This window comes from Massilia sp. BHUDP2, from assembly GCF_046236355.1.
Taxonomy (GTDB): domain Bacteria; phylum Pseudomonadota; class Gammaproteobacteria; order Burkholderiales; family Burkholderiaceae_D; genus Telluria; species Telluria varians.
The window spans coordinates 2,090,128-2,320,813 of the sequence record NZ_JBJUVW010000001.1 but is presented as its reverse complement, the minus strand read 5'-3'; the positions used below and the strand labels follow the sequence as shown (position 1 = coordinate 2,320,813).

Below are 230,686 nucleotides of genomic sequence, written 5' to 3'. Positions count from 1 at the left end.
CGCCTGGTCGCGCTCCTTCTGGGTGCGGTACAGCAAGTAGTTCAGCCGGATCTCGAATTCGTCGGGGTTCTCCGTGGCGCGCACGACCAGGTTCGTCACCAGGTGCCGGGTCCGCGACGGCGGCTCCTCGGCCCAGGCCATGCCGGTCTCGAGGCGCGCGATGCGCCGTTCGAGCTGGGCATGGGTGTCGTTGAAGATCCAGGTCGTGGGCGGCTGCACGCCGCGCCGGCGGTCGCGCGTCTGGGCATTGGACGTGGTCCGCATCGTGTATGCGATGTCCTGCGCCAGCAGGTCCAGCCAGTCGCGGAAGCGCCAGTCGTCCAGCAGTTCGGCTTCGTGGTACAGGAACTGCGCGATCTCGTGGTGCAGCGCGAGCGGCACGCGCGGCAGCAGCTCGGGGGTGGTGTCAGCCATGCTTGAGCACCTCCGCGTCATAGGCGCGGGTGCGCTCGTGCACCTGCTCCCAGCTGTCGCAGGCCAGCAGGTCGGCCCAGCGGCGGTACATCGCGCGCGCCGCCGTTTCCGAGAAGATGTAATTGGTCACGCCGGGGATGCCATCCTCGCGCTTCTTCTCGTTGCCGATACCCATCTCGACCACCAGCTTGGTGGCGCGTGCGCGTTTGCCGCGCAATACTTTCTGGATCTCGACCCAGTTCTCGGAATCGTCCTGCTCGAGGAAGCCGGCCGGGCCGAAGGCGCGCGTGGCGCTGCGTTCGAAGGCCTGCTTCACCTCTTCCGGGGCGTCCTTGTCGGCGATGCAGAATGCCCAGACTTCCACCTGGTTCGGGCCGCGCGGGTGCCAGACCCGCAGCGTGGCGGTGCCGTTCAGCCACGACATGGTGGGGAACATGTTGTTGTGGCCGGCCAGGCGCAGGGCCCGCACCTTGCCCAGGCGCTGTTCGGCCTCGGCATAGGTGTCGCGGTAGTACTGCGACACCATGCCGTCCACCCAGACGTTGGCGTCGGGTTTCTCGGTGAAGAAGAAGCCGCTGCCGTGGCCGGCCTGGCCGTACTGCAGCGCGTCCTTGGCGGTCTCCCACACCGGGCGGGCGGTCTGGCCGGCGCCGAGCGCCTTCTCGGCGGCATCCGGCTTGGCGCCCAGCACCTGCACCGCCGAGGCGTGCGAGAACAGTGCGTGGTACTGGTCGCTGGCGAACTGCTCCGCCGGCAGCTTCCAGTTGCAGTCGATGACCCATTTCTGCACGCCGCCGACGATCTCGGTACCGCCCGAGCGTCGGTCCAGCACGCCGTCGAGATACCAGGCGATGTCGCCCATGTATTCCTCGAGGGAGGGCGCCTCCGGATCCCAGTTGCCGAAGATCAGGCCCTTGTACTCGGCCACCCGCGTCACTTCCTGCAGGCCGAGCTTTTCCTTGCACAGGCCGTGCGGGTAGGCGCGCTGTTCCAGCGGCACGTCGACCAGGCTGCCATCCGTTCCATACGACCAGCCGTGGTAGGGACAGGTAAACGCGCGGGTGTTGCCGCAATCGGCGTGGCTGACCCGCATCGAGCGGTGGCGGCACTGGTTCAGCAAGGCCTTGACCGAGCCGTCCTTCTGGCGTACCACGATGATCGGGTCTTCCCCCATATAGGTATTGAAGAAGTCGCCAGCCTTGGGGATTTGGCTGACGTGGGCCAGGAACAGCCAGCAGCGGCCGAAGATGCGCTCCAGTTCCAGTTCATACAGCGCGGGGTCGGTATAGATTGACGATGCAACCCGGCCGCTACGGGCGTCGACCAGCGCATCGAAGTCGATGGCTTTTTCAGACATTTTGCGTCTCCTCTACGAGGCTTCATGGTTGAAGAACTTCGGCATATCATCGTAGGAAGACTCCCATCTGTATAATATTTTGTTTGTCGCTTTTAAGACGTTTTAGCGATAACACAGCAATCGAACCGGAGGAACCCATGGAGCTGCGCCACCTGCGCTATTTCGTCGCCGTCGCCGAAGAACTCAGCTTTACGCGCGCGGCCGAGCGCCTGTGCACGGCCCAGCCTTCGCTGAGCCAGCAGATCCGCGATCTGGAAGAACAGGTGGGAACGCTGCTGTTGTCGCGCACCCGGCGCAAGGTGGAACTGACCGCGGCGGGCCAGGTGTTCCTGACCGAAGCGCGCCTGACGCTGGAGCAGGCCGAGCGGGCCGTGATGCGGGCGCGCCACGTCGGACGCAAGGCCAACTCGACGATCACGATCGGCTTCGTGCCGGCCGCCGAGGTCCGGATCTTTCCGGCGATCCTGCCGCGCCTGCGCATGCGCCTCCCCGACCTGAGCGTGGAGCTGCGCAGCAATCCCACCATCGAACAGGAGAAGATGCTGCTCGATCACGAGGTCGACATCGCTTTCCTGCGCAAACCGGTCCTGTCGGCCGGCATCGCCAGCGAAGTGGTCCTGCGCGAAGCGCTGGTGGTGGTCCTGCCGGCCGCGCACCCGCTCGCACAGTTCCAGGAAATCGCCCCCGAACAACTCGACGGCGAAGCCTTCGTCCATACCGATCCGCTGTATTCCGGCGAGCTCTACCCGATCGTCGAGGCCTATTTCGCCGAGCATGGGGTGCGCCCGAAGGTGGCCCAGGTCGCCACCAATGCCCTGCTCAACCTGAACCTGATCGGCATGGGCCTGGGCATCGGCCTGCTGCCGGACTACGTCACGGCGCTGACCAATCCCTCGATCTGCATCCGGCCGCTGGCGGGAACGGCGCCGGAGATCGATCTCCTGATGGCATGGCGCGCCGGCGACGACTCGCCGGCGCTCGCGGTGCTGCGCGAACTGGTGGCGCGCCACGCCGACGTGCGCGGCGGGGTGTCGACCTAGCCGGCCGCACGCGCGGCCAGTTTCTCCGCCTCTTCCATCCGGCGCAGGACCTCGGCGAAGGACATCGGCTGTCCGAACAGCCAGCCCTGCGCGTACTGCACCCCGTGCCGGAGCAGGAACTCCGCCTGGGCCTGGCTTTCGACCCCTTCGGCGATCATGCGCAGCCCCAGGTCGCGTGCGATGGCGATGATGTGTCCGACCACCTGGCTGGTCGGCGCCTCGGTGCCGATCGCCTCGATGAAGCTGCGGTCGATCTTCAGGAAATCGAGTTCCAGCGTCTCCAGGTAGGAGAGGCTCGAATAGCCGGTGCCGAAATCGTCGATCGCGATCGCGAAGCCTTGCCGGCGCAAGGCGCCCGTGGTCTCGCGCGCGACCACCGGGTCGAGCAGGCCGCGCTCGGTCACCTCGAGGATGATGCTGGACGGATGCGCGCCGGTCTGTTCGAGCATCGCCTGCAGCTTGTCGAGGAAGTCGGGCGAATGGAAGTCGGCCGGCGCCACGTTGATACCGATATGAAAGTCGGGATGGCTTTCCAGATAGAAGCCGGTGTCGCGGCGGACCAGTTCCAGTACCTGGTCGGTCAGCTTGACGATGGTCTCGTCCTGCTCCGCGATGGGGATGAACAGTTCGGGCATCACGATCTCGCCGGTGGGCCGGCGCCAGCGCACCAGGGCTTCCACGCCGGTGATGCGGCCGCTGCGCAGTTCTACCACCGGCTGGTAATCCAGGAAGAATTCGTGTCGCCGCAGCGCGGCCCGGACCGCCGCCGGCAGCGCCAGCTGCTGGCGCGCGAGGTAGAGGATGGCGACACCGAGCGCGAGGCCGGCCAGCAAGCCGGCCGGCACCAGGCGCAGGGCCATGTCCTGCGAGCGGATCCGCAGGTAGGTGAGCGGCACCGCGGCAATGCCGGCGGCCTGGAAGACGCTCGAACGCACCACGGCGACGATGTGGCCGTCGTCCACGAACACTACTTCGCGCTCCTTGCCGAGCCGCCGGGTCCAGGCCGGGTCGATGTGGCCGCGGGCGCTGAGCGGAACTGCAACGTCCAGCGGGAGCGTGGCCAGCGCCACGTCCGGTTCGCTCTTGGCGGTGTCGATCGGCCGCTGGGCGTGCACGATGGCGGCGACGTGGCCGACCTGCACCACCAGGAAAGTCTGCTGCGCTGCGAAAGGAAGGACTACCTCGGTGCGCACCAGCACGCCCGTCGGGCTGCGATACGTGGGCGGCCCCAGGTCCAGCACCTGCGTCCGGCCCACGATCGAGGAACACAGCATCCGGTTGCCTTCGACATGGCCGACCGCCTGGAGGTAGCTCGACCCGAGGTCGATTGCACGCATAAGCGCGATCGCCGCCGGCGCGCAGGGCGCCGCCGCATGCGGGGCCAGGCGTGCCACGGCCGCCTGCACCTGGCGCCCGGTCTCGTCGCCGCGCAGTACCACGTCGCGCGCGTAGCCGAGCGCGTGGTCGCTTTCCACCTTGAAAGCCTGCCGCTGGGCCTCTTCGATCGCCAGCCAGATCGGCAGGCCGATCCCGGCGATCGCCACCAAGAGTGTCAGGAGTACGACGGCAGTTTTTTTCATGATTCCCTGCGGACGGGCATGAACGGGGTGCTGCGCCAGTCCATACTACAGTCGCCGCACGCGGCCCGCAATCCACAGGACTTGCCCGAACCGTCCTTGTACCGTCCCGGTGACAGCGGCGGGCATCGGCCGGCCACAGTATGCTGCATAGCAATATGAAAAGGACTTCGTGTGCGCGGCCGTTCGCCTTATCATGCTTGCCGCAAGTCACCTTACAAAGGGGAAGCGTTTATGAGTCAGAGTAAGTCTCTGTCGCTGCATGTACCGGAGCCTACCGGCCGCCCGGGCTGCAAGACCGATTTTTCGTACCTGCAATTGAGTCCCGCCGGCGCCGTCCGGCGTCCGCCCGTCGACGTGGCGCCGCTCGATACGAGCGACATCGCCACCGGCCTGATCCGCGTCCTGGACGAGAACGGCGACGCCGTCGGTCCCTGGGCGCCCGAGGTCGATCCCGAACTGCTGCGTTTCGGGCTGCGCACCATGATGAAAACCCGCATCTTCGACGCCCGCATGGTCATCGCCCAGCGCCAGAAGAAGATGTCCTTCTATATGCTCTCGCTCGGCGAGGAAGCCCTCGGCACGGCCCAGGCGCTGGCCCTCGAAGACGGCGACATGCATTTCCCGACCTACCGCCAGCAAAGCCTGCTGATCGCCAAGCAGGTGCCGCTGGTGGAAATGATCTGCCAGCTGCTGTCCAACGAGCGCGACCCGCTCAAGGGCCGCCAGCTGCCGGTGATGTACTCGGTGCGCCGCGCCGGTTTCTTCACCATTTCCGGCAACCTGGCCACCCAGTACCCGCAAGCGGTGGGCTGGGCGATGGCCTCGGCCATCAAAGGCGACACCAAGATCGCATCGGCCTGGATCGGCGACGGCGCCACCGCCGAATCCGATTTTTCCACGGCCCTGACCTTTGCCCACGTGTACCGCGCGCCGGTCATCCTCAACGTGGTCAACAACCAGTGGGCGATCTCGACCTTCCAGGCGATTGCCGGCGGCGAGAGCGTCACCTTCGCCACCCGCGGCATCGGCAGCGGCATCGCCTCGCTGCGCGTGGACGGCAACGATTTCCTGGCCGTGCTCTCGGCCTCGCGCTGGGCGGCCGAACGCGCCCGTTCGAACCTGGGCCCGACCCTGATCGAATGGGTCACCTACCGCGCCGGCCCGCACTCGACCTCGGACGACCCCTCGCGCTACCGCCCGGCCGACGACTTCCAGCACTTCCCGCTGGGCGACCCGGTCGCCCGCCTGCGCCAGTACCTGACCAAGCAGGGCTGGTGGTCGGACGAGGAGCACGAGCGCGTGCAGTCCGAACTCGAGGCAGAAGTCCTCGCGGCCCAGAAAGAGGCCGAGTCCTACGGCATCCTGGGCGACGAGCGCGCCCCGAGCGCCGCCACGATGTTCGAGGACGTGTACAAGGACATGCCGGAGCACCTGCGCCGGCAACGCCAGGAACTGGGAGTGTGAGCATGGCGCGAGACGACATACCAAAAGAAACGGCAACCATGCCGATGACCATGATCCAGGCGCTGCGCTCGGCCATGGACGTGATGATGGAACGCGACGACAACGTCGTGGTGTACGGCCAGGACGTCGGCTATTTCGGCGGCGTGTTCCGCGTCACCGACGGCCTGCAGGCCAAGTACGGCAAGTCGCGCGTGTTCGATGCGCCGATCTCCGAAGGCGGCATCGTCGGCACCGCGGTGGGCATGGCGGCGTACGGTCTGCGCCCGGTGGTCGAGATCCAGTTCGCCGACTACTTTTATCCGGCCACCGACCAGATCGTGTCGGAAGCGGCGCGCCTGCGCTACCGCTCGGCGGGCGAGTTCACCTCGTCGATGGTGATCCGCATGCCCTGCGGCGGCGGCATCTACGGCGGCCAGACCCACAGCCAGAGTCCGGAAGCCTTCTTCACCCACGTGTGCGGCCTGCGCACCGTGATGCCGTCCAACCCCTACGATGCGAAGGGCTTGCTGATCGCCTCGATCGAGAACGACGACCCGGTGATCTTCCTGGAACCCAAGCGCCTGTACAACGGCCCCTTCGACGGCCACCACGACCGTCCGGTGGTGCCATGGTCCGGCCACGCGCTGGGCAACGTCCCAACAGGGCACTATACGGTGGACCTGGACAAGGCCAACATCGTCCGCCCGGGCAATGACGTGACCGTGCTGGCCTACGGCACCATGGTCTGGGTATCGGAAGCGGCGGCGCGCGAATCCGGCGTCGACGCCGAGGTGATCGACCTGCGCAGCATCTGGCCGCTGGACCTGGAGACCATCGTCAATTCGGTCAAGAAGACCGGGCGCTGCGTCATCGTGCACGAGGCGACCCGCACCAGCGGCTTCGGCGCCGAGCTGGCGGCCCTGGTGCAGGAACACTGCTTCTACCAGCTGGGGGCGCCGATCGAGCGCGTCACCGGCTGGGACACCCCGTATCCGCATGCGCAGGAATGGGCTTATTTCCCGGGGCCCGACCGTGTCGGCGCGGCCCTGAAACGTGCGCTGGAGGGAAAATAATATGGGCATTCATGTCATCAAGATGCCGGACCTGGGCGAAGGCATCGCCGAGGTCGAAGTCGTCGCCTGGCACGTGCAGCCGGGCGACACGGTCAAGGAAGACCAGGTGCTGGCCGACGTCATGACCGACAAGGCCACCGTCGAGATTCCCTCGCCGGTCGCCGGGACCATCACCAGCCTGGGCGGCGCGGTCGGCCAGTCGCTGGCGGTGGGCGCGGAGCTGATCCGCCTGGAGGTCGAAGGCGCCGGCAACTTCTCCGGCGAGAAGGCGAAACAGGAACCGGTCAAGTCCGCCGCCGCAACGGCACCAAGCGAAGAAGTCGCGGAACCGCAGCTGGAAGCGGTGGCGCAGGCTGAGGCCTCGCACGCTACGAGCGCCAGGGCGGCCGCGCCGGCGGCGCCACCGCCATCGAAACCGCAGGCGCCACAGCAGCGTTCGTACCAGAACGGCCCGGCGCCGATGCGCGCCGAGGGCGAAAAGCCGCTGGCCGCGCCGGCCGTGCGCCAGCGCGCCTGGGACCTCGGGATCGAACTGCAGTTCGTGCACGGCAGCGGCCCGGCGGGCCGCATCACGCACGCCGACCTCGACGCCCACGTGGCGGGCCGCCGCGGCGGCGCGCAAACCGCGGGCCGCGACGAGCGCTACGCCAAGCGCGAGGGCGAACAATCGGCGCCGGTCATCGGCCTGCGCCGCAAGATCGCCGAGAAGATGCAGGAAGCCAAGCGCAACATCCCGCACTTCACCTATGTGGAAGAAGTCGACGTCACAGAACTGGAAGCCCTGCGCACCCAGCTCAACGCCAGGTATGGCGCCGAGCGCGGCAAGCTGACCTTCCTGCCGCTCCTGATGCGTGCGGTGGTGCTGGCGCTGCGCCAGTACCCGATGATGAACGCGCGCTACGACGACGCCAACAACCTCCTCACCCAGTTCGAGGGAGTGCACCTGGGCATCGCCGCCCAGACCGAGGCCGGCCTGATGGTGCCGGTGGTGCGCCACGCCGAGACGCTCGACCCCTGGGCCGCGGCTGCCGAGGTGGCGCGCCTGGCCGATGCCGCGCGCGCCGGCCGCGCCACCCGCGACGAGCTGACCGGCTCGACCATCACCATCACCAGCCTGGGCCCGTTGGGTGGGATCGTGACCACCCCGGTGCTGAACCGTCCGGAAGTGGCGATCATCGGCCCCAACCGCATCGTCGACCGCCCGGTGATCAAGGATGGCGCCATGGTGGCGCGCAAGATGATGAACCTGTCGTCTTCGTTCGACCACCGCGTCATCGATGGCCAGGTGGCGGCCAAGTTCGTGCAGGCCATCCGCGGCTACCTCGAAACCCCGGCCACCATCTTCGTGGAGTGAGCATATGGAGACACTGACTACCACACTCCTGATCATCGGCGGCGGACCGGGCGGCTACGTGGCCGGCATCCGCGCCGGCCAGCTCGGCGTGCCGACCGTGCTGGTCGAAGGCGCCGCGCCCGGCGGCACCTGCCTGAACATCGGCTGCATCCCGTCCAAGGCGATGATCCACGCAGCCGAAGAGTTCTGCAAGGCGCGCAGCTATGCGGCCGAGACTTCGCCGCTCGGGATCTGCGCCGCCGCCCCGCGCATCGACCTCGAACGCACGGTGGCCTGGAAGGACGGCATCGTCAAGAAGCTGACCGGCGGGGTCGGCGCCCTCCTCAAGAAGAACGGCGTCAAGCTGGTGAACGGCTGGGCCACGATCCTGGACGGCAAGACCGTCGAGGTGCGCGCCGACGGCGAGAGCGAAGCCTCGGTACGCATCCGCTGCGAGCACATGCTGCTGGCCAGCGGCTCCGAGGCGGTGGAGCTGCCCTTCATGCCCTTCGGCGGTCCGGTCATCTCCTCCACCGAAGCGCTCTCGCCCGGTGAGATTCCGCAGCGCCTGGTGGTGGTGGGCGCCGGCTACATCGGCCTGGAACTGGGCACCGCCTACCGCAAGCTGGGCAGCCAGGTGACGGTGGTCGAAGCGGCGGACCGCATCCTGCCCGCCTATGACGCCGACCTGGTCAAGCCGGTTGCTGCGGCTTTGGGACGCCTGGGCGTCGAGCTGCGCCTGGCGACCTCGGTGCTCGGCATGGACGGCGAGGACGGGCAGCAGCGCGTCCGGGTGCGCGACGCTTCCGGCGTGGAAGCCCTGCTGGAAGCGGACCGGGTGCTGGTGGCGGTGGGCCGCAAGCCGCGCACCACGGGCTGGGGCCTGGAAAACCTGATGCTCGACATGAACGGGCGCGCGGTCAAGGTGGACGACCAGTGCCGCAGCTCGATGCGCAATGTCTGGGCCATCGGCGACCTGACCGGCGAGCCGATGCTGGCGCACCGCGCCATGGCCCAGGGCGAGATGGTGGCCGAGATCGTGTCCGGCAAGCGCCGCCACTTCGCGCCGAGTGCGATTCCCGCGGTGTGCTTCACCGATCCGGAAATCGTCGTGGTCGGGATGTCGCCGCTGGACGCCGACAAGGCGGGCATCGAGATCGTCACCGCCAACTTCCCGTTCAGCGCCAACGGACGCGCGATGACCATCGACAGCACCGACGGTTTCGTGCGCGTGGTGGCGCGCAAGAGCGACCACCGCATCATCGGCTGGCAGGCCGTGGGCGGCGCGGTATCCGAACTGGCGGCCGGCTTCACGCAGTCGATCGAACTGGGCGCGCAGCTCGAGGACATCGCTGGCACCATCCACGCCCACCCGACCCTGGGCGAGGCGGTGCAGGAAGCGGCGCTGCGCGCCTTGGGGCACGCACTGCACATCTGAGCGCTGCTCGCGCCACCGGAAGCCGCCTGACCAGGCGGCTTTTTTATTGCCCAGTCTTCAGCGGGATTTGCTCAAATTGAGCACAAGGCAAACAAAATATGCATACATGGTTACATTTGCAAACAATATTTGCAAAATTGTGCATAGTGAAAAATTGCAGTTAACGTATCCCAGCTGCAATAATTGCGCCGTGCTCGGGAATCGCCCCAGCGCATCAACGAAAGAAAGAGGCATCAATATGTTCAAGAAAATCGCAGCTGCCAGCGCCCTGCTCATCGCTTCCTCGGCCGCTTTTGCCGCCCAACCGAATACCTTCTACGCCGGCGGCGATGTCGGCAAGACCAAGGTCGACGACGTTTCCAAGCGCGACACCAGCGTCGGCGGTTTCGTCGGCTACAACTTCCACCAGAACTTCGCCGTGGAAGCCGGCTACCGCCGCCTGGCGGACTACGACATCTATGTCGGCAGCCCGAGCACCGCATTCATGGAAGGCAGCGCGAAGCTCGACCAGGCCCACCTGTCGCTGGTCGGCAGCCTGCCGGTGGCCCAGAACCTCAGCCTGTACGGCCGCCTGGGCGTGAACCGCCTGGAAGCCAAGGTCAGTTCGGCCGGTTTCAGCGCCAAGGACTCCACCACCAAGGCCCTGTACGGCGTCGGCCTGAGCTACGCCTTCACCCCGGCCGTCTCGGCGCGCCTCGAAGTGCAGAAGCCTGCCAGCGACGCGACCAACCTGAGCGCCGGCGTCGCCTTCCAGTTCTGAAGAAAGGGCGCGCCATGTTCAAGAAAATCGCAGTCGCAGCCGCCCTGATCGCCGCGTCCTCGGCCAGCTTCGCCGCGCAGCCCGGCAGCTTCTATGCGGGCGCCGACATCGGCCGCACCAAGATCACCGATGTCGACGGTCGCGACACCAGCTTCGGCGGCTTCGTGGGCTACAACTTCCATCCGAACTTCGCCGTCGAACTGGGCCAGCGCCGCCTGTTCGAGCGCGACTATCGCTGGGGCAGCGACGGTGCGAACCTGCGCGCCGACCAGACCTCGCTGTCGCTGGTGGGCGGCATGCCGATCGGGGAAAGTTTCAGCATCTATGGCCGTCTTGGCGCGGCCCGCATCCAGGAGCGTTTCAGCACCGGGGGCTTCACCAACAAGGATTCGACCACCAAGGCGCTGTACGGCATCGGCCTGAGCTATGCGATCAGCCCGGCGATCGCGGCGCGCGTCGAGGTGCAGAAGATCTCCCAGCAGGCGACCAACCTGAGCACCGGTTTGTCCTTCCAGTTCTGAGCGGCTTCGCCCTCTTCCAGGCCCGGCGCTGCCGGGCTTTTTTGCGTCCCGGAAGAACTAGGCGGCGCTGCGGCGCGGGGCCGACAGCACGGTGCCCAGCCGCAGCGCCGTATCGACCACGCTCTCGATCGCCGGCGCATAGCCGTTGTCGATCCAGCGCAGCGCGATGTGGATCACGCCGCCGACCACCCCGGCCTGGAGCAGCTCGTCGTCCGGCACGCCGGGTGCGGCCACGATGCGGGCCACCTCGCGCCCGATCGCGCGCAGCGCCGCATCGAAGGCCAGGTCCACCGCGCGGCTGACGCCGCGGATCTCCACCAGGAACACCCGCGCCGACTGCGGCTCGCGCTGCAGCGCGGCGAAATAGGCATGCAGCATGGCGCGCGAGCGCGCGATGCGCCCGCGTCCCGCTTCCCTGGCGGCGCGCGTGATTTCTCCCAGCACCGAATAGGTCACGGCATTGAAGGAGTCGATCAGCAGCGCTTCGCTGTTGGGGAAGGATTCGTAGAAGTAGCGCTCGGTCAGGCCGGCCGCCTCGCAGACCGCCTTGACGGTGGCCTGGTGGTAGCCGCGCTCGCCATAGACGGCGATGGCCGCGGCGATGAGGCGCGCGCGGCGGTCGGCACGCCGCTCTTCCTGGGACAGCCCGCGGTAGGAACGGGTGGTGGTGAGCTCTGCTTTCATGGCTACATTCTACACAGAAACTTGTTTCCAAACTTGTCACCGTGATTCTGACAATGTACAGTGTCAATATAAAAAAGAGATCGAGACACCATGCATCCACCCGCTTCAATCCCTCCTGTGGACGGCGCTGCGCAGGAAGTCCCGCTGGACGTGCTCATCGTCGGCGCCGGACTGTCCGGCATCGGCGCCGCAAGCGCCCTGCAGCAGGTCTGCCCCGGCAAGCGCTACGCCATCCTCGAGGCGCGCGAGGCCATCGGCGGCACCTGGGACCTGTTCCGCTATCCCGGCATCCGCTCCGATTCCGACATGTACACGCTCGGCTACGCCTTCCGCCCCTGGCTGGATGCCAAGGCGATCGCCGACGGCCCCGCCATCCTCGACTACGTGCGCAGTACCGCGCGCGAGCACGGCATCGAGCCGCACATCCGCTACGGCCACAAGGTGGTTGGCGCAAGCTGGTGCTCGAAAGACGCGCTGTGGACCGTGCAGGCGCGTTTGCACGACGGCACGACGCGCACGCTGCAGGCCTGTTTTCTTTACCTGTGCAGCGGCTACTACAGCTATGACGAGGCCTACCGCCCGCGCTTCGAGGGCGAGCAGGATTTCGCCGGGCGCATCGTGCAGCCGCAGTTCTGGCCCCAGGACCTCGACTACAGCGGCAAGCGGGTGGTGGTGGTCGGCAGCGGCGCCACTGCCGTCACAGTGGTGCCGGCGATGACCGACCGCGCCTGTCATGTGACCATGCTGCAGCGTACCCCGACCTACGTCGTCGCCCGGCCCTCGCGCTACCGCTTCGCCCAGCGCATGCAGGCTTTGCTCCCGCAGGGGCTGGTCTATGCGCTGACGCGCTGGCGCGTGCTCGGCGAGAGCATGTTCCTGTACTGGCTCGCGCGCAGCAAGCCGGAACTGGTCAAACGCAAGATCGTCGAGATGGCCGGCCAGCAGCTCGGTTCGCCGGAGGCGGCGGCAGAGCACTTCACCCCGAGCTACAAGCCCTGGGACCAGCGCGTCTGCGTGGTGCCGGACGGCGACCTGTTCAAGGCGATTCGCCTCGGGCGCGCCTCGGTGGTCACCGACCGCATCGCGCGCTTCACCAGGGACGGCATCCTGCTGCAATCCGGACGCGAGCTGGCGGCCGACCTGGTGGTGATGGCCACCGGCCTCACCCTGAAGCTGTTCGGCGGCGCTACCCTGGTAGTGGACGGGCGCGTGCTCGACCCCAGCCGCGCCATGTCCTACAAGGGCATGATGCTGAGCGGCGTCCCGAACTGCGCGCTGGCCTTCGGCTACACCAATGCGTCCTGGACCCTGAAGGCCGACCTGACCGCCGCCTGGGTGTGCCGCCTGCTGCGCCACATGGACGCCCGCGGCCAGGCCATCGCGGTGGCGCAGCGCGACCCGGAGGTGCCGGAAGTCCCCTTCCTCGACTTCAACTCGGGCTACGTCGAGCGGGCCCGCCACCTGCTGCCCAAACAGGGCGCGCGCAAGCCCTGGCAGGTCTACCAGAACTACCTGCGCGACCTCCTGACCATCCGCTTCGGGCGCATCGACGACGGCGTGCTGCGCTTCGGTCAGCCGGGAGCCATGCCATGAAGCTCGCCAATCGGGTCGCCGTCGTCACCGGCGCCGGCGGCGGCATCGGGCGCGCCACCGCTTTTGCCCTGGCCCGGCGCGGCTGCCACCTGGCCCTGGCCGACATCGACGGCGCGGCGGCCAGCGAGGCAGCCAGGCAAGCCCGGGCGCTCGGGGTGCGCGCCTCCAGCCACCGCCTGGATGTGGCCGACCGCGCTGCCGTGCGCCTGCTGCCGGCCGAGGTGCTCGACCTGCACGGCCGGGTCGACCTGCTGGTCAACAATGCCGGTGTCGCGCTCGGCGGCCGTTTCGAGCAGGTAGCCGAAGAAGATTTCGACTGGCTCATGGAGATCAACTTCCATGGCGTGGTCCGGATGACGCGCGCCTTCCTGCCCCACCTCCACCAGAGCGACGACGCCCGCATCGTCAACCTCTCCAGCATCTACGGCATCGTTGCGCCGCCGGGCCAGAGCGCCTATGCGGCCAGCAAGTTCGCCGTGCGCGGTTTCAGCAATGCGCTGCGCCACGAGCTCGAGGGCAGTACGGTGGCGGTCAGCGTGGTGCATCCGGGCGGGGTGGCGACCGCGATCGCGCACAACGCGCGCGTGCCGAAAGACGCGCCGGAGCAGGACATCGCGCACGGCCGCGCGAGCGCGCAGCGCCTGCTGCGCATGCCGCCCGAGCAGGCCGGCGAGATCATCGTGCGCGGCATCGAGCGGCGCCGGGCCCGCATCCTGGTCGGCGGCGACGCCAGGTTCGTCGCCCTGCTCGAACGCCTGAGCCCCGTCCATTACTGGCAACTCCTGAAGAAAGCGAGCGCACGATGAAGCTGCACCTCCTGTTGGCCGTCCTTGGCGGCTTCGCGCTGCTGCTCCTCCTGCTGGCCGCGTTCAGCCGACGCACCGCGCGCCGCATCGAGGCCTTCCTGCCGCCCGCCGGCGGCTTCGTCGAGGTGGAAGGCGTGCGCCTGCACGTGCGCGACGAGGGGCGTGGCCCGGCCATCCTGCTGATCCACGGGCTGGGCGGCCAGATGGCGCATTTCAACTACGGCGCCTTGCGCACGCTGTCGAGCCGCTACCGCGTAGTGGCGGTGGACCGGCCGGGTTCCGGCTATTCGACGCGTCCTGGCGGGATGGCGGCGGACCTGTCGACCCAGGCACGCGCCATCGCCGCGCTGATCGACAAGCTGGGACTGGAGCGGCCGACCGTGGTCGGGCATTCGTTGGGCGGCGCGACCGCGCTCACCCTGGCGCTCGAGCACCCGCGGCAGGTCGGCGCCCTGGCCCTGCTGGCGCCGCTCAGCCACGCGCCGCGGGCCGTGCCGGCCGTGTTCCGCTCGATGACCATCGAAACCGCCTGGCTGCGCCGCCTGTTCGCGGCGACGCTGGCGGTCCCGCTCGGCATCGTCACGAGCAAGGGGATCCTGCGCGAGGTATTCGGCCCGGAAAGCGCACCGCCCGACTTCGCGACCCGCGGCGGCGGCCTGCTCGGCCTGCGCCCGGGAGCATTCCTGGCCGGCTCGGCCGACGTGCAGGCCCTGGCCGGCCACATGCCGCGCATCGAAGGCCGCTACGGCGAGCTGCGCATGCCTGTGCACGTACTGTTCGGCCGCGGCGACCGCCTGCTCGACTGGCGCGCCAACGGCCAGGCGCTGGTGGACAAACTGCCGGATGGCCGGCTGCAACTGGTCGAGGGCGGACACATGCTGCCAGTGACCCAGCCGGAGCTCACCGCAAGCTTCATCGAAGGCGTGGTCGCGGCGCGCCCGGCGCTCGCGCGTTAATATGCCGCCCATGAACATCATCCAGACCCCACGCCTGCTGCTGCGCACCTGGGAAGCGAGCGATGCCCAGGCCTTCTGGGAACTGAACCAGGACCCGCGCGTCACCGAATTCCTGCCCGGCCCGCTCACGATGGCGCAAGTGGAGGCCTTCATCGCCTCCCAGCAGGATCTGTACGCGCGCAGCGGCGCCTGCTATTTCGCCGTCACGCTGGCGGCAAGCGGCGAACTGGCCGGTTTCGTCGGCCTGAAGCGTCATGAAGCCGGGCTGCCTTTCGCCCCCTGCACCGACATCGGCTGGCGCCTCGCGGCCCGCTACTGGGGCCAGGGTGTAGCCGGCGAGGCGGCGCGCGCCTGCCTGCGCTTCGGCTTCACGGAGCTCGGACTAAGCGAGATCGTCTCCTTCACGGTCCCGGCCAACCTGCGCTCGCGCGCGCTGATGGAAAAGCTGGGCATGCGCGAAGACAGCGGGGGCGCGTTCGCGCACCCCGCCCTGGCGGCAGAGCACCCGCTGTCGCGGCACCTGCTGTACCGCCTGCGCAGCACGGAGGCGCCGGCCGGCGCCGCAAGAACTGCCTAGCGCTCTCGTGGCGCGGTGCCCTGGTCGTACTGGTCGGAATCGGTCTGGCCGCTGGGCATGTTTCCCTGTTGGCCCGCCTGCTGGCCCGACTGCTGGCTGGATTGCTGAGCCGACTGGCGGCTGGCGCCGCTGCCCTTGCCGATCCCTTCCATCCCGGTCTGGATCTGGCCGCCCTGGCTGCCGCCGCTGAAGGCCTGGTCGGCCTCCTGGTGGGTGGTGTCGCCGGCGAGCAAGTCGTCGGAGCGGCTGGCCGACTGCTGGCTGCCCTGCCCCTGACTGCCCATCTGCCCGATATCTCCGGTGCCGCCGGTGCCCATACTGCCGGCGCTGCTGGTGCCGTCGCGGGTTACCTGGTCGTAGTTGCGTCCTTTGGCGTCCTTGCCTTCGCTCTGCATCGACATGCTGGCCTCCTTGTCATGGAATAGGCCTTCCATGATAGTCCGGCCGGCGCCGCGCACGAATAGTCCGCGACCGGAGGCGGGTGTAGGACCAGGCCGGCTGCTCAGGCGGTGACGCCCTGCTGACCCAGGACTTGCACCAGACTCTGCAGATCGTAAGGTTTGCGCAGCACCACCGCATCCGGCCAGTTCGCCACCTCCCCGTGCCCGGTGGCGAACACGATGCGCACGCCCGGCGCGTTGCAGCGCGCCTGCGCCGCGAGTGCATCGCCCCACATGCCGGGCAGCTGCACGTCGGTGATCAGGACGTCGGTGCCGGCCGTGATCAAGGGCAGCGCCGCCTCGGCGTCGGGCGCCGACTGCACCCGGTGACCCAGGTGTTCGAGCAGCGTCGCGGTGTTGGCGCGGATGCTCTCCTCGTCCTCGACCAGCACGATCGACAGGCTGCTGCTCCTGGCCTGCTCGACCGGTGGCGGCGGCGCCTCGGGCCGGCGCTTCTGCCCGGCCAGCACCTGGCGGATGCGCCGCGCCAGGCGTTCGCGGGTGTAGGGCTTGCCCAGCAGCTCGACGCCCGGATCCAGGCGCCCACCATGCACGATGGAATTCTCGGTATAGCCCGAGGTGAACAGGACCGCCAGGTTCGGCAGGCGTTCGCGCGCCATGCGCGCCAGCTCGGGGCTGCGCAGGCGCCCCGGCATGACCACGTCGGTAAACAGCAGGTCGATCGGCACCCCGCTCTCGATCACCGCCAGCGCACTGGCGGCGTCGGGCGCCTTGAGCACGCGGTAGCCCAGGCCGGACAGCATTTCGACCACGGTGGCGCGCACCGCCTCGTCGTCCTCGGCCACCAGGATGGTCTCGCTGCCGCCCACGGCCTGCTGCGACTCGACCGGACCGAGCGGCTCCTCGGCGGCCGTCGAGCGCGGCAGGTAGAGCTTGACGGTGGTGCCCTGCCCCACCTCGCTGTAGATCTTCACGTGGCCGCCGGACTGCTTCACGAAGCCGTACACCATCGACAGGCCCAGGCCGGTGCCCTTGCCTTCTTCCTTGGTCGAATAGAAGGGCTCGAAGGCGCGGCTGGCGACTTCCGGCGGCATGCCGCAGCCGGTGTCGGTCACCGCCAGCATCACGTACTGGCCGGGAATCACGTCGCCGTGGGCGCGGCAGTACAGGTCGTCGAGCACCGCATTGGTGGCTTCGATCGTCATGCGGCCGCTGCCGTCCATCGCGTCGCGCGCGTTGATGGCCAGGTTCAGCAGCGCGTTCTCGACCTGGGCCACGTCGACCGCCGTGTTCCACAGGCCGCCGGAGATCACCATCTCGATCTCGATCTCTTCGCCCAGCGAGCGGCGCAGCAGGTCTTCCATGTTCGCCACCAGGCGGCTGATCCTGATGACCTTGGGCTCGAGCGGCTGGCGGCGCCCGAAAGCCAGCAGGTAGCTGGCCAGCTTGGCGCCCTTGTCCACCGCGGAACGTGCGCTCTCGATCCAGCGCGCGCAGTCGGTCGATCCGGCGCTGCGCGCCGCCTCGGCCATCTGCAGCAGCTGCAGGTTGCCGGAGATGATCTGCAGCAGGTTGTTGAAGTCGTGCGCCACGCCGCCGGTCAGCTTGCCGATGGTTTCCATCTTCTGCGACTGCTGCAGCGCCAGTTCGGTGCGGCGGATGGTCTCGAGCTGCTCGCGGTCGGCCGTAATGTCGCGTCCGATCGCATGCACGTAGCGCTCGTCCGGGGCCGCGGTCCAGGACAGCAGGCACCAGTTGCCGTCCTTGCGCCGGTAGCGGTTCTCGAACTTGTTCACGTAGTTGCCCCGTCCAAGCGCCGCCATCTGGGCAATGGTGGAGGAGCGGTCCTCGGGATGCACCAGGTCGAGGAAGTTCTTGCCGAGGATGTCGGTCTCCTGCCAGCCCAGCAGCGCGCCGAAGGCCGGACTGACGGCTTCGACCCGGCCGTCGAAGGCGCACACCAGCAGGATGTCCTTGGACAGCCGCCACATGCGGTCGCGCTCGGCCGTGCGCAGGGCCACCTGGCCCTGCAGGTCGTCGTTCAGGGCGGCGTAGCGCTGCGCGGTGTTCTTCTGTTCCTCGATGTCGGTATTGGTGCCGACCCATCCCGTCACTTGCCCATCGTCGCCGCGCAGCGGCAATGCGCGGTTCAGGTGCCAGCGATAGCTGCCGTCGGCACGGCGCAGCCGCGCCTCCGCCTCGAACAGCACGCCTGTGGCCACCGATTCGGTCCAGCGGGTGCGCAGCGCGTGCAGGTCGCCCGGGTGGATCATGCGTCCCCAACCATCGGCCCGCAGCTCCTCGTACCGATAGCCGCTGTAGTCGAAGATTTTCTCGTTGAACCAGTTCAGCTTGCCGCCGGCGTCGGCGGCCCAGACCTGGGCCGGCATGGCTTGCGCGAAGGTGCGGAAACGCGCCTCGCTTTCGCGTACCGCCCGTTCGGCAAGCACGCGCTCGGTGACGTCGTTGCCTTGTACGAAGATCCCGATGACGGCGCCCGCGTCGTCGCGCACCGGCTGGAACACGAAGTCCAGGTAGTGCCGGCGGCTGCCGCCGTCGGCGCCGGTGAGCCAGATCCCGGTCTCGACCCCGGTATGGGGCAGCCCCGTGGCGTAGACCTGGTCGAGCAAGGCCAGGAAGCCCTGGGAGGCGATTTCGGGCAAGACCTCGCGCACGCTGCACCCGATGATGTCGGCGCGCTGCACCAGCCCGAGGTAGGCTTCGTTGACCAGTTCATAACGGTGATCGGGGCCGGTGAGCATGGCCATGAAGCCGGGCGCCTGGGCGAACATGGCGCGCAGGCGCTCCTGCACCCCGGCCTGCTGGCGCTGCGCGCGCACCTTGTCGGTGGTCTCGACCACCAGGGCCAGCACCCCGGCGACGCTGCCGTCATCGGCGACGATCGGCGAATAGTCGAGGCTGAGCCAGACCAGTTCGGGCACGCCATGACGGCGCAAGTCGAGCTCGGCGTCCTGGTAAGACAGTGTGCCGCCGGCCATGCAGACCCGCATCACGTTGTCGTTGAAGGCCGCCTCGTCGGGCCAGCTTTCGCGCACGGGCACGCCCAGCTGCTGCGGATGGCGCTCGGCGGCAATGCGGGCATAGCCGTCGTTGTAGATCATGGTGCCGTCCTGGCCCCACATGGTCACCATCGGTACCGGCGAACGCAGGATCAGGTCGACCGTGTTGCGCAGCAGCGGCGGCCAGCCGGCGATGGGTCCGAGACTGGTGGCGCTCCAGTCGAATGCGTCGATGAGTTTGCCAAGTTCGCCTCCGCCCTGGGCGAAGGGTCTGGGTATTGCGACTTCCGGGTGCGCCATGCTGGTTCGATTCCGTTTGTAGAACGGCAATTGTAATATCCCAGTGCATACAATGAAACACGAATGTGTCGTGTCATTACGCGTGCAAGACACAACCGATCCGCTGGCGGTATGTACAATCCTGCCATCGCCCCACCCGGCACCCGCAGAAAGCATGCATGACACCCGATCTTCGCGCCCTGGTCGTCTTCGCCGATTCGTCGCTGCACCGCTCGCGCATCAGCCGCCGGATCGCCGATGCCCTCGCCGGCCTGCCCGGGGTCCAGGTGCAGGACCTGTACCAGCTGTATCCGGATTTCTACATCGACGTGCGCCGCGAGCGCGAGCTGCTCAAGGCCGCACCGCTGGTCGTGTTCGTGTTCCACCTCGGCTGGTATGCGATGCCGGCCCTGCTCAAGGAGTGGTTCGACAGCGTGTTCAAGCCCGCCTGGGCGGCCGCCAAACCGGGCCGCCTGGCGGACAAGCGCGCCTTCGCGGCCGTGGCCTGCGCCGGCAGCGCCCCCGATTACCGGCCCGGCGGCCTGCACGGGCGGCCGTTGGCGGACTACCTGGCGCCGCTCGCGCAGAGCGCCAGCGCCTGCGGCATGGACTGGCTGGCGCCGCACGTGTTCTACGAGGCCGATGCGCCCGACAGCGGCGCCGCCGGCAGGCACGCTGACGCGCTGCGCGCGCTGCTGGTGCGCCTTGCGGGCGGCGCGGACGACGCCAAGGGAGGCGCCGATGGAGCATGACATGCTGCTCAACGCGCTGGTCTACCTGGCCGCGGCGGTGGTCGCGGTGCCCATCGCCAGGCGCCTCGGCCTGGGCGCGGTGCTTGGCTACCTGCTGGCCGGGATCGCCATCGGTCCCTGGGGCCTGGGCCTGATCCGCGAAGTCGAGGACATCCTGCATTTCGCCGAATTCGGTGTGGTGCTGCTGCTGTTCGTGATCGGCCTCGAGCTCGAGCCGCGCCGCCTGTGGGCGCTGCGCCGCTCGATCTTCGGCTGGGGCACGCTCCAGGTGCTGGGGGTGACCGCGGCGCTGCTGCCGGCGGCGCTCGCAGCCGGCTTCGGCTGGAAGGCCGCCCTCATTGCCGCCCTCGGCCTGTCGCTGTCCTCGACCGCGATCGCACTCACCACCATGCAGGAACGGAACCTGATTCCGACCCCGGCCGGCCAGGCCGGATTCTCGATCCTGCTGTTCCAGGACATTGCCGCGATCCCGATGATCGCCCTGCTGCCGCTGCTGGGCGTGCCCGATTCCCACCCCGACAGCGGCTGGAGCGGCCTGTTGCTGCCCGCAGCCGTGATCGGCGGCCTGGTGCTGGCCGGCCGCTTCCTGGTCCGGCCGCTGCTGCGCTTCATCGCGCGCACCGGCCTGCGCGAGATCTTCACCGCGTTTGCCCTGCTGCTGGTCATCGCGATATCGCTCCTGATGGCCTGGAGCGGCATGTCGATGGCCCTGGGTGCCTTCATGGCCGGCGTGCTGCTGGCCGACTCCGAATACCGCCACGCGCTCGAGGCCGACCTGGAGCCCTTCAAGGGCCTGCTGCTCGGGCTGTTCTTCATCGCGGTCGGCATGTCGGTCGACTTCGGCGTGCTGCTGGCCCAGCCCGGGCGCATCGTCCTGATGGCGGCGGCTTTCCTCTCGATCAAGCTGGCGCTCCTGTGGCTGCTGGCGCGCTTCTTCGGCATGGCGGGGCGCCAGCGCGTGCTGTTCGCCTTCCTGCTGTCGCAGGGAGGCGAGTTCGCCTTCGTGGTGTTCGGCGCAGCGGTGACAAGCCGGGTATTCGCGCCGGAAACCGCGTCCACGCTGGTGCTGGTGGTGGCGCTGTCGATGCTGGCCACGCCGCTGCTCCTGATCCTGTACGACCGCGTGCTGGAGCCGCGCTGGCAGCGCTTGCGCCGGCGCGAGCCAGACGCCATCGACGCCAACCAGGGCCACGTGATCATCGCCGGCTTCGGGCGCTTCGGCCAGATCGTCGGCCGCCTGCTGCACGCCAACCAGGTGCCGCTGACCATGCTCGACCACGACCCCGACCAGATCGACACGCTGCGCCAGTTCGGCTTCAAGGTCTTCTACGGCGACGCCACACGCATCGACCTGCTGCACGCAGCCGGCGCCGACCACGCGCGCGCCCTGGTCCTGTCGGTCGACGGCGTCGAGGACAGCCTGAAGCTGGCCGCCGCCGTGCGGGCCGAGTTTCCCGAGCTGCCGATCCTGGCGCGCGCCCGCAACGTCACCCATTACTACGAGCTGATGGACCTGGGCGTGACCGTGATCGAACGCGAGACCTTCGAGTCCGCGCTCATGCTGGGCCGGCGCGTGATGGAGGAACTCGGCTTCGGCGCCTATTTCGCGCGCCAGGCCGCCATGCGCTTTCGCGAGCACAACCTCAAGAGCGTGCTCGAGGTCTACCCCTATTACAAGGACCGCGAACAGTACGCCTCGATGGCGCGCCGCGCGCGCGAGGAGCTGCATGCGATGTTCGAGCGCGACTTCGTGGCCATTCGCGCCGAACGCGAAGGGCAAGGCGACGAGGACCGCGACGAGGAAGATGAACGCGGCCGCCGCCGCGGTATCGATTGAACAAGGCCCCGGCGCCGCACGCGGAAAGTTGTATAGACGAGTGTCGTAATTTCGCTCGGTCGAAGCGGTTTCCGCACGGAAATGGTTATACTCCGCCCGTGGCCAGCAGGCCGCATCCCACCAGCAGCGGCTGCGCCGCGACATTCTTGACTACCTTGGATAATTCCACCTCCTCGCCGGACGGGCTGGCCGCGCTCGCCGAAGAGAATTCGGCCCTGATCGATAACGCGCTCGACCTGATGGTCGTGTTCGACCCGGGCGGGCGCGTGCTACGCGTGAACGCCGCGGCGCGCGCCCTGCTCGGCTACGAGCCGTGCGAGCTCGTCGGCCTGCATTTCAATGACCTGATCCATCCGGAGCAGCACGCCCAGGCGCTCCATATCGAGGATGGCCTGCGGACCAGGGATCCGGCGCGCCCCGACATCGTGGTGCGCCTGCGACGCAGGGACGGCCGCGAGATCCAGCTGTCGGTCGCGGCTCGCTGGTCGGAAGCGCACCAGCGCACCTTCGTCATCGCGCGCGACGTCACCGGCCAGCAGGAGGCGCGAGCCGCGCTGGAGCGTTCCGAAGCAGCGCTCAACAGCATGCTGGAGAGCATCGGCGATGCCTTTTTCGCCATCGACGGCGGCTGGCGCCTCACCTATGCCAACCAGAAGGCGGGCGACTTCGTCGGCGTCGACGCGGCCGGCGCCATCGGCCATCCCCTGCTGGAGATCGCCCCGGACCTGCGGCTTTCCACTTCCCTGCCACGCTACCAGCGCGCCATGGAGACCCGCCAGCCCGATACCTTTGAAACCTTCTGGGAACCGCGCCAGGTCTGGATCGAAGTGCGCGTGTATCCGCACGCGGACGGCATCTCGGTCTACTTCCACGAGATCACCGCCAGGCGCGAGGCCGAACACCGGCTGCGCAAGAGCGAACAGCGCTTCCGCAAGCTGTTCAACCAGGCCGGCGACAGCATCATGATCGTCGACGGCGCGCTGCGCATCGTCGCGGTCAACGACCAGGCCTGCGCCCGCTTCGGTTACCGCCGCGAGGAGTTCCAGAGCATGCTCGCCACCGACATCAACTTCGGCTTCGCCGAGGGGCGCGCGCTGCTCGAAGGCCTGCGCGCCGGCCAGGCCCAGTTGCTGCGCACCGACAAGCGCTGCAAGGATGGCAGCGTGTTCCCGGCGGAAGTGCAGATCTCGCGTTTCGACGATGAAGGCGAGGAATTCTTCCTGGCCGTGATCCGCGACCTCAGCGACCGCGCCGAGGCCGAGCGCCAGCTGCGCGAGAGCGAGCAGCGCTTCCGCGAAGTGATCGAGATGACGCCAGCGGGCTACCTGCTGGCCGGCCGCGACGGCCTGCTCCTGGACGTCAACCCGGCCCTGTGCGCGCTGTCGGGCTACCCGCGCGAGATGCTGCTCGGCTTGCGCCTGGCCGAGCTGTTCGTGTCCTTCCCGCTGGCCTCCCTGGAAACCGGGGACGAGCGCCCCGCCGCGGTGCAGGGCGTAGAGGCCGTGCTGCAGCACCGCCACGGCGCCGACATCCACGTGCTGTTCAACGGCAGCATCAAGCGCGACCCCGACGGGCGCGCGCTGTCGCTCACCGGCTTGATGACCGACATCACCGGACGAAAGGCGGCCGAGAGCCGCCTGCAGGAACTGGCCACCCACGACACCCTGACCGGCCTGCCCAACCGCGCCCTGCTCGGCGAGCGCGTCCAGCAGATGCTCGATGCCTGCCCCTACGGGTCGCAGGTCGCGGTGATGTTCCTCGACCTCGACCGTTTCAAGGAAGTCAACGACTCCTTTGGCCACGAGATGGGCGACGTGCTGCTGTGCGAAGTCGCCGCCCGCCTGCGCCGGGTGATCCGTCCGACCGACATCATCGCCCGCCTCGGCGGCGACGAGTTCGTGGTGGCCGCGCATTGCGCCAGCGGCCAGAGGGCCGCGGCCAGTATCGCCGACAAACTGCTCGACCTGCTTACCGCGCCGGTCAAGATCGGCGGCATCGACGTGATCGTCGGCGCCTCGATCGGCATCAGCATGTACCCGCAGGACGCCCAGACCCGCGAAATCCTGTTCCAGACTGCCGATACCGCGATGTACCGCGCCAAGAACGCCGGACGCAACCGCTACCGCTTCTTCGAGCCGGAAATGACGGTGGCCACCCAGGCGCGCATGGCGCTCGAGGTCTCGCTGCGCCCGGCGCTGGCGCGCGGCGAGTTCGAACTGCATTACCAGCCGCGCTACGCGCTGTGCGCGGCCAGCCCCGGCGGGATCGCCCTGTACGGCATGGAGGCGCTGGTGCGCTGGAACCACCCCGAGCGCGGCCAGGTCCCGCCGCAGCAGTTCATCGGGATCGCCGAGGAGACCGGGCTCATCGTGGGCATCGGACGCTGGGTGCTGGAAGAAGCCTGTCTGCGCACGCGTGAGCTTATGAAGGAAAGCGGGCGCAAGGTGGTGGTGTCGGTCAACGTGTCGGCGCGCCAGCTGGCCCAGGCGACGTTTGCCGCCGAGGTGCGCGAGATCCTGGCGAGAACCGGCTTGAAGCCCGACTGCCTCGAGCTCGAGCTGACCGAAAGCGCCCTGATCGAGGACATCGAGCACACCGCCGCGGTGCTGCGCGAACTCAAGCGCCTGGGCGTCAAGCTCGCGGTCGACGATTTCGGTACCGGCTATTCGAGCCTGGCCTACCTGCGCCGTTTCCCGATCGACGTGCTCAAGCTCGACCGCTCCTTCCTGATGCAGCAGGACGAGAACGTGGCCACGGTCGACTTCGTGAAGGCTTTCGTCGACATGGCGCACGCGCTCGGCATGGCCGTGGTGGCCGAAGGCGTCGAGACCGCCGAGGTGCTGGCCTTCCTGCGCGCGGCGCATTGCGACCAGGCCCAGGGCTACTACCTGGCGCGTCCGATGCCGCTGGCGCGGCTGCGCGAGCTGGTCTGCGGATTGGCGGCGGCCGCCTGAGCGCCAGACTGCGCCGGCATCCTCGACCGTGTAGGATATCGCTTCGATTGGCAAGCAAGGGAACAGGAATGAAACCAGTGGTCGCGGTAGTGGGAAATGTCTGGCCGGAGACGGCCCTGGCCGTCCTGGAAGGCGAGTTCGCCTGCCATGTGCTGGGGCGCATGACGCCTGCCGAGACCGCCGCGTTCTTCGAGGGCGCGGCGCGCCAGGTGCGCGGCGTGCTCACCACCGGCACCGTCGGCATCGATGCCGCCACCGCGGCGCGCTTCCCGCGGCTCGAGATCGTGGCCGTGCACGGGGTCGGCCTGGATGCCGTCGACCTGCCGGCGATGGCCGCGCGCGGCATCGTCGTCACCAATACGCCGGACGTGCTGACCGAGGACGTGGCCGACCTCGCAGTGAGCCTGCTGCTCACGGCGTCGCGGCGCCTGCCCCAGCTCGACCGCTACGTGCGCGCCGGCCACTGGCTGGAGAAACGCCCCTTGCTGCCCTCGCGCAGCCTGCGCGGCAAGGTGGCCGGCATCTACGGCTACGGCCGTATCGGCCAGGCCGTCACCAGCCGCCTGCGCGGCTTCGGCATCGAGATCCGCTACTTCCAGCGTAGCGAAGGGCCGGAGCCGCGGTTGCGCAGCGCTTCGCTGCGGGAACTGGCCGCCGCCAGCGACTACCTGGTGGTGTGCACGCCGGGCGGGCCCGACACCCGGCATGCCGTCGACGCGGCGGTGCTCGATGCGCTCGGACCCGACGGCATCCTGGTCAATATCGCACGCGGCAGTGTGGTCGACGAAGCGGCGCTGGTCGAGGCGCTGTCCTCCGGGCGCCTGGGCGCGGCCGCGCTCGACGTCTTCGAGGACGAGCCGCAGGTGCCGGCGGCCCTGTGCGCCCTCGACAACACGGTGCTGAGCCCGCACGTCGGCAGCCTCACTGTCGAGGCGCGCCTGGCGATGCGCACGCTGTGCTTCGACAACCTGCGCGCGCACTTCGCCGGCAGGCCAGTCTTGAGCCCGGTCCTGCCCTGATCTTAGGTAGGGTGGGCGGGTCTCCCGCCCACGCGGTCAAATCACGGCAATGCTACCCGTGCAGCTCTTCAAGTCCCAACTATCACCGCGTGGGGTAATCCGGTCCAGTGGACCGGATTACGAGCCGCCCACCCTACGTGCGCCGCAAACTGACGAGACTAGATTACTAGCCCCGCCGGCGCCGGCTGGCGTGTAAAGCTCGGGCCCGCCGTGGTCGGGCGGCCGCCATCCCACACCAGGCGGTCGATGCACATTCGCCGCCCCGTCATGGCGGTGTCCCAGGCGTGGTACACGATCCAGTCCTGGCTGCCGTCCGGCGAGGTAGTGAAGGAATTGTGGCCCGGGCCGATCACCTTCCCGGGGCGCGAACGCATCAGGAGGGCCTCGTCGCTGCCCTCGGGCCGGGTGAACGGCCCGAGCGGATGGTCCGCCACCACGTAGCTGAGCCCATAGTTTTCCTTTTCCCAGGCGCCGCCGCTGTAGAAGCAGTAGTACTTGCCGCCGTGGATCAGCACCGAGGCGCCCTCCACCGTGTGCCAGTCGTAGACGGCGTCGTACATCGCCCGCTGCTTCTTGAACAGGTGCCAGTCGGCGTGCGGGCGGGCCACCGTGCGCGGCTCGCCCGCCAGGCGATCCATCCTTACCAGGCGGTCGACCACGATGCCGGTGCCGATGCGGTGGTCGTCCTCCAGGTCGAGGAAGTCGACGCAGTAGTACAGGTACCACTGGCCGTCCTGGTCACGGAACGGATGGGCGTCGATCGAGAACTGCAGGTTTGGCACCAGCAGTACCCCCTGGTCGACGAAAGGGCCGACCGGATTGTCGGCCACCGCCACCCGCAGTTTCTGGTGCTTGCCCTCGACGTCGCCGCGCGAGTAATACATCCAGAACTTGCCCTCGCTAAAAGCCACTTCCGGCGCCCAGAAGTGGTCGTTGCCCGGATCGGCGGGCGCAAGAATTGCATAAGCCGCGCGGTGCCAGTCGACCAGGTCGTTCGACACCAGCACCGGGAAGCGCCCGCCGCCGGGGCCGTCGGGGGCGGTGCCGTAGGCGTAGTAGCGGCCTTCGTGCTTGAGCACGAAGGGGTCCGCCATGATCTCCGGATAGACCGGGTTGCAGTAAGTCTTCAGCATCGGGCCCCCTTACATTTGATAGCGCAGGCTCAGGCCATAGGTGGTCGGGTTGTAGCGGATGTCGCGCGGGCGGATCGGGTCGCCCAGGTAGCTCTCATAACGCTCTTTAGTCAGGTTGATCGCGTCGAAGTTCAGCGTCAGGTTCGGCGTGATGGCGTAGCCGACGCTCAGGTCGACGTAGGTCGAGGCCTTGACGATGCGGTCCTGGCCGAAGCGCGGCTCGGCGATCTGCTCGACGTACTTGCCGCGCCGGGTCGCCGCCAGGCGGCCGGTCCAGCCGCCGTATTCGTAGAGCAGCGCGAAGTTGTAGCTGCTCTTCGCCACGTCGATCAGCGGCGTGGTCCGGTACTCCCCGGCCGCGTTGCGGGTCTGGTTTTCGCCGTCGGTCCAGGTGTAGTTGAACTGCGCGCCCAGGCCGCTCCAGGCGCCCGGCAGGAAGTCGAAGAACTTCTGGATGCCGAATTCGGCGCCCTTGAGCTTGCCCTTGCCCGAATTCTGCGGACGCGTCACCCGGTAGTTGACGCCGTTGATGGTTTCGTTCCCCTCGATGCGCTGCAGGTAGCCGTCGATATCGCGGTGGAACAGGGCGATCTGGGCGAAGCCGTTGTCCTTGAAGTAGTACTCGAGCGTGGCGTCGCTGTTGATCGATTCGGTCGGCGAGAGCTGCGGATTGCCCGCCGAGCCCGTGCCCGGCGCATTCACGGTCGGCGGAATCAGCGACAGCGCAGGGTTCAGGTCGGTGAATGCCGGCCGGGTGATGGTCTTGCCGATGCTGAGGTGCGACTGCAGGCGATCGGTCCAGTTCAGCACGGCCGACACGTTCGGCAGGAAGTTGGTTTCGTCGCTGTCCTCGTTGATCGGGGTGATGGTGTCGCCGACGCGCAAGTTGCCTTCCAGCTTGCGGTCGACCTTGACCAGGCGCCCGCCGACGTTGCCGGTCACGCCGACCGTGCCCATCTGCGCCTTCCAGCGCGCGCCCAGGTGCAAGGTGGCGGTACGCTCGCGCTGCTCGAACAGGCGCATCGGGTCGTCCGCCACGCGGCCGGCCGGCTGGCCATAGAAGGCGCGCACCTGGTCGGCCTGGTCGATCAGGAAGTCGCGCGATGGGGTGTACCACGGGCCGCCCAGGCGGTCCAGGCCCGGCACCAGGCTCTGGAAGGACGGGCCGAGGGCCGCCACCGGCGACGGGCGTACGCCGCCCGGCAGGTCGTTGGCGCGTTCGCCGCCGTGGAAACTCACGTCGCGGTTGGACAAGCGGATGCCGCCGGTCAGCGCGGTGAGAAAGCCGTCGCCCAGGCGGTACACGGCGTCGGTCCGGAACTGGGTCTGCTTGCCGCGCGACTCGCCCCAGTTCTGCACCATGCCGCGCAGGACGAACTGGTTGGGGTCGCGCAGCGCATTGCTGCTGGCAGGGGTGGTGATCGCGTTGTAGCCGCCGTGGCCGTCGCGCCCGTAGGTGTAGACCGAGGAGCTGGCGCCCGGGATCTGCTGGTCGACGATCACGGTGTCGTTGACGTAATCCGAACGGCTGAAGGCCAGGTTGCTGTCCACCGACAGCGGGCCCTCCCGGTACTTGGCGGCGAAATTCAGGTAGTGGGTGGCAGTGTGCTCCTTCACGCCCCAGGTGCTGGTGGCGGTGTACGGGTCCCAATCGTAGGGGCCGCCGAAGCGGGCGGCGGGCGCGCTGGCGGCCTGGATCGGGCAGATCACGCCGGCGGGCGTGTTGCAGTAGTCGCCCTGCGGCGCCAGCACCACGTTGGTCAGGCGCGGCGTCCAGGTGGCGATATTGAGGATGTAGTCGACTTCGTTCCTGGTGCCGTAGCCGGTGCCCAGGTACTGGGCGGACGCTTCAAGCTGGGGACTGACTTTCCACTGGAGCGCCGCATGGACGCTGCCGCGCTCGCGGTCGCCCGCGTTGTAGATGCCGCCAATGTTGGGCAGCTCGCCCAGCCGGTCGCCCGGGCGCAGCGGCGCGATCGGCTGGTCGTCGTTCAGGCGGGTGGCGGTGCCGTCCTGGCTGACGGAGAAGATGCGGTCGGGCCGGTCGACCCACTGCACCGGCATGGCCCAGTTTTCCTTGTTGTAGGCGACGTCGACCAGCACGCCGATCTCGCCGACCCCGGTCTGCCAGCGCTTGCTCATCAGGATGCCGCCGCCGGGATTGGTCTTTTCCTTGCGTGCTTCGCTGCCCTCGACATACTGGCGCCGCCCCTCGAGGAAGCCGCTGACGGTATAGCCCTTGAAGTCGAAAGGCGCGCGCAGGCGGACGTTGACGGCGCCGGCGATGCCGCCCTCGAACTGGTTGGCGGTGGCCGACTTGTACACGTCCAGCCCGGCGATCGACTGCACCGGCAGGTCCTGGTAGGACAGGCGCCGCCCGGTGCCGGTGAAGATCTCGTTGCCCTCGAAGGTGGTGGCCACGTCCGGCAGGCCGCGGATGATCACGCTGCTGGTCTCGCCGCGGTCGCGACCCACCTGCACGCCTGCGATGCGCTGCAGGGCGTCGCCGGCGGCGCGGTCGGGGAACTTGCCGATGTCGTCGGCGTTGATCGAGTCCACCACCTGCTCGCTGTCGCGCTTGATCTGCTCGGCGGAGCGGATGCTGCTGCGGATGCCCGCCACCGTCACCGTGGCGATGCCGCCGCCTGCCGGGACGGGCGCCGCCGCGGCGCTGTCGGCGGTCGGCTGGCTGGCCTGGTCCGACTGGGACTGGACAGTGTTCTGGGTCGTTTCCTGGGCGGCGGCGAAGCCGATGTGGGCGCACAACAGCATGACGGCCGCGCAGACTGGCCGGACTTTCAAGGTGCTCATCGAGGTCTCCTGGGTCGATGGCCGTGCCTGCGTCCTGGGGCGGACGGGCCGGCCGATATTCGCGTCGTTATTAGTCATAATTTATGACCAATATGACAAAAGCTATCCGAATTCGCACCGCGATGGCGCACTCGAGACCGCTTCAGAACAGGCCGCGCGAGGCCACCGAATCGCGCGCCACCAGAGGGCAATCCATCTTCATGGCGGTGCGCCGGGAGATGCCGCCGTGCACTTGCGCAATCAAATTTTCTGCTGCCCAGCGCCCCATTTCGTAGTTTGGTAACAACACTGTGGTGAGTGGCGGCTGGGTATAGCGGGCAATATCCTGGTCGTCGTAGCCGACCACCGACACCTGAGCTGGCACGTCCATGCCCAGTTCGCGCACCGCCTCGATGGCGCCGACGGCCATCGGGTCGTTGGCGCAGAACAGCGCGCTCGGCGGATCGGGCAAGGCCAGCAGCGCCTGGGCGTGGGCGTGGCCGCTGCTCACCTGCCAGTCCCCTTCCCGTACCAGTTGCGCGTCGAACGGGATGTCGCGGCTCGACAGGGCCTGGCGGTAGCCTTTCAGGCGCTCGCAAGCGGCCTCGATCCAGCCTTCGCCGTTGATGAAGCCGATGCGCCGGTGGCCGGCCTCGATCAGGTGCATGGTGGCGGCATAACCGCCCAATACCTCGCTCGGCACCACCGAGGAGAACTGGCGCTCGCGCCTTTCCTTCTGGTGGCAATTCAGGAGCACGGTCGGCACCTGCGCCAGCAGCGCCGGCACCGTCACCGCGCGCGTGAAGATGGTGGCGTAGACCACGCCCAGCAGCGCGGGGTCAAGCAGCACGCGGGCCAGTATCGCCCCTTCGTACTCCGGATCGTTGCGGGTGGCGTACACCGAGAGCAGGCAGTCGTGCTCCCAGGCGCCGTCGCGGGCGCCGTCGATGGTGGTCATCGCATGCGGGCTGGTGGACAGTTCGTCGGTGAGGTAGACCACCAGGTTGCGGGCCTGGGCCGGCGCAGGATGGCCCAGGCGCTCCACCGGATAGCCGATTTCGCGCGCGATGCGCAGCACCTTGTTGCGCGTCGCGCTCGATACCTTGGCGCCGCTCATGTGGTTGATCACCAGCGACACGGTGGACTGCGACACCCCGGCCAGCTTGGCGATGTCGGTCATGGTGGGCCGCCGCGTGCGGCCCGGATCGCTCATGCCGGCAGGGGCGCGCGCGGCAGCGCGGCGCCGTCGGCATCGAACAGGTGGCCGTGGCCCGGCTCGAAGGCGAGCGTGACGCGCTCGCCGCGCTCGGGGCACGCGCTGTCGGGGCGGCACTTGAGCGCGACCATCTCCGCCAGGCCCTCGACCTGGGCGTAGACGATGGTGGAATCGCCCAGGTATTCGACCAGGGCCACCGTGGCGGGAATGCCGCCCGCATCGATTCCATCCACGCGCAGGTGTTCGGGTCGCACCCCCAGCGTCACGGCGGCGCCCGGCGCGGCGCGTGCAGCATCCGCGGCCACATCGACGAGCGTGCCGCCGGCCAGGCGCACGTGCACCGCCGGCCCCTCCTCGCCCGCCAGCATCCCGGGCAGGAAGTTCATGCGCGGCGAGCCGAGAAAGCCCGCCACGAAACGGTTGGCCGGACGCTCGTACAGCTCCAGGGGCGTGCCGGCCTGCTCGATGCGGCCGCCGTTGAACACCACGATCTTCTGGCCCAGGGTCATGGCCTCGACCTGGTCGTGGGTCACGTAGATCATGGTGGCACCCAGTTCCCTGTGCAGGCGCGCCAGCTCGACCCGGGTCTGGCCGCGCAGCGCCGCATCCAGGTTGGACAGCGGCTCGTCGAACAGGAAGACCTCGGGTTTGCGCACGATGGCGCGCCCGATCGCGACGCGCTGGCGCTGGCCGCCCGACAGCGCCTTGGGCCGGCGCTCGAGCAGGTGGCCGATCTGCAGGATCTCGGCGGCGCGCCCGACCCGCTCGGCGATCTCCGCACGCGGCACGCCGGCCAGCTTCAGGGCGAAGCCCATGTTCTCGGCCACCGTCATGTGCGGGTACAGCGCATAGCTCTGGAACACCATGGCGATGCCGCGCCTGGACGGCTCGACGTCGTTGCAGACCCGCCCGCCGATTTCCACCGTGCCGGAACTGACGTCTTCCAGGCCGGCGACGATGCGCAGCAGGGTCGACTTGCCGCAGCCCGAGGGACCGACCAGTACCACGAACTCGCCGTCGCCGATGTCCAGGTCGATGCCCTTGATGACCAGATTATCCTCATACTGTTTCGTGATGCCCTGCAGGCGCACTGATGACATTGGCTCTCCCTTGTTATCCTTTTAATCCCGTGGCCGCCAGGAAGCCGTGGGTGACGCGGCGCTGGAACAGCACATAAGCCAGCGCCACCGGCAGCGCGCCGATCAGCGCCGCCGCCATCAGCTGGGCGTAGCGCACCCCGAAGGCGTCGTAGGTCTGGGTCAGGCCCAGCGGGATCGTCATCATGTCGTTCGAGGTGACGATGATGAAGGGCCACAGGAAGTTGTTCCAGGCGCCGATGAAGGTGACGATCGCCATCGCCCACACGATGTTGCCGGATACCGGCAGATAGACGCTCCACAGGATGCGCAGCGGCCCGGCGCCGTCCATCACGGCCGCTTCGCGAAAGTCGCTTGGCACGGCGTCGAAGAACTGCTTGAACACGTAGATCACCACCGGCGCCACCACCTGGGGCAGCACGATGCCGGCGTAGCTGTTGATCAGGCCGAGCTGGTTCATCATCCGGAACAGCGGCACCAGGAGCGCCTCGAAAGGCACCAGGAAGGCCAGCATGGCGATGGCGAACACCAGGCCGCGGCCCTTGAAGCGCAGCTGGGAAAAGGCATAGGCCGCCATCAGGGACAGCGCCATGGTCACGATCGTCACCAGGAGCGCCACCAGGGCACTGTTGAACAGCCAGCGCCCGACGTTGCCGGCGGCAAGCACCTTGGCGAAGGCTTCCAGGGTCCAGTCCTGCGGCAGCCAGTGGAATACGGCGGACACCGTCTCGTGCTCGGGCCGCAACGCGGTGCTCATGGCCCACAATAGCGGCGCCACCCACATCGCCGCCAGCAGCAGCGCCGCAAGCGCGCCGATGACGGTCCAGCCCACGTTTCCGGGCGCTTTTGCGTGCATCCTCATGCATCCCTCCGCGCCAGCCAGCGCACCAAGGCCGCCTGGGCCAGCGACAGCGCGATCACGATCGCGACGAAAGCCACCGCGATCGCGGCCGCGTACCCCGCATCGCTCTGGGTGAAGGCGGTCTCGTACATGTAGTGCAGCGTGACCCGGGTGGTGTTGAACGGCCCGCCCGTGGTCATGATGTAGGTCTGGCCGAAGATCTTCATCGAGGCGATCAGCTGCAGCACCAGCGCCATCCCTACCACCGGCCGCAGCGCCGGCCAGGTAATGGTGCGAAACAGGGTGAAGCCGCGCGCGCCGTCCAGGCTGGCCGCCTCGTACAGTTCGGCCGGGATGTTGCGCAGGCCGGCCAGGAACATCAGCATGTTGAAGCCCACGGTCCACCAGATGGTGCCGATGGCGACCATCGGCATGGCCCAGGTCAGGTCGGCGAACCAGGCGCGCTGCATGCCGAGCACGTAATTCACTACCCCCGACGACGGCTGCAGCATCCAGTCGGCGATCAGGGTCATGACCGAGATCGGCAGCACATACGGCAGGAAGAAGGCGCCCTGCAGCCAGCCGCTCGCCCGGGTGAAGCGGTTCACCAGCAGCGCCATCAGCAGGCCGAGGGCGGTCAGCGGAATCACCGTCAGCAGCGCGAAGTAGAAGGTGTTGCCGACTGCGGCCCAGAACGAGGGGTCCTGCACCAGCGTGACGTAGTTGTCGATACCGATGAAGGCATTGGTGCGCGTCAGGCTGCTCTCCGTCAGGCTCATGTAGAAGGTATCGAGCGCCGGCAGGAAGAAGAACAGCAGGAAAGCGAGCGCGAAGGGCGCCAGCAGCATCGCCGCCGGCAATCCATCGCCGCGCCTGGCCTGGGTCGAACGGGCAGATGCCATGCTGGCTCCTAGTAGCGCGGCGGGCGCTTCTTGATCATGCGCGCTGCCTCGGTTTCGAACATGCGCAGGGCCTGCGCAGGCGTGAGCTGCGACGACAGCGCCGCCGGCAGGTATTTCGAGGCCATCGCCTCGAGCGGCCCGGCCGCCCCCATGTACCAGGCGTCCGGGTCGTAGATCACGTGGCGCGGCACGTCTGCGTACAGCCGGTTCGGCATCAGGGCCCGGGCAGCCGGCGACTCCGCCACCGGCCGGTAGGCCAGCACGTGCCCGCCCTCGGCCCAGCCGAAGGAGTTCTTGCTCACGAACGCAATGAAGCGCATCACGGCGCGCGCTTTTTCGGGCGACATGGGCCGCCCCTCATTGGCGGGAATGGCGAAGGCGTGCGAATCGGCCCAGACGCTGTCGTTGCCGTACATACGCGGCAGCGGGACGATGCCGTATTCGAAGCCGAGGGTGCCGCTTCTCGTTGCGCGCACCATCTCCGGCACCTCCCACACGCCGTTGATCATGAAGCCGGCGTTGCCACCCATGAACTGGCTGGTGGAGGCCGCGTAGTCCAGGCCCGGCTGGGCGTATCCCTGCTGGAACCAGCGCGCCACGCGCGCCAGCGAATCGACGCCCACCGGGCCGTAGGCGAAGCGCCCGTTCTGGATCAGAGGCGCGTTGCGCTGCGCCAGCATCGAGATCCACAGGCGCCAGATCGCATAGGAACTCTGGCTGCTTTCCATCGTCATGCCGGGCCGCCCGGTGGCTTGGCGCACCGCGCGGAAGGCGTCGTCCAGGGCGTCGATGCCCTGGATCGGCTTGAGCGCGCCGGACGCGTCGAGCAGGCCGGCCTGTCCGACCAGCGTCTTGTTGTAGTAAAGGACCAGCGGATGCAGGTCGAGCGGGATCGCATAGGTGCGACCCAGGTGCTGGGATTTCTGCCACTGGCGCGGATAGAAGTCGCCCGGGCGCAAGCCGCTTGCCGCCAGCTCCGGCGGCGCGATCGCGCGCAGCACGCCGCCGCCGGCCAGGTTGGTCATGCGCGACAGGTGCACGGTGGCGATGTCCGGCCCGGCCCCGACCACCGACGAGGTGATCAGCTTGGTGTAGAAGGGTTCGCCCCACTTGAGCGTGGTGCTGGTGACGCGCACCTCGCGCTGGCTGGCATTGAAACGCTCGACCAGCGCCGACATGCGCGCGCCGTCGCCGCCGCTCAGCAGCGTCCACATGCGCACCTCGATCTGCGCTTTGGCGGACGTGGGCGCGCACAGGGCGCATGCGATCGCCGCGCCGGCGAGGCGCACCGTGAATGGGGTCAAGCCTGTCTCCTGGGTCGTTCTCGTTGGGGTGCCACTGTTTTATCATTAATACTAGCAAATAATTATTAACAAGGGCTGTCCTGTAGGCATCACACCCGAGGGTGTAGAATCCTTCCTTTGCTTGTGGGTCGGGTATGTGGATCGGAGTGTTGTGCGGCCTGCTGGCCGGGGCGATGTGGGGCCTGGTGTTCATCGTGCCGGAGATGCTGGGCGCCTTTTCTCCGCTGGAGCTGGCGGTCGGCCGCTACCTCGCCTATGGCGCGATGGCCTTCGCCCTGCTGCTGCCGCGCCTGAAGTCCCTGTTCGCCACCCTCGTCCCCGCTGACTATGCGGCGCTGGTACGGCATGCGCTGGCCGGGAACATCGTGTACTACATGCTGCTCGCGGCAGGCGTGAAGTACGCCGGCCTTGCTCCGACCTCGCTCATCATCGGCATGGTGCCGGTGGTGGTGACGCTGCTGGGCCGCAAGGACCACGGCGCCCTGCCGCTTCGGCGCCTCGCGCTGCCGCTGCTGCTGGTGGCCGCGGGCATCGCCTGCATCAATGTCGACAGCTTCCTGCATGCCGGCCCGGCGGCGTCCGCGGGCGAGATCGCGCTGGGCGTGGCCTGCGCCGCCGGCGCCCTCCTGTGCTGGAGCTGGTACGCCCTCGACAATGCGCGCTACCTGAAGCGCAATCCGCAATTCTCCAGCGCCCAGTGGTCGGCGCTGTACGGGCTGTCCACCGGCGTGCTCGCCCTCCTCATCGGCGCCGCCAGCTGGCTGTTTTCCGAGCCGGTCCCGGCCACGCCCGCGCGCGACTGGCACCTGTTCTGGACCTGCAATGCCCTGCTGGCGCTGGGTGCCTCGGTGATCGGCAACCAGCTGTGGAACGTGGCGAGCCGCCGCGTGCCGGTCACCCTGTCCGGCCAGTTGATCCTGTTCGAGACCCTGTTCGCCCTGCTCTACGGCTTCCTGTACCGCGCCCAGGGCCCGCGGCCCCTGGAGCTGGCGGCGATCGTGCTGCTCGTCGCGGGCGTGACCTGGTCGGTGCACGCCCATGCCGGCAAGCGGGACGCGTCAGGGCGGGAGGCGCTCGACCCGGACTTCGCCGAAGGTGACGGCATGGCCGGCGCCGCCCATCGCCACCAGACCTAGCCGGAGCTTGCTGCCCAGGCGGTGGGTCCAGGTGCTGCCGCCCACCCAGTTCCCGCCTTGCGCCATCGACCAGGCGGTATAGCGTTCTTCCTTCCCCTCGCGCCGGATGTCGATGCGCAGCCAGGTCCATTCGCCCGGCGTCCCCGCCACCGTGTTGCCGTAGCGTGGATTGCCGCGCTCCACCGGCGCCAGTTCCTTGCCGAATTCCACCTGGCGCAGCCCGTCGTGGGCCAGCTCCACCAGCTTGACGTAGTTGTCGTCGTCGCGCATCACGACCAGGCCGCCCTGTACCGGCTTGGCGCAGCAGTCGAGCGGCGCATCGAGCCGGATGCGCGCCACGATGCGCAGGTCGCCCTCGGGCAGCGTTGTGGCCAGTACCGCGGCGGTGTTGGTGTCCACGTGCAGGTCGGTCTGTTGGGTGGCCATGCGCAGGCCCGGCTGGCCGGTGGACCAGCTGCCGGCGGCCTGCGGACGGATCCAGCTCCAGCGCGGGGCAAGCCGCGCCCCGTCGAAGCGCTCCGTCCAGAGCGGCGTCGCCGCCGGCGTGGGCGATACGGCCGGCACGGGCAGCGCTGCCGCGGCCTGTCCGGCCACGATGCTTGGCGCGCGCTGCGGCGTGTCCGACGGGCCCGCGCCGCGGTTGATCAGGGGCCAGCCGTCGACCCAGTCGATCCGGTCGAGCAGCAGCGGACGGCGGGTCAGCTTGTCCTCGACGCTGAAATAGCCCTGGTTGCGGTCGACCGCATGGTAGAAGGTCCACCACTGGCCGGCCGCGTCCTCGAACACGGTATTGTGGCCGGCGCCCACCCAGCGGTTGCCGTTCTGGGCCAGCACCGGCGTGCCGCCCACGCGCGCGGCTGCCATGTCGTTTCCTTCGCGGTCGAGGAAAGGCCCCTCGGGACTGGTGGCGCGGCCGACAAAGAGGGCATAGCCGGTCAAGGGTCCACGGCAGCAGTCGGTGCTCGAGGCGAACAGGTACCAGTACTTGCCGGCCTTGACCACCTCAGCGCCCTCGTAGCGGTTGGCGGCGCCGATCCGCACCGGGTCGCCCTCGACCCGCAGGCCGTCCTTCGAGAGGCGCTGCACGAACAGCCCGCCGCCATAGCTGCCGTAGTACAGGAAGCGGTCGCCCTGGTCGTCCTCGACCACGTCGGGGTCGAAGGTCCAGTGGAAGTTGCAGCCGGCGCCGGCGCGGCGCGGCGCCACCACCAGGCGCTCGGCGGGACGCCAGGGTCCGGCCGGCGAAGCGCTGGTGGCGACCGCGATCCCGCTATCCGACTCGCAGCCCTTTTCCGGACTGTGGCGGTCGGCCACGTCGGTGACGGTGAAGTACAGGTAATAGCTGCCGTTCTGGTAGACCGGCTCCGGCGCCCACAGGCCGGACTTCGGCCCGGCCAGGCCGAGCGGGCGCTGGTCGAAGGAATCGCGCACGAAATACCAGTTGACCAGGTCCACCGAGCGGTAGACCGGCATCATCCGGAATTTCCAACCGTTGCCCTCGCGCTCCTTGCGGCTGACCGGGTCCATGGTGCAGTACATGTACCACACCGTCGGGGAGGAGGTGCGGTCGCGCAGCAGGGACGGGTCGGCGCAGCTTTCGGCCAGGCTGCCGTCGGCCAGACGCAGCGGCAAGGGGTTGGTGTAGGTCGCCGAATGCGTGGCCGGCTGGGCGCCTGCGCCGGCAGCGGCCAGTAGCAGTGCCCCTGCCCATCCTGGAAGGAAGCGTGTCATGCAGTCTCCTCGTCATACGCCGTGCGGACGGCGCCTATGTTGTTGACCGAAAATTAAGTCAAAACAAGCGTCCTGTGGCGCACGCGTGACGCCGGGGCTGGGGCCGAGATTGTCAAATTTACCATGCCAGATCCCCGAACGTTGTAGCACCCTGCTATTTTCGTTCAATTACGTTTTGTAGGACTATTGCCCGTGGTCACTACCTGCTAGACTTCCGAAGCTGCATCCCTCAATGCAACTAGATTGCCATAAAAGAACAATAGGGATGCAAGGCGGCATGATCCGCCAACAAGAAAAACCTAGGGGAAGTCCTTCATGACAGTAAAGCAGGTCCGTCCGGCACAGAAGCTGCTGGCCGTCGCAGTATCGGGTATTGCCTGGGGCCTGGGCTGTGCCCCCGCCGTCCAGGCGCAGGAAACGCCAGCCATCCAGGAACAGAACAACGCCGTCCCGGAAGTCGTGGTCACGGCGCAGCGCACCGTCTCCACCGCCTCGCGCACCCCGGTCGCCATGAGCGTGCTCCAGGGTGAGCAGCTGCGCGAACTCGGCGCCGACAATCCGGCATCGCTGGGCGCGCGCCTGCCCAACGTGCACGTCGACCAGGCCTTCTCGGGCCTGCGCGTGACCATCCGCGGCATCAGCAACAACGACACCACCGACAAGGGCGACCCGTCGGCCGCCTTCATGCAGGACGGCGTGTACATCGCGCGCCCCGCCGGCCAGACCGCCAATTTCCTCGACGTCGACCGCATCGAAGTGCTGCGCGGACCGCAGGGCACCCTGTATGGCCGCAACACCACGGCCGGCCTGGTGAACGTGATCTCGAACGCACCGACCGCCCAGCTGGAAGGCCGCGTCGCTCTCGAGGCGGGCAGCTACGGCAACCGCAAGCTCGAAGGCGTGGTCAACGTTCCGGTGAACGATGCCCTGGCCCTGCGCGCCGCCGTTAGCACCCGCAAGCAGGATCCCTTCCTGCGCAACGGCCAGGGCACGCGCTTCAAGCCCGGCATGGACCGCGACGACCGCGATGCGCGCCTGAGCGCCAGGCTGGCGCTCGGCCGCGATGCCGCGCTGCTGCTGCGTTACGACCATAGCGAAGCCACCAACAACAACGACCGCTTCGTCCCGGACACCAATTTCTACACCGGCGTCGCCGCCGGCGCCCCAAGCTGGCGCGACACTTCTACCGACGAACGCCTGAGCATGGGCTTTCGCCCGGCGAACATCGCACCGGTGCAAGGCATGCAGGACCGCCGCGCGCGCGGCCTGCTGGCCGACCTGAGCTGGAACCTGGGCCCGGCCACCCTCTACTACCTCGGTTCGCGCCGCGAACTCGACCAGCAGATGGTGAACAACTATTATTACCGGATCTCCCCGGCCATCGCGCTCGGCGTGATCAACAGCTACGATGGGGCCAACACCCAGGATTCGCACGAGCTGCGCCTGGCCACCCACGGCAGCGGTCCGCTCAGCGCCCAGGGCGGCCTGTATTACTTCAGCGAAGAATCCGACACCCGCTACGCCTTCCAGGGCCTGCGCCCGGTCGGCCTGCCGCCGTATTACGCCTTCCCGCTGGTGACCGAGGCCGCCAGCCGCGCTGTGTTCGGGCAAGTCACCTGGCGCGCCGGCGAGAGCCTGCGCCTGAGCGCCGGCGCGCGCCGCACCCTCGACCACAAGTGGCGTGTCGGTTCGACCGACTTCCAGCAGGGCCCAAGCTTCAATCCGGCCACCGACCGCCGCCTGCTGAACGCCGCCGACCTGTCGACTGCGCGCACCACCTGGCGCCTGGGCGCGGAATTCGACCTCGCCCCATCCACCCTGGCCTACCTGAGCCTGGCGACCGGCTACAAGGCCGGGGCCTTCAACGACGGTTGCGTGGCCGGCACCTCCGCCCTCGGCATCCCCTGCCCGGCAGCCGCCGCGGTCACGCCCGAGTTCCTGTATTACCAGCCGGAAGAACTGCGTGCCTGGGAAGCCGGGCTGAAGTCGCGCCTGCTCGGCGGCCGCCTGACGGTCAATGCCAGCGCCTTCCACTACAACTACACCAACCTGCAGCTCACCGGCAATGCGATCGTCGCCGGCGCCCCGCGTCTGCTGACCCGCAACGCCGGCGCCGCGCGCAGCCGCGGCATCGAGCTCGATGGCGAGCTGCGCGTCGGCAGCGGCGGCCGCCTCCAGTACGGCCTGACCCTGCTCGACGCCCGTTACGTCAGCTACATGGCGACGCCGACCGTGTCCTGGGCCGGGCGCAAGCTGGACCGGGCGCCGAGCCATGTGTTCACGCTCGGCTACCAGCAGCGCTTCCCCCTGGCCGGCGGCCAGCTCACCGGCGGTCTGTTCGCACGCGCCAGCGGCGAGTACGTGCTGGCGGTCCCGAGCCAGCTCCTGACCTACCGCGTGCCGTCGCATACCAGCACCGACGCCACGCTGGCGTGGGGGCCGGCGGGCAGCAGCTGGAGCATTCTGGCGCGCGTGCGCAATATCGAGAACAAGGTGCGGCCGTCGATCATCGACAGCTTCGGCATGACCACGCCGACCGCGCCGCGCACCGCCGACCTGCGTCTCGACCTGCGTTTCTGAGGAAAGGCCGGACACCCGTCCGGCTTTTTTTTTTCGTGAACCACTCGCTGGAGCCTGAATGAAGCGCAACGCTGTGCACCCGATGTCCTCCCCGCTGCGCGCCGGCATGGCCGGTGCGACCGTCCTGCTCCGCGCCGCCTGCGTGGCCTGGCGCAGCCTCATGCTGCTCGCCATCGCGGCGCTGCCGGCCCTGGTGCTGGTGCTGTTTTCCCAGGGTGTCCACGCAGCGGGGAGCGAAGCGCTGGTGCTCGGGCCGCACACGCGCAGCATCGATACCTGGTCCGCCACCACGGTGCTGGTCGACGAGGGCGGCAAGCTCGACGCCGCCGCGGCGCTCGCCGTTACCGGCCGTTACGCCCGGCCGGACACCGCGCGCGGCGTCCTCGCGCTGATCCAGGATCCGCACTGGGTGCGCATCCCCTTGCGGGTAGAAGCTGGCGCGCCGCACGACTGGGTGGTGCAGATCGACTTCGGCATCCTCGACCAGGTCGAGTTCTACCTGGAAGACGGCGGCCGCCTGCGCAAGCTCGCCAGCAGCGGACGCCGCCTGGCCGAGGATGGCGCACTCAAGGGCCGGGTCCCTGCCGTCGCCCTCAGGCTCGAGCCGGGCGCCGACTACACGCTGCTGGTGCGGGTGTTCGCCAGAGGGCCGCGCGTGGCCCCGATCAGCATCATGCAGCCGGACGCCTACCAGCGCGCCGCGCTCGGCGAGCAGATGCTGCAGGGCCTGCTGCTCGGCATCGCCCTCTGCCTGATCGCCTACAGCCTCGGTCAATGGTTCGCCCTGCGCGAGCCGCTGTATGGCAAATACGCGATGTACGTGGGCGGCCTGACCCTGTATGGCCTGGTCTGGTTCGGCCTGGGCGAGCAATTCCTGTGGCGCGGCCATGAGTGGTTCAGCAAGCACGTGATGGGGCTGTCGTCGCAGATCGCCTCGGCCGGCGCCTACCTGTTCGTCGAACAGATCCTGGCGCGCCCGGGCATGGACCGGCGCTTCAGCCGCATCATGAAGGGCGGCGCCGCATTGTGCATCCTGGCCGGCGTGCTGTGGTGCCTGGGCCTGCTCGACCACCGGATCCTGATCGTGTTCACCATGACGGTCGGCGCCGCGCCGATGTTCATCGGCCTGCCCGGCGCCTGGCGCCGCATGCGCGCCGGCGACGAGATCGGATTCTACTTCCTGTTCAGCTGGCTCTTCAGCGCCGGCGGCGCCGTGGTGCAGGCCCAGCTGGCGGCGGGCGTCCTGCCGGCCAACTTCTGGACCCTGCACTCGCTGCAACTGGGCGTCACCATCGACATGCTGATGTTCATGCGCATGATCAGCCTGCGCAGCAAGGCGACCCAGCAGGCCATGCTGCGCGCCGAAGCGGAAGCGCGCATGAAATCGGAGTTCCTGGCCAACATGAGCCATGAGATCCGCACCCCGATGAACGCCATCATCGGCATGAGCCGCCTGGCCCTGATGGGCGAGGCGCCGCCCAGGCTGCGCAACTACCTGTCCAGGATCCTGGGCGCCGGCGAACACCTGCTGGGTTTGATCAACGACATCCTCGACCACGCCAGGATGGAAGCCGGCAAGCTGGCGATCGAGAAGCTGCCCTTCGACCTGAACGAGATGCTCGAGCACCTGGCGAGCGTCATCAGCATCAAGAGCGACGCCAAGGGCGTGGAACTGGTCTATCGGGTCGGCGCCGGGGTGCCGCAGCAGCTGGTGGGCGACCCGCTGCGCCTGGGACAGGTGCTGGTCAACCTTGCCGGCAACGCCGTCAAGTTCACCGAGCGCGGCGAAATCGTCGTGGCGGTCGAACTGCTGGAGCGCCACGACGGCAGCGTGACGCTCGAATTCTCGGTGACCGACACCGGCATCGGCATGAGCCCGGAGCAGATCGGGCGCCTGTTCCAGTCCTTCACCCAGGCCGACAGTTCGACCACCCGCAAGTACGGCGGCAGCGGCCTGGGCCTGTCGATTTCGCGCCAGCTGGTCGAGCTGATGGGCGGCCGCATCGCCGCCGCCAGCACGCCGGGCGCCGGCAGCCGCTTCGCCTTCACGGCGCCGCTCGGCCTCGCCGAAGGCCAGGGTGCCGTGGCCGCGCGCCCTGCCTCACTGTCGAGCGTGCGTGCGCTGGTGGTGGACGACAGCGCCACCGCGCGCGCCGCGCTGGCCGAAATGCTGGGCAGCCTGGGCGTGCGCGCCGACACCGTGGCCTCGGGCGACGCATGCCTGGCCGCGCTGGCGCAGGCCGAGGATGCCGGCCTGCCGTACGGCGTGGTCCTGATGGACTACCTGATGCCGGGCCTGAACGGCGTCGAGACGATCCGCCGCATCCACCAGGGCGGTCGCGGCGCCGGCGCCACCCCGCCCCCGGCCATCCTGATGGTCTCGGTGTGCACCCGCGACACCGTGCTGGAACAGGAAGGCGAGCTGGCGGTCGACGCCTTCCTGCACAAGCCGGTCGGCCCGGCGCTGCTGTACCACAGCCTGCTGCAGGCGCTGCACCCGCAGCTCGGCCTGCCGGATACGGGCGCCGTCGCCGCACCAGGCATCCCTTCGCTGGCCGAGCTCCCGCGCCTGGACGGCGCCCGCATCCTGCTGGCCGAGGACAATGCCAACAACCGCGAGGTGGCCCTGGACTTCATGGCCGCGGCGCGCATGCAGGTGGACGTCGCCTTCAATGGCGTGGACGCGGTACGCATGGCCTTGGAGGGCGACTACGACCTGGTGCTGATGGACATCCAGATGCCGGGACTCGACGGCCTGGACGCGACCCGCGCCATCCGCCAGTCCCCGCGCATGCGTGACCTGCCGATCGTGGCGATGACTGCACACGCCCTCCCCGGCGACCGCGTGAAGAGCCTGGAAGCCGGCATGAACGACCACGTCACCAAGCCGATCGATCCCGACCTGCTGTTCTGCACCCTGCTCAAATGGATCGATCCGGCGCGCCTGGCCGGCCGCCCGCTGCCGCTCCAGGCTGCCGCACAGGCCGGGCTGGAAGCGGCCGAGGACGCGGCGGCGCTGGCGGCCCTGCCCGCCGTGCCGGGACTGGACTGGCGCCAGGCGCTCGACAAGGTCGATGGCCAGCGCGGCCGCCTGGAAAAGCGCGCCAGCAGCTTCGTGCGCGAGTACGCCGACGCCCCGCGCATGCTGCGCGAAGCGCTCGGCGCCAGCGACCACCAGGGCCTGCAGTCGCTCGCCCACAACCTGAAGTCGAGCGCCGCCTATGTCGGCGCCTTCGAGCTGGCAGCGGCCGCGCATCGCCTCGAGCAGGACCTGCGCAGCGGCCAGGCCGGGCGCCTCGCGGTCCAGGTCCCGGGCCTGGTGAACGCGGCGGAAACCGTGCTGGCGGCCCTGGCCCGGCTGGCCGAGGCGGCGCAGCCGAGGGCAGCCGATCCGGCCAGGCCGCCGGCGCGGCCGGCGCTAACCGCGCTGGTGCTGCGCCTGCGGCTGCTGCTGGAGGCCGACGATGCCCGCGCCGAGGACGCGCTGGGCGAACTCGAGCTCCTCCTCGCTGGCGGCGCCCACGGCGACATCCTGGCCAGGCTGCGGCGCGCGGTGCAGGACCTGGAATACGAGGCCGCCCTGGCGCCCCTGGCACAACTGCTTGCCGGCCTTGAACTGAACATGGAGGACGCGGCATGAACGGCGTGGAGATGCAGAAGGTGCTGGTCGCCGACGACGACGCGGTCAACCGCGACGTGCTGGGCGAGCTCCTCAAGCCCGAGTACACCGTGCTGCTCGCGAAGAACGGCGCGCAGACCCTGGAGCGCGCGATGCGCCACCTGCCCGATTTGATCCTGCTCGACGTCCTGATGCCGGACATGGACGGCTACGAGGTGCTGCGCCGGCTGCGCGCCGACCCGCTGACCGAACACATCGCCGTGATCTTCATCTCCGGCCTGGACCGGCCGGAAGACGAAGCCAACGGCCTCAAGATGGGCGCCGCGGACTACATCACCAAGCCCTTCAACCAGACCGTGGTGATGGCGCGCGTGGCCCTGCACCTGCAGGTGGTGCGCCAGCGCCGGATGCTGGAGCGGCTCGCGAACATCGACGGCCTGACCGAGCTGGCCAACCGGCGCCGCTTTGACGAGGTCTTCGCGCTCGAATGGCAGCGTGCGCGCAGGTCCGGCCGGCCGCTGTCCCTGGCCCTGCTGGACGTCGACGCCTTCAAGCAGTACAACGACCGCTACGGCCACCCGGCCGGCGACCGTGCGCTGCGCGCCGTGGCGCGGCTGGCTGCCGCTGCGACGCGCCGGCCGGCCGACCTGGCGGCGCGTTACGGCGGCGAGGAGCTGGTCCTGCTGCTGCCCGAAACCGGCGCGGCCGAGGCATGCCAGCTGGTGTCGCAGATGCTGCTTGCCGTGGCCGCCCTGTCGATCGCACACGAAACATCCGGCGTGGCGCCGGTGCTGACCGCCAGCGCCGGCGGCGCCACCCTCGAGCCCAGTGGCACCGAGACCGCATCAGGTCTGTTCGACGCCGCCGACGCCGAGCTGTACCGCGCCAAGCAGGCCGGCCGCAACCGCGTCATCTGGCGCGAGGCCGCACCCGGCGGCGTGCCCTACCCGCTCCATCGCCACCCGCTGTAAGGCCACTTGCCAACAATCTCCGCTCGACCCTTCGCACGTTCATCTTCATGCAAGCTGCATACCGCACACTCATCTTCCTGCTGGCGCTGTTGTTCTCCGCGCTGGCGGCGCTCCCCGCGAACGCGGCCACGGTGCTGCTCACGCGCGACCTCGCGCGCGCCGAGGCCTGGCCGGCGCTCACCATCCTGCGCGATCCCGGCGGCAAACTGAGCGCTGCGGACGCGCTGGCGCGCGGCAAGGAATTCGAAGCGCCGCGCACCGCCTACGGCACCCTCGGGATGCAGCCCGGCGCGACCTGGGTGCGCATCCCGCTAAGGGTCGCGCCGGACGCTGGCGATGGCTGGGTCATGCAGGTCGACTTCGCCCTGCTGGACGAGGTCGACGTCCACCTGGCGGGGCCGCAGGGATTGCGCCACGTGGCCAGCATGGGCCGGATGCAGCAAGCCGCCGGCGACAGCCTGAAGGGCCGGGTCCCGAGCGCGGTGCTGCGCCTGGCTCCCGGAAACGAATACACCGTACTGCTGCGGGTCGCCTCGCAAGGCCCGAAGATCCTGCCGATCAGCTTCATGCAGCCGCATGCCATGCTGTCCGACGCGCTCGGCGAGCAGATCCTGCAGGGCTTGCTGCACGGGCTGCGCATCACCCTGTTCGTGTATGCCATCGCCCAGTGGCTGTCGCTGCGCGAGCCCCTGTTCGGCAAGTACGCCCTGCAGGCGGGCGGCGTGACCGTCTATTCGGCGTGCTGGTTCGGCACCGCCGGCCAGTACCTCTGGCCCGGGAACGCCTGGATGCTGGAGCACGGCGCCGGCATCGCGTCCATCCTCGCATCCTGCGGCGCCTACCTGTTCGTCGAGCAGTCGCTGGCCCGCCCCGGACAGGACCGCATCTTCAGCCGGCTGATGAAAACGCTCGCCGGCCTGTGCCTGGTCACGGCCGCCGGCTTCGCACTGGGCCTGATCGACCATGAACGCCTGGTCCTGATCGTCGGCACCCTCGGCATCCTGCCGATGCTGTGCGGCCTGCCCGGCGCCCTGCGCCGGGCCCGCGCCGGGGACCCGGTCGGCGGCTACTTCCTGGTCGGCTGGGGCGTCGCCTTCGTGGCCGCCTTCGTCACCGCGCAGCTCATCAACGGCAAGCTGCCGGCCAACTTCTGGACCATGCACGCCCTGGTGTTCGGCAGCACCTTCGACATGCTGGTGTTCATGCGCATCCTCGGCCTGCGCACCAAGGCCATGCAGACCGCGATGCTGCGCGCCGAGGAAAGCACCCGCATGAAGTCGGAGTTCCTAGCCAACATGAGCCACGAGATCCGCACCCCCATGAACGCCATCATCGGCATGAGCCGCCTGGCCCTGATGCGCGATCCTTCCCCGGCCCTGCGCAACTACCTGGACAAGATCCTGGGCGCGAGCGAGCACCTGATGGGCATCATCAACGACATCCTCGACTTCTCGCGCATCGAGGCCGGCAAGCTGGCGATCGAAAAGGTGCCTTTCGCGCTCGACGACATGCTCGACCAGCTGGCCAGCCTGACCGACGTGAAACTGGAGTCCAAGGGCATCGAGCTGGTGTTCCGGGTCGGCCCCGGGGTGCCGCAGCAGCTGGTGGGCGACCCGCTGCGCCTGGGCCAGGTCCTGATCAACCTGGCCGGCAACGCGGTGAAATTCACCGAACGGGGCGAGATCGTGGTGGGGGTCGAGGTCTTGAAAAGCGACGCGCAGGGCGTGACCCTGGCATTTTCCGTCACCGATACCGGCATCGGCATGACGCCGGAACAAACCATGCGCCTGTTCCAGTCCTTCAGCCAGGCCGACAGCTCGACCACCCGCAAGTACGGCGGCACCGGCCTGGGCCTGTCGATCTCGCGCCGGCTGGTCGAGCTGATGGGCGGCGAGATCACGGTCAGCAGCACGCCGCAGGTCGGCAGCTGCTTCCGCTTCACGCTGCCCCTGGACCTGCCCGCGGACCCGGCAGGAACGAACGCGCCGCGCCCGGTCCTGCTGGCGGACATGCGCGCCCTGGTGGTGGACGACAGCGCCAGCGCACGCTCCGCCCTGGCCGAGATGCTCGGCGCCCTCGGCGTGCGCGCCGACACCGCGGCGTCGGGCGAGGAAGCACTGGCCCTGCTGGCGCGCGCCGCGCAGGACGACCGGGCCTACCGTGTCGTGCTGATGGACTACCGGATGCCGGGCCTGGACGGAGTCGAGACCATCCGCCGCATGCGCACGGATGCGCCGTCCGCGCAACTGCCGGCGATCCTGATGATCTCGGCCACTACCCGCGAAGCGGTCATGGAGGAACAGGGCGCCCTGCCGGTCGACGCCTTCCTCCACAAGCCGGTCGGGCCGGCGCTGCTGTACCACAGCCTGCTGCAGGTGCTGGATCCGCAGCCTGGAGCCGGCCCGGTCCAGGGCCGGACGCAGGTCATGGCCGAGCTGCCGCGCCTGGACGGCGCACGCATCCTGCTGGCCGAGGACAATGCCAACAACCGCGAGGTCGCGCTCGACTTCATGGCCGCCGCGCGCATGCAGGTGGATGTCGCCTTCAACGGCGTCGACGCCGTGCGCATGGCGCTGGCGGGCGACTATGACCTGGTGCTGATGGACATCCAGATGCCCGAGATGGACGGCCTGGGAGCCGCGCGCGAGATCCGCAGCCATGCGCGCCTGCGCGAGCTGCCGATCGTGGCCATGACCGCGCATGCGCTGCCTAGCGACCGCGCGCTGAGCCGCTCGGCCGGCATGAACGACCACGTCACCAAGCCGATCGATCCGGACCTGCTGTTCTGCACCCTGCTGAAGTGGATCGATCCGAGTCGGCTGCAGGGCCGGCCGCTGTCCCTTCCGGCAGCCCTTGCACCCTTGCCGCCCCACATGCCGCTGACGGAACCGGCCTTGCCGGCCCTTCCCGGCATCGACTGGCGCCTGGCGCTGGAAAGCGTCGGGGGCAGCCGCAGCCGCCTGCAGAAACGGGCCGGCAGCTTCGTGCGCGAATACGGCACGGCGCCCGCCATCCTGCGCGAGTCGCTGGAGCTGGGCGACTACCCGCGCCTGCAGTCGCTGGCGCACAACCTCAAGTCGGGCGCGGCCTATGTGGGCGCGCTCGACCTGGCCGGTAGCGCCAGCCGCCTGGAACAGGACCTGCGCAGCGGCCAGCTCGAGCGCATCGGGGTGCAGGTGCCGGCACTGGTGGCCGCGACCGAAGCGGTGCTGGCCGGCCTGGCCCCGGTGGCGTCGGCCGCCCTGCCCGGGCCCGCCGGTCCGGCCGCCCTTGCCGCCGTACTCGGCCGCCTGGAAGCCTACCTGCGCAGCGACGATGCCCGCGCCGAGGATGCGCTGGGCGAGCTCGAATCCTTGCTGGCCGCGAACGGCCGCGCGGCGCCGCTTGCCGAGGCGCTGGCCGCGCTGCGGCGTGCGGTGGCGGAGCTCGAGTATGCGGCCGCGCTGGCGCCGCTCGATGTGCTGGCGGCGCAACTGGCGCCGGACGCGGCCTGATGGCGAGGGTGGCTCAGCCGCGGCAGACCAGGCCGAAGCGGGTCGCCTCGCAGCCGCGCTTGAGGCAGGCGGTGGCGTGATAACCAGCCGCGCGGCATAAACGCAGGGTTTCGGCCAGCGGGCTTTCCGGATCGGGCTGTTCGGCAGACACGGTGCGCGTGGGCGGGGCCGGCGCCGGGGCCGCTACCCGTTCGCGCGCCGGCTTGGGCGGCTGCTTTTTCGGTTCCGGACGTGTCGGTTTTGCGGAAGCCGCGGCCGCAACGCGGCGTTCCTGTACGCGCTTGGCCGCCGGCTTTGGCGCAGGCGGCTTGGCGACGGCTTTCGGGGGCGCGGCGGGCGGCGCGACCGCTGCCGGCGCTGAGCTTTCAATCTCTGCGCTGCCCGACGCCGCGGCCACCGGCACATTGTCGACCAGGTCGGCAGGTGGCGGCGCCGCTTCGACCGGCGCCGTGGCCACCGGCGCCGGCGTCAACAATCTCAGCGGCGGACGGGCGTCGGCTTCCGGTTCGGAGGCGGGAGCCGCAGCCGGCACCGCCGGCGGCGCCGGATTCTCCTGGGCCGGCGTGTGGTCGGCCACGACCGCCAGCGTCGATTCCACGCGGGTTTCCTGCACCATCCACGCCGCCGTACCGGCCACCGCCACGACCGCGGCCAGGCCGACGGTCCAGCCCAGGGCCTTGCGGCCCCAGCGCTCGGTCCAGGGCGGCGGTTCCGGCTGCAGCGGTATCGACCAGTCCGGCTCGCGGCTGGAGAAAGAGGCGAACTCGGGCGAAACGCGCGGGGCGGCCCGCGGTGGCTCCGGTGCACCCGACGGCGCCATGCTGGGTTCGACACGGGGCGGCACGAAGGTCGGCGCCGGCGCCGCTTGGGGCGGCGGCGGCGCAGGTGCTTCGACTGGCGCACGGCTGCGCCAGACGCCGCCGCGCTGGCGAACGGGGGTCTCCGGCGCGCCGGCCGGCGCTGGGGCATGGGGTGGCGCGACCTCGGCCTGTGGCTGCGGCGCCGGCGGCGGCGCAGCCTGGACGCGGCGCACTGGGCGTACCGGCACAGCGGACTGGCTGTCGCCGAAGTCTTCCAACAATCGGTTCTTCATGGGCGGGACCTGCTTGCGAACAGGTCGAGTGTAGCCGAATCACCGGAATCCTGCGTGCTGCGGTGCGGCATGCGCACCACAACCGGCCTGCATGCCGCTCAGGCCTTGGCCGGCCGGTGCGTGACGACGCGGTAGATGTACCAGGCCAGCAGGATGCCGAAAATACCCTTCGACACCGGATCGACGTACTTGCCCACCTGTTCGTAATTGCTTTCAAGCAGGAAGCCGGCCCCGGTCAGGATCCCCGTCCAGGCCAGCGAACCAATCGTCGAATACAGCAGAAACTGGGCCCAGGACATGCACGCCAGCCCGGCCGGCACCGAGATCAGGGTGCGGATCGCCGGGATCAGGCGCCCGAACAGCACCACCGAGCGGCCGTGGCGATCAAACGCGGCGATCGCCTTGTCGATGTCTTCGCTGCCGACCGTCATCCAGCGCGCGTGCCGGTCGGCGAAGGCCTTCAGGCGTTCCTTGCCGTACTTGCGTGCGCCCCAGTACCAGGGCAAGGCCCCGGCGATCGAGCCCGCCGTGCCCGCGACCAGTACGCCGACCAAGTTGAGGTCGCCACGTGCGACGACGAAGCCGGCAAAGGGCATGATCAGCTCGGACGGAATCGGTGGAAAGATGTTTTCGAGGGCCATCAGCAGGAAAACGCCGATGTAGCCGCTCTTCTCCAGGAAGCTGGTGATGAATTCGAACATGGTGGATCGCTGGTTGAAAGGACGGATTCCACACTAGCATGTTGTCAAGAACACTAGCGCTCGCCTGTGGCCGGACGGCGTATGTGGCGCCTGGCACGCCACTCCGTTACCATGCAAAGATTCCCTCTTGGAATTCCGACAACAGGACAAAGGACCGCAATTGCTGAAGCTCAGCCTGGACGCACTCGAAATCGTCGAAACCATTGCCCGCAAGGGCTCGTTCGCTGGCGCCGCGAAAGAACTGTTCCGCGTCCCCTCCACCATCTCCTACACGGTCGCGAAACTCGAAGAAGACCTGGGCGTGCGCCTGTTCGACCGCTTCGGCCCGAAAGTGGCCCTGACGGCGGCCGGCAAGGAGTTGCTCAAGGAAGGCCGCTACCTGCTGCGCGCGGCGGGCGACCTGGAGTCGCGCGTGCGCCGGGTTGCCTCCGGCTGGGAGACCGAGCTGACGATCGGCATGGATTCGATGCTCGCGCCAAGCGGCCTGCAGCCCGACATCGAAGCCTTCTACGAAGTGGCCGACCAGACCCGGCTGCGCCTGGTGAGCGAGGTACTGTCCGGCACCTGGGACGCCCTGCTCGACCGCCGGGTCGACCTGCTGGTCGGCGCGGCCGGCGAAGGCCCCTCGGGTGGCGGCTACACCGCCGAGCCCCTGGGCGCCAGCCGCTTCGTGTTCGCGGTGGCGCCCGGCCACCCGCTGGCCGCCATCGATCGCCCGCTGGAAAAGGCCGACCTGCTGGACTACCGCGCGGTCGCGGTCTCGGATTCGGCGCGCCAGCTCGGTCCGCGCACGGTGGGTCTGCTGTTCGGCCAGGACATGCTGGCGGTGCCGGACATGGAGACCAAGTTCGCCTTCCAGCTGCGCGGCATCGGCTTCGGCTTCCTGCCCGAGTCCTGGGCCCGGCCCGCGATCGAGGCCGGCCTGCTGGTGGAAAAGGAGGTGGTCGAGCCCAAGCCGGACGAGACCTTCTACCTGGCCTGGCGCAGCGGCGAGGAAGGCGCGGCGCTGGCCTGGTGGCTCAAGCGCATGCGCGAGCAGTCACCCTTCGCGCGCCTGATCGCGCGCCACTGCCACGAGGCGCACCTGAAGGTTCAGCTCGAGGATCAGGCCGGCCGAACGAAATAGACGAAGGTGCTCTTCGGGTACAGGTGGCGGTAGACCGGGCGCGCCAGCGTCTTGAGCGCCGACTTCGGTTCCACCCAGCCGCTGCTGGCGTTGTACAGCTTGCGCAGCGATGGACGCAGCGGCACCAGGCCGGCTTCGCGGCCCAGCGCGATCAAGGAATCGTAGGTGAAGGCATTGATGTGCTCGAAGGGGGCGATGGCCATGATGTCGTCCGGACTCAAGGCCCCGAAGTCCCTGGCGCCAAGCAGCTTGCGGATTGACTTCGCGGAGTTCGGTACGCTCAGCTTCACCAGGCCGCCCGGCCGCAGTGCGCCGGCAAGCGTTTTCAGCGTGTCGCCGGGCTCGAGCAGGTGCTCGAAGACCTGTTCCGTATTAATGAAATGAAATTCGTCGCGCGGCAGCGCGCCGGCATCGACCACCGGGATGCCGACCGACTTCGCATAATCGATCCGCACCTGCGACAGCTCGGCGCCGCACACGTCGACCCCGTAGGCGCCGGCCATCTTCGCCCACTCGGCCCAGCCGAAGCCGAAATCGAGGGCCTTGATGCTGCCCGGACGCACGCGGAAATGGTCGAGCATGAACTGCACCTGCTCGGCCAGGTAGCGGTAGTCGTCCAGGCCCCAGCGCGCCGCCACCGCTTCGCGTTCGGTGGCCGGCAACCAGCGGTCGTAGATTTCCTCGAGCAGTTCGGGCGCCGGCACCTGGGCCTGGAAAGCCAGGCCGCAGTGTTCGCACTGGGCCAGCTCGTAGTCGTAGCCGGTGAACTCGCGCTCGACCCGGCGCCCGTAGTGGTCCCGCATGTAGCGGCTGATGCCGGGGCTGTCCAGGGGTTCGCGGTACAGCGTGCGGGTGGACGTATGCCGGCAACCGGGACATTGCCCGCGCTTGAACAGCAGGGGATGGGATGAATCAGGCATGGCGGCCTCCGCAGTCGATACAGGGTTACTGCTGACAAGCGGATGGTATGCCAATGGCCCGCGCCCTGCCATGGCGCGTCAATCGTGCGCGGGTAATTCAGGCCGCCTGGGTCTCGATGCGGATGGCGCCCGACAGGGTCTTGTGCACGGGGCACTTGTTGGCGATGTCGGTCAGGCGCTGGCGCTCCTCGGGCCCGAGCGCGCCCACGTACTCGATGTGGCGCTGGAAGGCGTAGCCGCCGTCCAGCGGACCGTGGGTGATGCGCACCCGCACGTCCTCCAGCGCCAGCCCCTTGCGGCGGGCATACATCGTCACCGTCAGCGTGGTGCAGGCCGCCAGCGCCGCGGCCAGCAGGTCGTGCGGCTCGGCGCCGCTGTCTTCGCCGCCGAAGGCTTCCGGCGCGTCGCTCAGCAGCTGGTGCCTGCCGATCGTGATCACCTGCTGCAGCTTGCCCTCGCCTTTTTGTGCAGTCACTTCCATCGCATTCCCCCGTCTCGTGAATGGCGCGGGCGGTCCCGCGCCTTGTTGCTCAGTTGGGCAGATCGAACACCAGGATCTCGGCCGCCTCGGCCTGCTCGAGCCGCACGGCATCCTCGTCGGTAATCTTGAGCGCGTCGCCGCCCTGCAGTTGCACGCCGTTGACCGTGGCGCGGCCGCGGATCACGTGGACGTAGGCCTGGCGTCCGGCAGCCAGCGCGTGGCTCAGCGCATCGCCGCCGTTCATGATCGTGGCGTAGATCGAGGCATCCTGGCGCATCGACACCGAACCTTCACGGCCGTCGTTCGAGGCGATCAGGCGCAGGCGGCCCTGCTTCGAGGCGGCGTCGAAATGCTTCTCCTCGTAGCCCGGCGGCTCGTCGGTGGTGTTCGGCTCGATCCAGATCTGCAGGAAATGCACGCCCTCATCCTTCGAGTGGTTGTACTCGCTGTGGACCACGCCGCTGCCTGCGCTCATGCGCTGCACGTCGCCGTAGCGCAGCACCGAACCGTTGCCCATGCTGTCCTTGTGCTCCAGCGCGCCTTCCAGCACATAGGAGATGATTTCCATGTTGCGGTGGCCGTGCGAGTCGAAACCGCGGCCCGGGGAGACGTGGTCCTCGTTGATGACGCGCAGCGGACCGAAACCCATGTGTTTCAGGTCGTAGTAGTGGCCAAACGAGAAGCTGTGCTGGGATTTGAGCCAGCCGAAGCTGGCGGCGCCGCGTTCATTGCTTTTACGTACGTTCAACATGGTGTTCTCCTTGTGTATTGGGTGAGCATCGAAGGCCTTGATCATCGGCGTTGTGCTTCCTGTAAGCCGTTGCGCCGCTGCCGTTCGATGCGATGGAGCCATTATGCGCGCCCGGATCGGGATTGAAAAACGAGTAATTTACCGCCGAATCATCGAAATTTTCGAACCTCTCTGGCGGGCGTGCTCCCCGTGTTCTCCCCATATGGTCTAATCGCAGGAGAACAAGCCCTGGAGCCGACGATGCAGACTGCCCGCCCCGACCCGAACACGCTGGACGAAGCCACGCTCGCCTTCGTGCGGTCCGTTTTCCAGCACGCGCGCGCCGGCGAAACCGAGGCGCTGGCCACGCTGCTGGCGCAGGGCCTGCCGCCAAACCTGCGCAACGAACGCGGCGACAGCCTCTTGATGCTGGCCTGCTACCATGGCCACGTCGACACGGCGCTTGTCCTGCTCGAGCACGGCGCCGACCCGGAACTGATGAACGACGCCGGCCAGACACCGCTCGCCGGCGCCGCCTTCAAGGGCGACCTGGCGGTGGCTACCCTGCTGCTGGACCATGGCGCGAGTGTTGCCAGCGCCGGCCCGAACGGCAAGAACGCCCTGATGTTCGCCGCCATGTTCAACCGCACCGAGATCGCCCGCCTGCTGCTGGCGCGCGGCGCCGATCCGCATGCGCTGGACGCCGACGGCCTCAGCGCGCTGGCGGCGGCGCAGCGCATGGGCGCGCAGGATACGGCAGCCCTGCTGGCCGGCCTCGGCTGAGCATCCATCGCGCGTTCATTTGCCTGCGGCAAGATTGCAAACTGGCTTTGGTTCTGGCGTAATACATTCAAGGAGCCCATCGGTTCAGCAAAGCAGAGACAAATGGAACGACCCCGTATTCCGCTGGATGAAGCCCAACGCCTGGCCGCCCTCCACGCCACCAGGCTGCTCGGCAGCGCGCCCGAAGAGACCTTCGACCGCATCACCCGCACCGCCGCGCGCCTGCTGGGCGTGCCGATCGCCCTGGTGTCCCTGATCGACAAGGACCGCCAGTGGTTCAAGTCACGCACCGGCCTGGATGCCTGCGAAACCCCGCGCGACATCTCCTTCTGCGGCCACGCCATCCTCAGCGACGAACCGCTGGTGGTGCCGGACGCGGCCCAGGACGCGCGCTTCGTCGACAATCCGCTGGTTACCGGCGACATGCACCTGCGCTTCTACGCCGGCGTGCAGCTATATTCGGTGGACCGCAAGAAGATCGGCACCCTGTGCGTGATCGACAGCAGGCCGCGCCAGCTCGGTCCCGGCGAGCTCGACGCCCTGCGCGACCTGGCCCGCATGGTCGAGCAGCTGGTCTACCACCGCCAGCTGGCGATGGCGGCGCAATCCCTGAGCGAGCGCCTGCAGGACTGCGCGCCGGCCCCGGGAGGCTCCCCGGCCTCGGGCGAACTGGCCTGGCTGGTCGCGCACGACCTGCTCACCGGGCTGCCGAACCGCCAGGCGATGCTGCGCGCCATCCAGGGCAGCATCGCCGGCTGGCGCGCCGACGGCACGCCGGCCCTGGTCGCCTGCATCAACGTCGATCGCTTCAAGCGCTTCAACGAGACCCTCGGCCACCGCGCCGGCGACGAAATCCTGGTGGGCCTCGCCACCAGCCTGCAGGCCCTGCTGCGCGAAGGCGACATGCTGGCGCGCGCCGGCAGCGACGAGTTCCTGCTCCTGCTGCATGCGCGCGGCGAGCACCCGGAACCGGAACGCGCGTTCGACCGCATCATGGCGGCGGCCAACCGCGCCATCCCGACGCCGGACGGTGAAATCGCCCTCACCTGCAGCATCGGCACCACCCTGCTGCCGCAGGACGGCGACGACGCCGACGCCCTGCTCAACAACGCCGTCACTGCGATGCGCCATGCCAAGGCACAGGGCCGCGGGGAAATCGTCCGCTTCACCCCGGAGCTGCGCACCGAGCACGGCCGCCGCCTCACCCTGGAGAGCCACTTACGGCGCGCCATCGCCCAGGACGAGCTGTTCCTGCAGTATCAGCCCAAGGTCGACCTGCGCAGCGGCGGCCTGGCCGGCTTCGAGGCCCTGGTGCGCTGGCGCCACCCGGAATACGGCGTCATTCCGCCCGACGAGTTCATCCCGATCGCCGAGGAGAGCGGCATGATCGTCCCGATCGGCGAGTGGGTGCTGCGCAGTGCGGTGGGGCAGCTGGCCGCCTGGCGCGCCCAAGGCTTGCCGCTGGCGCCGGTGGCGGTCAACCTGTCGGCGCGCCAGTTCCTGCAAAGCGACGTGATCGCCATGGTGGGCGAACTGCTGGAGCAATCGGGCCTCGCGCCCGGACTGCTGGAACTGGAGCTGACCGAAAGCGTATCAATGGCCGACCCGGAACGCAGCGTGGTCGTGATGCGCGGGCTGGGCGATCTCGGCGTCATGCTGAGCATCGACGATTTCGGCACCGGCTATTCGAGTTTCGGCTACCTGCGCCGCCTGCCGCTCGACAAGCTCAAGATCGACAAGTCCTTTGTGCAGGACATGGCGCACAGCGCCGAGTCGTCCGCCATCGTGCAGGCGATCGTCGCCATGGCGCACCGCCTGCAGCTGGCGGTGATCGCCGAAGGCGTCGAGACGGCGGACCAGGTGGCGGCCCTGCGCAAGGCCGATTGCGACCAGATCCAGGGCTACTATTACTCGCGGCCGCTGGCGGTCGAAGATTGCGCGGCCTTCATTCGCCAGTATGCGGCCGAGCCGGCCGGCGGATCGTCTGTTTCGGCAAAGGCGTGAGCGGCGGGCTTGCCGATATAATCCCACGCTTGCGTAACCACACCGAAGGATGACGATGAAAGCACTGCCCCTGTTCCTGTCCCTGGCATTGAGCTCGCATGCCGCGTTGGCCGACGATGCCGGCATCTTGAAATGCCGCACACTGACCGACACCGGCGCCCGCCTGGCCTGCTACGACGCCATCCAGGTCGGCGCCCGCCCGCAGGTGGCGACCGCCGCGGCCGCGCCGGCGCGCAGCAAGGAGGAGAACTTCGGCATCGAAGCGAAGAAGCAGCGCGAAGCGGAACCGCAGTCGATCACCTCGACCATTGCCGGCGACTTCCAGGGCTGGGGACCGTCCTCGCAGATCCGCCTCGCCAATGGCCAGGTGTGGCGCATCATCGACGGTAGCGAAGCCGTGCTGGCGCCGATGCGCAACCCGAAGGTCACGATCGAACGAAACATGTTCGGTACCCTGTTCCTGAGGGTCGACGGGACTAACAGTTCCGCAAAAGTGCGCCGGGTCCAGTAAGCACGCGCACCATGTAGCGCGCCTCGCCCGGATAGCTGGCCAGGGCGGCGCGCGCCGTATCGCAGGACGTCGCCTCGGCTTGGTAGCCGAGCGCTCCCCAGAAGCCGGCGGTATCCTGCACCGACACCAGCGCCGAGGACGTGAAACCGCGCTCGCGCGCCTGCGCCAGCAGGTGCTCCACCAGCCTGCGCGCCAGCCCGCGGCCATGCGCACGCGGCGCCACCGCCAGGTCGTGCAGGTAGAGCGTGTCGGCTTCCACGGCGGGTTCGAAGGGCGCGCCGAGCGGCGTTACCTTGCCCAGCCTGCTCGGGTAGGCGAACAGGTAGGCGCAGATCCCCTCCCCATCCTCCGCGACGATGCAGCTTTCCCTGGCCGCGCCCATGCGCGCCAGGACCACCTCGTCCGCTTCCTGCATCGACGGCGGGTAGCAGGCCGCCTGCACGGCGAGGAGGATATCGAGGTCGGCCGGGCGCATGGCGCGGATTCCATGGTGATATGCGGACTGCATGATTCTGGCGAGATAAAAACGCGGGATGGTAGCACGCTGCCGGCTTCCTCGTCGTTCGTCGCACCGCCATCGTCGTTCGTCGCGCCGCACTTTCACGCCGGGATCGGCTTTCCTAGACTTGCCACATTGCCTTATATTGAACAGCAAGGAGAACGACATGTGGCGCAAGATCATCGACTGGTACGAGGAGCTCGAACGTGAACACCTGGCCATCCTGGAGCGGCCGGAGCTGGCTGCGCAGGTGGCGCCCGGCTACCGGCGCAAGATGGCGGACAGCCTGGCGACGATGTCGCCGATCGAGCGCCAGCAATTGCGTGAGTTCTCGCTGACCTACCGCGGCCGGCGCTTCTGGCTGGCGATCGCCAAGTTCGCCCTCGCCTTCACCTGCATCGGCCTCCTGATGGAATTGGCGCTCGACAAGGGTAGCTGGATTGCGCCGGTGGTCGTCGCCAACCTGCTGGGGTTCGGCTTGCTGATGGGCGGGGTCGGCGTCTGGTTCAACGCCACCCAGTCGTTCAAGAATACCCGCAGGTTCGTCGTCGGGATGCTCCTCGGCGTACTGGGCGCCTTCGTCGGCATCGTGCTCGGCGACGGGCGCCCGCTGGTGGAGCAGATGCCCAAGCTCATGCGCATGATTCCCTTCGTGGCCCTGATCGGCGCCCTGGCCGCCGTCCCCTTGATCGTCCTGGCGCTCTACCGCCGCCGCCAGAATGCCGCGCTGATGGCGCAGCTGCAACGCGATGCCGAGCGCGAGCGCCTGGCGCGCGAGCTGAGCGAATCGCAGCTGCGCATGCTGCGCGCCCAGATCGAACCGCACTTCCTGTTCAACACGCTCGGGGCGGTGCAGCAGCTGGCGGCGGACGGCGCCCCGCGCGCCGCCGCGCTCACGGCCGACCTGATCGCCTTCCTGCGCGCCAGCTTCAGTGACATGCGCTGCGAGCAGGTCAGCCTGAAGTGCGAATTCGCCACCATCGAATCCTACCTGCGCGTGATGCAGGCCCGCATGGGTGCGCGCCTGCGCTTCGAGATGTCGCTCCCCGATGCGCTGGCGTCAAACGAGGTCCCGAGCATGATCGTCCTGACCCTGGTCGAGAACGCGATCAAGCACGGCATCGAGCCCTCGCTGCGCGGCGGCGAGATCCACGTCGGCGCCGCGGCGCAGGATGCCGGCATCCGCATCTGGGTGCGCGACAGCGGTGTCGGCATGAGCGACACACCCGGCAATGGCGCGGGCCTCGACAACGTGCGGCGGCGCCTGCAGCTGGCCTACGGCGACGCGGCGCGCCTGGTGCTGCGCGAAGCCGAGCCGGGCCTGAGCGCGGAGCTGCATGTGCCGGCGAAGAAGGAGGCGGCATGACGCGCGTCCTGATCGCCGAAGACGAACCGCTGATGCGCGAACGCCTGGCCGGCATGCTGGCCACCTGCTGGCCCGAGGCCGAGGTGGTGCTGCAGGCCGAGAACGGCAACGACGCCTGGGATGGATACCTCGAGCACGAGCCCGAGGTCGTGTTCCTGGACATCCGCATGCCCGGCCTGTCCGGTCTGGAAGTGGCCGAGCGCATCGGCGACAGCGCCCACGTCGTGTTCGTCACGGCCTACGACCAGTACGCCGTCGAGGCCTTTGACGCCGGCGCGGTCGACTACCTGCTCAAGCCGGTGCAGCTCGACCGGATGGAGCGCGCGTTGGCGCGCATCCGGTCGAAACTCAGCACGCCGCCGGCCGACCTGGGCGAGCTGCTGCGCCACCTGAAGACCGCCTTGCCCGGCGCGCGCACCGAGAAGATGAAGTGGATCAAGGCCACCGTCGGCAAGCAGATCCGCCTGATCGACGTCGACGAGGTGCTGTTCTTCCAGTCCGACAGCAAGTACACGCGGGTGGTGCTCTCCGGTTCCGAAGCGCTGGTGCGGATTCCGCTGAAGGACCTGCTGGGAGGGCTGGACCGCGACCGCTTCTGGCAGATTCACCGCGCCACCCTGGTCAATGTCGGCGCCATCGCGGCGGTCGAACGGCTGGACGCAGAACGCATGCAGGTGCTGCTGCGCGGCTGCAGCGAGAAACTGGCGGTGAGCCGGACGTTCACCCACCTGTTCCGTGATTGAGAACCCGCGAATTCGTCATTTTAAGACTTGTAAAATTGCCTCTGTTATATAATTCACACAAGAAGTCCGGCCTGCGCGTCGTTCTTCTCTTTGAACAGGGGGATGCATGGCAACTGGCAGCAGCAAGGAAGAAAGGGATCGCCTTCCGCACGACGACGCGTCCAGCCATGGCCAGAGCGAAGGCGTGCCCAGCGTGGGCCAACTGGAAGGAAGCGCCTACAATCCGCTCGGCGACCCGGGCGTGCGCCACTGGCAGGCCAGCCAGATCTCGCGCCCCGGCTTCGAAGAGCGCGGCAACATCTTCTTCGCCGCCATCGAGATGACCCGCATGCCGATGGTGGTGACCGACCCGAACCAGCCGGACAACCCGATCGCATTCGTGAACCGCGCCTTCCTCGACCTGACCGGCTACGAGGAAGAGCAGGTCCTCGGCCGCAACTGCCGCTTCCTGCAGGGCGAGCAGACCGACCCGCATACCGTCGAAGAGATCCGCAATGCCCTGCGCGAACAGCGCGCGGTGGCGGTCGACGTCCTCAATTACAAGGCCGACGGCCGGCCGTTCTGGAACGGCCTGTTCATCGGCCCGGTGTTCGACGAAGGCGGCAAACTGCTGTACTACTTCGCCTCGCAGATGGACATCACGCGCCGGCGCGTCTCCGAACAGTCCTACCTGCAGGCCCAGAAGATGGAAGCGATCGGCCAGCTGACCGCCGGCCTGGCGCACGATTTCAACAACCTGCTGCAGGTCGTCGCCGGCAACCTGGAGCTCGCGGCCTCCGACCTCGACGACCGAATCACCGTCGGCCAGGCCATCGACCGCGCGCGCCTGGCCAGCGAAAAGGCCGGCAAGCTTACCCAGCAGCTCCTGACCTTCGCCCGCAAGCAGCGTCTCGAGCCGAAGCGCCTGAACCTGAATTCGCTGGTGGTGGAATTCAGCGAGATGCTGGTGCGCACGCTGGGCGACAAGGTCGACCTGCACCTCGACCTGAAGCCCGGCCTGCCCTCGTGCACGCTCGATCCGACCCACATGGAGATGGCGCTGCTGAACGTCCTGATCAACGCGCGCGACGCCATGCCGGAGGGCGGCAAGGTCACGGTCGCCACCTCGACCATGGATGACCCTGAAAAACTGGAGCGCCTGCACCTGGCGCCGGGCCGCTACGTGGTGATCTGCGTGATCGACCGGGGCGAAGGCATGTCGCCGGAAGTCGCGGCGCGCGCCACCGAGCCCTTCTTCACCACCAAGGGCCCGGGCACCGGCCTGGGACTGGCGATGGTGCACGGTTTCGTGCAGCAATCGCACGGCCGCCTCGAGATCGAAAGCGCGCCGCAGCAAGGCACGACGATCCGCATGGTGTTCCCGCAGGCGTCCAAGTCGGCCATGGAGATCATGGGCGAGCGCTCTGGCAACGGCACCAGGTGGACGCCCGAGGCGATCCTGGGCAAGCGCACCGTGCTGGTGGTGGACGACAGCGAAGAGGTGCGCGAACTGGCCGAGACCCACCTGCGCGCCGGCGGCTACCGGGTGCTGGGCGCCCCGAGCGGCGAGGCGGCCCTCGAGATGATCGAACGCTACGGCAGCATCGACCTGCTGTTCACCGACATCATCATGCCGGGCGGGATGAACGGCCTGCGCCTGGCCGAACTGGTGCGCGAGCGCCAGCCCGAGGTGCCGGTGCTGCTGGCCACCGGCTACATCGACGCGCTGCCGGCCGTCAAGGGCGAGGCCGCATCGTTCCCGATCCTGACCAAGCCCTACCGGCTGAACGAACTGGCCGAGCGCATCCGCCAGGCCCTGAAGGTCGACCTGCGCGTGACTCCGGCATCCGGCTTCACCCACGAGGGCTGACACCATGCACATCCTGCTGGTCGACGACGAAGAGGCCATCGTCTACGTGTTCCAGCGCTATCTGGAGCGGGCCGGCTACCGGGTGACTGCGGTGGTCGATCCGAACGAAGCTCTGGCCATCGGCAGCGCCGGCGGCATTGACATGCTGGTCACGGATTTCCGCATGCCCGGCATGACCGGCGCCGAGCTGATCGCCCGCCTGCGCGAACTGCATCCCGACCTGCCGGCCCTCGTCGTGACTGCCTTCGGCGCCGAAGTCGGCGTGGCCGCGCCGGATGTGCAGGTGCTGAACAAGCCCTTGCCGCCGCAGGACCTGGTCGACGCGGTGGCGCGGGCGCTGGCGCCTGCCCAGCCATCCTGAGCCACGGGCGCCTGCGCTTCGTCGCGTTTGCGCCTCGCGCATCAGTCGTGCGCTCCTTGACGGCGAAGGCTGCATCCGCCATGCTGTTAGAATAACAACGTCTGCATCGTCCACGAGGCTTGCACGGCGGCGCTACCGGCATGCGGCCACCCTTCGCACTGTCCTTCACGCCGCCGGCAACAGCGCAGGCGCCACAACTCACGACCGCTTCATCGCACGCAAGGACGATCGCATGACCCCGAACTCGACTCCAAACGAAGGCGCCAGGGCGCCGCACGCGCCGACCGAATACATCCTCAATGCCAGCTGCCGCGCCGGCATCGGCATCGTGGCCGCCGTCGCCACCTTCCTGGCCGAACGCAACTGCTACATCTGCGCACTGGAACAGTTCGACGACGATTCCACCGAACGCTTCTACATGCGCGCCGTGTTCCGGCTGCAGGCCGGCTCGCCCAGCATCGAAAACATCCGCGAGCAATTCGCCGAAGGCTGCGGCGCCCGTCTCGACATGCAATGGAAGATCCACGACCCGGCGGACGCTGTCAAGACGGTGATCATGGTATCGAAGGACGACCACTGCCTCGACGACCTGCTCTACCGCCGCCGCAATGGCGAACTGAACATGTCGATCACGGCGGTGGTGTCGAACCACCTCGACCTGCGCCCGATGGTCGAGCGCGAAGGCATCCGCTTCATCTTCCTGCCGGTCACCAAGGACAACAAGGCCCAGCAGGAAGCCCGCCTGCTCGAAGTCGTCGAAGAAACCCGCGCCGAGCTGGTGATCCTGGCGCGCTACATGCAGATCCTGTCGGACGAGCTGGCGCGCCGCCTGGCCGGCCGCTGCATCAACATCCACCACTCCTTCCTGCCCGGCTTCAAGGGCGCCAAGCCCTACCACCAGGCCTTCGACCGCGGCGTCAAGCTGATCGGCGCCACCGCCCACTACGTGACGCCGGACCTCGACGAAGGCCCGATCATCGAGCAGATGGTCACCCGCGTCGACCACAACTTCCGTCCGGAGCAGCTGGTGCGGGTGGGGCGCGACAACGAATGCATGGCGCTGGCCGCAGCGGTCAAGTTCCACATCGAGCGCCGGGTTTTCCTGCACGGGAACAAAACGATCGTCTTCCGGGGTCCGTGAGCTGCGATCGGTCCGTATTCGAGAGTTAGCAGTAACACGTCGTCCCGGCGCAGGCCGGGACCCAATTCAGTTGCGCAGCGAATTGCTTCACCGGCTAGCGATAGCGCACGCAGAACTTGGGCCCCGGCCTTCGCCGGGGCGACGGTCTTGCGGCCGCGGGTTCATGCCGGCGTCCCCTCAACGTCCGGCATCCTTGTCCATGCGCTGCTGCAGCAGCCACAAGCGGGCGTAGGTCCCCTTGCGACGCAACAGTTCGGCATGGCTGCCCTGCTCGACGATGCGTCCGCGGTCCATCACCACGATGGTGTGCGCATTGACGATGGTCGACAGGCGGTGCGCGATCACCAGTGTGGTGCGGTCCTGCGACAGCCGGTCCAGTTCGCGCGTGATCGCATGTTCCGAGTCGGCATCGAGCGCCGAGGTGGCTTCATCGAAAATCAGGATCGGTGGATTCTTGAGCACCGCGCGTGCGATCGCGATGCGCTGCTTCTCGCCGCCCGACAGGTTGACGCCGCGCTCGCCCACGGGCGTGTCGTACTTGTCCGGCAGCGAATCGATCACCTCGTGCAGGTGGGCGGCGCGGCAGGCCACCACCACGTCCTCGCGCGTGCTGCCGCTGCGCCCATAGGCGATGTTGTTGCCGATCGTGTCGTTGAACAGCGCCGTCTCCTGCGGCACCACGCCGATCGCCATGCGCACGCTGGCGGCTGCGCACTGGCGGATGTCCTGGCCATCGACCAGGATGCGGCCATTGGCCGGGTCATAGTAGCGCAGCAGCAGGCGCGCCAGCGTCGACTTGCCCGAGCCGCTGCGCCCGACCACGGCCAGCGTGGTTCCCGGCGCGATGCGCAGGCTGACGTCGACCAGCACCGGACGCGCCGGCTCGTAATGGAAGCTGACGTGCTCGAACACGACCTCGCCCCGGCCCGGCCGCAAGGGCGGTGCCCCGGGCGGATCGAGGATCTCGGGACGCTCGCGCAGCAGCTCGAACAGGCGCTCCGCGTTCACCCAGGCGTCGCGCGCCTCCCGGTAGACGAAGCCGAGCGCATTGAGCGGCAGGCAGACCTGCAGCGCGTAGGCATTGATCAGGACCAGGTCGCCCACGCTCATGCTGCGCGCCAGCACGGCCTGGCCGGCCAGCACCATGATCGCGGCCACGCCCAGTGCGATGACGGCGCTCTGCCCCACGTGCAGGGTGAACAGGGCGCGCTGGTTGGCGCGGCCGGCCTCCTGCCAGTCGCCCATGATGGCGGCGAAGCGCCGGGCCTCGCGCGCCTCGCCGCTGAAGTACTTGACCGTATCGTAGTTGATCAGGCTGTCCGCCAGCCGCCCCTTGGCAGTGGAGTCGAGCTTGTTGACCCGCCGCTGGTAGACCACGCGCCGCGCCGTGAACACCAGCGTGAAGCCGGCGTAGACCAGGAAAGTCACCAGGATGATGCCGGCGAAGCCCGCCGCATAGCGGCTCAGCATGATCGCCAGCACCAGCCCGATTTCGACCAGGGTCGGCACGATCGTGAACAGGCCGACCCCGAGCAGGAAGGCGATGCCGCTGGTGCCGCGATCGATGTCGGGCAGCAGGCTGCCGAGCTTGCGCTGGGCGTGGAAACGCGGCCCCAGCGCGTGCAGGTGCGAGAAGGTCTTTTGCGCATAGGCCGCGACGGCCTCGAGCGTGACCCGCACGAACAGCAGGTCGCGCCACTCGTTGAACAGGGTGGACGAGAAGCGCAACAGCGCGTAGCCGACCAGCAGGTAGAGTGGCAGCGAGGCCGGCAGGCTGGCCTGGGAAAAAGCGTCGATGATCCGCTTGAGCAGCAGCGGCACCGCCACCGTGGCGAGCTTGGCCAATAGCAGCAGCACGACCGCCGCGACGATGCGCCAGCGATGCCGGCCCAGCGCCTGCCACAGCTCTGCGCCGATACGGGCGCCGCGCCCCGCCTCCCCGCTACCGCCCGCCATCGCGCGTCTCCTGATCCCCGATGGGAATTGGACAGGCTATGGACGCACAACGTTCAGATTCCCCGTTGGCAGGCTGCGGTATCGCAGTCCGATACCGAAAAGCCAGGCCGGTGCTACTTCGCGCGGCGTCCTTGCACGATGCCCGCCTGCTACCGATGATGCCTCCACATTCATCACGGAGATCAATATGAAACGCCTCCTCTTCGCCGCCCTGCTCAGCCACGCCTGCAGCGCCACCCATGCGGCCGGCCATGCGGGCCAGTCTGAACTGTCGAATGCCAGCGCCAACCTGTCCGGCGTCGTCGTCGGCGGCTCCCTCCTGACCCTGGCCGCCACCGGCAGCGTCGTGGTGGCCAGCGTCAGGACGGTCGGCGACGGCCTCGAAGTCGTGCTCGAGGGCGCCGCCGACGCCAGCCGCGCCACGGTGCGCCTGTCCGGCCGGGCGGCCGCCGGCGTCTCGCTGGCCGCCGGCACCGCGCTGGAAGTGGTGACGGCGTCGACGGGATACGTCCTGGTGATGTCGGGCAAGGCGATTGCCTTCCTCCCGAACGAGGCGGGCAAGGCCCTGCTGCACCATTCGAGGGCCGGCTGATGGACCGCCGCCTGTTCGGCGCCGCCCTGCTGGCCCTGGCCGTCGCCGTCCTCGTCAGGGCCGGCCAGCCCTGCGAGGAGCGCCCGCTCGCCGCCCACGAAGTCGTGCTGTCGATGGACCTGGCCCAGCGCACGGTGCAGGCCCTGGAGGCCAGCGGCGCCCAGGTCGCCCTGGTCTCGCGCGCCGGCCAGGACCTGAGCCGCTACCGCCTGCGCTACTCGCACATGGGTATCGCGGTGCGCGACCATCCCAAGGGACGCTGGACCGTGGTGCACGCGCTGAACGACTGCGGCAGCGCCGCATCAGGCCTGTACGACGAGGGCATGGGGAATTTCTTCCTCACCGACCTGTACCGCCATGAAACCCAGCTGGTGATTCCCGGACCCGAGCTCGGGGCCAGACTGGCGAAGCTGGCGGCCACCCGCACCCCGGTGCGCCTGCACGAGCCGAAGTACAACATGCTGTCCTATGTGTACTCGACCAGGTACCAGAATTCGAACCAGTGGGTGCTCGAGACCCTGGCCGCCGCGGCCGCCCCGCCCGGCCAGGTCGAGACCCGGCTCGAGGCCCAGAAATGGCTGCGTTCGATCGGCTTCCAGCCGCCCACGGTCGAGGTGCCGGCGGCGGTGCGCCTGGGCGCCCGCATGTTCCGCGCCAACGTGGCCTTCGACGACCACCCTTATGAGCGCCGCATGGCCGGGCAAATCGACACGGTCAGCACCGATGCCGTGGTCCGGATGGTTCGCATGGTCGACCCGCAGGCCAGGACCATGACCGTCGATTGAAGCGGTCCGGCACGGTCGTATGTGTGTGAACTAACCGAACAGGATCAAGCTGGCGGTTAAGGTGGTGGCTTCGCTCAAGGATTCTACGAAGGGACGGCCATGGACCACTACCAGGAATACCCGATCCGGCTGCGCATCAACGGGCAAGACCGCGAGTTCGCGGTCGGCGCCTGGGTGACGCTGCTCGACCTGCTGCGCGAACGCGCAGGCCTCACCGGCACCAAGAAGGGCTGCGACCACGGGCAGTGCGGCGCCTGTACGGTGTTGCTGGACGGGAAGCGCATCAATTCCTGCCTGACCCTGGCGGTGATGCACAACGGCCACGAGGTCACCACGGTCGAGGGCCTGGCCAAGGGCGAGGAACTGCATCCGCTGCAGCAGGCCTTCATCGACTGCGATGCCTTCCAGTGCGGCTACTGCACGCCCGGCCAGCTGTGCTCCGCGGCCGGGCTGATCGCCGAAGGCCAGGCGAAGAGCGTCGACGACGTGCGCGAACTCATGAGCGGCAACCTGTGCCGCTGCGGCGCCTATCCGCAGATCACCCAGGCGGTGATGCAGGTGATGGGCATCGAGGGCAAGCCAGGCGAAGGCGAAAAGCCTTTTACAACCGGTCCGGTGCTCGCATGAACCCGTTCACCTTTACCCAGGCCAGCGACGAAGACGCCGCGCTGGCCCGCCTGGCGATGCCGGGCGTGCGTCCGATCGCAGGCGGGACCAACCTGCTCGACCTGATGAAGGAAGGGGTGACGCGCCCCGGCGAGCTGGTGGACATCAATGGCCTGGGATTCGACCGGATCGAGGAAGATGCCGGCGGCGGCCTGCGCCTGGGCGCCCTGGCGCGCAACGCCGATACCGCCTACCATCCGCTGGTACGCGAACGCTACCCGCTGCTGAGCGCCGCCATCCTGGCCGGCGCCTCGCCGCAGCTGCGCAACATGGCCACCAACGGCGGCAACCTGCTGCAGCGCACCCGCTGCTACTACTTCTACGACGTCGGCACGCCCTGCAACAAGCGCGAACCGGGCAGCGGCTGCCCCGCCAGGGACGGCCTGAACCGCCTGCATGCGATCCTCGGCACCAGCGAGCACTGCATCGCCACCCACCCTTCCGACATGTGCGTGGCCCTGCGCGCCCTCGACGCCGTGGTCCACGTGCGCTCGCAGGGCGGCGGGCGCGAGATCCCGTTCGCGGACTTCCACCGCCTGCCGGGCGAGCGTCCCGAGCTCGACAACACCCTGGAAGCCGGAGAGCTGGTCACGCATATCGCGCTGCCCGAGGCCGGACGCTTCGCCGCCCACTCCACCTACCTGAAGGTGCGAGAACGCCTCTCGTACGCGTTCGCGCTGGTGTCGGTGGCCGCCGCGCTCGACCTCGACGGCGGCAAGATCCGCGCCGCCCGCATCGCGCTCGGCGGCGTGGCCCACAAGCCGTGGCGGGTCGAGGAAGCCGAAGCTTCCCTGGAAGGCAAAGCGCCCGGCCCGGACGCCTTCGGCGCCGCCGCCGACATCGTCCTGCGCGGCGCCAAGGGCTACGGCCAGAACGACTACAAGCTCACGCTGGCGCGCAACGCCATCGAGCAGGCCTTGACCACCGCCACGCGCGGCACCGAGTACGCGAAGGGTGAACACCGAGGAGAGCAGCAATGACCGATCTGATTCCAGAACTGCGCACCCCGACCGCGCCCGACGGCACCGGCCGGGTACGCAGCGGCATGCCGGTATCGCGCATCGACGGCCGCGCCAAGGTGACCGGCGAAGCGAAATACGCGGCCGAGCACGAGGCCGAGGGACTGCGCTATGGCGTGGTGGTGAGCGGCACCGTCGCCCGCGGCCGCATCAAGAGCATCGACACCCGCGCCGCCCTGGCCACGCCCGGCGTGGTGGAGGTGCTCACCCACCTCAACCGCCCCAAGGTCCGCTCATGGGACCTGGCCTACAAGGACATGACGGCGCCGGGCGGCTCGCCGTTCCGGCCCCTGTTCAGCGACCGCATTTTCTACAGCGGCCAGCCGGTCGCGCTGGTGGTGGCCGAGACCTTCGAGGCGGCGCGCCACGCGGCCCAGCTGGTGGAAGTCAGCTACGAGGAAGAAGCGCACGAGACCGACCTGCTGGCCTCGCTCGACCAGGCCTACAAGCCGCGCGCCCTGAAGGCCGGCTTCACGCCGCCCAGCTCCACCGGGGATGCCGACAAGGCCTTCGACGCCGCCGAGGTGAAGATCGAATCGCAGTTCTACCACGGCGTCGAGCACCACAATCCGATGGAGATGCACGCCACCACCGTGGTCTACGGGGAGGACGGCCACCTGACGATCTACGAGAAGACCCAGAGTTCGCAGAACAACCGCTGGTACGTCTCGCGCGCCTTCGGCATCAAGAAGGAGAAGGTCACCGTGCGCAATCCCTACGTGGGCGGCGCCTTCGGGTCCGGCCTGCGCCCGCAGTACCAGCTGCCGCTGGCGGTGATGGCGGCGCTCAAGCTGAAATGCTCGGTGCGGGTGGTTCTGACACGTCAGCAGATGTTCAGCTTCGGCCACCGCCCCGAGACCTGGCAGAAGGTCAAGCTGGCCGCCAACAACGAGGGCAAGCTGCAGGCGATCGTGCACGACGCCATCCACGAGACCTCGCGCCTGGAAGACTACGTCGAGGTGGTGGTCAACTGGTCCGGCCAGTTGTACGCCTGCGACAACATCAAGCTCGGCTACAAGCTGGTGGCCCACGACCGCCATTCGCCGATCGACATGCGCGCGCCCGGCGCCGCGCACGGCATGCACGCGCTGGAAGTGGCGATGGATGAACTGGCCTACAAGCTGCGCATGGATCCGCTGGAATTCAGGCGCCTCAACTACGCCGACCGCAATCCGCTCGAGGACAAGCCGTATTCGACGAAAGAACTGAGCCAGTGCTACGACAAGGGCGCCGCGCGCTTCGGCTGGCAAGGCCGCCCGATCGAGCCGCGCTCGATGCGCGACGGGGAGGAGCTGATCGGCTGGGGCATGGCCACCGGCATGTGGGATTCCCTGGTGATGCTGGCGCGCGTGAGCGCCGTGTTCCATGCGGACGGACGCCTGGTGGTGAGCAGCGCGGCCTCGGACATCGGCACCGGCACCTACACGGTGATGTCGATGATCGCGGCGGAAGCGCTGGGCCTGCCCATGGAACAGGTCACCTTTCAGCTGGGCGACTCGACCCTGCCCTTCGCCCCGGTCGAAGGCGGCTCCTCGCACGTGTCGACGGTGGGCAGCGGCGTGCACGGCGCCTGCGACAAGCTCAAGAAGACCTTGATCAAGATGGCGAAGGCCATGCCGGGTTCGCCGCTTGCCAGGGCGCGCACCCAGGACCTGGAATTCGCCGACGGCACGCTGCGCCTGCGCAACCGTCCCGAGACCGCCATGCAGCTGCGCGAGGTGCTGGCGGCCGGCGGCGTCGACCGGGTCGAGGAAAAGTTCTTCATGAAGCCTTCGATGCTCAAACAGCGCAAGTACACCCGCGCCGTGCACTCGGCGGTGTTCTGCGAGGTGCGCGTCAACGAGAAACTGGGGATCGTGCGCGTGACGCGCGTCGTGAACGCCGTGGCGGCGGGCCGCATCATCAGCGCCAAGACCGCGGCCAGCCAGGTGATCGGCGGCGTGGTGTGGGGCATCAGCCAGGCGCTGCACGAGGAAAGCTTCACCGACCACCGCTTCGGGCGCTTCATGAACCACAACTACGCGGAGTACCACGTGGCGGTGAACGCGGACGTGCACGACATCGAGGTGATTTTCGCCGACGAGGATGACCGCATCGTCAGCGAGCAGCTCGGCGCCAAGGGCGTGGGCGAGATCGGCCTCGTGTCGGTGTCGGCGGCGATCAGTAATGCGATCTTTCACGCCACCGGCAGGCGCCTGCGCGGCACGCCGATTACCCCGGACAAGGTGCTGCTGGGCGAGCACGAGATTCCGGTGCCGGAGCCGAAGCAGGCGCAGTAACACCTCCCTGCCGCGCCCGTCACGGCGGGCGCGCGCATCGGCAAGCGTAGTATTTCGTCAACACGGCGCCGGTCGGCGGCTCCCGCCATGCGTCATGCATGGCGGCGAGGGCCGCATTCCGGCGTTTTTCCGACATTGTTCAGCATCTTTTCCGACTCGCCATACGGGTTTCCACGTAGTTGCAAATCTATCTATTTACTGGTAAAACCAGTCCTGCGTATGCACGCGCTCCATGCAAGCTGGCTGGATTCGTCGTGGCCTGCATCGTGGCTGTTCCTGCGTCGCCCATACTGATAAACCAAGAAAACCGAGGTTAGAGGAAGACACCGATGAAAACCACATTCCTGCGCACCGTCGCGGCCATTGCCCTGCTGGGCGCCGCAGTCGCCACCAGCGCTTCAGCCCAGAACTACCCCACCAAGACCATCACGATGATCGTGCCGTTCGCCGCCGGCGGACCGACCGATACCGTGGCGCGCCTGGTGGCCCAGTCGATGGGCAATACCCTTAAACAGCAGATCATCGTCGAGAACGTCGGCGGCGCCGGCGGCACCATCGGTGCGGCGCGCGTGGCGAAGGCCGCGCCGGACGGCTACACCATCTTCCTGCACCACATCGGCCACTCGACCGCCCCAAGCCTGTACCGCAAGCTGAGCTACAACGCGATGACCGATTTCGAGCCGATCGGCCTGGTCACCGACGTGCCGATGACCCTGATCGCCAAGAAGGACTTCCCGGCCAAGGACTTCAAGGAACTGCTGGCCTACGTGAAGGCCAACAAGTCCAAGGTCACCTATGCCAACGCCGGCCTCGGTTCGGCCTCGCACCTGTGCGGCATGCTGTTCCAGACCGCCATCGGCGTCGACCTGACCACCGTCCCGTACAAGGGCACCGGCCCGGCCATGAACGACATGCTGGGCGGCCAGGTGGACCTGATGTGCGACCAGACCACCAACACCACCAGCCAGATCAAGAGCGGCAAGGTCAAGGTCTACGGCGTGACCACCAAGCAGCGCCTGGCCTCGATGCCGAACGTGCCGACCATGAGCGAAGCCGGCCTGCCGGGCTTCGAAGTGGCCGTGTGGCACGGCATGTACGCACCGAAGGGCACCCCGAAGCCGGTCGTCGACACCTTGTCGAACGCCCTGCGCACCGCCCTCAAAGACCCGACCGTGAAGCAGCGCTTCGCCGACCTCGGCACCGAGCCGGTGGCGGACAAGCGCGCGACGCCGGAAGCCCTGCGCACCCACCTGAAGGCGGAGATCGACCGCTGGGGCCCGATCATCACCAAGGCCGGCCAGTACGCCGACTGATCGCGCAGCGCAAACGCGGCAGGCTGTGCGGGAATCGATCCCGCGCAGCCCGTTCGCTACCACACAACAACAAGCAACAAGGGGTTCGCAGTGGCTTCCATCGTCCGCCATCCGAAGAATTTCTGGATCGGCATCATCTTCCTGTGTTTCGGCCTTGCCGCCATCGCCCTCATCGGGGACAACGAGATGGGTAGCGCCGGCCGCATGGGTCCGGGCTATTTCCCGACCGTCCTGGGCGGCCTGCTGTCTGTCGTCGGCCTTGCCGGCATCATCCGCGCCTTCATCGGCCGCCGCCTTGACGCGCATGACGCGATCGGCACCTTCCACATCAAGGACATCGTCATTATCCTTGGCGCGGTGATCCTGTTCGGCATCCTGATGCGCGGCGCCGGCCTGGCCGCCGCCGCCTTCGTGCTGGTCATGCTGAGTTCCTTCGCCAGCAAGCAGTTCAGTTTGAAAGGCGCGCTGCTGCTCGCCGTCGGCCTGGCCATCTTCGCCGTGCTGCTGTTCGTGAAGCTGCTCGGCCTGCCCATGCCGATCGTCGGCCCCTGGCTGGGAGGGGCGTAAGACATGGAGATCTTTACCAACCTGGGACTGGGCCTCGAGACGGCCTTCACCCTCACCAACCTGTTCTACTGCCTGGTCGGCGTTTTTGTGGGCACCGCGGTCGGCGTGCTGCCGGGCCTGGGCCCGATCGCCACCATCGCCATGCTGCTGCCGGCCACCTTCGGCCTGCCGCCGGTCTCGGCCCTGATCATGCTGGCGGGTATCTACTACGGCGCCCAGTACGGCGGCTCGACCACCGCCATCCTGGTCAACCTGCCGGGCGAATCGTCCTCGGTCGTGACCGCACTCGACGGCTACAAGATGGCGCGCAACGGCCAGGCGGGCAAGGCGCTTGCCACCGCGGCGATCGGCTCCTTCTTCGCCGGTACCGTCGCCACCATCCTGCTGGCCCTGTTCGCGCCGCCGCTGGCCGACCTGGCGCTGAAGTTCGGCCCGGCCGAGTATTTCTCGCTGATGGTGCTGGGCCTGGTGGCCTCGGTGGTGCTGGCGAGCGGCTCGCTGCTCAACGCGATCGGCATGGTGATCCTGGGGCTGCTGCTCGGCCTGATCGGCACCGACGTCAACTCGGGCGCGCAGCGCTACACCTTCGACAAGCCGGAACTGGCCGACGGCATCAACTTCGTGATCGTCGCGATGGGCATGTTCGGCATCGGCGAGATCATCCGCAACCTCGAGCACGGCGAAGACCGCAACGTGCTGATGAAGAAGGTCCAGGGGCTGATGCTGAGCAAGGACGACTTCAAGCGCATCCTCGCGCCGGTCCTGCGCGGCACCTTCCTCGGCTCGGCGCTCGGCATCCTGCCGGGTGGCGGCGCCATGCTGGCCTCGTTCTCGGCCTACTCGATCGAGAAGAAGGTCTCGCCCAACGCCAAGAACTTCGGCAAGGGCGCGATCGAAGGCGTGGCGGCGCCGGAAGCGGCCAACAATGCCGGCGCCCAGACCTCCTTCATCCCGATGCTGACCCTGGGCATCCCGTCCAACCCGGTGATGGCGCTGATGATCGGCGCGATGATCATCCAGGGCATCCAGCCGGGTCCCGCCGTGATGACCGAGCAGCCGGCGCTGTTCTGGGGCCTGATCGTGTCGATGTGGTTCGGGAACCTGTTCCTGGTGGTGCTGAACCTGCCGATGATCGGTCTGTGGGTCAAGATGATCCTGGTCCCCTACCACCGCCTGTACCCGGCGATCCTGATGTTCTGCGCGATCGGCGTGTTCAGCCTGAACAACAACGAGTTCGACATCTGGCTCATGGCCCTGTTCGGCCTGTTCGGCTACATCTGCGCCAAGTTGGGTGCGGAACCGGCGCCGATGCTGCTCGGCTACATCATCGGCCCGATGATGGAGGAATACCTGCGCCGCGCGCTGCTGCTCTCGCACAGCGACCCGATGGTCTTCCTGCGCAGCCCGATCAGCGCCACCATGCTGGCCATGGCGGCCATTGCGCTGATCATCGTGATGCTGCCGGCGCTACGCAAGAAGCGCGAGGAAGCGTTCCAGGAGGAGTGATTACCTTATCGATGCGCGACATCGCGCCCGCTCGTTCGGCACGCTTGTACCGCCGAGCGAGCACGGCCAGGAAATAGCGATGCGGATGCCGCCCCTCGGGGCGGCATTTTTTTGTCAGAACAGCGCACCCTGCGGGCTGGTCAGCCGCGCGAAACTGTCTCCGAGAAAAGGCAGGATCGCGTCGGCGATCGGCTCGAGCTGCTTCGTCAGGTAGTGTTCGTAGTCGATGGCCGAGCGCCGCAGCTCCAGCGGTTCCGGCCCCGCCGTGGTCATCACGTAGCGGATCCAGCCGCCTCGCCGGTATTGCGCCGGCCGCCCCTGGCCGGTATGGAAATCGTCGGCCATGCGCGCCGCGCGCACGTGCGGCGGGACGTTGCGCTCGTATTCAATGAGCGGCCGGCGCAGTCGCTTGCGGTAGACCAGCAGTTCGTCCAGTTCCCCGCGCAGCGTGCGCGCCACGTAGTCGGCCACCCAGGCCTCGTAAGGCTGGCCCTTGAACACGCGCAGGTAGAGCTCCTGCTGGAACTGCTGCGCCAACGGCGACCAGTCGGTACGCACCGTCTCCAGCCCCTTGTACACCACTTCTTCGCTGCCGTCGGCGTTCAGCACCAGGCCGGCGTAGCGCTTCTTGCTGCCTTCGTCGGAGCCGCGCACGGTGGGCATCAGGAAGCGCGCGTAGTGGGTGTCGAATTCCAGTTCCAGGTGCGAGTCGAGGCCGTATTCGGCCTCTAGGTGATCGCGCCACCAGCCGTTGACGTGGTCGACCAGCGCGCGCCCGATGCGCTCCGCATCCTCCTGCGCGTGCGGGCCGCCGAGCCAGACGAAGGTGGAGTCGGTGTCGCCGTAGATCACGCCGTAGCCCTGTTCCTCAATCAGCGCGCGGGTGCGGTGCATGATCTCGTGCCCGCGCATCGTGATCGACGAGGCCAGGCGCGGGTCGAAGAAGCGGCAGGCGGTGGTCCCGAGCACGCCGTAAAAGGCGTTCATGATGATCTTGAGCGACTGCGACAGCGGCGCGTTGCGCTCGCGCTTGGCCGCTTCGCGCCCTTCCCACACCTGGCGCACGATGCCCGGCAGGCAGTGGCGCGTGCGCGAGAAGCGCGCGCCGCGAAAGCCCGGCACGGTGCGCTCCTCGGGTTCGGCCAGGCCGGCCACCAGGCCCACCGGATCGATCAGGAAGGTCCGGATGATGGACGGGTACAGGCTCTTGTAGTCGAGCACCACCACCGAGTCGTACAGGCCGGATCGCGAATCCATCACGAAGCCGCCGGGGCTGTCCCCCGCCGCCACGTCGCCGATGTTGGGCGCGACAAAACCCTGGCGGTGCATCAGTGGCATGTAGCGGTGCTCGAAGGCGGCCACCGAGCCGCCGCTGCGGTCCACCGCCAGCCCGGTGACGCTGGCCCGCTCGAGCAGGAAGCGGACCAGCTCCGTCTTCTCGAAGATGCGGGTGACCAGTTCGCAGTCCTTCAGGTTGTAGAAGGCCAGCGCCGGCTTGTCCTCGGCGAACATGCGGTTGATCTCGTCCATCCGGCTGTAGGGGTTGTCGATCGCCTTGCCTTCGCCCAGCAGGCTTTGCGACACCGATTCGAGGCTGAACGAAGGAAAACTGTAGGTCGCCGAGCGCAGCGCCTCGATGCCGTCGATGACCAGGCGGCCCGCGATCGACACGAAGAAGTGTTCGGAACGCCCGTGCTCGCGGGTCTCGATGGCGCTGCCGTCGCGCCCCAGCCGCAAGGGGCGTCCCAGGCGTTCGGCCGCCTGCACCAGCATGCGCAGGTCGAACTGGATCACGTTCCAGCCGATGATCGCGTCCGGGTCGTGCACGCGGATCCATTCTTCGAGACGGTCGAGCAGCTCCGCACGGCTCACACAATACTCCAGTGTGAAGTCCAGTTCCCGTGGTGCCCCGTTGGGCTCGCCCAGCATGTAGACCTGGCGCTGGCCGCAGCCTTCCAGGCCGATGCAGTACAGTTCGCCGTGCTGGTTGGTCTCGATGTCGAGCGAGACCATGCGCAGCTGCGGACGATAATCGCCGTCCGGCTTGAGCTGGGCGTCGCGGATGAGGAGAGGATCGTCCGCATCCGGCGTGCCATGCACCAGCACCGGCGCCGTGATGAAGCGCTCCATCAGGTAGCGCTCGGGCGGGCGCACGTCGGCCTCGTAGACGGGGACCCCGAACTCGCGCAGCCGCTTTTCCAGCCGCAGCAGCTGGCGGTACTGGCGGCAGTACAGGCCGAGGACGGGACGGTGGTGGAAGTCGCACAGCGACAGCTCGCGCAGTTCCCAGCCGCGCTTCTCGCCGTGCAGCGCTAGTTCCGCTGCTTCACGCTGTTCCAGCGGGAGGAAGGCGACCGGTGTCTGCGGCGCCAGGCGCACGCGGCGCGGCCCCCCTTCCGTAGCGACCCAGAATTCGACCTCGAGGCCGGCATCCAGGTCGCGCCAGTGGCGGGTCAGCAGGAAGCCCTGAATAGGTGTGGAATCCATGCCGGGGGCTAGCTGAAGCGCGCCAGCTCCGCTTCGCTGAAGCCCGCCTGGCGCCGCGCCTCGATGTTGAAGGGGCCTTTCAATACCGGCGCCTTGTACTGTACCGTCAGCTCGCCGTAGGTGGACACCGGCTCCAGGCCACGTAGTCCGCACAGGTGCAGGTACCAGCGGTTGCCGATCTCGACGTGCCCCACCTCATCATCCAGCAGCACGTCGAGGATGGCGGCGGCCTCCAGGTCGCCGGCCTGCGCCAGCTTGGCGCGCAGCGGCGGGATCGCATCGAGCCCGCGCGCTTCCAGCGTGCGCGGTACCAGGGCCATGCGCGCCAGCACGTCGTCGCGGGTCTTTTCCACCATCTCCCACAGGCTGTCGTGGCCCGGGAAGTCGCCGTAGGCGTAGCCGAGCTTGGCCAGGTGGCTGCACAGCATGTCGAAATGCAGCGCTTCTTCGCCCGCCACGCGCAACCAGTCGGTGTAGTAGTCCTGAGGCATGCCCGGGAAGCGCCACAGCGCGTCGAGCGCCAGGTTGACCGCGTTGAATTCGATGTGGGCGAGCGCATGGACCAGCATGGCGCGTCCCTCCACGGTCGCCATCGAGCGGCGGCCGACCAACCGCGGCGGCACCAGTTCGGGCCGCGCCGGACGGCCGGGGATGCCCGCGGGCGCAACCAGCGAGGCGTCGACGTCGACGCGCCACTCGCCAAGCCGGTGCGCGGCGCGCATTGCCGCGACGCCCGCGCTCTTGGCGGCGGGATCGGTCTCGAGCAGGGATTGCAGAGCGCATGCGCGTAGCTCCAGCGGTTGCGCCATTATCAAGCCTTGGGTAAATCGAAAAGCGTTAGTGTACCAAAGCCGCCGGGCCGTCATTGGCTGGGTTACCATGATGGCATCGCCATCGACCCGGGTCCCCCATGCGCCACGAGCACCCCGCCCTCCTGATCATCGACATGCAGCAATGCATGGCCAGCCCGGATGCGGGCGCGCGCAATAACCCGCAGGCCGAGGCCAACATCGATACGCTGCTGGACGCATGGCGCGCACGCGCGGCACCGGTGGTGCACGTGCGCCACATCTCGCGCACACCAGGCTCGGGCTTCGCTCCGGGGCAGCCGGGCGCCGCCTTCCAGCCGGTGTTCGCGCCGCGCCAGGGCGAGCACGTGGTCGAGAAAAACGTCCCGGACGCCTTCATTCTCACGGGGCTGGAACGCTGGCTGCGGGTGCGCGGCATCGAGCGCCTGGTGGTGGCGGGCGTCAGCACCAACATCTCGGTCGAATGCAGCGTGCGCAGCGCCGGCAATCTCGGTTTTCAGGTGAGCGTCGCCGCAGACGCCTGTTTCACCTTCGCCCGCCACGACCATGCCGGTGCGCTGCGCAGCGCCGACGAGGTGCATGCGATGTCGCTGGCGAACCTGGCGGGAGAGTACGCAAGCATCGTGACGACCGCCGACGCGCTGCGTCTGCTCGACTGAGTCGTCAAGGCCACACTCTACCCGTTTGACATTGTGGCAAGCTGTTCAGGCTTGCTACACTGACCGGCCAGACTTTCCGTCCATCGCCAGGCCCACCGCAAAGGAAGCGTGCCATGTTCGCCCGTCCTGACCTGCAGTCCCGCCTCATCCTCACCACGTCCGCCTTTACCGCCGAAGTCCTCCACCTCGGCTGGCAATACAGCCACGGCGGCGTGCCGGCGCATCACCTGCTGAACAACCCAGAGCTGCCCGCCGTCTCCAACTGGTGGGGGTTGCTGGTCGTGCCACTGCTGGTCTGGTTCCTGGTGGGACGCATCCAGCGCCGCGCCGCCACCCTGGTGCAGATGGGGAGCCGGGAGCGTTTCCGCACCCTCGCCCGGGCCCGCTTCGCCGTCGCCTTTCTGTGGGCCGGGGCCTTGGCGCTGGCCTTCACGCTCGGGCACCCGGCCGTGACCTGGATCTTCTTCGGCGCCTTTGCCGCGGCCGTGTGCGCGGGCGCCTGGCGTGCCGAATACGTGCTCGGTTTCGCGCTCGGGATGACCTTCACCTTCGGGGCCGTGCTGCCGGTGCTGGTGGCCTCGGTCATCGCTGCCTGCGCGTTTGCCGTGCACCTGGTGTTTGGCGCCGTGTTGCGGCTGGCGCGCGGCGGGCGGGTGCGCGGAGCTGGCCTGCCCTAGTCCGATGCGTTGCCGAACAAGGCTTGATACCGTGGGACAGCCCCCGTTCGATACCCTGTTCTACTCGATTTAATCTTTGGGCGGGCGACTCATCTCAAGCAAATTTACGATCGCCAGCCAAACGAATCCCACACAAATGGCCAGCCAGAACGCGACGCACGCCCAGTATGTTTTCGGGGACGCCTCGCGAAATATCAGCAAGGATTCTGTCTTTTTCGGGAACGCTACCGTACCTTCGAGGACGCCGTTAATCCCGTGGTATCCCGCTACACCTGCCAAGCCAAATATTGCGAGCACACAAAGAAACTGGAAGGGTCGTCTCATCTCCATCGGTCCAAGCTCCTTTGCAGTTAAGGGCACGGTGCCGCATCGCTCTCTTCTGAACTCGTCATGTCAAACGAACCAATCCACGACTGAGCGCGAAGGCCTTGATTCGTCCTTCTATCCCGTCAGGGTCTTGCCAAAACTGCGCGTCAAGCCGGTTCAGACGCTCCTGGAGCGAGTCGCTTTCGGCACCGATCAGTATTGTGCGCCGTGTAATGGTCTCGATGGGAACGACGGCAAATCCGAAGATCGCCTGTTTTGCTTTCTGGAGCAATAGCAGACTTGTTGTCGCCGCCATGGCGGTCAAACCGTCGACAGCAGCCGAATAGGCTTCGCTCGGGCTGTTGAAGAAATACTGATGAAAACCGCCGTTGTGCACCTCGAAAAATAAACGGTCGACAGCCCAGTATTGCTTTTCGGCCTCGGACAGTTGTGCCAGTCCTGAAGAGGATTCGACAACGCGGGCGACAAGCTGGCGCCAGTGGATCCGAAACGGATCGCTTGCATCAAGCTCGCGCTCTCTCTCCGCAGCGATTTTCGCAGCGTCGATGTGCGCACGCGTTCCCGACTTGCAAGGCATGCAAAGCCCGCCCGTTCGCGCCGCGGTTTCCGGCAAGATCAATGCGTGACAACGCGTGCATGGCATCTTCATTCTGTAGTTCGGACCTGTAGGTTGATTATCTCAGCGACCATCGCAGCTCAATCAATGCCCGCAACACATTGCTTAAACCACAGCAGCGCTGAACGGCTCAGGCCGCCGCGCCAGCAGATGAGACAGCCGCTGCAGGCCCGCCTGCAGGCGTCCACGGTCCTGGATGCTGCCCAGGGAAATCCGAATCGCGTTCACCGATCCGCTGCCGCTTGCGAATGCCTCCGCCGGCGTGACCGCAATGCCCTCGCTGTCGGCCGCACGCGCAAGCTGCGAGGAGTTCCAGTACGCCGGCAGTTCGAGCCATACGTGCAGGCCGTCTCCGGCGCCGCTGTAGCGCCCCGCAAGAATATCGCGCGCCATCCGGTGGCGCAGGCGCGCTTCCTTGTGCACGCCTGCCAATAATGCGTCGGCCGAACCGTCGAGGATCCACTGGGTGGCCAGCGCTGCGCTCAAGGGGGCAACCATCAGCGCAAACGACCTGAGCGCGGCCAGGAAGCGTTCCCGCAATTGCCGATCGCGTACCAGCACGAAAGCGACACGCAGGCCGGGCGTCAGGCATTTCGACAGGGTCGAGATGTAGACCACCTGCTCCGGAGCAAGCGTGGCGATCGGCGGCGGCGGGGCATCGGCAAGGAGCCAGTAGGGATCGTCCTCGACGATGCGTACATTGCAGCGCTGCGCGACGGCGGCGAGCTCCTTGCGCCGGCGTTCCGGCATGGTGGCGGTGGTCGGGTTCTGTAAAGTCGGATTGAGGTAGACCAGTCCAGGCTTGTGCTGGCGGCAGGCTCGCTCGAGCAGCTCGGGCAGCATCCCGTGCTGGTCCGCTTCCACGGCGATGAGGCGCCGGCCGAACTGGGTCGCTGCGGCGCGCAGGCCGGGATAGGTCATGGGCTCCGCCAGGATGACATCGCCAGGCTCGGTCAGCGCAAGGATCAATCCGGCGATGGCCGCTTGCGCACCCGGACAGACCACGAGCTGTCCCGGATCCAGGATTCCGAACATGGGCTCGAGCCATGCGGCGCCAGCCTTGCGGTCGGAGTCGCTTCCCCCGCCCAAGTGGTAGGTCATCAGCGATGCATTGTCTGCCCGCATCAGCACTTGCGACAGACCTTGCTTCAACAGCTCGCCGAAATCCACGCCATCCGGCGGCGGCGGGGTATTCATGCTCAGGTCGAGGACCGCGGTCAATTCGACTTTCGGCGCCGCGACATAGGTGCCGCGCGCGCCGCGCCCTTCCAGCAGGTGACGACGCCTGGCCTCGTCGTAGGCGCGCGTGACCGTCGTCAGGTCGACGTCCAGCTGCGCCGCCAACTGGCGCTGGGGAGGCAGACGGTCGCCCGGTTTCAGCGATCCGTCGGCCACCGCCGCCTGCAGGGCGTCCGCGATCTGCAGGAAACGTGGCCCTTTGTTCCCGGCCAGGCGCGGCAGCCAGATTGGCGAAACTTCATCTTGTATGGATCTCAACTGGGACATTTTGTCTCAATGTATGGATATTGTTTTTAAGTAGAATGCCTCAGAACGTGCAGCAACACCATCCTTGCATGGCAGTCGCCGCTCTTTTTCTCCTCTCTCATCACTATTCGGCAATGAAGTGCCGGATGCAGCCGCTCAAAAATATGGAATGGACCCCAGTAGTATTCTATGTATTCAAGTTTGTCGTGCTAGGCATCGGCATGTTCTACGCCGTCAAGTGGCATTACGATCAAGGGGAAAAGAACCAGGACAAGCAGCAGGAGAAGCGCGCGGTGCTGCGCGCGGCCGGCAAGCTGGCGGCCCTGTTCCTGGTGCTGCTCCTCATCCTGGGCCTGGCCACCTTCTTCCTTGCCAGGACGCTCGGCCTGGACCTGAGCATGCCCTGAGGGCGTGCAGGCGCCGCCCTACATCTGGCGGAACAGGTGGGCGTACACCGGACTCACGCGCGGCTTCTCGGGCCGGTTGCGCAGGTTGAGCATCACCTTGCCCATCGAATCGCGCCCGGCGCTGGCCACGCAGCCCAGGTTCACCACGGTGCTGCGATTGACCTGGCGGAAGGTGTCCGGGTCGAGCTGAGGCAGCAGTTCCTTGAGCGGCACCCGGATCAGCGCCTCGCTTTCCGCCGTGACCACGTTCACATACTTGTCGGTGGCCTGGAAGTAGACCACATCGGCCACCGGAATCATGCGCACCATGTTGCCGACCGCCGCGCGCACGATCGTCAAGCGTTCCGGGGCCGGGGCGGCCGGCATCAGCGCCTGCAGCCGGCCGACCAGATCGGCGAGCGGATCGCCCCCCTCCTCTTCCTGGCGGCGCCCCAGCAGGCCCCGTAGGCGCTCGACCGTGCGGGCCAGGCGCGCCTCGTTCACCGGTTTCAGCACATAGTCGGCCGCCGCCTGCTCGAAGGCCTGCACCGCGTAATCGTCGTAAGCGGTCACGAACACGACGTGCGGGAACGGCCCTGAGCCGTCCCAGCGCTCGGCCAGTTCCTCGGCCGCCTCGATGCCGGTCTGGCCGGGCATCTTGATGTCCATGAACAGCACGTCGGGCCGGGTGGCCAGTGCCTGCTCCACCGCGGCCACGCCGTTCGGGGCGGTCGCGACGATCTCCAGTTCGGGCCACAGCTTGCTCAAGAGGCGGGCCAGGGTCGCGGCCAGGATCGGTTCGTCTTCTGCAATCAGGGCGCGGATGCTCATGCGGTCTCCAAAGGTAAGGTAAGGCGGACAAGGGTGCCTTGCGGCTGTGCCGGCGTGATCAGGACGCCGGCGCGTTCGCCGTACAGCACGCGCAGGCGTTCGCGGGTAGTGGCGACGCCGACCCCGCCGCCGCCGTGGCTGGACTGGCCGAGGCCCAGGCCGGTATCGAGGATGCGCAGGTCGAGCAGGCCGTCGCGCGCCTCGGCAGCGATCCGGACTTCGCCGCCTTCGATCTTCGGTTCGAGTCCATGCACGATCGCGTTCTCGACCAGGGGCTGCAGCAGCATCGGCGGCAGCTTCGCCGCGCGCAGCGCGGGCGGCAGCTCCAGCCGGTAGGACAGGCGCTCGCCCATGCGCACCTGCATCAGGCCGAGATAGGCGTCCATGGCGGCGAATTCATCGGCCAGCGTGGTGCTCTCCGAGCGCGCGGCGCCCAGCGTGGCGCGCAGGTACTGGATCAGCTGGTCGAGCATGGTGTTGGCCCGGTCCGGGTCGATCGCGATCAGTCCCTGCAGGTTGGCCAGGGTATTGAACAGCATGTGCGGTTCGATCTGGGCCTGTAGCAGGCGCAGCTGTGCCTGCAGGGCCTGGCGTTCGACGGTTTCGGCACGCAGGCGCGCCGCATGGTGTTCCTGCTCGGCCCGCCGCAGCCCCTCGCGGTGCGCCGCCAGCACCATGCCCGCGCACAGCAGCAGGAAGGTCAAGGCAGCCAGGCTCAGACGCGGCAGCGTGGCGTAGCCGGCCAGGTCGGGAGGATTGTGCTCGAGCAGGCGGCCGATCACCTGCACGCCGCTGAAGTGGGCCAGCGGCGCCGCCAGGGCCGCGACGCCCGCCAGCGCCAGCCACTGGCGCCGCTCCTGCAATGGCCCCGGCCAGAACAGCAGGCGCGCCGTGTCGACGATGGCAAAGCCCAGCACCGAGATGAAGCAGGAATACGCGAGCTGTTCGTACAAGGTTTCGGGCCGGCCGACCACCAGCGTGATGATCACCGCCGCCAGCACGCCGAACACGACGGCCATCCGCAGGTCGCGCAACAGCCTGGCGCCGAAGCTGTCCGGCGGGGCCGCCGGCGCCGGCGCAAGGGAAAGGATGGAGCTGGTCATGCGGCCTCGCTTCGATGCGTTATCAGGATGACCAGCATTCTGCCCAGCCGATGCCGTCTCGGCAAGACGGGTGCGATGAACCCGCATTTCGATACCGTGAACCGGCTTGCCGGTCGACCGGATTGTCGCCTGGCCCCCGCGAAATGCCATGGGGATATGTCACCAGCGCCTCCTTTCCTGTAGGATAGCGCCTTTGCTCGGTACAGCCCAGCCGGCTTTTACCCCGCAGCTCATCAATACGATAACCAGTGTCGCGGACCGGCCCAGCCCGGCTCGCCGGAAGTGTATGGAACGATCCCCGCACGCGCGCAAGATGAAGATGACGCGCAGCCGTACCGCCATTGCCTGCGCCGCCGTGGTGCTGGCCATCGCCTGCGCCGAGACGGTGCGCTGGAGCCGCGCCCGGGCCGCCGCCGCCCCTTCCACGGTGCAGGCCGTGGTGCCGGGACGGGTGGCCCTGTCCGAACTGTCGCGCTCCCTGATCCCGATGCCGCGCAATACGCCCTCGGCCCATGCCAGCGCGATGGCGACGCTGCCCGGCGACCGCATGATCACCTTCTGGTGGGCCGGTAGCCGCGAGAGCGGACCGGACGTCAAGGTCTATGCCTCGCAATGGCAGAACGGCAAATGGGGCGAGCCCTGGATGGTCGCCAGCCGCGAAACGCTCGGCAAGGCCCTCGGCTTCGGCGTGCGCCGCATTGGCAACCCGGTGGCCTGGACCGGCCCGGACGGCCGGATCCACCTGTACGTGGTCGCCACCGGCCTGGGCGGATGGGCGGCGTCGCGCGTGGCGCACCTGGTCTCCGTCGATGAAGGGGCCAGCTTCGCCATGAAGCGCGTGCTGCCGATGTCGCCGCTGTTCAATACCAGCGTGCTGGTGCGCACCAACGCGGTGGGACTGGTCGACGGCGGCTGGTGGCTGCCGGTGTATTTCGAGATCGGCATCAAGTACCCGATGATGATGGCCTTCGGCCCGGACGGCGAGCCTACCGGCCTGGGGCGGATCGGCACCCGCACCACCACGCTGCAGCCGGCCATCGTCCCGGTGTCCACTACCGAGGTGCGCGCCTGGATGCGCGACGCCAGCGACGAGCGCCGCGTGCAGCATGCCCGCAGCCGCGACGGCGGCGCCAGCTGGGAAGACCTTCCGGCCCTCGACCTGAACAACGAGAACACCTCGATGGCGGTGCTGCGCCTGGCCAATGGCGAATTCCTGATGCTGCACAACCATATCGCGCCCGGCGGCGGCTCGCGCAGCCTGCTGCGCCTGTCTCTCTCGAAAGACGGCCACACCTGGCGCACCGTGGCCGACGTGGCCAGCGGCGGCAAGGGCGACGAGTTTTCCTATCCCACCATGCAGCAGGTCGGCCGCGAACTGCACATCACGTATACCTTCCAGCGCCAGGCGATCGCGCATCACCGGTACCGGATCAGCATTGGAGAAACCATCTAGTGACCCTGCCCGATCTTTCGCTGCAATTCGTGTATGCCCGCCTGGCGTGGGCGCTGGTGCTGGCCGCCATTCTGGTCGGCCTGTGGCCCGCGTCCTGGCGCCTGCCGCGGCGCGCGCTGGGCGCGACCGTGGCAGCCTGCCTGCTGCTGATGGCCCTGCCGGGCGCCGCCTCGCCGGCCTGGCACATGGGCCTGGCCTTCCAGTATCCGAGCGCCCTGCTGGCCGGCCTGTGCCTGCTCAAGCTGCATGCGCGCTGGCGCAAGGCTTCCGGTGCGGTCCCGGCCGCGCTGCCGGTGCCGCTCGCGGCGGCGCTCGCCGTGACCGGCCTGCTGCTCTACCTCGACGCCTTCGGCCTGATCGCGGGCGGCTATTATTACGCCGGCTTCGGCGGGCGCGCGGCGCTGGGCGCGGTGCTGCTGGCCGCCATCTGCGCGCTGGCCGCCACGCGCGGCCGCTTCCCCCTGCAAACCGCCGCGATCCTGGGCGCCCTGGCCCTGTTCTCGTTCGCGCGCCTGCCGAGCGGGAACCTGTGGGATGCGCTGCTCGACCCGCTGCTGTGGGGCTGGGCCCTGGTCACCCTGCTGGGCGCGGCCCTGCGCGTCCTGCTGCGCGCCCGCGCGCACCGAGCGCTGGCCAGCGCCGAAGCGGAGCTGCCGGTGCTGCATCCTGCCGGCGCCGAACCGATTTCATCAATGAAGGAGTAGTCTGTGGCAAACAAGAAGTGGTATCTCCATCCCGTCATCGCCACCGGGATCGTCATCAACGCATTCGTGCTGCTGCTCGCGGTGGCCCTGGCGGGCAACCCGGCCAGCATGGACCGCCTGCTGGTGGAAGACGGCATCGTCGAATGGATGCAGTTCCTGTGCTTCATGGCGCTGGCCGGCCTGCTCGGCTTCGCGTTCTTCGAACGCCTCAAGCGCAGCGACCGCGGCGTCATGGAATTGCTGACCCTGGGCGGCCTGAGCCTGCTGTGCGCGCTGGCGGCAATGGAAGAGATCAGCTGGTTCCAGCGCATCCTGAACATCCAGTCCTCGGAATTCTTCCTGCAGAATAACCGCCAGGGCGAGACCAACATCCACAACCTGGCCATGGGCGACGGCAGCCTGCACAAGAACGTGCTGCTCAAGCTGATCTTCATCACCGGCATCACGCACAACCTGATCCTGCCGCTGGTGGCGCGCTTCAAGCCGGGCGTACAGGACTGGATCGAGAAGATGGGCCTGTACCTGCCGCCGCTGTCGGCCTCGGTGCCCTACCTGGTGCTGGTGGCGCTGTCGCACCTGCTGGTCGACCATCCGCGCAAGGGCGAGCTGGGCGAGATGTTCGGCGCGGTCCACTACATGGCGACCGTGTTCGGCGCCTATTTCGTGGGCGTTGCATACAAGCGCGCACCGCTGTTCGAGAATCCGGCCGACATGCGCCGCGTGTCGACGCTGTTCGCGCTGTGGATGCTGTTCCTCTTGATGAACGGCTGGATGCTGAGCGCCGGCGCCGGAGCGGTCGTCAACTGATCTGTTCCATATTGTAGGGTGGGCGGGTCTTCCCGCCCACGCGGTGATAGCTTGCAGCAAGATTATCCGGCACGAGAGCGGAGCCGCCAACAATCACCGCGTGGGCGGCATAGCCGCCCACCCTACATTTAAAAGCCGTAGTTCATGCGGGCGTAGATGAAGCGCCCTGCCCGTCCGAACGGCGCATAGTTCGCGAATGGGGTGTTACCGGTGGTGTTCAGCGCCGGCGGCTGGGTCTCCGGATACTGGTCGAACAGGTTGTCCGCACCCAAAGCCAGGCTCAGTTTCGGCGTGAACGCATAGCGCGCTTCGATGTCGACCAGGGTCTTCGGATCCATCCAGAAGTCCAGCGCCGCGGTGGTCCCCGGCGACAGCACCTTGCCGTAGCGGGTCGCACGGAAGGTCGCGCCCCACTGGCCCAGTTTCCAGTTCACGTTCGCGCTCAGCTTGTTCTCCGGCTGGCCCTTCTCCAGCGACAGCACGTTCAGGCGGTCGAACAGCACCGGCGCCGGGTTCAGGGCGCTCAGCTGCGCCGTCACCGGCACCTTGGTCACCTTCGTATCGGTGAAGTTGCCGGCCACGGTGAAGTCGAAGTTGCCGGCATTGGCGGTCTTCATCGGCCAGCTCACCACCACGTCCACGCCCTGGGTGCGGGTATCGACGCCGTTGATGAAGAAGCGTCCGCCGCCCACGCCCGTGATCCCCTGCGAGATGATGTAGTTGCGTACGTTCGCCTGGGTCAGGTTCTCGGACAGGATAATGCGGTCCTCGATGTCGATGCGGTAGGCGTCGACGGTGATGCTGAACGGATCGAAGCGCATCACCGCGCCCAGCGAAGCGTTCACCGATTTTTCCGCTTCGAGCGGCTTGGCGCCCAGCGCCACGGCCACCCGGTCGGTCGGGCGGAAGGTGGTGATCTCGAAGGGCACGCCGTTGATGAAGTTGGTGGAGGTCGCGGTAAAGTTCTGCTGCTGCGGCGAGGGCGCGCGGAAGCCGTTCTGGATGGCGCCGCGCAGGGCGAAGGCCTTGCTGAAGTCGTAGCGGCCGGAGAGCTTGCCGGCCAGGCTGTTGCCGAAGTCGGTGTAGTGCTCGCCGCGCACCGCCACCGAGGCCAGCAACTGCGGCGTGATGTTCGCTTCCAGGTCGACGAAAGCGCCGATCGCGCTGCGGTGCGCATCGACCTCGTTGGACGGGCGGAAGCCCGGGAACACCTGGGCGCCGGGCGCGGCCGGGGTGCCGTTCGGCAGGATCTCGGGGCCGGCGCGCCAGGAATCCGGCTCGCCCGCGAACAGCTCGTAGCCTTCGCGGCGCGCCTCGGTGCCGACCGCGATGTTCAGCGGCGAGGCGAAGCCCGCCACCTCCAGCGTGCGCACGCCGGTCAGGTTGAACACCAGCTGGTCATAGGCATAGCCGCCGGCATAGAAAGTACGCTTGCTGCTCGGGCCGATCGAGCGGTTCAGCGTGTTCTCGATGTCGTACTCCATCTTGTTCCTGCCGTAGCCGAGCGAGGCGTCCATGTCCCAGCTGCCGGCCTGCCAGGTCACACCGCCGGTGGCGGAGAAGTCGTTTACCGTCGGCGCAATGATCGGCAGGAAGCCGTCAGGATAGATCGAGGGGATGTTGCGCGCATCCTGGGCCGGGCGGAAGAAGCCGCCCGAGCGCGCGAAGCGGTTCTGGTAGCTCGCCCAGCCGTACAGCTTGACGCCGCCGCCCAGGTCGTTGCCGGCATTGGCGAAGAAGGTCACCTGCTCCATCTCCGGTTCGCCGTACCAGGCGTTGAAGCGGTTGATGGTCAGTTCGCGCGGATCGAAGGCGCCATTGGCCAGGCGCGGGTACTGCTGGCGCATGTCGTAGCCGCTGCGCTCGGTGCGCTCCTGCTTCTTGTATTCGCCGGCGAGCGTGAGGTGGCCGGTCTCGCCCAGGGCCAGGCCCTTCCAGATGCTGACGGTGCCGGTCTGGCCGTCGGTGCGTTCGCGTTTGGCGGGCGCGGTCCAGGTGGCGCCGGCGGGGGCGACGTCGTTCCACAGCTCGTATTCGGTCTTGCGCGCGCCGTAGGTGACGCTCGCTTCGCCGCCTTCGCGGTCGGTGCGCAGGCGCAGGTTGACCACGCCCGAGATCGCGTCCGACCCGTACTGGGCGGCGGCGCCGTCGCGCAGCACCTCGACGCTTTTCACGATCGCGGTCGGAATGGTGTTCATGTCCACCGCCGCCGAGCCGCGGCCGATCGAGCCGTTCACGTTCACCAGCGAGGATGCGTGGCGGCGCTTCGAGTTCACCAGCACCAGGGTCTGGTCGGGCGCCATGCCGCGCAGGGTGGCGGGACGGATGGTGTCGGTGCCGTCGGTGATGGCCGGCCGCGGGAAGTTCAGCGAAGGCAGCGCGATCGACAGGGCCTGGTTCATTTCGGTGGTGCCGACGTTCTTCAGCGTCTCCGACGAGATGATGTCGACCGGCGCGGCGGTATCCAGGGCGGTACGGTTGGCCACGCGGGTGCCGGTGACCACCACCGTGGCGGCAGCCGCCGGGTCGCTTGCCGCGGGCGTTCCCGTCGCGGCGTCCTGCGCGTGGGCGCCGGTGAACAAGGAAGCGATGGCAAGGGCCAGGACCGTCTTTTTGGTGTCGTGTTTCTGCATCTTGGGTTTTCCTCTTGTTATAGGTTCTTACCGCGCCGGGACCAGGCGCCGCTTATTGCTTGTTCGATACTGCTGGGCACACAATAGGATGTCAATTCGTAAAACTTGCAGTTGAGCATATTTACAACAGCCGGCCCGCGTCAGGCTGCTGTAAGGCCCGGATGCCTTACGCTTGCTACACTTTCATCTTTACCAGCCAGGATCCGCGTATGCACGACCCCTTGTTTCCCGGTTTTCGCCCTTTTACCGCCGTGACCGACGACGGCATCACGATCGCCGGCGTGAGCGGCGGCGCCGGTGCGCCGCTCCTGCTGCTGCACGGCCACCCGCAGACCCACGCGATCTGGCACAAGGTGGCGCCGCTTCTTGCGCAGCACTTCACCGTGGTCGCCTGCGACCTGCGCGGCTATGGCGACTCGTCCAAGCCGCAAGGGGCACCCGACCATGCGAACTACAGCAAGCGGGTCATGGCCGCCGACATGCTGGCAAGCATGCGCCATCTCGGCTTCGAACGCTTTCGCGTCATGGCGCACGACCGCGGTGCGCGCGTGGCGCACCGCCTGGTCGCGGACCATCCGCAGGCCGTGGAGCGCGCGGTGCTGCTGGACATCGCGCCGACCCTGGCCATGTACGAAGGCGCCACGGAGGCCTTCGCGCGCGCCTACTGGCACTGGTTCTTCCTGATCCAGCCGGCGCCGCTGCCCGAACGCCTGATCGAGGCCGACCCGGGCGCCTACCTGCGCGACGTGATGGGCCGGCGCAGCGCGGGCCTGGCGCCTTTCGATGCGCGCGCGCTGGCCGAGTACGCGCGCTGCCTGTCCTTGCCCGGCACGGCGCACGGCATCTGCGAGGATTACCGGGCTGCGGCCGGCATCGACCTGGAACACGACCGGGCCGACCGCGCCGCCGGGCGGCGCATCGAGACGCCGCTGCTGGCCCTGTGGGGCGCGCAAGGCGTGGTGCAGCGCTGCTTCGATCCGCTGCTGGAGTGGCGCAAGGTGGCGACGCGGGTCGAGGGCGAAGCCCTGGACTGCGGCCACTACATCCCGGAGGAAGCGCCCGAGGCGCTGCTGGCGCGGGCGCTGCCGTTCCTGTCGGAGTGATGGTTCAGGCGCGCGCCACGCCCAAAAACACGTCCCTATAATCCTCGGCGCAGGACCGCGCGCCTGGATTCGCGGCCCTGTGCACGATGCGCTATGGGCCGGTACGCTCTTCGCCGGCAAAGTTCCCTCCATCACTTTGATCGGCACCACATGGACCGCACAGATGAGGACTTGTTTGCATCGACCGGCGACGGCACCGAGCCGCGCCGGCTGCTGGGTTTGCGTCAGGCAGTTGCCCTGATCGTCGGCGTGGTCATCGGCGCCGGCATCTTCAAGTCGCCTTCCATCGTTGCCGGCCTCAGCGGCAGTGCCGACTGGATGTTCGCCATGTGGATCCTGGGCGGCCTGGTCTCGCTGGTGGGCGCCCTGTGCTATTCCGAACTTACCACCGCCTACCCGCATCCGGGTGGCGACTACCATTTCCTGCACCGCGCCTACGGCCGCGCCACCGCCTTCCTGTTCGGCTGGGCCCGCTTCGCGGTGATCACCACCGGCTCGATCGCGCTGCTGGCTTTCGTGTTCGGCGACTACATGCAGCAGGCCGTGCCGCTCAGCTTCCTGCCCGCGGGCTGGGGCGCCACCGCCTACGCCTGCGCGGTGATCGTCCTGCTGTCGCTCGTCAACCTGCAGGGCTTGCGTACCGGCGCCGGCGCCCAGATGTGGCTGACGCTGGCCGAGATCGGCGGCCTCCTGCTATTGGTGGCCGCGGCCGCCTTCTTCACCGACGGCGCCCCGGCCGCGGCGCCGGCGCTTGCCACGGCGGACGCGGCGGCGCCGGTCTCGTTCGGCATGGCCATGGTCTTCGTCCTGCTCACCTACGGTGGCTGGAACGAGGCGGCCTACATCAGTGCCGAGATCCGCGGCGGCGCCGTCAGCATGGTGCGCGCCCTCACCCTGTCGATCCTGATCATCACGACCCTCTACCTGATGGTCACCTGGGCCTGCCTGCAGGTGCTCGGCATGCAGGGCATGGCCAGCTCCGAGGCGCTGGCGGCCGACGTCATGGGCATCGCCTTCGGCGCCTCGGGGGAGAAAGTGATTTCGATACTGGTCGCGATCTCGGCGCTGACCTCGATCAATGCCACCATGATCGTCGGGGCCCGCACCGGCTTCGCCATGGGACGCGACTGGCATTCCCTCCGCAAGCTCGGCCAGTGGAACGACGCCAACAGCACCCCGACGGTGGCGATGTCGATCCAGTGCGCCGCCGCCCTGGTGCTGGTCGGCATCGGCGTCGCCTTCGGCAGCGGCTTCAAGGCCATGGTCGAGTTCACCGCGCCGGTGTTCTGGCTGTTCTTCCTACTCAGCGGCGTGTCGCTGTTCGTGCTGCGCCGGCGCGAGCCCGACCTGCCGCGTCCGTTCCGGGTGCCGCTCTATCCCCTGCTGCCCCTGCTGTTCTGCGCCACCTGCGGCTACATGCTCTGGTCCAGCCTGTCCTACGTGTACAGCCAGTCGCTCGGAGGGCTGAACGCGGCCTGGATCGGGGTAGCCGTGCTCGCCAGCGGATCGCTGCTGCTGCTTTTCCTCGACCGCAAGGATGGCACTGAGGCCGCCAAGACAAGATCCGTTCCCTGACCAAGCAACTGAGCCACCTGAAGGAGTCCACATGCAAACCGACGAACGCCGCCGTACCCTGCTGCTATCCGCCGCCGCCGCCGCGGGCACCATCCTGCTGCCGACCCACGCGCACGCGCAAGCCCTGGCCGAGCCAGAGCGCCTCGACGTACCCTACGTGCCCACCCCCCAGGAAGTGGTCGACCGCATGCTCGAGATGGGCAAGGTCGGCAAGAGCGACGTGCTGTACGACCTAGGCTGCGGCGACGGCCGCATCGTCGTGACCGCGGCCAAGAACCGCGGCGCGCGCGGCACCGGCATCGACCTGAACCCGGTGCGCATCGCCGAGGCGAAGGAGAATGCGAAGACCGCCGGCGTGGCCGACCGCGTCAACTTCAAGGTGGGCGACCTGTTCCAGGCCGACGTTTCGCCGGCCACCGTGGTGACGCTTTACCTGCTGCCGTCGGTGAACGTCAAGCTGCGGCCTCGCCTGTGGCAGCAGCTCAAGGTCGGCACCCGCGTGGTGTCGCACGCCTTCGACATGGGACCGGAATGGCCGCCCGAGAAGAAGGACGAAGTGGACGGCCGCACCATCTATTTCTGGACCATTACCCAGGCCAACAAGAAAGCCGTGAAGGCCTGAACGGCCGAGCGCTAGCCGGTCAAGGGCTGGTAGCCGCTGGCGCCGCCGCCGTTGCCGCAGCTTGCGGCGGCACGCGAAGGGTTTCGCCGATGCGCAGCACGCCGAAGGCTTCCTCGCTCACGCCCTGGGCCTGGCGCGCGATCGCGAGGTCGCGCGGCGCCTGGTCGATGCGTTCCTGGCCCATCGGGAAGGTGCCCCAGTGCATGCCCACGCTGCGCCGCACGCCCAGCTCGCGGTGGATGCGAATCGCCTCGTCGGGACTGACGTGCGAGTTGCGGTACCACACCGGCTGGTAGGCGCCGATCCCGATCGCGGCCAGGTCGAAGCCTTCGGGATAGCGGGCGGCGATGTCCTGGATGTCCTTCGAATAGCCCAGGTCGCCCGAGAAGAAGAAGGAGAAGCCGGGACGGGTCACGGCCCAGGCGCCCCACAGGGTTTCGTTGCGGTCGTACAAGCCGCGCGCCGACCAATGGTGGACCGGCAGGAACTGCAGTTCCAGGCCGCGTAAGCTGGCCTTGTCCCACCAGTCGAAGCGGGCGATGCGCGAGCGGTCGCCCTCGGTCACGTGCTGCGCGAGCCACAGGTCGACACCCAGCGGCGCGTACAGCATGGGCGCGCCGCCCTTCTGCCGGTACAGCGCGCGCAGCGATGCCAGCGACAGGTGGTCGTAGTGCGAATGGCTGATCAGGATCGCATCGATGTGCGGCAGCGCCGAGAGGGCCACGCCCGGCGCCTGCTGGCGCTTGGGGCCGGCGAAGGACAGGGGCGACGCGCGCTCGTCGAACACCGGGTCGAGCAGGATGTTCACGCCGTTACCGGTCTGCAGCAGGAAGCTCGCGTGGCCGATCCAGGTGAGCGCCGGCTCGGTCTTGTTCGCATGGATGTAGCCCAGGTCGGCCGCCACCGTCGGCACCGGCGCCAGGGGCAGGCGTTCCGAGCCGTCCGAGCTCCAGTTCCTGATGCGCCCGGCCCAGCCCTCGAAGAAGCCGACTTTCGGCCGCTGGTAGGCGGGGTTCGGCGGGTAGTTGTTGGCGAAGCCTTCGGGCCGGTGATGCGGCTTGCTCGCGTCATAGTAGGGATTGACTTGCGCACAGCCTGCAAGCAGGGAGGCGGCAAGGACGGCGCCCGGCAGGGCAAGGCGGACTGGCAGGGGCATGGAGGAGGTGAACGCTTGAAAAAGACGAGTATAAGGGAAGACGTGGGATGCTTCCGGCGCAGTAGCGGAAGCATCCCGGGCAGTGCAAACAAGATTTGCACATAGCGGCCTGGGTGCAAATAATATTTGCATAAAAGACAACAAATGCACATGCCGTACGCCGCGCCAGAATGGCAATCCCCATTTTGCCATTTCCTTATTGTTGCCCAGGATGTAAGCTACAGGGCCCAGCGCGAACGCTGGCGGTGCCCGCGGCCCATCCACCGCCCCGGGTGCTCCCGTCTGGCCACAAGCGGGACGTCCCGTGCGCATCCGCTGTCATTCTGCTACCGTAGGGAGGCAGCGGCGGCGCATCAGCCCGGCACCAGGTGCCGGAGCGACAGCGACCTCTTTAACTTTTCCGGCACCTTATTTGGCTGTTCACTATGACTTCTTCGACCGACCTTGACAACGCGCTTCCCCTCGACATGATCATCTTCGGCGGCATGGGCGACCTGGCGATGCGCAAACTGCTTCCCGCGCTCTACATGGCCTACCTGCACGGCAACCTGCCGGGGCAGACCCGCATCATCTCGACCGGGCGCCAGGAGTTCGACCGCGATGCCTATCTCCGCTTCGTCGAAGAGAATTCGCGCTCCTTCATCGCAGCAGCCAACTTCAACGAGAAGACCTGGGACGGCTTCCTGCAGCTGCTCGAATACGTGCGCCTCGACGTCCAGGCCGCGCCCGACTTCAGCGCCCTGGCGGCGGCCGCCCACCCGGGCGCGCAGCGCGTGTTCTACCTCTCCACGGCGCCGGCCCTGTTCACCACCATCTGCGCCAAGCTGGCCGACGCCGGCCTGGTCGACGCCAAGGCGCGCGTGGTGCTGGAAAAGCCGCTGGGACAGGATCTCGAGTCCGCCATCGAGATCAACGAAGCGGTCGGCAAGCACTTCGCCGAATCGCAGATCTACCGCATCGATCACTACCTCGGCAAGGAGACCGTGCAGAACCTGATGGTGCTGCGCTTCGGGAACTCGATCCTGGAACCGCTGTGGCGTGCGCCGAACATCTCAAGCGTGCAGATCACGGTGGCCGAGGAAGTCGGCGTCGGCAGCCGCGCCGGCTTCTACGACAGCACCGGCGCGATGCGCGACATGGTCCAGAACCACCTGCTGCAGCTGCTGTGCATCGTCGCCATGGAGCCGCCTACCTCCCTGTCGCCGGACGCGGTGCGCGACGAGAAGCTCAAGGTGCTGCGCTCGCTGCGCCGCCTCACGCTGGCCGACATCGCGCGCGACACGGTCCGCGGCCAGTACGTGCATGGCGTCAGCGGCAATCAGGAAGTGGGCGGCTACCTCGAGGAAAAGAACGTCCCCGCGGACAGCAAGACCGAGACCTTCGTGGCCCTGCGCGCCCACGTCGACACCTGGCGCTGGTCCAAGGTGCCGTTCTACCTGCGCACCGGCAAGCGCATGGCGCGCCGTTCCTCGAAGATCGTGGTGGAATTCGCCAATCCGCCCTTCCCGCTGTTCCCCGACATGCCGGGTGGCGTCGCCAATCGCCTCGTGATCGAGCTGCAGCCCGAAGAAGCGATCAAGCTGCAGATCATGGCCAAGCAGCCCGGCAGCGGCATGCAGATGCAGCAGGTGGCCCTGAACCTCGACCTGCAGTCGGCATTTCAACAGCGCCGCGCGGAAGCCTACGAGCGCCTGCTGATCGACGTGGTGCGCGGCCGCCTGACCCACTTCATGCGCCGCGACGAGCTGGAGGCCGCCTGGGCCTGGGCCGACCCGATCATCGAAGGCTGGAGCACGCTGGGCGAGAAGCCGCATCCGTATGCGGCCGGTTCCTGGGGCCCGGCGGAAGCCTTCGCGCTGCTGGCGCGCGACGGCTTTGCCTGGGTCGAGTAAGCCCTAGGACGGCAAGGACCTGCGCCGCGCGCGCAGGATCCACGCATACAGCAAGCCATTGATGACGAGCACGCCGGCCGCCAGCCCCAGCTGCAGGCCGCGCGTCATTTCCCCCGGATAAATCAGCGGCAACAGGTAATGGTCGATGAAGCCGCCGCTGTAGCCGGACTCTCCAGCCAGCAGGCGCATCCGGTTCTCCACATGGGTCAGCGGACAGACCGCGCCCAGCACCTCGATGCCGAAGCCCCAGGCGGCCGCCGCCAGGTGCACCGGCAGCAGGCGCGGCCGGCGCAACACCAGCAAGGCGCCGAACACGACGAACAGGATGAAACCGAGGTGCACCAGCAGCACCGCATCCGCAAGGAAACGATAGACCATGCTTGAACGGTCTTCCAGGAAACGATCTAGACGAGCAGTTTAATACGCCGCAAGCCCCCATGCCATTCGACGCGTGCGCGATTGAAGCCGCTCGCAAGGCGGCGTACAGTTGCTGGTCTTCGAACCCATTGAAAACGCCATGCACGCCTTGACTCCGCAAGCCCTTGCTCTGCCCTCGTTTGCTTCGCTTGGAGCAAATCTACTCAAGAACATGGACCGCAGCCGCCAGGCGCGCGGCAAGCTGCTGGATCGCGCCGGCTACGGTCCGCAGGAAACCCCGTTCACGGTCCTGCACAGCGAACCGGGCCTGAACCTGCGCCGCTTCGGCGGCGCCGGCGCGGACGGCCCCGCCGTGCTGCTCGTCCCCGCGCCCATCAAGCGTTCCTACATCTGGGACCTGGCGCCCGAGATCAGCGTCGTGCGGCGCTGGATGGAGGGAGGCTACCAGGTCTACCAGGCCGAGTGGACGCCGCTTCCCGACGACGGCGAAGACGAGGGCTTCGGCCTGGACGACTATGGCGACCGCCTGCTGGCCGCCTGCCAGCGCGCCATCGAGATTGATAGCGGCAAGGCCAGCTTGAGCATCGCCGGCCATTCGCTGGGCGGCATCCTGGCGGCGATCTACAGCTGCCTGCACCCGGATCGGGTCGATGCCACGGTGCTGCTGGAATCGCCCCTGCATGTCGAGAAGTCATCCTGCTGCTTCACGCCGCTGATCGACGCTACGGCGCATGCGCGCCCGATCGCAGACGCCTTCCGCCAGGTGCCGGGCGTATTCCTGAACATGATGAGCGCCATCGCCGAGCCGCATGCCTTCCAGTACGAGCGCATGATGGACCGCTGGCTGTCGCTCGCCAACCCGCAACTGCTTGCCACCCACATGCGGGTGGAGCGCTGGACCCACGACGAATTCCCCTTGCCGGGCCGGCTGTTCACCGAACTGGTCGAGCAGCTCTACCGCAAGGACGAGTTCATGCAGGGCAAGCTGCGCATCGGCGCGCGGAGTATCGGTCCGCAAGACCTGCGCGCGCCCCTGGTCAGCGTGCTCGACCCGCGCAGCAAGCTGATTCCCGAGGCCTCGATGCGTCCCTTCCACGAGGCCGCAGGGAGCGAGCGCAAGTGCCTGCTGCATTACGAGGGCGATGTCGGCGTCAACCTGCAGCACGTGGGCGTGCTGGTCGGGAACAGCGCCCATGCGCGCATCTGGCCGGCGATCTTCGACTGGCTCGCTGGCGCACGGAAAACTCAATAGCGCGGACGCGCTCAGGGCCGCCAGCGCATTTGGAGGCGGAGCTCCTCTTCGGTTTCGACGGTAAAGCCCAGCGCCGCGTACAGGCGACGCGCACCAAAATTGTCGGTGCGCACCGCCAGCGTCAGGTCGCGCCCCTCCAGCGCTGCCCGGCGCTGCAGGCGGCGCAGCGCCTCGCCGGCGACACCGCGCCCGCGCGCGTCTGGCATGACGGCGATATCGACCACCCGGATCGCCCCCGGCACGCTCGCCGTCACCAGGCGGCCCACCGGCACGCCGTCCAGTTCCAGCACCTCGTATACCGCCTCGGGATAACTGCTGCGGTAGCCGGCCACCTGCATCTGCCGCTGCATGGCGACGATGCCCTCGATGTAGCGCGGATCGGCGAGCAGGCCCAGCAGGTCGTCGCGGGTCGAGCGGTACAGGGCCAGGAAGAAGTCCTCGTCGGACGGCAGGGCGGGACGGATGTGCAGGGCGGCAAGAGACATGGCGGGAAGCCTGGGCATGGTGGATGTTTCCGGGCAGTATATCCGGTAGCGGACTCGGCCACAGGCGCACGCAATCTGCGCTACCATGCCGGGCATTGTCCCGCCATCACGAACCAAGGATCCACGTGTTACCCGTACTCGCTCTCGACGTGGGAGCCGCCATCAAGACCCTGGTGCTGACCCTCGACCTGTTCGGCACCTTCGTCTTCGCCCTCAGCGGCGCCATCGCCGGCGCCCGCCGCCGCCTCGACATCTTCGGGGTGCTGGTGCTGTCCTTCGTTGCCGCCAACTCGGGCGGCATCGTGCGCGACCTCCTGATCGGCGCGACCCCGCCGGCCGCGATCCGGGACTGGCGCTACATGGCCGTGTCCTTGCTGGCCGGCCTGGTCATCTTCTTCTGGTATCCGGTCGTCAACCGGCTGCGCAATCCGGTGCTGATCTTCGACGGCGCCGGTCTGGCGCTGTTCTGCGTGGCCGGGGCGCAAAAGGCGCTGGTGTTCGGCGCCGACCCATGGGCGGCCGCCCTGCTCGGCATGTTGACAGGCATCGGCGGCGGCGTCGCCCGCGACGTGCTGCTCAACGACGTACCGGCAGTATTTCGCTCCGACATCTACGCCGTCGCCGCGCTGGCCGGCGCCAGCGTCGTCGTCCTCGGCGACGCGCTGCAATGGGCCGCCGCCCCCACCGCCATTGCCGGCGCCGCGCTGTGCTTCGGCCTGCGCCTGGCGGCGATCCGCTTCGGCTGGCACCTGCCGACCGCGCGCCACCCCGACCAGCCCGACGACGAAGCGAAGGACCCGAAGCACGGCGAATACCGCTGAGTGGCCAGTTCCCGGTAGCCACCATCCCGGAGCTCGTGAACCAGCATCACGCGAACGTCTACGGCAAGGCCTCGGTCGGTTCGCCGCCGATGTAGGCGTGACTGGCGTAGTGCCTACTACGGTGCCGTCCGGCTCTTGAGGTACAGCTCGATCAGCGCGTTCACCTGGGACGCGTCGCCCGCACGCCGCATCTTGAGGCTTTCCACACGCTGCGGCGCCGGCTGGCCGTTGATCCAGTCGTCGAAATCCTTGCTTCCGAGGATCTCCAGCCAGTCTGGATGGGCGCGCGCGAACGAGGCGACCCGTTCGAGCGAGGTCACCACCACCCGCTCGAAGGCTGGTCCGGTGGCGATGATGCCGTAGTCGCGGCAGAAGCGCGCCAGCCACTTGAGGGTCACCGGGCCGACGATGCCGTCGCCGAGCGGGCGCCCGGTGGCGCCGGCATCGCTCCTGAACTCGGGGACGGCGGCATAGATGAGGGCCAGGTGCTGCTGGATCGACTGGCCGCCGGCGGCATCGTATTGGCGGAACACGCGCGCCGCCTCGGGCGTCGCCAGGCGCCGCGGCAAAGCCGCCTCGGCGGAGCCGAACCCGGCGATCCGCTTGGGCGGCGTGGCGCCGGCGGATGCCTCCCCCGCATTCGTTGCTTCCTGCGCGGCCCCGCCGCCTCCGATGAGCAGCAGCGCAGCCGCCATGGCGCGACTGATGATGGCAAACGGCTTCATGTCAGAACGTCTTTCCTTCCTTCATCGTCTTCTTGCGGATTGCCTGCAGCAACTCGCCTTGGTCAAGGTAAGCGCGGCCGCCTCGCGGCAAAAATAGGTACTGCGTTGACTCCGGTTCGCCTGCAAACGCGCGTTCGGACGAGCAACAATAGTGCATTGAACGAAAGGAAATTTCTACTAGATTTCTAAAAATCTGTTTGCGCTGGGTGGCCAGAAATCCAGTCGTCACCATCAGCGCCAGAAAACCACATTGAAGGCGTCCTTGCGCGCCAGCCTTATTCCAAAGCCCGGTTGCGTGATTCCAGGTCCACGCACAGGATCGCCAATGCCGCAAGGAGCAGGAAGCCGGCCAGCATTCCCAGCGCGAGCGTGAAATGGGTCGCCATCACCGGCGCGACGATCGCCGGCGCGAACAGGCCCCCGAACCGGGCAATCGCCCCGGCCGTGCCCATGCCGCTGGCGCGCAGGTCGGTCGGGTACACCTCGGGCGTGAACGCATACAGCGCGCCCCAAGTGCCCAGCAGCGCAAAGCTCATCAGGAGGGTGGATCCGACCACCAGGCAGGTGGCGTTGCCCAGGCTGTAGGCCATGCAGCCGGCGGCGCTCAGGAGCAGGAAGCCGACCAGGGTCGGCTTGCGTCCCCAGCGCTCCACGCCATAGGCCGACAGCCCAAAGCCCGGCAGCTGCACCAGCGCCAGCAGGATCAGGAATTCCTGTCCGCGCATGAAGCCGAATCCCTCGCTGCTCAAGCGCACCGGCAGGTAGACGAACACGCCGTAGTAGGCGACCGAGATCAGCATCCACGCCAGGAACAGCGAGACGCTGCGGCGCCGTAGCGTGCCGGCGAACAGCGCCGACAGCGGCTGCTTGCCCCCGGTGTCCGGCGCCAGCGGCGGAATCTCGACCTGGCGGCCGTTCACCGCGGCCACCCGCGCCAGCACGGCGCGGGCCTGCTGCCCCTTGCCGCTGCGGTTGAGGTACATGGGCGACTCGGGCACGAACAGGCGCAAGACGACCCCGACGAGCGCCGGCAGGCCGGTGACCAGGAAGATCACGCGCCAGGCGTCCTCACCCCATTGCTGCGCCACCAGGGCAAGGATGGCCAGCAGGATGGTGCCGACGGCCCAGAACGACTCGAGCAGCACCAGCCAGCGGCCGCGCCGGTCGCTGGGCAGGAACTCGGCCATCATCGTGTAGTCCACCGGCAGGGTGCCGCCGACGCCGACGCCGGTGAGAAAGCGCAGCACCAGCAGCCAGCCCAGGTCCGGCGCGAAGGCGGAGGCAACCCCGAAGCAGGCATCGATCAGCACCGCCGCCATCAGTACCGGCCGGCGCCCGATGCGGTCCGCGAGGCGGCCGAAGCAGAAGGCGCCGACCAGCATCCCCACGAAGAACGAGGTCCCGGTCTGCAGCGCTTCCGGCAGCGGCACGCCGAAGGTCTGCGCGATCGACGGTGCGCTGAAGCCGATCGAGAGCACCTGCATGGCGTCGGCCATCCAGACCAGGCCGAAGATGGCGAACAGCCGGTACTGGAAGCGGCCGACGCCGGCCGCCTGGATACCCTGCTCAACTGTCGCCGTCATCGTGGACATCGTCGTTTCCCCTCTCATGCTCGGAGTGTGCAAGAAGAATCCATGGCGAACCGTGCAATGGAAAACACTGGGACGAAAAAAATGCCTGCGAAGCAGGCATTTTGGGGAGGACGCTTGGGGTCTTACACGCCGACCATCGAAATGGCCTTGGTGTTCAGGTAGGACTCCAGGGCTTCCGGACCACCCTCGGAGCCATAGCCCGAATCCTTGATGCCGCCGAAAGGCAGCTCGGCGCTCGGGGTGGCCGGCTGGTTGATCCACAGCATGCCGACTTCGACACGGTTCATCAGCAGCTGGGCGTTCTTGATCGAACGGGTGAAGGCGTAACCGGCCAGGCCGTACGGCAGGCGGTTCGCTTCCGCGATGGCGTCTTCCAGGCTGTCGAAACCGCGCACCGCGGCCAGCGGGCCGAACGGCTCGTCGTTGAACACGCTCGCTTCCAGAGGCACGTCGGCCAGCACGGTCGGCGCGAAGAAGTTGCCGGCGTCGCCGACGCGCTCGCCGCCGGTCGCCACGACGGCGCCCTTGGCGCGGGCATCTTCGACGAACTGGGCCATGGCGCTCAGGCGGCGCGGATTGGCCAGCGGGCCGAGGGTGGTGCCCTCTTGCAGGCCGTCGCCCAGCTTCAGGCCTTCGGCATGCGCCACCAGCGCGCGCGTGAACTCGTCCTTGATCGCGTTATGCACCAGGAAGCGGGTCGGCGAGATGCACACCTGGCCCGCGTTGCGGAACTTGGCCGCGCCGGCCGCCTTGACGGCGAGGGCCACGTCGGCGTCCTCGGCGATGATGACCGGGGCATGGCCGCCCAGTTCCATGGTGACGCGCTTCATGTGGGCGCCGGCCAGGGCGGCCAGCTGCTTGCCGACCGGGGTCGAGCCGGTGAAGGTTACCTTGCGGATGATCGGGTGCGGGATCAGGTAGCCGGAGATCTCGGCCGGGTCGCCGAACACCAGGCCCACCACGCCGGGCGGCACGCCGGCATCGACGAAGCACTGGAACAGGGCCGCCGGCGAGGCCGGGGTCTCTTCCGGCGCCTTGCACAGGAAGGAACAGCCGGTGGCCAGGGCGGCGGCCAGCTTGCGGACGACCTGGTTGATCGGGAAGTTCCACGGGGTGAAGGCGGCGACCGGGCCGACCGGCTCCTTCAGCACCAGCTGCTGTGCGGCCGGGTTGCGCGACGGCACGATACGGCCGTAGACGCGCATGCCTTCGGCCGCGAACCAGTCGATGATCTCGGCGCCGGCCATGGCTTCCATCTTGGCTTCGGCCAGCGGCTTGCCCTGCTCCTGGGTCAGCAGGCGGGCAATGTCGCCGGCGCGCTCGCGCAGCAGGTTGGCGGCGCGGCGCATGGTGGCGGCGCGCTCGGCGGCGGTAACGTTACGCCAGGTCTCGAAGCCGGACTTGGCGGCGGCCAGGGCGCGGTCCAGGTCGGCGACGCTGGCGTGGGCCACGGTGCCGATCGACTGGCCGGTGGCGGGATTCACGACCGGGATCGTCTTGCCGCCCGTGGCGTCTTGCCATTCGTTGGCGATGAGGAGTCGGGTATCGGGATAGCTGGAAGTCGTCATGAGCCTCAGGTCCTGTGTTGAATGAATCGTAAAACATGATCATAACCTTTGTTTGCTTGCCCTGCAGGCCGGCAAGCCGGCGCCTGCAAACCTTCAGGCCGGCCGCCAAAAAGAAAACCCGCCGAAGCGGGCTATCTGCTCAGCCGGCCGATAGTTCCCAGAAACGATCGTATTGCCGGTGGGTGATAAGCACAGCGCTTGTTAGAGGCTGCCGGGCCTGGCACGGCGCAGGTATCTGCGCCGATTTCCCTTGTTAATCAGGATGATCACAATCAAGACGACTGCTGCAGAATGGTTGTCGTTAATCAGGGGGATAAGTTGAGTCACGCTTTCGAGGTCAAACATGATGCTTCCTTTAAAAAATTGGAATGACTCGCCGTTGGATCGCCGCAGGATGCTCCCGTGGTCGCTTTTTCCGCGAGCACATGTTCGACCAGCCCATTCCTCAGCAGTTGCCGCTAGTCGGTGCCAAGCTGAGCCGTATCAATAGGACTCGGTAGGTCCCAGATCCCTGTTCTTAGATTGGAGGAAAGAGACAGACGGCAGATGACCAAGCTTAAGCCTGAGCAAAGACAGTGAGCCGCCACGTTTGATTCCATACAATCCCATGGAGCGGTAATGTCGAGCCAAAGGATGTCGGAAAGCTAATGGAAAGTGTCATCGTCTACACAGGGAAGGACTTGCGCCGGATGCGGGAGGAAGGCGGCTGCGGCCATTGGACCGCCAGCCCGATCCGCGTGGAGGCAGCCCAGTACCTGGTGTGCGTACGCAACCGCCGCGAGCAATGGGCCGCGATGGACCACGAGCATGGCGTGGCTTTCCTGATTGCGAAAATTACCGGCACCAGGCCTTCGATGCACGCGGCGAGGATCACGATTGAATTCGACAGCTATGCCTTGCTCGACATCCCCGATGCCTGGCAACTGCTGGCCAAGGGTCAGCGTTTTCCTGTCGCCTACATGGAAACCGCTGACCTGTTCACCAGGCTGGCGCTGAATCCCGACGAGCTGGCCTGGAAGCCTTTCATGACCAAGCCGGGCCCGGTCCAGCTACAGCTGGCCGATGCGCCTGCCCCGTCCGCCGGCGCCCCCGATCCGGGCCGGAGCAAGGCAGGAAGCTTTACCAACGCCATCGCCGAAGCCAAGCGCAAGCTGGCCGAGTCCCTTGGCATAGCTTCCGAGAAGATCGAGATAACCATCCGTTTGTAACGCAAGCCTCCTAGGGCAGCGCCAGCGCCGTGTGTGGCAATCCGGGCGTGTCGACGCGGAAGGCGAACAGCCCGCCCGCCAGCGGCTGCTCGCGGCGCTGCGCCGGCGTCAGCCCTTTCCAGGCGGTGGTGACATAGGCGGTGCGCAGGTCCTCGCCGCCGAAGGCCAGCTTGGTGATGTTCGTGCACGGGAACAGGACACTGCCGACCAGCCGTCCCGCCGCCGTGTAGCGCTCGATGCGGCCCGCGCCGAACAGGGCGATCCACAGGTGGCCTTCGCGATCGACCGCCATGCCGTCCGGGCGGCTGCCTTCGGGCAGTTGCAGGAACACCCGCTTGCCGGCCAGGCTGCCGTCCTCGCGCAGGTCGAAGGCGTACACACGGCGCAGCGGCGTATCCGTGTGGTACAGGGTCTTGCCGTCCGGGCTGATGGCGGGGCCATTGGTGATGATGTAGCCGGCGTCGGCGCGCGACAGGACGCCATCCCGACCAAGTCGGTACAGTGCGCCGCTCGGCTCGAGCTGGCCGTCGTCCATCGAACCGAACCAGAGGTTGCCGCCGGCGTCCACGTGGCCGTCATTGAAGCGGTTGCCCGGCAGGTCGTCCTCGATTCTGCGCAGCGGCGCGAACTCGCCGTCCGCTTCGTCGAAGCGGTACAGGCCATCTTCAAGCGCGCAGACCATGCCGCCGCTGGATGCCGGGACCACGAAGCCGGGTTGGCCGGGCGCCTCCCAGCTGCGCCGCCCGCTGCCGTCGGCGGCGCAGCGGTGGATGCGCCGGCCCTTGATGTCGACGAACCAGACCGAACGCGTGGCGGCGTGCCAGAGCGCGCCCTCGCCCAGGTGGGCGCCCACGTCCCAGATGCATTCGGGTGTCATTGAAGCCATGGTCTTGAAAGTGGTGTCGCCGGTCATGCTCATCCAGGGTTGGGTTGATGGTGCGGAGGCGAGATTGTACCGCCCGGGCCACGGCCGCTCAGTCCAGCGTCACCCCCATCAGCCCGATCACGACGTCGTTGGCCAGGGTCCGTAGTTCCAGGCTCTTCAAGTCCTTGCCGCGCTCGAGCGGCATCTCGAGCACGGTGGCCGAGCCGCCGTCGATTCTCCCGCGCAGGTCCTGAGGCAGGGTCGCCGGGTCCAGCACCCGGACCCGGGCCGTCTTCAGGTCGACCCGTACCGGCAAGGATCCGCAGTACGGAAACTGGTAGTCGTCGATGAAGTAGTCCTGCTCGATGGGCCACCAGCTGTCGGGATTGTGCAGGGCCAGGCGGGTGGCGCTGCCGTCCGCGTAGCTCACCACCACCTCACCGTTGTCGATGCGGCTCTGCATGGCGTTGCTGGAGCCGGCCATCAGCAGGAATGCGCGTCCGGCCCGGCCCTGCAGCGGCACGCTGGCCTGCTTCGGATAGTTGTCCCACTGCGAGGTGAACAGAATGTTGGCCGCGCCCGGGCTTGAAGGCGTGGCGAAGCTCAGGCCCTTGGGCAGGCGCAGGATGCCGCCCTGGGCACGCAGGCCGCTGTCGTCGACCGTGGCCATGGCGTTGACGTGCCCGGCCCAGGCGCCGATGCCTTGCGCGGGCAAGGACAGCGAGACAAAGGGCGAGCGCGGCGACAGGTACTTGCCGGGCTTGAAGAGCTCGGTCACGCGGTCGTTGAAGCGGGTACTAAGGTCGACGTGGCGCGAATTCACCGGCGCCCCCGTGGTCCATGCGGCGGCGCGGGGGCTGCACGCCGGCTGCGCGGCATCCGACGGCGCCGCCGCCTCCCACCAGGTGAACGCTCCCTGGCGCACGCGCCGCAGGCCCTCGTGCGCCGCCGTCTTTGCGACGACCCGCGCAGCGGCGCCGATCGGCTGTCCGCGCCACCGGATCGTGAGCTCGGTCTTGCGCCCGAAGGGCAGTTCGATCCGCAGGCGCGGCGCAAAGGCTTCGTCGCTGCCGGCGCGCCAGCGCACCGGCTTGCCGTCGGCGAGGACCGAGGCCACGGCATCGCTCGCCGCCGGCAGCTCGAGCACCAGGCGCCCGAAGACCGCGGCCGGCTGTTCGATCGTCCAGCGTTCTTCCCTTCCATCGCGGCGGAACGCCAGCGCCACGCCCGGGTGGCGCAGGCTCGCATGCCGCCAGTCGCGCGGAAAGCCTGGACGAACCAGCAGCGTCCCGTCGAGCGCATCCGGGCGCACGCCGAACAAGCCCTCCACCAGCGCTCGCGCCATCACGCCCGAGCCGTCCGCGAAGTCGCGCTGGGCTTCGCGGCGGTACACGTCGAGGTAGTTCATGCTGCCGATATTCCCTGGCGAAATCCCCATGTAGAGGCTGGCCAGCAGCGCCCCCTTGGCCAGGTCGAAGGCGCGCTCGCCGTCCCCGGCCTGCCAGGTGGCGAGCGCCGTGTGCAGCACCTCGCCCATCACCACGTTGTTGGTGGACCAGGAATACGGCATCCAGTCTGTGGTCGGCAGCACGCGATAAGGACGGTCGGCAGGCACGCCCGGCCCCGCGACCGGGATCGTGCGGCGCTGGCGCGCCAGGTCGAGCACCATGCGCGCAGCTTCCAGGCGGTCCGGTACCCCTGAATCGAGGGCGTGGTAGTAGCTCCACAGGCCATAGCTGGGGTGCAGCAGCCGGGCCCCGAGCAGGTCGCGGTACTCGCCGAAGGCGCCGCGCTCGGGCATCCACAGGTGGCGCCGCATGCCCGCGCGGATGCGCTCGGCCTCGACCCGATATGGCCTTGGGTCCTTGCCGATCAGGGCCGCGACGCGCGCCGCCATCGCGTTGTGCCAGGCATTGTAGGCCGAGGTATGGGTGGCGCCGCCGCCGTTGTAGTACAGGTCGTCGCTGGCCCAGATCGCGGCATAGCCTTCGTACAGCGGCAGCTTGTCGGGTCCGTACTCGCGCCGGAACAGGCGCCGCTCCCAGGCCAGGTGGCGCTCCAGCACCGGCCACACGGCCCTGGCATACGCACGGTCGCCGGTCCACAGCAGGTGGCGCAGCAGCGCGTCGATGAAGCCGATGTTCATGTCGTAGTGCGACCTGCTCATGTCGCCGTTGCTGTGCAGGCCGGCTTCGCTGCGCGCCAGGTTGGTATCGCGGTCGGCGGGCGGCAGGCGCGCCGGCACCGGGGACGTATCCTGGCGCGCCGTCCATTCGTCGAGGTTGCGGCGCGCCCGATCGTGCCAGCCCAGGGCGTCGAGCGCGTAGGGCCCGCGCCAGCCCAGCAGCTTGGTGCGCCAGGCGATCGCCCCGTGCATGATGGCGCCCTGCTCCTCGTCCCACACGGCATCCAGGGCGACGTTCAATGCCCCCATCGCGGCGTTGATGTATGGGTCGGGCGTGTCGATCTTCACCTGGCCGCGCAGCCGGGCGAAGTGCCCGCCGGCCTGCGCGAAGCGTTCCGCCAGTTCCTCCGGGCTGAATGCGGGCGCGCGGCTACGCTCGGCCGCGGGACGGGCGTCCAGGGTGCTGCCTGCCTCGCGGTAGACCGCCAGCTCGGGCGCCTTCTTGCTGCGCGTGACCTGGAAAGCCAGGTGAATGGCCTCAGCGCTTAGTGGCAGCCGGCCGAGCGCGACCTGGCCATCCTGGCCGGCGTCCTGGTCCAGCAAGCCGGCCAGATCCTCCCATGCGGCGGCGGCGGCGCGGCGCACGGCAAGGGGCCGCGAGGCGGTCGCCGTGATCGCCGCCCTGTCGTTGCTGACCGTGAATCCCTGGGCATGCAGGTCGACGCTGCTGCCGCGCGCGTACTCCGGCGCGAACTGGAAATACCGGCTGATCGGCACTGTCTCGGTCCCGATGTCGCCGCCGCGGCGCCCCTGGGCGCCATTCCCGGGCGCGAAGGCGAACACCAGTTCGGCCGCCTCAGGCAGGGACTGGCCCGCTACCCTCAGCCCGAGTCCTTCCACGCTCGCATAGGCGATCGCGGCCAGGTGGATCCGGCCGGCTTCGCCCAGCAGCGGATCGGCGATCTCGTAATGCAGTTCGCCTGGCCGGTAGCGCGTCACGATGTGGCGCGCGGCATGCAGCCAGAGCACGCCGGCGGGGGTCTTGACGCCCAGGCGGACATTGCCGCCGCGCCCGGGCAGGTAGAGCGAAAACTCGGGACAGTCGCCGCCGTCGACACGAAAGGCGCTAGTCCCGCCATACAGGGGACGGTTGAAGAACTCGCCGCCGTTCTCGATGACGAAGTCCTCGCCCTCGGGACGGTAGCGCAGCGGCCGCGCCACCTGCCCGGCCAGGTTCGGACGCGCCACCTCGACGCCCGGCTTGTACGCTTGCGCCTGCTCGCCACGCGCTCCCGTGGCGAACGCCGCGAGCGCCAGCAGAACGCAAGCCGGCAGGATGGGCATGCAAGTCTTCCTCATGTAATCGTCTCCCCGGCATTGTTTCGGCAGATAATAAGAGACGTCCTCGCCCTCCATCGCCTCACAGCGGCAAATTCTCATTGGCGTGACCGAGTGAAAAAAAATGAGCAAAACCTTGAGGAAAACATTCCCGTGTTCGTCTTACCAAGGGGGAAGCACGAACGGGCGAGCATATGGACACTGAAGTAGTTGACTGGCTGACAATAAATTTCCTGCCGCACGAGGCCGAATTGCGCAGGATGCTGCGTCGCGTCTGTAGCAGCCCGGCCGAAATCGACGACGTGGTGCAGGAGACCTGTTACCGGATCCTGTCGATGGCCAGCCTGGACGGCATCCGCGATCCCAAGCCCTTCGTCTTCCGCACGGCCAAGAACCTGGTCCTCGACCGCATCAAGCGCGACGCGGTGGTCAGGATTGAAGCCATGGCCAACCTGGAAGACCTCGACATCGCGGACGCGGCGCCCTCGCCCGAGCGGGTGGTGTTCGCCCGCGCGGAACTGAAATGGGTGATCGGGCTCGTCTCGCAGCTGCCCGACCGCTGCAAGGCGGTGTTCCGGGCGCGCCGGATACACGGCCTGTCGCAGCACGAAACGGCGCAGAGCCTGGGCCTGACCGACGGTGTCGTCGAACACGAAATGATGAAAGGGATGCGCTTGATGTCGGAGATGATTGCCAGTCACGGCATGAACCAGGAGACCGGCGTCATCCCGTCCACCGCAAAAAAACGCGTCAGCAAGAAACAGAATGTCAACGATCGATAACGAAGCCTTCGAGTGGGTGGCGCGCAAGCTGGCGCGCGGCCTGAGCGCCCCCGAGAGCGCGCAATTCGACGCATGGTATGCCGCCGATGTGCGGCACCAGGGCGCCTACGTGCGCGCCATGGCCATCTACAATGCGATCAATCTCGCCAGCGCGCCGCAATCGCTCTCCCCCGAACTCTCCATGGCGCGGCAGCAGCGCCGCAGCCGGCGCGCCTGGTTCAGGGTGGGCGCCATGGCCGCCTGCCTGGTGGCGGCGGTGGGCACCGTCAGCCTGCAAGTCCTGCGCGAGGAGCGGGTCCTCACCACGGCCAAGGGCGAATTCCGCAAGGTGCCGCTGCAGGACAAGTCGGTCGCCACCATCAACAGCGGCAGCCAGATCGAAGTCGCCTTCACCGACAAGCAGCGCACCGTCAACCTGCGCAAGGGAGAAGCCTGGTTCGAGGTTGCCAAGGACAAGACGAAGCCTTTCGTGGTCGAAGCCGGCGCCGCGCGCATCAAGGCGGTCGGCACCGCCTTCTCGGTGCGGCGCTTCGCGAACGGCACCGAGGTGCTCGTCACCGAAGGCAAGGTCGAGGTCTGGGACAAGGGCAGCAGCGCGCGGCGGCGCCAGCTGGTCGAGGGCGATCGCGCCTTCCTGGCGCAGGATGCGAGCGCGATCAGCGTGAGCCGCCAGCCGGTCGAAGTGAACCGCAAACTGGCATGGAGAGAAGGCAAGGTGATCCTCAAGAACCAGACCCTGGACGACGCGGTGGCGGACTTCAACCGCTACAGCCCGAAGACCATCGTCATCGTCGACGCCACGCTCAGGGACAAGCGTCTGTTCGGCCAGTACAAGCTCGACGCACCCGAATTGTTCGCGCAGGACGTCAGCACCGTGCTGGACGTGCCGGTCGCGATCACCGCCGACACGATCTTCATCGGCCGCAGGCAAGGCGAGGCGCAGGACGGCATCTGATACAGGAAGCGAAGCGATGCCGCGCCACACTGGCACACGATCCGGACGCGCCGTCTATGGCGGGTCCGGATTTTTTTTGCTCTTTGCAGTCAGCTTCCTGAGTATTTATACGACAGCACGCCACTGCTTGATTTTTGAGGGAGGATGTCGATTCAGTCATCGTTTTGAGTGATTGGGCAAAGGATCGCCGCAGCATGAGGAAGACGCCGTCGCCGGCAGTCTTTACACATACGGAGCAGCATAGTTCCGACAAAAACAGATTAGAGGAGACGTGCATGAACCCCATGCACCCATACGCCAGCGCGGCCGGCACCATCCTGGCCGTGAGCATGGCCGCGTACGCGGGCAGCGTCAGCGCCCAGGAATTGCCGCGGCCCTTCAATATTCCCGCAGGCCCTGCGACGGAGTCCATTCCGGAATTCGCGCGCCAGGCCGGCATCAACATATTGACCTCGGCGGACATCCTGGATGGCGTGAACACCGAAGCGCTCAGTGGCGCATTCGTCATCTCCGAGGCGGTCGATCGACTGCTCGGCTGCACTAATCTGGTCGGACGGGTCAGCTCCGGCGGCACCGTGGTGATCCTGGCGCGACCGCCAGGATCATCCGGACAACCCAATGACTCGAAAATATCGGATGAGACAATGACAAAACATACCCTCCCCGGCCGGCGCAAGGCGACCTGCGTCGCGGTCTCGGCGGCCGTGCTCATGATGGGCGCACCGCTGGCGAATGCGCAGGAGCAGGCGCCTGGCACGCAGGTTCAGATACCGGAGGCGAAGGCACAGTCCGGACAGAGCGCGCCGGCGCCGAACCAGCAGACCGGCGACGGCGTGCAGCAGGTGAAGGTGGTGGCCACCCGCGCATCCCAGCAGTCCAGCATCGACCGCAAGAAGAATGCCGCCACCGCGATCGATTCGATCGTCGCCGAGGACGTGGGCAGCCTGCCGGACCGGAACGTCGGCGAGGCGATCTCGCGCATCGCCGGCATCGCGCTGGACCGCGGCGACTTCGGCGAGGGCGTCACCGTGTCGGTGCGCGGCAACGGCCCGGACCTGACGCGCGTGGAACTGGACGGCCAGGCCGTGCAGTCCGCCGGCGGCAGCGACATGGCCGGCGGCGGCGACGGCCGCGCCGTCGAATTCCGCCAGCTCTCGGCGGACCTGATCAAGAGCGTCGACGTGGTCAAGGGCTCGACCGCCGACATGACCGAGGGTTCGCTGGGCGGCGGCATCCAGATCAAGACCCGTACCGGCCTCGATTTCAAGAAGCCCTTCGCCTCGCTGCGCGTGGCCGGCAGCCAGAACAGCCTGAACAAGAAATGGCAGCCGGACGCCAACCTGATCCTGGCGAACAAGTACATGAACGGCCGCCTGGGCCTGCTGCTGAACGCGTCGAGCACCACACTGGACAACGAAGGCCACAAGACCGAGGTGTCGGGTGGCGGCAACAATGGCTGGCAGGGCTACTACCGCCTGTTCGACTTCGACAATTCGCCGGAGAAGACCTTCAGCTACCAGCCCGGCACCGTCAACACGGCCGATGCGACCAGCACCACCCCGCTGCTGCGCTCGGCCTTGACCAACGGCGGCTTCTTCAACTCGGCCACGCCGCTCGAAATGGTCACCCGTTCGGCCAGCGCGCAGAGCAAGGACGAATGCCGCGCGATCTTCGCGCCGATACCTGCCGCGCAGCTGAACCTGATCTCGTCCTCGGCGCGCACCGCCGCGCAGAACCAGCGCACCAACGAGCTCAATACCTGCCTGAACCAGTGGAACGACTACACCCCGTCCGGCCCGCGCTACGTGGTGCGGCGCGAGATCGACCGCCGCAAGAACCTCGACCTGCGCGCCGACTTCAAGCTCACCGACGAGCTGACCCTGTACTCGAAAGGCAGCTACAACAAGCGCCACAACGACATCAACACGCTGGCTTTCTCGCTGGGTAACATGTCGGTGCAGAACGGCAGCAGCAACGTGCAGCCCGGTTCCGCCGTGGTCGACGCCAAGCACCACCTGACCTCGTACACCTTCAACAATACCAACAGCAATGGCGTCGCCAAGACCAACCAGAGCCACGGCATCGGCGAGACCACGGCACGCTACCTGCAATTGGGCGGCAACTTCAAGCGCGGCGGCCTGAACGTCGACTTCTTCGCCGGCGACGCCCAGTCCGACTTCAGGAAGGGCATCAAGGAACTCACGCTGAACGACTACTACGGCACCGGCACGATGAGCGTGATGCCGAACGGCCTGTGGACCTACAGCTTCCCGAACGTCAATCCGATCACCTCGGCCGATCCCTCGCGCTTCGCCGTGCTGTTCCCGCGCGGCGCCAGCGCCGCCATCGTGCCGACGGTCTACACGACCAACTCGGCGCCCGCCTACACCGCCGCCCAGCAGAATGCAGGCACCTCGTCGCCGAACCTGACCTGGGTGCCGACCGAGTACCACACCTCGGAGCGCACCGCCAAGGTGGACGCGACCTGGAACACGCCGGACCGCATCCCCTTCTTCAAGCGCTTCAAGACCGGCTACAACATGCGCGACACGCGCAACGACAACTGGAACCTGAACAACGGCGGCTACAACCTGCGCGACCCGCAAGGCAGCTTCGGCACCGCGAATTTCGTGGCGCCGATCGTGATGCCTTCGCCCACCCTGCGCAGCACCATGTACGGCTGCGCCGACACGCCGGGCTCGCTGGCGCCGGGCGGCAACAAGTGCCAGTACGGCTGGATTCCGAAAGGCGACATCCGCCAGTCGCTGGACGGCGCGATGGTCTACACCATCCCCCAGTTCGTCGACATGCTGAGCCAGGTCATGACGCTGAAAGCCACGCCGACCCAGTTCTTCCATGGCGCCAAGGACCGCCCCGCCGGCCTGATCGAGAACTGGACGCAGGTCGACGTCGAGAAGCTGTTCGCCATTTCCCAGGTCGGCAACACCAACTTCGACTGCGTGAAGTACTGCACCGCCAGCGACGGCAAGGTCTACGCGCAGCCGGCCAACCACCTGAAGGAACGCACCGACGCCTTCTACCTGATGGGCGACTTCGGCCTCGACCACCTGCCCTTCACGGACCGTTCGCTGCCCTTCGGCCTGGAGCTGGAAGGCAACGTGGGCGTACGCTACGTGCGCACCAAGGTGCACGGCACCGGCATGATGAGCTTCACGGCCATCATGAAGACGGCCAGCTTCGACCCGAGCTTCCCGGAAGCGGTGGGCGGCACGACCAGGATGCGGGTGCAGCAAGCCACCGCCATCAGCGCCAAGACCAGCGACCTCCTGCCGAGCCTGAACCTGGCCACCTGGCTGGTCCCGGACAAGCTGGTGCTGCGCTACAGCGCCGCCAAGACGGTGGCCCGGCCGCCGGTGTCGCGCCTGCTGGCCTCGGGTTCGTGCACCTACGACCAGGTGGCGGCCGACCTGGGCGACGACGGACAGTCGTGCTCGGGCACGGTCGGCAATCCCGAACTGGCCGCGCAGAAGAACTTCAACCAGAACCTGTCGATCGAGTGGTATCCGAACCGCGACACGATGCTGACGGCGACGGCTTTCCGCCAGGACGGCAAGATCGGCGGCGCGATCGCCCAGGGCGTGTCGCAGTCGCCGCTGTTCGCCAACTCGGACATGGTCAATCCCGTTACTGGCGAAAGCCTGGCCGGCCAGCTGTTCGACTACTCCACCTGGATGAACGGCGCCACGACGGGCCGCCGCGGCGTCGAGTTCAGCGGCAAGACGGCCTTCACCTTCCTGCCATGGCTGCTGCGCTACACCGGCTTCGACGCCAACTACTCGAAGATGCATTCGTCGACCTCGACGGCCAACATCGTCGACCTGCTGACCGGCACGCCGCTGCCGCCGCAGAACGAGCCGAAGTACACCTACAATGCGGCCCTGTGGTACGACGACGGCAGGCTCTCGGCCAGGGTCGCCCTGCAGGCCGTGGGCTCCTACTTCAACTGCATCGCGGCCTGCGGCAAGACGACCAGCATGTACAACTACCCGAACGTGGGGGGCGGACGCACCAGCACCACCTACAACCCGGGTTCGCCCAATTTCACGGACGCCACCCGCTTCATCGACGCCAAGATCTCGTACCGGTATTCGCCGATGATCGAGGTGTTCGTCGAAGGACGCAACATCGGCAACGCGACCGTCTCGCATAGCCAGGGTCCGTACGCGCCGTTCGCCGACGGTACGCCGAACATCCTGGACTACGCGTATTCGGGACGGCGCATCATGTTCGGGGTGAATTTCCGGACGATGTAGTCAAGCCCCGAAGCAAGAAAACCGTCACCCCGCGCAAGCGGGGTGACGGTTTTTTGTAGGGTGGGCGGCTACACCTTGAAATGGAAAGACACGCGACTTCAATGCCGCCCACGCGGTCAACTCCCTCTCGATCAGAGAGATCGACGATTCACATTCTCGTTGAACGCGTGGGCGGCGGCAGCGCTGCCGGCTGATCGCATAGCCGGGTGAAGCCGTCCACCCTACGGGTCACAACGACGGGAGGATGCCCTCCACTTTCACCTTCCACCCGGTTTTCGGGAAGCCGGGCGCGTTGCCGCTCTGCCCATCCCAGCCGCCCGCCATCAGGGCCACCGCGAGCAGCAGGCCGCCGTTCGACGGGAAGTAGGTCTCGGCGGCGCGCTGGTAGCCGGGGCCGTCCGGACCGGCACCCGTCTGGGCGCCGGCTCCGGTGGCGGTCGGCACGAAGTGGGCGGCATGAGCGTCCAGGTGCACGCGCGGCGTCATGCCGCTTCTCCCGAACTGGTTGTTGCGGGCGTCGAAGAACAGCCAGTCGACCGCTTCCTGCGGCGCGCCCAGGCGGGCGGCGGTCATGGCCATCATCGGATAATCCCAGCCCCAGGTCTGGCGCAGGTCCCAGTCGCGCTTCATGCGGTCGAGCGTGGCGCGCATGGTCGCCCGGTCGACGTCGCGGCCGGGCAGCCAGCCGAGCGGCATCAGGAAGGACATGTGGTCGCGGTTCTGGCAGCGGTCATCGATCGCGTTGGCGCGGCAGCTGCCGGCCGCCTGGTCCCAGAAATCCGGCGCGGAACGCACCGGCAGGTAGAGGCCATCCTTTTGCGGCAGCGCGGGCCACTTCGCCAGCAGCGCGTCCCAGTCGGCGCGGCGGGGCTTGCCGGCGCGCTCGCGCCAGGCCTGCGCCGTCTCGATGCCCCAGCGGTAATAGGCGACTTCGAAGGCCGGATCGAAGGTGCCGAGCGGCGCGAAGTTCTCCTGCACCGGGATGATCGGCGGGCCGAGGCGCAGCTTGCCGCTCGCCTCGTCGATCCGGGGGAAAGAGGCCAGCAGGTTCGCGGTCTCCTCGACCAGTTCGCCGTAGGCCTTCAGCACACGCGGCCCGCCGCCGGCGCGGAACAAGAGTTCGCTCATGTAGATCGGGTGCGGCTGCTGCCACATGATGAAGGGCGAGACCTTGGACGGGCTGTCGACCCCGTCCGGGCCGATCATCTTCGGCCACCAGGCGCCCTGGATGCCCTGCTCCTGCGCCCTCGCCCTGGCCTTCGGGAGGAAGCCCACGTACCAGCCCAGGCTGCGCTCCAGCAGCTGTGGCCGGCCCCACAGGGCGAAGTGGGCCGCGTGCCAGGGATGCATCTCGAGGTGCGACTTGCCGTTCCAGCTGTTCGAGAACAGGCCTTCTTCCTGGGGTGCGAAGCTGCCGGCGGCGTTCACCGCCATCAGGTACTGCGACAGGATCACGCGGCGTTCCAGTTCCGCGGCGCGCGGGTCGGTGGAGCCCGAGAAATCGACCATGCCGCCCTGGGTCCAGTAGGCGGTCCAGTGGCGCGCGACGGCCGCGGCGCCTGCGGCCGGGGTGGGCAGCGCGGGGCCAGCCTGCTCCGAGAACTGCAGCATCACGCTCAAGGAGGTTGCCTTGGTCGCCACCCGGTAGGCATGCGGGCCATTCTCTTCGATGCTCGCGCCAGGTGCGCCGATGGCCGCGTGGTAGGTGGTCGCGTCGACCTGGCGCCGCAGGCGCAGCTCGCCGGCCTTGCGCGACAGCGCGCTCGTACTGTGGGCGCCGGGATTGCTCCAGTCCGATGGATCGGGATTGAGCGTCTTCGACACGCCCGGGAAGCGTACCGCCACGGCCAGGCGGCCCTGCGCCAGCAGCGCCGAGCTGAGCTCGGCCATGATGGTGTCCTGGCCCGGCAGCACGCGGGTGACGACCTTGACCGGCACGCCGTCGTAAACGAAACGGCTGGTGAGCGTCCCGGTCCACAGGTCCAGCGTCTGCTGCGTGTCGCGGATGTCGTCGAAGCGTGCGGGCGAGCCGTCGCGCGCGCGCAGGTCGAGCGCCAGCCGGCCCAGGGAGAAGCGGTGCGGGTTCTCGCGGATCCAGGCCACTGCCGGGTTCTTCGCGGCGTCGGCCCAGTCCTGGATGTAGCCGTAGCGGCGGGTGTGGCCGCCGACCGCGATCTCGACCTGGGTGTCGCGCACCGTGTGGCCTTCCGGATTCGGGAAGCTGTGCCAGGCCCATTGCGCTTCAATCAAGAGCGGCGCGATCTTGCTGTAGGCTTCGGTGAAGGTCTGCAGGCCGGTGATGTCGGCGGTGAAGCCGATGTTCCCGTTGCCCAGCATGAGCGGCGCGTGCGGATCGACCTGACGCAGCAGCGGGTTGTGGCGCGTGACCAGGGCCTTGCGGTCGATACGGTCTTGGGCCGGCGCGATGCCCGGTATGGCGAGGGCCGCGCCGGCCGCAGCGGCGGTGAGCATCATGCGGCGGCGGGAAAACAGTATCGGGCCCATGGTGGTGAACTCCCCTTCATTGATTGTAATGGCGGGAAATTCAACCATACGCGACAGCAAAAAGCGACGCTTTCCATGCGCGGCGCACCCATTCAATCATCCGCGTGCGCGTTTTCTGTTTTTGCCTTGGAAGGCCGAGGAAATCGGCGCGTCAACAGTCATAGTCCTAACAAGGCCGCACAGCCTTGAATAACACCAACGATGGAGACAGCATGAAAACTACCAAAGGGACGGCCCTGCTGGGCGCCGTGTGTCTCGCGCTCGCCGCATCCGCCACGCCCGTCCACGCCACGGTGATCGGCACCAACACGCCCGCGCCGCAGGTCAGCCTGGAACGCCTCGCGGAGCTGCCGGCCGCGCAGCGCGCCGCCTGGGCCGCGTACATCGCCCGCTCGGAGAAGCAGCGGCAGTATGATCGCGACACCCTGGCTGCCGAGCTCAAGGCCGGCGAAACCGCCCCGCCGGCGCCGACCGCCGGCAGCGGCAAGATGCCGCTGAATAACGAGGCTGGCTGGTACGCAACGCCTGACGCGCGCGCCATCGCCGACACCATCGTCAGCTTCCAGACCCCGTCCGGCGGCTGGAGCAAGAACCAGGACCGCAGCAAGCCGCCGCGCCTGCGCGGCCAGCGCTATGCCAACGATGCCGAGACCATGGTGGCCGACCCGACCAATTTCGACGTTCCGCAGGACCGCTTCTGGACCTTCGTGGGCACGCTCGACAATGGCGCGACGACCACCGAGATGCGCTTCCTCGGCCGGGTGCAGGCGCAGGCGCCCGGCAAGGAAGGCGATGCCTACCGCGCCAGCATCGTCAAGGGTGTCCAGTACCTCCTGATGGCACAGTACCCGAACGGCGGCTGGCCGCAGAACTATCCGCTCGAGGGAGGCTTCCATGACGGGATCACCTTCAACGACAATGCCGTCGCCGAAGCCGCGATGATCCTGGAAGACATCGCCGAGGGCCACCCGGACTTCGCCTTCGTGCCGCAAGCGCTGCGCCAGCAGGCCGGCGCCGCCAGCGCCCGTGCGGTCCGCCCGATCCTCGACGCCCAGGTGCTCGTGAGCGGCAAGAAGACGGTGTGGCCACAGCAGGCCGACGCCATCACCCTCAAACCCATCTCCGCGCGCAACTACGAGATGCGCTCGCTGGCCAGCGCCGAAAGCGCCGAAGTGCTGATGTTCCTGATGCGCCAGCCCGAGCAGACGCCGGAGATCCGCGCCGCGATCGAGGCCGGCATCGCCTGGCTGAAGGCCAGCGCCATCTATGGCAAGGCCTTCACCAAGCTGAGCGAGGAAGAAGGCCGCAAGCTGGTCGACCGGCCGGGCGCGGGCCCGATCTGGTCGCGCAACTATGACATCCAGACCGGCAAGCCGATCTTCGGCGATCGCGACAAGTCGATCCACGACGACGTCAATTTCATCTCGAAGGGCCGCCGCAACGGCTACTCCTGGTACACCAATGCACCGCAGAAGGCGCTCGACGCGTATGCCGAATGGTCGCGCACGGGCAAGCTCGCCGTGAGCGCACGCGGCGCCGCAGCGCTGGAAAACGCACAGAACGTCAGCGGCAAGCCTTGATCCGAGCGACCAGTTACCAGGATACCCATCGATGACCTATCCCGTCCTACGCAAGGCCGCCCTGCTGGGCGCGCTGTCCTGCCTGCTGGCCCTGCCCGCGCTTGCCGCCGAGCCGTCCCAGGTGGCAGGCATCGAAGCCAGCTGGCTCACGCCGCCGCCCCGTCCCGCCATGGATGTCGATCCCGGCAGGCTGCCCAGCCGCGCCGCGGTGCTGCCGGTGCTCGACTACGTGGCCATGTCGCAGATCGCCGACATGAGCCGCCGTCCGATCCAGATGGCGACCGGCTCCAACTTGTCGGAGATCTCCTCGAACTGGGTCGCCGCCACCTTCTACGTCGGCGCGGCGCGCCTGGCCCGGGTGACGCAGAACCGCGAAGTGCTGCGCTTTCTCACCGCCACCGCCGAACACTACAATTATTCGCTGCGCGGCGCCCGTTCCGAACGGACCCTGCTCAATGCCGACGAAGTCGCCATCGGCGACCTGTACCAGGAACTGTATGCGCGCCGCGGCCAGGTCGGCACCATCATGCCGCTGCAGCAGCGCCTCGACTTCATGCTGCCGCACCTGAACCGCCAGCAGGAAACGCCGACCCTGGTCTGGTGGTGGTGCGACGCCCTGTTCATGGCGCCGCCGGTGCTGGCGCGCCAGGCCAGCCTGAGCGGCGACCGGAAGTACCTGCAGGCGATGGACAAGGAATGGCGCCGCACCGCGGCCCGCCTGTGGGTGGAACAGGACCGCCTGTTCCTGCGCGACGAGCGCTTCAAGGACCGCGACCACCTGGGCGCCGGCGGCAAGCCGATCTACTGGGCGCGCGGCAACGGCTGGGTCATGGGCGGCCTGGCGCGCACGCTGGAATCGATGCCGGCCGGCTTCGAGGGACGCAGCTTCTATACCGACATCTTCCGCAAGATGGCCAGCCGCATCCATGAACTGCAGCAGCCGGACGGCCTGTGGCGCAGCGACATGAACGACCCGGACAGCTTCCCGGAAGCGGAAACCTCGGGCTCCGGCTTCTTCGTCTACGCACTGGCCTGGGGCATCAACCACGGCCTGCTGGACCGCCAGACTTACCTGCCCGCGGTCACCCGGGGCTGGGCCGCCTTGAATCGCCAGGTCCTGCCGAACGGCCTGGTCGGCGCCGCGCAGAAGACCGGCGACCGGCCGGTGCCGACCCGCGCGGACGACGTCGGCCCCTACGCCACCGGCGCCTTCCTGCTGGCCGGCCTGGAGGTGATGGACCTGCACGGCCCGGTGCAGGCGCTGCCCGAGCCGGCGCCGGCGCGCGACGACGAGGCGACCATCGCGGCCACCACACCGACCCCGCCGCCGCCGAAAACCATCGTCGGCGAGGCCGAGAAGGCCCGGCGCGAACAGGAAATGCGCGCCACCCGCGCGCTCGCCTACGACCCGGCCACCCTCAAGACACCCGCAAGGAGCAGCAAATGAGCCCTATCCGCCGCCGTACCGTACTGAAAAGCCTGTGGGGCGCCTCCGCCCTGCTGCCGCTGGGGATCGCTTCCGCCCAGGCGCCGGCCCCGGCGCCCGCCGCATCGAAGCCCTTCAGCGGACCGATTCCGAAGGAATTCACCGACCCGAAGACCGGCCGCCGGGTCGTGCGCATTTCGGAAGAAGCCGGCTCGGGCGTGCTGTATTTCTACCGCCATGCCTACACGCCCGAAGGCGACGTCATGGTGATCAAGTCGCCATCGGGGATCATGGGGGTGCGCCTGAAGGACTGGAAGACCACGCTGCTGGCGCCCGGCCGCGAGAACGACCTGCTGTTCATGCTGCGCACCACGCGCGAAGCGGTCTATTCGGTGACGGATCCCGGCCCGGGCGAAGCGGCCGACCGTCCGAAGACCATCTATGCCGTCCACGTCGACACCAGGAAGGTGCGCAAGCTGGCCCGCATCGCGGCCGGCGGCGTGACCGCATCGAACGCCGACGACACGCTGCTGCTGGGCCAGGTCGCCTACGGCGCCAAGCCGCTGCAGCCCAAGGATGCGGCCAGCATCGCCAAGTTCGGCAATACCGAATACGCGGCGCTCGGACCCGACGGCAAGCCGCTGAATTTTGCCAAGGCCAAGGGCGTGCGCATGCTCGAGCGCTGGTCGGCGCGGGTGCCGGCGGAGCTGTTCACGATCGACCTGAAGAGCGGCGAGCGCAAGGTGCTGTACCAGACCGAGGAATGGATCGGCCACGCCCAGTTTTCGCCGACCGACCCGAAGCTGATCCGCTTCTGCATGGAGGGGCCGTGGCACCGCGTCGACCGCATCAAGCTGATCCATGCGGACGGCAGCGGGCTACGCAGCGTCCACACGCGCACCATGAACTTCGAGATTTGGGGCCACGAATTCTTCAGCCATGACGGCAAGTGGCTGTGGTACGACCTGCAGACCCCGCGCGGCCAGGTGTTCTGGGTCGCGGGCCTGGAGCTGGCGACCGGCCGGCGCATCTGGAAGCGCCTGGAAGCGAACGAATGGGGCGTGCACTTCAACATCGCCCCGGACAACAAGACCTTCGCCAGCGACGGCGGCGACGCCGACATGGTGGCGCACGCCGCCGACGGCAAGTGGATTCAGCTGTTGCAGGCGGAAGACATCGTCGACGCCGACCTGGCGTCCTATGACGACAGCTTGATCACGGTAGAAAAGTTCAAGTCGACGCGGCTGGTCGACCTGTCCGCCCACGACTACCGGCTCGAGCCCAACCTGCGCTTCACGCCGGACGGCAAGTGGCTGGTGTTCGCATCGAACATGCATGGGGCGCAGCACGTGTACGCGGTGGACGCGTCGCCGCCCTGATCGGAGGTTTCATCACTGCGCGAGGAGCGCAGTCTCCTTTGGTGCGCCCCGCGGGGCGCACTTTTTTTACGGCGCTGTCACCGTTCGATGTTGAACCTACCCAGCGCTATTCGCAGCATCACCTCCGCCGTTCCGATACGACGTCCGTCGACCGCCCACTGCCAGCCGCGATAATTGGGCAGATAGCGCGAGGCCAGGCCATTGAAGTGTCCTCACTGGGCCGGCGGACGCGGCAACCCGGCTTGCTTACAGGTAGTAGGCGCCACCCACGGTGTAGGGCTTGCCGGCGAATTCGAGTGCGCGGTACAGCGTCCTTCCCAGGGTAGCCATCAGCTTGCGCAAGGTGTTGCTGGTGTCAGGACGGATCGAGTCGATGGTAGCGGCGTTCATATGGAATCCTTTTGAACTGATGCGATGGCAATGAACGCAGGATAAGAGCAACAGAGAAATTAGTCCAATTGCGATTCCAGATCTCGGCCATAACAAAAATATATATTTCAACTGGGTGGACTGATCCGTGTTATCACGCCCGGGCATACCCCTGGCGGCGTTCCCGGATATCTCAGTCGCGTACTCCTGCGGCCGCGTCTCCAGGCGCAAGCCTTCGAGAGCGGCTCCCTAATGCGATCCGGACCTTACCGGACCGCCTCCAGGGCCGGTCGGCGGCCGCGCGCGAGATCGCGCAGCACCTCGCGCGCCGCATTGTGGCCAGGGGCACCGGTGACGCCTCCGCCTGGATGGGTCCCCGAGCCGCAGGTGTACAAGCCGGCTACGGGGCCGCGGTAATCGGCATGGCCCAGCATCGGTCGCGCCGCGAACAGCTGGTCGAGTCCCAGCGCGCCGTGGAAGATGTCGCCGCCCACCAGGCCGAAGGTCCGTTCCAGGTCCAGCGGGGTCATTATCTGGCGGCCCAGTACCGAGCGCCTGAAGTTGGGCGCATAGCGGTCGACGGTAGCGATCATCAGGTCGGCCACCTCCTCGCGATGCGCGTCCCAGCTGGCGCCGGCCGGCAGCTGCGGCGCCACGTGCTGGCAGAATAGGCTGGCCACGTGCTGGCCTGGCGGCGCCAGGCCCGCGTCCAGCGTGGACGGAATCAGGAGCTCGACGATGGGTTCGCGCGACCAGCCGTGGGCGCGCGCGTCATGGTAGGCACGCTCCATGTACTGCAGGCTCGGCGCGATGATGATGCCGCTGCCGTGGTGCTCGGCGGCTTGCGTGCCCGGCAGGCAGCTGAAGCTCGGCAGCTCCGACAGCGCCACGTTCATGCGGAAGGTGCCGGAACCGCAGCGCCAGGCCTGCATGCGCCGCAGGAAGTCGCCCGGCAGCGCGCCCGGATCGACCAGCCGGGTGTACAGCAAGCGCGGATTCAGGTTCGACACGACCACCCGGGCATCGACACGCTCGCCGCCTGCGGTGACGACGCCGCAGGCCCGCCCCTTGTCCAGCAACACCTCTTCCACCGCGCACCCGGTGCGGATCTCCACGCCTTGCGCCTGCGCGGCCCTGGCCATCGCCTGCGTGATGGCGCCCATGCCGCCGATCGCATGGCCCCAGGCGCCCTTCTTGCCGTTGACCTCGCCGAACACGTGGTGCAGCAGCACGTAGGCGGAACCGGGCGTGTAGGGACTGGCGTAGTTGCCCACCACGCTGTCGAAGCCATAGGCCGCCTTGATCGGGGCGCTCTCGAACCAGCCGTCCAGGTAGTCGCCGGCCGACTTGGTGAACAGGTCGAGCAGCTCGCGCTGGGTAGCGAGCGACAGCCCGCGCATCCGGTTGCCCAGCTTGCCGGCCTTGATCAGCTCGGGCAAGGCGGTGAGCCAGCTGCCCTGCACCCGGTTCGGCGGAGTCTGCAGCACCAGTTCGCGCAGCAGGTCGGCCGCGCTGTCCAGGTGCCGGCTGTAATCCTCGAGGCGGTCGGCGTCACGCTGCGAGAATTTGGCGACCTCCAGGGCGGTCATGCCGGCGCCGAGCTTCAGGTAACGGGTGTCGTCGAGCGGGAGGAAGTTCGACAGCGGCCGTTCGACGATGCGCAGGCCGTGTCCGGCCAGGTCCATGTCCTCGATCACCTTGGGGTTGAGCAGCGACACCGTGTAGGCGGCGACCGAGTTACGGAAACCGGGGTGGAATTCTTCCGTGACCGCGGCGCCGCCGACCACCGTGCGCCGCTCCAGTACCGTGACCTTCAGGCCGGCACGGGCCAGGTAAAAGGCGCATACCAGGCCGTTATGGCCGCCCCCGATGATGATCGCGTCGCGCATCTGCCGTCTCCCCGTTTTCAAGTGCATTATGTCCCAAGGGCCGGACAGATGCACCTCGTAAAGATGCGGGGGTTTGGCGCGTATCGAAGGATGCTCCCTCAGCAGGCGCTCGGTTTCACGCGCTCGACTTCGAGGCCGAACAGCGGACGCAGGCGCGTCCCGAACACGTTGCCGGCGAACGCGGCGACAAGCCAGAGCCAGCCATGCACGCTGCCGGACAGGATGCCGCTGAAATAGGCGCCGATATTGCAGCCGTAGGCCAGGCGAGCGCCATAGCCGAGCAGCAGGCCGCCGACCACCGCCGCGACCAGCGAGCGCAGGGGCAGGCGCCATACCGGGGCATAGCGGCCGGCGAGCGCCGCGGCCAGCATCGCGCCCAGCACGATCCCGATGTCCATCACGGACGTGACGTCGCGCCAGAGCGGCGCTGCCAATGCGGCGGCGTTGGCCTTGGTCGACCAGTAGGGCCAGCTGGCAACGTCGACGCCGACCGCCGCCAGGGTCTTCGCGCCCCACAGGGCGAAGGCCGAGGTCACGCCCCAGGGGCGTCCGGCCAGGGCCAGGGTCGCGAAATTCAGGACCACCAGCGCGACGGCGCCGGCCACCAGGGGCCAGGGGCCGTGCAGCCAGCGCGGGCCGTTTGCTTTCTGCGGCTGCGGCGTGACCAGCCGTCCGTGGCGGCGCTTCTCGACCGCCACCGTGATGGCGGCGATCAGCGCGAACACGGCCAGGTTCAGCAGCAGCGCGGGAACCAAGCCCAGCGCGTTCACCAGCGAGAGCGGCGCAAGCTGCGGCTGTGCGGTCCAGAACGGCATGTGCGCGGTGGCGATCACCGAGCCGGCGATGAAGGCGGCCAGCGTCACCAGCATGCGCGTGCTGCCGCCGCCGACCGTGTACAGGGTGCCGGAGGCACAGCCGCCGCCGAGCTGCATGCCGATGCCGAAGATGAAAGCGCCGACAATGACCGAGGTGCCGGCGGGCGACACCAGGCCGGTGACCGGGGCGCCGAAAAGGGTGCCGCTGGAGAGCACCGGGAAGAACAGCAGCACGCCGAGCGCGAGCATGAGCATCTGCGCGCGCAGGCCGGCGCCGCGCCCGTCGGCGATGAACACCCGCCATGCCGAGGTGAAGCCGAATGCCGCGTGGTACAGCGTGACGCCGAGCAGCGCGCCGACGGCATACAGCGCGGACTGGCGCCAGCCGGCGGCCTGCGCCAGGTACCAGCAACCCGCTGCGATGAGCAGGAGCGAGACGGCGAAGGGCTTCAGGTTGATGTCCGCGCGCGGACGAGGAGACAGGGAGGACAGGGACGCAGAACCGGACATGGCGAATCGATGACGGAGTCAGGAAACCTGCCATTGTCGCGCGTTTTCGCGGCTTCTGCAGGGACTGCGCCAGCTTCGACTGGCCTCGTGGGCGAACATTGCCGCACCGCATGCTATGCTGCTCCCCACTTTATGCATGGGGACGAGCGATGATTGCACAATTGAGCATAGCGGTGGCCGGACTATTTCTGCTTCTTCCATCGTTTGCCGCCGAGCAGCAGCCGGATCCCAAGGCGACCGAGGTGTGGGCGCCGGAGCCCGGGCGCGTCACCCCCGGCTCCCCGGCGTCGGCGCCGTCAGACGCGATCGTGCTGTTCGACGGGAAAGACCTGCGCGAATGGGTGTCGGCGGCGGCGCCCGACCAGCCTGCCGGCTGGACCGTCGCCGGCGGCAGCTTCACCGTCCGCGGCGGCAGCGGCGACATCCAGACCAGGCGCCTGTTCACCGACTACCAGATCCACCTCGAATGGCGCGTGCCCACGACGCTCAGCGGCACTGGGCAGGCCCGCGGCAACAGCGGCCTGTTCCTCGCTTCAACGGGCAAGGGCAGCGGCTACGAGATCCAGATCCTCGACTGCGCCGACAACAAGACCTATGCCAACGGTCAGGCCGCGAGCATGTACAAGCAGCACATCCCGCTGGTGAACGCCTGCGCCGCGCCGGGAGAGTGGCAACGCTATGACGTGATCTGGACCGCGCCGCGCTTTGCCGCAGATGGCTCCCTGGTATCGCCGGCCTACGTGACCGCTCTGCATAACGGCGTGCTGGTGCAGAACCACGTCGCCCTGCAGGGCGAAACCGTGTACGTCGGCAAGCCGGCCTACCGCAAGCATGGACCCGCACCGATCATGCTGCAGGACCACGGCGACGCGGTCAGCTTTCGGAATATCTGGGTGCGGCCGCTCTGACGGCCGCGGCTCAGGACACTAGGCCTGCGACCGACCCGATCAGGAAGGCCACGCCATCGGCCATGAGCTTCGCGCCGATCGCCCCGACCACGACCAGCACGGCCAGTTGCACGAGGCGTAGCGCCAGTTCGTGACCGCGCCAGGCGCGGCCGAAACGCAAGGGACCATGGAAGCGGCTCGCAAAGGCAGGGGTTGCCAGTCGAAGTTTCATGATTGTCTCCGTTGTATGCATGTCTGTTGTAAGTCCAGCATACTCTTCGACCAGCCCGCCTGCAAATGCAGCGCACAATGCGTGTGCGCGGGAGCCTAAGTAGCGGCGGCGCGTGCCTTGTGCAACTTGCGATAGCTGTCGATCAGGCGCTGGTGCCGCTCGAGGCCTTCCAGCTTCATGCTGGTCGGGGTCAGGCCGGAGAAGCGCACGCTGCCGTCCACCGAGCCGAGCACCGCGTCCATCCGCGCATTGCCGTACATGCGGCGGAAATTGGCGACGTAGTCCTCCAGCTCCAGCTCGTCGTCGAGCACCACCTCCAGCACCACGTTCACCGCCTGGTAGAACAGGCGGCGCTCGACGGTGTTGTCGTTGTACTGCAGGAAGGCGCCGACCAGTTCCTGCGCATCCTCGAAGCGCTGCAGGGCCAGGTTGATCAAGAGGCGCAGCTCGAGCACCGTCAGCTGACCCCATTCCGTGTTCTCGTCGAACTCGATGCCGATCAGGCTGGCGATGTCCGAATACTCGTCCAGCTCGTTGTTCTCCAGGCGCTCGAGCAGGGCCGCCAGCGCGTCGTCGTCGAGGCGGTGCAGGTTCAGGATGTCTTCCCGGAACAGCAGGCTCTTGTTGGTGTTGTCCCAGACCAGGTCTTCCACCGGATAGATCTCCGAGTAGCCGGGCACCAGGATGCGGCAGGCATTGCTGCCCAGCTGGTCGTACACCGCCGTGTAGACCTCCTTGCCCATGTCCGTCAGGATCCTGAGCAGGGTCGCGGCTTCCTCGGCATTGGAATCCTGGCCCTGGCCTGAAAAGTCCCACTCGACGAAGTCGTAGTCGGCCCTGGCGCTGAAGAAGCGCCACGACACCACGCCGCTCGAATCGATGAAGTGCTCGACGAAGTTATAGGGCTCGGTGACGGCCTCGCTGGCGAAGGTCGGCTGCGGCAGGTCGTTCAGGCCCTCGAAGCTGCGGCCCTGCAGCAGTTCGGTCAGGCTGCGCTCGAGCGCCACCTCGAAGCTCGGGTGCGCGCCGAAGGAGGCGAACACGCCGCCGGTGCGCGGGTTCATCAGGGTGACGCACATCACCGGGTAGGTGCCGCCCAGCGAGGCATCCTTGACCAGCACGGGGAAGCCCTGCTCTTCCAGGCCCTGGATGCCGGCCAGGATGCCGGGGTATTTGGCCAGGACTTCCTGGGGCACGTCCGGCAGCGCGATCTCGCCTTCCAGGATCTCGCGCTTGACGGCGCGCTCGAAGATCTCGGACAGGCACTGTACCTGGGCTTCGACCAGGGTATTGCCGGCGCTCATGCCGTTGCTGGCGTAGAGGTTTTCGACCAGGTTGGACGGGAAGTACACGGTTTCGCCATCCGAATGCCGGACAAAGGGCAGCGACACAATGCCGCGCTCCACGTTGCCGGAATTGGTATCGATCAGGTGCGAACCGCGCAGTTCGCCGTCCGGATCGTAGATGCCCAGGCAATACTCGTCGAGGATCTCGCCTGGCACCGCATCGTCCGGGCCGGGCTTGAACCAGCGCTCGTTCGGATAATGGACGAAAGGCGCGTTGGCGATATCCTCGCCCCAGAACACGCCGGCGTAGAAGTGGTTGTTGTTCAGGCGTTCGATGTATTCGCCCAGGGCCGAGGCCAGCGCGCTTTCCTTGGTCGCGCCCTTGCCGTTGGTGAAGCACATCGGCGAATGCGCGTCGCGGATATGCAGCGACCAGACATTCGGCACGATATTGCGCCACGAGGCGATCTCGATCTTGATGCCCCAGCTGGCCAGCATGCCCGACATGTTGGCGATGGTCTGCTCCAGCGGCAGGTCCTTGCCGGGGATGTAGGTCTGCGCAGCGGCATCCGGCTGCAGGGTCAGCAGCGCCTGGGCGTCGGCGTCGAGGTTGTCCACCTCTTCGATCACGAATTCCGGTCCCTGCTGGACCACCTTTTTCACGGTGCAGCGCTCGATCGAGCGCAGGATGCCCTGGCGGTCCTTGTCGGAGATATCGGCCGGCAGCTCGACCTGGATCTTGAAGATCTGCTTGTAGCGGTTTTCAGGATCGACAATATTATTCTGCGACAGGCGGATATTCTCGGTCGGGATATTCCGGGTATTGCAGTAGAGCTTGACGAAATAGGCCGCGCACAAGGCCGACGAGGCCAGGAAATAGTCGAAAGGCCCGGGCGCGGAGCCATCGCCCTTGTAGCGGATGGGTTGGTCGGCGATGACCGTAAAGTCGTCGAATTTCGCTTCCAGGCGAAGCTTGTCGAGAAAGTTGACCTTGATTTCCATAATAAATCCTTCACACCTGCTTGAAATAACATGGCCAACGCCGACCATCCAAATAACAAGGCCCTGTAAGAACAGGGCCTTTACCGACATTATCCGCGACGTTCGAAGTGCGCGCAATCGACGTTGACGTTGCGGGATACACGACGGTATTATGAAATCGATTTCACAACAATATCAGGAGACAGCATGCACCACCCTGCGCCACAGTCCGGCACTCCCCTATCCCTGCCCCCGCTGCGCCTGGCCGCTGCCTGCGCCGCGCTCCTGTTGGCCGGGAGCGCGTATGCCGACGGCCCGGTGGCGAGCGTCAAGCTGAACCAGATAGGCTACCTGCCGGCCGCGCAAAAGCTGGCGGTGGTGCCGGCCGACGCGCAGGCGCGCTTCGCCGTGGTGGAAGCCGCCAGCGGCAAGCAGGTGTTCGAGGGCAGCCTGGGCGGGGCCGCCACCTGGGATGCGTCCGGCGAGCGGGTGCGCCTGGCCGACTTCACGGCCCTGCGCACGCCCGGCAGCTACCGCCTGCGCGTCGCCGGCCTGCCGGACTCGGCGCCCTTCACCATCCAGCCCGGCGTCTACCGTGAGCTCGACATCGCGGCGATCCGCAACTTTACCCTGAACCGCACCGGCATCGCCCTGACGCCGGCCATCGCCGGCCCTTACGCGCGCCCGCTGGCGCACCCGGACACCCGGGTGCTGGTGCATGCCTCGGCCGCATCGAAAGCGCGTCCCGCCGGCACCGTTATCTCGAGTCCGAAGGGCTGGTACGACGCCGGCGACTATAACAAGTACATCGTCAATTCGGGCATCAGCACCTACACCCTGCTGGCTGCCTACGAGCACTTCCCCGAGTGGTTCGCCAAGCTGCCCCTGAACCTGCCGGAATCCGGCAACGGCCTGCCCGACATCCTCAACGAGACGCTGTGGAACCTCGACTGGATGCTCACCATGCAGGACCCGAACGACGGCGGGGTCTACCACAAGCTGACCAACAAGGTCTTCGACGGCATGGTCATGCCCGAGAAGGCGACTGCGCCACGCTACGTGGTGCAGAAGACCACCACGGCCACGCTCGACTTCGCGGCGGTGATGGCAGCCGCCAGCCGCGTGCTGAAACCCTTCGACAGCCAGCAGCCGGGGCGCTCGGCGCGCTACCTGGCCGCGGCCGAACAGGCCTGGCGCTGGGCCGAGGCCAACCCGAAGGTCTTGTATGAGCAGCCGGCCGACATCCAGACCGGCGCTTACGGCGACAAGAGCGCCGAGGACGAATTCGCCTGGGCCGCCGCCGAGCTCCTGATCGCTACCGGCAACAGCGAGTACCGCAGCCGCGCCTTTGCCCATGCGGGGGATGCCGCCAAGGGCACCGAGCCGGGCTGGGCCGACGTCGGCATGCTGGGCTGGATCTCGCTCGCCCAGCACGCCGGGCGCCTGCCGGCGGGCGTGGACGCCGCCCCCGTGCGCAAGCAGCTGCTGGAGCTCGGCGACCGGCTGGTCGAGCGCTGGCGCGCTTCGCCCTACCGCGTCACCATGGGTGCCAAGGATTTCGTCTGGGGTAGCAGCTCGACCATCCTGAACCAGGCCATGATGCTGGTAGCGGCCTACCGCGTCGAGCCGCGGCCGGACTACCTGAACGCGGCGCAGTCGGCGCTCGATTACGTGCTCGGCCGTAACGGTCCCGGCATGTCCTTCGTCACCGGCTTCGGCGCCCGTTCGCCGATGCACCCGCACCACCGCCCCTCCGAGGCGGACGGCGTCAAGGCGCCGGTGCCGGGCATGCTGGTGGGCGGTCCCAACCCGGGCCAGCAGGACGCGAAGGATTGCCCGGTCCCCTATCCGTCGAAGCTGCCGGCCCTGTCCTATATCGACCACGTGTGCAGCTACGCCAGCAACGAGATCGCGATCAACTGGAACGCGCCGCTGGTCTACGTGGCGGCGGCAATGGAGTCGCTGCAGCGCTGAAACGGCGCAGCAACACCGATTGTTAGGCGCAAACATTTCTGTTGCCTGGCAATCGGAACCTGCTCTACACTGCCTGTCGTATGCACGCCTTACGCATACCTACGACAGAAAAGACAGGAGACAGAATGAATGACAAGCCGATCCGCCGGATCGTGATCGTGGGCGGGGGCACCGCCGGCTGGATGGCGGCGGCCCCGCTGGCGCAGCGCCTGGCGCGCCGCCCCGACGCCCCCTGCGAGGTGATCCTGGTGGAGTCGCCCGACATCGGCACCATCGGGGTCGGCGAAGCGACCTTGCCGACCATCCGCTACTACAATGCCGCACTGGGCCTCGACGCCGACGACTTCGTACGGCGCACCAAGGCCAGCTACAAGCTCGGCATCGAGTTCAAGGACTGGGGCCACCTCGGCAACCGCTTCTTCCACGGCTTCGGCGATTTCGGCCCCTCGCTCGACCGCCATCCGTCGCACTTGTTCTGGCTGCGCATGTCCACGCAGTTCGACAACATGCCGGCGCTGGAGAGCTGGTCGGTGTCCTCGATCATGGCGCGCAAGAACAAATTCGTGCCGCCGCACAAGGGCACGCCCTCGATCACCGACGCGTATTCCTACGGCTACCATTTCGACGCCGGCCTGTACGCGAACTACCTGCGCGACTACGCCGTGGCGCACGGTGCGCAGCGCCTCGAGGGCACGGTGGTGGAAGTTGAACAGCATCCGGAGAGCGGCTTCATCACGGCGGTCAAGCTGCGCGACGGCCGCCGGATCGAGGGCGACCTGTTCGTCGACTGCTCGGGATTCCGGGGCTTGCTGATCGAGGGGGCATTGAAGGCCGGCTACGAGGACTGGAGCGAGCAGCTACCCTGCAATAGCGCGCTCGCCGTACCCTGCGCCAGTGCGCCCACGCTCACGCCCTATACCCGCTCCACCGCCAAGGAAGCGGGCTGGATCTGGCGTATCCCGCTGCAGCACCGCACCGGCAACGGCCACGTCTACAGCAACGCCTTCACCAGCGACGAGCGGGCACGCGAGCTACTGCTCGACTCCCTCGACGGCTCCGCGCTCGACGAGCCGCGCCAGCTACGCTTCGTCACCGGGCGCAGGCGCAAGGCATGGACCAAGAACTGCGTCGCGGTGGGCTTGTCCGCCGGCTTCGTCGAGCCCCTGGAATCGACCAGCATCAGCCTGATCGAGACCGCGGTCGGCAAGCTGGTCGAGCTGTTCCCGGACCGCGACTGCCGTCCCGAACTGGCCGACGAGTTCAACCGCTACATGGGCGTGCGCTACGAATCGGTACGCGACTTCATCGTCCTGCACTACAAGCTGACGGAGCGCGACGATTCGGAATTCTGGCGCTACTGCGCCAACATGCCGATTCCCGACACGATTCGCCACCAGATCGAGCTGTTCCGCGAGACAGGGCGCGTCACGATCCTGGACCCGCACGGCTTCGCCGAGCCGTCCTTCGTGGCCATGCTGATGGGATTGGGCGCGGTGCCGAAGCGTTACGATCCTTTCGTGGATGCGGTGGACATCCGCGAGGTGCATGGGCATTTCGCGGGCGTGCGCGACATGATCGTGCAGGCCGTGGACCGAATGCCGACGCATGACGCCTATATCGCCGAGCAACTTCGCGCGAGCCAGCTGGGGGCAGCCAGCCCGCGCGCCGCCTGAGCGGTCCCTGCCCTTACCAGCCCATCCGCGCGCGGACCAATGCAGTCAGCTTCGCTGCATTGGCCTGGTGGTGGTGCACCCGCGGATGCTGGCCATAACCCGTATGCTCGAAGAACAGGGTGTCGATGCGCTTGTCGCCGTTCTCCTTGCGCATCCTCTCCACGGCCGCCGTGACATAGCCCGGCCAGGGTGAACCGGGCCGGGTCGCGTCCATGCTGCCCAGCGCGCACACGATGTAGGCCTGCGGGTAGAGGCGGCGGATGCGCTGCACGAACTGCTTGTAGGCCTCGACGCGTTGGGCATCGTTCGGCTCCGGCTGCAGCTTGTGGTCGCGGCCGATCAGCCAGCTGTCGTTCTGCAGCAGGTTGACCACCACCACGTCCGGCGTCCAGCGCGAGAAATCCCAGCGGCTGTCGTTGTCGCCGACGGCGCTCAGCTGGTCGTAGAAGTCCGGCATGGTGAACGGGAACCAGCTGATCATCACGCCGATGCCGCTCTGCGAGGTCATGTGCATCTCGGCCTTGAGCTGCCTGGCGGCGATCGCCGCATAGGACAGGAAGCTGTTCTTGTCCTTGCCGGCGTCGTCGCGGCCGTTGAGCGCGCCCTCGTTGCCCATGCCGCTGGTGATCGAGTCGCCGAAGAACTCGATCCGGCGCTTGGGCCGCGGCCCGGGCGGCAGCAGCCCGGCGCCGTCGTCGAGTTCCAGGCCGCGGAACCTTGTTGCGCCCTCTTCTCCCTCGGTGCGCTTGGTGATCAGGAAGCTGTGGCTGCCGGGCGCGAGCTTCTGCGCCACGACATAGGTCGCCTCGCCCTGCTTTGCTTCGATGACCAGGGGCGCCGACAGGTCGCCGTCCAGGAATACGTTGAAGTAGTTCCGGCCACGTTCGTCGTCCAGCTTGATGGCGAACGAGGTGCCGGTGAAACGGCCCGCGATCGAGGTATTCGGCCAGGAGATCACCGGCGCGTCCGCCTGCGCGAAGTCGATGCGGCCGGTGTACTGCAGTTTCGCGTCGCTCGGCGCGACCGGCGTGGCCGCCGTCGCCAGGCCGGCGTGCAGCATGGCCGCGAGGGCGAGTGGAAGAGTAAGACGTTTCATTGTGGCGCTTTCAGGAATGCCGGGAGCTTGTCCAGCGTGATGACCTTCGGATGGTGGTAAACCTTGTTCTTGTGCTCGGCCGTATTGTAATAGTCGCCCGACCAGAAGTTGCTCTTGTCGCGCACCCCGGCGCCGGCCCTGGCGTCGTTCCAGACCGTGAACCAGAGCCAGGGCGCCCCTTCCGCCAGCATCTTGTCGGGATCGGGGATGTAACTCGTTTCGGTGAGCGCCACCGGCCTGGCGCCGCGGCCGATCGCCAGCGCGCGGCGGTAGGCGGCGGCCTGGGCCCCGTAGCGCTTGCCGTCGCTGTCGTCGTAGATGTCCCAGCCGACGATGTCGACCACGTCGTCGCCCGGGTACCAGGCTTCGTCCTGCCCGTTCCACACCCAGATCAGGTTGTGCAGCCCGTGGTTTTTTACCAAACGGTCAAACATATGACGCCACAGCAGGATGCAGGCCCGGGCAGGCGACTCGCCGTCGCTGCGCGCGCGGCCCCACCAGAACCAGCCGTCGCCCTGGTGGCCGGCGGCTTCATGCAGCGGACGCCACAACACGGTGACGCCGGCGTCGGCCAGCTTTTTCAGCTTCGCCGCGACCAGGTCAATGCCCTCGTCGATCTGGCGCCAGGCCGGGCTGGCCGTATCCAGCCTGCCACCTGCCATCGGAATGGTGAAAGCGGTATTCCTGGCCGGATCCGGCTCGCGGACGTAGAAGTTGGCCCGGTTGCGGCCTTCGGTCCCGAGCAGCGCCGGGTCGCGCCAGTGCCAGCAGAAACTCACCAGGCCGCCGCGCCGGGCGAAGGCGATCGCTTCCTCCACCTGGCGCAGGCCGGAGGTCGTCGGCCCCCGCATCCCGGTGTTCATGAAGTCGTAACCCATCAAGGCTGGATACTTGCCGGTGTCGTCGAACACCCGCTGCGCCATGTCGACGCCGTCGTCCCATGTCAGGTCCTGCTGGCCGGCGATGACTTGCCGGCCCCAGATGCCGTGCAGCCAGGCATGCACGGCCTGCGCATGGGCGCTGGCCTGCGGGTCCGCCAGCGCCGGCGCCCTGCTCGCCGCGAGCGTCAAGGGGCTGGCCGCCGATGCGCACAGCGCGGCCAGCCCCTTGAGCAGCTTCCTGCGCGCCGTCACAGCTTGATGGTCACCGGGCGGCCATCGTAGCTGACCGACTTGTCGTAGGCATCCAGGTTGCTCGCAGCCGCGGTGCCCGGACGCAGCACGCGCACGCGGATGTCGCGTTTCACCGGCATGCCCTTGTACTGACCCACGCGCGCGCCGATGGTGACTACGCCGTTGCGGTCGTCATAGGTGAACGGGATGCGGCTGTACTCGCCGCGCGCGTAGGCGTTGGTGACGCCGTCGTCCTCGTACAGGCTGGCCTGGCCGTCGGCGCCGGCAACCACCTGCAGCACCAGCGGCGCATCCGGCTTCTCGTCCACGTACTGGGTGACCGGCCCGGTCGCGATCACGGCGCCCGCGCGCAGGAACAGCGGGATACGCTCGCGCGGCGCCTGCACGGTGATGGTATTGCCGCCCTTGTGGCGTTCTCCGGTATCGAAGTCGACCCAGTCGCTGCCCTGCGGCAGGTAGACTTGGCGCGAGCGCGCGCCGTAGCTGGTGACCGGCGCCACCATCAGGCTGGGGCCGAACATGTACTGGTCCTTGATGTTCTTTACCCGGTCGTCATGCGGGAAGTCCATCACCAGGCCGCGCATCATCGTGCCCGAGTGGTAGTGGGTGTCGGCCGCCATCGTATAAATATAGGGCATCAGGCGGTAGCGCAGCTTCAGGTAGCCGACCATGGCGTCGCGCATGCTGTCGTCGCCGGCCGCGATGTTGTAGATTTCGCGCTTGACCACCTCGCCGTGCGAGCGGAACAGCGGCGAGAAGGCGCCGAACTGGAACCAGCGCAGGTTCAGCTCGCGCCATTCTTTCATGTCTTCCGGATCGGCCTGTTTGGTGCCGGTCGCGCGGTTTTCCTGGGCCGAGCCGACATCGCCGACCTGGAAGCGCGTCTCCTGGGCATAGCCGCCGATGTCGTGGGTCCAGTTGGGGATGCCCGACATCGAGAAGTTGACGCCGGAGGCGATCTGGTCGGCCAGGTTGTTCCAGCGGCCGACGATGTCGCCGCTCCACACCGCCACCGAATTGCGCTGGATGCCGGCAAAGCCCGAACGCGACAGGATGAACTGGCGCTTGTCCGGCTGGTCGCGCCGCAGGTTCTCGGCGAAGCCCTCCGAGTGCACCAGGCTATAGGGGTTGAAGGTGATTTCGCCGGCGCCGTAGACGGTCGGGCCGATCAGCTGCTTGAAGTCTTCCAGGCGCGCGTTCGACAGAATGTCGGGCTCGGTATTGTCCATCCACCAGGCGTCGAAGCCCAGGTCGACCAGCTTGTGCTTCATCTGACGGTAGTAGATGTCGCGCGCTTCCTTCGTGTACGGGTCGTAGTGGCTGTTCTTGTAGCCCGGGCCGACCCAGTCGAGGTCGCCGTTCTCGACGTTCCTGGTCCACATATGGCCCTTGGCCGCCAGTTCCTTGTAGTTGTCGGTATTGGCGTAGAACTTGCCCCAGATGGAGAGCATGATGCGCGCGTTCTGCTTGTGCACTGCATCGACCATGCCCTTCGGGTCCGGGAAGCGCTTCTTGTCCCAGTCGTGCGAGCCCCAGCCGTCTTCCGGCCAGTAGAACCAGTCCTGCACGATGTTATCCAGCGGCCAGCCGCGCTTGCGGTATTCCGCCACGGTGTCGAGCAGCTGCTGCTGGGTCTCGTAGCGCTGGCGCGACTGCCAGTAGCCGTAGGCCCATTTCGGCATCATCGGCTGCTGCCCGGTCAGGTGGCGGTAACCGGCGATCACCCGGTCCATGCTGTCCGCGCTGATGACGTAGTAGTTGATCGCCTCGGCGATTTCCGAAGACATCGTGAGCGAATGGCGCTCTGGCTGCGGCAGCGGGTTGTTGTGCGTGATGGCGATCATCCCGCTCGACACCTTCCAGTCGAGGTGCAGCTTGACCGGCTTGTTCTTCTCGAACTTGACCTCGAAGTTGTGGTACCACGGGTTCCAGCCCATGCGCCAGACGTCCATCACTTCCTTGCCGTCGATGGACAGGCGCGCGTAGTCGGACGAGTACAGCTGCATCTTGTGCACGCCGGGCTTGTCGCTTGTCAGGCTGCCTTCCCAGACCACGCGCGCGTCCTTGAGATCCTTGAGCGGCGGCAGCTCCTTGGGCCAGTTCTCCGCCACGTCCTTCAGGTATTGATAGGCGATGTCCTTTTCCTTGCGGGTGAGCGCCAGCTTGCCGTCGACGTAGTAGCGGGCGGTCAGCCCGCCGGGCTTGCCTTCGGCGTCGCGCAGGACCAGGTCGCGCGACATCCAGGCGTAGGGCGTGGCGTCGCCGAAGCGCGAGATGCTGTTGTTATCCCACAGCAGGCCGTAGTTCTTGTCCGAGACCACGAAAGGCACCGAGGCGATCATGTTGTGCTGGGCCAGCAGCACGTCTTCGCCGTTGTAGTTCATCTGCGAGTTCTGGTGCTGGCCCAGGCCGTAATAGGCGTCGCGGGTGCCGTGGTTGAAGCCCTGCTTGATCGCGAAGAACGGCTTGCCGCCCACCGTGACCGGCTTCATGCTCTCGGCGTCCTGCTGCAGGATCGGCTTGCCCGCCGCGTCGAAGAAGGCCACGCGCCCGTCCTTCAGCGACACCGTGGCGGAAATCCTTCCCGCCTTGAGCAGCACCGCCTCGTCCTTGCCGGCCCGGGTGGCATTCACGGTGAAGGTACAGGCGCAGGGGGTGGCGACCGTCATCAAGGAAGGCGTGAGCGCCTTGCCGGGCGCATCGAACTTCACGACCTGGATGATGTTGTCGCTCATCAGGTTCAGGCGCACCAGCTTGGCGGCGCCGCGGTCTGGCATGACCTCGATGCCGGTGGCGGTCTTCTGGTAACTGCCGGCGAGGGCTTGGGTGGCTGCGCACAGCAGCAGGACGGCGCTCGCCATTCGGGTGATTTGCATTGCGGGTCTCCTGGTGATCGTTTTTTATTTCGGTCAAGGTTGGTAGGTGCCCATCCTGACCTTCAGCACGGTAGGCAAAGCCGGCAGGTTCAGGCCGTAATCGGTCTGGTCGCCGTTCCAGTTGCGTTCCATGATCCACTTGCCGGCGGCGTCGAAGCGCCCCTCCTCCACCCGCGCGTACATCGCCGGCTTGTCGCCCGCGGAGGACAGTTTCACGCGTGCGCGCTGGCCGACCAGCACGAACTCGGCGGGCCCGATCTGCGCGATCGCCACGCCGCCGCCGGGCAGTTCCGTGCCCTCGGCGTATTCGTTCTTGTCGCGCAGGTATTGGCGCTCGCCGAACTGGAATTCGCGGAAGGACACCGTGGCCTTCCACCCGTCCAGGGCGAGGATTTGCGGCGCCCGGTCGTCGCCCTCCGCCACGCCTTGGGTGCGGCCCTCGAAGGCCCAGCGCGCCCACAGGCGCGACATCGGCGCAAAGGCCGCATACACCTGGGCGAAGGGCTCGACCATGCGACGGTCCGTGTGCTTCGAGCCGAGCGGATAGTTGCTGTAGCTGGCGTAGTCGATCCCGAACGGCACGACGCCGAGCGCGCCCTTGCCGACGATCTGCCAGACGTAGCGCGCATAAGTGGCGGCATTGCCCATCTCCGCCACCAGCAAGGCATTGTCCGGACGCTGGAAGCTTTCCAGCACGGCGCCCACCTTGCCGGACTCCGGCATGTAGATGTCGGGCGCGGCGAAATCGATGTGGGGCGCGGCAGCCTTGTAGATGCCGAGCACGTCCCAGGTCGGGCCGCCGCTGGCGAAGTCGCCTTTCCACGGTGGGGGCAGCTGGTCAAGCTGGCCCGGCAGGCCCGGCTGGCCCGGCTCGCGCAGCGCATTGTTGACGAACATCGGCAGGTCGTAGACGGCGCGCCCGGCTTTCGCGATCTCCTCGATGTAGCTGGCGATCGCCCAGGTGTGGAAGTACTGCTCGGCATAGTCGCCGTACACCTCGCTCCAGCTGCCCTGTGCCGGGCGTCCCGCGGGTGCCGGCTGGCGGGCCAGCACCGCGCCCGGTACCGCCTGGCGGAACGCCGCTTCGGCGCGGGCCCCATGGTCGCGCGCCAGGCCGTAGGTGCCGACCTCGTTCTCGACCTGCACCATGATCACGGTGCGCTTGCCGGCGTCGATGTCGCGCAGGTGGCGCATCAGGGCCACGAAGGCCTTCCTGTCGGCGGCGAGCGTGGCTTCGCCGAAGGGCGACAGGCAGTAGCTGGCCTTGCCTTCCTGGTCGCGCATGCGCGGGAAGCGCGCGTTGTCGAACTTCACCCACTCCGGCGTATAGGCCGGGCCGGTGTTCTTCCAGGTGCCGAACCACAGCAGGACCAGGCGCTTGCCATGCGCCCTCGCCTGGGCCACCAGGGTATCCACGTAACTGAAGTCGTAGCGCCCTTCCTCGGGCTCCACCTGTTCCCAGGCGACCGGAATCGCCAGCGTATTCGCCTGCGCATCCTCCAGCGCGGCCCAGACCTTGGGCAGGGCTGCCGGGTAATTGCTGGAGTTGTGGGCCTGGCCGCCCAGGATCAGGAATGGTGCGCCGTCCACCAGCAGCGCGTGGCGTCCCTCGCGTTCCACCAAGCGCGGCAGCTCGGAATCGGCTGCTGCCGCCGGCGCCACCTGTACAAGCTGCGCCAGTGCCAGCGTTGCTGCCAGCGTCCTGAATCGGTTCATGCTGTCTCCTGTCGGACCCTTGCAGGGCCTCTCAATCGGTATTCCGTCGGCAATTCGTGCCAGCATCGTAAGTCAGCCGTACACAGCATTGCAAGCAAAATGTTCACGCTAACATATCAGTACCGATATGCTTGCCGCTGTTTGCCCTGGAAAAACTTATCCAGCGACCGGATTAGCAGTGAGGAGCAGCATGCGTATTCCGGCTAGAGAGTGCTTCAGTCAAGCTGGATTCGACCTCACCTCACTGGACGGATGCAGCTCGCGGGACGATTCGCGTAGCAAACGCAAGAAAAATCCTCAAGTCATGAAATCGATTTCTTGACCTTGCGCAATCTATTGCGTACTGTAGAGATGGTGTGACATCGATTGCAGTGACACAAACGCCTGGCGGCGGATGGCGCCCCTCCGGTAATTCGCCAGCCAGCGCGTTTCGCATGTCGCCACGTGGCCACTTCGCCGCATTGAGTGTTGTGCATTAACAAAACTTACACGCTGTTCAGGTTTCGGCGCTAAAATTATGGTAGCGTACAACATCCAGTGTTAGCAGGGCCGTCGATGCAGTCGCGGCGCATGGCGGCCTGGCAAATAAAAAAATTACCTACATCAGGAGACAACGTGAGGAAGTTCCAGAAAACAGCGATCGCTGCAGCGGTCGCGCAGATCGCCGTCGCCTATAGCGGCGCAGCATGGGCCCAGACCACCAATACCAGCGCGGAGGAGCCGGTCGTCCCTGCGACGCAGGTGGTCAAGGTGTCCGGCCAGCGCGCAGCGCTGCAATCGGCCCAGAAACTCAAGCAGAATTCCGACGAGGTGGTCGACTCGATCGTCGCCGAAGACATCGGCAAGCTCCCCGACCGTTCGGTCACCGAGGTGCTGCAACGTATCGCCGGCGTCACCATGGACCGCAACATGCCGGGCGACCCGAACCGCCAGGCGGTCGAAGGTTCCGGCGTGTCGGTGCGTGGCCTGACCTACGTGCGCTCGGAAGTCAACGGCCGCGACGCGTTCTCGGCCGGCGGCGGCCGCTCGCTCGGCTTCGCCGACGTGGCGCCGGAACTGATGGCCGGCGTCGACGTCTACAAGAACCCGTCCGCGGAACAGATCGAAGGCGCCCTCGCCGGCCTGGTCAACCTGCGCACCGCGATGCCCTTCGACTTCAAGGGCCTGAAGGGTTCGCTGGGCGTGTCGCAGACCTACTCGGAGCTGAACAAGGCCAAGGGTCCGACCGGCGCCCTGCTGCTGTCGAACCGCTGGAACACCCCGCTCGGCGAATTCGGCGCCCTGGTCGACTTCGCCTATGCGAAGAATCCGACCCGTACCGACGCCATCGGCATCGATCCGTACTTCCCGCACGTGAACTCCCGCAACCCGGCCCAGTACAACCGCGACGCGACCAAATGGCTGCCGCTTGGCGGCGGCCTGCGTTCGCAGGACTTCGAGCGCGTCCGCCGCGGCGACTACGCCGCGTTCCAGTGGCGCCCGACCCGCGACGTCACGGCTGGGCTGACTTATTTCAAGACCGACTACCAGGAAGACCTGAGCGAGCGCGTGGTCGCCTCGTCCGAAGACAAGTGGTACCAGCAGGTGGCCGGCGCCGACACCGTCTATGACGACAAGGGCGCCTTCCAGAGCGGCACGATCGCGAACCCGACCTACGGCGGCTCGCCGTTCAACAGCTCGCGCCGCATCAACCAGCGCACCTCCGGCACGCGCGACCTCGCGCTGAACGTGCAATGGCGCGTGACGCCGGACCTGACCTGGACCAACGACATCCAGCACGTCCGCTCCACCACCGAGGGCTTCGACGCCGACGTCTCGACCGGCTTCATCCTGCCGAACCAGTCGATGGACCTCAGGGGCAGCATTCCGAAGATCGGTCTCGGCTCGGCTGAGTTCATGGCCGACCCGAAGAACTACTACTGGGCCTATACCCAGGAAGCGCTCGACCGCGCCAAGGCCGAGCAGAAGACCTGGCGCAGCGACGTCAAGTTCTCCTTCGACGATCCGGTGCTGCGCGACATCCGCTTCGGCGTGCGCATGGCGGACCGCGAGGGCGAGAACAACAAGGCACAGAAGTTCTACAACTGGTCCTCGATTACCTTCCCGTGGATGGAAGGCTGGCAGATTCCGGGCGTGGCGCGCCTGAGCGACCCGCGCTTCGCGGGCGGCACCGAGCTGGCGCAGATCGACAACTTCTTCGGCGGCAAGGTATCGATTCCGGCGATGCTGTATCCGACCGATGCACTGGCACGCGACTTCCCGAACGGCTGGACCAAGCTGCACGGCTACCACACCATCCTGTGCCAGGAGCAGGCGGCCGCCCAGGGCTGGGGTACCTGCGACACCTGGAAACCATCCACCTTCGACACGCCGTCGGCACGCAACCTGCAGACCGAAAAGACCCGCGCCGCCTACACCCAGCTGCGCTTCGGCTTCGACGACCTCAAGTATCCGATCGACGGCAACATCGGCATCCGCTACGTGAAGACGACGAACACCACGAACGGCTACATCGCGTACGACCCGACCAACGTCAGCATTCCTGGCGACGTGCCGGTGGAAGGCGTGGACACCCTGGTCAACATCGCCAAGTTCGAGACCCCGCGCAGCACCGATACCGGCTACCACAACTGGCTGCCGAGCCTGAACCTGCGCATGAAGGTCAGCGACCAGCTGCAGTTCCGCTTTGCCTGGGCCAAGGCGATGTCGCGTCCGGACTTCAACCAGCTGCAGTCCCTGACCACCCTGAGCTCGCCGGCGAACCAGCTGACGATCAAGGATCCGGTCACGCTCGCGGACCAGCGCGTCGTCTTCAGCGGCAACAACCTGACCGGCAACAGCGACGGCAACCCGCTCCTGAGGCCGACCACCGCGACCAACATCGACCTGACCGCCGAATGGTATTTCGCGCCGGGCGGATCGCTGACCTTCTCGGCCTTCGACAAGGACATCAAGAACATCGTCGTGAACACCACCTACGGTTACACGGTGAAGGATGTCAACGGCCAGGACCGGACCTTCGCGGTCACCCATCCGATCAACGGCGCCCACGGCTTTGCCCGCGGCTTCGAGATCGCGCACCAGCAGTACTACGACTTCGTGCCCGACTGGCTGCGCGGTATCGGCACCCAGGCCAGCTGGACCTATGTGTCGAGCGAGCGCAAGCTGGACAAGCCGGTGCCGGCCGCGTTCTGCGCGGGCAGCGACCAGTCGAACATGAACCTGTCGATCAACGGCTGCGACACCGACGGACGTCCGTTCGGCAACACGCCGCTGCAAGGCCTGTCGCGTCACACGGTCAACTTCGCGGTCATGTACGAGAAGAACGGCCTGTCGGCCCGCCTGGCGTACAACTGGCGCTCGCGTTACCTGGTCGCCGTCAACACCTGGGGCAGCCGCGGCAACAACGGCCTGAACACGAACCCGGACGCCGGCGCACGCTTCCTGATCCCGACGCCGAACAACGACCAGGCCTACGGCCTGCCGCTGTGGCAGGACGATTACGGCCAGCTGGACGGTTCGATCTTCTACGACTTCACGGACAAGTTCCGTATCGGCCTGGAAGCCCAGAACCTGAACAACGCCAAGACGCGCCAGGTCATGCAGCAGCATGCCGGCATGTTCACCCGCCAGCTGTTCATGAGCGGTCCGCGTTACACCATCCGGGCGCAGTACTCGTTCTAAGCCGCGCTTCTGCGTCTTAGTACGGCACGCAAGTTCGTCTCTCCTGAAGTCGCGGTTCCGCCATGCGGACCGCGGCTTTTTTTTCTCTTTTCATCCATTAATCACCAGACAAGGAGCATTCCATGCAGATCCAAGGCGACATGATCATCGGCAGGCGCAGCGTGCGCGGCGCCGCGGGCGTCGTTCACGCCATCGACCCGGCGCGCCACGCTACCCTCGAACCGGGCTTCGGCCTGGCTTCCAGCGCAGAGCTGGAGACGGCCTGCACGCTGGCCGAGCAGGCCTTCGACAGCTACCGCGCCCTGCCCCTGGAGCGGCGCGCCGCATTCCTGGAGGCCATCGCCGCGCGCATCCTCGACCTCGGCCCGGCCCTGATCGAGCGCGCCGGCCTCGAATCCGGCCTGCCGCAGGCACGCCTGGAAGGCGAGCGCATGCGCACCGTCAACCAGCTGCGCCTGTTCGCCAAGGTGGTCCGCGACGGCCACTTCCTGGCGGCGACCCTCGATTCGGCCCTGCCCGAGCGCACGCCGCCACGCCCGGACCTGCGCATGCGCAAGATCCCGCTGGGCCCGGTCGCGGTCTTCGGCGCCAGTAACTTCCCGCTCGCGTTCTCGGTGGCCGGCGGCGATACCGCGTCCGCCCTTGCGGCTGGCTGCCCGGTGGTGGTCAAGGCCCATAACGCCCACCTCGGCACCTCGGAGCTGGTAGCACGCGCGGTGCAGCAGGCCGCCATCGACTGCGACATGCCGGAAGGCGTGTTCTCGATGCTGATCGGCGAAGGCAGGAGCATCGGCACCGCGCTGGTGGCGCATCCCGCGATCAAGGCCGTGGGCTTCACCGGCTCGCGCCAGGGCGGCCTGGCCCTCATGCGCACCGCCGCCGCACGTCCGGAACCGATCCCCGTGTATGCGGAAATGAGCAGCGTCAATCCCTTCTTCCTGCTGCCGAACGCGCTCGAGGGCAAGGCTGCCGGGCTGGCGCAAGGCTTCGTCGATTCGCTCACGCTCGGCGTCGGCCAGTTCTGCACCAATCCGGGCCTGGTGGTCGGCCTGGAAGGAGAGGCATTCAACGCATTCAGCGTCGCGGCTGCCGAGGTCCTGCAGCTCAAAACCGCCGGCACCATGCTCACGCCCGGTATCCACAAGGCCTATGTCGAGGCGGTCGAAGCCCGCTCCGCCGTGCCGGGCGTGCAGTTGCTGGCGCGCGGCGCGGCAGCCGGCGCGGAGGGCCCGGCATGCGCAGCGCAGCCGGCCCTGTACGGGTGCGACGCCGCCACCTTCCTCGCTACCCCTGCGCTGGAAGAAGAGATCTTCGGCCCAGCCGCGGTGATGGTGCGCTGCCGCGACGAAGCCGAACTGCTGGCCGTGGCCGCACACGTCGAGGGCCAGCTGACCGCGACCGTCCACGCGACGGCGGCGGACGGCGCGCTGGCGGCAAGCCTGCTGCCCCTGCTCGAGCGCAAGGCGGGCCGCATCCTGTTCAACGGCTTCCCGACCGGCGTCGAGGTGTCGCACGCCATGGTACATGGCGGCCCCTTCCCCGCCACCTCGGACAGCCGCACCACCTCGGTCGGCGCCACCGCGATCGACCGTTTCCTGCGCCCGGTGTGCTACCAGGCCGTACCAAGCGAACTGCTGCCGGAAGCGCTGCGCGACGACAATCCGCTGGGCCTGGCCCGCGTGGTCGACGGGGTGCTGAAAACCGCAAGCTGACAAGGCACGCGGCAAGTAGAAAATCCAGGCGCATGCGCCTGGATTTTCTTATCCTGGCAACGCGGCGCCGCAGCCCAGGGGGCGAACACGGCGGCCATATTAATACCAGGACTATGGTCGTGTACGTCCGCTATCGACCCAAAGCGGACATGAATGCTCAAGACTGCCGACAAGCATCAACGTTTCGTTCTGCTATTTTTGTACCCTACGACAAACCAAATTGCAGAAGCGACAAAAAAACCCATCGCCGGAATGTATTGTCTAGTGAGAAGAAGCAAACTTGAAGTGCATAAGGAGCAGACACTAGCAAGGAACGCGACTTTAGATTTAAGTTTAGATTTATTCAAGGTTGACTCATCAATCTCAGCGATTGTCAAATTGCTGGCTATGTCTGCTTTTGGCCGATAGCGGACCTCAGCTCAGTGTACGGCCTTGTTGCTGCCGGAACAAGCGAGAGGTTTCGTTGGGCGTCCAGGTAGAACTTGCGGCGCGCCATCTGGCGCCCGCCGCTGGAGCGTGGGTGGGTCACTTCAGTTGAACGATCGCTGCATATAGTCATCGGATGATGCACAGCTCACGCAGACAGCGCCAACGAAAAAGCCAGGTGCTCGTGCACCTGGCTTCGTCGATTGCGTGCATGCGGCGCCGTCCGGATGGCGCCGGTTCGGTTCAGCGGCGTCCGGTACGCGTTGCCACGTCCAGCCACACCGCCAGGGTCAGGATCAGGCCCTTGACGATCATCTGCCAGTAGGTGTCGACGTCCAGCATCGACATGCCGTTGTCCAGGCTGGCCATGACCAGGGCGCCCACCAGCGCGCCGTGCACGGTGCCGGCGCCGCCGCGCATCGAGGTGCCGCCGATGAAGCAGGCGGCGATCACGTCCAGCTCCGCCGACATGCCGGCCGAGGGCGAACCCGCAGCCAGGCGCGCAGTGTTGATCAGGCCGGCCAGCGCGCACATCAGGCCCATCAGGCCGAAGATCCAGAGCTTGACGGCGCGCACGTTGATGCCCGACAGGCGCGTCGCTTCCATATTGCTGCCGACGGCGTAGATGCGGCGGCCGAACACGGTCTGGCGTGCGATGTAGCTGAACACGCCCAGCAGGACCAGCAGGATCAGCACCGGCAGCGGGATGCCTTCATAGCTGTTGAAGGTGCTGATGAGGCCAGCCAGCACCACGCCGATGATGGCTACCCGGGCCACGCTGCGCCACAGCGGCAGGACCGGCAGATTGTGGCGCGCCTGGCTGGCGCGCTGGCGCCAGGCCAGTACGCAGGCCAGCACGAACAGGCCGGCGCCGAGCAGCATGCCGAAGGCCGGCGGCAGGTAGGCCTGGCCGAGCTGCTCGAATTCCGGCGAGATCGGGGCGATGGTGGTGCCGTCGGTCAGTCCGAGCACGATGCCGCGGTAGGCCAGCATGCCCCCCAGCCCGACAATGAATGAGGGTATCCCCGCATAGGCTGTCAGGTAGCCGTTCAGGAAGCCGAGCAGCATGCCGCCCGCCAGCACGATCGCCATCGAGATCGGCAGCGGCAGGTGGTGGACGACATCCAGCACGGCGGCCAGTCCTCCTAATAGCCCGAGGAGCGAGCCAATCGACAGGTCGATCTCGCCGGCGATGATGACGAACACCATGCCGCAGGCCAGGATGCCGGTCACCGACATCTGGCGCATCAGGTTGGACAGGTTGCGCGCGGAGGTGAAGCCGCCGTCGGTCTTCCAGCTGAAGAAGGCCCAGATGATGGCGATCGCGACCAGCAGGGCCAGGATTTTATACTGCGTGAAAATCTGCTTGAAGCTGATCCCCGTGTTTGTCGCCGCCCGTGCCGCGCCCCCCTGGGCCGCCGCTGGCGCGTGTACTTTGTCTAGCATCATTTCACCTGTCCGATTGCAGCGCCCAACACCATTTCCTGGGTCAGGCCTTGATTAAGGAAATTCCCACGCAGCTTGCCCTCGCCCATCACCAGCACCCGGTCGGAGACGCCGAGCACCTCGGCCAGTTCGGACGACACCATGATGATCGAGATGCCCTGGGCGGCCAGTTCGAGGATCAGCTTGTAGATCTCGAACTTGGCGCCGACGTCGACCCCGCGGGTCGGCTCGTCGAGGATCAGCACCTTCGGCTGGGTCAGCAGCATCTTGGCCAGCACCGCCTTCTGCTGGTTGCCGCCCGAGAGCGCCGTGATCGGCAGCGCCGGGCTGGCGGTCTTGAGCGCCAGGCGGCGGATCTGCTCGCCCACCTCGCGCGCTTCCAGGCCGTCGTCGATGCGCGAGAGCTTCGAGAAGCGGTCCAGCACCGACAGGGTGATGTTCTCGCCCACCGACAGGTCGCGCACGATACCGTGCTGCTTGCGGTCTTCGGGCACCAGGGCAAAGCCCGTCCCGATCGCCTTGAGCGGCGTCGAGGTGTCGACCCGCTGGCCGTTCAGCCACACTTCGCCTTCGTAGGCGCCTTCGTAGGAGCCGTAGATCGCGGTGACCAGCTCGGTGCGGCCCGCGCCCACCAGGCCGGCGATCCCGAGGATCTCGCCGCGGCGCAGCTCGAAGGACACGTCGTCGACCTTCTTGCGCTGCGGCTGGTCCGGGTCCCAGCAGGTGACGTGGCGCGCCTCCATCACCACCTCGCCCACCTCGTGCGGGAGCGAGGGATACAGCTGGTTCATCTCGCGCCCGCACATCTGGGCGATGATGCGGTCCACGTTCATCTGCTGCATCGGCGTGGTGGCGATGTGCTTGCCGTCGCGGATGACCACGATGGTGTCGCAGATCGCCGCGACTTCCTCGAGCTTGTGCGAGATGTAGACGCAGGCCACGCCCTTGGCCTTGAGGTCGCGGATGATCTCGAGCAGCACCTCGATCTCGCTGGCCGTCAGCGAAGCCGAGGGCTCGTCCAGGATCAGCAGGCGCGCCTGCTTGTTCAGGGCCTTGCCGATCTCGATCAGTTGCTGGTGGCCGCCGCCGTAGTTCTTCACGGGCAGTACCACGTTGACGTCGGGGAGCTTCAGTTCGCGCAGGATTTCCTCGGCGCGGCGGTTCATTGCGGGATAGTCGAGGCGCCCACCCGGCAGGGTCAGTTCATTACCGAGGAAGATGTTCTCGGCCACGGACAGTTCGGGCACCAGCATCAGTTCCTGGTGGATGATGATGATGCCGGCGTCCTCGGTCTCGCGCACCGAGCGCGCCCGCAGCGGCTGGCCGTCGAGCAGGATCTCGCCGTCCCAGCTGCCGTGCGGGTAGACCGCCGACAGGACTTTCATCAGGGTCGACTTGCCGGCGCCGTTCTCGCCGCACAGGCCGATGCACTCGCCGGGACGGATCGCCAGATCGATCCCGTCGAGCGCGGGGACACCGTCGAATCGCTTCGCGATGTCCTTCATTTGGAGAAGATAGGGTGACATTCAAGACTCGTTCAGGTGCACCGCCACGCCGATCGTCTCCGACCGGCGCGGCTGGCGCAAAGTGCCGACAGCCGGTGGATTACTTGCCGGCCAGCTGTGCCTGGGTGTAGAAGCCGTCCTTGACCAGCAGGTCGACGTTCGACTTGTTCAGCAGGACAGGCTTGAGCAGCAGGCTGTCGACGTTCTTGACGCCGTTGTGCATCTGGGCGTTGTAGGCCGGCTTCTGGTTGCGCACCAGCTGCACGGCGACGTTGGCCGCGTTCGAGGCTAGGGCGCGCAGCGGCTTGTAGACGGTCATGGTCTGGGTGCCGGCGATCACGCGGCGTACCGCCGCCAGGTCGGCATCCTGGCCCGACACCACCACCTTGCCGGCCAGCTTCTGGGCCGCCAGCGCCTGGATCGCGCCGCCGGCGGTGCCGTCGTTGGAAGCGACCACGGCGTCGATCTTGTTGCCGCTCGCGGTCAGCGCGTTCTCGACGATGGCCATCGCCTCGGACGCGCTCCAGTCCTTGACCCATTGCTTGCCGACGATCTTGACGTCGCCCTTGTCCACCAGCGGCTGCAGCACCTTCATCTGGCCTTCGCGCAGGATCTTGGCGTTGTTGTCGGTCGGAGCGCCGCCCAGCAGGTAGTAGTTGCCCTTTGGCTTGAGGTTCACCAGCGACTGCGCCTGCAGTTCGCCGACCGCCTTGTTGTCGAACGAGACGTAGGCGTCGACATCGGCATTCAGGATCAGTCGGTCATACGAGACTACCTTGATCTTGGCCTTCTTCGCTTCGCGGATGGCGTTGTTCAGCACCGTGGCGTTGTAGGGAACGATCACCAGGACGTCCACGCCGCGCGAGATCAGGTTTTCGATCTGGGCGATCTGGCGCTGCTCGCTGGCGTCGGCCGATTGTACGTACACCTTGGCGCCCAGCTTCTGGGCGGCGGCCGTGAAGTAATCGCGGTCGCGCGCCCAGCGCTCCAGGCGCAGGTCGTCGATCGAGAAGCCGATCTTGGGATTGGTGGCATCGGCGTGGGCAACGCCGACGCCGCCCGTGAACAGCATGGCGCAGGCCAGGCTGACGGCCTTGATCATCTTTTTCATTATTACGTCTCCTATTGATTTCTTATGTTGCCTTGCGGTCCAGCGCTGCAGCGGCTTCTGCCATTCTGATCAAAATCCCGCCGCCGCGCCAGCCCGTCTTATCGTTAGTGGTTATGGCGCGGCATGTCGTGGCCCACGCCGCGATAAGGCAGCGCCAGTTCCATGCAGGCGCCGGTATGCAGCTGGCCCACGGTGGCGCGGTAGATCTGCTGCCACGGCGTCTGGTTGGGCGGGATCGCCGGCGGGTCGTCCCTGTGGCGTGCTTCCATTTCCACATCGGAGATCAGCACGTCGCAGCGTCCCGCGTTCAGGTCCACGCGCACGATGTCGCCGGTGCGCAACAGCGCCAGGTTGCCGCCGGCCGCGCTCTCGGGCGAAGCGTTCAGGATCGACGGGCTGTCCGATGTGCCGGACTGGCGGCCGTCGCCCAGGGTCGGCAGCGCCATGATGCCGCGCTTGATCAAGGCATCGGGCGGCTGCATGTTCACCACTTCGGCCGATCCGGGCCAGCCGATCGGGCCGGAACCGCGGATCACCAGCATGGTGCGCTCGTCGATCTCGAGCGCCGGATCGTTGATGCGGTGGTGGTAGTCGTCCGAACCGTCGAACACGACCACGCGGCACTCGAAGCGGTTTTCCGCGCCGGGCTCCGACAGATAGCGCTCGCGGAAGGCCGGTGAGATCACGCTGGTCTTCATGATGGCGAAGTCGAACAGGTTGCCCTTCAGGACCAGGAAGCCGGCACTGTGCTTGAGCGGATCGGCGAAGGGACGGATCATCTCGCGGTCCCAGCTTTCCTTGTCCACCAGGTTCTCGGCCATGGTCTTGCCGGTCACGGTCGGGCGCTGCGAGCGCAGCAGGCCCTGCTGCTCGAGCTCCCACATGATGGCCGGCACGCCGCCGGCGCGGTGGAAGCGCTCGCCCAGGTATTTGCCGGCCGGCTGCATGTTGAGCAGCAGCGGCACGTCGTAGCCGTATTCCATCCAGTCCTCGGGCGTGATCTCGACGCCGGCATGGCGCGCCATGGCAACGATGTGGGGCTGGGCGTTGCTCGAGCCGCCGATCGCGGCATTGACCACGATCGCGTCCAGGAAGGCCTCGCGCGTCAGGATGGTCGAGGGACGGACGTCTGCATGGGCCAGTTCGACGATGCGGCGGCCGGTGTCGTAGGCCATCTGGCCGCGTTCGCGGTACGGGGCGGGAATCGCCGAGCAACCGGTCAAGGACATGCCCAGTGCTTCGGCCACGGCGTTCATGGTCGAGGCGGTGCCCATCGTGTTGCAATGGCCGGCGGAGGGCGCCGAGGCAGTGGCGATCTGGATGAATTTCTCTTCGTCGATCTCGCCTGCTGCCAGGCGCTTGCGCCCTTTCCAGACGGCGGCGCCCGAACCGGCCAGTTCGCCTTCGAACCAGCCATCCAGCATCGGGCCGCCGGACAGCACGATGGCCGGGATGTCGACCGTGGCGGCCGCCATCAATTGGGCCGGGGTGGTCTTGTCGCAGCCGGTGGTCAGCACCACCGCGTCGATCGGGTAGCCGTGCAGGATCTCGACCAGGCCCAGGTAGGCCAGGTTGCGGTCCAGCGCCGCGGTCGGGCGGCGGCAGTTTTCGAAAATCGGGTGCAGCGGGAACTCCATCGGGATGCCGCCGGCGTCGCGGATGCCGTCGCGCACGCGCTTGGCCAGGTCCAGGTGGATGCGGTTGCAGGGCGCGATGTCGCTGCCGCTCTGGGCGATGCCGATGATCGGCTTGCCCGAGCGCAGTTCGTCCGGGGTGATCCCGTAGTTCATGAAGCGCTCCAGGTAGAGCGCGGTCATGTCGATCCGCTCGGGGTTGTCGAACCAGTCCTGGGAGCGGAACCGGCGTGGCTTCTGTTGTTGGTCGTCGTGATTCATGTTCTCATTTCTCCAGCCGCAAGAGGCGCTGCGGCAGTCCCGGGGTCTCCACGCGGAAGCTGAACAGGCCGCCGGCCAGCGGTTGCGCCGCCAGTTCTTCGTTCGACAGGCCCTTGCGGGCGGTGGTGGCGTAGACCGTGCGCAGGTCCGCGCCGCCGAAGGCCAGCTTGGTGACGTTGGCGCAAGGGAAGCGTACTTCGCCGACTTTGCGCCCTTGCGCGTCGAAGCGGTCGATGCGCCAGCCGCCGAAGGTGGCGATCCACACGCAGCCTTCCGCATCCACGGCCATGCCGTCCGGATAACCGCCGTCCTGCAATTCCACGAACAGGCGCTTGTTCGACAGGCTGCCGTCCGCCGCCCGGTCGAAGGCATAGGTGCGCTTTTCCAGGGTGTCCGTGTGGTACAGGGTGCGCCCGTCGGGGCTCAGCGCCGGGCCGTTGGTGATGACGTAGCCGTCGTCGTGGCGTTCGGCCTTGCTGCCGTCGAAGCGGTACAGCGCGCCGGTGGGCTGCTCTTCCGCGTCGTCCATCGAGCCGAACCACAGCGCGCCGTCGGCGTCGACGTGGCCGTCGTTGAAGCGGTTGCCCGGTACCTCGGCCTCCACAGCCAGCAGCGGCGCGAATGCGCCGGTCTCTTCATGGAAGCGGTACAGGCCGTCGTCCAGCGAGCAGACCATGCCGCCGTCGTCGGCGCACACGATGAAGCTGACCTGGCCTGGTGCATCCCAGCTCTGCCGGTTTGCGCCGTCGGCGTCGCAGCGGTGGATGCGCCGGCCCTTGATGTCGACGAACCAGACCTGCGCACCGGCGGCGTCCCACAGGACGCCCTCGCCCAGCGTGGCACCCACCTGCCACAGGCAGGCCGGGCTGCTCGCGATGTCGTTCTGGCCGCTCATGCGCCGTACCAGCCCGCGTCGACGAAGTATTCGCGGCCGCTGCAATGGCGCGCGTTGTTCGAGGCCAGGAACAGGGTCAATGCGGCCACGTCCTGCATCTCGACGCGCTCCGGGATGCACTGGCCGGCCAGGATGCGCGCCTCTTCCTCCTCGGTATGCCACAGGGCCTGCTGACGCGGGGTGCGCACCGCGCCCGGCACCACGGTGTTGGCGCGGATGCCGTACTTGCCGACATCGCGCGCCAGCGCGCGGGTCATGCCCTCGATGCCGGCCTTGGCCGTCATGTACAGGTGCAGCTGGGTGTGCGGCAGGTGCCAGGAGATCGAGCCGAAGTTCAGGATCACTCCGTCGCGCCGCGCTTTCATGCCCGGCAGGACAGCCTGGGTGCAGAAGAACTTGTGGCGCAGGTTGACGTTCATGCGGCTTTCCCAGTACTCCGGGGTGACGTCCTCGATCTCGTGGCGGTCGTCATTCGCCGCGTTGTTGAGCAGGATGTCGACGCCGCCGAGCTCTTCCTCGATGGCGGCGAACACGGACTTGAGCTGGTCCAGGTCGGTCAGGTCGCAGCGCATGAACTTCGGCGGGTACTGGGACGCGGCCAGGCTGGCCTCCAGCTGGCGCGACGCCTCTTCGGCGATGTCGAGGAAGACCACGCGCGCGCCCTGCCCGGCGAAAGCCGCTGTCAGCTCGCTGCCGATGCCGCTGCCGCCACCGGTGACGACGACCCGCTTGCCCGCCAGGCTCGGGTAGGACGCGTAAGTAAATTCTTGATTCTTGTTGTCAGACATGAAGTTCTCGTAAGGAGTGGCGTCCTATCGGCCGCCGGCTGCGGCCAGCAGGCCGCGCCGCGCCAGGTTGTTGTAGAGGGCCCGTACGCCGAAGGTCCAGGGTTCGATGCCGTCGCTGCGCTGGACCGTGTTGACCAGCGTGCCGAGCGAGGGCGTGGAGATGCTGACGCGATCTCCGAGGTGGTGGGTGAAGCCTTTGCCCGGCGCGTCGCGGTCCTTGATCGGCGAGAACATGGTGCCGAGGAAGAGCATGAAGCCGTCCGGGTACTGGTGGTGGGCGCCGCAGGTCTGGCCGACCAGGTCGAGCGGGTCGCGGCTGATCTCGCGCATGCGGCTGCGCCCTTCGAGCGTGAAGCCGTCGTCCAGGCCTTCGATCAGCATGCCCACTTCGGCTTCGCGCAGGGTATCGAGCGAGAAGCCGCCGTCGAACAGGCGGATGAAGGGACCGATCGCGCAGGAACCGTTGTTGTCCTTGGCCTTGCCCAGGAGCAGAGCGCTACGGCCCTCAATGTCGCGCAGGTTGACGTCGTTCCCGAGCGTGCCGCCGACCACCAGCCCGCGGCTGTTCACGGCCAGCACGATTTCCGGTTCCGGGTTGTTCCAGTGGGATGCCGGGTGCAGTCCGACCTCCGCACCGTGGCCGACCGCCGACATCGGCTGCGACTTGGTGAACACTTCGGCATACGGCCCGATGCCCACCTCCATGTACTGCGACCACAGGCCGCGGCTGGACAACTCGTCCTTCAGGCGCAGGGCGGCCTCGGAGCCGGGCTCGATCTGCGACAGGTTTGTGCCGATCGAGGCCTGCAGCTGGGCGCGCAGTTCGCCGGCGCGCCCGGGATCGCCCTTGGCCTGCTCTTCGATCACGCGCTCCAGCAGGCTGACCGCGAAGGTCACGCCGCATGCCTTGATCGCCTGCAGGTCGCAGGGGGCGAGCAGCTTGATGCCGCCGTCGGCTTCCCCGCCGCTTGCGGCCTGCACCAGCGCCAGCGCGTCGCCCAGGTCTTCGCCTTCGGCGCCGCGCACGATCGCCAGCATGTCGTCGCGCTCGAACAGCTCGGCCACCGTGGCGGCGTGCTGCGTGATGTCGACCAGGCGGCCGCGGCGTACCGCCACCACGGCGGGGCCGTCCACTGGCGCGCCGCGCCAGACGCGACCGACCAGCAGTGCGTCGTTCAGGTCGGCGGGCAGCAGATTGGTTTCTTGTGTCATGATCTTTCTCTTTTCCTTATGCCACGGTGAGGGTCGCCTTCTTGAGGTCGACGCTGTTCGGTCCCACGAAGATGCTGAACGTGCCCGGTTCGACGACGCGCTTCATGTCGGCGTTGAAGAACCACAGGTCGCTCGGCTTGATGTCGAATTCCAGGGTACGGCTTGCGCCCGGCTCGAGCGTGACGCGCTGGAAGCCCTTCAGCTCCAGCAGCGGCCGGGTCACCGAGCTGACGTCGTCGCGGATATACAGCTGCACGACCTCGTCGCCGCGCAGCTGGCCCATGTTGCGCACGTCCACCTGGACCCGGGTGCTGCCGTTCACGCCGATACGCGCCTGGGTCAGGCGCGGCGCCGAGATCTCGAAACGGGTATACGACAGGCCGTAACCGAACGGGAACAAGGGCGTGGTCACGCCGTCGATATAGCCGCGCCGGGTGCTGGGCTTGCGGTTGTAGTACATCGGCAGCTGGCCCGGGTCGCGCGCGATCGTGACCGGCAGCTTGCCGCCCGGGTTGGCGCGGCCGAACAGCAGGTCGGCCACGGCATGGCCGGTTTCCTGGCCCAGGTACCAGCATTCGAGCAAGGCGTCGGCGCGTTCGGCCAGCAGCTTGGCCGACAGCGGACGGCCGTTCAGCAGCAGCACCACGGTCGGTTTGTTCAACGCAAAGATGGCGCGCGCCAGGTCGTTCTGCTGGCCGAGCAGGTCCAGCGTGATGCGGTCGCCCAGGTGGTGGTCGGCCCAGGCTTCGCGCGCGGTCATCTCGTTGTCGCCCAGGACCATGACGATGGTGTCGGCCGACTTGGCGGCTTCCACGGCATCCTGGATCAGGCGCGCATTGACTTCCGGCTTGGTGAATTCGATCTCGTCCTTGCCCCAGATGCGCTGTTCGGTCAGGCGCACGCCCTCGCGGTAGTCGAACGAGAAGCCCTGGGCGCGCGCTTCCTTCTCCAGCGCCTCGTGGATCGAGACCACGTGGCGCGGGATGTCCGAGTAGCCGCCGATCGGGGTGTCCTTTGCGTGGGTGCCGAGCAGCAGCATCTTGCCGACCCGGTTCGGCTGCAGCGGCAACAGGCCCACGCCTCTCTCGTCTACCTTGTTCTTCAGCAGCACGGCGCTGCGGCGGGCCGCCTCGCGCGCCAGATCGATCGCGTCCGGGGTGGCGGTCAGCGCGTCGGCGCGGGCCGGGTCGGCATACGGGTTCTCGAACAGTCCGGCGTCGAACTTCAGCTTCAGCACGCGGCGCACCGCGTCATCGATTTCCTTGACCGCGATCTTGTTCTCGCGCACCAGCTCCGCCAGGCTCAGGTAGCCCGCCGGATCCGGGGTCTCGACGTCGACACCGGCCTTGACCGCGCGCAGCGCCGCTTCCTTGCCGGTAGCGGCCAGCTTGTGGCGCGAGACCAGTTCGATCACGGCCATGTAGTCGGCCACGGTGGCGCCCTTGAAGCCCCATTCCTTGCGCAGCACGTCGGTCAGCAGCCAGCGGTTGGCGTGCGAAGGCAGGCCATCGATCTCGTTATACGAGGGCATCACGGCCGCGATATTGGTTTCCTTGACGATCTTCTCGAACGGTGGGAAAAAGTCTTCGCGCAGGGTGCGCTCGCCGACATTGGCCGGGCCGATATTGGTGCCGCTCTCGGGCTGGCCGTGGCCGGTCATGTGCTTGAGCGTCGCGTGCACCTTGTCCGCCGCCAGCGGCAGGGTCTCGCCCGAGAAGCCGATCACGGCGGCCTTGCCGATCACGCCGCACAGGTGCGGGTCTTCGCCATATGTTTCCTCGATGCGGCCCCAGCGCGGATCGCGCGCCACGTCGACCACCGGCGCCAGCGCCAGGTTGGCGCCGCGCGCACGCATCTCGCGCGCTGCGACCGAGAAAACTTGCGTCACGAGAAGCGGGTCGAAGCTCGAGGCCAGGCCGATCGCCTGCGGGAAGCAGGTCGCCTCGCGCGCCGTGTAACCATGCAAGGCTTCCTCGTGCATCAGGACCGGAATGCCCAGGCGGGTGCGTTCCACCGCCCATTTCTGCACCGCGTTCACATACTCGGCGGTCTCGCGCGGGCCGCGGTTTTCGGTCGCACCCGAATTGCCGGCCACGTTGGCGTCCCGGCCCAGCAGGCGGTCGGATGGGCGCGCCAGCATGCCCATGCCGTTCGGGTAGGCGGCCTGCGCCTTCTCGATCGAGAAACTGCTGTCCGGATTCTGCACGCCCGGCTTCTTTTGCCACAGGCATTGCATCTGGACGATCTTCTCCTCCAGCGTCATGCGCCGCAGCAGGTCTTCGACCCGCGCATTGACCGGTGCGCCGGCCTGCTTGTACAACGGTACGCCGCCCTGCCCGCCCTTGGGCGCCGCTGCGGCGAGGGCCGGGACGCTGCCCAGGCCTGCCATGCCAGCCACGCTCCCTACCGAGGCCAGGAATTCCCTGCGTTTGATACCCATCGATGTCGTCTCCGCTGCTTGTTGTTATGTCCCGCTCGTGGATGGCGGGTGATTGCACTCAAACATTCGTATCACAGAAATGTTACCGCAACCATTCCAGTCTAAACGGCGGAATTATCAGCTGTCAATCAAATACTTGCTGAATGTTCAGCGAGCGCTACGAAAGGCGATGGGAACCTGGCCGGAGTGGCCTCGGGGCGGGGATGTCGGGGAAGAGAAAGGGTGCCGCAGGCGCGCCGGAACGGCGCGCTGCGAAAACGGGAACGCGTGCGGAAGCAGCCGTGCGCGCTGCTCAGCGCGTTGGCTGGGCGCGGCGCGCACCCGCAGGCGCGGCTTTGGCGCCGGCCTTGACGGACGGCAGCCGCGCCGGCGGCCTGGTACGCGGGGCGGCATCCGACTGGCGGCGCACCAGTTCGAATACCATCGGCACGCGTTCCGGCGGCGCCTCTTCGCCCTCGCGCAGTGCCCGCACGCGCCGCACGAGCGACTGCACGGCCTCGCGCGCCATCTCGGCGATCGGCTGGCGCACGGTGGTCAGCTCGGGCCAGATGGTGGTGGCCAGGGCCGAGTCGTCGAAGCCGGTGACGGTCAGGTCGCCCGGCACGTCCAGGCCCAGGCGGTGCGCAACCGCGACCGCAGCCGCGGCCATGTCGTCGTTGCTGGCGAAGATCGCGGTCGGACGCTCCTCGAGGGCCAGCAGGTGTTCCGCCGCATCCAGGCCGGAGCGGTAGGTGAACATGCCCTGCACCACCAGGTCTTCGGCCTTGTCGGCGCCCTTCTCTTCGATGGCGGCGCGGTAGCCCGCCAGGCGGCGTCCGCTGGCGGTCTGGTTCGGGTGGCCGACGATGAAGCCGATGCGCTGGTGGCCGAGGGCGATCAGGTGGCGCGTCATCTGGTAAGCGGCATCGTAGTCGTCGATGCTGACGGCGCCCACGCGCTCGTCCGGCGAACCGCAGGCGACCACCACGGCCGGGATGTCGGCCTCGGCCACGCAAGCAATCACGGCTTCGCTGTCGCACAGCGGCGGCGGCAGGATGATGCCGTCCAGCCCGTTGCCGATCAGGCGCCGGGTCTGCTCTTCCTCGTGCTGCCCGGCTTCGCACTTCTCGACGAACAGCTGGACGTTGTTCAGGCCGGACTGGCTGAGCAGGCCGACCAGGAATTCGCTGAGGTAGGCGGCGCTCGGGTTACTGTACAGGAATCCGACCCGGATCGGCTTGGAGCCGGCCAGGTTGCGCGCCTCCTGGTTGGGGGTGTAGTTAAGGGCGGCGACCGCCTCGGCGACCTTGCGCCGCGTGCTCTCGCGCACCAGGCCCTTGCCGTTCATGACGCGCGACACCGTCATCGGCGAGACGCCGGCCAGCTTGGCGACATCGGCCATGGTCGGCTGGCCGCGACGCTCCACGTCTTCCTGAATGGCTTTCACGTTGGCTTTACTCATGTTCTCGCAGACCCCTGTATGGACTTTCAACCCTGTTGTTTGCGCTATCTTAACACATTCGCAAACGCGTAAACGTGTCCCTGCCTACGTCAGCATAAAAACCGCAGGTGCTCCGAAATCGATTTCAATCGCGGAAAGTTTGCGCTAACATTCGCGGGCACGATTACAACATGGAGACCCAAACCACATGACGACACGACGCACCATGCTGCAGGCCCTGGCCGGCGCCGCCCTCCTGCCGGCGGGCTTCCCCGCACTGGCAGCCGCCCCCGCAGGCGAGGCCCTCAAAGACATCGCGAAGCGCAAGGGCCTGCGCTTCGGCACCGCGGTAGGCGCCGGCGCGAACCAGTTCGGCAACCCGGCCTACCGCGCCCTGGTCGAACGCCAGTGCAACATCATCGTGGCCGAGAACGAGATGAAGTGGCAGGCACTCGAGCCGGCGCGCGACGCCTACCGCTTCGGGCCGGCCGACGCGATGCTGGCCTGGGCCGAGAAGAGCGGCATGGCGATGCGCGGCCATAACCTGTTCTGGCAGGCCGAGAAATGGCTGCCGGGCTGGATCGCGAAAGAACATTTCGGCAAGGGCAGCGCGCGCGCCGAAGCCCTGATGCGCAAGCACGTCAAGACCGTGTGCGAACACTACGGCAAGCGAATCGGCAGCTGGGACGTGGTCAACGAAGCAGTCGACCATACCGACGGCAAGCTGCGCCAGAACGCCCTGACCCGCGCATTCCCCGGCTCCAGTGGCGCCATCGAGCAGATCGACCTGGCGTTCCGCCTGGCGCAGGAATATGCGCCGCACGCCCAGCTGGTCTACAACGACTACATGCGCGAAGACTCGGGCAGCGCCAAGCACCGCGCCGGCGTGCTGACCATGCTGGCCGAACTGAAGAAGCGCGGCACCCCGGTCCACGCGCTCGGCCTGCAGGCCCACATCGGCTCCTGGGACGAGAGCAAGAAGCGCGGCCGCGAAGACATGCTCGAATGGCGCAAATTCCTGGACGAGGCCACCGCCATGGGCTACGACCTGTTGATCACCGAGTTCGACGTCAACGACCGCGCCCTGCCGGCCGACATCGCCAAGCGCGACGCCGGCGTGGCCGCGGCCGCGCGCGAATTCCTCGACGTGACGCTTTCCTATCCGCGCCTGAAAGACTTCCTGCTGTGGGGCATGGCCGACCACATCAGCTGGTTGCAGACCTGGGACGAGGCGCCGCGCAAGGACAAGCTGCCGCAGCGCCCCCTTCCCTATGACGCGCAGCTGCGCGCCAAGCCGCTGCGCCAGGCGATCGCGGACGCCATGCGGGCCATGCCCGATCGCCAGGCCTGAGGCGGCACTGTCAGCCTGCGCGGCAGAGTGGATCGCGTCATCGTGCGGGGTGTAGTTGTAGTAGACCTTTGGGGAGGATGAATGCCAGTCATCTTCCGGGTATCCATAGCCGCAGCTGCCCGTGCCGCGTATGCGCGTGGAAGGATGTCCGAAGGCTATCCCGGAAAGTTCGTCGACCAGGCAACTGCGGCGATAATGTGAGGTCCGCGTACGACCGACCTTAAGCGGACGTAGCAGCCGTTTCGAAGACGTGCACACGGACTAGCCTACAGTCCGTGATGCTCTTTCCACTCTGAGCTCCGTGCGTAGATCTCAACGTGATGGATCGTTTTACGCCCATGTGTGCGCTTGGAAGCTGGCATTGATGTAGGCAACTCAAGACCTTCCCACTCAGCTGATCGAAGGAACTCGTCATCCGAAGCGTTTCGATCGAGTTTGGCGAGGAGGATGTCCAATCGAGCACAAAGCGGCACTAATTCTTTCTTATCGGCGTGAATTGTCACCGCGCCACCATTATTTGCAGAAGTGACGCCGAGCAGATAATTTAGTGGTTCGATTTCTGTCATTCCAATCCTCGCAAGTCGGTAGCTAACGTCCGCTGTTGGCCGAACTCGGCCATTCCATTTTAATCGTGATCGTCTTGCTTCAAATCATGCTCAGGAGGACGCTATACAGCGGCGGTAAGTCTGGCTCCCGGTGCGAGCCTAGTCAATGCGCCTGGACCGACCCAGTACGCGCGCACTTCCTTGAAATTCCTGCGCAACGTCGAACCGAATATCTTTCATCATCTCGTGAGCGACGGGCGTGTTAGATGCAGTCCCAACATAACCGTTCAAAATAACGTTCTGCGACCGATACCCAACGGGGTAATAACAATCGAATCAGAGTTGGAAAGCTGGTCGATGTGATAGCTCGTCATGCCGGCCGGTTCCTCTACAGGGTCAACGAACACGGTAGCAGCGCTTTTACGATCAAGTAGCCTCCCCGCCCAATTGATGAGTCATCATCGGCAGTGCATATGAGCTAACAAAACCCCTAGGGCAAGGCGCGGCGTCGAAGACAGTACGCCAGTACGGCGACACGATGCAACGCAGCCATAGGGGGAACTGTCAGGCGCTTTAAAACGCTCGAGGAATGCCTTTGAGGGCTTCCTAGGTCGTTAACGAAATTAAAGACACGTACAACGTAGCGAAGGAGAACGCGGTTCCACTTACACTGTTCCCAAAATATTTTCCCGTCGAGAGAGGTAGTCTTACTTAAGGAAATACCATGCCGTAGTGATAAGCAGCGCGGCGACTGTAATCGGGATAGTCAACCCTCGAAAATACGACTCCCCGCCCTCTCGACGCAAATGCTGAACTGAAGTGGCGAGAAAGGCGAAGCCACTGAGAATAACAACGCCGAAAAAAACGTGATCGCTAGCATTGCCAATACCGTCGAAAAGCAATGAGATGTTAATGGCGATATAGATAACGAGAAAATAAACCGTGTAAATAAAAGAGAATACAGGAGTATCCAGGCTACCGTCATTGGCGCTCAAGAAGACGCTCCGTCCGCCATAAAGCGCGGCAGTAACGGCTGCTACGTTTGCGAAATAGTTCTGCAACTTATCAATGCCGACGTCATATATGATCCCGAATGCAACGGGGACTAGCATCCCGATATACAGAACGGTGATTGTTGCATCGACGCAAGAAAGTGTTTTTTTATTATCCATTTAAAGATCTCTGAAAAACCGATTATGAAAACTTGTTTAGCAAGTGACAATCATTGAAGCATATTTCTATCAAAACTGGGCAGTGGACATATACCATATATCATATATCATATACTTGCCAGAATATAACCAAAAGGCAATTTGAGAAGAACTTGTCATTCTTACGCATTTTTCAACCTTCAGGATATTCGCTGTCTGCTTCTGATAACGCACATATTCAAAAGAACTCACTATCCGTTTTTGTTTCGCTGCTGGCAGTCCGGGCTTTACTTGAATTGATGCATGGAGCAAAGCCCATATTCTATGGAACCCGACTCGCAAGGTTAGACGATTCTCTGAGTTCACATGCGGTGAAATCGACCCAGCCAGTCAGGATCTGTTCCCGAACATTAGCTTTGTGCAGTAACCAATCTGTTAATAATGCATCCGGACCGAAGCAACGCAAAACCTCTCTGACCATGCAGCCCCTGCCAGGAAGATTTGCTGGTGGAATATTTGACGATTTCGTCACCAGATTGAACCATTGATTTCAGTCTTAGCCAATGGGCATTCAAGTACCCGAACGGTACATTAGGTATCGGCAGTCCTTCCTTGCGCAACGCCGAAAGCTCATCTATTGATTGCTTCTCAATCTCTTCGATTGTTAGGGGAGATGAGACCTCATCCGTTGATGAAAATGTATCGCATCGATCGCTCAACGGACCTGCCATGGCTACCGTATGCCCAATTATCATCAATAAAGCGATCAGAAATTTCACAAGGACATCTCCATTGAAATTGAATTAGCACTTCTGGCCGAACGCCGCCGATGGACTTAGCAAAGCATCAGCGTAGAAGAAAATCGCAGACTGTTACCGAGGACTGAATCCGCCCACAGAGGAAACCTTGTAATGGACGGGTCGCCAGCAACTTGCGGAATAATTTGTACCCTACCCGCTTGCTCAAGCCGATCAAGACTAATAACGATGATTGCATGGAATACACTTCAACAGCTCGAGGGCAACCCCACAGGCAGATAGAACGTTGAGGCTGATTGACAGTGTTAGCCCGACGACCAACGCAATGAGCGCAAACCAGAGCAGTCCCTTTGTCATGAAGCTCCAATCCTTGAGTTCCTCGAGTCAGCTACATGACAGCGTCATGGTTCGTTCTTGGCAATAGCGCTCGTCTACTCGCTGCACCATTGCTTCTCACATGGGATGCCGTCCTGATTACCATCCATGTTTACGTTGGGACAATGCGCAAGGAAATACTTTGCTTCAGCACAGGATGTCATCTGACTGCAGTACGCCCGGCCGTCACATGTGAAGGTGGAGTGGATCGGAGACCTGATATCGATGTCCCTGGCATCCTGAAACCGAGCTTGTGCGCCAAGCGCGTGTCCCGGTGCGGCGCTGCTGTCACGCGCATCACGGCCGTATTTTTCGTAAGCTTGCCATCCCAAGCTTGCAAGGATCACCAACAAGAGTATTTTTTTCATCTTCGTAAAGCTTGGGCTGAAGCGCATCCGTACTGGCCACACCCGGTAAAGCATAGCTTAAAGTCTCCGAAGAAATCTCACACATTCTCATGCCCTTCGACTCGCTTCTGGTCGAATGAAGACCTTCAGAACGCCACGTTTCTCTAACGAAGAAAATTGGTTTTGTAAGGCTCCCGGTATAAATCACGAAATCCACGTGCGCTTTCGCATATAGACCAGAATGCGACGCACGGCGTCGTACGCGCCGTAGTGCGAGAACTGCCGGCAGCAGCAACGCTACCAGCTAACCGCTGCCGGCAACTGAACATGCTGTAGGGCGAAATACCTAGAGCGCCCGCACCGACTCCCGCACCACCAGGGTTGGTTCCGGCACCTCCAGCTCGAGCGGCTGCTGGCGGATCATCCGCAGGATTGCCCGCCCCAGGCGCTGGCCGACGTCGAACAGCGGCTGGCGCACCGTCGTCAAGGGAGGCGTCGTGTACATCGAGCTGTGCAGATCGTCGAAGCCGACCACGGACACCTCGTCCGGCACCGCGATGCCGCGCCGGAACAGGGCCAGTCGGGCGCCATAGGCGGTCAGGTCGTTGGCCGCGAAGATGGCCGTGAAGCGCTGGCCGGATGCGAGCAGGCGCTCGACCGCCTGCAGGCCGCCGGACTCCGAGAAGTCGCCGGGCAGCACCAGCTTACGCTGCGGCTTGATCCCGTGCTTCGCCAGGGTGTCGCGGTAACCGGCCAGGCGCGCCAGCGCATCGCGGTGCTCGGAGGGACCTGCGATGAAGGCGATGTCGCGGTGGCCGTGTTCCACCAGGTGCTCGACCGCGTCGCAGGCGCCGCGGTAGTTGTCCAGGCAGAAGCCATAGGTGCGCGGGCCCTGCAGGTCGCGTCCGAAGGCGACGATCGGCACCTGCTCGGACAGCGCCAGGATCTGCTCGTCCTTCAGGTTCCCGCTCAGGATCACCAGGCCGTCTACCCGGCGCGCGATCAGGAGCTCGATCCGCTCCGCCTCTTCGTCCGCATGCCAGTGGCCGGACACGATCAGCGGCGCATAACCGGTGCCCTGCAGCGCTTCGTCGACGCCGGCCATGGCGTCGGCAAAATAGCCCGAAGCCAGCGACTGGGTCAGGATGCCGATGGTGCGCGAGCTGCCGGTCTTGAGGTTCTGGGCAAGCACGTTCGGCTTGTAGTTCAGGCGTTCGATCGCCTGTTCGATCGCCTGGCGCTTGTCGTCGGAGACCTTGGCGGTGCCGTTCAGCAGGCGCGACACCGTCGCCGCCGACACCCCGGCCACGCGGGCGACTTCATGGACAGTGGCCGTCGGCTTGTCGGATGCTTTTCTCATGCATGCTTTCGGCCAGAACGGCAGCTCGGGGCCGCGGCCAGGGGTGGAAAATTGCCAGTATAGCATCAGCTACGACGCTACTACCCGCCAAAATGTCGTTGACACCCGCCGCGGCACACGCATATCATGAAATCGATTTCATAATCAGGTTCGCAGTCGCCGCTCAGGCATGGCGCCGGACCTCGCCGCCAACCTCCACATCCATCCGCCATGACCGACTCCACGCAATTCCCTCCCGATTTCACCTGGGGCGTCGCCACCAGCGCCTTCCAGATCGAAGGCGCCGCCGACGCCGACGGAAAAGGTCCCTCGATCTGGGACACTTTCTCGCGCAACCCCGCCAACATCAAGGACGGCAGCAACGGCGACGTCGCCTGCAACCACTACCACCGCTACCGCGAGGACGTCGGCCTGATGGCCGGCCTGGGCGTGGATGCCTATCGCTTCTCGATGGCCTGGGCGCGTGTGCAGCCGGACGGCAAGGGCGCGTGGAACGAAAAGGGCTTCGATTTCTACGCGCGCCTGCTCGATGCGCTGCAGGAAAAAGGCATCGCGCCGCACCTGACCTTGTACCACTGGGACCTGCCGCAAGGCCTGCAGGACGAAGGCGGCTGGCTCGCGCGCGACACTGCCTACCGCTTCGCCGACTATGCGGAGGAAGTGGCGCGCCGTTTCGGCGACCGCCTGGCCAGCATCGCGACCCACAACGAACCCTGGTGCACCGCCAACCTGGGTTACGGCAATGCGCAGTTCGCCCCCGGCGTCACCGACGCCAGGCAGGCGATCCAGGTATCGCACCACCTGCTGCTCTCGCACGGCCTGGCGATGCGCGCGATGCGCTCCTTGAGTCCGCGCGCCGCGCTCGGCATCGTGCTGAACCAGTGGACCTCGGACCCGGCCACCGACAGCGAGGCCGACCGCGCGCTGGCGGAGCTGGAGTGGGCGCGCTCGGTGCAGTGGTTCATGGACCCGATCCTGAAGGGCCGCTACCCGGAACTGGCGCTGCGCGCGCACGGCGCCAACGCCCCGCAGATCGCGGAGGGCGACCTCGACATCATCCAGGGGCCGCTCGACTTCCTGGGCGTGAACTACTACTTCCGCCACTACGCCAGCGCCGAGACGCCGCCGCGCACGGCGCCGGCCGTGCTGGGAACCACCGACATGGGCTGGGAAATCTACCCGCAGGGCCTGACCGAGCTTCTCCTCAAGCTCAAGGATGAATATACTCTGCCACCCATCTACATCACCGAGAACGGCATGGCTTCGGCCGACCGCGTCGAGGCGGGACAGGTGAACGATACCTCCCGGATCCGCTTCGTCGAGCAGCACCTGGCGGCCCTGAAGGCGGCCATGGACGCCGGCGTGGACGTGCGCGGCTATTTCATGTGGAGCCTGATGGACAACTTCGAGTGGAACTCGGGCTACGCCAAGCGCTTCGGCATCTATCACGTCGATTATGCTACGCAGCAGCGCACGCCGAAGGCCAGCGCCCACTGGTACCGCGACTTCGTCGCGGCCCAGCGCGGGCAGCGCCGCGCGGCATGACGCGCACGGCAGGCAAATAAAAAGAAACACGGAGGAGACAATGAACGACGAACATTACCGGGACGGGCCGCGCCTGGTGGCCGACATCGGCGGCACCAACGCACGCTTCGCCCTGGAGCGCGGCCCCGGCGCGATCGAAGCGACCGAGACCCTGGCCTGCGCCGACTACCCGCGCTTCCAGGACGCCGCGCGCGCCTACCTGGAACGCCACCGCACGCCCGCGGCGCCGGTGCGCCATGCGGTGATCGCCATCGCCAACCCGGTCGAAGGCGACCATGTCAAGATGACCAATCACTGCTGGGAGTTCTCGCTGCAGGCGGCGCGCGCCGAACTGGGGCTGGAGACCCTGCTGGCGGTGAACGACTTCGCCGCGCTGGCGATGGCGCTGCCGCAGCTGGCCGCCTCGGAGCTGGTGCAGGTGGGCGGCGGCGCCCCGGCGCTGGACGGCGCGATCGGCTTGGTCGGCGCCGGCACCGGCCTCGGCGTGGCGGGCCTGCTGCCCGCGCATGGACGCTGGACCGTCCTGCAAAGCGAAGGCGGCCACGTGGCCTTTTCGCCCGCCGACCGCCGCGAGCAGGACATCCTGGCCTACTGCTGGCAGCGCTGGGACCACGTCTCGGCCGAACGCCTGGTCTCCGGGCCCGGGCTGGCGCTGATCCACGATGCGCTGCGGGCACGCGCCGGCCTCGAGCCCGCGCCGCTGGAGCCGGCCGTCATCGTCGAACGGGCACTCGATGGCAGCGATCCGCTGTGCGTCGAGACCCTCGACAGCTTCTGCGGCATGCTCGGCACCGTGGCGGCCAACCTCGCCGTGACCTTGTGCGCGCGCGGCGGCATCTACATCGGCGGCGGTGTGGTGCCGCGCCTGGGCGAATGGTTCGCGCGCTCGTCGTTCCGCGCCCGCTTCGAGAACAAGGGGCGCTTCTCGAGCTTTACCGCGCGCATTCCCTGCTTCGTGATCCATGCGCCCTACCCGGCCCTGGCTGGCGCCGCCGCCATGCTGGCGGAACACCTGGATGCGCGACCGGCGGCGCACGCCTTGCCGCAAGCGGCGCTGGAGGTGCAGTATGGGCACGCCTGAGCGCAGCCGCCACCCGCTGCTGTGGGTGCCGAGCGGTTACTTCACGATGGCGCTCGGTTACGTGATGCTCACCAGCGTCACGGCCATCATGTTCAAGAACCTGGGCATGGACAACGGCCGGGCCGCGCAGTATTCCAGCCTCCTGATCCTCGCCTATACGATCAAGCCGCTGTTCGCGCCCTTTGTGGAGATGTACCGCACCAAGAAGTTCTTCGTGCTGTGCGCGCAGGTGGCGATCGGGCTCGGTTTCGCCGGCGTCGGCCTGGCGCTGGGCCTGCCCGGCTACATGGGCATCCTGATGGCGCTGTTCTTCGCGCTGTCCTTCATCGGCGCCACCCAGGACATCGCCAGCGACGGCGTCTACGTCACCTCGCTCGACGCGCGCGCCCAGTCGCTGTATTGCGGCATCCAGAGCCTGTCCTGGAACATCGGCCCGATCGTCGCCGCGGGCGGCATGGTGTTCCTGAGCGGCTACCTGCACACCAATGTGTTCGGCCACGATCCGAAAGTATTCGGTCCCGACTGGGTCGAGTCCTGGCGCATCATCTTCTTCCTGGTCGCCGGCATCACCCTCCTGATGGCGCTGTGGCACGCGCGCGTGATGCCGGAAGGCGCGCGCGCCGCCGACACGCCGTCGAGCGTGCGTGACGCCGGGCGCATTCTGCTGGACGCTTTCGTCACCCTGTTCCAGAAGCGCGATATCTGGAAGATGATCGCCTTTGCCTTCCTGTTCCGGCTCAGCATCGGCTTCCTGGAGAAGATCGGCCCCTTCTTCATGGTCGACCCGGCCTCCAAGGGCGGGCTGGGGCTGTCGAACGAAATGCTGGGGCTGATCTACGGCACCTATGGCCTGGCCGCGGTGCTGCTCGGCTCCCTGCTGGGCGGCTGGTACGTGGCGCGGCGCGGCCTCAAGTCGACCCTGTTCGTGCTGTGCTGTGCGGTGAACATCCCGAACGTGACCTTCCTCCTGATGAGCATCTACCTGCCGAGCAGCCTGATGGCCATCACGGCGGGTGTCGTCATCGAAAAGTTCTTCTTCGGTTTCGGCGCCGTGGGCTTCATGATCTACCTGATGCAGCAGCTCGCGCCGGGCAAGTACACCACCACGCACTACGCCTTCGGCACCGGCCTGATGGGGCTGTGCGGCATGGTGACCGGCGTGGTCAGCGGACACCTGCAGGAGATGATGGGCTACGTCGCTTATTTCACCTTCGTGATGGTGGCGACCATCCCGTCCTTCCTGGCGACCTGGTTCGCGCCCTTCCACCACGACGACGGCAGCCAGCCTGCCGTCGCCGTGCAGGAGGACGGTGTGCCGCCTGCCGGTTCGCCCCACCCCGCCGCCTGAGCGGCGCAGCGGCCGGGCCCGCGCGCCCGGCCGTCTCTTTTCTTTCGAAGGGCGCCGAATCACTCCGGTGCCCATGCCTTCACCCAATCTACGTTATGCTCGCGTGTTCGACAGCACGGACACAAGGCACGATGGGTATTTACCTCGCACTATCTTGGGGCGCCACCACGCCCCCGCACGGCAATCCGGCCGACTCCAGCCGCAACTGGACGCGAATGGAGCGCAGCTGATGTTTCATCTGATGTTCAGTTTGCCCTGCGTGGTCGTGCTGATACGCTGGTTATTGCCCTTGCCCTTGGCCGGGCGCACAAAACTCGCTGGCGCCGTGGTGTTGGTGCTGGCCTCGCAATATCACCTGTGGTCGCGTTTTTCTTCCGGCAGCGTGTTTTCGCCGGAGTTTCCGAAATCCCTCATCATCCTGTTCAACTGGGCGTTTGGCGCCATGTTGCTGCTGGCTGTGTTCCAGCTCGTGCTCGATGTCGGCGCATTGATGCTCGCACTGGTCCGGCGCCGCCGCGTGCCCATCCCTGCGCGCCTGCGCGGCGCGATCGGCGTCACGGCCATGCTGTTGGCCGCGCTCGGCGTCATGCAGGCGATCAAGCCGCCGCCGTTGAAGGACGTACAGATCGCAGTGAAAGACTTGCCACGCGAATTCGACGGTTACCGGGTACTGCACCTGACCGACCTGCACATCAGTCGTCTGTTCGATGCAGCATGGACACGCAAGCTCGTCGACGATGCCAATGCGCTCGATGCGGACCTGATCGTCATCACCGGTGACCTCATCGATGGCAATGTCGCGGAGCGCGAAGCCGACGTGGCCGCGCTGCGTGACTTGCGCGCCCGGGACGGTGTCTGGGTCATTCCCGGGAATCACGAGTACTTTTTTGGCCACAGCGAATGGATGGCGTATTTTGCCGGGCTCAACATGAAGCCCCTTGACAATCGCCATACCATCGTCCAGCGAGGTAGCGGCCAACTGGTGCTCGCCGGCGTGAACGACGTGACCGCCCCGCGCACCGGCGCTCCCGCGCCCGACCTCGATGCGGCGCTGCGCGGCGCACCAAGCGGCGTGCCGGTCGTGCTGCTCGACCACCAGCCCAGAAATGCCCGCTTTTCGGCCAGCCGTGGCGTCGCGCTGCAATTGTCCGGTCACACGCACGGCGGCATGATCCTCGGGCTCGACCGGGTGGTGGCGCGGGCCAACAATGGCTTCGTCTCGGGCCGCTACGAGGTCGACGGCATGACGCTGTACCTGAACAATGGCACGGCGCTGTGGCCGGGCTTCGCGCTTCGGCTTGGCGTGCCTGCCGAGCTGACGCGGATTACGCTGCGGCGTCAGGCGTTTTGAGCGCTGCGGCAGCAAAGGCGCAAGCGTAGCGTCGGCCCGTTTCCCTAATCGGGGCCCGTGTCTTTACGCCGGCACCGCGGACGGCTTCGTGGCTGAGCGCAGAGCCAGCGCTTGTCGCACGCTTCCTGCTTGATCGAGGATGCTACCGGCAGGAGGAATGACACACGCCCGTCAACGCCGGACATCGTCGTTAACGTCGGACAGCCAATAACGATACGGGCCCCAAAAAGGAGCCCGTATCGTTACCCCTTGGAGCGAAGACGGAGTCGGACCCATCTGGATGGCTCTGCGGGCCGTTATGAGCTCTGCGAATCAACAACATAGCTTTGAACCAGATTTTCGAAATAACCTGCTCAACACGCCAAAGTACCAGGTCTTCATGAACTTCTCGCAGGACTTCAACAAAGCGCGGGCATTGTGAATGAGACCGACGCCTCCAAATAAGCGTATATTCATCGATTGGATGAATAGGAACACGCAAAGGGGTCGGTAATGAATAAGCTCATCTACAAGGGCGCGCTGGCAGTGGCGGTGACGATCGTCTCATTGAATGCATCGGCCGAAGCGATCGTGACGTTCGCCCATCCGGAAAACATGGCGGACGTGCCGCGCTCGGTTATCGACCGGGAGAACATGGAGTGGCACTTTAGCGAGCATTTCGCGAACCTGTCGAAACAGTTGCCGGCGGGGCAAAACTTGAAGGTCGAGATGCTCGATATCGACTTGGCCGGGGACGAGTTCCCGCGCGTGGCGATTCGTAATGTGCGCGTGCTGAAGGGCCGCGCCGACTGGCCGCGTCTGCACTTGCGCTACACCATCGAGCAGGACGGGAAGGCAGTGCGCACTGGGGAAGCCAAGCTGTCCAATCCGAATTACCTGATGGGAGTTAATCGCTATCCCCACGAGATGTACTCGCACGAGAAGCAGATGGTCGAGGACTGGTGGCGCAAGGAGGTGATGGCGGCGCACTGAGCGCCCATCTATTATCCCGCATCTAGCGCTCCTGGGCTCGCCGGGGGCGGATTACGACGGCGCCGTGGCGCACTCGAGCGCATCGAGCTAAAAATTGCATGTTCCCGGCTGTCACCGCACATTTATCCGACGCTTGTACCATATAACAGGCGGGCCGGTCGTCTCTGCAAAAACTCGGTATCAGCCAATATTTCCCGTGATTTGCCAGCGGCATTTTCTTCCACTCTAGGTGCTACCGGTCGCTACACAATGTCCAGACATTCTTCGGACCCGCGCCCATGGACGTAGACGTCACGAAGGGCAGGAACCGACCCGAAGCGGACGTTGACCGCTACTCGGGATCATCGTGTATACGCCATGTTCCGCTCTGCGGCACGTATGTCAAAAACGGCGTTTGCTCAGAGTTTTCAGGCGTGATGTCTGTAGCGAGTTCTAGAGTCTCCGCCAAGTTCTCGACAAATGACAATACCTGCTCATGTTCCAATGGACCGGTAATTTCCTTAGGCGAGATGTCGAGTTCTAACTGCTCGGCGACGAAGAAATGGCAGAAGATTTCGATCGGGCCATCCAAGGAAATCGACAACAGATGTGATCCTCCACGATTCCTCAGCACGTTGTGCGAACCCGGGAATGGAGTCGCCACTCCGTCAAAAGTGTACGAGCATTTGTATTGGCTGAGCAGCTGGTCGAAGCGCTCCCAGTGAACAGCTTCGGTATCCTGCACGTAGATGTCCCGAAGCGACCCATCGCGCTCCCATAGTCCGGCTACGTCGTGGAAGTTTGGCTTCATGCAAGTGCATAATCGACTGGAAAAGTGCGGGGATGAATTCCCGCTTCTGGCCGAAGGCGGCCGTTGACCTCAGCATAGCAGGTAGCATGGAAAAAATCGCGGACTGGCACGAACGATACATTCGACACGGAGCAAGCCCTCAAGAGGCACGTTGTTTCAGCCACTAGACTCAGCATGAGCGGTTGTAAACGATAACAGTTCTCCAACTCACAACTAGCGTTAAACAGTCAATCCGATCCGCAGCCCCACTCAGTCAACGCGACATAAGCAGGAAAGGCCGATGTAGCGAACGCGCGTCCGCAGCCAAGGCTATTACACTGATCCTGTCCATTCACGGCATGCCTGGAGGCGTCCTTGCAGGCTGCGCCTCGTTACGGGAACCGATCATGCTCCGCATTCGCTTGTACACTCACCGTACGCTCCCCTTCCTGCTGGCTTGCCTGTCGGCTCTAACGCCGCTGTCGTCCGCCAGTAGCGATGCCGCGGTACAGGCAGCGGGCGCCGATAGCCGCTATGAACGCGTCGCCCGGAGCCCGGATGGCATCGGCAAGCGCTACATGGGCCGCGAGATCGCCGGCGTGATGGGATGGGAGGGCGCCCAATGGCTCGAGCGCGAAAGTCGGGCACGTGAGGAGCGGCCGGAATTGCTGCTGCGCGAACTGGCGCTGGCGCCGGGCATGACGGTGGCCGACATCGGCGCCGGCACCGGCTACTACACCTGGCAGCTGGCGAAACAGGTCGGGCCCGGCGGGCGCGTCTATGCAGTCGACGTCCAGCCGGAAATGATTCGCATGCTCGACAGCCAGATGGCAAAGCGCGGCGTGCGCAATGTGGTCTCGGTGCTGGGCAGCGAAACCACTGTCAAGCTGCCCCCGGCCAGCGTCGACCTGGCGATCATGGTCGATGTCTATCACGAGCTCGCTTATCCTGCGGAGGTCCTCGACAGCATTGTCGAGGCTCTGAAGCCGGGCGGGCGCGTCGTCTTCGTCGAATATCGGGCCGAGGATCCGTCAGTCGCGATCAAGCCGCTGCATAAGATGAGCGAGCGGCAGATACGGCGTGAAGCCACCGCGCACGGTTTGAAGTGGGAACGCAGCATCAGATCGCTGCCGATCCAGCATGCGATTGTGTTCCGGAAGCCCTGAGCACCGATTTTCTTGCGAGATCGGGTGGTTGATGGCGAACTTCTTCAGTTCGCCACCGGAGGCCTCCTCAGCGTTTGACATCCACCTCGAAGGGCACCGCCGGCAGGCCGGACTTGCTGTCGTAGAGCGTACAGGTCGGCGCGTCGCCCCAGCAATAGCGGATTTTCTTCGCATCGGCGGCTGCGGGCAGCACGACCCGGGTTCCCGCGACACGGGCTTCGGTCCAGCGGCAACCGCCATCCGTGCAGACCTCGAAACCGATCGGGCCCGCCGCGCCATAAGCGACCAGCGCCCCTTCGACCCCATCGAAATCGACTACCACCCCGTCTCCCTGCGCGCTGGCCGACTTCACCATCGGTCCGTTGGCGCTGCCCGGCTGGCCATACAGCTTGACCCCGAACGCGCGCGCCAGCCGCTCGCCGACACCCTGCTTGTTGGCGGGATGGATGTCGGTCGGGTCGCCCAGGTCGATCGCCGTGGCCAGCACGGCGTTCGCATCGGCCAGCACCGCGCGACGCTGCTCCTCGCGCAGCTGCGCCCAGCCCGATTCGACCGGCTGCGTGGGTCGGGCGCCGAAATTCGCCAGCTGGACCACGCCGAAGGCCATGCCATTGCCGAACTGGCCGCGCCAGTCCTTGAACAGGCGCGCCAGCAGGCCCTGGTAAGGCGAGCCGACGTTGCTCTCGCCCTGGTACCAGAGCGCCCCCTTGAACGGGAAGCGGCCCAGCGGCGCGATCATGCCGTTGGAGAGCACGCTGACCCCGGCCATCGCATCCCAGGGCGCGCGCGGCGGATAGCGGTTCGCGCTCGGCGGCATCTGCCAGCGCCAGGCCGTCAAGGGCAGCACCGAGCCATCGGCCAGGCGCAGCTGGCGCGGCTGCTCGCCGTACATGCCGCCGTAGCTCCACAGGTCGAGCACGTTCAGCACGATCGTGTTGTCGCCCGCCTTGAGCGTACCGGCGGCCAGTGGATAGGCGCGCGCCGTGCCGGCGCCCGCCGTGAAGCCGACCGGCTGGCCGTTCACCCAGGTGGTGTCGACCTCGTCGATCAGGCCGAGTTCGAGCGTCGCCGCCTGCGCCGCCTGCGCCGGCGTCAAGCGAGCGGTGGCGCCGTACCAGATGCTGCCGTCGTAGCCCGACAGCTCGGGCACACCCCAGTTCTCCCAATTCTTGGCGACATCCGGCGCCGCCTTCCACGCCGCCAGGTCCGATGCAGAGGAAGTCCAGGGCCGCCCCGGGCCGCCGGAAGCCTGCCACCAGGCTTCGACCTCCTTGCCGAAGGCGATGCTGGCCTTGGCCGGGTCCTTCGCGTACAGCGCCAGCAGCTCCTGCTGGCGTGCATAGTCCGGCAGCGAGGCCGCGGGCGAGAGCCAGGCCGTCAGGTTCGAGCCGCCCAGCGAGGCGTGCACCAGGCCGACCGGCAGCTTGATCTTGCGCTGTAGTTCCTTGCCGAAGAAGTAACAGGTGGCCGACCAGTCGGCGACGGTCTTCGGCAATGCCGCCTGCCACGCCACCGGCTTGGCCAGCCGCGCCAGCGGCGCCGGCTGCGGATCGACGGCGACGGTCGCCATGCGCAGGTCCGGATTCGTCGACGTGCCGATCACCGTGTCCGCATTCAGGGCGCGGTTGACGGTGAGCTGCATGTTCGACTGGCCCGAGCACAGGAAGACGTCGCCGGTGACGACGTCGCCCAGCGTGACCCGCTGGCCGCTGCTGCTCCCGACTGCCAGGGTATCGCTGCGTCCCGCGGGCAGGCTCGGCAAGGTGACAGAAAAGCGTCCGGCGGCGTCGGCGGTGGTCTTCCAGCTGCCGCCGAAGCCGCTCACGGTGATGTGCTCGCGGGCGCCTGCGCGGCCCGACACCACTGCCCCCTGGCGTGGCAATACCATGTGGTCCTGGAACAGACTGTCCAGTTGCAGGCGTGGCGCTTCCGCGGCCAGGCCTGGCGCCGCTTGCGCCAGCAAGGCGGCGGAGAGGATGAGTTGTCGCATGCGTCTCCCCTGGTGTCAGCGAGCGCGGCCGCGTGCGTCCAGCGTGCTGGCAGGCAGGTCGACGGTGACGCTGGTGGCGTTGGCGGCGGAGGCGTCTTCGGCCAGGATCAGCTTGATCTTGCCCTTCGGGCGGCGCCAGGTGCGCGACTTCTCGTCGAACATGGCCAGCAGGCGCGGCTCTACGGCGACCTCGACTTCCTTGGTCTCGCCCGGCTGCAGGGCGACCTTGCTCCAGGCGGCCAGGCGCTTCGGCGCCTCCCACTTGGTCGCGAGCGGCGACGCGTACACCTGCGGCACGTCCTTGCCGGCGACGTTGCCGGTGTTGGTGACCTTGAAGCGCACGTGCAGGCGGCCATCCTTGACCTGGCCGGACAGGCCGGAGTACGCGAACGTGGTGTAGGACAGGCCGTGCCCGAACGGGAACAGCGGCTTGTGGCCCTTCAGGTCGAACCACTTGTAGCCGACCGCCGCACCTTCGTGGTAGTCGACGGCGAACTGCAGCTCGGGGTTCTTCGGGTCGCCATCCAGTTTCGGGCGCGGCAGCTGCTGCTCGGATTGCGGGAAGGTGGCCGGCAGGTGGCCGGACGGGTTGACCGCGCCGAACAGCACATTGGCGATCGCCTCGCCGCCGCTGGTGCCCGGATACCATGCTTCCAGCACGGCCGGAACGCGCGCCAGCCAGGGCATGGTGACCGGTCCGCCGGTCTGCAGCACCACCACGGTGCGCCCGTTGGCGCCCGCCACCGAAGCGATCAGCTCTTCCTGGCCGTCCGGCAGCGCGAGCGTCTGGGCGTCGTTGGCCTCGCCGATCCACTGGTTGGCGAAGACCAGGGCGACGTCGGCCCCTGCGGCCACGCGCGCGGCACGGGCCGGGTCGCGGCCGTCGTCGAACACCACCTTGGCATTCGGGGCCTGGGCCTGGATCGCGCGCAGCGGCGAGGACGGGTAGTACACCACCGGACCCGGCCAGGTGGCCGGCAACAAGCCCTTGACCGCGATGCCGCCCACCGGGTACACCTGGGACGAGCCGCCGCCCGAGAGCACGCCGGCATCCGCATGGCCGCCGATGACGGCGATCGTGCGCACCGTTTTCGCGAGCGGCAGGATGCGACCTTCGTTCTTGAGCAGGACCATGCCCTCTTCCGCCGTCTGGCGGCTCACCGCGCCGTTGGCGGCGAAGTCGATGGCGGCGCCCGGCTTGAGCGGGTTGTCGACCACGCCCTTGGCAAACATGGTGCGCACGATGCGGGTGACCATGTCATCCAGGCGCTTTTGCGGCACGGCCCCGGTCTTGACGGCTTCTTGCAGCGCGCCGCCGAAGTACGGGGACTTGTCGAACTCCTGGCCGGACTGCTGGTCCAGGCCGCTGTTGGCGGCAGCCACGGTGCTGTGAGTGGCGCCCCAGTCGGACATGACATACCCCTTGAAGCCCCAGTCGCGCTTGAGCACCTCGGTCAGCAGCCACGGATGTTCGCAGGTATACGGACCGTTGAGGCGGTTGTAGGCGCACATCACCGAGCCGGCGTCGGACTGCTCCAGCGCCAGCTCCATCGCCAGCAGGTCGGACATGCGCAGCGCCGCCTTGTCGATGCGCGCATCGAGCTCGTTGCGGCCGGTTTCCTGGTCGTTCAGCACGAAGTGCTTGAGGGTCGAGATGATCCGGTTCGATTCCACGCCCTTGATCGCCTGGCCGATCATGGTGCCGGCCAGCAGCGGATCCTCGCCCGCGTATTCGAAGTTGCGGCCGTTGCGCGGCTCGCGCTGCAGGTTCACGCCACCTGCCAGCATGACGTTGAAGCCGGAAGCGCGCGCCTCCGAGCCGATCATGGCGCCGCCGGCGTAGGCCACCTTCGGGTCCCAGGTCGAGGCGGTGCTCAGGCCGGACGGCAAGGCGGTGCGCTCGCGCACGTTCGGGCCGGACTGCGAGGCCACGCCCTGGCCGGCGTCGGTCTCGAACAGTGCCGGCAGACCCAGGCGCGGCGTGCCCGGGATATAGCCGGCCGACTGAGGCAATGCCTCCGGATGCTTCTTGCTCTTGCCGAAATCGTGACCGAAATAGCCGAACACCCAGCGCAGCTTCTCCTGCTGGGTCATGGCCTGCACGGCCAGGCGGGCGCGCTGGTCGGCGTCCAGGGAAGCATCCAGCCAGGGCTTCTGGGCCGGCTCGGCCGGCTCGGGCGCGGCGAAGGCGCCGGGGGTGAACAGCGGGAAGGCGGCGGCAATGGCCGCGACCAGGGCGGTGCGCGCCGCGGCGGCGGCGTGGTTCTTGCGATGCATGATGTCTCCTGATTGATTTCTTGTTGTGTGCTGCTGCCGCCGGCGCGTCGGCCGGCGGCGTGACGATTATTTTTTGCCGTCGGCCGGCCGGTAGTCGAACCAGTCGAAATCCGCCGGCGGCATGGGCGCGCCGTCGGCGCTGTGCGCCACCATGCCGAGCACTACCCCGGTGAAGCCGCCCGCGTCCTCGGAACTGAGCGCCGCAGTCGGCGCGCTGCCGAAGTCTGCGACTTCCCGGCCCCCGATGCTGTAGCCGAACACGTAACGCTCCGGGCTGGCGCGCACGCTCAGCTCCACCTTGCCCGCAGCGAGGGGCGCTTCGCGCAGCACGGTGCTCACGCCCTTGACCCTTGTGACCAGCCGGATCACGCGTGCCTTGCCGGTTCCGGCGACGAGCAGCTGGTAGTGGTTGTCCTCGTTCATGCGCAGCGCCAGCCCGGCCTGCTGGCCTTTGGCGCGCGGCGTGAAGTCGAGCAGCGTGGAAGCGCGCAGGTCCAGGTGCGCCTGGCGCCTGCCCACGAAAGCCGGGGTGCCGATGTCCGCCAGCGACAGCTTGCTGCCCTTCAGGCGCAGGAAGCCTGGCCGCTCGGACAGCGACCACAGGTCCTGGGCCGGCCCGCGCAGGAAGATCCACTCGCCGCCCGGCTTGCGCGCGCCGAAATCCTCGCGCGCCGCGGGCGCCGGCCACGGATGCGGCGCCGGCAATCCCGCCGCCTCCGCCTTCTCGAGCAGCGGTGCGCCGCCATTGATCTTGAGCCAGCCATCCTGGGTCCATTCGACCGGCGCCAGCAGGGTCTCGCGGCCCAGGTGGTGCTTGTGCTTCAGATGGCGCACACCCAGCAGCACCATGAACCACTTGCCCTCCGGCGTCTGCACCAGGTCCGCGTGGCCGAGCGCCTGCAGCAGCAGGTCCGGGCGGTCGCGGTGGGTCAGGATCGGATTATCCGGCGCGCCTTCGAACGGTCCCCAGGGCGAGCGCGAGCGCGCCAGGATGACCACGTGGCCATACGAGGTGCCGCCTTCGGCATGCAGCAGGTAGTACCAGCCGTTGATCTTGTACAGGTGCGGCCCTTCGGGCCAGACGCCCCCGGTACCGTTCCAGATGCGGCGCGGCTTGCCCTTCAGCTGGCCAGTGGCGACGTCGATCTCGACCTGGCCGATGCCGCCACGTTCGCCGCCGTCCTGGTAAGTGAGGTAGACCTTGCCGTCATCGTCGAAGAATAGCGAGGGATCGATCCCCTGCACGTCCTTGATCCAGACCGGCTCCGACCAGGGGCCGGACGGGTTGGTGGCGTGGACGATGAAGTTGCCGCCGCCCGCCACGTTGGTGGTGATCATGTAGAAGTGGCCGTTCCCGCAGCGCAGGGTCGGGGCGAAGATGCCCATGGAGCTTTTCTGGCCCGCGAGCGGAAGCTGGCTCGGGCGGTCGAGCGCGTGCCCTAGCAGCCGCCAGTTGACCAGGTCCTTGCTGTGGTAGATCGGCACCCCGGGAAAGTACTCGAAGGTGCTGGTGGCGACGTAGTAATCGTCGCCGTCCCGGCAGATGCTGGGGTCGGGGTTGAATCCCGGGATGACCGGGTTCCTGTATTCGCCTGCCGCGGCGTTGATTGCGCAGGACAGGCCAAGGGCCGCCCACGCTGCGAGACCGAAACGCATCCGAGTTCCTTTCGTGCACGTAATGTTAGCGCAACCAGTATAGGTTACAAAATGGTTACGAGCAACGAAAAGAAGCTGGAGAACACGCGCCGGAGAACCCGGCGCGTGGATTGCAGGGTTCAGCGCACCGCTGCCACCGCGAGCGCGGTCATGTTGACGACCCGGCGCACGGTCGCGCTCGGGCTCAGGATGTGCACGGGCTTGGCTGCACCCAGCAGGATCGGGCCGACAGTGACGCCCTTGCCTGCGGCGACCTTCAGGACGTTGAACAGGATGTTGGCGGCATCTAGCGAGGGCATCACCAGGAGGTTGGCGCTGCCCGCAAAGCCAGCTGCGCCCTCGCCTGCCGGCTGGTACAGGCGCCGGATCTCTTCGGACAGCGCGGCGTCGCCATGCACCTCGCCGATCAGCGCCAGGTCCGGCGCGCTGGTCGCCAGCAGTTCGCGCGCTTCGCGCATCTTGCGCGCCGACGGACGCTCGGAGGAACCGAAGATCGAGTGCGACAGCAGCGCCGCCTTGGGCTCCAGACCGAAGTGACGCAGTTCGGTGGCGGCCAGGCGCGTGATGTCCGCCAGTTCCTGCGCCGACGGGCTGTCGTTGACGTAGGTGTCGGTGATGAACAGGGTCATCTTGTCCAGCACCAGGGCGTTCATCGCGGCCAGCACTCCCGTGCCGGGCGCGGTGCCGATCACCTCGCGCACATGCGCCAGGTGGCTGTCGTAGCTGCCCGCCATGCCGCAGATGAGCGCATCGACCTGGCCCGACTGCAGCAGACGCGTGCCCTGCAGGGTGGTGTCGCCGCTGCCATCCGGTTCGGCCAGCTCGTAATCGACGCCGCGCGCCAGGCGCAGGCCGGACTGTTTCACCGCCTGCTCCACCGCTTGCGCCGTGCCGATCAGCACCGGCTTGGCCAGGCCTTCGTCCACCACGGTCTGCACCGCGCGCAGCACGCGCTGGTCGGTGCCTTCGGCATAGGCGACACGGCGCGGGCTGGCCTTGGCCTTGGCGAACACCGGCTTCATGAAGAAACCGGTGTGGTAGATCATCTCGCCCAGGCGGGCACGGTAGGCGTCCATGTCGGCGATCGGGCGCGCGGCGACGCCGGAGGCAGCGGCGGCTGCGGCCACTGCCGGGGCGATGGCCGCCATCAGGCGCGGATCGAAGGGTTTCGGGATGATGTAGTCGGGACCGAAGCTCAGGTCCTGTCCGGCGTAGGCTTCGGCGACGGTGTCGTTGGCTTCGGCCTCGGCCAGCTGGGCGATCGCGCCCACGCAGGCCAGCTTCATCTCGTCGGTGATGCGGGTGGCGCCGCAGTCCAGCGCGCCGCGGAAGATGTAGGGGAAACAGAGGACGTTGTTGACCTGGTTCGGGTAGTCCGAACGGCCGGTGGCGATGATGCAGTCGGGACGCGCGGCCTTGGCCACTTCCGGGCGGATTTCCGGCTCCGGATTGGCCAGGGCCAGGATCACCGGCTTGTCCGCCATGGTCTTGACCATCTCCGCCGTCAATACGCCGGCGGTCGAGCAGCCCAGGAAGACGTCGGCGTCCTTGACGATGTCGGCAAGGCTACGCGCGTCGGTGTCCTGCGCATAGCGCGCCTTGTTGGCTTCCATGTTGGCTTCGCGCCCCTGCCAGATCACGCCCTTCGAGTCGGTAACGAAGATGTTTTCCTGTTTCACGCCCAGGCTCACCATCATGTCGAGACAGGCGATCGCCGCCGCCCCGGCACCGGAAGCCACCAGCTTGACCGCGCCGATGTCCTTGCCCACCACCTTCAGGGCGTTGAGCAGGGCTGCGCTCGAGATGATGGCGGTGCCGTGCTGGTCGTCGTGGAAGACCGGGATGTTCATGCGCTCGCGCAGCTTCTTCTCGATGTAGAAGCACTCGGGCGCCTTGATGTCTTCGAGGTTGATGCCGCCGACGGTCGGCTCGAGCATGGCGATGGCGTCGACCAGCTTGTCCGGATCGTTCTCCGCCAGCTCCAGGTCGAACACGTCGACGCCGGCGAATTTCTTGAACAGGCAGCCCTTGCCCTCCATGACCGGCTTGGATGCCAGCGGGCCGATATTGCCCAGGCCGAGCACCGCGGTGCCGTTGCTGATCACGGCCACCAGGTTGGCGCGCGAGGTGTAGTCGGCGGCGGTGCTCGGATCGGCGGCGATCTCTTCGCAGGCATAGGCCACGCCCGGCGAATAGGCCAGCGACAGGTCGCGCTGGTTCGACAGCGGCTTGGTGGCCACTACCTCGATCTTGCCGCGCACGGGGTTGCGGTGGTATTCCAGCGCATCGGTGCGCAGTTGGCTGTCGACGTTTGCGCCGAGGCTGCTCTCAGTGCTCATGGGTTCCTCTTTCTTGATGTGCCGGAAGGCAGGTATGCATAAAACGCATAGCATACTGCACTGGGAGAATGGCGTTGTGCCCGGCTGCCAATCGCGCAGCTTGTTGCGCCTTTAGCGCGCTTGCGCAGGCGCGCGCCGGTCCGCGACCGGCACACCGAAGTCGGGAGTCCCGTCAGGGCGCCACGTGATGGCTTGCGCACGCGTGTGGCGATTGGGGTCGAACAGGGAGTCGCCCGTGATCTTTTCGTAGTTGCGCGCGTGATAGACCAGGATGTCCTGCTTGCCGTCCGGCGTGGTGGTGAAGGAATTGTGTCCCGGGCCGTACTGCCCGGTCGCCGCACTGCTCTGGAACACCGGCAACGGCGACTTGGTCCATGCGGCCGGATCGAGCAGATTGGCGGATTCCGCGGCCGTCAAGAGGCCCAGGCTGTAGCTGGCGTCGGTGGCGCTGGCGGAATACGTCATGAAGACGCGGCCGTTCTTCACCAGCACGGCCGGTGCCTCGTTGACGTGATGGGTCATCTTCTCCCACGCATAGTCGGGCGTGGTCAAGAGCGTCGCCGGACCCTGGATCGACAGCGGGGTATCCATGCGGGCAAGGTACACGGCCGTCATGTGCAGGTCCGCCGTGGGCGGCTTCTGGGTCCAGGCCAGGTAGCGCTGGCCTTTGACCACGAAGGTGGTCGCATCCAGGGCAAAGGATTCCCAGCCGGTCTTGAGCTGCCCCCGTTCGATCCACTGCCCTTCCAGGGGATTGACGGCGGCATTCTCGAGCACGTAGAGGCGGATGTCGAAAGGGGCATCCTCGCGTCCGGCCGTGAAGTACAGGTACCACTTGCCGTCGATATGGTGCAGCTCCGGCGCCCAGATGTGGCGGCTCATCGGGCCGCTGGCATGCTTGCGCCAAACAACCTTGGCCTCGGCCTTGCCCAGCTCGTCCAGCGAACGGGTGCGGCGCAGTTCGATCCGGTCGTATTCCGGCACGGTGGCCGTATAGTAGTAATAGCCGTCGCCGTGCAGGGTCACATGCGGATCGGCCCGTTGCAGCACCAGCGGGTTGGCGAATTCGGCGGCTGCGGCCGGTAAGGCCAGCGCGAGCGCCAGTGCGAAGCTGAGACGGGCTTTCATCATGTTCAGGGTCCTCGGGTCAGTAGATCTCGGACGCCGCCAGCCTCACCTGCTTGAGCAGCAGGTCCGCGCCCGGCGCCAGCAGGTGATCCTGCTGGCGGATGATGCCGAAGGCGTCCATCTTGCAGGGCAGCTCGATCGGCAGGATCCGCATCACGTTGAGCGACGCGTAGTACTGCGCCACTTCCTGCGGCATCACGTGCAGCGAATCGGTCTGCTGCAGCAGCGTGGTGATGAGCAGCAGCGCGGTGGTGTCGACCACGTTCACGGGCGGCTGCAGGCCGGCGCGGCGGAACATCATGTCGAAGCGGTGGCGCAGAATGCTGCCGGGCGGCGGCAGGATCCAGGGCTGGTCGGCGATGTCTTCCAGGCGCAGGTCCCTGGCCTCGAGCAGCGCGTGGCCGGGACGCACCACGGCGCAGGCGGGTTCCTCGGTCAGCTCCTCGTACACCAGGCCACTCGAGTCTTCCTTCTCCAGGATGCGGCCGATCATGAAGTCGAGCGTGCCGCGCTGGAGCTTGTCGAGCAGGACGTTGCTGGGCTCGAGGTGCACGCCGATGCGCAGCAAGGGCGCCTGCTCCTTGATGCGCGCGATCGCGCGCGGCAGCAACGCCATCGCCGGCGACATGATGACGCCCACTTCCACCTGCCCAGACAGGCCCGCCTTCAGGGCAACCAGGTCGTCGTGCGCCAGCGCCAGGCTGGTGAGCGCCATGCGCGCGTGGCGGATCATGGTCTCGCCGTAGATGGTCGGTTCCATCCCGCGCGGGAGGCGCTCGAACAGGCGCACCTCCAGCATCTCTTCCAGGTCCTTGATCTGCTTGGACGCCGCCGGCTGCGTCATGTGGAGTTCCTCGGCCGCACGGTGGATGTTGCGGTAATCGTCCAGCGCGATCAGGAGCAGCAGCTGGCGCGTCTTGAGACGCGCCTTCAGAAACCAGTTGGGGTTCGTCGTATCCATCAGGAAATCATATCATTTGTGATATCGATCCAATGGAAATACCGCTCGGCGGCTATCACTTGCAGCCAGGCGACGGATTGGCGGCCGGTCCTTCCGCCGATTGCGCCACCGGCAGCATCTTGCCGTCCGGGCCGTAGTGCAGTTCTTCCACCGCGACAGAGCGGCGGAATTCGCCGCCGGTCGGCAGCTTGCCGTTGTGGTAGAAGATGTAGGACTTGCCGTTGAACTCGACGATGGCCTGGTGGATCGTGTTGACGTTGCTGTTCTTTTCCATGATCACGCCGCCGAAGGTCCAGGGGCCGGTGGCGGTCGGGCCGCTCATCACCACGGTCTCTTCGGGGAATTTGCGCGAGTACGAGAGGTAGTAGGTGCCCTTGCGCTTGTGCAGGTAGGCCGCTTCCACGAAGTTGTCGAGGCCCACGGTGTGGATCGGTCCGTCGAGCTCGATCATGTTGGGCTTGAGCCTGGCGTACTTCATCACCGTGTTGCCCCAGTACAGATAGGCCTGGCCATCGTCGTCGATGAACACGGCGGGGTCGATGTCGTCCCAGGGGATATCGGTTTCCCTGGTCATGTCGTTGGTGATCAGGGCGGTGCCGCGCGCGTCCACGAAAGGACCGGTCGGGCTGTCGGAGACGGCCACGCCGATCGCCTTGCTCTTGAGGGCGGCGTGGTCCACGGTCGAATAGAAATAGTACTTGCCATTGCGCTTGACGATGTCCGAGGCCCAGGCGTCGCGCCCGGCCCACTTGAAGGTGCTGTAGCGCAGCGGCGAACCATGGTCCGTCCACTTCTTCATGTCGCAGCTGGAGTACACGCGCCACTCGTTCATCACGTACTCCTTGCCGCCGACCGGCGCCTCGTCCTTGCCGACATAGAGGTAGACGCGGCCGTTATCGACCAGCGCGGCCGGGTCGGCCGTGAAGATGTCCTTCACGATGGGATTCGAAGCCCCGGCCAGGGGCGCGGCCAATGCAGCGGCCAGTCCGGCCACGAGTACGGACATCTTGTTCATCACGTCTCCTTATATATTGCTTTTATTTATTAGCTTTGCTTCTGACGGAAGCCCATCAGGCGTTGGACCACGCAGAACACGAACAGCAGCGCGCCGATGACGATCTTGGTCCACCAGGAGCTGAGGGTGCCGTCGAAGGCGATCAGGGTCTGGATGGTGCCGAGCACCAGCACGCCCGACAGCGCGCCGAGGATGTAGCCGTAGCCGCCGGTCAGCAGGGTGCCGCCGATGACGACCGCCGCGATGGCATCCAGCTCGGTGCCCTGCGCATGCAGGCCGTAGCCGGACAGCATGTAGAACGAGAACAGCAGGCCGCCCAGCGCCGCGCAGAAGCCGCTGAAGGCATACACCGCTACCTTGGTGCGGCCCACGGCGAGGCCCATCATCGCGGCCGACTGTTCGTTACCGCCGATGGCGTACACCGCGCGTCCGAAGGACGAGTAATGCGCCATCCACACCGCGAGCAGCAGCATGGCGATCGCGATCAGCGCGCCAGGGGACAGGAAGCCGCCCAGGAAAGGCAGCTGGGTCTGCGACATGGCCACGAACAGCGGATCCTCGATGGTGATCGACTCGATGCTGATCAGGTAGCACAGGCCACGCGCCAGGAACATGCCGGCCAGGGTGACGATGAAGGGCTGCAGGCGGAAGACGTGGATGATCGCCCCCATGGCGCCCCCGAAACACGCTCCGCCCAGCAGCACGAGCGCGATCACGGCCAGCGGCGGCCAATGCGCCGCCTGCAGCAGCCAGGCCGCCACCATGGTGCTCAGGGCCAGCACCGCGCCCACCGACAGGTCGATGCCGCCCGAGAGGATCACGACACCCATGCCGATGGCGAGCACCAGCAGGAATGCGTTGTCGATCAGGAGGTTGAGCATCACCTGCAGCGACAGGAAGCCGTCATAGGCCTGGCCGCCGGCCAGCAGCATGGCCGCCAGCAGGACCACGGTCGCGGCCGAGGTGAACCAGGGCGCATTTGTCACGTTCTTCATGCCGCCCTCCTCTTCCACAGGCTCTTGAACTGGTCGGACTGCGAGATGCAGACCAGGAACACCACGCTTGCTTTCACGACCATGTTGACCTCGGGCGGGACGCCCAGCGAATAGATGGTGTAGGTGAGCGTCTGGATGATCAGCGCCCCGATGATGCTGCCCATCAGCGAGAACTTGCCGCCGGCAAGCGAGGTGCCGCCCAGGGTGACAGCCAGGATCGCGTCCAGCTCCAGCATCAGGCCGGCGTTGTTGGCGTCGGCGCTCTTGACGTTGGAACTGATCATCAGACCGGCCATGCCGGCGCAGGCGGCGCTGAACACATAGACGAAGACGACCAGAGCCGCGGTGCGGATGCCGGCCAGGCGCGCCGCCACCGGATTGATGCCGACCGCCTGGATGAACAGGCCCAGCGCCGTGTGCCGCAGCAGCAGGCTGGTGGCGGCGAAGACCGAAATCACCACGAACAGCGCGAACGGCAGCCCTGCTAAGTACCCGCTGCCCAGGAAGAAGAAGGGCTGGTAGTAGACGGTGACGATCTGGCCGTCGGTCAGCAGCTGGGCCAGGCCGCGCCCGGCCACCATCAGGATCAGGGTCGCGACGATCGGCTGCAGGCCCAGGCCCGCCACCAGGGCGCCGTTCCACAGCCCGCACAGCACGGCCGCACCCATGGCTGCCAGCAGCGCAAGCCCCATCGGCGTCTGCGCCACGTACTCGGGCACGCCGTTGTTGATGACCATGGTGCCGCCGATGAGCATCGAGGCGACGGTGCCGGACAGGGCCACCACCGCGCCCACCGAAATGTCGATGCCGCGCGTGGCGATCACCAGGGTCATGCCGATCGCGGCCAGCATCAGGGGCGCGGCGCGGTTGACGATGTCGACCAGGCTGCCGTACAGGTGGCCGTCCTTGATCTCGAGGTGGAAGAAGCCCGGAATCAGGAGGAAGTCGATCAGGAGCAGCAGGGCCAGCGCAGCCAGGGGGCGGAACAGCGCATGCTGGAAGACCGAGGGCCGGGACGGCGTGGCGGGGGCCAGCACCGTTTCCTTGACGGCGACGTTCATGCGCTGCCCTCCCCGGCGATCACGTGCAGCACCGAACTGTCGTCCAGCTCACCGCGGCCGTACTCGCCGCAGGCCTTGCGGTCGCGCATGACCACGATGCGGTCGCTCACGCGCAGCACCTCGGGCAGCTCGGACGAGATGAACAGAATCGACATGCCCTTGCGGCACAGGGTGGTAACGTAATCCATGATTTCCTGCTTGGCGCGCACGTCGATGCCGCGCGTCGGTTCGTCGAGGATCATCAGCTTCGGCTCGGTGGCCAGCCAGCGGGCCAGCAGGACCTTCTGCTGGTTGCCGCCGGAGAGCGTGCCGATCGGCGTCTCGATGCTCGCCGTCTTGATCCCCAGTTGTTTCACATAGTGGGCGGCCAGTTCCTGCTGGCGGCGCATCGGGATGGCGCGCAGCAGTCCCTGGCGCGCCTGCAGCGCCAGGATCAGGTTCTCGCGCACCGACAGGGCCAGGATCGCGCCCTCGTGCTTGCGGTCTTCCGAGCAGAAGCCGATGCCCTGTTGGATGGCGTCGCGCGGCGTGGAGAACACGCGGCTGCGGCCATCGATCTCGATGGCGCCGCTGTCGGCCTTGTCGGCTCCGAACAGCAGGCGCGCGGTCTCGGTGCGGCCGGAACCGAGCAGGCCGGCCAGGCCGAGCAGCTCGCCCTTGCGGATCTCGAGGTCGATTGGGTTCAGGACGCCCTTGCGCGCCAGCGCCTTGGTGCGCAGGAAGGTCTCGGTGGCTTCGCCAGCCGCGGCACAGGCGCTGCCGCTTTCTTCTTGCGCCTCGGCCGGCGCACCGATCATCTTGTTGACCAGGGCCAGGCGCGACAGCTCGCTGCACAAGTATTCGCCTTCGCGCTCGCCGTTGCGCATCACGGTGATGCGGTCGGAGATCGCGTAGGTCTGGTCGAGGAAGTGGGTGACGAACAGGATCGCCATGCCCTGCTCGCGCAAGCCGCGCAGCACCGAGAACAGCAGCTGGACTTCGTTCTCGTCCAGGCTCGAGGTGGGTTCATCGAGGATCAGGACCTTGCTCGAGATGTTCAGGGCGCGCGCGATCGCCACCATCTGCTGGATCGCGAGCGGATAGCTCGACAAGGGTTGACTAACGTCGACGTCGATCTGCAGGCGCGCCAGCAGTTCGCTGGCCTGGCGGCGCATGCCGCGCCAGTCGATCATGCCGAAACGGCGCGGATAGCGTCCAATGAAGATGTTTTCCGCGACCGACAGGTTCGGGCACAGGTTCACCTCCTGGTACACCGTGCTGATGCCGAGCTGCTGGGCGTCCTGGGTGGAGCTTGGTGCGATCTCCCGGCCATCGAGCATGATACTGCCGCGCTCGGGCTGGTAGACGCCGGTGAGGACCTTGATGAGGGTCGACTTGCCGGCGCCGTTCTGGCCCATCAGCGTGTGGACTTCGCCGGGGAACAGGCGCAGGCCCGCGTCCGACAGCGCCTTCACGCCCGGGAATTGCTTGTGGATGCCGGTCACTTCCAGGACCGGCGCCACGGTGGTCGAGGCGAGCATGGCCGCCTCAGTATTTACGGTTCGGGAATTCCTTGGCCGCGACTTCAGCTGGGAACACACCCTCGTTCACGGTAATACGCTTCGGTACCGGCTTGCCCGCCTTGACCATTTGCGCGGTCTGGATCAGCTGCGGCCCGAGCAGCGGGTTGCACTCGACGGTGACGTTGAGCTTACCCTGCAACATGGCTTCGAACGCGCCGCGCACGCCGTCGATCGACACCACCAGGATGTCCTTGCCCGGCTTCAGGCCCGCTTCCTCGATGGCCTGGATCGCGCCGATCGCCATGTCGTCGTTGTGCGCGTACAGCACGTTGATGTTCTTGCGGTCGGACTTGAGGAAGGCTTCCATCACTTCCTTGCCCTTGGCGCGGGTGAAGTCGCCGGTCTGCGAGCGGATGATCTTCAGCTTCGGATGGTCCTTGATCACTTCCGCGAAGCCGGCCTTGCGGTCGATCGCCGGCGCCGAGCCGACGGTGCCCTGCAGCTCGACGATGTTGTAGCTGCGGTTCGGATTCTTCTTCTGGTGCTCGACCAGCCAGCGCGCGGCGCGGCGGCCCTCTTCCACGAAGTCGGAACCGATGAAGCTCACGTACAGCGAGGGATCGCTCACCTTGACGGCGCGGTCGGTGAGGATGACCGGGATCTTGGCGGCCTTGGCTTCGCGCAGAACGGTGTCCCAGCCGGATTCCACGACCGGCGAGAAGGCGATCACGTCGACGCGCTGGGCGATGAAGGAGCGGATCGCCTTGACCTGGTTTTCCTGGCGCTGCTGGGCGTCGGCGAATTTCAGGTTGACGCCGGCCGCCTTGGCGGCGCTCTTGATCGAGGCGGTGTTGGCGGTGCGCCATTCGCTTTCGGCGCCGACCTGGGAGAAGCCGATGGTGAGGGGTTTGGCGGCGTAGGCCGGCATCGCGGCGGCGATCGCACAGGCGGCGGCGCTACCCAGGAGGGTTCTGCGGGTGAGGGTCATTACCTAGTCTCCGGTATTGTTGTTTCGCAATCGTAAGACAAAGTGTGATGCTGATCCAATCATATTTGTGCTTGAGTAGATACCGGATTCGATATCACTACCCTGGGGCCTTCCCTTCCTTGCATGCACGATGCATCAAAACGGGGTTTGGACTGATTCGACAGGGACAACTGCTGCATACTCGACTACTATTATTTCCACAAGACAACATGGAATGGAATATGGGTCGCCGCAGCAATAAGGGTTTGGTCAACGATCTGGTCGCTCTGCCTTGGCAGTTCAGTGCCGTGCTGGCAGTCAGCGCGTTTGTCGGTATCCGCTGGGTGCTGCCGGGTTTTCTGCCCGAGCGCGGGCCGCTGTCGGCACTGAAACCGGATCTCGACGCGCTGTCCTGGATCGTCTTTGTCGCACTGGCTTTCATGGCAGTGCTGGCAGCGCTGCGTACCGGGTTTCGAGGCTCGGACCATCGATCCGGGTCCAGCCGGCAGCGTGCGCGCATGCGCGCCGTACCGGATGCGGCGCCAGCCGCGAAGCCGGACCCTGCGCGCCTGCCCGCCGCAGCGACGGCGTGGTCGAGCGAGGCACTGCGCATGCTGGAATGGAAGCGCTTCGAGCTGCTCTGCGCCAGCTACTATGAAGCTGTCGGCTTTACCACGGCGACCCTGGCCGCGGGGCCGGACGGCGGCATCGACGTCAAGCTGTTCAAGGTGGATCCGGCGAAACCCCTGGCGATCGTCCAGTGCAAGGCCTGGAACAGCCATCCGGTCGGGGTCAAGGAAGTACGCAAGCTGCTCGGCGTGATGGTGCACGAAGGCGTCGGGAGAGGCATCTTCGTCACCACCGGGAGCTATACAGCCGACGCGCTGCAGTTCGGCGCAGCAAACCCGATCCAGCTGCTCGACGGCGAAGCGTTCGTCAAGAAAATCCTCGCCCTCCCGCTCGACAAGCAGAAGGCGCTGCTCGATGCCGCCTTCGAAGGCGACTACCGCACACCGACCTGCGCCTCCTGCGGCACCAAGATGGTCGCGCGCGACAGCAAGCGCGGCGCATTCTGGGGCTGCATCTACTACCCGCGCTGCAAGACGACGCTGGCGATGCGCGCCTGAAGCTCCGCTAGCGCAGCAGGCGCAGCCCGTACAGCCCGCCCGCGATCGATCCCGGCCTGGCCACGAAGCGCACCGACAACGCGTTCGGCCTGGCCTGCAGGATGGCCGGCGGCAGCGCGTAGTCGACGGTGTAGAACTCCTGGGCGGCATCCTTGGCAAGCGTCACTTCGGCCAGCATCACCCCATTGACCTCGATATCGAAGCGTCGTCCCGCATCGGCCCTGGCAAAGGTGAGCCTCAACAGTTTGGCCTCCCCTTTCGGATCCTTCAGCTCATAGCTGAACCATTTCTTCGCATGGCGCCAGTGGCGCCCGCCGTTCACGCCCGCATCGATACCCTCGCCCTTGAAGAAGTGGTCGGATTCCGGTTGCTGCTCGCCCGGCGCCACCTGATCGATGGTTCGGGCGTCCAGCGCCAGCCGGTCCGCTTCGCGGGCGGCATTCTCGGCCCGCATGCGCTCGAAATTGGCCGGCGTCGCATGCTGCCAATACATCGTGTAGCGCGACTCGTGCAGGCGGAAGAAGGGAATGAACTCGGTCGCGCTTCCCGCGGCGCCCTGCACCAGCCCCGGCGCCGTGAAGGTCAGCGGCTTGCCCTTCACCGGCTTGAAGCGGCGCAGGAAGTCCAGCGAGTCGCTCACCAGCATCGGCGCCGCCTCCAGTGGACACACCGGCCCGCCCGCGATGTGGCCCATGCGCGACTCGTCGGCCAGGTAGTTCAATTGCTCGTCACCGAACATGCGGGTCTTCGCGGCCAGCACGATGGGGCCGTGCAGCACGGCGTAGTAGTTGGACTGGTCCGGCATCTGCTCCAGGCGCGTGCTCATCGGCAGTTGCACCTCGACCCGGTCGCCCTTCTTCCACGCGCGCTCCAGGCTTACGTAGCCGCCTGGCGCCGCGTCAAACTTCACCGCACTGCCGTTCACCTTCACCACCAGCTTGCCGGCCGCGACCCAGCCCGGATAGCGGATCTTCATGGTGAAGCTGCCCGGTTCGTCCACCGTCAGGCGCGTGCTGCCCTCATCCGGGAAGCGCGTCGACTGGGTGATGCGCACGCCCTTCTCGCGCCAGTGCAGGGTCGAAGGGATAAACAGGTTCACAAACAGCGCATCGCCCTCGTGCGCGTAGATGAATTCGCCGTACTTGGCGTGGCTCTCGATGCCCGAACCGACGCAGCACCACATGCCCTTGTCGACCTGCGAATACACCCGGTAGTGGTTCGGCCGCATCGGCGTGAAGTAGACGAAGCCGCCGCCCGGGCACTGCGAGGACAGGATGTGGTTGTACAGCGCGCGCTCGTAATAGTCGCCGTAGCTGCCCTTCTGCTCCGACTGGAACAGCATGCCGGTCAGCTTGAGCATGTTGTAGGTATTGCAGGTTTCCGGCCCCTCGACCTCGCCGATCATGGAACCGAAGTCCCCGGTGTCGTGGAAGTGCTCCTTGACGCTGTTGCCGCCGATCGCCACCGAACGGCGCTCGACCACCGTCTGCCAGAAGAACTCCGCGGCCTTATCGAGGTCCTGGCGCCCCGTCATGTCGGCGATGCGCTTGAAGCCGATTACTTTCGGAATCTGGGTGTTGGCATGCAAGCCGGTCAGCTTGTCCTCTCCTTGCGCCAGCGGCTGCAACACCGCCTGGTGCGAAAAGCGCAGCGCCAGCGCCAGGTACTTATCGTCGCCCGTCATCTGCGCCACGTCGGCGAGAATCTCGTTCATGCCACCATGCTCGGCGCGCAGCATCTGCTGCATCTGCTCCTCGCTCAACTGCGCGCTCAGGCGCAGTGCCCAGTCGGACAGCGCAATCAGCATCGCGCGGGCATCCACGTTGCCGGCGTAGCGGTGGGCGTCGCGCAGGCCGGCGTAGACCTTGTGCAGGTTGTACCAGGGGACCCACTTGCCGTTGACCGAGAAGTTGCTGGCGTCCAGCTTGCCGGCCGCGATGTCGCGCCAGGCCTGGCGCCCGCCGGGAATGCCGCCCAGGTAGCCGTCGCCGTTCGCTTCCTGCGCGCGCTTGAGCTCCGCCACGAAGTAGTTCAGGCGGCGCAGCACCTCGGCGTCGCCGGTCGCGGCGTACATCAGCGCCAGGGCCGACAGGTAGTGGCCGCCCATGTGGCCGTCCAGCCCCGTCGATTCCCAGTTGCCGTAGCTCGGCTGGCGCGGATTCAAGCCGGCCTCGCGCAGGAACGGGGCCAGCAATCGGTCCGGCTCCATCGCCATCATGTAGTTCAGGTCGGTGGTCTGGGCGTCGAGGAAGGGGCCGGGCTTCAGGCGCACGTCGGCCAGCGGGAACAGCTCGGCCGCCTGGATCCAGGCGGATGACACGAACAAGGCAATTGCGGCAAGGCGGAGCTTCATGGCAGGCGGACGCTCTGGTAACGGTTGAGTTCAGACTGGTCGACCAGCGGCCAGCCGTCGCCGTCCCACTTCATCTCCAGCACTTTCAGCTTCTGCTTGTAGCGGTCGGCGCTTTCATAGGCGTGCAGCACCATGACATCCTTGCCGTCGAAGGTGTAGGCGCTGTTGTGGCCCAGCCCCTTCCAATCGCGGTCGCCCTGGATGACGAGCCTACCGCCGCCCTTGGCCATGTCCACGCCCTGGCGGTCGAGGTAGGGGCCGGTGATGGCTTTGGCGCGGCCGACCACCACCTTGTAGGTGCTGTCCTTGCCCTTGCAGCACAGGTCCCAGGAAGCGAACAGGTAGTACCAGCCGTTCTTCCGGAAGATGAACGGCGCCTCGATCTGGGCCGGACCGGCTTCCTCATCCGGCACGTAGGCCGGACGGTCGCGCCGGGCGATGGTGTGCCATTCCTGCGGTTCGGCCAGCCTGGTGCGGCTGGCGTCGAGCTTGACGAGCTTCAGGCCGGTCCAGAAGGAGCCGAAGGACATCCAGGGCGTACCGTTCTCATCGTCGATCACGTGCGAGTCGATGGCGTTCCACAGGTCGCGCCCGGGCACCGACTGCAGGACCATGCCCTGGTCTTCCCACTTGTAGTTCGGGGAGCGCGGGTCGAGCGTGCTGTTGGTGGTCACGCCGATGCCGGAGGTGTTCTTGCCGAAGCCCGACACCGAGTAGTACAGGTAGTACTTGCCCTTGTGGTGGTAGATGTCCGGCGCCCAGATGTGGTCGTTGAAGGTCGGCGCCGCGGTCTTGGCCCAGGTGGGCTGGCCGGCGAAGACGCGGCCTTCCGGCTTCCAGGACTTCATGTCGGTCGAGCTGTAGAGGGTGATGCCGGGGCCGGTGCTGAAGAGGTAGTACTTGCTGCCCTCTTTCGCCATCACGGGGTCGTGGACTTCGAGCTGGGCGGCGGAGGCAGGGAGCGTCGTGGCGAGCGCCAGCGCACCCGCGCTGAGGCGGGAAAGTAGAGACATTGCGAACTCCAGAATTGTCGCGATCCGTAGGGTGGGCGGGTCCCCCGCCCACGCGGCGATAGTTTGCTGCGAGATCGACGGGCACGAAATCGGAGCCGCTATCGATCACCGCGTGGGGTAATCCTGGCCAGTGGCCAGGATTACGAGCCGCCCACCCTACCAATTACGCGTCGACGGATACCACCACGACCGACTTGGCCGGCACCTTCAGCGTCAGCTTGCCATTAACCGCCTTGGCGCTGTACGGCGCCGGCTTGATGGCCTGCGGCTTGTCGAAGGTGTTATGCGCATCCATCGCCTCGGCGGTCAGCACCTGCCCGGTGGCGCCGCTGGCGGCCTGGCCCTTCAGGTCGATGTTCACGTCGCTGGCCTGATGCGGGTTGGTGTTCACCAGGGCCACGTAGACCTTGCCGTCCTTGCCGCGCGCGCTCGATGCGCTGATGCCCGGGATGCTCTGGTTGTCGCTCGAGTAGGCAACGTCGTTGTTCACGGCCGTCGGCAGCGAGGTCGCGTCCTGGAACGGGATGTACATCTTGTAGGCGTGGTAGGTCGGGGTCAGGAGCATCTTCTCCTTGTCGGTGATGATCATCGCCTGCAGCACATTGACCATCTGCGCGATGTTCGTCATGCGGACACGCTCGGCATGCGCATGGAAGATGTTGAAGTTCAGCGCCGCCACGACCGCGTCGCGCAGGGTGTTACGCTGGAACAGGAAGCCCGGATTGGTGCCCGGCTCGACGTCGTACCAGGTGCCCCATTCGTCGACGTAGAAGCCGATCTTCTTCTGCGGGTCGTTCTTGTCGAGCACCGCCAGGTTGTCGCGGATGAGCTTATCCATGCGCATGGTCTGGCGCATGGTCGAGAACCATTCCGATTCCGGGAAGCCGATCGCGGCGCCCTTCTTGTCCCAGTTGCCGGTCGGGAGCGTGTAGTAGTGGAAGCTGATGCCGTCGGTGCCGCGCGCGGCTTCGCGGCTCAGCACGTCGGTCCACTTGGTGTCGTTGTCGTTGCCGCCGCTGGCGACGATCTTCGGACGCGCGTTCGGCGGCGTCTTCAGGAAGGTGGCGTAGTGGTTGTACAGCTGCGCATAGTATTCCGGCTTCATGTTGCCGCCGCAGCCCCAGGCTTCGTTGCCGATGCCGAAAAAGGCGACCTTGAACGGCTCCTTGCGGCCGTTCTTGCGGCGCTGCTCGGCCAGGGTCGACTTGGTGTCCGAGGTCATGTACTCGAGCCACTCGGCCATCTCCTGCGGGGTGCCGGAGCCGAGGTTGCCGTTGACGTAGGCTTCGGTGCCGAGGATGTCGACCAGGTCGAAGAACTCGTGGGTGCCGACCGCGTTGTCCTCGGCCACGCCGCCCCAGTGGGTGTTGACCTTCACCGGGCGCTTGTTGCGCGGGCCGATGCCGTCGCGCCAGTGGTATTCGTCGGCGAAGCAGCCGCCCGGCCAGCGCACCAGCGGCACCTTCAGTTCCTTCAGGGCGCCGACCACGTCGTTGCGCCAGCCGCGGGTGTTCGGGATCTTCGAGTCCGGACCCACCCACAGGCCTTCATAGATGCCGGTGCCGAGGTGTTCGGCGAACTGGCCGTAGACGTTCTTGTTGATCACCGGGCCCGGCTTGGTGGCGTCGATGCTCACCTTCACCTGGGCGAAGGCCGAGGCCGATGCAAGGACGCTGAGCGCGAGGATGGTCGGTTTGAATACGTTCACTGCTGTCTCCTGGTTTTACGAACTCTTATTGGAATACGGCGACGAAGCCGCCGTGCGCTTTGATACTGATCTTGTGCTTGCCGCCCTTGCTGCCCGTGAAGCGCGACTGGCTGAAGGCGCGCTCGCCCTCGCCGTCCGTGATGAGGGTGCCACCCGCTTTGCCGATGAAGGACAGGTCCAGCTCGAGCGCCTTATCGGCTGCGTCGGCATTCAGGCCGGCCACGTACCAGGCCTTGCCTGCCCTGCGCGCGATCACGACATGGCGGCCGGGGTAGCCGTCGACGAAGCGGGTCTCGTCCCAGCTGCGCGGCAGGTCCTTCAGGAAGCCTTTCACATAGGCGGGCGCGCTGGCCATGCCTTCCGGCGTGTCGGCGAAGTGCTGGATCCCGGACAGGAACAGCACCGACTCGGCCAGCTCGAAGCCGTTGCGGGTCTTGCGCTGGATCTTGGGGATATCGCCGAACACGGTGGGCGTGAAGTCCATCGGGTCGAACAGGTTGCGCGTGAAGGGCAGCATCGCGGCATGGGGCGCGACCACGTCCTGGTCGCTTTGCTCGAAGGTGGTGAACTCGAAGCCGCGCACCGCCTCCACGGTCATCAGGTTCGGGTAGGTGCGCGACCAGCCCCGCGGCAGCGTGGCGCCGTGGAAGTTCACCAGGAGACCCGCCTTGGCGGCATCGTTCAGGATGTCGACGTAGTAGGCGATCATCGACTGGCCGTCGCCGGCGAAGAAGTCGATCTTCACGCCCTTGACGCCCATCTCAGCCAGCTTCGCAAATTCCCGGGTGCGCCCTTCGCGGGTGAGCAAGGCGCTCTTCGGCGTGAACGGGGTCTTGTTCCAGTCGCCGGACGAGTTGTACCAGACCAGGATGCCGATGTTCTTCCTGGCGCCGTAAGCGACCAGCTCGCGCATCTTCGCGTCGCCGATACTGCGGTCCCAGCCGGCGTCCACCAGGGTGTACTCCCAGCGCATATCGGCGGCGTAGTCGATGAACTTCTTCTGGACCTCGAAAACGGTGCCCTCATCCTTCAACAGCGCCCAGCTCCACGAGGCGTGGCCGGGCTGGACGCGCGCCTTGTCGAAGGCGATGGCCGGAGCGGCCAGGTCGGTGCCGAGCGTCGATTCGACCAGGGTTTTCAGGGAACCGAGCGCGATGACGCGCCAGGGCGTCAACAGCTCGCCCTTGCTTTCCGCCAGCAGCGCGCCGTTGGTGAACACTTCGGCGGCCATCGGAGAAGCGAGCCGGTAGCGGCCTTCCGGCGCCTCGGCGTCCAGGCGCGAGGCGTGGAAGCTGCCGTCCATGTTCGCCTCGGTCAGCGCCACCCAGGTGTCGCCGGTGCGGAACAGGGCCGGGAACACCCAGCCGGCGGGCATCGGGGACCGGGTGCCGACCGCGATCTCGCGCTGGTAGTGCTCTTCGTAGGACGGGTTGGTATTCGCCCAGCCGGTCTGCGCCACCGCCATCGGCTGCAGCCAGGCCTTGGCCGACTTGTCGAAGCTGAAGCCGGTGGCCTCGGAGATGAACTTCTTGTGCGGCAGCGCCGGCTCGGCTACCCGATAGCGGAAGGCGACGCCGTCGTTCGAGACGCGGAAAGCCAGGTCCATGGCCTGGCCCTGGGCGTTGCGCACGGTGTAGACCTGTTCGTTTGCGGCGTAGGTGATGCGTCGCTTCTTGCCGGTGGCGAGTTCGTAGCTGTCGCGGACCGGCTTGATGGCGGAGGTCGAAGCGATCTTGAGCCCGGTCGCGAGGTCGGCGCCTTCCAGTCGCAAACCGAGCGGCGACGGGAGGATGACGGGTTTACCGTGGCGGGCGACCGTATAGGTGAGTGCGCCGTTCGAGGCGGCGCTGAGGGTCACGGCAATGTGGCCATCGGGGCTGGTCAGGGCGGCGGCGTGCGCCTGGGTGCTGAAGATGGCGGCAAGGGCCAGGATAGTGCGATTCAAAGCGGTCATGGGAAAGCTCCTTTACCGCGTCGTTCCGGCAAAGGCCGGAACCCAAGTTTGCGTGTATTCAGGCGAAATTGGGTCCCGGCCTGCGCCGGGACGACAGATCATGGGGAAGTGGTGGAAACGACGATAGCGGCACAAAGCCGCCACCGATTACGTCCAGCCCGCGTCGACGACGAAATCCTGCGCCGTGCACATCTTGCTGTCGTCGGCGCCGAGGAATAGCACCATGGCGGCGATATCGTCCGGCATCAGCTTGCCCGGCAGGCACTGGGCCTTCTTGATCTCGAGCTCCGCCGCCTCGTCGACCCACAGGTCGATCTGGCGCTGGGTCATGACCCAGCCCGGCGTGACGGTGTTCACGCGCACGCCGAACGGACCGAGGTCGCGTGCCAGGCTGCGCGTGAGGCCAATCACGGCCGCCTTGGTGGTGGCGTAGACCGGATAGCCGGCGCCCTTGGCATGCCAGGACATGGAAGAGAAATTGATGATGGAACCGCCGCCCATCTTCTTCATGCCCGGCAGGACTGCCTGCGCGGTGAAGAACATCGGGCGCTGGTTGATGGCGATGCGCTCGTTCCAGTAGTCGAGCGAGACCTTCTCGACGTCGTGGCGCTGGTCGTTGGCGGCGTTATTGACCAGGACCTCGAAGTCGCCCAGCTGTTCGGCCAGCTCGGCCATCGTGCGCTGCAGCGCGGGGATGTCGGTGATGTCGCAATGGCGGAACACCGGCGCGCGGTGGCCGGCATTGGCGAGCTTCGCGCACAGCGTCTCGCTCGCCTCTTTCGCAATGTCGACGAAGGCGACCACCGCGCCCTGCTCCACGAACGCCTTCACGATCGCTTCGCCGATGCCGGTGCCGCCTCCTGTCACGAATACCCGCCTGCCCTGCAGGCTGGGGTAGCTAGCCAACTTTGTCATGCATGTCTCCGTCCGTTCTTATTGTGAGGCGGCCTTGCTCTCCGGTCAATGTGCCGCCGGTGCTTACAGTGGCTTCACCTTCGCGAAGCCGGTCTCACTCACTGCCAGGCGGTTGCGCAGGGCCGGGCCGAACTGCGGCGATTCCACTTCGAAGGTCTCGCCGGCTTGTACCGAGATGCTGTCGGCGAAGCTCAGGGTGGCGGTCCCGAAGAAGTGGATGTGCACGTCGCCCGGACGCTTGAACAGGCCATATTTGAAGTGGTGGTACTCGAGGTTCTCGATGGTGTGCGACATGTTCTGCTCGCCGCTGACGAAAGCCTTCTCCCAGCGCACCTGGCCGTCCTTGCCGAGGATGCGCGAGGTGCCCGACACGTGGCCCGGCAATTCGCCCACCAGCAGCGCCGGTCCGACGCCGCAGTTGCGCAGTTTCGAGTGCGCCAGGTAGAGGTAGTTCTGGCGCTCGGTAACGTGGTCCGAGAATTCGTTGCCGATGGCGAAACCGAGGCGGTAGGGCTGGCCATCGTCGCCGATCAGGTACAGGCCCGCGATCTCCGGCTCCTCGCCGCCGTCGAGCGCGAAGTCCGGCATCTCGATGTCCTGGCCGGTCGCGCGCACGATCGAGCCGTCGCCCTTGTAGAACCATTCCGGCTGCACGCCGGGCGTGCCCGATGCCGGCTTCCCGCCTTCCACGCCCATGCGGAACATCTTCATCGAGTCGCTCAGGGCCTCGACGTCGCCGCCGATCTTCTTGTGCATGGCGTCGCGGGTGTCGGCGCTGCCCAGGTGGGTCAGGCCGGTGCCGGTAACGTAGCAGTGGGCCGCGTCCGGGTGGTCAAGCGGCGGGAGGATACGCCCGGCCTGGGCGACGTCGTCGTAATGATAGTGCTCGCTGGTGGCGGCGCTGTCGGCCAGCTGCGCCAGGCCGGCGCCGGCGGCGATGGCGGCGCGCGCGAGCTCGAGGGTCGTGGCATAGCCGCCGACGACGCGGATGGTGTTGTCGTGCAGGATGCCGATGCGGCGTTCCTGGGATTCAGTGATGAATTGTACGAGCAGCATGGCCCGGTCTCCGATGTCGTTATAAAAGAGAATGCGCGGCCGCCGGGGCGGCCGCGCAAGGCAGCGTCAGTGCGAGTGCTTCGGCACCGCCGACCCGCGACAACCGATCAGGAAGTCGAAGTCGCAGCCCTCGTCCGCCTGCAGCACGTGATCCAGGTAGAGCCGCTGATAGCCGCTGTGCTGGACCGGCTTGTTCTGCTCGGCGCGCTCGGCCAGGCGGGTGCGGATCTCCTCGTCCGACAGCTCGATGTTCAGGCCGCCGCCGGCGCAATCCAGCTGAATCCAGTCGCCGTCGCGCACAATGCCGAGCGGGCCGCCGGCCATGGCTTCCGGCGCCACGTGCAGCACCACGGTGCCGTAGGCGGTGCCGCTCATGCGCGCATCCGAGATGCGCACCATGTCGGTGATGCCCTGGGCCAGCAGCTTGGGCGGCAGGCCCATGTTGCCGACTTCGGCCATGCCCGGGTAGCCTTTCGGTCCGCAGTTCTTCATCACCAGGATCGAATTCGCATCGACATCCAGGTCGGGGTCGACGATGCGCTGCTTGTAGTGGTCGAAGTCCTCGAACACGACGGCGCGGCCGCGGTGCTGCATCAAATGCGGCGAAGCCGCCGAGGGTTTCAGCACGGCGCCGCGCGGCGCCAGGTTGCCGCGCAGGATGCGGATGCCGCCGTCTTCGATCAGCGGAGTCTCCAGCTTGCGGATCACCTCGTCGTTGTAGATCGGCGCGTCCTGGCAGTTCTCCCACAGGGTCTTGCCGTTGACGGTGAGCGCGTCCCTGTTCTTGAGCAGGCCGCCCTCGCCCAGGCGCCGGATCACGCCCGGCAGGCCGCCGGCGTAGTAGAACTCCTCCATCAGGTATTTACCCGAAGGGAGCAGGTCGACGATGGTCGGGGTGCCCTTGCCGATCGCGGTCCAGTCTTCCAGTTCGAGCGGCACGCCGACGCGGCCGGCGATGGCCTTCAGGTGGATCACGGCATTGGTCGAACCACCGATCGCCGCGTTCACGCGGATCGCGTTCTCGAAGTTCTCGCGCTTGAGGATTTTAGAGAGGCGCAGGTCTTCGTGCACCATCTCGACGATGCGGATGCCCGACATGTGGGCCAGCACGTAGCGGCGCGCGTCCACTGCGGGAATCGCGGCATTGTGCGGCAGCGAGGTGCCGAGCGACTCGGCCATGCAGGCCATGGTCGACGCGGTGCCCATGGTGTTGCAGGTGCCGGCCGAGCGCGAGTGACCGGCTTCGGCGGACAGGAAGTCGTGCATGGTGATCTGGCCGGCCTTGGCCTGCTCGTGCAGCTGCCAGACGGCGGTGCCCGAGCCGATGTCCTTGCCGTTCAGCTTACCGTTGAGCATGGGGCCGCCGGTGACCACGATGGTCGGCAGGTCGACGCTGGCGGCGCCCATCAGCAGGGCCGGGGTGGTCTTGTCGCAGCCCACCAGCAGCACCACGGCGTCCATCGGATTGCCGCGGATGGATTCCTCGACGTCCATGCTGGCCAGGTTCCGGGTCAGCATGGCGGTCGGGCGCAGGTTCGATTCGCCGTTCGAGAACACCGGAAACTCGACCGGGAAGCCGCCGGCTTCCAGGATGCCGCGCTTGACGTGTTCGGCCAGTTTGCGGAAGTGGGCGTTGCAGGGGGTGAGTTCGGACCAGGTGTTGCAGATGCCGATGATCGGCTTGCCCTGGAATTCATGGTCGGGAATGCCCTGGTTCTTCATCCAGCTCCGGTACATGAAGCCGTTCTTGTCCTGGGTCCCGAACCACGCCGCCGAGCGCAGCGTGGTCTTTTTCTTCGTCTCGGACATGCCTTCTCCTCGTTGTTTCCGCCACGGGAGGCTGGTTACCCCCTCTCATGTCGTGTTGTTCAGCAATGAGGCAAGTCTAAAAGCTGACCAGATAACTTTCCAATCAAATATTTCGCAATATTGATACTGAATTCGTTATCTGAAAGCGCCGAGAAAGCGCGATTCGGGAAGGCCTCGGACCTCCAGCGCGTGGTGGAACATGGCGCCCGACAGCGGCGCGGTGGCGCGGTCGCTCCCTGTCATGCCGAGCCAGGCGCTGGTGACATACAGGGTCGAGAAGTCCGGCCCGCCGAAGGCCGGGCAGCTCGGCTGCGGCGCGGCGAGCGTCACTACTCGGTCCAGCCGGCCATCGGGGTCGAAGCGCATCACCTGCCCCGCGCCCCAGCGCGTGGTCCACAGGCAGCCTTCGGCATCGATGCAGGAGCCGTCCGGTTCCCCCGGCGCCGCATCCGCGGCCACGAACACCTGCGAGGCACCGATCGCGCCGCTGTCCGGATCGTATTGACAAGAGCGGATCTCGCGCGTGACCGAGTCGGCGTAGTACATGCGCCGCCCGTCCGGGCTGAAGCAGATGCTGTTGGCGATGGCGGCATTCCCGAGCGGCAGCCGCTCGAGGCTCAGGTCCGTATTCAGGCGGTAGAAGCCGCCCAGCGCGCGCTTTGGACCATCCTCCTGGTTGAACATGCCGAACACGAAGCGGCCCTGGCGGTCGCAGCGTCCGTCGTTGATGCGGGTGGCCGGGATGTCGGCTTCGACCTCGACGATGCGCGTCACTTCTCCGGTCGAGAAGCGGAAGAAGGCCAGACCGGAGGCCAGCGCCAGCAACAGGCAATCGTCGCTGCCGGTCAGCGCGAAGGAGCACAGGCGCTCGGGCATCCGCCAGCTGAAGCTCCTGCCGCTGGCAGGCGAATACGACCACAGGGTCGCCTGCGGAATGTCGGTCCACAGCAGGCGCCCGGTGCGCTCGCACCACAGCACGCATTCGCCCAGTTCATGGCGATTGTCGAGGAAGTGCTCCATCATGCCTGCGCACCCTGCACCGAGAAGCGGAAACGCGACTCGGTCCGGTATACCTGGCCCGGGCGCAGGATCACGTTCGGGAAGCGCGGCCGGTTCGGCGAATCCGGGAAATGCTGGGGCTCAAGACAGAAGCCGCTGCGGTGTCCGTAGCTGCGGCCCTTGCCGGATAGCGAGCCGTCCAGGAAGTTCCCGCTGTAGAACTGCACGCCCGGCTCCTCGGTAAACAGCTCCAGCACCCTGCCCGACACCGGCTCGAGCACGTGGGCCGCGCGCGTCATCTCGGGCCCGTTCGGCTTGTTGAGCACGAAATTATGGTCGTAGCCCTGGCCATGGCGAAGCTGCTTGTCCGGCTGGCCGACGCGTTCGCCGATCGGGCGCGGGGTGCGGAAGTCGAAGGGCGTGCCGGTGACCGGCGACAGCGTGCCCAGGGGGATCGATGCGGCATCGATGCCCACGAAGGTGTCGGCGTCGATGGTGAGCAGGTGCTCGAGGATGTCGCCTTCGCCGGCCAGGTTGAAGTAGCTGTGCTGGGTCAGGTTGACCGGCGTCGGCTGGTCGGTGGCGGCCTCGAAGCGCACCACCAGTTCGTTGTCGTCGTTCAGCTGGTAGTGGACGACGGTATCCAGGTTCCCAGGATAGCCCTGCTCGCCGTCGACGCTGCGGTAGGCCAGGCGCAGGCTGTCGCCCTCCACGCTGGCCTGCCACTTGACCTTGTGGAAGCCCTTGGGGCCGCCGTGCAGGTGGTTCTTGCCGTCGTTCGCCGGCAGCACGACGTCGCGGCCGTCGAGCGTGAAGCGGCCACCGGCGATGCGGTTGCCGCAGCGGCCGATCAGGGCGCCGAAGTACGGGTTCTCGCCTTCATAGGCGGCCAGTGTATCAAGGCCCAGCACCACGTCGGCTAAGCGCCCCTCGCGGTCGGGCGCATGCAGCTCGGTGATGATGCCGCCGAAATCGATGATCTTGGCCACCAGGCCGTTCGCGTTGGCCAGTGTGAATTCGGTGATGGCCTGGCCGTTCGCCAGCCGTCCATAGGGCGCCTGGGTGATGCCGCGGTTGCTCAGGTCTCGCAAGGCGTTCTTCCTCGGTTGGTGGCTCAGTTGGTCGATGGGCGGCCGAACACCGGCATGCCGTCCGCGTCCCAGCGCAGGGTTTTCACAAAGGTGTGGCGGTCCGGGTTCCACAGCGGATCGCCGACGATCTCGGTATAGGTGCGGGCGTGGTAGACCAGCATCACGGTCTCGCCGTCTTCGGCATAGGTGAAGCTGTTGTGGCCGGGGCCGTAGATGCCGTGCTCGTAGCAGGTGCGCAGTACGGGCTCGGGCGACTTGGTCCAGGAGCGTGGGTCGAGCAGGTCGGCGTCCTGGTCCGCCCACAGCAGGCCCATCGCGTAATTCTCGTCGGTGGCGCTGGCCGAGTAACTGATGAAGATCCTGCCGTAGCGGCGCACCACCGACGGGCCTTCGTTGACCCAGAAGCCGCGCGTCTCCCAGTCGAACTCGGGTTTGCTGAGCATGACCGGCTTGCCCTCGATCTGCCACGGCGTCTTCATCGGCGCGATGTAGAGGTTGGAGTTGCCCTCGATCTCATGGTCTTTCTGCGCCCACAGGTAGTACAGCTGGCCCTTGTGGGTGAAGGTGGTGGCGTCCAGGCAGAAGCTGTCGATGCCGGTGTCGACCTGGCCCATGAATTCCCATTCGCCCTCGAGCGGATTGGCATTCTGGTTGCGGATCGCGTACATGCGGTGCTGGAACAGCTTGTGCTTGATCTCGCGGCTCGGTGCCGCGGCGAAATAGATGTACCAGGCGCCCTGGTTGAAATGGATCTCCGGCGCCCACACCAGTTCGCAGTACGGGCCGGTGTCGGGCTTGGTCCAGACGTCCACGGTCCGGGCCTGCGCCAGGCCGGCGATGGTGCTGGCGCGGCGCAGTTCGATGCGGTCGTATTGCGGCACCGAGGCGGTGAAGTAGTAGTAGCCGTCGTCGTGCTTGTAGATGTAGGGATCGGCGCGCTGCTCGATCAGGGGTTTCAGAATGGTTTCTTGCATGATTATTCGATGATTCATGGGGTGGTTGAACTACGGCACTCAACTGGCGACGTAGCCCGCAGTGCGCATGTCGGCCTTCACCGTGTCGTAATAGCTGTCGCTGATGCGGTACTTGAACATCAGCACGCCCATCAGGAAGTGGAAGAAGCCCGGAATCACCGACAGCATCAGGGCGATGCCCTGCAGCGCCAGCGCCGACTGCTCCTGGTTGGGCTGGTACTGGAAGTAATCCAGCAGGATGCCGACCATGCCGCCCGCGATCGCCATGCCGGCCTTCTGGCATACCGAGATGCCGCCGAAAGCGAAGCCCGACACGCGCTTGCCGGTCTTGACCTGGCCGTAGTCGATGGTCTCGGCGATCGCCGACCAGAACACCGGCGCGTGCAGGTCCACCACCAGCGACAGGATGAAGTACAGGACGAAGGCCAGCACGATGTCGCCCGGCTTGACCAAGAAGTAGATCAGGAGGCTGATGACGGCCACAAGGATCTGGGTATTGCGGAACAGCTTGACCTTGCAATAGAACTTGGTGGTCCAGGTGGACACCACCATCGCCAGGATCGCCGCCGCCACGCCCGTGGACAGGAAGGCCGAGACGGTGGCGGTGTCGCCGCCCAGGTAGTACTTGGCGTAGTAGATCGCCACCGAGCCGCGGATCACGTAGCCGATGGTGCCGGTCACGCACACGGCGCACAGGATCAGCCACTGGTCGTTCTGCATCAGCACGCGTACCTGGTCCATCAAGGGCTGCTTCTCGACCTTGTGGACGACGCGCTCGGTGGTGGTGAAGAAGCACAGCAGGAACAGCAGCACGCCCATCGCCGCCATCACCGCCATCGCGGCCTGGTAGCCGGCGGCCTGGTTGCCGGGGTCCCACCAGCTGGCCAGCATCGGCACGATGATGGTCACCATGAAGGCGCCGATCTTGGCGAAGAACAGGCGGTAGCCGTTGGCCGACAGGCGTTCCTGCGGGTCCGAGGTGAGGCCGCTGATCAGCGAGATATAGGGAATGCCGACGCCCGCCGTCATCAGGGTCATCAGGATGTAGGTCGAATAGGCCCAGACCAGCTTGGCGTCATAGCCCCAGTCGGGCGTGGAGAACACCAGGAACACGCTCAGGCCGTAGGGCACGGCGAGCAGCAGCAGCCAGGGCCGGTAGCGCCCCCAGCGGGTCTGCACCGAGTCGGTCACCTGCCCCATCGCCAGGTCGGCCACCGCGCCGACCACCTTGACGGCCACGAACAGCGCCGCCAGGTCGGCGGTGTGGATGCCGTAGATGTCGGTGTAGAAGAAGGTAATGATCAGCATCATCGACGAGATCACCACGTTGAGCGCCATGTCGCCGGCGCCGAAACCCGCTTTTTCGAGGGTGGAGAGTTTTTGTGTGTGCATGTGCATTCCCTTCCGAACGACCCGGGGCACTGCCGGAATCCATCCCGCAGTGCCCCTGCTTCTACTACATCGGCTGCGACTTACATCTTCCAGCGCAAGGCGACCGAGACCGAACGTCCGACCTGCACGGTACCGAAATTGGTCAACTGCTCGTTACCCGCATTGCCGAAGTGGTAGTACTGGCGCTGCATTTCGTTGGTCAGGTTGATGGCGCCGATATCGACCGACATCCTGTCGTTGACCTTGTAGGACACTTGCATGTCCACGCTCTTCTCGGGCTGGCGCCAGATACCGATCGGATTGGCAAACAGGGCGGCTTCGTTGGCGGCCAGGAAGGCGGAGCGCCAGACATAGGACAAACGCGCGCTGACCGGGCCCTTTTCGTAAGCCAGGGTGGCGTTGTACGAGCGGTCGGACACGCCGAAGAACGGCGTTTCGAGCTGGGCGATGATCTCGCCGGCGCTATTCGCCTCGGGAACGTTCTGCGACGAGCTGAGCTTGGTAAAACTGCCCTGGAAGCCCAGGCCGTCCAGCGGGCCTGGCAGCCACTTCGGGAAGTAGATCAAGCCGAGCTCCACGCCCTTGATGCTGCCGTCGGAGGCGTTGACCGGCGAGTTGATGACATAGTCGTAGCCGTTGGTATGGTCGCCGCCCGAGGTCGAGTTGCGGAACGGGTCGTCCGCCGGGTCGACGTGGATCTTGCGGCGCAGGGGCACGACCAGGCCGTCGATCTTGCGCTTGAAGACAGTGCCGTAGAGCGCGCTGTCTTTCTGGAAGTACCACTCGCCGGTCAGGTCGAAGTTGGTCGAGAGCGTCGGCTTCAGGTCCGGATTGCCGCCGGTGCCCGAGCCATACCCCACCCGCGACACGTCGTCGGCCAGTTGCAGGACGGGATTCAGGTCGCCGAAGTTCGGACGGCGCAGGGTTTTGCCGAAGTTGAAGCGCGTGACGACGTCCTTGGCCGCATCGTAGGTCAGGGTCAGGCTGGGCAGGAACTTGCTGGTCGACTTGTCGGCGCCGGACGGCGTCACCGCTTTCGTGCTGGCGTCGACCTTGTAGAAGGTCATGTCGGTATCGACCTTGGTGTAGCGCACGCCGGCATTGGCGCGCAGGCGATTGCCGAACAGCTCGCTCTGGAAATTCCCCATCAGGTAGAGATTGCTCGTCTTTTCCTCGATCTCGAAGGTCTTCTGCAGGCGTAGCTGGTCCGTGGTCAGGAAGTTGCTGTTGACCGAGTGATACAGCTTGCGCCACTCGTCGATATTGTCGCGGATGTAGTAGGCATTGGGTTCGAGCCATGAGCGCGGGACATCCGAGATGTCGGTGCCGAAGTTCGAGTTGGTAATGGCATACTGCGGACCGAGCGAGGCGAGATTGCGGCCCAGGAAGGCCGATTGGGTCCGGTTGGCTTCCGAGGCCTTGCGTACGTCGTGGCGCACGCCGAACTGCAGCGTCTGCAGCGCACCCCAGTCGGCATCGAACACGCCCGCCAGCGTGGCAGTGGCGGCGCTGCCCTTGTTGCGGTTGGCGTTATCGTAGAACTCCGCCACATTCCACTTGGTCGGGTCGACCAGGTCGGCATTGTTATTGAAGCGGAAGGCCGTATCGCCGCCGGCATTGAAGTCGACGTCGATGGACGGCGCCACGCGATCGATCCGGGTGGCGGTGAATTGCGTGTCGAACTCGCTCGTCTGGTAGGACAGATCGCCGTCCAGCTTCAGGCGCTCGCCGACATTCCACTTGCCGTTCAGGGCATATACGAAGGAATCGGTTTTCGAGGTGGTGTAGTCGCCGCTGTTGAAGCCATAGACGTTGTTGACCTTGCGGGTCTTGATGACGTTGGTACCCGGGAAGGTCGTGATCGTCCCCGCCGGGTTGCTGCCCAAATCGCCCCACCAGTCGACAAAGCTGAACAGCAGCTGGTTGAAGGCCTTGTCGCGATAACCGTTGTACATCGATTCGAAGGTGTAGACCGCATCGCTGTTCGGTTTCCACTGCAAGGCGATATTCGCGGCGGGACGCTTGCGCTCACCCTGGACGTCGCTCTGGAAGATGGCGTCGCGCGCCAGGTAATACGGATAGGCCTTGCCGCCGAAATTCAGGGTCGAACCGGCTGCCATCGGCAAGCCGGTACGGGTACCGGGCGCCCAGATGTTGTTGTCGAAGATGCGCTGCAGGGGCGTATACCCTGGCGGCACTTCGGCCGCATTCGGGCTGGTGAACGGCACCATGGCGCCCGGCGTCACGATTTCATTGCGGTAGCGCGTCTGGGTGGCCGCCAGGTTGACCAGGGCGCCGACCTCGCCGATGCCGGTTTCCCAGCGGTTGCTGAACATGGCGCTGAGCTGCGGGTTCCACTTCTTCGCCGGATCCAGATAGGTCTCGCGCGCCGAAATCGACACTTGCGGGCCCTTGAAATCGAAGGGGCGCAGCGACTTCACGTCGATCTGGCCCGCGATGCCGGTTTCCAGCTGGCTGGCGTCGCGCGTCTTGTACACGTCGATCTGGCGCACCAGGGTCGAGGGAATGTCCTGGAGCGCGACCTGGGTGCCCGAGGCGGTAAAGATATTCCGGCCGTTCCAGGTGGTCTGGACGTCGGGCAGGCCACGGATCGACAAGGCGCCGACTTCGCCGCCGGCGCGGTTGGTGACCTGGATCCCCGTCACGCGCTGCAGCGCTTCGACGACATTGTTATCGGGGAGCTTGCCGATGTCTTCGGCAACGACCGATTCCACCACCTGGTCGCTGATGCGCTTGATCGCCAGGCTCTTGACGAGCGATGCCCTGACGCCCGTGACGACCACGGTCTGCGTATCACTCGGCTCCGTCGTCTCGGCGGGGGAGATTTCCTGGGCGCCGACCGTGGCGGCACTCATCAGGCCTGCCCCGGCGAGTGCGGCGACCGTGGCGCGAAGTGCGAAGGCGTGACCGGTACTGGCCGCGGCGCGGCCGAATGATGTGCGTTTCATACGTCTCCTGATGTCGTTGTCGTTATCGCCGCTGTGCCGCGGCTTTGCTGTTATTACATGCTCGACAGGAATGGTAGGCGCTGCATCGAGAGCATTCCAATCATATTTTTGGCCAATCCGATACCAAAACATGTATCGGCCGGGCAATCACGATCGTGATTGCTTGCAGGGCCATGCGCACGCGCTGCCTTGACTCGCTACCATGCAAGCCTGTCTGCTCATCCCAACAAGAAGGACACCATGCTCAAACCGATCGCCGGCGCCGCCGCACTCTTCTTCTCCACCCTCCCCGCGGCGCATGCCGAGGCGCCCAGGCCGGTCAAGGTGCTGATCGTCAGCGGCGGCTGCTGCCACGACTACCCGCGCCAGCGCGCGGTGCTGGAACGGGCGCTGAAGGAGCGCATGCCGGCGGAAGTCAGCCACGTCTACCACGACCCCAGGCCCGGAGAAAAAGCGACGCGCCCGGCGCTGCCCATCTACGGCAATCCGGGCTACGCCGACGGCTACGACGTGGTGATCCACAACGAATGCGCGGCCGACGAGGACAGCGCGCAAGCGCTCGACGCCGTGCTGGCGCCGCACCGCAAGGGCATCCCGGCCGTGAACCTGCACTGCGCGATGCATTCCTACCGCTCGGGCGACTGGCGCCGGCCGGTGAAGGCCGGCGACGCCAACGCGCGCTGGTTCGAGTTCACCGGCATCCAGTCCAGCGGCCACGGGCCTCAGTCGCCGATCCGCCTCAGCCTGGCCGGCGAGGAGCATCCGATCGCAAAGGGATTCGTGCCCTACACGACCGGCAGGGACGAGCTGTACAACAACCTGAGCAGCTTCGGCGTGACGCCGGTGCTGAGCGGGACGCAGCCGGAATCGAGCATCGAAGCGGACCGCGCCAAGGTGTATACGGTGGCCTGGACCCACCTGTACGGACCACAGCGGGTGCGCGTGTTCAGCACCACGCTGGCCCACAACGCGGCCGAGATGGAAGACCCGCGCTACCTCGACCTGGTCGCGCGCGGCGTGCTGTGGGCGGTCGGGCGGCTGTGACTCAGTCGCGGACCAGGCTGACGTCGTCCAGCATCAGCCACTGGCCGTCCTTGCCCTCGGTGTAGACACCGACCTGCACGCTGCCATTGCGCACGTCGATGCCGGGCAGTGTGACCTGGGCCCAGTCACCGAGCGCCCCGGTAAAGACGTGCGCGACTTCCGGTCCGCCATGGCCGCTGGCGAACAGCCGCGCCACGCCCTGCCCCCCGCTACTCCTGACCCAGGCCCGCAGGGTGTAGCTGCCGTTCGGCAGTGTGATGTCCTGGATCGCGCTGCCCATGCTCGGATCGGCATGCCTCAGCACCAGCGCCCAGCGGCTGTTGCGGCCTTCCAGGGTGTTGACGATCGGCGCGGCGCCTTTGATGCTGGTCCAACTGGTGCGCCAGCCGGCCACGCTGGTTTGCGTGACGCGGTCGGCCTCGAAACCGGGATTGAGCACGTAGTTGTTGCCCTTGCCGACAGACCAGCTGCCCTTGGCGGCATCGAGCCTGAATTCGCTGAGCGAGTTGAACACCGGTTTATCGCCCTCGAAGGAGAGCGGCGTCCAGATGTTGTAGCCGATGCCGTTGGCGGCGTAGTTGCTCCAGCGGTCGCCCGCGTACAGCACCGTCGTGCCTTCGCTGCCCTGTACGGGAACGAAGAAGCCGTTCTGCGACACGTGCGAAAAATCGGCCTCGGTTCCCTCGATCAGCCGCTCCGGCGTGTAGGGGCCGGTGATGCTGGTCGCGGTCATGTAGAAGCTGCGCGAGGCGTTCCAGCCGTGCAGGTCCGACGAGCAGAAGTAGTACAGGCCCTTGTACTTGAACATGGCATTGCCTTCGCGCCCGCCGGCCGGCGCCGAATGCACCAGAGTCGCCGGTTCCACGGCCAGGAAGTCCGCCGCGCGCAGCGGCGCCACGTACAGTTTGCGCCGGTCGCCGCCGCTGCTGAAGACCAGCCAGGCCTGGCCATCGTCGTCGACGAACACGGTCTGGTCGCCCGACGTCGGCGTCGCGACCCGGTCGATCCGGGTCTGCAGGCGCTGGTAGACGAAGGGCCCGGTGGGCGAATCGCTGGTGGCGAACAGCACGCCGCTGCCGTTTTCCCGGCTGCCGTACTGGGTCAGCAGCACGTACTTGCCGCTGCGCTTGTTGTGGACCACGCCCAGGCGCCCGACCCAGCCCGGCTTGTCGAACATCTTGCCGGCGGCTCCCGCCTTGAGCACCTCGCCTTCGAACTTCCAGTTGACCAGGTCGGTGGACGAGTAGGCCGTTACCGCGCTGAACGTCGGGTTGGCGTTATTGGGCTTCGGGACCGGCTCCCTGGCGTAGCTGACCGCCTCGGCGTACTTGGCGCCGTACCAGTAGTAGATGTCGCCGACTTTCAGGATGCCGCCGCCCTGCGAGTAGATCGGCGTGCCGGACGTGTCCTTCCAGAAGACGCCGTTGCGGATGGTCGATTCGGCGGCGCAGGCGATCGGCGCCAGGCCGCCGAGCCCTGCACATATGAGCAGGATTTGTAAATCGCGGCGTGGATTCATGAACATCATTGATGAGTCGCCACCCGCTTGCCGTTGACGACCACGTTCTCCATCCGCAGATTGGCGACGTCCGCCGTATCGAGCTTGTCGCCCTGCAGCTGCACGTCGAAGTCCTTCAGCAAGACGTCGCTGATCGAAGTCTGCCCCGGATTCGGCTTGATCGTCCCGAAGGCCTTGAGGCGTCCGCGGATGCCCACCAGGCTGATGTTGCGCACGATCGACTTCGGTGGCGGTGCGCCCTTCAGGTCGAAATACTGGGTCCAGGGCTGGATCGTGACGATCTGGCCGCCGGAATTGTCGACCGTGATGTTCCTGAAGTGGATGTTCTCGTAGTGCTGCGGTGTGTCCGGGCGCAGCTTGAAGACCGCCAGGCTGTCCACCTTGCCCGTCACCCGGCAATCCTCGATGAGGACGTCGCGCACCAGCGTCGCCTCGCTGCCGAGGGCCAGCATGTGGTGGCCGCGCCGGAACTCGCAGTTGCGTACCCGGACGCCGATCACCGGCGGGCTGTCCTTGTCCTCCATCGCGAACGGCCCCTTCGAGCCCTTGGCGGCGATGCAGTCGTCGGTCACCGAGAAGTAGCAGCCCTCGACCAGCACGTGCTGGCAGCTGTCCAGGTCGATGCCGTCGGAGCTGGGCGCCTGGTGGTAGTCCTCGGGCACCACGAAGCGCGCATTGCGCACCGTGACCTGCTGGCAGCGGTACAGGTGCAGGTTCCAGAACTGGGAGTCCTTGAAGGTGACGCCTTCGATGCTGACGTCCTTCGAGCGCTCGATCAGGGCCAGGCGGGCGCGCGGGATGCCGATGTTCTTGAAATTGTGCGGATCGGGCGCGGCATTGCGCAGCTTCCAGAACAGGTCCCAGATCGGTCGGCCGGCGCCATCGAAGGTGCCGGCCCCGCTGATCCGCAAGCCGTCGCAGCCGTTCGCATTGATCAGCGCCGGATTGAAGTTGGGGGCGAAGTGCCCCTCGATCCGGGTGCGGCCGGCCGGGAAGTGGCGCAGGTCCGTCGAGCAGCGCAGCACCGCGCCTTCGTCCAGGTGCAGGTTGACCTTGGGCTTGAGGAACAGCGCGCCGCTGACGAACACGCCATTGGGGACCACCACCGTGCCTCCGCCCTGCGCCGCCACGTGGTCGATGGTCTTCTGGATGGCGGCCGTATTGACCGTGGCGGCATCGGCGACGGCGCCGAACTCCGTGATCGAAGTTCGCCGCGCCGCCGACGGCGTGGATGGCGAAGCGCAGCCCCACAGGGGAGCCGAGAGTAAGGACAGCGTCAAGGCGCGGCGGGTGGAAAGACGGTTTGGCATGCTGGCTTCCTGATCTCCTGTTTCGTGGGCCGCCGATGCGGCCCCCAAGGTATAGACGAAAACCGGGAATCAGTCTCTAGCCGCCGCCGGGATAATCACATTGTTGATTGCTTCTCGACGGCAGCAGCAGGAGCCGCGTCCTCGTCCGCGGCCTCGGTCGGCGCCGGCAGGATGTCCTCTACCGGCGCGTCCGGCACGACGTCGAGGGTGCGCAGCGCATCCTGGACCACGCTGGCGAACACCGGCGCCGCCACCCGCCCGCCGAAGTAGCCGCCCTCGGTCGGCTCGTCGATCATCACGGCGACGATGATGCGCGGCCGCGACACCGGCGCGAGGCCGACGAAGCCGGCGATGTAGCGGTTGGTGTAGCGTCCCCCCACCGGCTTGTGCGCGGTGCTGGTCTTGCCCGCCACCCGATAGCCGGGCACCCGCGCGCGCGGCGCAGTGCCGCCCGGCCAGGTGGCGCGCTCCATCATGGCGCGCACCGCGGCCGCGCTGGCGCTCGACAGCACCGGGCGCGCGACCGGCGGCTCGTGCACTTTCAACAGGCTGAGCGGCACCATGTCGCCGTCGCGGGCGAACACCAGGTAGGACTGGGCCATCTGCATCAAGGACGTCGCCATGCCGTGTCCATAGCTGATGGTGGCCTGCTCGATCGGTTTCCAGGAGCGGTGCGGGCGCAGGCTGCCGGCCGCCGTGCCGGGAAAGCCCAGCTGCGGCGGCTGGCCGAAGCCGACCTGCATCAGCATCGACCACATGTCCTGCGCCGGCATCTGCAGCGCCAGCTTCACGGTGCCGACGTTGGAAGACTTCTGCAGCACCTCGGCCACCGTCAGGGTGTCGTGCCGGCCGGCGTCGCGAATGGTGGCGCGGCCGATGGTGAGGCGCCCGGGGGCGGTCTCCACCAGGGTGTCGGGCGTGGCCAGGCCTTTCTCCAGGGCCAGCGCGATGGTGAAGGGCTTGATCACCGAGCCCGGCTCGTAGATGTCGGTCAGGGCCCGGTTGCGCAGCTGGGCGCCGGTCAGACCCTTGCGCTCGTTCGGGTCGTAGTCCGGCAGGTTGGCCAGCGCCAGCACCTCGCCGCTGCCCACATCAAGCACCACGATGGCGCCGGCGGCAGCCTGGTGGCGCTCGACCGCCGCCTTCAGGTGGCTGCGCGCCGCATGCTGGATGCGGCCGTCGATCGCCAGCGCCAGGTCGCGGCCGTCGCGCGCCGGCAGGCGACCGCCCGCGTCCTCGGCGATGCGCCCGAGCCGGTCGCGGATCACGCGGCGGCTGCCGGCCATGCCGCCCAGGCTGGCCTGGTGCGCCAGCTCGATGCCTTCCTGCCCCTGGTCCTCGACGTCGTTGAAGCCCACCACGTGCGCCGTCAAGGGGCCATGCGGATAGTGGCGGCGGCTCTCCTTGCGGGTGTGGATGCCGGCGATGCCGAGCGCCTCGACGCGTCCGGCCGTGGCCAGGTCGACCTGACGCTTCAGGTAGACGAAGCCGCGCCTCGAGTCGAGCCGGGCGTCGAGTTCCGCCCGGTTCAGCCCGAGCTGGCGCGCCAGTTCGTCCAGTTGCGCAGGCTGGGCGCCGCGCGCCTCGGCGGGAATCGCCCACACCGCGCGCGCCGGCAGCGACAGCGCCAGCACCTCGCCGTTGCGGTCGAGGATGCGCCCGCGGGTGGCCGGCAGCTCCAGCGTGCGGGCATAGCGCGCCGCGCCCTGCTTCTGCAGGAATTCGTCGGACCACAGCTGCAGCCAGACCGCGCGCCCGGCCAGGGTCGCGAAGGCGGCGAACAGCACCAGCAGCAGCAGGCGCGAGCGCCAGGCCGGCAGGCGGCTCTCCAGCACCGGGCTGGCGCTGAAAGCGTGGCCCTTGCCGGCGGCGACGCGCCCGGTCTCGCCCATCTAGCCGTGCTCCCGCGGCTCGTCGAAGCTGCTGGTATCGGCTTCCAGCACCGGCAGGGCCAGGCCGAAGCGCAGCGCCAGCAGGCGCAGGGCGAAGCCTGCCGCGATCGCGGCGGTGGTGGCGAAACCGGCGGCCACGCCCAGCTCCAGCAGGCCCAGGTAAAGCACCCCGGTGGCCAGGGACACCGTGGCGTACAGGTCGCGCTGCAGCACCAGCGGCACCTGGTTGCACAGGACGTCGCGCAGCAGGCCGCCGAACACGCCGGTGGCCATCCCCATCAGGATCACCACCACCCAGTGCGCGCCGGTGGACGCGGCAATGTCGCAGCCGATCACGGTGAAGGCCACCAGGCCGAGCGCGTCCAGCCACAGGAAGGCGGTCTTGAGGCGATGCATGCGGCGCGCCAGCAGGGCCGCCGCGATCGCGGCGCCGACGGTAAAGGCCAGGTATTCTGGATGCGCGACCCAGCCGAGCGGATAGTGGCCGATGAGCAGGTCGCGGATGGTGCCGCCGCCCAGCGCGGTGACGGTGCCGACCACGCACAGGCCGAACAGGTCCATGCGGCGCCGCATGCCCATCAGGGCGCCGGACGCGGCTTCGGCCGCGATGGCGACCAGGTAGATCGTGTGGAGCAGGCTCATTCTCGGGGGCGGCAGGATGGCGGAGTTCGGTGCGGGGCATGGTACGATGCGGCTATCGATGTGTCCAATGCATTATTCTTGCCATATCGATGCATCTTACGCATGGGATTAGGACGTGAACATCAAGCAGCTGGAACACCTCATCGCGGTCGCCGAAGCGCGCTCCTTCAGCCGCGCGGCCGAGCGCCTGTTCATCACCCAGCCGGCGCTGAGCCGCAGCATCCAGGCGCTCGAGGACGACCTGGGGGCGCCGCTGTTCGACCGCATCGGCAAGCGCATCGAGCTCACGCCGCTGGGCAGCCACGTGTTGACGCGCGCCGCCCGCCTGGTGCGCGATGCGGGCGAGCTGGCGCGCAGCGCCGACATCTTCCGCCAGGGCGCGGGCGGCGCGCTACGCATCGGCATGGGATCGGGTCCGGCCGCCATGCTGATGGCGCCGCTGCTGTGCCACATGGCCGAGCGGCACCCGGGGGTCAAGCTCGGCATCACGCGCGGGCCGCTGGCGCAGCAGCTGGTGCAGCTGCGCGCCGGCCAGCTCGACGCCCTGGTCGCGGACGCGCGCAGCATCGCTCCGGCGGAGGACCTGGTGGCCGCGCCGCTGGGCGAGCTGCGTACCTGTTTCGCCTGCCGCCCGGGACACCCCCTGCTGGCGCACGACACGCTCGGGTTCGAGCAGTTGCTGGCCTTTCCGGTCGCCTCCACGCCGCTGTCGGACGAGGTGGCGCGCCTGCTGGTAGCCGCCTACGGGCCGGCGGCCCTGCCGGACCAGATGGTCACCCTGCAGTGCGAAGACGTGGCCAGCCTGGTCGATGCGGTCGGCCGCTCGCATGCCCTGTTCCTGGGATTGGCGGCGGCCGCGCGCGCCGGCGGCCTGGCCGAACTGCCGCTCCGTCCGCGCCTGGACGCCAAGGCGCGCTTCGCCTGCGTCACCCTGGCGGGCCGTACCGAAGCGCCCTTGCTGCCGGCGTTTCGCGCCTTCGCATCAAGGCTGTTGCAGGACTGAAGCTGGAAATTAGGAGAGCATGAAAATGGAAAGCCAACAACTCTGGGTCGAGCCGGTCGGCGACATCATCATCGCGCGCATCCGCGGCGCCTGCACCGCAGCGCTGCTCGAGGAATGCCAGCGGCGCGTGATCGCGCTGGTGCAGGACACCCGCCAGGTGAAGGTGCTGTACGACTCGCTCGAAATGGACGTCCCCTCGGTCGACATCGCCCTGGTGCAGCAGGACCTGGAGTCGCGCGCCTGGGAGCGCTACGGCCCCCTGCCCTTGCGCCGCGCGATCCTGGTCGCCAATACCCGCATCGCCTACCGGGCCCGAATCGCCTTCGGCGAACTGGGCGAAGGCAGCTACCGGGTGTTCTACAACGACCTCGCGGCGGCGCTGCGCTGGCTCGACGAGCCGCCGGAGATCCCGCTCAGTTGAACCGACCGGCCGTGCCGCCCAGGCTGTAGCGGCCGGCGCCCAGCAGCGCGACCGCCAGCGCCGCGGCCAGGTACATGCCCTGCAGCTCGAGCGCCCAGCCGCCGGTGTCGTTGAGCGTGAAGAACTGCGCGGTATGGGCCAGCAGCACCGCCACGATCATGTTGATCGCCACCACCAGCGCCGCGGCGCGGGTGAACAGCCCGACCAGCATCAGGAGCGGCGCCACCACTTCGCCGACGTACACGCCGTAGGCGAACACCCCCGGCAGGCCGGCGCCTTCGACCATGCCGGTGATCGGGCCGATGCCGCCGGCCAGCTTGGAAAAGCCATGGAACAGCAGCATGACCGCAAGCGCCGCGCGCAGCAGCAGCTTGCCTTCGTCGTCCATGCTACGGGGTGCGAGGTTCGTGGTTTGCATGATCACTCCTTCCGGATGAGTTGTATTGACATCATCGCCCTTCGACCGATTCGCGGGCGCACCGTTCGCTTCATTCGAACGCATAGGCGTCCATCGCCAGCACCCCGTGTTCCACGCTCGCGTGCAGGCGGGTGGCGCGCGCTTGCGGCCCGCCCGCACCCAGTGCAACGAACAGGGGCAGCAGGTGTTCGTCGGTCGGATGGTTGCGCACCGCGTTCGGGGCGCGGCGGCGGTAGTCCAGCAGCTCGGCCTGGTCGCCGTTCTCGAGCGAGGCCTGCATCCAGCGGGCGAAGTCTTCCACCCACGCGGGCGCCGGCGCCTCGACCGCCTGACCCCGGTATTCGTGCAGGTTGTGGGTCAGCGAACCGGAGGCCAGCACCAGCACGCCTTCGTCGCGCAGCGCGCCGAGGGCCTGGCCGATGCGCAGGTGGGGGGCGGGATCGCCGCCCTGCAGGATCGAGAGCTGGGTGACCGGCACGTCGGCATCGGGATACATCAGGCGCAGGGGCACCCAGGCGCCGTGATCGAGCCCGCGCGCCGCGCTGCGTCCGGCCTGGATGCCGGCCTGCTCCAGCAGGGTAAGGGCGCGTTCGGCCAGGCCAGGCGCTCCCGGCGCCGGATACTGGATCTCGAACAGGGCGCGCGGAAAGCCGCCGAAGTCGTGGATGGTGGCGGGTTGCTGCGCCAGGCTCACGGCCGGGGCGCCGATGGTCTCCCAGTGCGCCGACACGGCCAGCACCGCGCGCGGACGCGGCAGCGTTGCGCCGAGCTGTTCGAGGAAGCGGCGCGCCGGGCTGTCCTGCAGCGCCAGCATGGGCGAGCCGTGGGAAATGAACAGGGCGGGAAGGCGGGTCATGGTGTCTCTCCTCATGAAAGACGCCATCTTATTGTCTTATGCAACGCCGATAAATAGGCTTGAGCGGATATGACTGTTTCACTTACCGGAACAATCCTGTCAATCGCGCCAGGGCGGATCCGCAAACGCCTCGACCAGGAAATCGATGATCACCCGCACCTTCGGCGCCAGGAATTTACGCGAAGGATAGACCGCATAGATGCCCAGCGCGATCGAGCGCCAGCCCGGCATCAGTTCCACCAGCCTGCCCTCGGCCAGGTCGGCGCCGACCATGAAGCTGGGCTGGAGGATGATGCCCTGCCCTGCCAGCGCGGCGGCGCGGCAGGTGTCGCCATTGTTGGTGCGCATGCGCGGCTGCACCTTCACGGATTCCTCGCCCGCGGGGCCGGAAAAGCTCCAGGTGTCGCCGGACGCGAACAGGCTGTAGCCGATCACCGCATGGCGCGCCAGCTCGGCCGGCCGGGCCGGCGCGCCATGCGCCGCCAGGTAGGCCGGCGCGGCGCAGGCCACCAGCCGTGTCGAGGCAAGCCGCCGGCTCACCAGCGACGACGCGGGCAGCTGGCCGATCCGCACGGCCAGGTCGTAGCCCTCGTCCACCAGGTCGACCACCCGGTCCGACAGGCTGACGTCGAGCTCCAGTCCGGGATGGCGCTCCAGCAGCCGCGGCCACAGCGGCGCCAGGTGCATCAGGCCGAAGCTGAGCGGCACATTGGCCCTGGCCACGCCCTGGGCCGTGGTACTGCCCGATCCGAGCTCGGCTTCCGCTTCCTCGAGCCGGTCCAGCAGCTCGCGGCAGCGCGCGTGGAACAGTTCGCCTTCCGCGGTGGTCGAGAGCCGGCGCGTGGTCCGGTGCAGCAGGCGCACGCCGAGGCGCTCCTCGAGCTCGGCCACGTGGCGCGACACCGCCGCCTTCGACATCCCGAGCCGCGCCGCGGCCGCCGTGAAGCCGCCCGCCTCGACCACGGCCGCGAACACGCGCATTTCCTCAAACCTGTCGCTCATCCATCTTTCCTGGTCTGCAATGATGAGGGCGATTCTACCCGCACATCTCGCCTGGCTACGCCGGTTCTGCCACAATGTGGCGGTACACGGGAGCCGCAAGACATGTATCACGAACCGAACCGCCAATCGATCAGCATGCTGGTCAGGGACTTTTATGCCGATATCCGGCGCGACGAGCTGTTGCAGCCGGTATTCGACGGCGCCATCGGCGCCAGCTGGAAACCCCACCTCGAGCGCATGGTGGACTTCTGGTGTTCGGTCATGCTGTCGAGTAGCGAGTTCAAGGGCAATGTCTACGGCAAGCACATGGGCTTGCAGGGCATCGAGGCCGAGCATTTCCGGCGTTGGCTCGGCCTGTTCGAGGCGCATGCGCGGCGGCTGTTCGCGCCGGAAACCGCCGACGCCTTCCTGGGCGCGGCCCGGCGCATCGCCGCCAGCCTGCAGTACGGCTATTTCGGCCGCGTTGAAGTGGCTTGAGGGGAACAACATGAAGCACCTGCCTGCGGGACTGGATCACTACAAGAGCACGCCCGTGTTCGACCAGGACACGGTACCCGCGGGATTGCGGCGCGCGCACCGCACCGCGGCCGGCGTCTGGGGCCGCATCGTCGTCCACGAGGGCAGCCTGCGCTATGTGATCGAGGTGCCGGAGAACGAAGAACACCTGCTCGTGCCCGGGACGCCGGGCATCGTCGAACCGGGCGTGCCGCACCATGTCGACATCGCGGGGCCGGTGCGGTTCTGCGTGGAGTTTCACCGCTAAGCGGCCGTTCGCCCGCGCGGTCCTGCATATTTGATTTGCATCGAACCCCGGGTTTCGGGTACGTTCGATCCTGTCCGCACGCACGACGAAAGGACCACACCATGTTCCTCGAACGCGTCTGCATCGCCACCGACGGATCCGACCTGGCCGTCCGCGCCGCCCAGATGGGCGCCCTGCTCGCCCGCTCCGGCGCCGGCCGCGTCGTCGCGGTCTCGGTGGCGCAACCGCACTTCCACCTGCCGGAAAGCGGCAAGGCCGCACCGGACAACGAATGCGCCCAGGCGGAATTCGCCCGCGCCCGCCGGGCCGCCCAGGCCCACGTCGAAACGGTGCTGGACATCGCCCGCCAGACCGGTGTCAGCTGCGATGCCGAGACGCCGCTGGCCTCGGCGCCCGGCCCGGACATCATCCGGGTCGCGGAACAACATGGCTGCGACCTCATCGTGATGGGCACGCACGGGCCGAACGACGCGAACCGCCTGTTCGTCGGCAGCGTGGCGCAGTACGTGCTGGCCAATTCCAGCATTCCGGTGCTGCTGCTGCGCGACCCGCGCGAAGCCTCGCAGCCGGACTTCATCGAGGGCGTCGCGTCCTGAACGGGCGGCGCGACGTGATCGGGACCGTCAGCGCAGAGTCGCGGCCCGCCTCGCCCCTGTCTTTTGACCGGATCAACTAACCCCGGCTCCGCGCCGCCAGCCACTTGCGCAGCTCCAGCCCGGCCAGCGCCAGCAGCGCCATGCCGAAGGCGGCGGCCAGCGCGGCGGGCGGCGGCGGCGCAAGGTCGAGGATGCCTGCCAGCGCCGGCACGAACATCGCCAGCGCGAGCAGCAGCAGCGCCGCCCCGGCGATCGCCCAGAACACCGGGTTGGCGACCCGCAGCGTGCTCCCGACACCGTCGAGCTGGCGGTTCGACAGCAGCAGTGCGAGGTTGCACAGCACCAGCGCGGCAAACGCGGCGCTGCGTGCCTCCGGTTCCGGCAGCCATGAGAGCGCCCAGGCATACAGCGCCACGAGCAGGGCCAGCACCCAGGCGCCCTGGACCAGCGCACTGCCGACGGCGGCGCGCCCGAACAGGGCTTCGCCGGGCGCGCGCGGCGGGCGCCGCATCAGGTCCGCCTCGGCCGGTTCGTTCTCGAAGGCGAGCGAACAGGCGGGGTCGATCACCAGCTCCAGGAACACGATATGGAGCGGGTACAGCATCACCGGCCAGCCCAGCAGCACGGGCAGCAGCGCCATGCCGGCGATCGGCACATGCATCGCCATCACGTAGCACATCGACTTGCGCATGTTGCCGAAGATCCGCCGACCCGTTGCGATGGCCTCGACCAGCGACGCGAAGCGGTCGTCCAGCAGGGTCAGTTCGGCGGCTTCGCGCGCGACGTCGGTGCCGCGCCTGCCCATGGCGACGCCCACGTCCGCGGCGCGCAGCGCCGGCGCGTCGTTGACCCCGTCGCCGGTCATCGCGACCACGGCGCCGCCCTGCTGGAGCGCCCGCACGACGCGCAGCTTCTGCTGCGGGGCGACGCGGGCGCAGACGTCGGTGGCGGCCAGGCGGCGCGCCAGCCCGGCGTCGTCGAGTGTGGCGAGCGCGGCGCCGGTCAGCACCGCGTCGGGGGCTCCCGCGTCGAGCCCGGCCTGGCGCGCGATCGCGCGCGCGGTCTCGGGATGGTCGCCGGTGATCATCACGACGCGCAGGCCGGCGCCGCGGCAGGCCGCCACGGCGGCGGGAATGTCGGGGCGCAGCGGATCCGCCAGCGCGGCGAGACCAAGCAGCTCGAGGCCGAAGGCGGCCGGCTCGACCGGCATGGCCCGGCCCCCGGCAGTGGTCCACGCGCGCGCCACCGCCAGCACCCGCAGGCCGGCCGCCGCCATCCGCGCGGCCGCCTCGAGCAGCGCCGCACCCGCGGGCCCGGGCGCGCCGCACATCGCCACGATCGCCTCGGGCGCCCCCTTGGCGGCGACCAGCAGGCGGCCATCGCCGCAATCCCAGACCTGCACCAGCGCCGGCCGCTGCGGCGTCAGGCCGTACTCGTGCACCAGTGTCCAGCCGGGCGCCAGCGCGCCGCCATCGGGGAGCGCATCGGCGGCCAGGCGCCAGAACGCGGCCTCCATCGGGTCGCTGCCGAGCGCCCGGCTGGCGCGCAGCGCGCAGGCCAGCAGCTCCTGGTGCGGCGCGGCCATGCCAGCCCCGGCAGGTCCGTCATGGACGCTGCCGTCGCGCCACAGCTGCGCCACCGCCATCCGGTTCTCGGTCAGGGTGCCGGTCTTGTCGACGCACAGCACCGAGGTCGAGCCGAGGATCTCGATCGCCGCCAGGCGCCGGGTCAGCACCTGGCTGCGCGCCAGCCGCCAGGCGCCGATGGCCGGGAACACGGTCAGAATGACAGGAAACTCTTCCGGCAACATGGACATCGACAAGGCGATGCCGGCCAGCAGCGCCTGCAGGGGATCCTGGCCGCGCAGCACCAGCAGCAGGACCAGTGCGGCGCTGACGGCGCCACCCAGAATCGCGAAGCGGCGCGCCAGGGCCCTGGTCTCGCGCTGCAGGCGCCCGGGCGGCGGGGCGATGCCGCCCAGCGCAGCCCCGATACGGCCGATCTCGCTGCGCACGCCGGTGGCGCTGACCCGGGCCAGGCCATGCCCCTGCACCACCAGCGTGCCGGAATACACCCACGGCAGGCCGGCGCCGCCGGGCGCCTGCGGGCTGCTGCCCACTTCGCCACCCTGCGGCGCCGGCAGCTTGCCCACCGGAACCGATTCGCCGGTCAGCAGCGACTCGTCCACCTGCAGGCCGGCCGCCGCCAGCAGCAGGCCGTCGGCCGGCACCCGGTCGCCTTCGCCCAGCTCGACCAGGTCGCCTTCGACCAGCTCGGCGGCCGGCAGCTGCCGGGCGCTGCCGTCGCGCCACACCAGGGCGGTCGGCGCGCCGAGCTCGCGCAGCGCCTGCAGGGCGCGCTCGGTGCGGCCCTCCTGGTACAGCGTCATGCACAGCATCAGGACCACCATCCCGAACAGGAAGGCCCCTTCGAAGGGTTCGCCCAGCACCAGGTACAGGATCGCGGCCCCGACCAGCAGCAGGTACATCGGTTCGCGCGCGGCATCGAGCGCGATGCGGCGCCAGCGCCGCCCGCCGCTGTCGGGCAGCCGGTTGGGGCCGTCGCGCGCCAGGCGCCGCGCGGCTTCCTCGCTGTCCAGTCCGGCAGGGCCGGTGGCGCCGAGCTCGACTTTCATGGGATCTCCCTTTCGGAGGCCGCCAGGGTCTCGCGCGCCAGCTCGACGCGGTCGCGGCCGTTCGACTTGGCCCGATACAGCGCCGCATCGGCGTCGGCCAGCAGATCCTCGACGCCGGCATGCCCGGGGGCCAGGCCGGCGACCCCGATGCTGATCGTGCAGCGCACTTCGCCCCGAGGAATCGCGAGGCGGATCGCACCCACTGCCATTCGCATGCGCTCGGCGCAGGCGAGGGCTTCCTCGACCGTGGTTTCGGGCATGACGCACACGAACTCCTCTCCCCCGACCCGGCCGAAGTAATCGCTGGCGCGCAGCAAGTCCGCGCATGCCTGGCTGACCGCGCGCAGGAGCGCGTCGCCAACCGGATGGCCCCAGGTATCGTTGACGCGCTTGAAGAAGTCGATGTCGAGCATGGCGATCGCCAGCGGATGGCCGTAGCGCCGCGCCAGCGTGATATCGTGGCTGGCCAGCTCGAGCAGATAGCCTCGCGCCAGCACCCCGCACAGGCTGTCGTGGCGGGCTGCATGGCGCAAGGCGCGCTCGGCCAGGAAATTCCTGCGCACCAGCCGTCCCTGGAAGCGCGCCACCCCCGCCACCAGGCCGAGCATCACGAGGTAGGCCAGCACGCTGCTGGCGAAGGCCGGCTCCGGCAACTGCGCTGCCGCCAACCCAAGGAATAGCAGGCTCGGCACCAGGACCAGCGCAGACAAGCGAGGCAGGCGCGGTTCGACCAGGGCCAGCGGGAACATCACCCCCGTGATCGCCGGCAGCGCCAGCAGCAGGCCATCGGGCAGCAGGGCGGCGCTGAGGATCATCGCGCCGGCATGGGTGATGTAGACCAGGGCGCAGCGCCAGGCGAGCGGGATGCGCCCGTCCCAGTCCCGATAGCCGATGGCGCCGATCAGGACCAGGCCCAGCCGGATGAGCGCAGTGGTGGCGGCCTGCTGGGGAGCGATCCAGTAGTCCCATGCGCTGAACAGCAGCACGCCGAGACCGAACAAGCCTCCGAGCGCCGGCAGCATGCCGGACAGGCTGCGGTCGAGCGCCAGGCCGAATTCGCGTTCGTCGTCGGGCGCGAGCTCGCCGGTCAGGCGCGCGGCCCGGAATGGAGATGAGGCCGGACGCTGTTTCCCCATCTGCACGTGGCCGCCCTTAGCCGGCGCCGGCGGCTGGCCGCAAGACCATGACCGGCACCGGCGCGCCTGCGAGCACGGCCTGGGTCACGCTGCCGGCCAGCAAACGGCTCAGGCCACGCCGGCCGTGCGAACCCATGACGATCAGGTCGCATTGCTGCTCGCGCGCGGCATCGGCGATCGCCTCGGCGGGGTCGAGCGCGCTGCAGGTCAGCGCCGTGCAGGCCACGCCCGCCTTGGCGCAGCGCGCGGCGATGGCATCGACGTAGCGCTGGGCATGCTCCAGCAGCACGTCCATCTGCAGGCCCGGATCGTAGGCCATGGCGCCTTCGAGCGACTGGAAGGTGGGTTCGGGAACGGCGACGGACAGCGCCACGATCTCGCTGCCCTCGCGGCCGTGGACGAACTCGATGGCGGCATCGACCGCCGCTTCGGAAACGGGCGACCCGTCGGTCGGGACCAGGATACGTCGGTACATGGCAATCTCCAGACAGGGTGGACGAACGCTTGAGGACCAGTCTGTCCTCGCGGATGCTAAAAATCTTTGATATAAATCAAAATCGAACCGATGCCTTAATGCTTTGGCAATCCTAGCCAACCGCCTGGTCGCCGAAACAGATACCGAGCTCGCGCGCCGTGCGCACCATATCGCCGTCGACCGGCACCCGCTTGCTGCGGCCCGCCACCTCGCCCAGGGGCACGGTGCCGATCTCCTGGCCGCCCAGCGCCACCATCACGCCGGACTCGCCGCGCGCCAGCGCGCGCACCGCGCAAGCGCCGAAGCGCGCCGCCACCACGCGGTCGAAAGCCGACGGGCTGCCGCCGCGCAGCAGGTGGCCCAGCACCACGCTGCGGCATTCCTTGCCGGTGCGCTGGGCCAGCTGCGCCTCGACCCAGGCGCCGATGCCGCCCAGGCGCTCGGCATGCCCGCGGCCGGCGGCCGCCAGCCGCGCGCGCTCGCCGCCGACGGGCTGCGCCCCTTCGGCGGCCACCACGATCGCATGGCGCCTGCCGGCGGCGTCGCGCCGTCCAATGGCTTCGGCCACCACGTCCAGGTCGAAGGGTATCTCGGGCAGCAGGATCGCATGGGCGCCCCCGGCCATGCCGGCCTGCAGCGCGATCCAGCCGGCGTAGCGTCCCATCACCTCGACCACCATCACGCGGTGCTGGCTGTCGGCGGTGGTGTGCAGGCGGTCGATGCATTCGGTTGCGAAGCCGGCCGCCGTATCGAAGCCGAAGGTCTGGTTGGTGCAATCGAGGTCGTTGTCGATGGTCTTGGGCACGCCGACCACCGGCAAGCCCTGGCGCTGCAGGCAGGCGGCGATTTCCATCGAGCTATCGCCGCCGACCATCACCAGCGCGTCGAAGCCGCGCGCCCGGCACAGGCCGACCAGCTCGGCGCTGCGGTCCTGTTCCACCAAGCCGGCCGCGCCCTGGACAGGGTAGCGCAGCGGGTTGCCGCGGTTGGTGCTGCCGAGGATGGTGCCGCCGAGGTGCGCGATGCCGTGCACGGCGTCGGGCGACAGGCGCATGACCGGCTCGCCGAGGCAGGTGGCAGGCGCGAGCAGGCCGTTGAAGCCGTCGCGGATGCCCCAGCATTCCCAGCCGTGCCGGCTGGATGCGAGCACCACCGCGCGGATCACGGCGTTCAGGCCCGGGGCGTCGCCGCCCCCGGTGGCGATGGCAATGCGCTGGATGCGGGTGTTCATGGGCGCCTCCTGTGGTGCTGCCGACTATAGCACGCGCGCCGGGACCGATCCGCCGCTCGTGGCGAATCTGCACAGCCATGTTAGGCAGCGCACCGCGGCAGAGGTACAATGCCGCCCACATCATTCACACACAAACGACATGCTCTCTACCCTGCTCGACTGGTTCCTCCACCTTGACCGCCATCTCTCCGTACTCGCGGCCGAATACCAGGTGCTCGTCTACGTGCTGCTGTTCGCAGTGATCTTCGTCGAGACCGGCGTGGTCGTGATGCCCTTCCTGCCCGGCGACTCGCTCCTGTTCGTGACCGGCGCGCTGGCGGCGAAGGGCATGCTCTCGCTGCCGGTGCTGATCCCGCTCTTGATCGTCGCGGCGGTGGTCGGCGACATCGTCAACTTCGCGATCGGCACCGTGTTCCGCGATCGCGTGAGGAATGGCTACCGGCTGCGTTTCATCAGGCCCGAACACATCGCGCATACCGAGCGCTTCTTCGAGCGCCACGGCCCGAAGACGATCGTGCTGGCGCGCTACGTCCCGATCGTGCGCACCCTGGCCCCCTTCGTCGCCGCGCTGGGCAGCATGCGCTACCGGACCTTCCTGGCCTACAACGTGTCGGGTGGCACCCTGTGGGTCGTGTCGCTGACCCTGGCCGGTTATGCCTTCGGCAACATCAAATGGGTCAACGACAACCTGACCGCGGTCATCATGGGCATCATCGTGCTGTCGCTGGTGCCGGGCATCCTGGCCTGGATGCAGGAGCGCTATCGCAGCAAGCGCGCAGTCGGCCCCCAGGGCTGACAGAGCGCAGCGCGGCGCCGCGTTTTTCCCCATCCACCGCCCCCCATGCCCGGCCCATGCCGGCCATGGGGGTGCGTTCTTTCTGGCCGTGACATTCTCACGGTGCCCCCCCTCTCGCTGGAAGCCTGCTTGATGTAGTGCTGACTTCGTTGCAGTTGTTGGCGCCGAGGGATTGCTGTTCGTGCGATCCATCAGTGGGTTAGTTACATTTTATGGATCGCGGCGTGCATATCAGGATTGCAGGAATGGCGATTGCTCCGTCCATACCGGCACTCTACATTGGCCGTTCCGATTCATAACGACAACACCAATGGAGACAAGATGATCGATGCCGAAAAAGGCCCGTGGAAATACCTGGTGATGTGGCTGCGTTTCTACTACGCGATCCACTTCCTCAAATCCGGAATCAACTACGCCGTGTTCGACGTCATCCCCGATTTCAGCAAGGCGGGTGCGGTCGGCCCCTACCTCGACGCGATGAACGACATCGGCTTTTACCCCTTCATCAAATACCTGGAGATCGTGCTGGGGTCGATGTTGCTGTTCAATGTACTGACGCCGCTGGCGCTGGCGGTCATGGCAGGCATCGCCTTCCAGATCGCCTACCTGAACCTGTTCGTCTCGCCCCACCCGCGCCAACTGTTCACGGGCACGCAGGAACTCCTGCTGTGCGGCCTGCTCATCCTGGCCTACGGCAAAAGTTACGCCGAACTGTTCCGCGTGAAGGCGAAGCCGGCCTTCCCCTGGTCGAAACAAGCAAACCCCAATCTGTAAAGGACCGACCCATGCACCAAGCCGCAAGACTCAAGGATGCCGTCATCGTGATCGCCACGGCGTTGATCTGGACCCTGGTCGTCATCGCCTTCTCCACCACCATGGGTTCGCGCCCGCTACGCATCTACGACTGGGGCCCGCCGGTGTTCGCCTGCCTGCTGACCCTGCTGGTCATGCTCAAGGACCGGCTCGCGGGGGGCAAGCCGCACTAGCCGCGCGCCGGCTGCTGCGCCCTGGCGAACAGCATGCCGCAGGCAAGAGCGACGCCCAGCACCCAGAACACCAGCTGGGTGCCGCCCGCGGAACCGAGCGCCCCGACGCTCACCGGCAGGATGGTCTGGCTCGCATTGGCCAGCATCGAGCGGATCCCGATCGCCTCGCCGCCGCGTCCCGGCGGCGCGGCCTGGCCGATGGCGCTCATGATCATCGGCAGCGCGCAGCCCAGCGCCAGGCCCAGCACGAAGGCGCATGCCAGCAGCCACGCCAGGCCGCTCCCCAGCGGCAAGGCCAGGTAGGCCGCCGCGGCCAGGCCCAGCGCGCCGCCCAGCACCTGCCACGCCGACCAGCGGCGCGCCAGCAGCGGCACGAAGATGCGCACCACGAAGGTGCCGGCGCCGAAGGCTCCCATCACCAGTCCGATGCGCGAGGCGGACAGGCCGAGCGCACTGCCGTGCAGCGGCATCATGAAGCTGAACAGGTCCCAGCCCATCGACAGCAAGGCGCTGACCACCAGCACCGCGCGCAGCGGCGCATGGCGTAGCAGGTCCATGACCGACGCCCTGCCCTGCCCCCGGTCCGGCCCGGCCACGCCGTCCATGCCGGCGCCCATCCTGGCCAGTGCCAGCAGGGCCAGCAGGGGCAAGGCGGCCAGCGCGACGAAGGTCCAGGCGCCGCCCGCCAGGTCGAGCAGGAAGCCGGCCATGACCGGTCCGGCGATGCTGGAAGAGGAATTGCCGAGCGCCAGCATCGAGTAGGCGCGCGTATGCTGTTCCGGCGGGCCGCCCGCCAGGATCGCATGGTGCAGCGCCACGTGCACCAGCATGAATCCGCTGCCCATCAGGACCGCGCCGGCGCCCAGGCCGCCGAGCGAAGGCAGCAGCGCCAGCAGCAGGCCGGCTTCCAGCAGCAGCAATGCGAGCAGGGTCGGCTTGACGCTGCCGCGCCGGTCGGTCCAGCGTCCGGCATGCACCGACAGCAGCATCGGCACCAGCGCCAGCAGGCCGATCACCAGGCCCACCTCGAACGGCGTGGCGCCGAGCCGGATCGCCGAGAGGCTCAGCGCGACCCGCCCGCCGGCGAAGGCGGTATGCGCCAGCACCATCAGCGCGACCACGGCGGGCAGTGTCATGCGGGAGGCTCAGGCAGGCTGCGCGGCGGCGCGTTCGACCGGCGTCGCCTGGAAGCGCATCGAGAAATCGATCGCGCGGATGTCCTTGATCAGGGCGCCGACCGAGATCCGGTCGACCCCGGTCTCGGCCAGCTCGCGCAGGCGCTCGAGCGTGACGCCGCCGGACACCTCCAGGCTGCAGCGCCCGGCCGCCAGCGCCACCGCACGCCGGATCTGCGCGGTCGACATGTTGTCGAGCAGGACCATGGTCACTCCGGCCTGCAGGGCTTCCTCGAGCTGGTCCAGGGTTTCGACCTCGACCTGGATGAAACTCGCCCCCGCTCCCAGCCGCCGGGCGGCGGCGAAGGCCGCGCCCAGTCCGCCGGCGGCCGCGATGTGGTTTTCCTTGATCAGGATGGCGTCGTACAGGCCCATGCGGTGATTGCGCCCGCCGCCGCAGCGCACCGCGTACTTCTGGGCCACGCGCAGGCCGGGTATGGTCTTGCGCGTGTCCAGGATCGCCGCCCCGGTGCCGGCCACGGCTTCCACGTGCAGGGCGGTCCTGGTGGCAACGGCGCTCAGGGTCTGCAGGAAGTTCAGGCAGCTGCGTTCGGCGGTCAACAGGCCGCGCGCCGGTCCCGCGAACTCGACGATGACCTGGCCGGGCGCGCAGCGTCCGCCGTCGGCCACGTGCCAGGTGGCGACCACCAACGGCGCCACCTGGCGCAGGGTTTCCATCACCCAGGGCTGGCCGCAGATCACCGCCGCCTCGCGGCAGACGATGGTCGCACGCGCCGCGCCGTCCGGCACCAGGGCCGCGGTCAGGTCGCCGGCGCCGACGTCTTCCGCGAGGGCGCGGGCAACGTCGGCCTCGACCTGCCGCAGGAGCTCCCGGTCGATGCCGGCGTCCGCAGTCATCGGCATCAGATGACCACGCCGCGCGGCACCGGAATGCCGTACAGCGAACCGGCGTAGGCCGCGTACACCGGATCGTCGACGTTGCAGGCATGGCCCATCGCCACCGACAGGTCGCGCCAGGTGCGCTGGATCGGGTTGGTGACGCGGCTGGCGTTGCCGCCGGCGTGCTTGAACACTTCGGCGGCCGCCTCGGCCGCGCGGCGCACGGCGCGCACCTGGTTCACGCGCGCCTTGTACTTCATCTCGCGGGTCACCTTGCCGCCGGCCTGCACCAGCTTGTAGATCTCGCCGATCTCGTTCACCACATGCTGGCAGGAGGCGTCGATGTCGGCCAGGGCCGCGCCCAGCGAGGCCATGTGGTACGGGTTCTGGGTCTGCTTCACGCCCATCCGGCTGACCCGGCTGCCCGTGTAGTCGGCGAAGTGCTTGACCACGCCGGCCGCGATGCCCAGCGTCGCCGCCGAGATCGCGCCCGGGAAAAACAGGTCGAACGGAATCCGGTACAGCACACTGTCCGGACGATGGCGCGCCGCGTACTCGCAGTCGTTCAGGGCCTGCACGTCATAGGTGCGGTAGTCCGGCACGAACACGTCCTTGACCAGCACGTCCTTGCTGCCGGTGCCCTGCAGGCCCATCACGTTCCAGGAATCCTGCAGGATCTCGTAGTCGGCGCGCGGCAGCACGAAGTGCATCAGGCGGGTGTATTCGCCGGCCGGGCCGCCGTCCTGTTCGGCCAGCACGCCCAGCACGGCCCAGGTGCAGTGGTCGGTGCCGGAGGAGAACGGCCACTGGCCGTTCAGGATGTAGCCGCCGTCGACGCGGCGCGCGCGGCCGATCGGTGCGTACGGCGACGCGGTCCAGGTGTCGTGGTCTTCGCCCCAGACTTCTTCCTGCATGCGCGGGTCGCCCTGGCCGAACTGGAAGGGGTGCACGCCGACCACCGAGCCGACCCAGCCCAGCGACGAAGCCCGCGAGGCCAGGGCGATCACGGTCTGATAGAACTCGCGCGGGTCGGCCTCGAAGCCGCCGTACTGCTTGGGTTGCAGCATGCGCACCAGGCCGCTATCGCGGATCAGGCGCGCGCCTTCGTCCGTCACGCGGCCCAGTTCGATGCTGGGGACTTCCTGCTCGACGAAGGCGTCGATGTTGCCAATGATGGTTTCTCGTACCGGATGCATGTTGCGCTCCTTGATTCTAGGTCTTGCGATAGGTGTGATGGGCGGTCGGGGCGTCAAGCCTCGTCCAGCTTCAGGGCGGTCAGTTCGGCGTGCTGTCGGCGGTGGCCCCAGCTGCTCGGCTTGTCGTAGGTGCGCGGCGTCCACAGGTCGGGATTCACGTCCATCCCTCCCCAGCCATACTCGAGGCGGAAACAGGACGGCGTGTACATGTAGAACGAGAACATCTGGTCGTTGCTGTGCTTGCCCAGGGTGGTGGTGATCGGGATCTCGCGCTGCAGGCAGATGTCGTGGGCGGTGCCGACGTCGTCGATCGAATTCACCTCGATCATCAGGTGCAGGAAAGCCACCTCGCGGGTCGGCAGCGCGGCGATCGCCAGCGAATGGTGGCGGCCGTTCAGGTGATAGAAGTGCGCCACCAGCGGACCGTCGCGCACCGTGTCCGACGGGTGGAAGCCCATCACGTCGCGGTAGAAGCGGTCGCCCTCGTCCAGGTCCCTCACCGCGAGCACCACGTGGCCCAGGCCCTGGTCGGCGGTGCGAAAGCCCGAGATCGCGCGGCCCGGACGGAAGGCGGCCACGGTATGGTGCAGGCCCCAGCTCAGTTCATGGCGGAAGCCGGAAGGGTCCTTGAACCAGTAGAAGCCCTCGACCTTGCGCTCCGCGCATTCTTCCGGCGTGGCGCGGCATGCCTCGATGCCGTGGGCGTTCACGCGCGCGGTCACTTCCCTGGCCGCGGCCTCGTCCTGCACGCTCCAGCCGATGTAGGCGACCGCATTGCGCTCGCCCGGGTGGATGACGATGCGATGGGCGACTTCGTCCAGGCGCAGGCGCACCGCGCCGTCCGGACCGTGTCCGGCCACCTGCAGGCCCAGCACCTCGGGACCGAAGCGTTCCCATTCCTGGTAAGCGGGCGAACGCACGCCCAGATAGGCAAGCGATTTGATCATTCGCTGTCTCCTCGTTTTGTTGATTTCAGGTTCTGGAATATCCGTTCAGGCCGGGCGCAGCATGGCCCGGCCCTGCCGGCATGCTCAGGCGGCCTGGCGCACCGCGACCGGGTTGCCTTCGATGAAGGACTCGATCACGCGGTTGAATTCCTCGGTATGCTCGAGCTGGACCCAGTGGCCGCAGCGGTTGACCAGGTAGACGCGCGAGTTCGAGATCATGCGCGCCAGCACCAGGGCCGAACTGAAATGCACGGTGCGGTCGTCGCGGCCGTGCATCAACAGGGTCGGGGCCGTAATGGTGGGGACGCGCTGCGTGTCCAGTTTGACCATCGGCTTGCCGTGGCCGCTCTTCCAGCCTTCGATGTGGTCGGGGCGCGCCAGTGCCGCCTTGACGCGTTCGGCCAGCAGCTCGTCGGTCACGTGGCGGGTGTCGAAGGCCATGCCTTCGACGAACTTGCGCATGGTCTCGATCGACGGATTGAAATAGGCCGCTTCCAGGGCCTTCACGCCTTCGCTCAGGCCAGCCGGATCGAAGATGCCCGGCACGCCGGCCGAGGAACCCATGGTGACCAGGTGCGACACCAGCTCCGGGCGCTCGTAGGCCAGGCGGATGCAGGACGAGCCGCCCATCGAGTTGCCCACGAAGGCGGCCTGGGTGATGCCCAGGGCTTCGAGGAATTCCGCCAGGGCGCCGCTGTTGTCGCGCTTGTCGTAGGTGACGGACTGCGACTTGCCCCAGCCGGGCAGGTCGACCGCCAGCACGCGGTACTTGCGCGCCAAGGTAGCGATGTTCGGGTTGTAGTTGCTCCAGGCCGAGGCGCCGGGGCCTCCGCCGTGCACCAGCACCAGCGGATGTCCCTGCCCCGCTTCGTGGTAGTGGATGTCCCAGTTTTTGGTCTTGATGCGCTTGCTGGTGTTTTCTTCGGTCACGATCGCCATGTCTTCCTCCATTGAGCTTCAGGTTCGGTTGTCTTCCGCGCGCCGGACAAGGTGCCGGCTGCGCAGTGGTCGAGACATATTAGCTGAATGTCCGTTCTAGAATCAACATTTTATTTTCGCAAAAGAAAAGGCCGGCATTTGCCGGCCCGGAAGGAGTTAGGGTCGCGCCCACAGGCGCCGCAGTCACGCCTTGGCTTCGGCCGGCTCCGGCTTGCGCCGCTTGCGCGCCGCCTGGGCCGGCAACTGCGCCTGGGCCTGTTCGACCAGGTGCGCCAGGCTGGAAGCCAGCATCGGCCGGAAGGCCTTGATCGTCTCGCCCGAGGCGCCGGCGATCGCATTCCCGTCCTGCAGCGCCAAGGTGAAGCCGCTCAGGCGTTCCGGCAGGCCCGGGTCGTGGGCAAGCAGCGCTTCCGGCAGGGTCTTGCGCCACCAGGACGCGAATTCGGCGCGCTGCAATTGGCGGATGTGCAGGAAGCGCTCGCGCGCCACCTGCTCGCGCACCGACTTTTCGACGCTCAGGATCACGCCCAGGCGCCAGAAGTCGGCGGCATCGTACTGGCGCTCGGTGTCGACGGCGCCGAACAGGCGCTCGATGTGCTGGCCGAAGCTTTCCCCCGTCTGCGGCTGCAGGGTGCTGGCCACCTGGCTGTGCCAGCGCGCATAGCTGGTGTCGATCAGCGCCGCGAGCAGCAGGTCCTTGTTCTCGAAGTGCCAGTACACGCTGCCCACCGGCAGCTCGGCCTTCTTGGCCACCTTGGCCATGGTCGCGCCGCTGTAGCCTTCATCCCGGATCACCTCGAATGCGGCATCGAGGATGCGTTCGCGCGATGCGGCGCTGGTGCGGTGTTCTCCGGAACGGCGGGGGCGGTCGATCATGGACATAGGCAGTGGTATTCGGCTGACAGGAAAGAAAAAATGGTAACACGGGAGATTGCAACATTACCACCGCAAAGGACGCCTGGATTCGCGCGTGCGCCGGATCGAGGCCACAAGCTATGCGGCTTTGCGCATGCTCGCACCGAGCCATGCGGCGAACGCATAGCTGAAATGACCGTTCCCGCGTTGTTCGCTTCCCCTCGATCACAAAAAATAGCGTCATCCGGCGGCGCCTGCGCGTCCCACGTCCCACCCGTCAAGGAAACACATGAACAAACTGCAGCTCTCCGTGGCCATCGGCAATTACGACCGTTGCCGCCCCCTGATCGATGGCGCCGTCCAGATCGACGGCGTCGATCCCGTCTTCATGACGCTGTCGCCGGAAGAGATCTTCTTCCGCGCCTTCCGCGCCGAGGAATTCG

183 protein-coding genes (2 of these 183 running past the window's edge) are annotated in these 230,686 nt (G+C 67.0%); 81 read left to right on the top strand and 102 right to left on the bottom strand.

What is annotated here, in order from left to right; genetic code table 11:
* Positions 1–414 carry the 5' portion of a 3-phenylpropionate/cinnamic acid dioxygenase subunit beta gene (gene hcaF / locus ACK6C6_RS10460; protein WP_209586574.1) on the bottom strand. The gene continues 129 nt to the left of window position 1, outside the view, so only the first 414 of its 543 coding nucleotides appear in the window; it begins with the start codon at positions 412–414; its stop codon lies beyond the left edge, outside the window.
* The gene (gene hcaE / locus ACK6C6_RS10455) at positions 407–1,771 is read right to left on the bottom strand and encodes a 3-phenylpropionate/cinnamic acid dioxygenase subunit alpha (protein WP_409267239.1); all 1,365 of its coding nucleotides are present in this window, start codon (positions 1,769–1,771) and stop codon (positions 407–409) included. The genes hcaF and hcaE overlap by 8 nt, the downstream gene beginning before the upstream one ends.
* Positions 1,772–1,908: 137 nt before the next feature.
* Here hcaE and hcaR point away from each other — a divergent pair, with 137 nt between their 5' ends.
* The gene (gene hcaR, locus ACK6C6_RS10450) at positions 1,909–2,811 is read left to right on the top strand and encodes a DNA-binding transcriptional regulator HcaR (protein WP_209586572.1); all 903 of its coding nucleotides are present in this window, start codon (positions 1,909–1,911) and stop codon (positions 2,809–2,811) included.
* Here hcaR and ACK6C6_RS10445 read toward each other — a convergent pair.
* Entirely contained in the window at positions 2,808–4,391 is a 1,584-nt protein-coding gene (locus ACK6C6_RS10445; RefSeq protein ID WP_409267238.1) for an EAL domain-containing protein, read from the bottom strand. The genes hcaR and ACK6C6_RS10445 overlap by 4 nt on opposite strands.
* Positions 4,392–4,622: 231 nt before the next feature.
* Between ACK6C6_RS10445 and ACK6C6_RS10440 the strand changes: the two genes are divergently transcribed.
* The 6 genes from ACK6C6_RS10440 (at position 4,623) to ACK6C6_RS10415 (ending at position 10,959) form a co-directional block, all read left to right on the top strand.
* Positions 4,623–5,855: a 3-methyl-2-oxobutanoate dehydrogenase (2-methylpropanoyl-transferring) subunit alpha gene (locus ACK6C6_RS10440; protein WP_409267237.1), complete on the top strand. Its 1,233-nt coding sequence runs from the start codon at positions 4,623–4,625 to the stop codon at positions 5,853–5,855.
* A 2-nt stretch (positions 5,856–5,857) separates the two neighbouring features.
* Positions 5,858–6,907, top strand: a complete 1,050-nt coding sequence (locus ACK6C6_RS10435; protein WP_409267236.1) for an alpha-ketoacid dehydrogenase subunit beta — start codon at positions 5,858–5,860, stop codon at positions 6,905–6,907.
* 1 nt (position 6,908) lies between these two features.
* Positions 6,909–8,261, top strand: coding sequence for a dihydrolipoamide acetyltransferase family protein (locus tag ACK6C6_RS10430; RefSeq protein WP_409267235.1), 1,353 nt, complete (start codon positions 6,909–6,911; stop codon positions 8,259–8,261).
* A gap of 4 nt (positions 8,262–8,265) precedes the next feature.
* Positions 8,266–9,678: a dihydrolipoyl dehydrogenase gene (lpdA, locus tag ACK6C6_RS10425; RefSeq protein WP_409267234.1), complete on the top strand. Its 1,413-nt coding sequence runs from the start codon at positions 8,266–8,268 to the stop codon at positions 9,676–9,678.
* 238 nt (positions 9,679–9,916) lie between these two features.
* Positions 9,917–10,438 carry an outer membrane beta-barrel protein gene (locus tag ACK6C6_RS10420; protein ID WP_409267233.1) on the top strand — a complete coding sequence of 174 codons (522 nt, stop codon included), beginning with the start codon at positions 9,917–9,919 and terminating at the stop codon, positions 10,436–10,438.
* Between the two features lie 14 nt (positions 10,439–10,452).
* Positions 10,453–10,959: an outer membrane beta-barrel protein gene (locus ACK6C6_RS10415; RefSeq protein ID WP_409267232.1), complete on the top strand. Its 507-nt coding sequence runs from the start codon at positions 10,453–10,455 to the stop codon at positions 10,957–10,959.
* 57 nt (positions 10,960–11,016) lie between these two features.
* On the opposite strand, the gene ACK6C6_RS10410 is transcribed toward ACK6C6_RS10415, so the two are convergent.
* Positions 11,017–11,643 carry a TetR/AcrR family transcriptional regulator gene (locus ACK6C6_RS10410; protein WP_409267231.1) on the bottom strand — a complete coding sequence of 209 codons (627 nt, stop codon included), beginning with the start codon at positions 11,641–11,643 and terminating at the stop codon, positions 11,017–11,019.
* A 90-nt stretch (positions 11,644–11,733) separates the two neighbouring features.
* Here ACK6C6_RS10410 and ACK6C6_RS10405 point away from each other — a divergent pair, with 90 nt between their 5' ends.
* From ACK6C6_RS10405 to ACK6C6_RS10390, 4 genes are read left to right on the top strand one after another with little or no spacing between them, the layout of a single operon-like run.
* Positions 11,734–13,236 carry a flavin-containing monooxygenase gene (locus tag ACK6C6_RS10405; protein WP_409267230.1) on the top strand — a complete coding sequence of 501 codons (1,503 nt, stop codon included), beginning with the start codon at positions 11,734–11,736 and terminating at the stop codon, positions 13,234–13,236.
* Positions 13,233–14,042: an SDR family NAD(P)-dependent oxidoreductase gene (locus tag ACK6C6_RS10400; protein ID WP_409267229.1), complete on the top strand. Its 810-nt coding sequence runs from the start codon at positions 13,233–13,235 to the stop codon at positions 14,040–14,042. Before ACK6C6_RS10405 ends, ACK6C6_RS10400 begins: the two co-directional genes overlap by 4 nt.
* Positions 14,039–14,998 (top strand): alpha/beta fold hydrolase, encoded by a 960-nt coding sequence (locus ACK6C6_RS10395; protein ID WP_409267228.1) that lies wholly within the window; start codon positions 14,039–14,041, stop codon positions 14,996–14,998. The genes ACK6C6_RS10400 and ACK6C6_RS10395 overlap by 4 nt, the downstream gene beginning before the upstream one ends.
* A gap of 10 nt (positions 14,999–15,008) precedes the next feature.
* Complete coding sequence (locus tag ACK6C6_RS10390) at positions 15,009–15,575, top strand: GNAT family N-acetyltransferase (RefSeq protein ID WP_409267227.1); 567 nt, start codon at positions 15,009–15,011, stop codon at positions 15,573–15,575.
* Here the strand turns inward: ACK6C6_RS10390 and ACK6C6_RS10385 are convergent.
* Both ACK6C6_RS10385 and ACK6C6_RS10380 read right to left on the bottom strand, forming a co-directional pair.
* On the bottom strand, positions 15,572–15,976 hold the full coding sequence (locus ACK6C6_RS10385; RefSeq protein ID WP_409267226.1) for a hypothetical protein: 405 nt from the start codon (positions 15,974–15,976) through the stop codon (positions 15,572–15,574). The genes ACK6C6_RS10390 and ACK6C6_RS10385 overlap by 4 nt on opposite strands.
* A gap of 101 nt (positions 15,977–16,077) precedes the next feature.
* The gene (locus ACK6C6_RS10380; protein WP_409267225.1) at positions 16,078–19,296 is read right to left on the bottom strand and encodes a PAS domain-containing protein; all 3,219 of its coding nucleotides are present in this window, start codon (positions 19,294–19,296) and stop codon (positions 16,078–16,080) included.
* Between the two features lie 158 nt (positions 19,297–19,454).
* On the opposite strand from ACK6C6_RS10380, the gene ACK6C6_RS10375 reads away from it, so the two are divergent.
* The 4 genes from ACK6C6_RS10375 (at position 19,455) to ACK6C6_RS10360 (ending at position 25,837) form a co-directional block, all read left to right on the top strand.
* A complete protein-coding gene (locus tag ACK6C6_RS10375) occupies positions 19,455–20,027 on the top strand; it encodes an NAD(P)H-dependent oxidoreductase (RefSeq protein ID WP_409267224.1) in 573 nt (190 codons plus the stop codon).
* Positions 20,017–21,864 (top strand): glutathione-regulated potassium-efflux system protein KefC, encoded by a 1,848-nt coding sequence (gene kefC, locus ACK6C6_RS10370; RefSeq protein WP_409267223.1) that lies wholly within the window; start codon positions 20,017–20,019, stop codon positions 21,862–21,864. The genes ACK6C6_RS10375 and kefC overlap by 11 nt, the downstream gene beginning before the upstream one ends.
* 146 nt (positions 21,865–22,010) lie before the next feature.
* Positions 22,011–24,818 carry an EAL domain-containing protein gene (locus ACK6C6_RS10365; protein WP_409267222.1) on the top strand — a complete coding sequence of 936 codons (2,808 nt, stop codon included), beginning with the start codon at positions 22,011–22,013 and terminating at the stop codon, positions 24,816–24,818.
* 68 nt (positions 24,819–24,886) lie between these two features.
* A complete protein-coding gene (locus ACK6C6_RS10360) occupies positions 24,887–25,837 on the top strand; it encodes a 2-hydroxyacid dehydrogenase (RefSeq protein ID WP_409267221.1) in 951 nt (316 codons plus the stop codon).
* 158 nt (positions 25,838–25,995) lie between these two features.
* Here the strand turns inward: ACK6C6_RS10360 and ACK6C6_RS10355 are convergent, their stop codons facing one another.
* From ACK6C6_RS10355 to ACK6C6_RS10325, 7 genes are all read right to left on the bottom strand, one after another.
* Complete coding sequence (locus tag ACK6C6_RS10355; RefSeq protein WP_409267220.1) at positions 25,996–26,970, bottom strand: glycoside hydrolase family 43 protein; 975 nt, start codon at positions 26,968–26,970, stop codon at positions 25,996–25,998.
* 9 nt (positions 26,971–26,979) lie between these two features.
* Positions 26,980–29,781: a TonB-dependent receptor gene (locus tag ACK6C6_RS10350; protein WP_409267219.1), complete on the bottom strand. Its 2,802-nt coding sequence runs from the start codon at positions 29,779–29,781 to the stop codon at positions 26,980–26,982.
* A gap of 142 nt (positions 29,782–29,923) precedes the next feature.
* Positions 29,924–30,940, bottom strand: coding sequence for a LacI family DNA-binding transcriptional regulator (locus ACK6C6_RS10345; RefSeq protein ID WP_409267218.1), 1,017 nt, complete (start codon positions 30,938–30,940; stop codon positions 29,924–29,926).
* A 29-nt stretch (positions 30,941–30,969) separates the two neighbouring features.
* The gene (locus tag ACK6C6_RS10340) at positions 30,970–32,076 is read right to left on the bottom strand and encodes an ABC transporter ATP-binding protein (protein WP_409267217.1); all 1,107 of its coding nucleotides are present in this window, start codon (positions 32,074–32,076) and stop codon (positions 30,970–30,972) included.
* Positions 32,077–32,089: 13 nt separating this feature from the next.
* Complete coding sequence (locus ACK6C6_RS10335; RefSeq protein WP_409267216.1) at positions 32,090–32,935, bottom strand: carbohydrate ABC transporter permease; 846 nt, start codon at positions 32,933–32,935, stop codon at positions 32,090–32,092.
* Positions 32,932–33,816, bottom strand: a complete 885-nt coding sequence (locus ACK6C6_RS10330) for a carbohydrate ABC transporter permease (RefSeq protein ID WP_409267215.1) — start codon at positions 33,814–33,816, stop codon at positions 32,932–32,934. The genes ACK6C6_RS10335 and ACK6C6_RS10330 overlap by 4 nt, the downstream gene beginning before the upstream one ends.
* 8 nt (positions 33,817–33,824) lie before the next feature.
* Positions 33,825–35,120, bottom strand: coding sequence for an extracellular solute-binding protein (locus tag ACK6C6_RS10325; protein WP_409267214.1), 1,296 nt, complete (start codon positions 35,118–35,120; stop codon positions 33,825–33,827).
* Positions 35,121–35,254: 134 nt separating this feature from the next.
* Here ACK6C6_RS10325 and ACK6C6_RS10320 point away from each other — a divergent pair, with 134 nt between their 5' ends.
* Positions 35,255–36,256 carry a DMT family transporter gene (locus tag ACK6C6_RS10320; protein WP_409267213.1) on the top strand — a complete coding sequence of 334 codons (1,002 nt, stop codon included), beginning with the start codon at positions 35,255–35,257 and terminating at the stop codon, positions 36,254–36,256.
* Here the strand turns inward: ACK6C6_RS10320 and ACK6C6_RS10315 are convergent.
* Complete coding sequence (locus ACK6C6_RS10315) at positions 36,179–37,987, bottom strand: family 43 glycosylhydrolase (RefSeq protein ID WP_409267212.1); 1,809 nt, start codon at positions 37,985–37,987, stop codon at positions 36,179–36,181. The genes ACK6C6_RS10320 and ACK6C6_RS10315 overlap by 78 nt on opposite strands.
* A gap of 315 nt (positions 37,988–38,302) precedes the next feature.
* Here ACK6C6_RS10315 and ACK6C6_RS10310 point away from each other — a divergent pair, with 315 nt between their 5' ends.
* From ACK6C6_RS10310 to ACK6C6_RS10295, 4 genes are read left to right on the top strand one after another with little or no spacing between them, the layout of a single operon-like run.
* Positions 38,303–40,567: a TonB-dependent receptor gene (locus tag ACK6C6_RS10310; protein ID WP_409267211.1), complete on the top strand. Its 2,265-nt coding sequence runs from the start codon at positions 38,303–38,305 to the stop codon at positions 40,565–40,567.
* A 58-nt stretch (positions 40,568–40,625) separates the two neighbouring features.
* A complete protein-coding gene (locus tag ACK6C6_RS10305) occupies positions 40,626–44,207 on the top strand; it encodes a response regulator (protein ID WP_409267210.1) in 3,582 nt (1,193 codons plus the stop codon).
* A complete protein-coding gene (locus ACK6C6_RS10300) occupies positions 44,204–45,157 on the top strand; it encodes a diguanylate cyclase (protein ID WP_409267209.1) in 954 nt (317 codons plus the stop codon). The genes ACK6C6_RS10305 and ACK6C6_RS10300 overlap by 4 nt, the downstream gene beginning before the upstream one ends.
* A 47-nt stretch (positions 45,158–45,204) precedes the next feature.
* Positions 45,205–48,651 carry a response regulator gene (locus tag ACK6C6_RS10295; protein ID WP_409267208.1) on the top strand — a complete coding sequence of 1,149 codons (3,447 nt, stop codon included), beginning with the start codon at positions 45,205–45,207 and terminating at the stop codon, positions 48,649–48,651.
* A 13-nt stretch (positions 48,652–48,664) separates the two neighbouring features.
* Here ACK6C6_RS10295 and ACK6C6_RS10290 read toward each other — a convergent pair whose 3' ends face one another.
* Positions 48,665–49,744, bottom strand: a complete 1,080-nt coding sequence (locus tag ACK6C6_RS10290; RefSeq protein WP_409267207.1) for a hypothetical protein — start codon at positions 49,742–49,744, stop codon at positions 48,665–48,667.
* 98 nt (positions 49,745–49,842) lie between these two features.
* Positions 49,843–50,445: a DedA family protein gene (locus tag ACK6C6_RS10285; RefSeq protein ID WP_209586543.1), complete on the bottom strand. Its 603-nt coding sequence runs from the start codon at positions 50,443–50,445 to the stop codon at positions 49,843–49,845.
* A 160-nt stretch (positions 50,446–50,605) separates the two neighbouring features.
* Here ACK6C6_RS10285 and ACK6C6_RS10280 point away from each other — a divergent pair, with 160 nt between their 5' ends.
* On the top strand, positions 50,606–51,571 hold the full coding sequence (locus ACK6C6_RS10280; RefSeq protein WP_209586542.1) for a LysR substrate-binding domain-containing protein: 966 nt from the start codon (positions 50,606–50,608) through the stop codon (positions 51,569–51,571).
* On the opposite strand, the gene ACK6C6_RS10275 is transcribed toward ACK6C6_RS10280, so the two are convergent.
* The 3 genes from ACK6C6_RS10275 to ACK6C6_RS10265 form a co-directional block, all read right to left on the bottom strand.
* Positions 51,550–52,491 carry a class I SAM-dependent methyltransferase gene (locus ACK6C6_RS10275; RefSeq protein WP_409267206.1) on the bottom strand — a complete coding sequence of 314 codons (942 nt, stop codon included), beginning with the start codon at positions 52,489–52,491 and terminating at the stop codon, positions 51,550–51,552. The two genes, ACK6C6_RS10280 and ACK6C6_RS10275, sit on opposite strands and share 22 nt — an antisense overlap.
* Positions 52,492–52,588: 97 nt before the next feature.
* Complete coding sequence (locus ACK6C6_RS10270; protein WP_409267205.1) at positions 52,589–52,972, bottom strand: OsmC family protein; 384 nt, start codon at positions 52,970–52,972, stop codon at positions 52,589–52,591.
* A gap of 49 nt (positions 52,973–53,021) precedes the next feature.
* Entirely contained in the window at positions 53,022–53,723 is a 702-nt protein-coding gene (locus tag ACK6C6_RS10265; RefSeq protein ID WP_027863964.1) for a pirin family protein, read from the bottom strand.
* Between the two features lie 240 nt (positions 53,724–53,963).
* Here ACK6C6_RS10265 and ACK6C6_RS10260 point away from each other — a divergent pair, with 240 nt between their 5' ends.
* The 3 genes from ACK6C6_RS10260 to ACK6C6_RS10250 all read left to right on the top strand — a co-directional run bounded on the left by ACK6C6_RS10260 (position 53,964) and on the right by ACK6C6_RS10250 (position 57,000).
* Positions 53,964–54,485, top strand: a complete 522-nt coding sequence (locus ACK6C6_RS10260; RefSeq protein WP_409267204.1) for an ankyrin repeat domain-containing protein — start codon at positions 53,964–53,966, stop codon at positions 54,483–54,485.
* Between the two features lie 102 nt (positions 54,486–54,587).
* Entirely contained in the window at positions 54,588–56,489 is a 1,902-nt protein-coding gene (locus ACK6C6_RS10255) for a putative bifunctional diguanylate cyclase/phosphodiesterase (RefSeq protein ID WP_409267203.1), read from the top strand.
* Between the two features lie 55 nt (positions 56,490–56,544).
* Positions 56,545–57,000, top strand: coding sequence for a hypothetical protein (locus tag ACK6C6_RS10250; protein ID WP_292041227.1), 456 nt, complete (start codon positions 56,545–56,547; stop codon positions 56,998–57,000).
* On the opposite strand, the gene ACK6C6_RS10245 is transcribed toward ACK6C6_RS10250, so the two are convergent.
* Positions 56,966–57,508 (bottom strand): GNAT family N-acetyltransferase, encoded by a 543-nt coding sequence (locus ACK6C6_RS10245; RefSeq protein ID WP_409267202.1) that lies wholly within the window; start codon positions 57,506–57,508, stop codon positions 56,966–56,968. The genes ACK6C6_RS10250 and ACK6C6_RS10245 overlap by 35 nt on opposite strands.
* A 157-nt stretch (positions 57,509–57,665) precedes the next feature.
* Between ACK6C6_RS10245 and ACK6C6_RS10240 the strand changes: the two genes are divergently transcribed.
* The 5 genes from ACK6C6_RS10240 to purU all read left to right on the top strand — a co-directional run bounded on the left by ACK6C6_RS10240 (position 57,666) and on the right by purU (position 62,959).
* Positions 57,666–58,865 carry a sensor histidine kinase gene (locus ACK6C6_RS10240; RefSeq protein WP_409267201.1) on the top strand — a complete coding sequence of 400 codons (1,200 nt, stop codon included), beginning with the start codon at positions 57,666–57,668 and terminating at the stop codon, positions 58,863–58,865.
* Entirely contained in the window at positions 58,862–59,608 is a 747-nt protein-coding gene (locus tag ACK6C6_RS10235) for a LytTR family DNA-binding domain-containing protein (protein ID WP_027863960.1), read from the top strand. The genes ACK6C6_RS10240 and ACK6C6_RS10235 overlap by 4 nt, the downstream gene beginning before the upstream one ends.
* Positions 59,609–59,714: 106 nt before the next feature.
* A complete protein-coding gene (locus tag ACK6C6_RS10230; protein ID WP_409267200.1) occupies positions 59,715–61,457 on the top strand; it encodes a histidine kinase famiy protein in 1,743 nt (580 codons plus the stop codon).
* Positions 61,458–61,461: 4 nt separating this feature from the next.
* Complete coding sequence (locus ACK6C6_RS10225) at positions 61,462–61,818, top strand: response regulator (RefSeq protein ID WP_409267199.1); 357 nt, start codon at positions 61,462–61,464, stop codon at positions 61,816–61,818.
* Between the two features lie 232 nt (positions 61,819–62,050).
* Positions 62,051–62,959 (top strand): formyltetrahydrofolate deformylase, encoded by a 909-nt coding sequence (purU, locus tag ACK6C6_RS10220; RefSeq protein ID WP_409267198.1) that lies wholly within the window; start codon positions 62,051–62,053, stop codon positions 62,957–62,959.
* A 177-nt stretch (positions 62,960–63,136) separates the two neighbouring features.
* Here the strand turns inward: purU and ACK6C6_RS10215 are convergent, their stop codons facing one another.
* Positions 63,137–64,915, bottom strand: coding sequence for an ABCB family ABC transporter ATP-binding protein/permease (locus ACK6C6_RS10215; RefSeq protein ID WP_409267197.1), 1,779 nt, complete (start codon positions 64,913–64,915; stop codon positions 63,137–63,139).
* A 187-nt stretch (positions 64,916–65,102) separates the two neighbouring features.
* On the opposite strand from ACK6C6_RS10215, the gene ACK6C6_RS10210 reads away from it, so the two are divergent.
* From ACK6C6_RS10210 to ACK6C6_RS10175, 8 genes are all read left to right on the top strand, one after another.
* Positions 65,103–65,507, top strand: coding sequence for a hypothetical protein (locus tag ACK6C6_RS10210; RefSeq protein WP_409267196.1), 405 nt, complete (start codon positions 65,103–65,105; stop codon positions 65,505–65,507).
* Complete coding sequence (locus ACK6C6_RS10205; protein ID WP_409267195.1) at positions 65,507–66,292, top strand: DUF2145 domain-containing protein; 786 nt, start codon at positions 65,507–65,509, stop codon at positions 66,290–66,292. The genes ACK6C6_RS10210 and ACK6C6_RS10205 overlap by 1 nt, the downstream gene beginning before the upstream one ends.
* A gap of 99 nt (positions 66,293–66,391) precedes the next feature.
* Complete coding sequence (locus ACK6C6_RS10200; RefSeq protein WP_409267194.1) at positions 66,392–66,919, top strand: (2Fe-2S)-binding protein; 528 nt, start codon at positions 66,392–66,394, stop codon at positions 66,917–66,919.
* Positions 66,916–67,938, top strand: coding sequence for an FAD binding domain-containing protein (locus ACK6C6_RS10195; protein ID WP_409267193.1), 1,023 nt, complete (start codon positions 66,916–66,918; stop codon positions 67,936–67,938). The genes ACK6C6_RS10200 and ACK6C6_RS10195 overlap by 4 nt, the downstream gene beginning before the upstream one ends.
* Entirely contained in the window at positions 67,935–70,256 is a 2,322-nt protein-coding gene (locus ACK6C6_RS10190) for a xanthine dehydrogenase family protein molybdopterin-binding subunit (RefSeq protein ID WP_409267192.1), read from the top strand. Before ACK6C6_RS10195 ends, ACK6C6_RS10190 begins: the two co-directional genes overlap by 4 nt.
* Before the next feature lie 329 nt (positions 70,257–70,585).
* The gene (locus ACK6C6_RS10185) at positions 70,586–71,569 is read left to right on the top strand and encodes a tripartite tricarboxylate transporter substrate binding protein BugD (RefSeq protein ID WP_409267191.1); all 984 of its coding nucleotides are present in this window, start codon (positions 70,586–70,588) and stop codon (positions 71,567–71,569) included.
* Between the two features lie 90 nt (positions 71,570–71,659).
* A complete protein-coding gene (locus ACK6C6_RS10180; protein WP_292041198.1) occupies positions 71,660–72,136 on the top strand; it encodes a tripartite tricarboxylate transporter TctB family protein in 477 nt (158 codons plus the stop codon).
* 3 nt (positions 72,137–72,139) lie between these two features.
* Entirely contained in the window at positions 72,140–73,642 is a 1,503-nt protein-coding gene (locus ACK6C6_RS10175; RefSeq protein WP_036217630.1) for a tripartite tricarboxylate transporter permease, read from the top strand.
* A gap of 114 nt (positions 73,643–73,756) precedes the next feature.
* On the opposite strand, the gene ACK6C6_RS10170 is transcribed toward ACK6C6_RS10175, so the two are convergent.
* Both ACK6C6_RS10170 and ACK6C6_RS10165 read right to left on the bottom strand, forming a co-directional pair.
* On the bottom strand, positions 73,757–76,129 hold the full coding sequence (locus ACK6C6_RS10170) for a DNA polymerase II (protein WP_409267190.1): 2,373 nt from the start codon (positions 76,127–76,129) through the stop codon (positions 73,757–73,759).
* An 8-nt stretch (positions 76,130–76,137) separates the two neighbouring features.
* The gene (locus tag ACK6C6_RS10165) at positions 76,138–76,938 is read right to left on the bottom strand and encodes a ferritin-like domain-containing protein (protein WP_409267189.1); all 801 of its coding nucleotides are present in this window, start codon (positions 76,936–76,938) and stop codon (positions 76,138–76,140) included.
* A 101-nt stretch (positions 76,939–77,039) separates the two neighbouring features.
* Between ACK6C6_RS10165 and ACK6C6_RS10160 the strand changes: the two genes are divergently transcribed.
* Positions 77,040–77,597 (top strand): cysteine hydrolase family protein, encoded by a 558-nt coding sequence (locus ACK6C6_RS10160; protein WP_292041190.1) that lies wholly within the window; start codon positions 77,040–77,042, stop codon positions 77,595–77,597.
* A 113-nt stretch (positions 77,598–77,710) separates the two neighbouring features.
* Positions 77,711–78,274, top strand: a complete 564-nt coding sequence (locus ACK6C6_RS10155) for a hypothetical protein (protein WP_409267188.1) — start codon at positions 77,711–77,713, stop codon at positions 78,272–78,274.
* A 388-nt stretch (positions 78,275–78,662) separates the two neighbouring features.
* Here the strand turns inward: ACK6C6_RS10155 and ACK6C6_RS10150 are convergent, their stop codons facing one another.
* Both ACK6C6_RS10150 and ACK6C6_RS10145 read right to left on the bottom strand, forming a co-directional pair.
* The gene (locus ACK6C6_RS10150; RefSeq protein ID WP_409267187.1) at positions 78,663–79,250 is read right to left on the bottom strand and encodes a DUF4375 domain-containing protein; all 588 of its coding nucleotides are present in this window, start codon (positions 79,248–79,250) and stop codon (positions 78,663–78,665) included.
* Between the two features lie 72 nt (positions 79,251–79,322).
* Positions 79,323–80,723 (bottom strand): PLP-dependent aminotransferase family protein, encoded by a 1,401-nt coding sequence (locus tag ACK6C6_RS10145; RefSeq protein ID WP_409267186.1) that lies wholly within the window; start codon positions 80,721–80,723, stop codon positions 79,323–79,325.
* Between the two features lie 200 nt (positions 80,724–80,923).
* On the opposite strand from ACK6C6_RS10145, the gene ACK6C6_RS10140 reads away from it, so the two are divergent.
* Positions 80,924–81,109, top strand: a complete 186-nt coding sequence (locus ACK6C6_RS10140; RefSeq protein WP_409267185.1) for a hypothetical protein — start codon at positions 80,924–80,926, stop codon at positions 81,107–81,109.
* Between the two features lie 18 nt (positions 81,110–81,127).
* On the opposite strand, the gene ACK6C6_RS10135 is transcribed toward ACK6C6_RS10140, so the two are convergent.
* Both ACK6C6_RS10135 and ACK6C6_RS10130 read right to left on the bottom strand, forming a co-directional pair.
* On the bottom strand, positions 81,128–81,919 hold the full coding sequence (locus ACK6C6_RS10135) for a LytR/AlgR family response regulator transcription factor (protein ID WP_409267184.1): 792 nt from the start codon (positions 81,917–81,919) through the stop codon (positions 81,128–81,130).
* A complete protein-coding gene (locus ACK6C6_RS10130) occupies positions 81,916–83,022 on the bottom strand; it encodes a sensor histidine kinase (protein ID WP_409267183.1) in 1,107 nt (368 codons plus the stop codon). Before ACK6C6_RS10130 ends, ACK6C6_RS10135 begins: the two co-directional genes overlap by 4 nt.
* A 286-nt stretch (positions 83,023–83,308) precedes the next feature.
* Here ACK6C6_RS10130 and ACK6C6_RS10125 point away from each other — a divergent pair, with 286 nt between their 5' ends.
* Genes ACK6C6_RS10125 through ACK6C6_RS10115 form a run of 3 tightly spaced genes read left to right on the top strand, consistent with a single transcriptional unit; the run spans position 83,309 to position 85,986 of the window.
* Positions 83,309–84,475 carry an exo-alpha-sialidase gene (locus tag ACK6C6_RS10125; RefSeq protein ID WP_409267182.1) on the top strand — a complete coding sequence of 389 codons (1,167 nt, stop codon included), beginning with the start codon at positions 83,309–83,311 and terminating at the stop codon, positions 84,473–84,475.
* Complete coding sequence (locus ACK6C6_RS10120; RefSeq protein ID WP_409267181.1) at positions 84,475–85,179, top strand: hypothetical protein; 705 nt, start codon at positions 84,475–84,477, stop codon at positions 85,177–85,179. Before ACK6C6_RS10125 ends, ACK6C6_RS10120 begins: the two co-directional genes overlap by 1 nt.
* 3 nt (positions 85,180–85,182) lie before the next feature.
* Entirely contained in the window at positions 85,183–85,986 is an 804-nt protein-coding gene (locus tag ACK6C6_RS10115; RefSeq protein WP_409267180.1) for a hypothetical protein, read from the top strand.
* Positions 85,987–86,114: 128 nt separating this feature from the next.
* Here the strand turns inward: ACK6C6_RS10115 and ACK6C6_RS10110 are convergent, their stop codons facing one another.
* The gene (locus ACK6C6_RS10110; RefSeq protein ID WP_409267179.1) at positions 86,115–88,619 is read right to left on the bottom strand and encodes a TonB-dependent receptor plug domain-containing protein; all 2,505 of its coding nucleotides are present in this window, start codon (positions 88,617–88,619) and stop codon (positions 86,115–86,117) included.
* Between the two features lie 209 nt (positions 88,620–88,828).
* On the opposite strand from ACK6C6_RS10110, the gene ACK6C6_RS10105 reads away from it, so the two are divergent.
* The 3 genes from ACK6C6_RS10105 (at position 88,829) to ACK6C6_RS10095 (ending at position 91,919) form a co-directional block, all read left to right on the top strand.
* Complete coding sequence (locus tag ACK6C6_RS10105; RefSeq protein ID WP_209586512.1) at positions 88,829–89,722, top strand: alpha/beta fold hydrolase; 894 nt, start codon at positions 88,829–88,831, stop codon at positions 89,720–89,722.
* A 150-nt stretch (positions 89,723–89,872) separates the two neighbouring features.
* Complete coding sequence (locus ACK6C6_RS10100) at positions 89,873–91,297, top strand: APC family permease (protein ID WP_409267178.1); 1,425 nt, start codon at positions 89,873–89,875, stop codon at positions 91,295–91,297.
* A gap of 31 nt (positions 91,298–91,328) precedes the next feature.
* Complete coding sequence (locus ACK6C6_RS10095) at positions 91,329–91,919, top strand: methyltransferase domain-containing protein (protein ID WP_209586510.1); 591 nt, start codon at positions 91,329–91,331, stop codon at positions 91,917–91,919.
* 19 nt (positions 91,920–91,938) lie between these two features.
* Here the strand turns inward: ACK6C6_RS10095 and ACK6C6_RS10090 are convergent, their stop codons facing one another.
* Positions 91,939–93,075, bottom strand: coding sequence for an MBL fold metallo-hydrolase (locus ACK6C6_RS10090; protein WP_409267177.1), 1,137 nt, complete (start codon positions 93,073–93,075; stop codon positions 91,939–91,941).
* A 425-nt stretch (positions 93,076–93,500) separates the two neighbouring features.
* On the opposite strand from ACK6C6_RS10090, the gene zwf reads away from it, so the two are divergent.
* On the top strand, positions 93,501–94,967 hold the full coding sequence (gene zwf / locus ACK6C6_RS10085; protein ID WP_036217597.1) for a glucose-6-phosphate dehydrogenase: 1,467 nt from the start codon (positions 93,501–93,503) through the stop codon (positions 94,965–94,967).
* 3 nt (positions 94,968–94,970) lie between these two features.
* Here the strand turns inward: zwf and ACK6C6_RS10080 are convergent, their stop codons facing one another.
* Positions 94,971–95,345 (bottom strand): DUF2784 domain-containing protein, encoded by a 375-nt coding sequence (locus tag ACK6C6_RS10080; RefSeq protein ID WP_292041160.1) that lies wholly within the window; start codon positions 95,343–95,345, stop codon positions 94,971–94,973.
* 211 nt (positions 95,346–95,556) lie between these two features.
* Here ACK6C6_RS10080 and ACK6C6_RS10075 point away from each other — a divergent pair, with 211 nt between their 5' ends.
* Positions 95,557–96,597: an alpha/beta fold hydrolase gene (locus tag ACK6C6_RS10075; protein ID WP_409267176.1), complete on the top strand. Its 1,041-nt coding sequence runs from the start codon at positions 95,557–95,559 to the stop codon at positions 96,595–96,597.
* A gap of 11 nt (positions 96,598–96,608) precedes the next feature.
* Here ACK6C6_RS10075 and ACK6C6_RS10070 read toward each other — a convergent pair whose 3' ends face one another.
* Positions 96,609–97,100, bottom strand: a complete 492-nt coding sequence (locus tag ACK6C6_RS10070; protein ID WP_409267175.1) for a GNAT family N-acetyltransferase — start codon at positions 97,098–97,100, stop codon at positions 96,609–96,611.
* Between the two features lie 107 nt (positions 97,101–97,207).
* Between ACK6C6_RS10070 and ACK6C6_RS10065 the strand changes: the two genes are divergently transcribed.
* Together ACK6C6_RS10065 and ACK6C6_RS10060 are read left to right on the top strand one after the other, a co-directional pair.
* Complete coding sequence (locus ACK6C6_RS10065) at positions 97,208–97,903, top strand: trimeric intracellular cation channel family protein (RefSeq protein ID WP_409267174.1); 696 nt, start codon at positions 97,208–97,210, stop codon at positions 97,901–97,903.
* A gap of 35 nt (positions 97,904–97,938) precedes the next feature.
* The gene (locus ACK6C6_RS10060) at positions 97,939–97,998 is read left to right on the top strand and encodes a malate:quinone oxidoreductase (RefSeq protein WP_292041249.1); all 60 of its coding nucleotides are present in this window, start codon (positions 97,939–97,941) and stop codon (positions 97,996–97,998) included.
* Positions 97,999–98,019: 21 nt separating this feature from the next.
* Here ACK6C6_RS10060 and ACK6C6_RS10055 read toward each other — a convergent pair whose 3' ends face one another.
* The 4 genes from ACK6C6_RS10055 to ACK6C6_RS10040 form a co-directional block, all read right to left on the bottom strand.
* Complete coding sequence (locus ACK6C6_RS10055) at positions 98,020–98,628, bottom strand: hypothetical protein (protein WP_409267173.1); 609 nt, start codon at positions 98,626–98,628, stop codon at positions 98,020–98,022.
* Positions 98,629–98,903: 275 nt separating this feature from the next.
* Positions 98,904–100,220: an MFS transporter gene (locus ACK6C6_RS10050; protein ID WP_409267172.1), complete on the bottom strand. Its 1,317-nt coding sequence runs from the start codon at positions 100,218–100,220 to the stop codon at positions 98,904–98,906.
* Between the two features lie 122 nt (positions 100,221–100,342).
* Entirely contained in the window at positions 100,343–101,788 is a 1,446-nt protein-coding gene (locus tag ACK6C6_RS10045) for an NAD-dependent succinate-semialdehyde dehydrogenase (protein ID WP_409267171.1), read from the bottom strand.
* Between the two features lie 201 nt (positions 101,789–101,989).
* Positions 101,990–102,133 (bottom strand): hypothetical protein, encoded by a 144-nt coding sequence (locus ACK6C6_RS10040; protein WP_409267170.1) that lies wholly within the window; start codon positions 102,131–102,133, stop codon positions 101,990–101,992.
* Positions 102,134–102,435: 302 nt separating this feature from the next.
* On the opposite strand from ACK6C6_RS10040, the gene ACK6C6_RS10035 reads away from it, so the two are divergent.
* On the top strand, positions 102,436–102,996 hold the full coding sequence (locus tag ACK6C6_RS10035) for a hypothetical protein (protein WP_409267169.1): 561 nt from the start codon (positions 102,436–102,438) through the stop codon (positions 102,994–102,996).
* A 10-nt stretch (positions 102,997–103,006) separates the two neighbouring features.
* On the opposite strand, the gene ACK6C6_RS10030 is transcribed toward ACK6C6_RS10035, so the two are convergent.
* On the bottom strand, positions 103,007–103,909 hold the full coding sequence (locus ACK6C6_RS10030) for an SMP-30/gluconolactonase/LRE family protein (RefSeq protein WP_409267168.1): 903 nt from the start codon (positions 103,907–103,909) through the stop codon (positions 103,007–103,009).
* 61 nt (positions 103,910–103,970) lie between these two features.
* The gene (locus tag ACK6C6_RS10025; RefSeq protein WP_409267167.1) at positions 103,971–107,330 is read right to left on the bottom strand and encodes a DUF4450 domain-containing protein; all 3,360 of its coding nucleotides are present in this window, start codon (positions 107,328–107,330) and stop codon (positions 103,971–103,973) included.
* A 188-nt stretch (positions 107,331–107,518) separates the two neighbouring features.
* On the opposite strand from ACK6C6_RS10025, the gene ACK6C6_RS10020 reads away from it, so the two are divergent.
* From ACK6C6_RS10020 to ACK6C6_RS10010, 3 genes are all read left to right on the top strand, one after another.
* Positions 107,519–108,106, top strand: a complete 588-nt coding sequence (locus ACK6C6_RS10020; protein WP_409267166.1) for an RNA polymerase sigma factor — start codon at positions 107,519–107,521, stop codon at positions 108,104–108,106.
* A complete protein-coding gene (locus ACK6C6_RS10015) occupies positions 108,090–109,061 on the top strand; it encodes a FecR family protein (protein ID WP_409267165.1) in 972 nt (323 codons plus the stop codon). The genes ACK6C6_RS10020 and ACK6C6_RS10015 overlap by 17 nt, the downstream gene beginning before the upstream one ends.
* Positions 109,062–109,336: 275 nt before the next feature.
* Positions 109,337–113,335 (top strand): TonB-dependent receptor, encoded by a 3,999-nt coding sequence (locus tag ACK6C6_RS10010; protein ID WP_409267164.1) that lies wholly within the window; start codon positions 109,337–109,339, stop codon positions 113,333–113,335.
* A gap of 228 nt (positions 113,336–113,563) precedes the next feature.
* Here ACK6C6_RS10010 and ACK6C6_RS10005 read toward each other — a convergent pair whose 3' ends face one another.
* Complete coding sequence (locus ACK6C6_RS10005) at positions 113,564–115,840, bottom strand: hypothetical protein (protein ID WP_409267163.1); 2,277 nt, start codon at positions 115,838–115,840, stop codon at positions 113,564–113,566.
* A 212-nt stretch (positions 115,841–116,052) separates the two neighbouring features.
* On the opposite strand from ACK6C6_RS10005, the gene pelA reads away from it, so the two are divergent.
* Genes pelA through ACK6C6_RS09990 form a run of 3 tightly spaced genes read left to right on the top strand, consistent with a single transcriptional unit; the run spans position 116,053 to position 120,225 of the window.
* Positions 116,053–117,420, top strand: a complete 1,368-nt coding sequence (pelA, locus tag ACK6C6_RS10000; RefSeq protein ID WP_409267162.1) for a pectate lyase — start codon at positions 116,053–116,055, stop codon at positions 117,418–117,420.
* A 31-nt stretch (positions 117,421–117,451) separates the two neighbouring features.
* A complete protein-coding gene (locus tag ACK6C6_RS09995) occupies positions 117,452–118,867 on the top strand; it encodes a glycoside hydrolase family 105 protein (protein WP_409267161.1) in 1,416 nt (471 codons plus the stop codon).
* Positions 118,864–120,225 carry an oligogalacturonate lyase family protein gene (locus ACK6C6_RS09990; protein WP_409267160.1) on the top strand — a complete coding sequence of 454 codons (1,362 nt, stop codon included), beginning with the start codon at positions 118,864–118,866 and terminating at the stop codon, positions 120,223–120,225. The genes ACK6C6_RS09995 and ACK6C6_RS09990 overlap by 4 nt, the downstream gene beginning before the upstream one ends.
* Positions 120,226–120,471: 246 nt before the next feature.
* On the opposite strand, the gene ACK6C6_RS09985 is transcribed toward ACK6C6_RS09990, so the two are convergent.
* The 3 genes from ACK6C6_RS09985 to ACK6C6_RS09975 all read right to left on the bottom strand — a co-directional run bounded on the left by ACK6C6_RS09985 (position 120,472) and on the right by ACK6C6_RS09975 (position 123,808).
* The gene (locus ACK6C6_RS09985) at positions 120,472–120,615 is read right to left on the bottom strand and encodes a hypothetical protein (RefSeq protein WP_409267159.1); all 144 of its coding nucleotides are present in this window, start codon (positions 120,613–120,615) and stop codon (positions 120,472–120,474) included.
* Positions 120,616–120,860: 245 nt separating this feature from the next.
* Positions 120,861–122,483 carry a phytoene desaturase family protein gene (locus tag ACK6C6_RS09980; protein ID WP_409267158.1) on the bottom strand — a complete coding sequence of 541 codons (1,623 nt, stop codon included), beginning with the start codon at positions 122,481–122,483 and terminating at the stop codon, positions 120,861–120,863.
* A gap of 98 nt (positions 122,484–122,581) precedes the next feature.
* Entirely contained in the window at positions 122,582–123,808 is a 1,227-nt protein-coding gene (locus tag ACK6C6_RS09975) for a YeeE/YedE family protein (RefSeq protein WP_409267157.1), read from the bottom strand.
* A 173-nt stretch (positions 123,809–123,981) separates the two neighbouring features.
* On the opposite strand from ACK6C6_RS09975, the gene ACK6C6_RS09970 reads away from it, so the two are divergent.
* Positions 123,982–124,716 (top strand): DUF1080 domain-containing protein, encoded by a 735-nt coding sequence (locus tag ACK6C6_RS09970; protein WP_409267156.1) that lies wholly within the window; start codon positions 123,982–123,984, stop codon positions 124,714–124,716.
* A 10-nt stretch (positions 124,717–124,726) separates the two neighbouring features.
* Here the strand turns inward: ACK6C6_RS09970 and ACK6C6_RS09965 are convergent, their stop codons facing one another.
* Both ACK6C6_RS09965 and ACK6C6_RS09960 read right to left on the bottom strand, forming a co-directional pair.
* Complete coding sequence (locus ACK6C6_RS09965) at positions 124,727–124,927, bottom strand: hypothetical protein (RefSeq protein WP_209586490.1); 201 nt, start codon at positions 124,925–124,927, stop codon at positions 124,727–124,729.
* A gap of 95 nt (positions 124,928–125,022) precedes the next feature.
* Positions 125,023–127,215, bottom strand: a complete 2,193-nt coding sequence (locus tag ACK6C6_RS09960) for an OsmC domain/YcaO domain-containing protein (protein ID WP_409267155.1) — start codon at positions 127,213–127,215, stop codon at positions 125,023–125,025.
* A gap of 186 nt (positions 127,216–127,401) precedes the next feature.
* Between ACK6C6_RS09960 and ACK6C6_RS09955 the strand changes: the two genes are divergently transcribed.
* Together ACK6C6_RS09955 and ACK6C6_RS09950 are read left to right on the top strand one after the other, a co-directional pair.
* Complete coding sequence (locus ACK6C6_RS09955; protein ID WP_409267154.1) at positions 127,402–129,168, top strand: glycoside hydrolase family 9 protein; 1,767 nt, start codon at positions 127,402–127,404, stop codon at positions 129,166–129,168.
* 125 nt (positions 129,169–129,293) lie between these two features.
* Positions 129,294–130,841, top strand: coding sequence for a tryptophan halogenase family protein (locus ACK6C6_RS09950; protein ID WP_409267153.1), 1,548 nt, complete (start codon positions 129,294–129,296; stop codon positions 130,839–130,841).
* Positions 130,842–130,854: 13 nt separating this feature from the next.
* Here the strand turns inward: ACK6C6_RS09950 and ACK6C6_RS09945 are convergent, their stop codons facing one another.
* The 4 genes from ACK6C6_RS09945 to ACK6C6_RS09930 are packed head-to-tail and all read right to left on the bottom strand — an operon-like array spanning position 130,855 to position 137,662.
* On the bottom strand, positions 130,855–131,937 hold the full coding sequence (locus ACK6C6_RS09945) for an SGNH/GDSL hydrolase family protein (RefSeq protein ID WP_209586486.1): 1,083 nt from the start codon (positions 131,935–131,937) through the stop codon (positions 130,855–130,857).
* Complete coding sequence (locus ACK6C6_RS09940) at positions 131,934–133,070, bottom strand: glycosyl hydrolase (RefSeq protein WP_409267152.1); 1,137 nt, start codon at positions 133,068–133,070, stop codon at positions 131,934–131,936. The genes ACK6C6_RS09945 and ACK6C6_RS09940 overlap by 4 nt, the downstream gene beginning before the upstream one ends.
* Entirely contained in the window at positions 133,067–135,946 is a 2,880-nt protein-coding gene (locus tag ACK6C6_RS09935) for a TIM-barrel domain-containing protein (RefSeq protein WP_409267151.1), read from the bottom strand. The genes ACK6C6_RS09940 and ACK6C6_RS09935 overlap by 4 nt, the downstream gene beginning before the upstream one ends.
* A 33-nt stretch (positions 135,947–135,979) precedes the next feature.
* Positions 135,980–137,662, bottom strand: coding sequence for a DUF5597 domain-containing protein (locus ACK6C6_RS09930; RefSeq protein WP_409267150.1), 1,683 nt, complete (start codon positions 137,660–137,662; stop codon positions 135,980–135,982).
* A gap of 615 nt (positions 137,663–138,277) precedes the next feature.
* Between ACK6C6_RS09930 and ACK6C6_RS09925 the strand changes: the two genes are divergently transcribed.
* The 3 genes from ACK6C6_RS09925 (at position 138,278) to ACK6C6_RS09915 (ending at position 143,466) form a co-directional block, all read left to right on the top strand.
* Positions 138,278–141,346 (top strand): TonB-dependent receptor, encoded by a 3,069-nt coding sequence (locus ACK6C6_RS09925; RefSeq protein WP_409267149.1) that lies wholly within the window; start codon positions 138,278–138,280, stop codon positions 141,344–141,346.
* 122 nt (positions 141,347–141,468) lie between these two features.
* Positions 141,469–143,058: an aldehyde dehydrogenase (NADP(+)) gene (locus ACK6C6_RS09920; RefSeq protein WP_409267148.1), complete on the top strand. Its 1,590-nt coding sequence runs from the start codon at positions 141,469–141,471 to the stop codon at positions 143,056–143,058.
* A gap of 153 nt (positions 143,059–143,211) precedes the next feature.
* On the top strand, positions 143,212–143,466 hold the full coding sequence (locus tag ACK6C6_RS09915; protein WP_409267147.1) for a hypothetical protein: 255 nt from the start codon (positions 143,212–143,214) through the stop codon (positions 143,464–143,466).
* Positions 143,467–143,727: 261 nt separating this feature from the next.
* Here the strand turns inward: ACK6C6_RS09915 and ACK6C6_RS09910 are convergent, their stop codons facing one another.
* The 9 genes from ACK6C6_RS09910 to ACK6C6_RS09870 form a co-directional block, all read right to left on the bottom strand.
* Positions 143,728–144,933 carry a sugar ABC transporter permease gene (locus tag ACK6C6_RS09910; protein WP_409267146.1) on the bottom strand — a complete coding sequence of 402 codons (1,206 nt, stop codon included), beginning with the start codon at positions 144,931–144,933 and terminating at the stop codon, positions 143,728–143,730.
* Positions 144,930–146,456 (bottom strand): D-xylose ABC transporter ATP-binding protein, encoded by a 1,527-nt coding sequence (gene xylG / locus ACK6C6_RS09905; protein ID WP_409267145.1) that lies wholly within the window; start codon positions 146,454–146,456, stop codon positions 144,930–144,932. Before xylG ends, ACK6C6_RS09910 begins: the two co-directional genes overlap by 4 nt.
* A 79-nt stretch (positions 146,457–146,535) precedes the next feature.
* A complete protein-coding gene (gene xylF / locus ACK6C6_RS09900) occupies positions 146,536–147,546 on the bottom strand; it encodes a D-xylose ABC transporter substrate-binding protein (protein WP_036217551.1) in 1,011 nt (336 codons plus the stop codon).
* 104 nt (positions 147,547–147,650) lie between these two features.
* Positions 147,651–149,441: an IlvD/Edd family dehydratase gene (locus tag ACK6C6_RS09895; protein ID WP_409267144.1), complete on the bottom strand. Its 1,791-nt coding sequence runs from the start codon at positions 149,439–149,441 to the stop codon at positions 147,651–147,653.
* A 4-nt stretch (positions 149,442–149,445) separates the two neighbouring features.
* Positions 149,446–150,336, bottom strand: a complete 891-nt coding sequence (locus ACK6C6_RS09890) for an SMP-30/gluconolactonase/LRE family protein (RefSeq protein WP_409267143.1) — start codon at positions 150,334–150,336, stop codon at positions 149,446–149,448.
* On the bottom strand, positions 150,333–151,124 hold the full coding sequence (locus tag ACK6C6_RS09885; RefSeq protein ID WP_209586475.1) for an SDR family NAD(P)-dependent oxidoreductase: 792 nt from the start codon (positions 151,122–151,124) through the stop codon (positions 150,333–150,335). Before ACK6C6_RS09885 ends, ACK6C6_RS09890 begins: the two co-directional genes overlap by 4 nt.
* 24 nt (positions 151,125–151,148) lie before the next feature.
* Complete coding sequence (locus ACK6C6_RS09880; RefSeq protein WP_409267142.1) at positions 151,149–152,336, bottom strand: fumarylacetoacetate hydrolase family protein; 1,188 nt, start codon at positions 152,334–152,336, stop codon at positions 151,149–151,151.
* Between the two features lie 16 nt (positions 152,337–152,352).
* Positions 152,353–154,776, bottom strand: coding sequence for a glycoside hydrolase family 3 N-terminal domain-containing protein (locus ACK6C6_RS09875; RefSeq protein WP_409267141.1), 2,424 nt, complete (start codon positions 154,774–154,776; stop codon positions 152,353–152,355).
* Positions 154,777–155,068: 292 nt separating this feature from the next.
* Complete coding sequence (locus ACK6C6_RS09870) at positions 155,069–156,217, bottom strand: LacI family DNA-binding transcriptional regulator (protein WP_409267140.1); 1,149 nt, start codon at positions 156,215–156,217, stop codon at positions 155,069–155,071.
* Between the two features lie 187 nt (positions 156,218–156,404).
* On the opposite strand from ACK6C6_RS09870, the gene ACK6C6_RS09865 reads away from it, so the two are divergent.
* Entirely contained in the window at positions 156,405–157,547 is a 1,143-nt protein-coding gene (locus tag ACK6C6_RS09865) for an endo-1,4-beta-xylanase (protein WP_409267139.1), read from the top strand.
* A gap of 266 nt (positions 157,548–157,813) precedes the next feature.
* Here ACK6C6_RS09865 and ACK6C6_RS09860 read toward each other — a convergent pair whose 3' ends face one another.
* The 5 genes from ACK6C6_RS09860 to ACK6C6_RS09840 all read right to left on the bottom strand — a co-directional run bounded on the left by ACK6C6_RS09860 (position 157,814) and on the right by ACK6C6_RS09840 (position 162,083).
* A complete protein-coding gene (locus tag ACK6C6_RS09860; protein WP_409267138.1) occupies positions 157,814–158,113 on the bottom strand; it encodes a hypothetical protein in 300 nt (99 codons plus the stop codon).
* A gap of 686 nt (positions 158,114–158,799) precedes the next feature.
* The gene (locus ACK6C6_RS09855) at positions 158,800–159,264 is read right to left on the bottom strand and encodes a hypothetical protein (RefSeq protein WP_409267137.1); all 465 of its coding nucleotides are present in this window, start codon (positions 159,262–159,264) and stop codon (positions 158,800–158,802) included.
* Between the two features lie 389 nt (positions 159,265–159,653).
* On the bottom strand, positions 159,654–160,022 hold the full coding sequence (locus ACK6C6_RS09850; RefSeq protein WP_409267136.1) for a hypothetical protein: 369 nt from the start codon (positions 160,020–160,022) through the stop codon (positions 159,654–159,656).
* Positions 160,023–160,432: 410 nt separating this feature from the next.
* Entirely contained in the window at positions 160,433–160,744 is a 312-nt protein-coding gene (locus ACK6C6_RS09845; protein ID WP_409267319.1) for an excalibur calcium-binding domain-containing protein, read from the bottom strand.
* A 325-nt stretch (positions 160,745–161,069) separates the two neighbouring features.
* A complete protein-coding gene (locus ACK6C6_RS09840; protein ID WP_409267135.1) occupies positions 161,070–162,083 on the bottom strand; it encodes a LacI family DNA-binding transcriptional regulator in 1,014 nt (337 codons plus the stop codon).
* Between the two features lie 210 nt (positions 162,084–162,293).
* On the opposite strand from ACK6C6_RS09840, the gene ACK6C6_RS09835 reads away from it, so the two are divergent.
* From ACK6C6_RS09835 to ACK6C6_RS09815, 5 genes are all read left to right on the top strand, one after another.
* Positions 162,294–163,628 carry a GH1 family beta-glucosidase gene (locus tag ACK6C6_RS09835; RefSeq protein WP_409267134.1) on the top strand — a complete coding sequence of 445 codons (1,335 nt, stop codon included), beginning with the start codon at positions 162,294–162,296 and terminating at the stop codon, positions 163,626–163,628.
* A 40-nt stretch (positions 163,629–163,668) separates the two neighbouring features.
* Complete coding sequence (locus ACK6C6_RS09830) at positions 163,669–164,709, top strand: glucokinase (protein ID WP_409267133.1); 1,041 nt, start codon at positions 163,669–163,671, stop codon at positions 164,707–164,709.
* Entirely contained in the window at positions 164,696–166,057 is a 1,362-nt protein-coding gene (locus ACK6C6_RS09825) for an MFS transporter (protein WP_409267132.1), read from the top strand. Before ACK6C6_RS09830 ends, ACK6C6_RS09825 begins: the two co-directional genes overlap by 14 nt.
* Positions 166,058–166,286: 229 nt before the next feature.
* Positions 166,287–167,408: a metallophosphoesterase gene (locus ACK6C6_RS09820; protein WP_409267131.1), complete on the top strand. Its 1,122-nt coding sequence runs from the start codon at positions 166,287–166,289 to the stop codon at positions 167,406–167,408.
* Between the two features lie 492 nt (positions 167,409–167,900).
* Positions 167,901–168,380 (top strand): DUF3016 domain-containing protein, encoded by a 480-nt coding sequence (locus ACK6C6_RS09815; protein WP_409267130.1) that lies wholly within the window; start codon positions 167,901–167,903, stop codon positions 168,378–168,380.
* 331 nt (positions 168,381–168,711) lie between these two features.
* On the opposite strand, the gene ACK6C6_RS09810 is transcribed toward ACK6C6_RS09815, so the two are convergent.
* Positions 168,712–169,170 (bottom strand): hypothetical protein, encoded by a 459-nt coding sequence (locus ACK6C6_RS09810; RefSeq protein ID WP_409267129.1) that lies wholly within the window; start codon positions 169,168–169,170, stop codon positions 168,712–168,714.
* Positions 169,171–169,556: 386 nt separating this feature from the next.
* Here ACK6C6_RS09810 and ACK6C6_RS09805 point away from each other — a divergent pair, with 386 nt between their 5' ends.
* The gene (locus ACK6C6_RS09805) at positions 169,557–170,315 is read left to right on the top strand and encodes a class I SAM-dependent methyltransferase (RefSeq protein WP_409267128.1); all 759 of its coding nucleotides are present in this window, start codon (positions 169,557–169,559) and stop codon (positions 170,313–170,315) included.
* 67 nt (positions 170,316–170,382) lie between these two features.
* On the opposite strand, the gene ACK6C6_RS09800 is transcribed toward ACK6C6_RS09805, so the two are convergent.
* The 11 genes from ACK6C6_RS09800 to ACK6C6_RS09750 all read right to left on the bottom strand — a co-directional run bounded on the left by ACK6C6_RS09800 (position 170,383) and on the right by ACK6C6_RS09750 (position 186,227).
* Positions 170,383–172,305, bottom strand: coding sequence for a sialate O-acetylesterase (locus ACK6C6_RS09800; RefSeq protein ID WP_409267127.1), 1,923 nt, complete (start codon positions 172,303–172,305; stop codon positions 170,383–170,385).
* A gap of 15 nt (positions 172,306–172,320) precedes the next feature.
* A complete protein-coding gene (locus ACK6C6_RS09795; RefSeq protein ID WP_409267126.1) occupies positions 172,321–174,582 on the bottom strand; it encodes a glycoside hydrolase family 3 C-terminal domain-containing protein in 2,262 nt (753 codons plus the stop codon).
* Between the two features lie 66 nt (positions 174,583–174,648).
* Entirely contained in the window at positions 174,649–176,238 is a 1,590-nt protein-coding gene (locus ACK6C6_RS09790; RefSeq protein ID WP_409267125.1) for a glycoside hydrolase family 43 protein, read from the bottom strand.
* A gap of 119 nt (positions 176,239–176,357) precedes the next feature.
* The gene (locus tag ACK6C6_RS09785; protein WP_409267124.1) at positions 176,358–178,577 is read right to left on the bottom strand and encodes an NADP-dependent malic enzyme; all 2,220 of its coding nucleotides are present in this window, start codon (positions 178,575–178,577) and stop codon (positions 176,358–176,360) included.
* 111 nt (positions 178,578–178,688) lie between these two features.
* On the bottom strand, positions 178,689–179,708 hold the full coding sequence (locus ACK6C6_RS09780) for a family 43 glycosylhydrolase (protein WP_409267123.1): 1,020 nt from the start codon (positions 179,706–179,708) through the stop codon (positions 178,689–178,691).
* Between the two features lie 16 nt (positions 179,709–179,724).
* Complete coding sequence (locus ACK6C6_RS09775; RefSeq protein ID WP_036217497.1) at positions 179,725–180,666, bottom strand: LysR family transcriptional regulator; 942 nt, start codon at positions 180,664–180,666, stop codon at positions 179,725–179,727.
* A 55-nt stretch (positions 180,667–180,721) separates the two neighbouring features.
* Positions 180,722–181,681, bottom strand: coding sequence for a glycoside hydrolase family 43 protein (locus ACK6C6_RS09770; RefSeq protein ID WP_409267122.1), 960 nt, complete (start codon positions 181,679–181,681; stop codon positions 180,722–180,724).
* 29 nt (positions 181,682–181,710) lie between these two features.
* A complete protein-coding gene (yjfF, locus tag ACK6C6_RS09765) occupies positions 181,711–182,676 on the bottom strand; it encodes a galactofuranose ABC transporter, permease protein YjfF (RefSeq protein WP_409267121.1) in 966 nt (321 codons plus the stop codon).
* Positions 182,673–183,737: an ABC transporter permease gene (locus ACK6C6_RS09760; RefSeq protein ID WP_409267120.1), complete on the bottom strand. Its 1,065-nt coding sequence runs from the start codon at positions 183,735–183,737 to the stop codon at positions 182,673–182,675. The genes yjfF and ACK6C6_RS09760 overlap by 4 nt, the downstream gene beginning before the upstream one ends.
* A complete protein-coding gene (locus ACK6C6_RS09755) occupies positions 183,734–185,257 on the bottom strand; it encodes a sugar ABC transporter ATP-binding protein (RefSeq protein ID WP_209586453.1) in 1,524 nt (507 codons plus the stop codon). Before ACK6C6_RS09755 ends, ACK6C6_RS09760 begins: the two co-directional genes overlap by 4 nt.
* 7 nt (positions 185,258–185,264) lie before the next feature.
* Positions 185,265–186,227 (bottom strand): ABC transporter substrate-binding protein, encoded by a 963-nt coding sequence (locus ACK6C6_RS09750; RefSeq protein ID WP_292039180.1) that lies wholly within the window; start codon positions 186,225–186,227, stop codon positions 185,265–185,267.
* Positions 186,228–186,472: 245 nt separating this feature from the next.
* Between ACK6C6_RS09750 and ACK6C6_RS09745 the strand changes: the two genes are divergently transcribed.
* Positions 186,473–187,333: a restriction endonuclease gene (locus tag ACK6C6_RS09745; protein ID WP_409267119.1), complete on the top strand. Its 861-nt coding sequence runs from the start codon at positions 186,473–186,475 to the stop codon at positions 187,331–187,333.
* A gap of 7 nt (positions 187,334–187,340) precedes the next feature.
* Here the strand turns inward: ACK6C6_RS09745 and ACK6C6_RS09740 are convergent, their stop codons facing one another.
* The 12 genes from ACK6C6_RS09740 to ACK6C6_RS09685 form a co-directional block, all read right to left on the bottom strand.
* A complete protein-coding gene (locus ACK6C6_RS09740) occupies positions 187,341–189,686 on the bottom strand; it encodes a beta-L-arabinofuranosidase domain-containing protein (RefSeq protein ID WP_409267118.1) in 2,346 nt (781 codons plus the stop codon).
* Positions 189,683–190,699: an arabinan endo-1,5-alpha-L-arabinosidase gene (locus ACK6C6_RS09735; protein ID WP_409267117.1), complete on the bottom strand. Its 1,017-nt coding sequence runs from the start codon at positions 190,697–190,699 to the stop codon at positions 189,683–189,685. Before ACK6C6_RS09735 ends, ACK6C6_RS09740 begins: the two co-directional genes overlap by 4 nt.
* A gap of 163 nt (positions 190,700–190,862) precedes the next feature.
* Positions 190,863–192,407: an alpha-N-arabinofuranosidase gene (locus tag ACK6C6_RS09730; protein ID WP_409267116.1), complete on the bottom strand. Its 1,545-nt coding sequence runs from the start codon at positions 192,405–192,407 to the stop codon at positions 190,863–190,865.
* 25 nt (positions 192,408–192,432) lie between these two features.
* Complete coding sequence (locus ACK6C6_RS09725) at positions 192,433–194,361, bottom strand: glycoside hydrolase family 97 catalytic domain-containing protein (protein WP_409267115.1); 1,929 nt, start codon at positions 194,359–194,361, stop codon at positions 192,433–192,435.
* Positions 194,362–194,508: 147 nt separating this feature from the next.
* Positions 194,509–195,276, bottom strand: coding sequence for an SDR family oxidoreductase (locus tag ACK6C6_RS09720; protein WP_209586447.1), 768 nt, complete (start codon positions 195,274–195,276; stop codon positions 194,509–194,511).
* 63 nt (positions 195,277–195,339) lie between these two features.
* A complete protein-coding gene (gene araD1 / locus ACK6C6_RS09715) occupies positions 195,340–196,332 on the bottom strand; it encodes an AraD1 family protein (RefSeq protein ID WP_409267114.1) in 993 nt (330 codons plus the stop codon).
* 66 nt (positions 196,333–196,398) lie between these two features.
* Positions 196,399–198,141 (bottom strand): IlvD/Edd family dehydratase, encoded by a 1,743-nt coding sequence (locus tag ACK6C6_RS09710; RefSeq protein ID WP_292039154.1) that lies wholly within the window; start codon positions 198,139–198,141, stop codon positions 196,399–196,401.
* A gap of 135 nt (positions 198,142–198,276) precedes the next feature.
* A complete protein-coding gene (locus ACK6C6_RS09705) occupies positions 198,277–199,164 on the bottom strand; it encodes an SMP-30/gluconolactonase/LRE family protein (protein WP_409267113.1) in 888 nt (295 codons plus the stop codon).
* A complete protein-coding gene (locus ACK6C6_RS09700) occupies positions 199,161–200,231 on the bottom strand; it encodes an aldose epimerase family protein (protein ID WP_409267112.1) in 1,071 nt (356 codons plus the stop codon). Before ACK6C6_RS09700 ends, ACK6C6_RS09705 begins: the two co-directional genes overlap by 4 nt.
* A 23-nt stretch (positions 200,232–200,254) precedes the next feature.
* Positions 200,255–201,205, bottom strand: a complete 951-nt coding sequence (locus ACK6C6_RS09695) for a glycoside hydrolase family 43 protein (RefSeq protein ID WP_209586443.1) — start codon at positions 201,203–201,205, stop codon at positions 200,255–200,257.
* A 39-nt stretch (positions 201,206–201,244) separates the two neighbouring features.
* Positions 201,245–202,597, bottom strand: a complete 1,353-nt coding sequence (locus ACK6C6_RS09690; protein ID WP_409267111.1) for an MFS transporter — start codon at positions 202,595–202,597, stop codon at positions 201,245–201,247.
* Between the two features lie 80 nt (positions 202,598–202,677).
* The gene (locus ACK6C6_RS09685; RefSeq protein ID WP_409267110.1) at positions 202,678–205,566 is read right to left on the bottom strand and encodes a TonB-dependent receptor; all 2,889 of its coding nucleotides are present in this window, start codon (positions 205,564–205,566) and stop codon (positions 202,678–202,680) included.
* Positions 205,567–205,806: 240 nt separating this feature from the next.
* On the opposite strand from ACK6C6_RS09685, the gene ACK6C6_RS09680 reads away from it, so the two are divergent.
* Complete coding sequence (locus tag ACK6C6_RS09680; protein ID WP_409267109.1) at positions 205,807–206,610, top strand: ThuA domain-containing protein; 804 nt, start codon at positions 205,807–205,809, stop codon at positions 206,608–206,610.
* A gap of 1 nt (position 206,611) precedes the next feature.
* Here the strand turns inward: ACK6C6_RS09680 and ACK6C6_RS09675 are convergent, their stop codons facing one another.
* The 4 genes from ACK6C6_RS09675 to ACK6C6_RS09660 all read right to left on the bottom strand — a co-directional run bounded on the left by ACK6C6_RS09675 (position 206,612) and on the right by ACK6C6_RS09660 (position 211,973).
* The gene (locus tag ACK6C6_RS09675) at positions 206,612–208,129 is read right to left on the bottom strand and encodes a family 43 glycosylhydrolase (protein ID WP_409267108.1); all 1,518 of its coding nucleotides are present in this window, start codon (positions 208,127–208,129) and stop codon (positions 206,612–206,614) included.
* 5 nt (positions 208,130–208,134) lie between these two features.
* Positions 208,135–209,439: a glycoside hydrolase family 28 protein gene (locus ACK6C6_RS09670; protein WP_409267107.1), complete on the bottom strand. Its 1,305-nt coding sequence runs from the start codon at positions 209,437–209,439 to the stop codon at positions 208,135–208,137.
* 95 nt (positions 209,440–209,534) lie between these two features.
* Positions 209,535–211,331 carry a peptidoglycan D,D-transpeptidase FtsI family protein gene (locus ACK6C6_RS09665; protein WP_409267106.1) on the bottom strand — a complete coding sequence of 599 codons (1,797 nt, stop codon included), beginning with the start codon at positions 211,329–211,331 and terminating at the stop codon, positions 209,535–209,537.
* Positions 211,332–211,973 carry a trimeric intracellular cation channel family protein gene (locus ACK6C6_RS09660; RefSeq protein ID WP_409267105.1) on the bottom strand — a complete coding sequence of 214 codons (642 nt, stop codon included), beginning with the start codon at positions 211,971–211,973 and terminating at the stop codon, positions 211,332–211,334.
* A 115-nt stretch (positions 211,974–212,088) separates the two neighbouring features.
* On the opposite strand from ACK6C6_RS09660, the gene ACK6C6_RS09655 reads away from it, so the two are divergent.
* Positions 212,089–212,976, top strand: a complete 888-nt coding sequence (locus ACK6C6_RS09655) for a LysR family transcriptional regulator (protein WP_409267104.1) — start codon at positions 212,089–212,091, stop codon at positions 212,974–212,976.
* Between the two features lie 25 nt (positions 212,977–213,001).
* The gene (locus ACK6C6_RS09650; protein WP_209586435.1) at positions 213,002–213,397 is read left to right on the top strand and encodes a hypothetical protein; all 396 of its coding nucleotides are present in this window, start codon (positions 213,002–213,004) and stop codon (positions 213,395–213,397) included.
* On the opposite strand, the gene ACK6C6_RS09645 is transcribed toward ACK6C6_RS09650, so the two are convergent.
* From ACK6C6_RS09645 to ACK6C6_RS09635, 3 genes are all read right to left on the bottom strand, one after another.
* Entirely contained in the window at positions 213,390–213,815 is a 426-nt protein-coding gene (locus ACK6C6_RS09645) for a DoxX family protein (protein WP_409267103.1), read from the bottom strand. The two genes, ACK6C6_RS09650 and ACK6C6_RS09645, sit on opposite strands and share 8 nt — an antisense overlap.
* Before the next feature lie 70 nt (positions 213,816–213,885).
* A complete protein-coding gene (locus tag ACK6C6_RS09640) occupies positions 213,886–214,671 on the bottom strand; it encodes a dioxygenase (protein WP_409267102.1) in 786 nt (261 codons plus the stop codon).
* A gap of 99 nt (positions 214,672–214,770) precedes the next feature.
* Positions 214,771–215,673 (bottom strand): LysR family transcriptional regulator, encoded by a 903-nt coding sequence (locus tag ACK6C6_RS09635; RefSeq protein WP_409267101.1) that lies wholly within the window; start codon positions 215,671–215,673, stop codon positions 214,771–214,773.
* Positions 215,674–215,775: 102 nt separating this feature from the next.
* Here ACK6C6_RS09635 and ACK6C6_RS09630 point away from each other — a divergent pair, with 102 nt between their 5' ends.
* The 3 genes from ACK6C6_RS09630 to ACK6C6_RS09620 all read left to right on the top strand — a co-directional run bounded on the left by ACK6C6_RS09630 (position 215,776) and on the right by ACK6C6_RS09620 (position 217,032).
* Positions 215,776–216,150, top strand: a complete 375-nt coding sequence (locus ACK6C6_RS09630; protein WP_292039112.1) for a group III truncated hemoglobin — start codon at positions 215,776–215,778, stop codon at positions 216,148–216,150.
* Between the two features lie 10 nt (positions 216,151–216,160).
* Entirely contained in the window at positions 216,161–216,436 is a 276-nt protein-coding gene (locus ACK6C6_RS09625) for a DUF1971 domain-containing protein (protein ID WP_292039110.1), read from the top strand.
* Between the two features lie 101 nt (positions 216,437–216,537).
* Positions 216,538–217,032 (top strand): universal stress protein, encoded by a 495-nt coding sequence (locus tag ACK6C6_RS09620; protein ID WP_409267100.1) that lies wholly within the window; start codon positions 216,538–216,540, stop codon positions 217,030–217,032.
* A gap of 76 nt (positions 217,033–217,108) precedes the next feature.
* On the opposite strand, the gene ACK6C6_RS09615 is transcribed toward ACK6C6_RS09620, so the two are convergent.
* The 4 genes from ACK6C6_RS09615 to ACK6C6_RS09600 all read right to left on the bottom strand — a co-directional run bounded on the left by ACK6C6_RS09615 (position 217,109) and on the right by ACK6C6_RS09600 (position 222,509).
* Positions 217,109–219,667, bottom strand: a complete 2,559-nt coding sequence (locus ACK6C6_RS09615) for a cation-translocating P-type ATPase (RefSeq protein WP_409267099.1) — start codon at positions 219,665–219,667, stop codon at positions 217,109–217,111.
* Positions 219,664–220,803, bottom strand: coding sequence for a GGDEF domain-containing protein (locus tag ACK6C6_RS09610; RefSeq protein ID WP_209586970.1), 1,140 nt, complete (start codon positions 220,801–220,803; stop codon positions 219,664–219,666). The genes ACK6C6_RS09615 and ACK6C6_RS09610 overlap by 4 nt, the downstream gene beginning before the upstream one ends.
* A 16-nt stretch (positions 220,804–220,819) precedes the next feature.
* Complete coding sequence (locus ACK6C6_RS09605) at positions 220,820–221,278, bottom strand: universal stress protein (RefSeq protein ID WP_409267098.1); 459 nt, start codon at positions 221,276–221,278, stop codon at positions 220,820–220,822.
* A 112-nt stretch (positions 221,279–221,390) separates the two neighbouring features.
* Positions 221,391–222,509: a 6-phosphofructokinase gene (locus ACK6C6_RS09600; RefSeq protein ID WP_409267097.1), complete on the bottom strand. Its 1,119-nt coding sequence runs from the start codon at positions 222,507–222,509 to the stop codon at positions 221,391–221,393.
* A gap of 139 nt (positions 222,510–222,648) precedes the next feature.
* Here ACK6C6_RS09600 and ACK6C6_RS09595 point away from each other — a divergent pair, with 139 nt between their 5' ends.
* The 3 genes from ACK6C6_RS09595 to ACK6C6_RS09585 all read left to right on the top strand — a co-directional run bounded on the left by ACK6C6_RS09595 (position 222,649) and on the right by ACK6C6_RS09585 (position 224,291).
* Positions 222,649–223,305, top strand: a complete 657-nt coding sequence (locus tag ACK6C6_RS09595) for a VTT domain-containing protein (protein WP_409267096.1) — start codon at positions 222,649–222,651, stop codon at positions 223,303–223,305.
* A 321-nt stretch (positions 223,306–223,626) separates the two neighbouring features.
* Positions 223,627–224,079 carry a hypothetical protein gene (locus ACK6C6_RS09590; protein WP_409267095.1) on the top strand — a complete coding sequence of 151 codons (453 nt, stop codon included), beginning with the start codon at positions 223,627–223,629 and terminating at the stop codon, positions 224,077–224,079.
* 11 nt (positions 224,080–224,090) lie between these two features.
* Entirely contained in the window at positions 224,091–224,291 is a 201-nt protein-coding gene (locus ACK6C6_RS09585; RefSeq protein WP_409267094.1) for a hypothetical protein, read from the top strand.
* Here the strand turns inward: ACK6C6_RS09585 and ACK6C6_RS09580 are convergent.
* The 6 genes from ACK6C6_RS09580 to ACK6C6_RS09555 all read right to left on the bottom strand — a co-directional run bounded on the left by ACK6C6_RS09580 (position 224,288) and on the right by ACK6C6_RS09555 (position 230,264).
* Positions 224,288–225,427 (bottom strand): MFS transporter, encoded by a 1,140-nt coding sequence (locus tag ACK6C6_RS09580; protein ID WP_409267093.1) that lies wholly within the window; start codon positions 225,425–225,427, stop codon positions 224,288–224,290. The two genes, ACK6C6_RS09585 and ACK6C6_RS09580, sit on opposite strands and share 4 nt — an antisense overlap.
* 9 nt (positions 225,428–225,436) lie before the next feature.
* Complete coding sequence (gene nadC / locus ACK6C6_RS09575; protein WP_409267092.1) at positions 225,437–226,330, bottom strand: carboxylating nicotinate-nucleotide diphosphorylase; 894 nt, start codon at positions 226,328–226,330, stop codon at positions 225,437–225,439.
* Positions 226,330–227,502 carry a hydroxylase gene (locus ACK6C6_RS09570; protein WP_409267091.1) on the bottom strand — a complete coding sequence of 391 codons (1,173 nt, stop codon included), beginning with the start codon at positions 227,500–227,502 and terminating at the stop codon, positions 226,330–226,332. Before ACK6C6_RS09570 ends, nadC begins: the two co-directional genes overlap by 1 nt.
* 53 nt (positions 227,503–227,555) lie before the next feature.
* Positions 227,556–228,449 carry a VOC family protein gene (locus tag ACK6C6_RS09565; protein ID WP_409267090.1) on the bottom strand — a complete coding sequence of 298 codons (894 nt, stop codon included), beginning with the start codon at positions 228,447–228,449 and terminating at the stop codon, positions 227,556–227,558.
* 84 nt (positions 228,450–228,533) lie between these two features.
* Complete coding sequence (locus ACK6C6_RS09560; protein WP_409267089.1) at positions 228,534–229,388, bottom strand: alpha/beta fold hydrolase; 855 nt, start codon at positions 229,386–229,388, stop codon at positions 228,534–228,536.
* 183 nt (positions 229,389–229,571) lie between these two features.
* Complete coding sequence (locus ACK6C6_RS09555) at positions 229,572–230,264, bottom strand: TetR/AcrR family transcriptional regulator (protein ID WP_409267088.1); 693 nt, start codon at positions 230,262–230,264, stop codon at positions 229,572–229,574.
* A gap of 268 nt (positions 230,265–230,532) precedes the next feature.
* Here ACK6C6_RS09555 and ACK6C6_RS09550 point away from each other — a divergent pair, with 268 nt between their 5' ends.
* Positions 230,533–230,686, top strand: the 5' end (the start) of a protein-coding gene (locus ACK6C6_RS09550; RefSeq protein WP_409267087.1) for an ABC transporter substrate-binding protein. Its footprint extends 833 nt past the window's final position; only the first 154 of its 987 coding nucleotides appear in the window; the start codon lies at positions 230,533–230,535; its stop codon lies beyond the right edge, outside the window.

Bases quoted from the DNA above. Each gene is read 5' to 3' on its own strand.
- hcaE (WP_409267239.1), bottom strand. From the start codon at position 1,771: ATGTCTGAAAAAGCCATCGACTTCGATGCGCTGGTCGACGCCCGTAGC.
- hcaR (WP_209586572.1), top strand. From the start codon at position 1,909: ATGGAGCTGCGCCACCTGCGCTATTTCGTCGCCGTCGCCGAAGAACTC.
- ACK6C6_RS10445 (WP_409267238.1), bottom strand. From the start codon at position 4,391: ATGAAAAAAACTGCCGTCGTACTCCTGACACTCTTGGTGGCGATCGCC.
- ACK6C6_RS10440 (WP_409267237.1), top strand. From the start codon at position 4,623: ATGAGTCAGAGTAAGTCTCTGTCGCTGCATGTACCGGAGCCTACCGGC.
- ACK6C6_RS10435 (WP_409267236.1), top strand. From the start codon at position 5,858: ATGGCGCGAGACGACATACCAAAAGAAACGGCAACCATGCCGATGACC.
- ACK6C6_RS10430 (WP_409267235.1), top strand. From the start codon at position 6,909: ATGGGCATTCATGTCATCAAGATGCCGGACCTGGGCGAAGGCATCGCC.
- lpdA (WP_409267234.1), top strand. From the start codon at position 8,266: ATGGAGACACTGACTACCACACTCCTGATCATCGGCGGCGGACCGGGC.
- ACK6C6_RS10420 (WP_409267233.1), top strand. From the start codon at position 9,917: ATGTTCAAGAAAATCGCAGCTGCCAGCGCCCTGCTCATCGCTTCCTCG.
- ACK6C6_RS10415 (WP_409267232.1), top strand. From the start codon at position 10,453: ATGTTCAAGAAAATCGCAGTCGCAGCCGCCCTGATCGCCGCGTCCTCG.
- ACK6C6_RS10410 (WP_409267231.1), bottom strand. From the start codon at position 11,643: ATGAAAGCAGAGCTCACCACCACCCGTTCCTACCGCGGGCTGTCCCAG.
- ACK6C6_RS10405 (WP_409267230.1), top strand. From the start codon at position 11,734: ATGCATCCACCCGCTTCAATCCCTCCTGTGGACGGCGCTGCGCAGGAA.
- ACK6C6_RS10400 (WP_409267229.1), top strand. From the start codon at position 13,233: ATGAAGCTCGCCAATCGGGTCGCCGTCGTCACCGGCGCCGGCGGCGGC.
- ACK6C6_RS10395 (WP_409267228.1), top strand. From the start codon at position 14,039: ATGAAGCTGCACCTCCTGTTGGCCGTCCTTGGCGGCTTCGCGCTGCTG.
- ACK6C6_RS10390 (WP_409267227.1), top strand. From the start codon at position 15,009: ATGAACATCATCCAGACCCCACGCCTGCTGCTGCGCACCTGGGAAGCG.
- ACK6C6_RS10385 (WP_409267226.1), bottom strand. From the start codon at position 15,976: ATGTCGATGCAGAGCGAAGGCAAGGACGCCAAAGGACGCAACTACGAC.
- ACK6C6_RS10380 (WP_409267225.1), bottom strand. From the start codon at position 19,296: ATGGCGCACCCGGAAGTCGCAATACCCAGACCCTTCGCCCAGGGCGGA.
- ACK6C6_RS10375 (WP_409267224.1), top strand. From the start codon at position 19,455: ATGACACCCGATCTTCGCGCCCTGGTCGTCTTCGCCGATTCGTCGCTG.
- kefC (WP_409267223.1), top strand. From the start codon at position 20,017: ATGGAGCATGACATGCTGCTCAACGCGCTGGTCTACCTGGCCGCGGCG.
- ACK6C6_RS10360 (WP_409267221.1), top strand. From the start codon at position 24,887: ATGAAACCAGTGGTCGCGGTAGTGGGAAATGTCTGGCCGGAGACGGCC.
- ACK6C6_RS10355 (WP_409267220.1), bottom strand. From the start codon at position 26,970: ATGCTGAAGACTTACTGCAACCCGGTCTATCCGGAGATCATGGCGGAC.
- ACK6C6_RS10350 (WP_409267219.1), bottom strand. From the start codon at position 29,781: ATGAGCACCTTGAAAGTCCGGCCAGTCTGCGCGGCCGTCATGCTGTTG.
- ACK6C6_RS10345 (WP_409267218.1), bottom strand. From the start codon at position 30,940: ATGACCGACATCGCCAAGCTGGCCGGGGTGTCGCAGTCCACCGTGTCG.
- ACK6C6_RS10340 (WP_409267217.1), bottom strand. From the start codon at position 32,076: ATGTCATCAGTGCGCCTGCAGGGCATCACGAAACAGTATGAGGATAAT.
- ACK6C6_RS10335 (WP_409267216.1), bottom strand. From the start codon at position 32,935: ATGAGGATGCACGCAAAAGCGCCCGGAAACGTGGGCTGGACCGTCATC.
- ACK6C6_RS10330 (WP_409267215.1), bottom strand. From the start codon at position 33,816: ATGGCATCTGCCCGTTCGACCCAGGCCAGGCGCGGCGATGGATTGCCG.
- ACK6C6_RS10320 (WP_409267213.1), top strand. From the start codon at position 35,255: ATGTGGATCGGAGTGTTGTGCGGCCTGCTGGCCGGGGCGATGTGGGGC.
- ACK6C6_RS10315 (WP_409267212.1), bottom strand. From the start codon at position 37,987: ATGACACGCTTCCTTCCAGGATGGGCAGGGGCACTGCTACTGGCCGCT.
- ACK6C6_RS10310 (WP_409267211.1), top strand. From the start codon at position 38,303: ATGACAGTAAAGCAGGTCCGTCCGGCACAGAAGCTGCTGGCCGTCGCA.
- ACK6C6_RS10305 (WP_409267210.1), top strand. From the start codon at position 40,626: ATGAAGCGCAACGCTGTGCACCCGATGTCCTCCCCGCTGCGCGCCGGC.
- ACK6C6_RS10300 (WP_409267209.1), top strand. From the start codon at position 44,204: ATGAACGGCGTGGAGATGCAGAAGGTGCTGGTCGCCGACGACGACGCG.
- ACK6C6_RS10295 (WP_409267208.1), top strand. From the start codon at position 45,205: ATGCAAGCTGCATACCGCACACTCATCTTCCTGCTGGCGCTGTTGTTC.
- ACK6C6_RS10290 (WP_409267207.1), bottom strand. From the start codon at position 49,744: ATGAAGAACCGATTGTTGGAAGACTTCGGCGACAGCCAGTCCGCTGTG.
- ACK6C6_RS10285 (WP_209586543.1), bottom strand. From the start codon at position 50,445: ATGTTCGAATTCATCACCAGCTTCCTGGAGAAGAGCGGCTACATCGGC.
- ACK6C6_RS10275 (WP_409267206.1), bottom strand. From the start codon at position 52,491: ATGCCTGATTCATCCCATCCCCTGCTGTTCAAGCGCGGGCAATGTCCC.
- ACK6C6_RS10270 (WP_409267205.1), bottom strand. From the start codon at position 52,972: ATGGAAGTGACTGCACAAAAAGGCGAGGGCAAGCTGCAGCAGGTGATC.
- ACK6C6_RS10265 (WP_027863964.1), bottom strand. From the start codon at position 53,723: ATGTTGAACGTACGTAAAAGCAATGAACGCGGCGCCGCCAGCTTCGGC.
- ACK6C6_RS10260 (WP_409267204.1), top strand. From the start codon at position 53,964: ATGCAGACTGCCCGCCCCGACCCGAACACGCTGGACGAAGCCACGCTC.
- ACK6C6_RS10255 (WP_409267203.1), top strand. From the start codon at position 54,588: ATGGAACGACCCCGTATTCCGCTGGATGAAGCCCAACGCCTGGCCGCC.
- ACK6C6_RS10250 (WP_292041227.1), top strand. From the start codon at position 56,545: ATGAAAGCACTGCCCCTGTTCCTGTCCCTGGCATTGAGCTCGCATGCC.
- ACK6C6_RS10245 (WP_409267202.1), bottom strand. From the start codon at position 57,508: ATGCAGTCCGCATATCACCATGGAATCCGCGCCATGCGCCCGGCCGAC.
- ACK6C6_RS10240 (WP_409267201.1), top strand. From the start codon at position 57,666: ATGTGGCGCAAGATCATCGACTGGTACGAGGAGCTCGAACGTGAACAC.
- ACK6C6_RS10235 (WP_027863960.1), top strand. From the start codon at position 58,862: ATGACGCGCGTCCTGATCGCCGAAGACGAACCGCTGATGCGCGAACGC.
- ACK6C6_RS10230 (WP_409267200.1), top strand. From the start codon at position 59,715: ATGGCAACTGGCAGCAGCAAGGAAGAAAGGGATCGCCTTCCGCACGAC.
- ACK6C6_RS10225 (WP_409267199.1), top strand. From the start codon at position 61,462: ATGCACATCCTGCTGGTCGACGACGAAGAGGCCATCGTCTACGTGTTC.
- purU (WP_409267198.1), top strand. From the start codon at position 62,051: ATGACCCCGAACTCGACTCCAAACGAAGGCGCCAGGGCGCCGCACGCG.
- ACK6C6_RS10215 (WP_409267197.1), bottom strand. From the start codon at position 64,915: ATGGCGGGCGGTAGCGGGGAGGCGGGGCGCGGCGCCCGTATCGGCGCA.
- ACK6C6_RS10210 (WP_409267196.1), top strand. From the start codon at position 65,103: ATGAAACGCCTCCTCTTCGCCGCCCTGCTCAGCCACGCCTGCAGCGCC.
- ACK6C6_RS10205 (WP_409267195.1), top strand. From the start codon at position 65,507: ATGGACCGCCGCCTGTTCGGCGCCGCCCTGCTGGCCCTGGCCGTCGCC.
- ACK6C6_RS10200 (WP_409267194.1), top strand. From the start codon at position 66,392: ATGGACCACTACCAGGAATACCCGATCCGGCTGCGCATCAACGGGCAA.
- ACK6C6_RS10195 (WP_409267193.1), top strand. From the start codon at position 66,916: ATGAACCCGTTCACCTTTACCCAGGCCAGCGACGAAGACGCCGCGCTG.
- ACK6C6_RS10190 (WP_409267192.1), top strand. From the start codon at position 67,935: ATGACCGATCTGATTCCAGAACTGCGCACCCCGACCGCGCCCGACGGC.
- ACK6C6_RS10185 (WP_409267191.1), top strand. From the start codon at position 70,586: ATGAAAACCACATTCCTGCGCACCGTCGCGGCCATTGCCCTGCTGGGC.
- ACK6C6_RS10175 (WP_036217630.1), top strand. From the start codon at position 72,140: ATGGAGATCTTTACCAACCTGGGACTGGGCCTCGAGACGGCCTTCACC.
- ACK6C6_RS10170 (WP_409267190.1), bottom strand. From the start codon at position 76,129: ATGGATTCCACACCTATTCAGGGCTTCCTGCTGACCCGCCACTGGCGC.
- ACK6C6_RS10165 (WP_409267189.1), bottom strand. From the start codon at position 76,938: ATGGCGCAACCGCTGGAGCTACGCGCATGCGCTCTGCAATCCCTGCTC.
- ACK6C6_RS10160 (WP_292041190.1), top strand. From the start codon at position 77,040: ATGCGCCACGAGCACCCCGCCCTCCTGATCATCGACATGCAGCAATGC.
- ACK6C6_RS10155 (WP_409267188.1), top strand. From the start codon at position 77,711: ATGTTCGCCCGTCCTGACCTGCAGTCCCGCCTCATCCTCACCACGTCC.
- ACK6C6_RS10150 (WP_409267187.1), bottom strand. From the start codon at position 79,250: ATGAAGATGCCATGCACGCGTTGTCACGCATTGATCTTGCCGGAAACC.
- ACK6C6_RS10145 (WP_409267186.1), bottom strand. From the start codon at position 80,723: ATGTCCCAGTTGAGATCCATACAAGATGAAGTTTCGCCAATCTGGCTG.
- ACK6C6_RS10140 (WP_409267185.1), top strand. From the start codon at position 80,924: ATGTTCTACGCCGTCAAGTGGCATTACGATCAAGGGGAAAAGAACCAG.
- ACK6C6_RS10135 (WP_409267184.1), bottom strand. From the start codon at position 81,919: ATGAGCATCCGCGCCCTGATTGCAGAAGACGAACCGATCCTGGCCGCG.
- ACK6C6_RS10130 (WP_409267183.1), bottom strand. From the start codon at position 83,022: ATGACCAGCTCCATCCTTTCCCTTGCGCCGGCGCCGGCGGCCCCGCCG.
- ACK6C6_RS10125 (WP_409267182.1), top strand. From the start codon at position 83,309: ATGGAACGATCCCCGCACGCGCGCAAGATGAAGATGACGCGCAGCCGT.
- ACK6C6_RS10110 (WP_409267179.1), bottom strand. From the start codon at position 88,619: ATGCAGAAACACGACACCAAAAAGACGGTCCTGGCCCTTGCCATCGCT.
- ACK6C6_RS10105 (WP_209586512.1), top strand. From the start codon at position 88,829: ATGCACGACCCCTTGTTTCCCGGTTTTCGCCCTTTTACCGCCGTGACC.
- ACK6C6_RS10100 (WP_409267178.1), top strand. From the start codon at position 89,873: ATGGACCGCACAGATGAGGACTTGTTTGCATCGACCGGCGACGGCACC.
- ACK6C6_RS10095 (WP_209586510.1), top strand. From the start codon at position 91,329: ATGCAAACCGACGAACGCCGCCGTACCCTGCTGCTATCCGCCGCCGCC.
- ACK6C6_RS10090 (WP_409267177.1), bottom strand. From the start codon at position 93,075: ATGCCCCTGCCAGTCCGCCTTGCCCTGCCGGGCGCCGTCCTTGCCGCC.
- zwf (WP_036217597.1), top strand. From the start codon at position 93,501: ATGACTTCTTCGACCGACCTTGACAACGCGCTTCCCCTCGACATGATC.
- ACK6C6_RS10080 (WP_292041160.1), bottom strand. From the start codon at position 95,345: ATGGTCTATCGTTTCCTTGCGGATGCGGTGCTGCTGGTGCACCTCGGT.
- ACK6C6_RS10075 (WP_409267176.1), top strand. From the start codon at position 95,557: ATGGACCGCAGCCGCCAGGCGCGCGGCAAGCTGCTGGATCGCGCCGGC.
- ACK6C6_RS10070 (WP_409267175.1), bottom strand. From the start codon at position 97,100: ATGCCCAGGCTTCCCGCCATGTCTCTTGCCGCCCTGCACATCCGTCCC.
- ACK6C6_RS10055 (WP_409267173.1), bottom strand. From the start codon at position 98,628: ATGAAGCCGTTTGCCATCATCAGTCGCGCCATGGCGGCTGCGCTGCTG.
- ACK6C6_RS10050 (WP_409267172.1), bottom strand. From the start codon at position 100,220: ATGTCCACGATGACGGCGACAGTTGAGCAGGGTATCCAGGCGGCCGGC.
- ACK6C6_RS10045 (WP_409267171.1), bottom strand. From the start codon at position 101,788: ATGACGACTTCCAGCTATCCCGATACCCGACTCCTCATCGCCAACGAA.
- ACK6C6_RS10040 (WP_409267170.1), bottom strand. From the start codon at position 102,133: ATGTTTGACCTCGAAAGCGTGACTCAACTTATCCCCCTGATTAACGAC.
- ACK6C6_RS10035 (WP_409267169.1), top strand. From the start codon at position 102,436: ATGGAAAGTGTCATCGTCTACACAGGGAAGGACTTGCGCCGGATGCGG.
- ACK6C6_RS10030 (WP_409267168.1), bottom strand. From the start codon at position 103,909: ATGACCGGCGACACCACTTTCAAGACCATGGCTTCAATGACACCCGAA.
- ACK6C6_RS10025 (WP_409267167.1), bottom strand. From the start codon at position 107,330: ATGCCCATCCTGCCGGCTTGCGTTCTGCTGGCGCTCGCGGCGTTCGCC.
- ACK6C6_RS10020 (WP_409267166.1), top strand. From the start codon at position 107,519: ATGGACACTGAAGTAGTTGACTGGCTGACAATAAATTTCCTGCCGCAC.
- ACK6C6_RS10015 (WP_409267165.1), top strand. From the start codon at position 108,090: ATGTCAACGATCGATAACGAAGCCTTCGAGTGGGTGGCGCGCAAGCTG.
- ACK6C6_RS10010 (WP_409267164.1), top strand. From the start codon at position 109,337: ATGAACCCCATGCACCCATACGCCAGCGCGGCCGGCACCATCCTGGCC.
- ACK6C6_RS10005 (WP_409267163.1), bottom strand. From the start codon at position 115,840: ATGGGCCCGATACTGTTTTCCCGCCGCCGCATGATGCTCACCGCCGCT.
- pelA (WP_409267162.1), top strand. From the start codon at position 116,053: ATGAAAACTACCAAAGGGACGGCCCTGCTGGGCGCCGTGTGTCTCGCG.
- ACK6C6_RS09995 (WP_409267161.1), top strand. From the start codon at position 117,452: ATGACCTATCCCGTCCTACGCAAGGCCGCCCTGCTGGGCGCGCTGTCC.
- ACK6C6_RS09990 (WP_409267160.1), top strand. From the start codon at position 118,864: ATGAGCCCTATCCGCCGCCGTACCGTACTGAAAAGCCTGTGGGGCGCC.
- ACK6C6_RS09985 (WP_409267159.1), bottom strand. From the start codon at position 120,615: ATGAACGCCGCTACCATCGACTCGATCCGTCCTGACACCAGCAACACC.
- ACK6C6_RS09980 (WP_409267158.1), bottom strand. From the start codon at position 122,483: ATGCGCGACGCGATCATCATCGGGGGCGGCCATAACGGCCTGGTATGC.
- ACK6C6_RS09975 (WP_409267157.1), bottom strand. From the start codon at position 123,808: ATGTCCGGTTCTGCGTCCCTGTCCTCCCTGTCTCCTCGTCCGCGCGCG.
- ACK6C6_RS09965 (WP_209586490.1), bottom strand. From the start codon at position 124,927: ATGAAACTTCGACTGGCAACCCCTGCCTTTGCGAGCCGCTTCCATGGT.
- ACK6C6_RS09960 (WP_409267155.1), bottom strand. From the start codon at position 127,215: ATGGAAATCAAGGTCAACTTTCTCGACAAGCTTCGCCTGGAAGCGAAA.
- ACK6C6_RS09955 (WP_409267154.1), top strand. From the start codon at position 127,402: ATGCACCACCCTGCGCCACAGTCCGGCACTCCCCTATCCCTGCCCCCG.
- ACK6C6_RS09950 (WP_409267153.1), top strand. From the start codon at position 129,294: ATGAATGACAAGCCGATCCGCCGGATCGTGATCGTGGGCGGGGGCACC.
- ACK6C6_RS09945 (WP_209586486.1), bottom strand. From the start codon at position 131,937: ATGAAACGTCTTACTCTTCCACTCGCCCTCGCGGCCATGCTGCACGCC.
- ACK6C6_RS09935 (WP_409267151.1), bottom strand. From the start codon at position 135,946: ATGCAAATCACCCGAATGGCGAGCGCCGTCCTGCTGCTGTGCGCAGCC.
- ACK6C6_RS09930 (WP_409267150.1), bottom strand. From the start codon at position 137,662: ATGAACCGATTCAGGACGCTGGCAGCAACGCTGGCACTGGCGCAGCTT.
- ACK6C6_RS09920 (WP_409267148.1), top strand. From the start codon at position 141,469: ATGCAGATCCAAGGCGACATGATCATCGGCAGGCGCAGCGTGCGCGGC.
- ACK6C6_RS09915 (WP_409267147.1), top strand. From the start codon at position 143,212: ATGCTCAAGACTGCCGACAAGCATCAACGTTTCGTTCTGCTATTTTTG.
- ACK6C6_RS09910 (WP_409267146.1), bottom strand. From the start codon at position 144,933: ATGATGCTAGACAAAGTACACGCGCCAGCGGCGGCCCAGGGGGGCGCG.
- xylG (WP_409267145.1), bottom strand. From the start codon at position 146,456: ATGTCACCCTATCTTCTCCAAATGAAGGACATCGCGAAGCGATTCGAC.
- xylF (WP_036217551.1), bottom strand. From the start codon at position 147,546: ATGAAAAAGATGATCAAGGCCGTCAGCCTGGCCTGCGCCATGCTGTTC.
- ACK6C6_RS09895 (WP_409267144.1), bottom strand. From the start codon at position 149,441: ATGAATCACGACGACCAACAACAGAAGCCACGCCGGTTCCGCTCCCAG.
- ACK6C6_RS09890 (WP_409267143.1), bottom strand. From the start codon at position 150,336: ATGAGCGGCCAGAACGACATCGCGAGCAGCCCGGCCTGCCTGTGGCAG.
- ACK6C6_RS09885 (WP_209586475.1), bottom strand. From the start codon at position 151,124: ATGTCTGACAACAAGAATCAAGAATTTACTTACGCGTCCTACCCGAGC.
- ACK6C6_RS09880 (WP_409267142.1), bottom strand. From the start codon at position 152,336: ATGACACAAGAAACCAATCTGCTGCCCGCCGACCTGAACGACGCACTG.
- ACK6C6_RS09875 (WP_409267141.1), bottom strand. From the start codon at position 154,776: ATGGGTATCAAACGCAGGGAATTCCTGGCCTCGGTAGGGAGCGTGGCT.
- ACK6C6_RS09870 (WP_409267140.1), bottom strand. From the start codon at position 156,217: ATGAGTAAAGCCAACGTGAAAGCCATTCAGGAAGACGTGGAGCGTCGC.
- ACK6C6_RS09865 (WP_409267139.1), top strand. From the start codon at position 156,405: ATGACGACACGACGCACCATGCTGCAGGCCCTGGCCGGCGCCGCCCTC.
- ACK6C6_RS09860 (WP_409267138.1), bottom strand. From the start codon at position 158,113: ATGACAGAAATCGAACCACTAAATTATCTGCTCGGCGTCACTTCTGCA.
- ACK6C6_RS09855 (WP_409267137.1), bottom strand. From the start codon at position 159,264: ATGGATAATAAAAAAACACTTTCTTGCGTCGATGCAACAATCACCGTT.
- ACK6C6_RS09845 (WP_409267319.1), bottom strand. From the start codon at position 160,744: ATGAAAAAAATACTCTTGTTGGTGATCCTTGCAAGCTTGGGATGGCAA.
- ACK6C6_RS09840 (WP_409267135.1), bottom strand. From the start codon at position 162,083: ATGAGAAAAGCATCCGACAAGCCGACGGCCACTGTCCATGAAGTCGCC.
- ACK6C6_RS09835 (WP_409267134.1), top strand. From the start codon at position 162,294: ATGACCGACTCCACGCAATTCCCTCCCGATTTCACCTGGGGCGTCGCC.
- ACK6C6_RS09830 (WP_409267133.1), top strand. From the start codon at position 163,669: ATGAACGACGAACATTACCGGGACGGGCCGCGCCTGGTGGCCGACATC.
- ACK6C6_RS09825 (WP_409267132.1), top strand. From the start codon at position 164,696: ATGGGCACGCCTGAGCGCAGCCGCCACCCGCTGCTGTGGGTGCCGAGC.
- ACK6C6_RS09820 (WP_409267131.1), top strand. From the start codon at position 166,287: ATGTTTCATCTGATGTTCAGTTTGCCCTGCGTGGTCGTGCTGATACGC.
- ACK6C6_RS09815 (WP_409267130.1), top strand. From the start codon at position 167,901: ATGAATAAGCTCATCTACAAGGGCGCGCTGGCAGTGGCGGTGACGATC.
- ACK6C6_RS09810 (WP_409267129.1), bottom strand. From the start codon at position 169,170: ATGAAGCCAAACTTCCACGACGTAGCCGGACTATGGGAGCGCGATGGG.
- ACK6C6_RS09805 (WP_409267128.1), top strand. From the start codon at position 169,557: ATGCTCCGCATTCGCTTGTACACTCACCGTACGCTCCCCTTCCTGCTG.
- ACK6C6_RS09800 (WP_409267127.1), bottom strand. From the start codon at position 172,305: ATGCGACAACTCATCCTCTCCGCCGCCTTGCTGGCGCAAGCGGCGCCA.
- ACK6C6_RS09795 (WP_409267126.1), bottom strand. From the start codon at position 174,582: ATGCATCGCAAGAACCACGCCGCCGCCGCGGCGCGCACCGCCCTGGTC.
- ACK6C6_RS09790 (WP_409267125.1), bottom strand. From the start codon at position 176,238: ATGCGTTTCGGTCTCGCAGCGTGGGCGGCCCTTGGCCTGTCCTGCGCA.
- ACK6C6_RS09785 (WP_409267124.1), bottom strand. From the start codon at position 178,577: ATGAGCACTGAGAGCAGCCTCGGCGCAAACGTCGACAGCCAACTGCGC.
- ACK6C6_RS09780 (WP_409267123.1), bottom strand. From the start codon at position 179,708: ATGATGAAAGCCCGTCTCAGCTTCGCACTGGCGCTCGCGCTGGCCTTA.
- ACK6C6_RS09775 (WP_036217497.1), bottom strand. From the start codon at position 180,666: ATGGATACGACGAACCCCAACTGGTTTCTGAAGGCGCGTCTCAAGACG.
- ACK6C6_RS09770 (WP_409267122.1), bottom strand. From the start codon at position 181,681: ATGAACAAGATGTCCGTACTCGTGGCCGGACTGGCCGCTGCATTGGCC.
- yjfF (WP_409267121.1), bottom strand. From the start codon at position 182,676: ATGAAGAACGTGACAAATGCGCCCTGGTTCACCTCGGCCGCGACCGTG.
- ACK6C6_RS09760 (WP_409267120.1), bottom strand. From the start codon at position 183,737: ATGAACGTCGCCGTCAAGGAAACGGTGCTGGCCCCCGCCACGCCGTCC.
- ACK6C6_RS09755 (WP_209586453.1), bottom strand. From the start codon at position 185,257: ATGCTCGCCTCGACCACCGTGGCGCCGGTCCTGGAAGTGACCGGCATC.
- ACK6C6_RS09750 (WP_292039180.1), bottom strand. From the start codon at position 186,227: ATGACCCTCACCCGCAGAACCCTCCTGGGTAGCGCCGCCGCCTGTGCG.
- ACK6C6_RS09740 (WP_409267118.1), bottom strand. From the start codon at position 189,686: ATGAAGCTCCGCCTTGCCGCAATTGCCTTGTTCGTGTCATCCGCCTGG.
- ACK6C6_RS09735 (WP_409267117.1), bottom strand. From the start codon at position 190,699: ATGTCTCTACTTTCCCGCCTCAGCGCGGGTGCGCTGGCGCTCGCCACG.
- ACK6C6_RS09725 (WP_409267115.1), bottom strand. From the start codon at position 194,361: ATGACCGCTTTGAATCGCACTATCCTGGCCCTTGCCGCCATCTTCAGC.
- ACK6C6_RS09720 (WP_209586447.1), bottom strand. From the start codon at position 195,276: ATGACAAAGTTGGCTAGCTACCCCAGCCTGCAGGGCAGGCGGGTATTC.
- araD1 (WP_409267114.1), bottom strand. From the start codon at position 196,332: ATGCTGCTCGTACAATTCATCACTGAATCCCAGGAACGCCGCATCGGC.
- ACK6C6_RS09710 (WP_292039154.1), bottom strand. From the start codon at position 198,141: ATGTCCGAGACGAAGAAAAAGACCACGCTGCGCTCGGCGGCGTGGTTC.
- ACK6C6_RS09705 (WP_409267113.1), bottom strand. From the start codon at position 199,164: ATGATGGAGCACTTCCTCGACAATCGCCATGAACTGGGCGAATGCGTG.
- ACK6C6_RS09695 (WP_209586443.1), bottom strand. From the start codon at position 201,205: ATGCAAGAAACCATTCTGAAACCCCTGATCGAGCAGCGCGCCGATCCC.
- ACK6C6_RS09690 (WP_409267111.1), bottom strand. From the start codon at position 202,597: ATGCACACACAAAAACTCTCCACCCTCGAAAAAGCGGGTTTCGGCGCC.
- ACK6C6_RS09685 (WP_409267110.1), bottom strand. From the start codon at position 205,566: ATGAAACGCACATCATTCGGCCGCGCCGCGGCCAGTACCGGTCACGCC.
- ACK6C6_RS09680 (WP_409267109.1), top strand. From the start codon at position 205,807: ATGCTCAAACCGATCGCCGGCGCCGCCGCACTCTTCTTCTCCACCCTC.
- ACK6C6_RS09675 (WP_409267108.1), bottom strand. From the start codon at position 208,129: ATGAATCCACGCCGCGATTTACAAATCCTGCTCATATGTGCAGGGCTC.
- ACK6C6_RS09670 (WP_409267107.1), bottom strand. From the start codon at position 209,439: ATGCCAAACCGTCTTTCCACCCGCCGCGCCTTGACGCTGTCCTTACTC.
- ACK6C6_RS09665 (WP_409267106.1), bottom strand. From the start codon at position 211,331: ATGGGCGAGACCGGGCGCGTCGCCGCCGGCAAGGGCCACGCTTTCAGC.
- ACK6C6_RS09660 (WP_409267105.1), bottom strand. From the start codon at position 211,973: ATGAGCCTGCTCCACACGATCTACCTGGTCGCCATCGCGGCCGAAGCC.
- ACK6C6_RS09650 (WP_209586435.1), top strand. From the start codon at position 213,002: ATGGAAAGCCAACAACTCTGGGTCGAGCCGGTCGGCGACATCATCATC.
- ACK6C6_RS09645 (WP_409267103.1), bottom strand. From the start codon at position 213,815: ATGCAAACCACGAACCTCGCACCCCGTAGCATGGACGACGAAGGCAAG.
- ACK6C6_RS09640 (WP_409267102.1), bottom strand. From the start codon at position 214,671: ATGACCCGCCTTCCCGCCCTGTTCATTTCCCACGGCTCGCCCATGCTG.
- ACK6C6_RS09635 (WP_409267101.1), bottom strand. From the start codon at position 215,673: ATGAGCGACAGGTTTGAGGAAATGCGCGTGTTCGCGGCCGTGGTCGAG.
- ACK6C6_RS09630 (WP_292039112.1), top strand. From the start codon at position 215,776: ATGTATCACGAACCGAACCGCCAATCGATCAGCATGCTGGTCAGGGAC.
- ACK6C6_RS09625 (WP_292039110.1), top strand. From the start codon at position 216,161: ATGAAGCACCTGCCTGCGGGACTGGATCACTACAAGAGCACGCCCGTG.
- ACK6C6_RS09620 (WP_409267100.1), top strand. From the start codon at position 216,538: ATGTTCCTCGAACGCGTCTGCATCGCCACCGACGGATCCGACCTGGCC.
- ACK6C6_RS09615 (WP_409267099.1), bottom strand. From the start codon at position 219,667: ATGAAAGTCGAGCTCGGCGCCACCGGCCCTGCCGGACTGGACAGCGAG.
- ACK6C6_RS09610 (WP_209586970.1), bottom strand. From the start codon at position 220,803: ATGGGGAAACAGCGTCCGGCCTCATCTCCATTCCGGGCCGCGCGCCTG.
- ACK6C6_RS09605 (WP_409267098.1), bottom strand. From the start codon at position 221,278: ATGTACCGACGTATCCTGGTCCCGACCGACGGGTCGCCCGTTTCCGAA.
- ACK6C6_RS09600 (WP_409267097.1), bottom strand. From the start codon at position 222,509: ATGAACACCCGCATCCAGCGCATTGCCATCGCCACCGGGGGCGGCGAC.
- ACK6C6_RS09595 (WP_409267096.1), top strand. From the start codon at position 222,649: ATGCTCTCTACCCTGCTCGACTGGTTCCTCCACCTTGACCGCCATCTC.
- ACK6C6_RS09590 (WP_409267095.1), top strand. From the start codon at position 223,627: ATGATCGATGCCGAAAAAGGCCCGTGGAAATACCTGGTGATGTGGCTG.
- ACK6C6_RS09585 (WP_409267094.1), top strand. From the start codon at position 224,091: ATGCACCAAGCCGCAAGACTCAAGGATGCCGTCATCGTGATCGCCACG.
- ACK6C6_RS09580 (WP_409267093.1), bottom strand. From the start codon at position 225,427: ATGACACTGCCCGCCGTGGTCGCGCTGATGGTGCTGGCGCATACCGCC.
- nadC (WP_409267092.1), bottom strand. From the start codon at position 226,330: ATGCCGATGACTGCGGACGCCGGCATCGACCGGGAGCTCCTGCGGCAG.
- ACK6C6_RS09570 (WP_409267091.1), bottom strand. From the start codon at position 227,502: ATGCATCCGGTACGAGAAACCATCATTGGCAACATCGACGCCTTCGTC.
- ACK6C6_RS09565 (WP_409267090.1), bottom strand. From the start codon at position 228,449: ATGATCAAATCGCTTGCCTATCTGGGCGTGCGTTCGCCCGCTTACCAG.
- ACK6C6_RS09560 (WP_409267089.1), bottom strand. From the start codon at position 229,388: ATGGCGATCGTGACCGAAGAAAACACCAGCAAGCGCATCAAGACCAAA.
- ACK6C6_RS09555 (WP_409267088.1), bottom strand. From the start codon at position 230,264: ATGATCGACCGCCCCCGCCGTTCCGGAGAACACCGCACCAGCGCCGCA.